This window comes from Streptomyces avidinii (assembly GCF_045161815.1).
Classification (GTDB): Bacteria; Actinomycetota; Actinomycetes; order Streptomycetales; family Streptomycetaceae; genus Streptomyces; species Streptomyces avidinii.
This window is the reverse complement of record NZ_CP108863.1, coordinates 3,781,888-4,009,028: the sequence shown is the minus strand read 5'-3', so window position 1 is coordinate 4,009,028 and position 227,141 is coordinate 3,781,888. Positions and strand designations below refer to the sequence as shown.

General features: G+C 70.4%; 223 protein-coding genes, 4 tRNA genes and 2 pseudogenes (2 of these 229 only partly in view). 165 read left to right on the top strand and 64 right to left on the bottom strand.

Features of this window, described 5'->3' with window-relative positions; translation table 11 throughout:
• The 6 genes from OG373_RS17670 to OG373_RS17645 form a co-directional block, all read left to right on the top strand.
• A protein-coding gene (locus tag OG373_RS17670) for a hypothetical protein (protein ID WP_405444097.1) crosses the window boundary here: on the top strand, nt 1–478 show its final stretch. 758 nt of this gene lie to the left of the window's left edge; 478 of the gene's 1,236 nt are visible here — the last part of the coding sequence; its start codon lies beyond the left edge, outside the window; it ends in the stop codon at nt 476–478.
• A gap of 90 nt (nt 479–568) precedes the next feature.
• Complete coding sequence (locus OG373_RS17665) at nt 569–1,201, top strand: TlpA family protein disulfide reductase (RefSeq protein ID WP_397734927.1); 633 nt, start codon at nt 569–571, stop codon at nt 1,199–1,201.
• Nucleotides 1,202–1,205: 4 nt separating this feature from the next.
• Entirely contained in the window at nt 1,206–1,979 is a 774-nt protein-coding gene (locus OG373_RS17660) for a cytochrome c biogenesis CcdA family protein (RefSeq protein ID WP_397734925.1), read from the top strand.
• 13 nt (nt 1,980–1,992) lie between these two features.
• Nucleotides 1,993–3,774 (top strand): cytochrome c biogenesis protein ResB, encoded by a 1,782-nt coding sequence (locus OG373_RS17655; protein WP_405439174.1) that lies wholly within the window; start codon nt 1,993–1,995, stop codon nt 3,772–3,774.
• Nucleotides 3,771–4,868, top strand: a complete 1,098-nt coding sequence (ccsB, locus tag OG373_RS17650; RefSeq protein ID WP_397734921.1) for a c-type cytochrome biogenesis protein CcsB — start codon at nt 3,771–3,773, stop codon at nt 4,866–4,868. Before OG373_RS17655 ends, ccsB begins: the two co-directional genes overlap by 4 nt.
• 25 nt (nt 4,869–4,893) lie before the next feature.
• Nucleotides 4,894–5,397: an SRPBCC domain-containing protein gene (locus OG373_RS17645; protein ID WP_405439173.1), complete on the top strand. Its 504-nt coding sequence runs from the start codon at nt 4,894–4,896 to the stop codon at nt 5,395–5,397.
• 65 nt (nt 5,398–5,462) lie between these two features.
• Here the strand turns inward: OG373_RS17645 and OG373_RS17640 are convergent, their stop codons facing one another.
• Nucleotides 5,463–5,927, bottom strand: coding sequence for a MarR family winged helix-turn-helix transcriptional regulator (locus tag OG373_RS17640; protein WP_405439172.1), 465 nt, complete (start codon nt 5,925–5,927; stop codon nt 5,463–5,465).
• 97 nt (nt 5,928–6,024) lie between these two features.
• On the opposite strand from OG373_RS17640, the gene OG373_RS17635 reads away from it, so the two are divergent.
• A complete protein-coding gene (locus OG373_RS17635) occupies nt 6,025–6,390 on the top strand; it encodes a cupin domain-containing protein (protein WP_397734915.1) in 366 nt (121 codons plus the stop codon).
• A gap of 76 nt (nt 6,391–6,466) precedes the next feature.
• On the opposite strand, the gene OG373_RS17630 is transcribed toward OG373_RS17635, so the two are convergent.
• Complete coding sequence (locus OG373_RS17630) at nt 6,467–6,763, bottom strand: PLD nuclease N-terminal domain-containing protein (protein ID WP_397734914.1); 297 nt, start codon at nt 6,761–6,763, stop codon at nt 6,467–6,469.
• A gap of 90 nt (nt 6,764–6,853) precedes the next feature.
• On the opposite strand from OG373_RS17630, the gene OG373_RS17625 reads away from it, so the two are divergent.
• Genes OG373_RS17625 through mqnP form a run of 3 tightly spaced genes read left to right on the top strand, consistent with a single transcriptional unit; the run spans nt 6,854 to nt 9,701 of the window.
• A complete protein-coding gene (locus OG373_RS17625; protein WP_030388091.1) occupies nt 6,854–8,308 on the top strand; it encodes a menaquinone biosynthesis decarboxylase in 1,455 nt (484 codons plus the stop codon).
• The gene (locus OG373_RS17620; protein ID WP_405439171.1) at nt 8,305–8,781 is read left to right on the top strand and encodes a hypothetical protein; all 477 of its coding nucleotides are present in this window, start codon (nt 8,305–8,307) and stop codon (nt 8,779–8,781) included. The genes OG373_RS17625 and OG373_RS17620 overlap by 4 nt, the downstream gene beginning before the upstream one ends.
• The gene (gene mqnP / locus OG373_RS17615) at nt 8,781–9,701 is read left to right on the top strand and encodes a menaquinone biosynthesis prenyltransferase MqnP (RefSeq protein WP_397734910.1); all 921 of its coding nucleotides are present in this window, start codon (nt 8,781–8,783) and stop codon (nt 9,699–9,701) included. The genes OG373_RS17620 and mqnP overlap by 1 nt, the downstream gene beginning before the upstream one ends.
• Before the next feature lie 60 nt (nt 9,702–9,761).
• Here mqnP and OG373_RS17610 read toward each other — a convergent pair whose 3' ends face one another.
• Nucleotides 9,762–10,388: a rhomboid family intramembrane serine protease gene (locus tag OG373_RS17610; RefSeq protein ID WP_405439170.1), complete on the bottom strand. Its 627-nt coding sequence runs from the start codon at nt 10,386–10,388 to the stop codon at nt 9,762–9,764.
• An 86-nt stretch (nt 10,389–10,474) separates the two neighbouring features.
• Between OG373_RS17610 and OG373_RS17605 the strand changes: the two genes are divergently transcribed.
• The gene (locus OG373_RS17605) at nt 10,475–11,164 is read left to right on the top strand and encodes a UbiX family flavin prenyltransferase (RefSeq protein WP_397734906.1); all 690 of its coding nucleotides are present in this window, start codon (nt 10,475–10,477) and stop codon (nt 11,162–11,164) included.
• Here the strand turns inward: OG373_RS17605 and OG373_RS17600 are convergent.
• Nucleotides 11,161–11,298, bottom strand: coding sequence for a hypothetical protein (locus OG373_RS17600; RefSeq protein WP_184791875.1), 138 nt, complete (start codon nt 11,296–11,298; stop codon nt 11,161–11,163). The two genes, OG373_RS17605 and OG373_RS17600, sit on opposite strands and share 4 nt — an antisense overlap.
• A gap of 123 nt (nt 11,299–11,421) precedes the next feature.
• Between OG373_RS17600 and OG373_RS17595 the strand changes: the two genes are divergently transcribed.
• The 5 genes from OG373_RS17595 (at nt 11,422) to OG373_RS17575 (ending at nt 15,838) form a co-directional block, all read left to right on the top strand.
• A complete protein-coding gene (locus OG373_RS17595; protein ID WP_030710106.1) occupies nt 11,422–11,877 on the top strand; it encodes an Lrp/AsnC family transcriptional regulator in 456 nt (151 codons plus the stop codon).
• Nucleotides 11,878–11,937: 60 nt separating this feature from the next.
• On the top strand, nt 11,938–13,101 hold the full coding sequence (mqnE, locus tag OG373_RS17590) for an aminofutalosine synthase MqnE (RefSeq protein ID WP_033224140.1): 1,164 nt from the start codon (nt 11,938–11,940) through the stop codon (nt 13,099–13,101).
• A 99-nt stretch (nt 13,102–13,200) separates the two neighbouring features.
• Nucleotides 13,201–13,725 carry a GNAT family N-acetyltransferase gene (locus tag OG373_RS17585; RefSeq protein ID WP_405439169.1) on the top strand — a complete coding sequence of 175 codons (525 nt, stop codon included), beginning with the start codon at nt 13,201–13,203 and terminating at the stop codon, nt 13,723–13,725.
• Nucleotides 13,726–13,834: 109 nt separating this feature from the next.
• The gene (locus tag OG373_RS17580; RefSeq protein WP_405439168.1) at nt 13,835–14,146 is read left to right on the top strand and encodes a DUF4229 domain-containing protein; all 312 of its coding nucleotides are present in this window, start codon (nt 13,835–13,837) and stop codon (nt 14,144–14,146) included.
• Nucleotides 14,147–14,518: 372 nt separating this feature from the next.
• Nucleotides 14,519–15,838: a dicarboxylate/amino acid:cation symporter gene (locus OG373_RS17575; protein WP_397734901.1), complete on the top strand. Its 1,320-nt coding sequence runs from the start codon at nt 14,519–14,521 to the stop codon at nt 15,836–15,838.
• Between the two features lie 122 nt (nt 15,839–15,960).
• On the opposite strand, the gene OG373_RS17570 is transcribed toward OG373_RS17575, so the two are convergent.
• From OG373_RS17570 to OG373_RS17560, 3 genes are read right to left on the bottom strand one after another with little or no spacing between them, the layout of a single operon-like run.
• Nucleotides 15,961–16,281 carry a hypothetical protein gene (locus OG373_RS17570; protein WP_405439167.1) on the bottom strand — a complete coding sequence of 107 codons (321 nt, stop codon included), beginning with the start codon at nt 16,279–16,281 and terminating at the stop codon, nt 15,961–15,963.
• Entirely contained in the window at nt 16,278–17,678 is a 1,401-nt protein-coding gene (locus OG373_RS17565) for a hypothetical protein (protein ID WP_405439166.1), read from the bottom strand. The genes OG373_RS17570 and OG373_RS17565 overlap by 4 nt, the downstream gene beginning before the upstream one ends.
• Complete coding sequence (locus tag OG373_RS17560) at nt 17,675–18,121, bottom strand: hypothetical protein (RefSeq protein WP_405439165.1); 447 nt, start codon at nt 18,119–18,121, stop codon at nt 17,675–17,677. Before OG373_RS17560 ends, OG373_RS17565 begins: the two co-directional genes overlap by 4 nt.
• Nucleotides 18,122–18,658: 537 nt before the next feature.
• On the opposite strand from OG373_RS17560, the gene OG373_RS17555 reads away from it, so the two are divergent.
• Nucleotides 18,659–19,522 carry a helix-turn-helix domain-containing protein gene (locus tag OG373_RS17555; protein ID WP_405439164.1) on the top strand — a complete coding sequence of 288 codons (864 nt, stop codon included), beginning with the start codon at nt 18,659–18,661 and terminating at the stop codon, nt 19,520–19,522.
• Between the two features lie 20 nt (nt 19,523–19,542).
• On the opposite strand, the gene OG373_RS17550 is transcribed toward OG373_RS17555, so the two are convergent.
• Nucleotides 19,543–20,340 carry a DUF4190 domain-containing protein gene (locus OG373_RS17550; protein ID WP_405439163.1) on the bottom strand — a complete coding sequence of 266 codons (798 nt, stop codon included), beginning with the start codon at nt 20,338–20,340 and terminating at the stop codon, nt 19,543–19,545.
• Between the two features lie 582 nt (nt 20,341–20,922).
• Between OG373_RS17550 and OG373_RS17545 the strand changes: the two genes are divergently transcribed.
• Nucleotides 20,923–22,812, top strand: a complete 1,890-nt coding sequence (locus tag OG373_RS17545) for an AMP-dependent synthetase/ligase (RefSeq protein ID WP_405444096.1) — start codon at nt 20,923–20,925, stop codon at nt 22,810–22,812.
• An 89-nt stretch (nt 22,813–22,901) separates the two neighbouring features.
• Nucleotides 22,902–23,243, top strand: coding sequence for a hypothetical protein (locus OG373_RS17540; RefSeq protein ID WP_405439162.1), 342 nt, complete (start codon nt 22,902–22,904; stop codon nt 23,241–23,243).
• Between the two features lie 22 nt (nt 23,244–23,265).
• Here the strand turns inward: OG373_RS17540 and OG373_RS17535 are convergent, their stop codons facing one another.
• Nucleotides 23,266–24,447 (bottom strand): lipase family protein, encoded by a 1,182-nt coding sequence (locus OG373_RS17535; RefSeq protein WP_405439161.1) that lies wholly within the window; start codon nt 24,445–24,447, stop codon nt 23,266–23,268.
• Nucleotides 24,448–24,588: 141 nt separating this feature from the next.
• Nucleotides 24,589–25,599, bottom strand: a complete 1,011-nt coding sequence (locus tag OG373_RS17530; RefSeq protein ID WP_405439160.1) for an AraC family transcriptional regulator — start codon at nt 25,597–25,599, stop codon at nt 24,589–24,591.
• Nucleotides 25,600–25,809: 210 nt separating this feature from the next.
• On the opposite strand from OG373_RS17530, the gene OG373_RS17525 reads away from it, so the two are divergent.
• Nucleotides 25,810–27,558: an AMP-dependent synthetase/ligase gene (locus tag OG373_RS17525; RefSeq protein WP_405439159.1), complete on the top strand. Its 1,749-nt coding sequence runs from the start codon at nt 25,810–25,812 to the stop codon at nt 27,556–27,558.
• A 99-nt stretch (nt 27,559–27,657) separates the two neighbouring features.
• Here the strand turns inward: OG373_RS17525 and OG373_RS17520 are convergent, their stop codons facing one another.
• The gene (locus OG373_RS17520; protein ID WP_405439158.1) at nt 27,658–28,254 is read right to left on the bottom strand and encodes a dihydrofolate reductase family protein; all 597 of its coding nucleotides are present in this window, start codon (nt 28,252–28,254) and stop codon (nt 27,658–27,660) included.
• 434 nt (nt 28,255–28,688) lie between these two features.
• Here OG373_RS17520 and OG373_RS17515 point away from each other — a divergent pair, with 434 nt between their 5' ends.
• The gene (locus OG373_RS17515; RefSeq protein WP_405439157.1) at nt 28,689–30,377 is read left to right on the top strand and encodes a lytic transglycosylase domain-containing protein; all 1,689 of its coding nucleotides are present in this window, start codon (nt 28,689–28,691) and stop codon (nt 30,375–30,377) included.
• 217 nt (nt 30,378–30,594) lie between these two features.
• Here the strand turns inward: OG373_RS17515 and OG373_RS17510 are convergent, their stop codons facing one another.
• Complete coding sequence (locus tag OG373_RS17510; protein WP_007265804.1) at nt 30,595–30,798, bottom strand: cold-shock protein; 204 nt, start codon at nt 30,796–30,798, stop codon at nt 30,595–30,597.
• 237 nt (nt 30,799–31,035) lie between these two features.
• Between OG373_RS17510 and OG373_RS17505 the strand changes: the two genes are divergently transcribed.
• From OG373_RS17505 to OG373_RS17490, 4 genes are all read left to right on the top strand, one after another.
• The gene (locus tag OG373_RS17505; RefSeq protein ID WP_052874859.1) at nt 31,036–31,899 is read left to right on the top strand and encodes a menaquinone biosynthesis protein; all 864 of its coding nucleotides are present in this window, start codon (nt 31,036–31,038) and stop codon (nt 31,897–31,899) included.
• Between the two features lie 208 nt (nt 31,900–32,107).
• Nucleotides 32,108–33,979: a serine/threonine-protein kinase gene (locus tag OG373_RS17500; protein ID WP_405444094.1), complete on the top strand. Its 1,872-nt coding sequence runs from the start codon at nt 32,108–32,110 to the stop codon at nt 33,977–33,979.
• 78 nt (nt 33,980–34,057) lie between these two features.
• Nucleotides 34,058–35,257, top strand: coding sequence for a cyclic dehypoxanthinyl futalosine synthase (gene mqnC, locus OG373_RS17495; RefSeq protein WP_405439156.1), 1,200 nt, complete (start codon nt 34,058–34,060; stop codon nt 35,255–35,257).
• Nucleotides 35,258–35,273: 16 nt separating this feature from the next.
• Complete coding sequence (locus tag OG373_RS17490) at nt 35,274–35,918, top strand: imidazolonepropionase-like domain-containing protein (protein ID WP_405439155.1); 645 nt, start codon at nt 35,274–35,276, stop codon at nt 35,916–35,918.
• On the opposite strand, the gene OG373_RS17485 is transcribed toward OG373_RS17490, so the two are convergent.
• Together OG373_RS17485 and OG373_RS17480 are read right to left on the bottom strand one after the other, a co-directional pair.
• Entirely contained in the window at nt 35,884–36,336 is a 453-nt protein-coding gene (locus OG373_RS17485) for a LuxR C-terminal-related transcriptional regulator (RefSeq protein WP_405439154.1), read from the bottom strand. The two genes, OG373_RS17490 and OG373_RS17485, sit on opposite strands and share 35 nt — an antisense overlap.
• A gap of 46 nt (nt 36,337–36,382) precedes the next feature.
• Nucleotides 36,383–37,282, bottom strand: a complete 900-nt coding sequence (locus OG373_RS17480; protein WP_397734872.1) for a DUF3152 domain-containing protein — start codon at nt 37,280–37,282, stop codon at nt 36,383–36,385.
• Between the two features lie 266 nt (nt 37,283–37,548).
• Here OG373_RS17480 and OG373_RS17475 point away from each other — a divergent pair, with 266 nt between their 5' ends.
• A complete protein-coding gene (locus OG373_RS17475; protein ID WP_405439153.1) occupies nt 37,549–38,241 on the top strand; it encodes a demethylmenaquinone methyltransferase in 693 nt (230 codons plus the stop codon).
• 38 nt (nt 38,242–38,279) lie between these two features.
• Nucleotides 38,280–39,176: a glutaminase gene (locus OG373_RS17470; RefSeq protein WP_245385410.1), complete on the top strand. Its 897-nt coding sequence runs from the start codon at nt 38,280–38,282 to the stop codon at nt 39,174–39,176.
• A gap of 96 nt (nt 39,177–39,272) precedes the next feature.
• Here the strand turns inward: OG373_RS17470 and OG373_RS17465 are convergent, their stop codons facing one another.
• Nucleotides 39,273–39,791 (bottom strand): GNAT family N-acetyltransferase, encoded by a 519-nt coding sequence (locus tag OG373_RS17465; protein WP_405439152.1) that lies wholly within the window; start codon nt 39,789–39,791, stop codon nt 39,273–39,275.
• Between the two features lie 97 nt (nt 39,792–39,888).
• Here OG373_RS17465 and OG373_RS17460 point away from each other — a divergent pair, with 97 nt between their 5' ends.
• Nucleotides 39,889–41,172 carry a geranylgeranyl reductase family protein gene (locus tag OG373_RS17460; protein WP_405439151.1) on the top strand — a complete coding sequence of 428 codons (1,284 nt, stop codon included), beginning with the start codon at nt 39,889–39,891 and terminating at the stop codon, nt 41,170–41,172.
• Nucleotides 41,173–41,219: 47 nt separating this feature from the next.
• On the opposite strand, the gene OG373_RS17455 is transcribed toward OG373_RS17460, so the two are convergent.
• The 5 genes from OG373_RS17455 to OG373_RS17435 form a co-directional block, all read right to left on the bottom strand.
• Nucleotides 41,220–41,519 carry a hypothetical protein gene (locus tag OG373_RS17455; RefSeq protein ID WP_405439150.1) on the bottom strand — a complete coding sequence of 100 codons (300 nt, stop codon included), beginning with the start codon at nt 41,517–41,519 and terminating at the stop codon, nt 41,220–41,222.
• Nucleotides 41,520–41,586: 67 nt separating this feature from the next.
• The gene (locus OG373_RS17450) at nt 41,587–42,852 is read right to left on the bottom strand and encodes an ABC transporter permease (RefSeq protein WP_405439149.1); all 1,266 of its coding nucleotides are present in this window, start codon (nt 42,850–42,852) and stop codon (nt 41,587–41,589) included.
• On the bottom strand, nt 42,849–43,574 hold the full coding sequence (locus OG373_RS17445; RefSeq protein WP_405444092.1) for an ABC transporter ATP-binding protein: 726 nt from the start codon (nt 43,572–43,574) through the stop codon (nt 42,849–42,851). Before OG373_RS17445 ends, OG373_RS17450 begins: the two co-directional genes overlap by 4 nt.
• A gap of 5 nt (nt 43,575–43,579) precedes the next feature.
• Complete coding sequence (locus OG373_RS17440) at nt 43,580–45,136, bottom strand: peptidoglycan-binding protein (RefSeq protein ID WP_405439148.1); 1,557 nt, start codon at nt 45,134–45,136, stop codon at nt 43,580–43,582.
• On the bottom strand, nt 45,133–45,402 hold the full coding sequence (locus OG373_RS17435; protein WP_397734856.1) for a hypothetical protein: 270 nt from the start codon (nt 45,400–45,402) through the stop codon (nt 45,133–45,135). Before OG373_RS17435 ends, OG373_RS17440 begins: the two co-directional genes overlap by 4 nt.
• A 440-nt stretch (nt 45,403–45,842) precedes the next feature.
• On the opposite strand from OG373_RS17435, the gene OG373_RS17430 reads away from it, so the two are divergent.
• Nucleotides 45,843–46,253, top strand: a complete 411-nt coding sequence (locus tag OG373_RS17430) for a hypothetical protein (RefSeq protein ID WP_397734854.1) — start codon at nt 45,843–45,845, stop codon at nt 46,251–46,253.
• A gap of 29 nt (nt 46,254–46,282) precedes the next feature.
• A complete protein-coding gene (locus tag OG373_RS17425) occupies nt 46,283–47,251 on the top strand; it encodes a hypothetical protein (protein ID WP_405439147.1) in 969 nt (322 codons plus the stop codon).
• A gap of 131 nt (nt 47,252–47,382) precedes the next feature.
• On the opposite strand, the gene OG373_RS17420 is transcribed toward OG373_RS17425, so the two are convergent.
• Complete coding sequence (locus OG373_RS17420; RefSeq protein ID WP_397734850.1) at nt 47,383–48,210, bottom strand: C40 family peptidase; 828 nt, start codon at nt 48,208–48,210, stop codon at nt 47,383–47,385.
• An 849-nt stretch (nt 48,211–49,059) separates the two neighbouring features.
• Here OG373_RS17420 and OG373_RS17415 point away from each other — a divergent pair.
• The 14 genes from OG373_RS17415 to nuoN are packed head-to-tail and all read left to right on the top strand — an operon-like array spanning nt 49,060 to nt 64,866.
• The gene (locus tag OG373_RS17415) at nt 49,060–49,419 is read left to right on the top strand and encodes an NADH-quinone oxidoreductase subunit A (RefSeq protein WP_030010013.1); all 360 of its coding nucleotides are present in this window, start codon (nt 49,060–49,062) and stop codon (nt 49,417–49,419) included.
• Between the two features lie 14 nt (nt 49,420–49,433).
• Complete coding sequence (locus tag OG373_RS17410) at nt 49,434–49,988, top strand: NADH-quinone oxidoreductase subunit B family protein (protein ID WP_123079911.1); 555 nt, start codon at nt 49,434–49,436, stop codon at nt 49,986–49,988.
• Nucleotides 49,985–50,704, top strand: coding sequence for an NADH-quinone oxidoreductase subunit C (locus OG373_RS17405; RefSeq protein WP_189970762.1), 720 nt, complete (start codon nt 49,985–49,987; stop codon nt 50,702–50,704). The genes OG373_RS17410 and OG373_RS17405 overlap by 4 nt, the downstream gene beginning before the upstream one ends.
• A complete protein-coding gene (locus tag OG373_RS17400) occupies nt 50,704–52,029 on the top strand; it encodes an NADH-quinone oxidoreductase subunit D (RefSeq protein ID WP_405439146.1) in 1,326 nt (441 codons plus the stop codon). The genes OG373_RS17405 and OG373_RS17400 overlap by 1 nt, the downstream gene beginning before the upstream one ends.
• Complete coding sequence (nuoE, locus tag OG373_RS17395; RefSeq protein ID WP_397734845.1) at nt 52,026–52,781, top strand: NADH-quinone oxidoreductase subunit NuoE; 756 nt, start codon at nt 52,026–52,028, stop codon at nt 52,779–52,781. Before OG373_RS17400 ends, nuoE begins: the two co-directional genes overlap by 4 nt.
• Complete coding sequence (gene nuoF, locus OG373_RS17390; RefSeq protein WP_030388358.1) at nt 52,781–54,157, top strand: NADH-quinone oxidoreductase subunit NuoF; 1,377 nt, start codon at nt 52,781–52,783, stop codon at nt 54,155–54,157. The genes nuoE and nuoF overlap by 1 nt, the downstream gene beginning before the upstream one ends.
• Entirely contained in the window at nt 54,154–56,658 is a 2,505-nt protein-coding gene (locus tag OG373_RS17385; RefSeq protein ID WP_405439145.1) for an NADH-quinone oxidoreductase subunit G, read from the top strand. Before nuoF ends, OG373_RS17385 begins: the two co-directional genes overlap by 4 nt.
• Nucleotides 56,655–58,007: an NADH-quinone oxidoreductase subunit NuoH gene (gene nuoH, locus OG373_RS17380; RefSeq protein WP_405439144.1), complete on the top strand. Its 1,353-nt coding sequence runs from the start codon at nt 56,655–56,657 to the stop codon at nt 58,005–58,007. The genes OG373_RS17385 and nuoH overlap by 4 nt, the downstream gene beginning before the upstream one ends.
• Nucleotides 58,008–58,010: 3 nt before the next feature.
• Nucleotides 58,011–58,607, top strand: a complete 597-nt coding sequence (nuoI, locus tag OG373_RS17375) for an NADH-quinone oxidoreductase subunit NuoI (RefSeq protein WP_189970750.1) — start codon at nt 58,011–58,013, stop codon at nt 58,605–58,607.
• Nucleotides 58,604–59,419, top strand: a complete 816-nt coding sequence (locus OG373_RS17370; protein WP_405439143.1) for an NADH-quinone oxidoreductase subunit J — start codon at nt 58,604–58,606, stop codon at nt 59,417–59,419. The genes nuoI and OG373_RS17370 overlap by 4 nt, the downstream gene beginning before the upstream one ends.
• Nucleotides 59,416–59,715, top strand: coding sequence for an NADH-quinone oxidoreductase subunit NuoK (gene nuoK, locus OG373_RS17365; RefSeq protein WP_052874835.1), 300 nt, complete (start codon nt 59,416–59,418; stop codon nt 59,713–59,715). Before OG373_RS17370 ends, nuoK (OG373_RS17365) begins: the two co-directional genes overlap by 4 nt.
• A 9-nt stretch (nt 59,716–59,724) precedes the next feature.
• Entirely contained in the window at nt 59,725–61,620 is a 1,896-nt protein-coding gene (nuoL, locus tag OG373_RS17360) for an NADH-quinone oxidoreductase subunit L (protein ID WP_405439142.1), read from the top strand.
• A gap of 1 nt (nt 61,621) precedes the next feature.
• Nucleotides 61,622–63,214, top strand: coding sequence for an NADH-quinone oxidoreductase subunit M (locus OG373_RS17355; RefSeq protein WP_405439141.1), 1,593 nt, complete (start codon nt 61,622–61,624; stop codon nt 63,212–63,214).
• Nucleotides 63,211–64,866 carry an NADH-quinone oxidoreductase subunit NuoN gene (gene nuoN / locus OG373_RS17350; RefSeq protein WP_405439140.1) on the top strand — a complete coding sequence of 552 codons (1,656 nt, stop codon included), beginning with the start codon at nt 63,211–63,213 and terminating at the stop codon, nt 64,864–64,866. The genes OG373_RS17355 and nuoN overlap by 4 nt, the downstream gene beginning before the upstream one ends.
• 106 nt (nt 64,867–64,972) lie before the next feature.
• Here the strand turns inward: nuoN and OG373_RS17345 are convergent, their stop codons facing one another.
• Entirely contained in the window at nt 64,973–65,578 is a 606-nt protein-coding gene (locus OG373_RS17345) for a hypothetical protein (protein WP_405439139.1), read from the bottom strand.
• A 144-nt stretch (nt 65,579–65,722) separates the two neighbouring features.
• The gene (fahA, locus tag OG373_RS17340) at nt 65,723–66,946 is read right to left on the bottom strand and encodes a fumarylacetoacetase (protein WP_397734829.1); all 1,224 of its coding nucleotides are present in this window, start codon (nt 66,944–66,946) and stop codon (nt 65,723–65,725) included.
• 339 nt (nt 66,947–67,285) lie between these two features.
• Here fahA and OG373_RS17335 point away from each other — a divergent pair, with 339 nt between their 5' ends.
• Entirely contained in the window at nt 67,286–68,104 is an 819-nt protein-coding gene (locus OG373_RS17335; RefSeq protein WP_405439138.1) for an HAD family hydrolase, read from the top strand.
• Between the two features lie 36 nt (nt 68,105–68,140).
• On the opposite strand, the gene OG373_RS17330 is transcribed toward OG373_RS17335, so the two are convergent.
• Nucleotides 68,141–70,144 (bottom strand): CocE/NonD family hydrolase, encoded by a 2,004-nt coding sequence (locus OG373_RS17330; RefSeq protein ID WP_405439137.1) that lies wholly within the window; start codon nt 70,142–70,144, stop codon nt 68,141–68,143.
• Between the two features lie 161 nt (nt 70,145–70,305).
• Nucleotides 70,306–70,623, bottom strand: a pseudogene (locus OG373_RS17325) (MFS transporter); the annotation flags it as partial.
• Between the two features lie 254 nt (nt 70,624–70,877).
• On the opposite strand from OG373_RS17325, the gene OG373_RS17320 reads away from it, so the two are divergent.
• The 4 genes from OG373_RS17320 (at nt 70,878) to OG373_RS17305 (ending at nt 74,066) form a co-directional block, all read left to right on the top strand.
• Complete coding sequence (locus tag OG373_RS17320) at nt 70,878–71,888, top strand: polyprenyl synthetase family protein (RefSeq protein ID WP_405439136.1); 1,011 nt, start codon at nt 70,878–70,880, stop codon at nt 71,886–71,888.
• A 222-nt stretch (nt 71,889–72,110) separates the two neighbouring features.
• Nucleotides 72,111–73,331 (top strand): LolA family protein, encoded by a 1,221-nt coding sequence (locus tag OG373_RS17315; RefSeq protein ID WP_405439135.1) that lies wholly within the window; start codon nt 72,111–72,113, stop codon nt 73,329–73,331.
• Nucleotides 73,332–73,449: 118 nt separating this feature from the next.
• Nucleotides 73,450–73,653: a ribbon-helix-helix domain-containing protein gene (locus tag OG373_RS17310; RefSeq protein WP_225884906.1), complete on the top strand. Its 204-nt coding sequence runs from the start codon at nt 73,450–73,452 to the stop codon at nt 73,651–73,653.
• On the top strand, nt 73,650–74,066 hold the full coding sequence (locus OG373_RS17305) for a hypothetical protein (RefSeq protein ID WP_397734818.1): 417 nt from the start codon (nt 73,650–73,652) through the stop codon (nt 74,064–74,066). The genes OG373_RS17310 and OG373_RS17305 overlap by 4 nt, the downstream gene beginning before the upstream one ends.
• A gap of 93 nt (nt 74,067–74,159) precedes the next feature.
• Here OG373_RS17305 and OG373_RS17300 read toward each other — a convergent pair whose 3' ends face one another.
• The 7 genes from OG373_RS17300 to OG373_RS17270 all read right to left on the bottom strand — a co-directional run bounded on the left by OG373_RS17300 (nt 74,160) and on the right by OG373_RS17270 (nt 83,881).
• Nucleotides 74,160–75,476 carry a M28 family metallopeptidase gene (locus tag OG373_RS17300; protein WP_405439134.1) on the bottom strand — a complete coding sequence of 439 codons (1,317 nt, stop codon included), beginning with the start codon at nt 75,474–75,476 and terminating at the stop codon, nt 74,160–74,162.
• A gap of 261 nt (nt 75,477–75,737) precedes the next feature.
• Entirely contained in the window at nt 75,738–76,685 is a 948-nt protein-coding gene (gene rarD, locus OG373_RS17295; RefSeq protein ID WP_405439133.1) for an EamA family transporter RarD, read from the bottom strand.
• Between the two features lie 197 nt (nt 76,686–76,882).
• Nucleotides 76,883–77,962, bottom strand: coding sequence for a 2-oxoacid:ferredoxin oxidoreductase subunit beta (locus OG373_RS17290; protein ID WP_405439132.1), 1,080 nt, complete (start codon nt 77,960–77,962; stop codon nt 76,883–76,885).
• The gene (locus OG373_RS17285; RefSeq protein WP_405439131.1) at nt 77,955–79,898 is read right to left on the bottom strand and encodes a 2-oxoacid:acceptor oxidoreductase subunit alpha; all 1,944 of its coding nucleotides are present in this window, start codon (nt 79,896–79,898) and stop codon (nt 77,955–77,957) included. Before OG373_RS17285 ends, OG373_RS17290 begins: the two co-directional genes overlap by 8 nt.
• Nucleotides 79,899–80,048: 150 nt before the next feature.
• Nucleotides 80,049–80,708 carry a response regulator transcription factor gene (locus OG373_RS17280; protein ID WP_052874820.1) on the bottom strand — a complete coding sequence of 220 codons (660 nt, stop codon included), beginning with the start codon at nt 80,706–80,708 and terminating at the stop codon, nt 80,049–80,051.
• A gap of 284 nt (nt 80,709–80,992) precedes the next feature.
• Nucleotides 80,993–82,285 carry a sensor histidine kinase gene (locus OG373_RS17275; RefSeq protein WP_405439130.1) on the bottom strand — a complete coding sequence of 431 codons (1,293 nt, stop codon included), beginning with the start codon at nt 82,283–82,285 and terminating at the stop codon, nt 80,993–80,995.
• Between the two features lie 417 nt (nt 82,286–82,702).
• A complete protein-coding gene (locus tag OG373_RS17270; RefSeq protein ID WP_405439129.1) occupies nt 82,703–83,881 on the bottom strand; it encodes a sensor histidine kinase in 1,179 nt (392 codons plus the stop codon).
• A 147-nt stretch (nt 83,882–84,028) separates the two neighbouring features.
• Between OG373_RS17270 and OG373_RS17265 the strand changes: the two genes are divergently transcribed.
• The 13 genes from OG373_RS17265 (at nt 84,029) to OG373_RS17205 (ending at nt 95,900) form a co-directional block, all read left to right on the top strand.
• Nucleotides 84,029–84,436, top strand: a complete 408-nt coding sequence (locus tag OG373_RS17265; protein ID WP_069921479.1) for an NADH-quinone oxidoreductase subunit A — start codon at nt 84,029–84,031, stop codon at nt 84,434–84,436.
• Complete coding sequence (locus tag OG373_RS17260) at nt 84,427–85,020, top strand: NADH-quinone oxidoreductase subunit B (RefSeq protein ID WP_397734806.1); 594 nt, start codon at nt 84,427–84,429, stop codon at nt 85,018–85,020. Before OG373_RS17265 ends, OG373_RS17260 begins: the two co-directional genes overlap by 10 nt.
• Complete coding sequence (locus OG373_RS17255; protein WP_405439128.1) at nt 85,017–86,156, top strand: NADH-quinone oxidoreductase subunit C; 1,140 nt, start codon at nt 85,017–85,019, stop codon at nt 86,154–86,156. The genes OG373_RS17260 and OG373_RS17255 overlap by 4 nt, the downstream gene beginning before the upstream one ends.
• On the top strand, nt 86,153–87,121 hold the full coding sequence (locus tag OG373_RS17250) for an NADH-quinone oxidoreductase subunit H (protein WP_405439127.1): 969 nt from the start codon (nt 86,153–86,155) through the stop codon (nt 87,119–87,121). Before OG373_RS17255 ends, OG373_RS17250 begins: the two co-directional genes overlap by 4 nt.
• The gene (locus OG373_RS17245; protein WP_405439126.1) at nt 87,121–87,729 is read left to right on the top strand and encodes a NuoI/complex I 23 kDa subunit family protein; all 609 of its coding nucleotides are present in this window, start codon (nt 87,121–87,123) and stop codon (nt 87,727–87,729) included. The genes OG373_RS17250 and OG373_RS17245 overlap by 1 nt, the downstream gene beginning before the upstream one ends.
• Complete coding sequence (locus tag OG373_RS17240) at nt 87,726–88,313, top strand: NADH-quinone oxidoreductase subunit J (protein WP_397734797.1); 588 nt, start codon at nt 87,726–87,728, stop codon at nt 88,311–88,313. Before OG373_RS17245 ends, OG373_RS17240 begins: the two co-directional genes overlap by 4 nt.
• On the top strand, nt 88,313–88,660 hold the full coding sequence (nuoK, locus tag OG373_RS17235; protein WP_030726044.1) for an NADH-quinone oxidoreductase subunit NuoK: 348 nt from the start codon (nt 88,313–88,315) through the stop codon (nt 88,658–88,660). The genes OG373_RS17240 and nuoK (OG373_RS17235) overlap by 1 nt, the downstream gene beginning before the upstream one ends.
• Nucleotides 88,657–90,678: an NADH-quinone oxidoreductase subunit L gene (locus OG373_RS17230; RefSeq protein WP_405439125.1), complete on the top strand. Its 2,022-nt coding sequence runs from the start codon at nt 88,657–88,659 to the stop codon at nt 90,676–90,678. Before nuoK (OG373_RS17235) ends, OG373_RS17230 begins: the two co-directional genes overlap by 4 nt.
• A 38-nt stretch (nt 90,679–90,716) precedes the next feature.
• A complete protein-coding gene (locus OG373_RS17225) occupies nt 90,717–92,270 on the top strand; it encodes a NuoM family protein (RefSeq protein WP_405444090.1) in 1,554 nt (517 codons plus the stop codon).
• The gene (locus OG373_RS17220; protein WP_405439124.1) at nt 92,267–93,799 is read left to right on the top strand and encodes an NADH-quinone oxidoreductase subunit N; all 1,533 of its coding nucleotides are present in this window, start codon (nt 92,267–92,269) and stop codon (nt 93,797–93,799) included. The genes OG373_RS17225 and OG373_RS17220 overlap by 4 nt, the downstream gene beginning before the upstream one ends.
• Nucleotides 93,800–94,001: 202 nt before the next feature.
• The gene (htpX, locus tag OG373_RS17215; RefSeq protein ID WP_397735050.1) at nt 94,002–94,865 is read left to right on the top strand and encodes a zinc metalloprotease HtpX; all 864 of its coding nucleotides are present in this window, start codon (nt 94,002–94,004) and stop codon (nt 94,863–94,865) included.
• The gene (locus OG373_RS17210; RefSeq protein ID WP_397734792.1) at nt 94,862–95,254 is read left to right on the top strand and encodes a YccF domain-containing protein; all 393 of its coding nucleotides are present in this window, start codon (nt 94,862–94,864) and stop codon (nt 95,252–95,254) included. Before htpX ends, OG373_RS17210 begins: the two co-directional genes overlap by 4 nt.
• 121 nt (nt 95,255–95,375) lie before the next feature.
• Nucleotides 95,376–95,900: an SMI1/KNR4 family protein gene (locus tag OG373_RS17205; protein ID WP_405439123.1), complete on the top strand. Its 525-nt coding sequence runs from the start codon at nt 95,376–95,378 to the stop codon at nt 95,898–95,900.
• Here OG373_RS17205 and OG373_RS17200 read toward each other — a convergent pair.
• The 3 genes from OG373_RS17200 to OG373_RS17190 all read right to left on the bottom strand — a co-directional run bounded on the left by OG373_RS17200 (nt 95,884) and on the right by OG373_RS17190 (nt 99,250).
• Complete coding sequence (locus tag OG373_RS17200) at nt 95,884–97,119, bottom strand: APC family permease (RefSeq protein ID WP_405439122.1); 1,236 nt, start codon at nt 97,117–97,119, stop codon at nt 95,884–95,886. The genes OG373_RS17205 and OG373_RS17200 overlap by 17 nt on opposite strands.
• Before the next feature lie 18 nt (nt 97,120–97,137).
• On the bottom strand, nt 97,138–98,565 hold the full coding sequence (locus OG373_RS17195; RefSeq protein ID WP_405439121.1) for a SulP family inorganic anion transporter: 1,428 nt from the start codon (nt 98,563–98,565) through the stop codon (nt 97,138–97,140).
• Nucleotides 98,566–98,761: 196 nt separating this feature from the next.
• The gene (locus OG373_RS17190) at nt 98,762–99,250 is read right to left on the bottom strand and encodes a YajQ family cyclic di-GMP-binding protein (RefSeq protein WP_030009008.1); all 489 of its coding nucleotides are present in this window, start codon (nt 99,248–99,250) and stop codon (nt 98,762–98,764) included.
• A 200-nt stretch (nt 99,251–99,450) separates the two neighbouring features.
• Here OG373_RS17190 and OG373_RS17185 point away from each other — a divergent pair.
• The 3 genes from OG373_RS17185 to OG373_RS17175 all read left to right on the top strand — a co-directional run bounded on the left by OG373_RS17185 (nt 99,451) and on the right by OG373_RS17175 (nt 100,585).
• A tRNA-Tyr gene (locus OG373_RS17185) sits at nt 99,451–99,532 on the top strand.
• A 147-nt stretch (nt 99,533–99,679) separates the two neighbouring features.
• Complete coding sequence (locus tag OG373_RS17180) at nt 99,680–100,099, top strand: hypothetical protein (RefSeq protein ID WP_405439120.1); 420 nt, start codon at nt 99,680–99,682, stop codon at nt 100,097–100,099.
• A 93-nt stretch (nt 100,100–100,192) separates the two neighbouring features.
• Nucleotides 100,193–100,585, top strand: a complete 393-nt coding sequence (locus OG373_RS17175) for a DUF3574 domain-containing protein (RefSeq protein WP_405444088.1) — start codon at nt 100,193–100,195, stop codon at nt 100,583–100,585.
• Between the two features lie 58 nt (nt 100,586–100,643).
• Here the strand turns inward: OG373_RS17175 and OG373_RS17170 are convergent, their stop codons facing one another.
• On the bottom strand, nt 100,644–101,300 hold the full coding sequence (locus OG373_RS17170; protein WP_405439119.1) for an SDR family oxidoreductase: 657 nt from the start codon (nt 101,298–101,300) through the stop codon (nt 100,644–100,646).
• A gap of 53 nt (nt 101,301–101,353) precedes the next feature.
• Nucleotides 101,354–102,634, bottom strand: coding sequence for an amidohydrolase family protein (locus OG373_RS17165; RefSeq protein ID WP_405439118.1), 1,281 nt, complete (start codon nt 102,632–102,634; stop codon nt 101,354–101,356).
• Nucleotides 102,635–103,033: 399 nt separating this feature from the next.
• On the opposite strand from OG373_RS17165, the gene OG373_RS17160 reads away from it, so the two are divergent.
• The 10 genes and pseudogenes from OG373_RS17160 to OG373_RS17115 all read left to right on the top strand — a co-directional run bounded on the left by OG373_RS17160 (nt 103,034) and on the right by OG373_RS17115 (nt 108,871).
• Nucleotides 103,034–103,106, top strand: a tRNA-Thr gene (locus OG373_RS17160).
• 48 nt (nt 103,107–103,154) lie between these two features.
• Nucleotides 103,155–103,227 (top strand) — tRNA-Met (locus OG373_RS17155).
• 88 nt (nt 103,228–103,315) lie between these two features.
• Nucleotides 103,316–103,480, top strand: a complete 165-nt coding sequence (gene rpmG, locus OG373_RS17150; RefSeq protein WP_003956487.1) for a 50S ribosomal protein L33 — start codon at nt 103,316–103,318, stop codon at nt 103,478–103,480.
• A 179-nt stretch (nt 103,481–103,659) separates the two neighbouring features.
• The gene (locus OG373_RS17145; protein WP_052874778.1) at nt 103,660–104,112 is read left to right on the top strand and encodes a MaoC family dehydratase N-terminal domain-containing protein; all 453 of its coding nucleotides are present in this window, start codon (nt 103,660–103,662) and stop codon (nt 104,110–104,112) included.
• A 1-nt stretch (nt 104,113) separates the two neighbouring features.
• Nucleotides 104,114–104,542, top strand: a complete 429-nt coding sequence (locus tag OG373_RS17140) for a MaoC family dehydratase (RefSeq protein ID WP_405439117.1) — start codon at nt 104,114–104,116, stop codon at nt 104,540–104,542.
• A 222-nt stretch (nt 104,543–104,764) separates the two neighbouring features.
• Nucleotides 104,765–105,334 (top strand): TetR/AcrR family transcriptional regulator, encoded by a 570-nt coding sequence (locus tag OG373_RS17135; RefSeq protein ID WP_405439116.1) that lies wholly within the window; start codon nt 104,765–104,767, stop codon nt 105,332–105,334.
• Nucleotides 105,335–105,416: 82 nt separating this feature from the next.
• Nucleotides 105,417–106,865: an MFS transporter gene (locus OG373_RS17130; RefSeq protein ID WP_405439115.1), complete on the top strand. Its 1,449-nt coding sequence runs from the start codon at nt 105,417–105,419 to the stop codon at nt 106,863–106,865.
• Between the two features lie 39 nt (nt 106,866–106,904).
• Nucleotides 106,905–107,303 carry a DUF3291 domain-containing protein gene (locus OG373_RS17125; protein WP_397733229.1) on the top strand — a complete coding sequence of 133 codons (399 nt, stop codon included), beginning with the start codon at nt 106,905–106,907 and terminating at the stop codon, nt 107,301–107,303.
• Between the two features lie 64 nt (nt 107,304–107,367).
• Nucleotides 107,368–108,438 (top strand): annotated as a pseudogene (locus tag OG373_RS17120) (UDP-N-acetylmuramate dehydrogenase); the annotation flags it as partial.
• A gap of 16 nt (nt 108,439–108,454) precedes the next feature.
• Entirely contained in the window at nt 108,455–108,871 is a 417-nt protein-coding gene (locus OG373_RS17115; RefSeq protein WP_397733227.1) for a hypothetical protein, read from the top strand.
• On the opposite strand, the gene OG373_RS17110 is transcribed toward OG373_RS17115, so the two are convergent.
• Nucleotides 108,861–109,880: an adenosine deaminase gene (locus OG373_RS17110; RefSeq protein WP_053171258.1), complete on the bottom strand. Its 1,020-nt coding sequence runs from the start codon at nt 109,878–109,880 to the stop codon at nt 108,861–108,863. The genes OG373_RS17115 and OG373_RS17110 overlap by 11 nt on opposite strands.
• A 330-nt stretch (nt 109,881–110,210) precedes the next feature.
• Nucleotides 110,211–111,437 (bottom strand): pyridoxal phosphate-dependent aminotransferase, encoded by a 1,227-nt coding sequence (locus tag OG373_RS17105; protein WP_405439114.1) that lies wholly within the window; start codon nt 111,435–111,437, stop codon nt 110,211–110,213.
• A gap of 193 nt (nt 111,438–111,630) precedes the next feature.
• On the opposite strand from OG373_RS17105, the gene OG373_RS17100 reads away from it, so the two are divergent.
• The 11 genes from OG373_RS17100 to OG373_RS17050 all read left to right on the top strand — a co-directional run bounded on the left by OG373_RS17100 (nt 111,631) and on the right by OG373_RS17050 (nt 125,974).
• A tRNA-Trp gene (locus tag OG373_RS17100) sits at nt 111,631–111,703 on the top strand.
• 106 nt (nt 111,704–111,809) lie between these two features.
• The gene (gene secE / locus OG373_RS17095) at nt 111,810–112,091 is read left to right on the top strand and encodes a preprotein translocase subunit SecE (protein WP_030388883.1); all 282 of its coding nucleotides are present in this window, start codon (nt 111,810–111,812) and stop codon (nt 112,089–112,091) included.
• Nucleotides 112,092–112,173: 82 nt separating this feature from the next.
• Nucleotides 112,174–113,103 (top strand): transcription termination/antitermination protein NusG, encoded by a 930-nt coding sequence (gene nusG, locus OG373_RS17090; protein ID WP_405439113.1) that lies wholly within the window; start codon nt 112,174–112,176, stop codon nt 113,101–113,103.
• Between the two features lie 165 nt (nt 113,104–113,268).
• Nucleotides 113,269–113,703 carry a 50S ribosomal protein L11 gene (gene rplK, locus OG373_RS17085; RefSeq protein WP_030008445.1) on the top strand — a complete coding sequence of 145 codons (435 nt, stop codon included), beginning with the start codon at nt 113,269–113,271 and terminating at the stop codon, nt 113,701–113,703.
• Nucleotides 113,704–113,791: 88 nt separating this feature from the next.
• The gene (gene rplA / locus OG373_RS17080) at nt 113,792–114,520 is read left to right on the top strand and encodes a 50S ribosomal protein L1 (RefSeq protein ID WP_397733219.1); all 729 of its coding nucleotides are present in this window, start codon (nt 113,792–113,794) and stop codon (nt 114,518–114,520) included.
• A gap of 186 nt (nt 114,521–114,706) precedes the next feature.
• Nucleotides 114,707–115,657: a hypothetical protein gene (locus OG373_RS17075; RefSeq protein ID WP_405439112.1), complete on the top strand. Its 951-nt coding sequence runs from the start codon at nt 114,707–114,709 to the stop codon at nt 115,655–115,657.
• A gap of 75 nt (nt 115,658–115,732) precedes the next feature.
• Nucleotides 115,733–116,644 carry a hypothetical protein gene (locus tag OG373_RS17070; RefSeq protein ID WP_405439111.1) on the top strand — a complete coding sequence of 304 codons (912 nt, stop codon included), beginning with the start codon at nt 115,733–115,735 and terminating at the stop codon, nt 116,642–116,644.
• 247 nt (nt 116,645–116,891) lie between these two features.
• A complete protein-coding gene (gene rplJ / locus OG373_RS17065) occupies nt 116,892–117,422 on the top strand; it encodes a 50S ribosomal protein L10 (RefSeq protein ID WP_030008449.1) in 531 nt (176 codons plus the stop codon).
• A gap of 110 nt (nt 117,423–117,532) precedes the next feature.
• The gene (rplL, locus tag OG373_RS17060; protein WP_030710306.1) at nt 117,533–117,916 is read left to right on the top strand and encodes a 50S ribosomal protein L7/L12; all 384 of its coding nucleotides are present in this window, start codon (nt 117,533–117,535) and stop codon (nt 117,914–117,916) included.
• 578 nt (nt 117,917–118,494) lie between these two features.
• Entirely contained in the window at nt 118,495–121,977 is a 3,483-nt protein-coding gene (rpoB, locus tag OG373_RS17055; protein WP_397733213.1) for a DNA-directed RNA polymerase subunit beta, read from the top strand.
• A gap of 97 nt (nt 121,978–122,074) precedes the next feature.
• A complete protein-coding gene (locus tag OG373_RS17050) occupies nt 122,075–125,974 on the top strand; it encodes a DNA-directed RNA polymerase subunit beta' (RefSeq protein ID WP_397733211.1) in 3,900 nt (1,299 codons plus the stop codon).
• Between the two features lie 29 nt (nt 125,975–126,003).
• Here OG373_RS17050 and OG373_RS17045 read toward each other — a convergent pair whose 3' ends face one another.
• The 7 genes from OG373_RS17045 to OG373_RS17015 all read right to left on the bottom strand — a co-directional run bounded on the left by OG373_RS17045 (nt 126,004) and on the right by OG373_RS17015 (nt 134,712).
• On the bottom strand, nt 126,004–127,014 hold the full coding sequence (locus tag OG373_RS17045; RefSeq protein ID WP_405439110.1) for a M48 family metalloprotease: 1,011 nt from the start codon (nt 127,012–127,014) through the stop codon (nt 126,004–126,006).
• A 12-nt stretch (nt 127,015–127,026) separates the two neighbouring features.
• Entirely contained in the window at nt 127,027–127,530 is a 504-nt protein-coding gene (locus tag OG373_RS17040; protein WP_405439109.1) for a Pycsar system effector family protein, read from the bottom strand.
• Nucleotides 127,527–128,495: a hypothetical protein gene (locus OG373_RS17035; protein ID WP_405439108.1), complete on the bottom strand. Its 969-nt coding sequence runs from the start codon at nt 128,493–128,495 to the stop codon at nt 127,527–127,529. Before OG373_RS17035 ends, OG373_RS17040 begins: the two co-directional genes overlap by 4 nt.
• 13 nt (nt 128,496–128,508) lie before the next feature.
• Entirely contained in the window at nt 128,509–130,584 is a 2,076-nt protein-coding gene (locus tag OG373_RS17030; protein WP_405439107.1) for a hypothetical protein, read from the bottom strand.
• On the bottom strand, nt 130,581–131,342 hold the full coding sequence (locus OG373_RS17025) for a hypothetical protein (RefSeq protein ID WP_405439106.1): 762 nt from the start codon (nt 131,340–131,342) through the stop codon (nt 130,581–130,583). The genes OG373_RS17030 and OG373_RS17025 overlap by 4 nt, the downstream gene beginning before the upstream one ends.
• Before the next feature lie 93 nt (nt 131,343–131,435).
• On the bottom strand, nt 131,436–132,158 hold the full coding sequence (locus tag OG373_RS17020; RefSeq protein WP_405439105.1) for a Crp/Fnr family transcriptional regulator: 723 nt from the start codon (nt 132,156–132,158) through the stop codon (nt 131,436–131,438).
• Between the two features lie 79 nt (nt 132,159–132,237).
• Nucleotides 132,238–134,712: a YfhO family protein gene (locus OG373_RS17015; protein ID WP_405439104.1), complete on the bottom strand. Its 2,475-nt coding sequence runs from the start codon at nt 134,710–134,712 to the stop codon at nt 132,238–132,240.
• 368 nt (nt 134,713–135,080) lie between these two features.
• Between OG373_RS17015 and rpsL the strand changes: the two genes are divergently transcribed.
• The 4 genes from rpsL (at nt 135,081) to tuf (ending at nt 139,440) form a co-directional block, all read left to right on the top strand.
• Nucleotides 135,081–135,452: a 30S ribosomal protein S12 gene (gene rpsL, locus OG373_RS17010; protein ID WP_007265893.1), complete on the top strand. Its 372-nt coding sequence runs from the start codon at nt 135,081–135,083 to the stop codon at nt 135,450–135,452.
• Between the two features lie 2 nt (nt 135,453–135,454).
• A complete protein-coding gene (gene rpsG, locus OG373_RS17005; protein WP_007265894.1) occupies nt 135,455–135,925 on the top strand; it encodes a 30S ribosomal protein S7 in 471 nt (156 codons plus the stop codon).
• Between the two features lie 39 nt (nt 135,926–135,964).
• Nucleotides 135,965–138,097, top strand: coding sequence for an elongation factor G (gene fusA, locus OG373_RS17000; protein WP_189970636.1), 2,133 nt, complete (start codon nt 135,965–135,967; stop codon nt 138,095–138,097).
• A 149-nt stretch (nt 138,098–138,246) separates the two neighbouring features.
• Entirely contained in the window at nt 138,247–139,440 is a 1,194-nt protein-coding gene (tuf, locus tag OG373_RS16995) for an elongation factor Tu (RefSeq protein WP_189970634.1), read from the top strand.
• Between the two features lie 198 nt (nt 139,441–139,638).
• Here the strand turns inward: tuf and rfbC are convergent, their stop codons facing one another.
• Complete coding sequence (gene rfbC, locus OG373_RS16990) at nt 139,639–140,238, bottom strand: dTDP-4-dehydrorhamnose 3,5-epimerase (protein ID WP_052876417.1); 600 nt, start codon at nt 140,236–140,238, stop codon at nt 139,639–139,641.
• A complete protein-coding gene (rfbA, locus tag OG373_RS16985) occupies nt 140,235–141,110 on the bottom strand; it encodes a glucose-1-phosphate thymidylyltransferase RfbA (RefSeq protein ID WP_405439103.1) in 876 nt (291 codons plus the stop codon). The genes rfbC and rfbA overlap by 4 nt, the downstream gene beginning before the upstream one ends.
• 82 nt (nt 141,111–141,192) lie before the next feature.
• On the opposite strand from rfbA, the gene rfbB reads away from it, so the two are divergent.
• The 7 genes from rfbB to OG373_RS16950 all read left to right on the top strand — a co-directional run bounded on the left by rfbB (nt 141,193) and on the right by OG373_RS16950 (nt 148,477).
• A complete protein-coding gene (gene rfbB, locus OG373_RS16980; protein ID WP_405439102.1) occupies nt 141,193–142,170 on the top strand; it encodes a dTDP-glucose 4,6-dehydratase in 978 nt (325 codons plus the stop codon).
• A complete protein-coding gene (rfbD, locus tag OG373_RS16975; protein WP_405439101.1) occupies nt 142,167–143,078 on the top strand; it encodes a dTDP-4-dehydrorhamnose reductase in 912 nt (303 codons plus the stop codon). Before rfbB ends, rfbD begins: the two co-directional genes overlap by 4 nt.
• Before the next feature lie 143 nt (nt 143,079–143,221).
• Nucleotides 143,222–143,623 carry a DUF2304 family protein gene (locus tag OG373_RS16970; protein WP_397733200.1) on the top strand — a complete coding sequence of 134 codons (402 nt, stop codon included), beginning with the start codon at nt 143,222–143,224 and terminating at the stop codon, nt 143,621–143,623.
• Entirely contained in the window at nt 143,620–144,426 is an 807-nt protein-coding gene (locus tag OG373_RS16965) for a glycosyltransferase family 2 protein (protein ID WP_397733198.1), read from the top strand. The genes OG373_RS16970 and OG373_RS16965 overlap by 4 nt, the downstream gene beginning before the upstream one ends.
• 9 nt (nt 144,427–144,435) lie before the next feature.
• Nucleotides 144,436–145,320 (top strand): glycosyltransferase family 2 protein, encoded by an 885-nt coding sequence (locus OG373_RS16960; protein WP_405439100.1) that lies wholly within the window; start codon nt 144,436–144,438, stop codon nt 145,318–145,320.
• A 25-nt stretch (nt 145,321–145,345) separates the two neighbouring features.
• Entirely contained in the window at nt 145,346–146,647 is a 1,302-nt protein-coding gene (locus OG373_RS16955) for a lipopolysaccharide biosynthesis protein (RefSeq protein ID WP_405439099.1), read from the top strand.
• A 6-nt stretch (nt 146,648–146,653) separates the two neighbouring features.
• The gene (locus OG373_RS16950) at nt 146,654–148,477 is read left to right on the top strand and encodes an ArnT family glycosyltransferase (protein WP_405439098.1); all 1,824 of its coding nucleotides are present in this window, start codon (nt 146,654–146,656) and stop codon (nt 148,475–148,477) included.
• A gap of 83 nt (nt 148,478–148,560) precedes the next feature.
• Here the strand turns inward: OG373_RS16950 and OG373_RS16945 are convergent, their stop codons facing one another.
• Nucleotides 148,561–151,206 (bottom strand): peptidoglycan recognition protein, encoded by a 2,646-nt coding sequence (locus OG373_RS16945; protein WP_405439097.1) that lies wholly within the window; start codon nt 151,204–151,206, stop codon nt 148,561–148,563.
• A gap of 159 nt (nt 151,207–151,365) precedes the next feature.
• On the opposite strand from OG373_RS16945, the gene OG373_RS16940 reads away from it, so the two are divergent.
• The 37 genes from OG373_RS16940 to glmM all read left to right on the top strand — a co-directional run bounded on the left by OG373_RS16940 (nt 151,366) and on the right by glmM (nt 175,587).
• The gene (locus OG373_RS16940; protein WP_405439096.1) at nt 151,366–152,358 is read left to right on the top strand and encodes a hypothetical protein; all 993 of its coding nucleotides are present in this window, start codon (nt 151,366–151,368) and stop codon (nt 152,356–152,358) included.
• A 471-nt stretch (nt 152,359–152,829) separates the two neighbouring features.
• Nucleotides 152,830–153,138: a 30S ribosomal protein S10 gene (rpsJ, locus tag OG373_RS16935; RefSeq protein WP_003948644.1), complete on the top strand. Its 309-nt coding sequence runs from the start codon at nt 152,830–152,832 to the stop codon at nt 153,136–153,138.
• Between the two features lie 14 nt (nt 153,139–153,152).
• A complete protein-coding gene (rplC, locus tag OG373_RS16930; RefSeq protein ID WP_007265899.1) occupies nt 153,153–153,797 on the top strand; it encodes a 50S ribosomal protein L3 in 645 nt (214 codons plus the stop codon).
• A gap of 4 nt (nt 153,798–153,801) precedes the next feature.
• Entirely contained in the window at nt 153,802–154,452 is a 651-nt protein-coding gene (gene rplD, locus OG373_RS16925) for a 50S ribosomal protein L4 (protein WP_031146574.1), read from the top strand.
• On the top strand, nt 154,452–154,775 hold the full coding sequence (gene rplW / locus OG373_RS16920) for a 50S ribosomal protein L23 (protein WP_030154694.1): 324 nt from the start codon (nt 154,452–154,454) through the stop codon (nt 154,773–154,775). Before rplD ends, rplW begins: the two co-directional genes overlap by 1 nt.
• A gap of 39 nt (nt 154,776–154,814) precedes the next feature.
• Complete coding sequence (gene rplB, locus OG373_RS16915; RefSeq protein WP_008739715.1) at nt 154,815–155,651, top strand: 50S ribosomal protein L2; 837 nt, start codon at nt 154,815–154,817, stop codon at nt 155,649–155,651.
• 12 nt (nt 155,652–155,663) lie between these two features.
• On the top strand, nt 155,664–155,945 hold the full coding sequence (gene rpsS, locus OG373_RS16910; protein ID WP_008739713.1) for a 30S ribosomal protein S19: 282 nt from the start codon (nt 155,664–155,666) through the stop codon (nt 155,943–155,945).
• Nucleotides 155,946–155,988: 43 nt separating this feature from the next.
• Nucleotides 155,989–156,336 carry a 50S ribosomal protein L22 gene (gene rplV / locus OG373_RS16905; protein ID WP_007265904.1) on the top strand — a complete coding sequence of 116 codons (348 nt, stop codon included), beginning with the start codon at nt 155,989–155,991 and terminating at the stop codon, nt 156,334–156,336.
• On the top strand, nt 156,336–157,178 hold the full coding sequence (gene rpsC / locus OG373_RS16900; protein ID WP_008739710.1) for a 30S ribosomal protein S3: 843 nt from the start codon (nt 156,336–156,338) through the stop codon (nt 157,176–157,178). The genes rplV and rpsC overlap by 1 nt, the downstream gene beginning before the upstream one ends.
• Before the next feature lie 5 nt (nt 157,179–157,183).
• Nucleotides 157,184–157,603, top strand: coding sequence for a 50S ribosomal protein L16 (gene rplP / locus OG373_RS16895; protein ID WP_008739704.1), 420 nt, complete (start codon nt 157,184–157,186; stop codon nt 157,601–157,603).
• Nucleotides 157,603–157,827 carry a 50S ribosomal protein L29 gene (gene rpmC / locus OG373_RS16890; protein WP_008739703.1) on the top strand — a complete coding sequence of 75 codons (225 nt, stop codon included), beginning with the start codon at nt 157,603–157,605 and terminating at the stop codon, nt 157,825–157,827. The genes rplP and rpmC overlap by 1 nt, the downstream gene beginning before the upstream one ends.
• Nucleotides 157,827–158,108, top strand: coding sequence for a 30S ribosomal protein S17 (gene rpsQ / locus OG373_RS16885; RefSeq protein ID WP_030026328.1), 282 nt, complete (start codon nt 157,827–157,829; stop codon nt 158,106–158,108). The genes rpmC and rpsQ overlap by 1 nt, the downstream gene beginning before the upstream one ends.
• Nucleotides 158,109–158,213: 105 nt before the next feature.
• Complete coding sequence (gene rplN / locus OG373_RS16880; protein ID WP_008739701.1) at nt 158,214–158,582, top strand: 50S ribosomal protein L14; 369 nt, start codon at nt 158,214–158,216, stop codon at nt 158,580–158,582.
• Between the two features lie 2 nt (nt 158,583–158,584).
• Nucleotides 158,585–158,896, top strand: coding sequence for a 50S ribosomal protein L24 (gene rplX, locus OG373_RS16875; protein ID WP_030008468.1), 312 nt, complete (start codon nt 158,585–158,587; stop codon nt 158,894–158,896).
• Nucleotides 158,896–159,447, top strand: coding sequence for a 50S ribosomal protein L5 (gene rplE, locus OG373_RS16870; protein WP_030388859.1), 552 nt, complete (start codon nt 158,896–158,898; stop codon nt 159,445–159,447). Before rplX ends, rplE begins: the two co-directional genes overlap by 1 nt.
• Nucleotides 159,448–159,452: 5 nt before the next feature.
• A complete protein-coding gene (locus OG373_RS16865) occupies nt 159,453–159,638 on the top strand; it encodes a type Z 30S ribosomal protein S14 (protein ID WP_003956452.1) in 186 nt (61 codons plus the stop codon).
• Nucleotides 159,639–159,860: 222 nt separating this feature from the next.
• Nucleotides 159,861–160,259 carry a 30S ribosomal protein S8 gene (gene rpsH, locus OG373_RS16860; RefSeq protein ID WP_008739698.1) on the top strand — a complete coding sequence of 133 codons (399 nt, stop codon included), beginning with the start codon at nt 159,861–159,863 and terminating at the stop codon, nt 160,257–160,259.
• A gap of 20 nt (nt 160,260–160,279) precedes the next feature.
• Nucleotides 160,280–160,819 carry a 50S ribosomal protein L6 gene (rplF, locus tag OG373_RS16855; RefSeq protein WP_030388858.1) on the top strand — a complete coding sequence of 180 codons (540 nt, stop codon included), beginning with the start codon at nt 160,280–160,282 and terminating at the stop codon, nt 160,817–160,819.
• Between the two features lie 2 nt (nt 160,820–160,821).
• The gene (gene rplR / locus OG373_RS16850; RefSeq protein ID WP_008739696.1) at nt 160,822–161,205 is read left to right on the top strand and encodes a 50S ribosomal protein L18; all 384 of its coding nucleotides are present in this window, start codon (nt 160,822–160,824) and stop codon (nt 161,203–161,205) included.
• A 45-nt stretch (nt 161,206–161,250) separates the two neighbouring features.
• The gene (rpsE, locus tag OG373_RS16845; RefSeq protein ID WP_073912880.1) at nt 161,251–161,853 is read left to right on the top strand and encodes a 30S ribosomal protein S5; all 603 of its coding nucleotides are present in this window, start codon (nt 161,251–161,253) and stop codon (nt 161,851–161,853) included.
• Nucleotides 161,853–162,035: a 50S ribosomal protein L30 gene (gene rpmD / locus OG373_RS16840; RefSeq protein ID WP_053682614.1), complete on the top strand. Its 183-nt coding sequence runs from the start codon at nt 161,853–161,855 to the stop codon at nt 162,033–162,035. The genes rpsE and rpmD overlap by 1 nt, the downstream gene beginning before the upstream one ends.
• Nucleotide 162,036: 1 nt before the next feature.
• Nucleotides 162,037–162,492 carry a 50S ribosomal protein L15 gene (rplO, locus tag OG373_RS16835; RefSeq protein ID WP_030008473.1) on the top strand — a complete coding sequence of 152 codons (456 nt, stop codon included), beginning with the start codon at nt 162,037–162,039 and terminating at the stop codon, nt 162,490–162,492.
• A 187-nt stretch (nt 162,493–162,679) separates the two neighbouring features.
• Complete coding sequence (gene secY, locus OG373_RS16830) at nt 162,680–163,993, top strand: preprotein translocase subunit SecY (protein WP_189970611.1); 1,314 nt, start codon at nt 162,680–162,682, stop codon at nt 163,991–163,993.
• Nucleotides 163,993–164,640: an adenylate kinase gene (locus tag OG373_RS16825; RefSeq protein WP_405439095.1), complete on the top strand. Its 648-nt coding sequence runs from the start codon at nt 163,993–163,995 to the stop codon at nt 164,638–164,640. Before secY ends, OG373_RS16825 begins: the two co-directional genes overlap by 1 nt.
• A 104-nt stretch (nt 164,641–164,744) precedes the next feature.
• Nucleotides 164,745–165,596: a type I methionyl aminopeptidase gene (gene map, locus OG373_RS16820; RefSeq protein ID WP_030008476.1), complete on the top strand. Its 852-nt coding sequence runs from the start codon at nt 164,745–164,747 to the stop codon at nt 165,594–165,596.
• A gap of 138 nt (nt 165,597–165,734) precedes the next feature.
• Nucleotides 165,735–165,956, top strand: coding sequence for a translation initiation factor IF-1 (gene infA / locus OG373_RS16815; RefSeq protein WP_003956442.1), 222 nt, complete (start codon nt 165,735–165,737; stop codon nt 165,954–165,956).
• Between the two features lie 74 nt (nt 165,957–166,030).
• Nucleotides 166,031–166,144: a 50S ribosomal protein L36 gene (gene rpmJ / locus OG373_RS16810; RefSeq protein WP_003956441.1), complete on the top strand. Its 114-nt coding sequence runs from the start codon at nt 166,031–166,033 to the stop codon at nt 166,142–166,144.
• 199 nt (nt 166,145–166,343) lie between these two features.
• A complete protein-coding gene (gene rpsM / locus OG373_RS16805) occupies nt 166,344–166,724 on the top strand; it encodes a 30S ribosomal protein S13 (protein ID WP_069921529.1) in 381 nt (126 codons plus the stop codon).
• Nucleotides 166,725–166,778: 54 nt separating this feature from the next.
• Complete coding sequence (gene rpsK / locus OG373_RS16800; protein WP_003956432.1) at nt 166,779–167,183, top strand: 30S ribosomal protein S11; 405 nt, start codon at nt 166,779–166,781, stop codon at nt 167,181–167,183.
• Between the two features lie 150 nt (nt 167,184–167,333).
• A complete protein-coding gene (locus tag OG373_RS16795) occupies nt 167,334–168,356 on the top strand; it encodes a DNA-directed RNA polymerase subunit alpha (RefSeq protein ID WP_008739666.1) in 1,023 nt (340 codons plus the stop codon).
• Between the two features lie 104 nt (nt 168,357–168,460).
• Nucleotides 168,461–168,922, top strand: a complete 462-nt coding sequence (rplQ, locus tag OG373_RS16790) for a 50S ribosomal protein L17 (RefSeq protein ID WP_030154710.1) — start codon at nt 168,461–168,463, stop codon at nt 168,920–168,922.
• A gap of 99 nt (nt 168,923–169,021) precedes the next feature.
• Nucleotides 169,022–169,873 carry a tRNA pseudouridine(38-40) synthase TruA gene (gene truA / locus OG373_RS16785; RefSeq protein ID WP_405439094.1) on the top strand — a complete coding sequence of 284 codons (852 nt, stop codon included), beginning with the start codon at nt 169,022–169,024 and terminating at the stop codon, nt 169,871–169,873.
• Between the two features lie 33 nt (nt 169,874–169,906).
• Nucleotides 169,907–171,535, top strand: coding sequence for an ABC-F family ATP-binding cassette domain-containing protein (locus OG373_RS16780; RefSeq protein ID WP_405439093.1), 1,629 nt, complete (start codon nt 169,907–169,909; stop codon nt 171,533–171,535).
• Nucleotides 171,536–171,604: 69 nt separating this feature from the next.
• Nucleotides 171,605–172,858, top strand: a complete 1,254-nt coding sequence (locus OG373_RS16775; protein WP_405439092.1) for a glycosyltransferase family 87 protein — start codon at nt 171,605–171,607, stop codon at nt 172,856–172,858.
• A 230-nt stretch (nt 172,859–173,088) separates the two neighbouring features.
• Nucleotides 173,089–173,532 (top strand): 50S ribosomal protein L13, encoded by a 444-nt coding sequence (rplM, locus tag OG373_RS16770; RefSeq protein WP_008739660.1) that lies wholly within the window; start codon nt 173,089–173,091, stop codon nt 173,530–173,532.
• A 42-nt stretch (nt 173,533–173,574) separates the two neighbouring features.
• Nucleotides 173,575–174,093: a 30S ribosomal protein S9 gene (gene rpsI / locus OG373_RS16765; RefSeq protein WP_397733166.1), complete on the top strand. Its 519-nt coding sequence runs from the start codon at nt 173,575–173,577 to the stop codon at nt 174,091–174,093.
• Nucleotides 174,094–174,228: 135 nt separating this feature from the next.
• Nucleotides 174,229–175,587: a phosphoglucosamine mutase gene (gene glmM, locus OG373_RS16760; RefSeq protein WP_405439091.1), complete on the top strand. Its 1,359-nt coding sequence runs from the start codon at nt 174,229–174,231 to the stop codon at nt 175,585–175,587.
• Nucleotides 175,588–175,592: 5 nt separating this feature from the next.
• Here the strand turns inward: glmM and OG373_RS16755 are convergent, their stop codons facing one another.
• The gene (locus OG373_RS16755) at nt 175,593–176,564 is read right to left on the bottom strand and encodes a DUF389 domain-containing protein (RefSeq protein ID WP_405439090.1); all 972 of its coding nucleotides are present in this window, start codon (nt 176,562–176,564) and stop codon (nt 175,593–175,595) included.
• A 57-nt stretch (nt 176,565–176,621) separates the two neighbouring features.
• Nucleotides 176,622–177,671, bottom strand: coding sequence for a type I pantothenate kinase (gene coaA / locus OG373_RS16750; RefSeq protein ID WP_397733161.1), 1,050 nt, complete (start codon nt 177,669–177,671; stop codon nt 176,622–176,624).
• 297 nt (nt 177,672–177,968) lie between these two features.
• Between coaA and OG373_RS16745 the strand changes: the two genes are divergently transcribed.
• From OG373_RS16745 to OG373_RS16710, 8 genes are all read left to right on the top strand, one after another.
• Nucleotides 177,969–178,739, top strand: coding sequence for a hypothetical protein (locus OG373_RS16745; protein WP_405439089.1), 771 nt, complete (start codon nt 177,969–177,971; stop codon nt 178,737–178,739).
• Nucleotides 178,740–178,847: 108 nt separating this feature from the next.
• Nucleotides 178,848–180,695, top strand: a complete 1,848-nt coding sequence (gene glmS / locus OG373_RS16740; protein WP_397733157.1) for a glutamine--fructose-6-phosphate transaminase (isomerizing) — start codon at nt 178,848–178,850, stop codon at nt 180,693–180,695.
• A 21-nt stretch (nt 180,696–180,716) separates the two neighbouring features.
• Nucleotides 180,717–181,085 (top strand): holo-ACP synthase, encoded by a 369-nt coding sequence (locus OG373_RS16735; RefSeq protein WP_397733156.1) that lies wholly within the window; start codon nt 180,717–180,719, stop codon nt 181,083–181,085.
• A 10-nt stretch (nt 181,086–181,095) separates the two neighbouring features.
• Nucleotides 181,096–182,496: an NAD(P)H-hydrate dehydratase gene (locus OG373_RS16730; RefSeq protein ID WP_405439088.1), complete on the top strand. Its 1,401-nt coding sequence runs from the start codon at nt 181,096–181,098 to the stop codon at nt 182,494–182,496.
• Nucleotides 182,497–182,869: 373 nt separating this feature from the next.
• Nucleotides 182,870–184,015, top strand: coding sequence for an alanine racemase (gene alr, locus OG373_RS16725; RefSeq protein WP_405439087.1), 1,146 nt, complete (start codon nt 182,870–182,872; stop codon nt 184,013–184,015).
• On the top strand, nt 183,951–185,210 hold the full coding sequence (locus tag OG373_RS16720) for an alpha/beta fold hydrolase (RefSeq protein WP_405439086.1): 1,260 nt from the start codon (nt 183,951–183,953) through the stop codon (nt 185,208–185,210). Before alr ends, OG373_RS16720 begins: the two co-directional genes overlap by 65 nt.
• A 49-nt stretch (nt 185,211–185,259) precedes the next feature.
• On the top strand, nt 185,260–185,727 hold the full coding sequence (gene tsaE / locus OG373_RS16715; RefSeq protein ID WP_229920561.1) for a tRNA (adenosine(37)-N6)-threonylcarbamoyltransferase complex ATPase subunit type 1 TsaE: 468 nt from the start codon (nt 185,260–185,262) through the stop codon (nt 185,725–185,727).
• 115 nt (nt 185,728–185,842) lie between these two features.
• Nucleotides 185,843–186,028 (top strand): hypothetical protein, encoded by a 186-nt coding sequence (locus OG373_RS16710; RefSeq protein WP_405439085.1) that lies wholly within the window; start codon nt 185,843–185,845, stop codon nt 186,026–186,028.
• 57 nt (nt 186,029–186,085) lie between these two features.
• Here the strand turns inward: OG373_RS16710 and OG373_RS16705 are convergent, their stop codons facing one another.
• Nucleotides 186,086–186,640: a hypothetical protein gene (locus OG373_RS16705; protein WP_405439084.1), complete on the bottom strand. Its 555-nt coding sequence runs from the start codon at nt 186,638–186,640 to the stop codon at nt 186,086–186,088.
• Nucleotides 186,641–186,760: 120 nt separating this feature from the next.
• On the opposite strand from OG373_RS16705, the gene tsaB reads away from it, so the two are divergent.
• Genes tsaB through OG373_RS16685 form a run of 4 tightly spaced genes read left to right on the top strand, consistent with a single transcriptional unit; the run spans nt 186,761 to nt 189,318 of the window.
• Entirely contained in the window at nt 186,761–187,423 is a 663-nt protein-coding gene (gene tsaB / locus OG373_RS16700; RefSeq protein ID WP_405439083.1) for a tRNA (adenosine(37)-N6)-threonylcarbamoyltransferase complex dimerization subunit type 1 TsaB, read from the top strand.
• Nucleotides 187,424–187,443: 20 nt separating this feature from the next.
• Complete coding sequence (rimI, locus tag OG373_RS16695; RefSeq protein ID WP_037861138.1) at nt 187,444–187,923, top strand: ribosomal protein S18-alanine N-acetyltransferase; 480 nt, start codon at nt 187,444–187,446, stop codon at nt 187,921–187,923.
• On the top strand, nt 187,916–189,049 hold the full coding sequence (gene tsaD, locus OG373_RS16690) for a tRNA (adenosine(37)-N6)-threonylcarbamoyltransferase complex transferase subunit TsaD (RefSeq protein WP_397733144.1): 1,134 nt from the start codon (nt 187,916–187,918) through the stop codon (nt 189,047–189,049). The genes rimI and tsaD overlap by 8 nt, the downstream gene beginning before the upstream one ends.
• Nucleotides 189,046–189,318, top strand: coding sequence for a hypothetical protein (locus tag OG373_RS16685; RefSeq protein WP_328789154.1), 273 nt, complete (start codon nt 189,046–189,048; stop codon nt 189,316–189,318). Before tsaD ends, OG373_RS16685 begins: the two co-directional genes overlap by 4 nt.
• 25 nt (nt 189,319–189,343) lie before the next feature.
• Here the strand turns inward: OG373_RS16685 and OG373_RS16680 are convergent, their stop codons facing one another.
• Nucleotides 189,344–190,576 (bottom strand): THUMP-like domain-containing protein, encoded by a 1,233-nt coding sequence (locus OG373_RS16680; RefSeq protein WP_405439082.1) that lies wholly within the window; start codon nt 190,574–190,576, stop codon nt 189,344–189,346.
• Nucleotides 190,577–190,820: 244 nt separating this feature from the next.
• Between OG373_RS16680 and OG373_RS16675 the strand changes: the two genes are divergently transcribed.
• Together OG373_RS16675 and OG373_RS16670 are read left to right on the top strand one after the other, a co-directional pair.
• Nucleotides 190,821–191,690: a polysaccharide deacetylase family protein gene (locus OG373_RS16675; RefSeq protein WP_405439081.1), complete on the top strand. Its 870-nt coding sequence runs from the start codon at nt 190,821–190,823 to the stop codon at nt 191,688–191,690.
• Complete coding sequence (locus OG373_RS16670; RefSeq protein ID WP_405439080.1) at nt 191,687–192,574, top strand: polysaccharide deacetylase family protein; 888 nt, start codon at nt 191,687–191,689, stop codon at nt 192,572–192,574. Before OG373_RS16675 ends, OG373_RS16670 begins: the two co-directional genes overlap by 4 nt.
• Before the next feature lie 129 nt (nt 192,575–192,703).
• Here the strand turns inward: OG373_RS16670 and OG373_RS16665 are convergent, their stop codons facing one another.
• The gene (locus OG373_RS16665; RefSeq protein ID WP_405439079.1) at nt 192,704–193,255 is read right to left on the bottom strand and encodes a YceI family protein; all 552 of its coding nucleotides are present in this window, start codon (nt 193,253–193,255) and stop codon (nt 192,704–192,706) included.
• Nucleotides 193,256–193,574: 319 nt separating this feature from the next.
• A complete protein-coding gene (locus OG373_RS16660; protein WP_405444087.1) occupies nt 193,575–194,333 on the bottom strand; it encodes a GntR family transcriptional regulator in 759 nt (252 codons plus the stop codon).
• Nucleotides 194,334–194,544: 211 nt separating this feature from the next.
• Between OG373_RS16660 and OG373_RS16655 the strand changes: the two genes are divergently transcribed.
• On the top strand, nt 194,545–194,754 hold the full coding sequence (locus OG373_RS16655; protein ID WP_397733133.1) for a hypothetical protein: 210 nt from the start codon (nt 194,545–194,547) through the stop codon (nt 194,752–194,754).
• A gap of 272 nt (nt 194,755–195,026) precedes the next feature.
• On the opposite strand, the gene OG373_RS16650 is transcribed toward OG373_RS16655, so the two are convergent.
• Nucleotides 195,027–196,421 (bottom strand): FtsW/RodA/SpoVE family cell cycle protein, encoded by a 1,395-nt coding sequence (locus OG373_RS16650; protein ID WP_397733131.1) that lies wholly within the window; start codon nt 196,419–196,421, stop codon nt 195,027–195,029.
• Between the two features lie 1,069 nt (nt 196,422–197,490).
• Between OG373_RS16650 and groES the strand changes: the two genes are divergently transcribed.
• Nucleotides 197,491–197,799: a co-chaperone GroES gene (gene groES / locus OG373_RS16645; protein WP_030011064.1), complete on the top strand. Its 309-nt coding sequence runs from the start codon at nt 197,491–197,493 to the stop codon at nt 197,797–197,799.
• A gap of 112 nt (nt 197,800–197,911) precedes the next feature.
• The gene (gene groL / locus OG373_RS16640) at nt 197,912–199,543 is read left to right on the top strand and encodes a chaperonin GroEL (RefSeq protein ID WP_405439078.1); all 1,632 of its coding nucleotides are present in this window, start codon (nt 197,912–197,914) and stop codon (nt 199,541–199,543) included.
• A 68-nt stretch (nt 199,544–199,611) separates the two neighbouring features.
• Here the strand turns inward: groL and OG373_RS16635 are convergent, their stop codons facing one another.
• The 3 genes from OG373_RS16635 to OG373_RS16625 all read right to left on the bottom strand — a co-directional run bounded on the left by OG373_RS16635 (nt 199,612) and on the right by OG373_RS16625 (nt 201,910).
• Nucleotides 199,612–200,307: an ester cyclase gene (locus OG373_RS16635; protein ID WP_405439077.1), complete on the bottom strand. Its 696-nt coding sequence runs from the start codon at nt 200,305–200,307 to the stop codon at nt 199,612–199,614.
• Between the two features lie 111 nt (nt 200,308–200,418).
• A complete protein-coding gene (locus OG373_RS16630) occupies nt 200,419–201,192 on the bottom strand; it encodes an SDR family NAD(P)-dependent oxidoreductase (protein WP_397733125.1) in 774 nt (257 codons plus the stop codon).
• A 31-nt stretch (nt 201,193–201,223) separates the two neighbouring features.
• A complete protein-coding gene (locus tag OG373_RS16625) occupies nt 201,224–201,910 on the bottom strand; it encodes an MOSC domain-containing protein (RefSeq protein ID WP_405444086.1) in 687 nt (228 codons plus the stop codon).
• Nucleotides 201,911–202,000: 90 nt separating this feature from the next.
• On the opposite strand from OG373_RS16625, the gene OG373_RS16620 reads away from it, so the two are divergent.
• Nucleotides 202,001–202,900 (top strand): LysR family transcriptional regulator, encoded by a 900-nt coding sequence (locus OG373_RS16620; protein WP_030767402.1) that lies wholly within the window; start codon nt 202,001–202,003, stop codon nt 202,898–202,900.
• Between the two features lie 145 nt (nt 202,901–203,045).
• Here OG373_RS16620 and OG373_RS16615 read toward each other — a convergent pair whose 3' ends face one another.
• Nucleotides 203,046–203,372, bottom strand: a complete 327-nt coding sequence (locus OG373_RS16615) for a WhiB family transcriptional regulator (RefSeq protein WP_397733123.1) — start codon at nt 203,370–203,372, stop codon at nt 203,046–203,048.
• 379 nt (nt 203,373–203,751) lie between these two features.
• Here OG373_RS16615 and OG373_RS16610 point away from each other — a divergent pair, with 379 nt between their 5' ends.
• The 4 genes from OG373_RS16610 to OG373_RS16595 all read left to right on the top strand — a co-directional run bounded on the left by OG373_RS16610 (nt 203,752) and on the right by OG373_RS16595 (nt 208,380).
• Complete coding sequence (locus OG373_RS16610; protein ID WP_003948568.1) at nt 203,752–204,363, top strand: response regulator transcription factor; 612 nt, start codon at nt 203,752–203,754, stop codon at nt 204,361–204,363.
• Nucleotides 204,364–204,723: 360 nt separating this feature from the next.
• Complete coding sequence (locus OG373_RS16605; protein WP_030389108.1) at nt 204,724–205,353, top strand: sigma-70 family RNA polymerase sigma factor; 630 nt, start codon at nt 204,724–204,726, stop codon at nt 205,351–205,353.
• Between the two features lie 195 nt (nt 205,354–205,548).
• On the top strand, nt 205,549–207,048 hold the full coding sequence (guaB, locus tag OG373_RS16600; protein WP_397733121.1) for an IMP dehydrogenase: 1,500 nt from the start codon (nt 205,549–205,551) through the stop codon (nt 207,046–207,048).
• Nucleotides 207,049–207,255: 207 nt separating this feature from the next.
• Nucleotides 207,256–208,380: a GuaB3 family IMP dehydrogenase-related protein gene (locus OG373_RS16595; protein WP_397733119.1), complete on the top strand. Its 1,125-nt coding sequence runs from the start codon at nt 207,256–207,258 to the stop codon at nt 208,378–208,380.
• 87 nt (nt 208,381–208,467) lie between these two features.
• On the opposite strand, the gene OG373_RS16590 is transcribed toward OG373_RS16595, so the two are convergent.
• Both OG373_RS16590 and OG373_RS16585 read right to left on the bottom strand, forming a co-directional pair.
• Entirely contained in the window at nt 208,468–208,938 is a 471-nt protein-coding gene (locus OG373_RS16590; protein ID WP_405439076.1) for a hypothetical protein, read from the bottom strand.
• A gap of 115 nt (nt 208,939–209,053) precedes the next feature.
• Complete coding sequence (locus OG373_RS16585) at nt 209,054–210,283, bottom strand: nucleotide sugar dehydrogenase (protein ID WP_405439075.1); 1,230 nt, start codon at nt 210,281–210,283, stop codon at nt 209,054–209,056.
• Nucleotides 210,284–210,515: 232 nt separating this feature from the next.
• On the opposite strand from OG373_RS16585, the gene OG373_RS16580 reads away from it, so the two are divergent.
• From OG373_RS16580 to OG373_RS16550, 7 genes are all read left to right on the top strand, one after another.
• Nucleotides 210,516–212,222, top strand: a complete 1,707-nt coding sequence (locus OG373_RS16580) for a glycerol-3-phosphate dehydrogenase/oxidase (protein ID WP_405439074.1) — start codon at nt 210,516–210,518, stop codon at nt 212,220–212,222.
• Nucleotides 212,223–212,383: 161 nt separating this feature from the next.
• The gene (locus OG373_RS16575; RefSeq protein ID WP_405439073.1) at nt 212,384–214,960 is read left to right on the top strand and encodes a protein kinase domain-containing protein; all 2,577 of its coding nucleotides are present in this window, start codon (nt 212,384–212,386) and stop codon (nt 214,958–214,960) included.
• A gap of 77 nt (nt 214,961–215,037) precedes the next feature.
• Nucleotides 215,038–217,587 (top strand): protein kinase, encoded by a 2,550-nt coding sequence (locus OG373_RS16570; RefSeq protein WP_405439072.1) that lies wholly within the window; start codon nt 215,038–215,040, stop codon nt 217,585–217,587.
• 125 nt (nt 217,588–217,712) lie between these two features.
• Nucleotides 217,713–219,374, top strand: a complete 1,662-nt coding sequence (locus OG373_RS16565; RefSeq protein ID WP_405439071.1) for a serine/threonine-protein kinase — start codon at nt 217,713–217,715, stop codon at nt 219,372–219,374.
• Between the two features lie 103 nt (nt 219,375–219,477).
• Nucleotides 219,478–221,109, top strand: coding sequence for a succinic semialdehyde dehydrogenase (locus OG373_RS16560; RefSeq protein ID WP_405439070.1), 1,632 nt, complete (start codon nt 219,478–219,480; stop codon nt 221,107–221,109).
• Nucleotides 221,110–221,137: 28 nt separating this feature from the next.
• Nucleotides 221,138–222,925: a GMC oxidoreductase gene (locus tag OG373_RS16555; protein WP_405439069.1), complete on the top strand. Its 1,788-nt coding sequence runs from the start codon at nt 221,138–221,140 to the stop codon at nt 222,923–222,925.
• A gap of 189 nt (nt 222,926–223,114) precedes the next feature.
• Nucleotides 223,115–224,782 (top strand): peptidase, encoded by a 1,668-nt coding sequence (locus tag OG373_RS16550; RefSeq protein WP_405439068.1) that lies wholly within the window; start codon nt 223,115–223,117, stop codon nt 224,780–224,782.
• Between the two features lie 268 nt (nt 224,783–225,050).
• Here OG373_RS16550 and OG373_RS16545 read toward each other — a convergent pair whose 3' ends face one another.
• Together OG373_RS16545 and OG373_RS16540 are read right to left on the bottom strand one after the other, a co-directional pair.
• Nucleotides 225,051–225,311, bottom strand: a complete 261-nt coding sequence (locus tag OG373_RS16545; RefSeq protein WP_405439067.1) for a chorismate mutase — start codon at nt 225,309–225,311, stop codon at nt 225,051–225,053.
• Nucleotides 225,312–225,539: 228 nt separating this feature from the next.
• Entirely contained in the window at nt 225,540–226,247 is a 708-nt protein-coding gene (locus tag OG373_RS16540; RefSeq protein WP_405444084.1) for an RNA-guided endonuclease InsQ/TnpB family protein, read from the bottom strand.
• Here OG373_RS16540 and OG373_RS16535 point away from each other — a divergent pair.
• On the top strand, nt 226,224–226,724 hold the full coding sequence (locus tag OG373_RS16535) for a DUF6879 family protein (RefSeq protein WP_405439066.1): 501 nt from the start codon (nt 226,224–226,226) through the stop codon (nt 226,722–226,724). The genes OG373_RS16540 and OG373_RS16535 overlap by 24 nt on opposite strands.
• Nucleotides 226,725–226,737: 13 nt before the next feature.
• On the top strand, nt 226,738–227,141 hold the 5' portion of the coding sequence (locus tag OG373_RS16530; protein WP_405439065.1) for a helix-turn-helix domain-containing protein. It continues 460 nt past the right edge of the window; 404 of the gene's 864 nt are visible here — the first part of the coding sequence; the start codon lies at nt 226,738–226,740; its stop codon lies beyond the right edge, outside the window.

Here is a 227,141-nt window from a genome sequence, read left to right as displayed (position 1 = left end):
CGACTCCAGCTCGCCCGGCGGCCTCCAGGTCTGGCCGGTGCGCCGGTCCGGCATCTGGGACCTGCCGCTGCAGTCGCTGCCCTTCCCCGGGCACTCCTTCGAGGTCCTGTCGATGGACTACAACATCCTCGCCAACCAGTCGAAGAACAGCACGCGGGGGCTGCCCGCCAACTACCCGGGCTGGCGCACCCAGGCCACGGCCACCTACCTCGGCGGCTTCCGGCGGGCCTACGAGACCAACCGCGCGCCCCTCTTCATCGGCAACCACTTCGAGGAGTGGAACGGCGGCATCTACATGGATGCCGTCGAGGAGGCCCTCAAGGGCATGGCGGACAAAAGGGATGTACGCCTCGTATCCTTCCGGCAGTTCGCCGACTGGCTGGAGGTCCAGGACCCCAAGGTGCTGGCCAGGCTCCAGGGCCTCGGCCCGGGCCGGTCACCGGCCGGCGGCTGGAGCGCGTACCTGACGGCTGCCTGACGGGTTCCGGGGAACATCGGCTGACCAGGGCATTGACATCCCCCCGGGGGGCGCGGAAGATCCGCGAATTGCTCATGCGAAACTTTTCACATGAGCCCTCGCCGCGCCCCCCGCCGCCGCCGCTCGACCGGCGGCCGTGCCACCCTGCTGACCGTGGTGACCCTCGCGGGCGCCCTGACGCTGTCGGCATGCTCGGGTTCGGACGGCGGCAATGCCGCCAGCGGGTCCGGCGGCAACTACGTCAAGGGCGCGTCCGGCATCTCCACCGTCTCGAAGGGCGAGCGCACCGAGGCCCCCAAGCTCGACGGCGAGACGGTCGACGGGCAGAACCTCGACACCACCACCCTCAAGGGCAAGGTCGTGGTCCTCAACGTGTGGGGCTCCTGGTGCCCGCCGTGCCGGGCCGAGGCCCCGGCGTTCGCGAAGGTCTCCAAGGAGCTCGCCGACGCCGGCAAGGACGTCGCCTTCGTGGGCATCAACACCCGCGACAACAGCAAGCAGAACGCGACCGCCTTCGAGGAGAGCTTCGGGATCACCTACCCGAGCCTCTACGACCCCGACGGCAAGCTGATGCTCCGCTTCCCCAAGGGCACGCTCAACCCGTCGGCCATCCCCTCCACGGTCGTCCTCGACAAGGAGGGCAGGATCGCCGCCCGCACCCTGGTCGCGGTCACCGAGGAACAGTTGCGATCGATGATCGACCCGCTCCTCGCGGAGCAGTGACCTCGTGGTCGAGTACGTCCTCGCCGCAGAGGCCACCGGTGTGAACGAGACGGTCCTGAACGGGGCGCTGCTGCTGGCGCTGCCGATCTCGCTGCTCGCGGGCCTCGTCTCCTTCTTCTCGCCCTGCGTGCTGCCGCTGGTCCCCGGCTACCTCTCCTACGTGACCGGCGTCAGCGGCGCCGACCTCGCCGAGGCCCGCCGCGGGCGGATGCTGGCGGGAGCGAGCCTGTTCATCGCGGGCTTCACCGCCGTCTTCGTCTCCACCGGCGCGCTCTTCGGCTACTTCGGCGCCGAGCTCCAGGAGAACAAGGAGATCATCTCCCGGGTCCTGGGCGGCCTGGTGATCGTGCTCGGCCTCTTCTTCATGGGGGCGATCCCGGGTCTGACGATGCGGGAGTTCCGCTTCCACAAGAAGCCGACGGCGGGCCTGCTCGGCGCGCCCGTGCTCGGTGTGCTCTTCGGTGTCGGCTGGACCCCCTGCATGGGCCCGACGCTCGCCGCCGTCAACACCCTTTCCATCGACCAGGCGAGCGCCGGCCGGGGTGCGCTGCTGACCGTCGTCTACTGCCTGGGCCTCGGCGTGCCCTTCATCCTCGCCGCGATCGCCTTCCGCAAGGCGCTCGGTGCGTTCGGCTGGGTGAAGAAGCACTATGCATGGGTGATGCGCATCGGTGGCGGCATGCTGATCCTGACCGGTCTGCTGCTCGTCACAGGAATGTGGGACAGCATCGTCAGCGACATGCAGAGCTGGACCCAAGGCTTCACGGTGGGGATCTGAGGACTAAAGGCACATGAGTACGACAGACAAAGCGAGCCCCGAGACGTCCGACGAGACCTCCGGCGGGACCTCCGACGCGGAGTCCGGCGAGGCGTCCGGCGCGGCGTCGCGCGCGTCCGCCGCGGCGGACTCCACCGACGCCGCCGCCGGCGCCCAGCTCTCCACCGCCCCGCTGGAGGACAGCCCCGGCGGCCCGGCCGTCGGCATCGGAGTGATCGGCTGGGCCCGCTGGTTCTGGCGGCAGCTCACCTCCATGCGGGTGGCGCTGATCCTGCTCTTCCTGCTGTCCCTGGGCGCCATCCCCGGCTCCCTCGTCCCGCAGAACAACGTCGACGCGCTGAAGGTCGCCGGCTGGAAGCGGGACAACCCGTCCTGGGTGTCCGTCGCCGAGAAGCTCCAGCTCTTCGACGTCTACAGCTCGGTGTGGTTCTCCGCGATCTACCTGCTGCTGTTCATCTCCCTCATCGGCTGCATCGTGCCGCGCTCCTGGCAGTTCGTCGGCCAGCTCCGCGGCCGTCCGCCGGGTGCGCCCCGGCGCCTCGACCGGCTCCCCGCCCACACCACCTGGCGCACCGAGAAGACCCCGGACGAGGTCCTCTCGTACGCGCGGACCGTGCTGCGCGCCAGCCGCTTCCGCACCGAGCCGGGCAAGGGCCACGTCGCGGCGGAGAAGGGCTACCTCCGCGAGGCCGGGAACCTGATCTTCCACGTTGCGCTGATCGTGATGCTGGTGGCCTTCGCCTGGGGCCAGTACTTCAAGTCCGAGGGCGGCAAGCTGGTCCTGCGCGGCAGCGGCTTCTCGAACACGCTCACCCAGTACGACGACTTCAAGTCCGGCGGTCTCTTCCACCCGGACGACCTGCCGCCGTTCAGCTTCACGCTGGACCGGTTCGACGCGACGTACGAGATGACCGGCCCGCAGCGGGGCACCCCGCGCGACTTCAAGGCGTACGTCACCTTCTCGGACGGCGCCCACGGGACTCCGCAGAAGCGTGAGATCCAGGTCAACAAGCCCCTTGAGGTCGACGGCTCCAAGGTCTACCTGCTCGGGCACGGCTACGCGCCGATCGTCTCGGTGACCGACCCCACCGGCAAGGTGATCTTCAAGGACGCCGTGCCGGTGCTCCCGCAGGACGCCAACCTCACCTCCACCGGAGCCGTCAAGGTCGCCGACGGCTACAAGGACAAGGACGGCAAGAAGGAGCAGCTCGGCTTCAACGCCGTCTTCGTGCCGACCTTCGCGGGCGAGGGCAAGGGAACGATGTTCTCGCAGTTCCCGGCGCTGCTCATGCCGCGGCTCATGCTCAACGCCTTCCACGGCAGCCTCGGCGTGGACGCGGGTCTGCCGCAGAACGTGTACGTCCTCAACACCTCCAAGATGGAGCCGTTCAAGGACGAGTCGGGCCAGCAGTTCAAGCAGAAGCTGGAGCTCGGCCAGACGATGACCCTGCCGAACGGCGCGGGCACCGTGAAGTTCGAGGGCATCGAGCGCTGGGCCACCTTCTCCGTCACCCAGCAGCCCGGCAGCGGCCTCGCCCTCGCGGGCGCGATCGCCGCCATCGCGGGCCTGGCCGGATCGCTGTTCATCCAGCGCCGCCGGATCTGGGTCCGCGCGGTGACCGGCAAGGACGGCGTGACCGTCGTCGAGATGGCGGGCCTGGGCCGCAGCGAGTCGACCCGGCTCCCGCAGGAGCTGGCGGAGCTCGCCGCCACGCTGCACCAGCAGGCGCCGAGTGCGCCTGCCGCATTGGCCGAAACACGTGTTGAAGAAACCTCTGAAGGAGAGCGCGGATGACGCCGCTCGCAGCCGCAGCCAACGAGAATCTGGCTGAGATCAGCAACTACCTGATCTATTCGTCGATGGCGGTCTACATGCTCGCCTTCTTCGCGCACATCGCCGAGTGGACCTTCGGCAGCCGCAGCAAGGTGGCCCGTACGGCCGCCGCACTGACCGGCGCCAAGGAGACCGGTGCGGCCCGGGCCGCCGCCCCCGCCGTGCAGGTCCGCGGCAAGGCCGGCGCCACCGCCGTCCTCGACCAGCCCAAGGTCACCACCCGCTCAGCCACGGGCGCCCGCGACGTACCGGACGGCCCCGGCGCCGCCGGCGGCACCGTGCAGGGAGACCTGTACGGGCGGATCGCGGTCTCGCTGACCGCGCTCGCCTTCCTCGTCGAGGCGGGCGGGGTCGTGGCCCGCGCGCTGTCGGTGCAGCGCGCCCCCTGGGGCAACATGTACGAGTTCTCGATCACCTTCTCCACGGTGGCCGTCGGCGCGTACCTGGTCCTGCTCGCCCTGAAGAAGAACGTCCGCTGGCTCGGCCTGATCCTGGTCACCACCGTCCTGCTCGACCTGGGCATCGCCGTCACCTGGCTCTACACCGACAGCGACCAGCTGGTCCCGGCCCTGCACTCGTACTGGCTGTGGATCCACGTCTCCACCGCGATCTTCTGCGGCGCCGTCTTCTACATCGGTGCCGCGGGCGCGGTCCTCTACCTCTTCCGCGACTCCTACGAGAGCCAGCTGGAGGCCGGCCGCACACCCGGGAAGTTCCGCACCTCGGTGCTGGAGCGGCTGCCCTCGGCGGCCTCCCTCGACAAGTTCTCGTACCGCATCAACGCGGCCGTCTTCCCGCTGTGGACCTTCACGATCATCGCGGGCGCGATCTGGGCGGGCGACGCCTGGGGCCGCTACTGGGGCTGGGACCCCAAGGAGGTCTGGTCCTTCGTGACCTGGGTGGCGTACGCCTGCTACCTGCACGCCCGTGCCACCGCCGGCTGGAAGGGCCGCAAGGCCGCGTACCTCGCGCTCTTCGCCTTCGCCTGCTGGATCTGGAACTACTACGGCGTGAACATCCTGCTCAGCGGCAAGCACTCCTACGCGGGCGTCTGACCGGCGGGAGTGGGACGCTGGTGGCATGTCCCTCGTGAGTCATGCCACCAGCGAGCGCCTGGACGAGAACCACTGGCTGCTCCGCTTCGAGCTGCACCTGCCGTACGCCTACGAGGCGCTGTGGACCGCCCTGACCACGCCGGACGGCCTGCGCGGCTGGCTGGCGGCGGCGGACGTCCTGGAGCGCAGGCTCGGCGGGGCCGTCACCCTGCGCTGGCTGAACAGCGGGACCGTGGTGAGCGGGCACGTCACCGCCTGGGACGTGGAACGGGTCGCCGAGTACACGGTCGGTGAGCACGGGCGGATCCGCTTCCACCTGGAGCCGGTCGGCACCGATTCGACGGTGATCCGGTTCGTGAACGAGCGGGGCGGGCCGGAGGCCGTACGCCTCGACTGCCTGGCGGGCTGGCACGAGCACTTCGAGCTGCTGGACTCCGCGCTGGCCGGGCGGCCCGCGGACTGGGCCGCCTGGACGGACACCCGCTGGTCGGCGCTGCGCGAGGCCTACGCCTCCCTCGCCCGGGCCTAGGCCCGTCTCCTTCGGATCTTGCCGGGCCCGGCCCAGGCCTTCTGGAACGCCCCCGCGCGGCTCCCTCACCAGACCGGGCGCAGCGGCGGCAGTGGTCCCTCTCCGTGGAAGGTGCGCACGACCCGGCCGAGGCCGCGGCGCAGGGCGGGCAGGTCGGTTTCGGGGCCGAGTTCGGCCTCCAGCTCGTGCAGGATGCGGCCCGCGACGGCGAGGTGGTCCCGGGCCGCCGGGGTGAGGACCACCAGTTTGCGGCGGCCGCCCTCGGGGTGCGGCTCGCGGTGGACGTAGCCCCGCTTCTCCAGGTCGTCGACGATCTGTCCGGCGGCCTGCTTGGTCACCCCGAGCCGCTCGGCGAGCTCGGTGGCGGTGGCGCCGGAGCCCCCGAGGGCCTGGAAGGCCATGCCGTGCACCGGGCGCAGGTCCGGGTATCCGGCCTCGGCGACGCGCCGGGTGAACTCGCCCAGCAGCATTTGGAAGCCCAGGCCGAGCAGGAACAGCAGCTCGACGCCCTCGTTCTCGTCTCTCGTCACGCAAATATGGTGACACGGCAGAGTCAAGCTGCTTTACTCCCATCAAGTAAAGGAGCTTTACTCACCTGCCCCGAGAAGACAGGGAACCGCCTTGCACGTGATCAGCGCTTCGCCCGAGAACGTCACCACCACCCCCAACGCCACCATGACCGGCCTCGCCGCCCCCAGCCGCGGCAGCGTCGAGCTCAGCAGCTGGCACGTCGTCATGCCCGCCGGAAGCGCCGGCCCCGAGCACTGCGTCAGCCGCGAGCAGCTGTGGACCCTGACCGCCGGCTCGCTGGAGGTCACCTGCGAGGGCCGCACCGAGAAGGTCGCCGCAGGGCAGACCCTGGTCCTGCCGCCGGACGTACTGCGCCGGATCCTCGCCCACGAGACCTTCGAGGCCCACGTCGTGATGCGCGCCGACGCAGTGGTGTCGGTCCCCGGGGAGGAGGGCACCCGCGTGTTGCCCTGGGCCCGGTAGGCACGCGCGTAGGGCGCGTCCGGCGCGGAGGCCGTCGACTCCGGGAGCCCGCGTCGTGACCCGGACCCGGCCGGGCTCAGTCCTTGTCGTCCCTGTCCTTCTTCTCCTGCTCGTCGCGCAGCGACTTCAGGAACTCCGGGTTGTCGTCGGGCGCCACCCACTGCGTCCGGCGCGCCCGGCCACCGCCCGATGCCACCCGCTGCCTGCCCGCGAACAGCCACACGACCGGCCCCACGATGGAGAAGAGCAGGATGATGATCACCCAGACCACCTTGGGGAGGTGCTTGACGTCCTCCTCCGGGGTGTTCAGGCAATCGATGAAGGCGTAGATGGTCAGCGCGAGGATCAGCAGGAACGGCAGATAGCGCAGCACGGTGTGGGACCGACTCCCAGTCAGTGACGGGGGGCCCGCGTCGGGCCCCGGTGACGCCCCCAGGGTAGTTGGTGACGGATACTGACCCCTATGGCTTACGACGATCTCCGCTCGCTGCTCCGGGCTCTGGAGCGGGAGGGCGACCTCAAGCGCATCAAGGCCGAAGTCGACCCGTATCTGGAGGTCGGGGAGATCGTCGACAGAGTGAACAAGGCGGGGGGTCCGGCGCTCCTCTTCGAGAACGTCAAGGGCTCGGCGATGCCGCTGGCCATGAACGTCTTCGGTACCGACCGCCGCCTCCTGAAGGCCCTCGGCCTCAAGTCGTACGGCGAGATCAGCGAGAAGATCGGCGGCCTGCTGAAGCCGGAGCTCCCGCAGGGCTTCATCGGGGTCCGCGAGGCCTTCGGCAAGCTCGGCTCGATGGTCCACGTGCCGCCGAAGAAGATCAAGGGCGAGGCCCCCGTCCAGGAGGTCGTCCTCACCGGCGACGACGTGGACCTGGACCGGCTGCCGGCCCTCTTCACCTGGCCCAAGGACGGCGGGTCCTTCTTCAACCTCGGCCTGACCCACACCAAGCACCCCGAGACGGGCGTGCGCAACCTCGGCCTCTACCGGCTCCAGCGCCACGACAAGCGCACCATCGGCATGCACTGGCAGATCCACAAGGACAGCCGCAACCACTACGCCGTCGCCGCGGCGAAGGGCGAGCGGCTGCCGGTCGCGATCGCCTTCGGCTGCCCGCCCGCGGTGACGTACGCGTCCACCGCGCCGCTGCCGGGCGACATCGACGAGTACCTGTTCGCCGGGTTCGTCGCGGGCAAGCGGATCGAGATGGTCGACTGCAAGACGGTCCCGCTCCAGGTCCCGGCCAATGCGGAGGTCGTGATCGAGGGCTGGCTGGAGCCCGGCGAGATGCTCCCCGAGGGCCCGTTCGGCGACCACACCGGCTTCTACACCCCGCAGGAGCCCTTCCCGGCTCTGAAGATCGACTGCGTGACGATGCGCAGGCGCCCGCTCATCCAATCCATCGTCGTCGGCCGGCCGCCGACCGAGGACGGCCCGCTCGGCCGCGCGACGGAGCGTTTCTTCCTGCCGCTGCTCAAGATCATCGTGCCGGACATCGTGGACTACCACCTCCCGGAGTCGGGCGGCTTCCACAACTGCGCGATCGTCTCGATCGACAAGAAGTACCCCAAGCACGCCCAGAAGGTCATGCACGCCATCTGGGGCGCGCACATGATGTCGCTGACCAAGCTGATCATCGTGGTGGACAAGGACTGCGACGTCCACGACCTGCACGAGGTCTCCTGGCGGGCGCTGGGCAACACCGACTACTCCCGCGACCTCACCGTCGTCGAGGGACCGGTGGACCACCTGGACCACGCCTCGTACCAGCAGTTCTGGGGCGGCAAGGCGGGCATCGACGCGACGAAGAAGCTGCCCGAGGAGGGCTACACCCGCGACGGCGGCTGGCCCGACATGGTCGAGTCCGACCCGGCCACCGCGGCCCTGGTGGACCGCCGCTGGAAGGAGTACGGACTGTGAGCCCGATCGTGGTGGGCGGACCCGCCCTGTTCCTCGGCGACGGCACGCCGTGCGTCGCCCTGGTGCGCCCCGAACTCGACGTGAACGACCCGGGGCTGCGCCTCGCGGCCGAGCAGGCCGGGGTCACCCCCGAGGAGTTCGCCGGCGAGTCCGGCGTCTGGCAGGTGATGGCCGACCGTACGGACGGCGAGGGCCGCACCTTCGAGCTGCCCGAGCTGGCCGACGGCGACGCCGCGGTCTTCGCGGACGAGCTGTTGATCGGGCTGTCCGGTACCGGCGACTGCGAGCTGGAGCTCGCCGACGGCGTCCTCGTCCTCACCGTCACCTCCGCGGGCGAGGGCCGCAGCACCCTGGCCGCCCGGGTGGTGCCGCCGGCGGCGGAGGAGGGCGGACCGCTCGACCTGGAGCTCGGCACGCTCCAGGTCGCCGAGCTGCGCGACGAGGTCGCGGCGTTCCGCAGGAGCCTCGCGTGATGACCACCGCCGAGGACGTCGTCGGCCCCGGCCCCGCGCCGGAGGCGAGCGGCAAGGTCAGGGCCTTCCTGAGACTCGTGCTGATCGAGCACTCGGTCTTCGCGCTGCCCTTCGCCTACATCGCGGCGTTCACCGCCATGTTCCGGCTCGACGGGCGCATCCACTGGGGCGTCCTGCTGCTCGTCACCATCTGCATGGTGGGCCTGCGGACCTTCGCGATGGCCGCCAACCGGATCATCGACCGCGAGATCGACGCCAGGAACCCGCGCACGGCCGGTCGTGAGCTGGTGACCGGCGCGGTGTCGGTCCGCGCGGCCTGGACCGGCGCCGGGATCGCGCTCCTCGTCTTCCTCGGTTCGGCGGCGCTGCTGAACCCGCTCTGCCTGGCGCTCGCGCCGGTCGCCGTGATCCCGATGGTGGTCTACCCGTACGGCAAGCGGTTCACGAACTTCCCGCACGCCATCCTGGGCCTGGCCCAGGCGATGGGCCCGGTCGGGGCCTGGCTCGCGGTCACCGGCGAGTGGTCGTGGGACGCGGTGATCCTGGGTCTGGCGGTGGGCGTGTGGATCGGCGGCTTCGACCTGATCTTCGCCTGCCAGGACGTGGCCGCCGACCGCGCGGAGGGCGTCAAGTCCGTCCCGGCCCGCTTCGGCGTCCCGGCCGCCCTCTGGGGCGCGCGCGGCGCGCATGTGGTGACCACGGCCCTGCTGGCCTGGTACGCGCTGGCCACGGACGCGGGCGTGCTGTTCTGGGCCGGCCTGGCGGTCGTCGTCGCCGCCTTCCTCTACGAGCACACGATCGTGAAGCCCCACGACCTGTCCCGCCTGAACCGGGCCTTCTTCACGGTCAACGGCTTCATCGGAATCGCCCTGTTCGTGTGCGCCCTGGCCGATCTGGCCGTGCGGGGTCTGACTCTCTAGTGCTGTGACCGGAAAGGTTTGCCGGGCGTCGCGACCCGGTGGACCTTTCCGGTCTGCGCACTAGCCGCGGTGCGGCCTGCCGTCGAGTGCGTGGACCGTCTCGCGTCCCCTCCTGGGAAGGGCGAAGGCCATGGCCGCGCCCGCCAGGAGGCCGAAGAGGTGGCCCTGCCAGCTGACTCCCGAGTCGTTCGGCAGGATGCCGAGGAGTACGGAACTGCCCCAGAGGGCGGCCATGACCACGCCCACGACGACGCCCAGCGGCCGCCGTTCCACGAAGCCGCGCACCAGCAGGTAGCCGAAGAGGCCGAAGATCAGGCCCGAGGCGCCCGCCGTGATGCTGTTCGACGGGGAGACCAGCCAGACGCCGAGCCCGTCCACCACGACGACGGCGGCGCACACGAGGAGGAAGCGGCGGATGCCGCCGAGGGCCGCGACGAAGCCGAGGGCCAGCAGCGGGACGGTGTTCGCCGCCACGTGGTCGAAGCCGAAGTGGAGGAAGGGCGCGAGGGGTATTCCGGTCAGCCCGTCCGGCTCGCGGGCGATGATCCCGTACCCGTCCAGCGCATGGCCGGTGGCCAGGTCCAGCAGCTCGATCAGCCACAGCAGGGCCACCCAGCCGGCCATCAGCTTCCCCGCAGCCCTGGCCCGGTCGAGCTGTGTCCAGCCCTCTTCCGCCGTCGTACTCATCCTCGTCCCCTCACCGTGTCCCGTCACGGGAACGTGCGGACACCTTACTGAGTGCCCATCGGTGGTGGCCGGATAGTCTCGGAGGTATGACTGAGCGCAAGCGCACCCCGTGGGTGGTCGGGGTTTCCGGGGCGTCCGGGACGCCGTACGCGGCGGCGGTGCTCCGCGGGCTGCTGGCCGCGGGGGAGAGTGTCGACCTGGTGGTGAGCCGCGCCTCGCGCCTCACCCTGCTGGACGAGACCGGGATCGCCTTCCGGGACGCGCACTGGCGCGACGACCTGGGGGAGTGGCTGGGACGCGGAGCCGACGGGAAGCCCGAGACCTTTGCGCGGCCGGAGCTGGACGACGTCCGGTACTGGGGCGCGGGGGACCTGGCGGCCGGCCCGAGTTCGGGCTCGTATCCGGTCAAGGGGATGCTCATCGTCCCCGCGTCCACGGCCTGTGTGGCGGGCGTGGCGCTGGGACTGTCGAAGGACCTGCTCCAGCGCGTGGCGAGCGTGACGCTCAAGGAGCGGCGCCGGCTGGTGGTCGCGGTGCGGGAGACCCCGCTGAACGGGCAGACGCTGCGGCATCTGGTGGCGCTGGACGAGGCGGGCGCGATCGTGCTGCCCGCCTCTCCGGCGTTCTATACGGGTGCGACGCACATCCAGGATCTGGTGGACTTCGTCGCGGGGCGGGTGCTGGACGCGGCAGATGTGCCGCACCGGCTGTACCGCCGCTGGGAGGGGGAGCTGGGAGGCTCCCGTACTGCCCGGGGGGCAGGTGGCGGTGACTAGGCCTTCTTCTTGCGGCCCAGCGGCTTGCGGGCCTTGTCGACGCGGTGGGCCGCGGCGGGCTGGTGGGCACGGGATCGGTTGGCCAGCTCCTGGAGCCCCCGCATGTGGGCGTAGGCCATCTCGATCGTGAACACGGTGAACCACTCCTGAAGATCGTTATTGATCTGCTGAAAGATTTCACAGGGTGTTGACCCTGTGTGCCTTAGATTCTATACCTAGACTTGCAGGATCGCCGAATAATGGAAGGCTCCACGTAAATGGACACGGTGGACAGGCAGCTCATCCAGGCACTCCGGGAAAACGGTCGTGCCTCGTACGCGGAGCTGGGCCGTCTCGTGGGCCTCTCCGGCCCCAGCGTCACCGACCGCATCAACCGTCTGGAGACGGCCGGCGTCATCACCGGCTACCGCGCGACGGTGGACTCGCGTTCCCTCGGCCTCGGCGTCACGGCGCTGATCGGACTCTCGATGTCCGACGCCGCCGACCACGAGGACGTGGCCCGGCGGCTGCGCGACCTCAACGAGATCGAGGACTGCTGGTTCATCGCGGGCGACGACTCCTTCATGCTCAAGGTGCGCGCCAACGACGTGGACGGCCTGGAGAAGATCATCCGCAGGCTCTCCGGAACCAAGGGCGTCTCGCGCACCCGCACCACCATCGTGCTCTCCACGAAGTGGGAGAACCGGGTCGGGGAGCTGCCCGAGGAAGCCTGAGAGTACGGTTGGGCAGGGTTCGCAGGACAGGTAGAGGCATCTAGAGGAGGCGACCGGTACATGGACGCTGGGCTCAAGCGTGAGCTGGAGGAGAAGGTCCGCTCCGGCGAGCGGCTGACCCGTGAGGACGGCATCGCCCTCTACGAGTCGGACGACCTGGCCTGGCTCGGTGGCCTCGCCCACGAGGTGCGCACGCGCAAGAACGGTGACGTCGTCCACTTCAACGTGAACCGGCACCTCAACATGACCAACGTGTGCACCGCCTCGTGCGCGTACTGCTCGTTCCAGCGCAAGCCGGGCGAGAAGGACGCATACACGATGCGCATCGAGGAGGCCGTGCGCCTGGCCAAGGCCATGGAGAACGACAACCTCACCGAGCTGCACATCGTCAACGGCCTGCACCCGAACCTGCCGTGGCGCTACTACCCGCGCTCGCTCTCCGAGCTGAAGAAGGCGCTGCCGAACGTCTCGCTGAAGGCGTTCACGGCGACCGAGATCCACCACTTCGAGACGATCTCGGGGATGTCGGCGTCCGACATCCTCGACGAGCTGATCGAGGCCGGCCTGGAGTCGCTCACGGGCGGCGGCGCGGAGATCTTCGACTGGGAGGTCCGCCAGCACATCGTCGACCACCGCACCCACTGGGAGGACTGGTCGCGCATCCACCGGCTCGCGCACGAGAAGGGTCTCAAGACCCCCTCGACCATGCTCTACGGGCACATCGAGGAGCCGCGCCACCGCGTGGACCACGTGCTGCGGCTGCGCGAGCTCCAGGACGAGACCGGCGGTTTCCAGGTCTTCATCCCGCTGCGCTACCAGCACGACTTCGTGGACATGCAGGACGGCAAGGTGCGCAACAAGCTCCAGGCGCGCACGACGATGGCGACCGGCGCCGAGGCGCTGAAGACCTTCGCCGTCTCGCGACTGCTCTTCGACAACGTGCCGCACGTCAAGGTCTTCTGGGTGATGCACGGCGTCCAGACCGCCCAGCTCGCGCTGCAGCACGGTGCGGACGACATGGACGGCTCGGTCGTCGAGTACAAGATCACGCACGACGCGGACAACTACGGCACCCCGAACAAGCTGGGCCGTGACGACCTGCTGGAGCTGATCCGGGAAGCGGGCTTCCGCCCGGTCGAGCGCAACACGCGCTACGAGATCATCCGTGAGTACCCGGGTCCGGACGCGGACCTGCGCGAGACCCCGCAGGCGATGCGCGTCTGACGCCCCGTCCGACCGCCTCCCGGCGAGTTAACCCCGGCCCATGGGCCGGGGTTTAACTTTTTCTGGACGGGCCGATGATGTAATGGGTAAACTTGCAAAATGACCCTTACTTTCACCCTGGACCCGGTCGTCGACCCCTCCCTGCGTGATGGAATCCTGGCGCTGTGGGCCGACGTCTCCAACGCGGGCGGCGCCGTGGGCTTCGTGCCCCCGGTCACCCCCGACGACATCCGCCCCTCGCTCGACAAGCACCTCGCCGGCGTCGCCGACGGGGGCTGCCGCCTGCTCGTCGGGCGCGACGAGGACGGGGCGGTCGCCGCGACCGCCTTCCTCACCCGCAACACGCACCGGCTGCAGCTCCACTGGCTGTGGGCCTACACGGTGATGGTCCATCCGCGGCATCAGGGCAAGGGGTACGGGCGCGACCTGATGGCCGCCACGGAGGCGGCCGCCCGTTCCGTCGGGAACATCGACGCCATCCGCCTCACCTGCCGCGGGGGTCTCGGCCTGGAGCACTTCTACGCCTCCTGCGGCTACAAGGAGGTCGGCCGCGTCCCCGGCGCCGTCCGGGTGGCCCCGGGCGACGACCGCGACGACATCACCATGCTGCTCCCGCTGTACTGAAGTGCGGCCGGGCCCGCCGCCCACCCCGGAGGGCGGCGGCCGGGTCCCGGCGTGCTTCACTGGACGGGCACCAGCCGCCGCAGACCACGACGAGAGAGAAGGGGTCACCGTGTCCCTCAAGCCGAGCGCAACGATCCGCTACACCGCGATGCGCCTGGGCATCTTCGTCGGATGCCTCGTCGCCGTCGCCGGCCTCGTCCGGCTCGGCTGGGTGCCCGCAGGCCTCGGGGAGGCCAATGTCGCCTGGGTCGTCCTGCTCGCCCTTGTGATCTCCGCCCCGCTCTCCTTCGTCCTCCTGCGCAAGCAGCGCGACGAGATGTCCACGCAGATCTCCGGGCGCGTCGCGGGTGCGAAGGAGCGGCTCGCCGCGAACCGCACCCAGGAGGACCAGGCCGACGACGCGGCGCGCGTGGCCTCATAGGGCCCCAGTCGGCTTCATCACACATCGAACCGCCCCAGCACCGGGTATACCGCCCGTAACGCTGGGGCGGTGGTGTTTTTCCGGGCTGCGCAAGGGGGCCCCGTGCGCCCGTTGTCTCAAAGGGCCCCTTTGAGATTCTCAAAGGGGAAGTGTTAGCGTGTTCAACATGTTGACCACAGTTGCGCACCCCCCGATCGCGAGCGTTCCGCTCGTGACGCGCCTGCACGTCGACCTCTGCCGCCGCGCGTCCGCGGCCTGTTGCTGTTGAGCTGAATCGATACAGCAGCCGTCCCGGCCGGCCTTTCCGGCTGCTGCCGCACCGCTTCACCACCGCAGTACTTCCCCCCTGTCTTCGTGCGCCACCTCCGGAGAGTGTCCGTGTCCGCGACCCCCCAGGCCCCTGCCAAGGCCTCGTTCAAGTTCCCCTTCTGGGCCCAGATCGTCGCCGGTCTGGCCCTCGGTGTCCTCTTCGGCTGGATAGCCCGCAGCCAGGACATCAGCTGGCTCGGCACCACTCTGGAGAAGGTCGGCGACATCTTCATCCAGCTGCTGAAGCTGGCCATCGCCCCGCTCGTCTTCTTCGCGATCCTGGTGTCGATCACCAACCTGCGGAAGGTGAACAACGCCGCGCGGCTCGCCACCCGCACGCTGCTCTGGTTCATGATCACGTCGCTGATCGCGGTGGGCATCGGCATCGGCATCGGCCTGCTGACCGACCCCGGTTCGGGCACCGGCCTCACCGCCGCCGACGGCAAGGACCCCAAGCGGACCGGCTCCTGGATCGACTTCCTGACCGGGATCGTCCCCACGGACATCGTCACGCCCTTCACCGAGCTGAAGGTCCTTCAGATCGTCTTCCTGGCCGTCGTCGCCGGTATCGCCGCCCTCCAGCTCGGCGCCAAGGCCAAGCCGGTCCTGGACCTCGCCGAGTCCGCCCTGGAACTGCTCCAGAAGGCCCTGTGGTGGGTCATCCGCCTCGCCCCGATCGGCACCATCGGCCTCATCGGCACCGCGATCGCCACCTACGGCTGGGACCTGATCGGCAAGTACGCGACCTTCACCGCCGACGTCTACATCGGCTGCGCCCTGGTGATGTTCGGCGTCTACCCGCTGCTCCTCGCGACGGTCGCCAAGGTCAGCCCGATCCAGTTCTTCAAGGGCGCCTGGCCCGCCATCCAGCTGGCCTTCGTCTCCCGCTCCTCGGTCGGCACCATGCCGGTCACCCAGAAGGTCACCGAGCGCCTCGGCGTCCCGAAGGAGTACGCCTCCTTCGCCGTCCCGTTCGGCGCCACCACCAAGATGGACGGCTGCGCCGCGATCTACCCGGCGCTCGCCGCGATCTTCATCGCGCAGATCTTCGACGTGCAGCTGGGCATCAAGGAGTACCTGCTCATCGTCTTCGTCTCGGTCATCGGCTCGGCCGCCACGGCCGGTCTGACGGGCGCCACCGTCATGCTGACGCTGACCCTCTCCACGCTGGGCCTGCCGCTCGCGGGCGTCGGTCTGCTGCTGGCGATCGACCCGATCCTGGACATGATGCGCACCGCCACCAACGTGGCCGGCCAGGCCCTGGTCCCGGTCATCGTCTCGGCCCGTGAGGGGATCCTGGACAAGGAGGCCTACGCCTCCGCCTCGGCCTCCCCGCTGGACGAGCCCGCCCCGGCCGCCGAGTCGGTCGTCGTCGCGGCCTGACCCGCGGCGCACGGCACGCAACGGCCCGCCGCAGCCCCCGCCCCCGTCCGGGCGGGGGCTGCGGCGTTCGCGCGGCCCGCGCCGTCAGTCCTCGAGGCGGTCGATGCTCTCGCGCGGGAGCCTCATCCGAGCGTCGCGCCGCGGATGTACGCGGTCAGCCCGAGGAGCAGGGGCGGGGCGAACCACCACAGGCCCATGGTCCGGCGCACGCTCGGGACGACCGTGATGAGCAGGCCCAGCACGCTCAGGGACACGGAGACGAAGCACATCGCGGCGACGCCCTCGTAGCCCTGGTGGTCCCACTCGGCCTGCGGCCCGGCGAAGAGGGCCCCGGTCACGGCGACGGCGTTCAGCAGGTGGATGATCCCGAGCGGGACGCCCAGGACCCACCGCAGGCACCCCTGGTCCTCGGGCAGGTCGATGCTTTCGCGGGGGTACGTCATCGCATTGCGTCCTTCGCTTGACCGAGGTTTCCGACGAACCGGTCACCGTAGCCCTGGGCCTTGGGGAGGTCCCAGTAGGGTCCCCCGTTGTAGCGGGCGGCGATCTCCCGCATCTGGGCCTCCGTCATCCGATCGGCCGGCACGTCGGCGAGGCCGCTCTCCGCCTTGATCTGAGCCAGGTAGCCGGCGGCTATGAAGGCATTCTGCTTGGGGTCCTGAAGGGCCTCCTCCACCAGGGTCCGCTGGTGGTCGGTGAGGTTCGCCGGGTCGTAGCCGAGCACTTCGGCACCGCGTCGCAGCTGGATGGCGATCGGTCCGTAGGAGGTCTCGTCCAGCTTCCCGCCGAGCCGCCACGGAAGGTTCTCGGGGGTGACCGGGCTCAGGCCCCACGGAGCGGCGGCCTGTTCACGGATCGTGCCGGTCACGTCGTCCAGCAGTCCGGGCTGGTAGCCGCCGATCTCCTGCCAGGCCACGCCCGCGACCAGCTCTTCCGGCAGCCCCGCGTTCCTGGCCGCCGCCCGCAGGATCTCCTTGTTCTGAGAGATCCAGTCCGCGTGCATGCCGTCCGTGACGAGGGGGACCCAGTAGTTGTCGGCGGCGTCCGGCAGCCCCGCGACCCGCATCCGGATGTCGCGGAGCTGCGGGGAGACCGGGGTGTCCGGCCCGACCGGGCCCGCCATGTCCTTCTTCGGCCCGCTGCCCGGCAGATGGGTCAGGGGGTTGGTACGGGCCTCCGCCGCCTCGCGGCGGATGTCGGCCATCGCCGCGTAGATGTCGACCCCGCCCGCACCGCCCTTCGGCCTGAACTCGGGCAGCAGCTCGTACGCCTGCTTCAGCGCGTGGACGCATGAGCTGCGCGCCTCCTGCTCGGCGGCCTTGGCCAGCCGGAAGTTGCCGCCGGCGTCGTCGTGGAGGCGGTCGGCCTCCTCGCGGATGTCGTCCACGTCCATCGTGAGCTCGGCGAGACCGTCGAGGAAACCGGTCGTCGCCCGCATGTCCTCCCACTGGCACATCGGCTCCGCCTCCTGGGCGGTGCGGGTGATCGCGGTGCCCTTCGTGGCGATCAGCGCCGCGAGCTTGCGCTCGGAGCCCTTGCCGTTCGCGTAGTGGGACTTGGCGGTCGTCAGGGCCGCCGCGTACGCGTTCAGGGCGCTCGCGGCCTTGTCGTACCCCTCGGCGATGTGCTGCACGAGCTGCCGGGCCTCGGAGAGGCGCGAGGTGTACGTGTGGCTGTTCTCGCTGTGCCATTCGGTGCCGGTCTCGGCGCGCCGGGCGGGCGTCTCGGCCTGTACGAGCAGATCGCGCAGGCGCTTGAACTCGGCGGCGTTGCGCTCGACCAGTGCCGGATTGCACTCCTCCAGGAACTGGACGTCCTTGCGGTGGCTGATCCCGCTCACTTGGCCTCCGGCTTCACGTACTGCCCCGATTCGAGGAGGCCCGCGAGGAAGGAGCGGGCGGTGCCGTCGTCCACCTGCGCGAAGTCGGTGCCGGCCGTCTTCAGGCGTGTGGCCAGGGCCGCGAGCAGGTTGACCGTGTCCTTGAACTGGTCGTCGGCGAACCGGGCGAAGCGCAGGACCTCCGCCGAGACGTCGGCGTGCGCCCGCGGGGCGCGCGCCATGGTGCTCGCGTCACCGTCGGGCCGGCCCTCGTGGAGGAGCGCGGCGATCTCGATCAGCAGGTTGGCGTTGCCGTTGATGGACGCGGCCCCGGCCACCAGACTCCCGGCCGGACTCCCCGGCACGCCGCCGTCGGCGGGGGCGTGGTTGAGGCGCATCGCGGGCGACGGCTGCTGTGCGAGTACGGCGGCCTTGTGCTGCGCCCATTCCGCGTCGAACGACATGTGTCCCCTGGGTGGTCGATAACCAGACATGACCGGATTCAACTGATCATGTTCATGGGAGACGTGGGAAGAGGACCGTACGGTTCCAAGGGGCGCGGAACCGACAAGAACGGCGGCGGATCCGGCCCGTGTCCGCACCCGCGCCCGACCCCGCCCGCGTCGGTGGGACCGGGCCGTGGGGAGCCGCGCGCCGGGGTGCTCGGACGCATAGAGACCCAAAGAACCGGGGGAAAATACCAACCCACCCCACCCAACCGGCACGCGTCGCTCGGTCGGGTGAATCGTGCCAACTGGGCTGGATTTCCTATGGGTTGCTTGGCATATGCTCGCCCCGACAACCTCAGACATGAGACGGCCCCCGGCGGGACTGCGAATCCCGGCCGAGGGCCTGACCAACCAGGAAGTAGCACCTTCCTTATGGCTACCAAGTAGGAAGCATTCCCCTTCCCCATGGCTTTTGAGCACCCTACCGCGCCCGTCTGCGCCTCGCCCCGAGTTCGCTCCGGGACCCCCCGAACCGGTGTCATCCACGTCAACGTGCGGCTCGCCCGTCACTACACCGTGGTCGCCAACCAGCTAGCCCAGCACGGCCAGTTGTCGGCGACGGCGATCGGCGTCGCGGTGCACATCCAGTCGCTGCCCGAAGGGGCTCCGGTGAGCGTCAAGGCGCTCGCCGCGCGGTTTCCGGAGGGCGAGATCCGGATCGCCACCGCCCTGCGGGAGTTGGAGAAGCACGGCTTCCTGGAGCGGCGGCGCGAGCGGCTGGCGACCGGCCGGGTGGTGACCCGGACGTACTCGTACAACGTGCCGGGAGCCACCCCGGGCGGGCCGCCGGAGCCGCCGGCTCGGCCGAGGCCGCCCGAGCCGCCGGACCGGGCACCCGTACCGGAGCCGGTTGCGGTGCCGGTGCCGCAGGCCCAGGAGGTCGCCGCGCCCGCGCCGGTTCCCGTACCGGAGCCGGAGCCGGTGCCGGAAGCCGGGCCCGCGCCCGGAATCCCTGCCCTGCCCGAGGATCAGCACCTGCACCCCGGTGCGGTCGACCTGCTCGCCGGCCTGCGCCGGCGCGACCCGCGTCTGCTGCTCGGCGAGCGCGACGTACGGCGGCTCGCGCCGGGCGTATCGGCCTGGCTGGAGCGCGGGGTCGCCCCGGAGATGGTCGCGCGGGCCCTGTCCGCCGGTCTCCCCGAGCCGATGCGGCGCCCCGCGTCCGTCCTCGCGTACCGGCTCGCGGAGTTGATCCCGCCGCACCTGCCCCCGACCCCGCCGGGCCCGGAGGTCCGGGACATGAGGCCACCGGACCCGCTCCAGAACTGCGGCGGCTGCGATCGCGCCTTCCGCGCCCCGAAACCGGGCCGCTGCCGCGACTGCCCTCCCGCCGAGGGCGAAACCGCGGCGGCCTGACGTCCGCCGCGTGCCGTGGCTCAGGAACCGGTGACGCGGATCGAGCCGGTGGTGGGGCCGTTGGGGTCACCCACGAAGCAGCTGATCTCGCGGTCGCCGCGGATCCAGGTGCTGGCCTGGGGGTAGTAGTAGTAGATCTCCAGATTCCCCGGGGGATTTACCTCGGCGCCCACGTACGCGGTGAACGCCGGTCCGCCGCACTTCTCCTCGGCGATGGCGACGATCTTCTCCGTGCCCGGGTACGCGCCGTCGTCCAGCTTGATGACGGCGTACGTCTCGCCCTTGTGCGGCTGGTCGCAGGGCACGATGCGCACCGAGAGGGCGGCCTGGCCGCCGTCCTTGTCGTGGTATTCCTTCAGGTCGTCGGTGGTGTTGAAGCAGTCCCCCTCGCGGACGTCGTTCACGCCGCCCGAGACCGGTTCGGTGACCTCGCCGCTGCTGTCGCGCTTGGGCGGGGTGTCGTCGAGCGCTCCGGAGAGGCCGAGGACCACGAAGATCCCGTAGAAGGCGATGGTCACGCCGTGGATGACGATCGCCGCGACGGCGAGCCCCTTGCCCTTCTCGCCGCGCGTGCGGATCTGGGAGAGGGCGATGATGCCGAGGATCAGCGGGACCAGGGGCAGCGCGCAGGCGAGCGACATCACGAACGCCACGATGGCCAGCGCGTTGGTCTTCTGCGGCTGCGGTGCGTACCAGCCCTGCGGGCCGCCGGCGTACGGCCCGGGCTGGCCCGGCTGCCCCGGCTGGCCCGGGTATCCGTACCCTCCCGGCTGCGAGTACGGGCCGGGGGAGGACGGTGGCTGCGGCGGTATGGACATGCTGGTGGAGCTCCTTGCTCAGAGGGTGGGACACGGCAACAGCCGGGCGGCACGCGGCCGCTCCGTGTCCGGCGTGGTCCCGGACGCCTTCCGAGGGCGGCGGTTGCCCTGCCCCGACGCATGCCTGCCGATGGTGTCGTGCGGCCCCACGCTACCTGGCGGGTCCGACACCCTTCAGGGGGTCCGGGCGGCGGCTGCCGCAGTGGCTCGGCGCTGACCGGTGCGGGTCCCGTACGCACGGTGTGAAGGCCGCGCCCGGGCCGAACGCACCGCCGTGGCCGACCCGACGGGCGTTCGGCTCCACGGTGGCTTCGGCGCACACCGGCAGGGGCGGCCGCCAACGCCGGGCGCCAGTCGGTGGGGTGGGCCGTCGGCAGCCGGCCGAGCGGCCCGCCGAAGCGGCGGGCGACGGGGATTTCCCCGACCACGTGCGGGCCGTCCTCGGGTCCGGGGGTGTGGGGCGGTGGCGTGGAGCGTCCGTGAAGAACGGGTCCGGGGGCTGGTCGGGGCGGGTTACGGCTCCGTAGATTACCGGCGGTAACGCTCGTGCCGAGCCGAGGAGAGTACGCCGTGGAAGCCGAGCTGAGGCCGGTGGGTCCCGTGGGACCGGTAGGACCAGTACGACTGGTGGAACCCGTCAAGACCGTGATCGCCGGGGTGGTCCGGGAGGTACGGGTGCCCGCGCTCGTGGGACCGCCGGACCGGGGGTCCCTCGGGGACCTGCCGTTCCAGAACGCCTGGGAGGCCCCCGGGGAGGCGGTGCTCGCCCGCAAGGACCGCGAGGGCGTCTGGCACGACGTCTCGGCCGCGGAGTTCGCGGCCCAGGTGCTCGCCGTGGCCAAGGGCCTGATCGCCGAAGGGCTCCGCGAGGGCGACCGGCTCGCCATCATGGCCCGGACCACCTACGAGTGGACCCTGCTCGACTTCGCCGGCTGGGCCGCCGGGCTGGTCACCGTACCGATCTACCCGACCTCCTCCGCCCTCCAGGCGCGCTGGATCATCCAGGACTCCGGGGCCGTGGCCTGCGCCGTCGAGGACACCGCGCAGGCCCGGCTGATCAGCTCCGAGCGCGGCAACCTGCCCTGGCTGACGCACCTGTGGGAGCTCGACACCGGCGCGGTGGCCCGGCTGGTCAAGGCCGGGGAACGCATCCCGGACGCGGTGGTGCACAACCGGCGGGTCGCCCGTACACCGGACTCCGTCGCCACCCTCATCTACACCTCCGGCACCACCGGGCAGCCCAAGGGATGCGTGATCACCCACGGCAACTTCTACGCCCAGGTGGACAACGCGGTGGAGCTGCTGCACCCCGTCTTCAGGTCCGTCAGCAAGGACCCGGCCTCCACCCTGCTGTTCCTGCCGCTCAGCCACGTCTTCGGGCGGATGGTGGCCGTCGGCTGCATGCGGGCCCGCGTCAAGCTGGGGCACGCGCCCAGCATCAGTACCGAGGACCTCCTCGCCGACCTCGCCGGCTTCCGGCCCACCTTCCTGCTGGCCATCCCGTACGTACTGGAGAAGGTCTACAACACCGCCCGCGCCACCGCGGAGAAGATGGGCCGGGCGTCCTCCTTCGACCGGGCCGCCCGCATCGCGCAGCGCTTCGGCGAGGTCGCCGAGGGCAAGGCCCCCGGCCTCGGGCTGCGCCTCGCCCGGTCCGTGTACGACCCGCTCGTCTACCGGCGGATCCGGGCCGCGCTCGGCGGCCGCGTCCGCTACGTCCTGAGCGGCGGATCGCCGCTGGGCCGGCGGCTCGCCGCCTTCTACACCGGCGCGGGCGTCGAGGTCTTCGAGGGCTACGGGCTGACGGAGACCACCGGCGCGAGCACCGTGACCCCGCCGCAGCGCCCCCGCCTCGGCACCGTCGGCTGGCCGCTGCCGGGCACGGCGGTACGGATCGCGGACGACGGGGAGGTGCTGCTGGGCGGCCGCCACGTCTTCGCCGGCTACTGGAACGCGGCGCAGGCGGCCCCGTACGGGAGCTGGCTGGCCACCGGCGACATCGGCGAGCTCGACGCCGACGGGTACCTGACCATCACCGGCCGCAAGAAAGACCTGATCATCACCTCGGGCGGCAAGAACGTGGCCCCCGCACCGCTGGAGGACTGGCTGCGGGCCCATCCGCCGGTCGGCCAGTGCATGGTCGTCGGCGACAACCGGCCGTACATCACGGCACTGATCACCCTGGAACCGGACGGTCTCCAGCACTGGCGCCAGATGCACAAGAAGCAGAACGTGCCGATCCGCGAGCTGGTGCAGGACGAGGAACTGCGGGCCGACCTCCAGCGGGCGGTGGACGAGGCGAACCGGCTGGTCTCGCGTGCCGAGTCGATCCGCCGCTTCGCCGTCCTGCCGGTCGGCTTCACCGAGGCCCGCGGCCACCTGACCCCGTCACTGAAGCTCCGGCGCGGCGCGATCACCCGGGACTACGCCGACCGCATCCAGGAGCTGTACCGGGGCCCACGGGAGCCCTGACGGCCCGGGCCCGCGACGGCCGCGCGCAAGCGCCCGGCCCGGTCTATCGTGGGCAGATGGGTCCGGGGGGCCGCCCGAGGAGGGTGCCCGTGCACCGTTCCGGTTCCCGTGTCCGCGGCCGTGTCCGCCCTCGCTTCCGTACGGTCGTCGCCACCTGCGCCCTGGTGCTGGCCTCGCTGGGTGCGGCCCCGGCCCCCGCCCGGGCTCCGGCCCCGGCCCCGGCCCCGGCCCCGGCCCCCGCCCCGGCTCCTGCTCCCGTGCCCACCGGCGGCCACCGTGACCCCCTGGCACCGTTCCACGCGCAGCGCATCCGCTGGGGCGACTGCCCCACCGGCTACGAGAGCTCGCCCTGCGTACGGGCGTACGCCGACGAGTTCCTCCTCCACGGGCGGCTGTCGTCCGGGACCCGGTCCTGCCCCGCCGGGGAGTGAACCCCCGACGGGGTGCATCCGGTCAGCAGTTGGCGTGGGTCGGGCGCCCGGCGAAGCGGTCCGCCAGCCAGTTCCCGGCCGCCGGGGAGTGCGTGATCACGCCGCTGACGTGCTCACCGACCCACACGGTGTCGAACTCGACGTTCGCACCCCGCGCGCACCAGTCGGAGCGCAGCCGGCGGCCCACCCCGTACGGGATCAGCTCGTCGGCGAGCGCGTGGTACTGGTACACGGGCGCGGCCGGGGCCGTGCCGCCGAGCCGGCTCTGGTTCAGCCGGGCCCGCCAGTCCGGCTGGGCGAGCGGGTCTCGCGTGGTGAGGTCGGAGATCCGCTTGAAGGACCCGGCGATCGAGTCGATCGCGACGCAGTTCTCCTTCATCCCGGCGACCAGCGCCCTGCCCGGCGGGTTGAGGTAGGAGTCCAGCTTCAGCTCCGGGAAGGCCGTGTCCTGCCCGGCGGCCGCCATGAAGATGAGCCCGGACCCGTAGGAGCCGTTGTTGAACTCGGCCACCTTCAGCAGGTCCGCGGGGACCCCGCCGGTCGCCGTGCCCTTCACCTGGAGCTCCGGGGCGTACGAGCCCTGCAGCTCGGCGGCCCAGCTGCCGGCCTGGCCGCCCTGCGAGTAGCCCATGATGCCCACCGGGCCGTTCGCGGACAGCCCCGCCTCCGGCAGCCGCTGGGCGGCGCGCGCGGCGTCGAGGACGGCGTGCCCGGCGGAGGGGCCGACGGTGTAGGTGTGGACGCCCGGGGTGCCGAGACCCTCGTAGTCGGTGACGACCACGGCCCAGCCGCGCAGGGTGAGCTGCTGGATGAGGTTGGCCTCCATGGCGGTGCCGTGGGGGAGGTTGTTGCTCGGCGCGCAGGAGTCACCCATCCCGACGGTGCCGACGGCGTACGTGATCAGCGGGCGCGGCCCGGTGCGGCCGTCCTGCGGGACGATGACCGTGCCGGAGACGATGTTCGGGGCCCCGTCGGCGGTGGTGGACCGGTAGTGGATCTTCCAGGCCTTGGTGCCGGTGGGCTGGCCGGGCAGCGGGTGGAAGGCGGAGGGGGCGCTGCTGACGACATCCCCCGGGGCGGTGGAGGCGGTCGCGGTGGAGGCGGTCGGAGTGGAGGCTGTCGCGGTGGGGACCGCGGCCGAGACGGTCAGGGCGGCCAGGGCGGTCACCGTGGCGAGCGGGGTGCGGTTGCTTCGGAAACGCATGGGCGGCTCTCCCAGGGGGATCGTTCCGTGCGGGGTAGGTGAGGTGAAGGTAGTGACCGACCGGTAGGAAGGTCGCTGACCGCACAGCTCACCTTTCCTGACCCGCCCTCGCACGCGCCGGACGACCTGCCCGGCCCGGCCTCAGCCGCCCGAGGCGATCCGGTAGGCCCCCGGTGTCGTGCCCGTCCAGCGGCGGAAGGCCCGGTGGAAGGCCGTGTCCTCGGAGAAGCCCAGCCGCGCGGCGAGTTCCGCGATCGGCTCCCCGCTCTCCGCCAGGCCCGCGATCGCCGCGTCCCGCCGCACGTGGTCCTTCAACTGCTGGAAGGACGTCCCTTCCTGCTGGAGCCGGCGCCGCAGCGTCGCCGGCGACACCGCGAGCCGCGCCGCCACCTCACCGAGCGCGGGCAGCCGCGGCGACGTGCGCAGCCGCTGCGTCAGGGTGCGGCGTACCTGCTCCGCGACCGTGGTCCCGTACTCCGGACGGGACAGCAGGTCGAAGGGGGCGCGGCGGAGCATCGCGTCGAGCGCGGGCTCGTCCCGTACGAGCGGTGCGGTCAGCCAGTGCGCGTCGAAGACCGCGCCCGTCCGGTCCTCGCCGAAGCGCACCGGACAGTCGAAGAGCGTCTCGTACTCATCCCGGTGCGGCGGCGGGGGATAGCGGAAGGCGGTGTACGCGAGCGGGATGCGCCGCCCCACCAGCCAGCTGCTCAGCCGGTGCCAGATGGCGAGCACGCACTCGGTGAGGAACCGGTCCTCGTCCCGGGCGAACTCGTTGCGCACGGTGAAGCGGGCCTCGCCGCCGACGACTTCGAGCGCCAGCTCCGGCCCGCCGGGGAAGAGCCCGTAGAACGCGGCCGCCCGCTCCGTGGCCGCGCCGAGGTCGCGGCAGCCGAGCGAGGCGTAACACATCATCGCGAAGGTGCCGGGGCGGCTCGGGACCGGACTCAGCGCGAGGAACTCGTCCTGCGTGGTCCGGTACAGCGCCCGGAAGAGCCGGGCGAACTGCGCGGGCGTGATCCGCGCCCGGTCGTCGCCCAGCAGCAGCGGCGGGATCTGCGCCTCCTGGAGCAGCGGCACGGTGTCGATGCCGCTGCCGCGGGCCCCCGCGAGCAGGGCCCGTACATGGTGCACGGTGACCGTCCGCCTCCCCATGGCTCCGACGGTAGCCCGCCACGGCCCGGGGCGATACGGACGCGGAGGCGCGGATGAGCGCCGGGGTCAGTGGGGGTGACGCTTCCGGTCATGCCGCGGCGGCGGTCCGGCTGCCTAGCGTCGGAGGGGGGCGGAGGTCACCGGCCCAGGTCACCAAACCGGTCACCAAACCGGTCACCAACCCAGTCACCAACCCCGGGAGGGCATGCGATGGACGGTCGGCCGAGCACGCTGGCGGTGTTCACCCAGTGGACCGGGGAGCGGTACGGGCCGGAGCCCGCCCTGCGGTTCCGGTCGCCCGGCGGCGAGTGGCTCTCCCGCACGTACGGGGAACTCGGCGCGGAGGTGCGGGCCGTCGGGTGCGCGCTGCTCGGCCTGGGCGTGGCCGCCGGGGAACGGGTCGCCGTACTGGCCGAGACGCGGCCGCAGTGGACGTACACGCACTTCGGGGCGCTCGCGGCGGGCGCGGTCCTCGTACCGGTGTACCCGACGGCGGGGGAGGAGGAGGTCGCCTGGGTCCTGGCGGACTCGGAGGCGGTGGTCGTGGTCTGCGACGACGGGCGGCAGGCGGCCCGCGTCGAGGCACTGCGGCCGAAACTGCCCGCGCTGCGCGCGGTGGTGCTGATGGACGAACTGCCAGGCCCGGCCGGACCGGCCGGACCGCCCGGAGCGGCGGCGGAGTCGGAACTGCTGGCCCGCGCGGCGGCCGTGACCCCCGGGGCGGACGCGTCGATCGTGTACACCTCGGGCACGACCGGCCTGCCGAAGGGGTGCCGCCTCACCCACGGGAACCTGGGGGCGATCCAGGACGCCACCGTCCCGCTGATCAAGGGCGGGCCGGGGGACTCGACGTACCTGTACCTGCCGCTCGCACACATGCTGGCCCAGCTGATCCAGTACACGACCCTGATCGCGGGCGGGGAGCTGTGCTACTTCGGCGGCCGGATCGAGAACGTACTGGCGGAGCTGGCGGAGGTCGCCCCCACCCATCTGCCGTCCGTGCCGAGGCTGTTCGAGAAGCTGCACTCGGTGGTGCTCTCGCTGGCGGAGTCGCAGGAGGGCGGCCGCGAACGCTTCGAGGCGGCGGTACGGGTGGGGGTGCTGGCGGCGGACGGCCGCCTCCCGGAGGAACTCCGGGAGGAGCACGAGGCGGCGGAGAAGGCGCTGTACGCCCCGGTCCGCGCCGCCTTCGGCGGCCGGCTCCGGTGGGCGCTCACCGGCGGCGCCCCGATCGCCCCGGCGACCCTGGACCTCCTGCGGGCCTGCGGGATCTGCGTCTACGAGGGGTACGGGATGACGGAGTCGGGCGGCGTCATCTCCCTCAACCACCCGGAGGCGGTGCGCCACGGGACGGTGGGCCGCCCGATCGCGGACTGCGAGGTGCGGATCGCGCAGGACGGGGAGGTGCTGGCGCGCGGGCCGATGGTGTTCCCGGGCTACCACGCCAACACCGCGGCGACCGCGGGGGCGCTGGACCCGGAGGGCTGGCTGCACACGGGTGACCTGGGGGAGCTGGACGCCGACGGCTTCCTCCGGATCACCGGCCGGAAGAAGGAGCTCATCATCACCTCCGCCGGGAAGAACATCACCCCGACGGAGGTGGAGTTCGCCGTTCAGCGCTCGCGCTACGTCTCCCGCGCGGTCCTGATCGGAGACCGCCGGCCGTATCCGGTCGCCCTGATCACGCTGGACGCGCAGGAGGTCACGGCCTGGGCGACCCGCGAGGCCCTCGACCTGGGCCCCACCCCCACCACGCACCCGGCGGTCCACGCCCTCATCGACGCGGCGGTCACGGAGGCCAACCGGGCGGTCTCCCGCCCGTCCCGCATCCGCGCCTTCCACATCCTCCCGGAGGACTTCACCCCGGAGGCAGGCACACTGACGCCGTCGCTGAAACTCCGGCGGGGCGTGGTGGCGGAGCGCTACGCGCCGGAGATCGCGGGGTTGTACGGGGGGTGAGTCGTACGGGGGGTGAAGGGGCGCTGTCCCCCGCCCCGCGAGCTCCGCCCCCGGCCCGCCTCCACCGTCCGGCGGCCCAGGCCAAGGCCCAGCCCGTGCCTAGGCCTTGGGTGCCGGACGGTAGGTGCACACGTGGACGCCCGCCGGGCTGATCGTCGTGGAGACCAGTTCGAGGGTGCGCAGGGCTCCGTCCATCGGGAAGATCGACTTGCCGCCGCCCAGCAGTACCGGCATGACCATGAGCCGGAGCTCGTCGACCAGGCCCTCGGCCAGCAGGGTGCGTACGAGGGTGGGGCTGCCCATGACCACCAGGTCGCCGCCCTCGGCCTCCTGCAGCTCCCGGATGCGGGCGACGGCCCGGTCCCCGTCGATGTGGGTGGTGTTGTTCCAGGTCAGGTCGGACTCGCCGAGGGTCCCGGACACGACGTACTTCGGGATGGAGTTCATGCGGTCGGCGAACGGGTCGCCCGCACGCCCGGGCCACGCCGCGGCCATCGTCTGCCAGGTGCGGCGCCCGAACAGCAGCGCCTGGGCGTTCTCCATCGCCTCCGTGAAGGAGCCGCCCACCACCTCCGGGTCGAAGAAGGGGTGCGACCAGCCGCCGTGCGCGAAGCCGCCGTCGTCGTCCTCGCCCTGGCCGCCCGGCGCCTGTACGACGCCGTCCAGGCTGATGAACTCGGTGATGACGATGCGCATGGGAGTCGCCCTCTTCCTCGGTATCGCTCGGCGTCCGCGGTCCGTTCGCCGTGTACGCAGGAGAGACCGCGGGACTCCCCGGAATTCATCGCATCCGCCGGAGCTTTCCGGTGTGACCCGCGTCACTCCAACCGCGCTCCCGGGGTACCGTACTCGGCCGTGGCCGGATCCGGTGCCCCCTTCGGCCGTGACCGCCGAGGTGGGGCGCGGCGGGGGGTAAATCGGTGCCCATCGGGGTGATCCGGGCGAGGAGTTGGGCGAGCGGTTGGGCGTTCTGTCCGTTCGGCCATGAGACCCCGGTGAAGCCGAGACGAATGGTGCGTCACATCTACCGGCGCGACGGCGAGTCGGGTTCGAATACCTGATAGACAGTGGATATTCACGGCTAGACCGGCCGTATACCTTTGACGGCTCCTTGGGGGGATCGCCGCACTGTGAAGCCGCTTCACCGCCACCTCGTCAACACCTCGCGCAAGGTCCTGTGCACGGCCGCACTCGCGGCCAGCCTGACCACCGCCGCGGTCGTGACCAGTCCGTCGACCGCCGACGCGGGAGAGTCCGAGCCCACTCCGGACAGTCCGCAGGCCACCGACCGCGGTGACGCCCGGCTGGATCTGCCCGACATCGTCGCCGACCCGCCGCCCACCGGCGCGGGCGCAACCGAGGGGGCCAGCGGGATACCCGCGACCGCCCTCGACGCCTATCACCGTGCCGAGCTGTCCGTGGCCGCGGCGCTCCCCGGCTGCAAGCTGCCCTGGCAGCTGCTCGCGGGCATCGGGCGGGTCGAGTCCGTCCATGCCTCGGGCTACGGCCTCAAGGCCGACGGCTACACCGAGAAGCCCATCCGCGGCCCCCGCCTCGACGGCAACGGCTTCGCCGAGATCCGGGACACGGACAAGGGCGAGTTCGACGCGGACGCCGTGTACGACCGGGCCGTCGGCCCGATGCAGTTCATCCCGTCCACCTGGGCCACCTGGGGCGCCGACGGCAACGGCGACTCCAAGCGCGACCCGAACAACATCTACGACGCGGCGCTGGGCGCGGGTCTCTACCTGTGCGCCGGCGACCGTGACCTGTCGGTCGCGGCCAAGCTCGACGCGGCGATCCTCAGCTACAACAACTCCCGCGAGTACGTGAACACCGTGCTCGGCTACATGCGCCAGTACCAGAACGGCGGCGCCTCCGAGGTGGCGAACCCGCCCGTCGGCAACTACCCGACGCAGCCGCCGGGCACCGGCCTGCCCACGCCGTCGCACGTGCCGACCCCCACGCCGACGCCGAAGCCGACGCCGACCCCCACGCCGACTCCGACGCCGAAGCCCACTCCGACGCCGGAGCAGCCGAAGCCGCCCGCCGCACGCCTGGCGAGCCTGACGGTCCTCAGCGGCCCCGGCCTGACGGCCGAGGCCGGTGCGGCCTTCACCGAGGCCCCGCGGGTCAAGGTGCTCCTGAGCGACGGCAAGCCCGCCGTCAACCAGGAAGTGATCTTCGCGGTGGAGAAGGACACCACCGGCGGCACCCTCTTCGGCACGGCGGACTCCCTGGTGGTCAAGGCGGGCGCCGACGGCATCGCCGCCGCGCCCGGGCTGAAGGCGGGCGCCAAGGCCGGCACCTTCACCCTGCGCGTCTCGGCCTACGACCCGCAGGGCGGGTTCACCGAGAACCTCGAAGGCAAGGTCACGGTGACGGTCGCGGACAAGCTGGCCCGTGCGGGCGACGCGAAGCCGCTGGAGGCGGTCGCCGGCAAGAGCTTCACCGACGTGGAGGTCTTCGCGACCGCCGCCGGCAAGGCCGTCGCGGGTACGGAAACCGTCGCCGACCTGGTCGTGAAGGACGCGGACGGCAAGTGGGTCCCGGTGGACCCGGCGACCGCGAAGGGCCCGTACTTCAAGGACGAGGCCGGCAAGAAGGTCTTCGGGCGGCTGCTGGCCAAGACGGGCGCCGACGGCAAGATCGTCCTGCCGGAGCTGTTCACCACGGACGTGGCCCCGGGCACCTACTTCGTGCGCCTGACCACCAAGGAGAACGTCACCCTGGTCCTGGAGCTCAAGGTCACGGCTCCGGCCACGACCCCGGCTCCGACCCCGGACCCGGCTCCCACGAAGACGGCGGCCCGCCCCTGAGGCAGTAGGCAGGCAGGTCAGCAGCTCAGCAGGCCGGTAAGCCAGTGGCCCCCGGCACCGTTCCCACGGTGCCGGGGGCCACTGCTTTGCCCCGTCCCGGCCGGTGGACGGCCGGGACGGGGCAAAAGGCAGGAGCCCTGCCTGATCTGCTCGCGCAGAGGGGACAGGGCTCCTTGGGTACTGCATTTCCAACCCGCGATGGGATTGGCCCAGGCGACTAGGCCGGGGTGACGTTCTCCGCCTGCGGGCCCTTCGGACCCTGCGTGACGTCGAAGTTCACCTGCTGGTTCTCCTCCAGGGAGCGGAAGCCAGAGGCGTTGATCGCGGAGTAGTGGACGAAGACATCCGGGCCGCCGCCGTCCTGGGCGATGAAGCCGAAGCCCTTTTCAGCGTTGAACCACTTCACGGTTCCGGTAGCCATGAGCCCTCCTATGGGCCAAAGGGTCGCCCTGCTCCAGAACCTGCTAAGAAGTCTGAAAACTACAAAAGCCTGCGGGTCACATTCTCCGCAGGCCTCGTACTGCAAGGGAAACCAAACTGCAACTTGCGGCGAGCCTAGCACGCACTCTGCGGTGGAGACCAGAGGGAAAGATCACGTCACCCGGACGTTTGAGACCCACTGGAAGGCTGACGCCGATCCGGGGACTAGTCTCGCGATGTGGACCTCTATCGCAGCCGGCCCCGCGTCGGCCACATTCAGTTCCTGAACTGCCTGCCCCTCTACTGGGGGCTGGCCAGAACCGGCACTCTGCTGGACCTGGAACTGACCAAGGACTCCCCCGAGAAGCTCAGTGAGCGCCTCGTCCAGGGGGACCTGGACATCGCCCCGATCACCCTCGTGGAGTTCCTCCGCAACGCCGACCAGCTCGTCGCCTTCCCCGACATCGCGGTCGGCTGCGACGGTCCGGTGATGTCCTGCGTGATCGTCTCGCAGGTCCCCCTGGAGCAGCTCGACGGCGCCCGCGTCGCGCTCGGCTCCACCTCTCGTACGTCCGTGCGCCTCGCCCAGCTGCTGCTTTCCGAGCAGTACGGGGTACGGCCCGACTACTACACCTGCCCGCCCGACCTGAGCGTGATGATGCAGGAGGCGGACGCGGCCGTACTGATCGGGGACGCCGCGCTGCGCGCCTCGCTGCACGACGCGCCCCGGCTCGGGCTGACCGTGCACGACCTCGGGCACATGTGGAAGGAGTGGACCGGGCTGCCGTTCGTCTTCGCCGTCTGGGCCGCCCGCAAGGACTACCTCGCCCGCGAGCCCGCCGTCGTGCGGGAGGTCCACGAGGCCTTCCTCTCCTCCCGGGACGTCTCCCTGGAGGAGGTCACCAAGGTGGCCGAACAGGCGGCCCGCTGGGAGGCCTTCGACGCCGAGCTGCTGGAGCGGTACTTCACGACCCTCGACTTCCGCTTCGGCCCCGAGCAGCTGGCCGGCGTACGGGAATTCGCGCGCCGTACGGGACCGACGACCGGGTACCCCGCGGATGTCGACGTGGAGCTGCTGAGCGCGGTGGTCCAGGAGTGCTGAGCCGGTTTACCCCGCGGTAGTCCAAAGGCCCGGCGGGCGAATGTGCGGTTTACCGGGAATTCCCGCCTTTTTGCATTTCTCGCCCCGTGGTGGAAATGCAAAAGGGTGACCGTGCACCTTCCCCCGCCCCACCCGGCACCCCACTAGGCTGCTGCTGCTCGGCCGGGCGGCACAAGGCGCCCGGGAACACGGGGAATTGGGGGACGTGATGCAGCCGCTCGAAGCCGGGGAGCCGCGGACCATCGGCGCGTACCGGCTGCTGGGCCGGCTCGGCGCGGGTGGCATGGGCCGGGTCTACCTGGGGCGCAGCGCCGGCGGCCGGACCGTCGCCGTCAAGATCGTGCACCCCCACTTCGCCACCGACGAGGAGTTCCGGGCCCGGTTCCGCCGCGAGGTCGAGGCGGCCCGCCGGGTGGGCGGCGAGTGGACCGCGCCCGTGCTCGACGCGGACCCCGACGCCCCCGTGCCGTGGGTGGCCACCGGGTACGTCGCCGGGCCCTCCCTGGACCGTGCGCTGGCCGGGCACGGGCCGCTCCCCGAGACCTCGGTACGGGCCATCGGCGCGGGGCTGGCCCGCGCCCTGGTGGCCGTGCACGGCCTGGGTCTCGTACACCGGGACGTGAAGCCGTCGAACGTGATGCTCACCCTCGACGGGCCGCGGCTGATCGACTTCGGGATCGCGCGGGCCACGGACGGCACCGCCTCGCTCACCTCCACCGGGGTCTCCGTCGGCTCACCCGGCTACATGTCGCCCGAGCAGATCCTCGGCAAGGGGATCACCGGGGCGGCCGACGTGTTCTCGCTCGGCGCGGTCATGGCCTTCGCGGCGACCGGGCGGCCGCCCTTCACCGGGGACAATTCGGCCACTCTCCTCTACAAGGTGGTCCACGAGCCGCCCGAGCTCGGCGAGCTCCCGGCCGGGGAGCTGCGCGACCTGATCGAGGCCTGCCTGGCCAAGACGGCCGCGGAGCGGCCCGCCCCCGCGGCGGTCGCGGCGGCCCTCGGCGGGGCGCTGGGCGCCCCGGGCTGGCTGCCCGGGCCGCTGGTGGAGGAGGCCAGCCGGGCGGCGGTGGCCCTGCTGGACCTGGACGCGGACACCCCCGGGGGCGGATCCGAGGCGTCCGCGGGCCGGGGCTTCGGGACGTCCCGCACGCCGTACGCGGACGGCCCGTCCGGGCCGGTGCCGTTCACGGCCGCCTCGTACGGCGGCCCCGCCGGGGGCGGCTTCGGCCCGCCCGACCCCGCGTACCGCAGCACGGGCCCGGGCGCCGGGTCGCCGTACGGCGACCCGGCGGGCGGCTCCGGCTCCGCCCGTACGGGCGGAGCGGTGTCCGGGGCTCCGACCGCGACCGCGGGCTCGGCCGGCGGAGCCGGTCCGTACGGAACTCCCGGCCCGGGAACCGGCGGTGGGGGGCTGCCCGGGCAGCGGACCGACCCGGAGGGTCCGGGTCGGCAGGTCTCCGTCAGGGCGGCCGGGCGGCGGTTCAGCTGCACCCTGGTCCTGGCCGCGGCGGCCGTGCTGGCGGTGCTGTCCGGCGGGCTGTACTGGCTGGACGTCCTGCCCGGCCAGGGCGCCGAGGAGCGGGACCTGGCCGACGGCGGACCGCGGACCTCCGCCTCCGCGCCGGCCCCGGGGGCATCGGCCTCCTCGGCCCCGAACCCGGCCGGGACCGGGGGTGCGAACCCGACCGGGAGCCCGGCCGCGCCCAAGGGGACCCGCGAGGACGTGCCCAAGGAGCTCGTCGGCACCTGGAAGGGCACGGTCACCACCGCCCGCCTCGGCCTGTCCTCGGAGTTCGAGATCACGATCAGGGCGGGCCGGGTCGGTGAGGTCGTCGGCCGGGACAAGTCGGTCCTGGCCGTCCTGGGCACCGACTGCAGCGGCGACTGGAAGCTCTCCTCCGCCACCGACCGCTCGCTGGTCCTGGACACCTCGGGCGGCCCCAACCCGGCTCCGGGCGTCTGCTCCAACGGTTCCGCCGACGAGCGCTTCAGCCTCAATGCCGACGGGACGCTGCACTACAGGTCGGGCGACGCCCCGGCCGGAAACCCCGAGGGCGACCTCAGGCGCAGCCCCTGAAATGCGCCGGGCGGCCCTGGCGTAGGCTGGATCGGTCCGGACCTTGACACAGACACACCGCCGAAAGGTGACTCACCGGTGACCGACCTGGCCGTTCTCCAGTCTGTCCTCGACCGCGCCGCCGCGGGGGGCCGGATCACCAAGGAAGAGGCGCTCGACCTCTACCGCCACGCGCCGCTGCACGCGCTCGGCCAGGCGGCCGACGCCGTGCGCCGCCGCCGCTACGCCGGTACCGAGCACATCGCGACGTACATCATCGAGCGGAACATCAACTACACCAACGTGTGCGTCACGGCGTGCAAGTTCTGTGCCTTCTACGCGGCCCCCAAGGACACGAAGAAGGGCTGGTCCCGCGACCTCGACGACATCCTGCGCCGCTGCGCGGAGACCGTCGAGCTCGGCGGCACGCAGATCATGTTCCAGGGCGGGCACCACCCGGACTACGGCGTCGAGTACTACGAGCACCACTTCTCCGCCATCAAGAAGGACTTCCCGCAGCTGGTCATCCACTCCCTCGGCGCGTCCGAGGTCGAGCACATGGCCCGCATCTCGGGCGTCTCGGCGGAGGAGGCCATCCAGCGCATCCACGCGGCCGGCCTCGACTCCTTCGCGGGAGCCGGCGCCGAACTGCTGCCGGCGCGGCCGCGCAAGGCGATCGCCCCGCTCAAGGAGTCGGGCGAACGCTGGCTGGAGATCATGGAGATCGCCCACAAGCTGGGCGTGGAGTCCACCTCCACCATGCTGATGGGCACCGGCGAGACCAACGCCGAGCGCATCGAGCACATCGCGATGATCCGGGACACGCAGGACCGTACGGGCGGCTTCCGCGCCTTCATCCCGTACACCTACCAGCCCGAGAACAACCACCTCAAGGGCCGCACCCAGGCGACGATCTTCGAGTACCTGCGCATGATCGCGATCGCGCGCCTCTTCCTCGACAACATCGCCCACATCCAGGGCTCCTGGCTGACCGTGGGCAAGGAGGCGGGCCAGCTCTCGCTGCACTACGGTGCGGACGACCTCGGCTCGATCATGCTGGAGGAGAACGTGGTCTCCTCGGCCGGTGCCAAGCACCGCTCCAACCGCCAGGAGATCATCGACCTGATCCGCAAGGCGGGGCGCACCCCGGCGCAGCGCGCGACCACGTACGAGCACCTGCTCGTGCACGACGACCCGGCGAACGACCCGGTCGACGACCGGGTGGTCTCGCACATCTCCTCCACCGCCCTCGAAGGCGGCACGGCGCACCCCGAGCTGAAGCTCATCTCCACGAACTGACGACACCCGCCGACCGATGCTGACGCTGCACACCGCCGAACTCCTGGTCCCCGGGCCGGGATCCGCGCCGCTGCCCGGCGGCGCGGTCCTCGTCGACGGCGACCGGATAGCCCGCGTCGGCCCGTACGAGGAGGTCGCCGCGGCCCACCCGCACGCCCGGACCCGCCGCTGGCCCGGGGTGATCACCCCGGGGCTGGTCGTGCGCGGCGCGGACGAGCTGCTGGAGCGGACGTACTACCCGGACGACCCGTACGAGGTCACCGAGCTCGGCGCCGACCCGATCAGGGGCGAGGCCGCGCTGGATGCGCTGAAGATGACCGAGCCGCGGTGGGGCAACAGTGCCCGGCGGGGCACGCAGCGGCTCCTGGCCCGCGGGGTGGTGGCGGTCTGCGGCCGCTTCACGGTCCCGGCGGTGCGCACGGCGGTGTCCCGGTCCGGGCTCACCATCCTGGCACCGGTGGCGTACGAGGGGCTGCCCGCTCTGGATCCGTTCGCCGGGCGGGGCGCGGCGGCGGAGGCCTTCCACGGCATTCTGGAGGCGGGGGTCCCGGCGCGTTTCGCCGCCTTCGCGGTGGCGGACGAGGCCGGGCTGAAGGAGCAGGGCGCGACCACGTGCGTGGCCACGGTCATCGGCGGGCGGCTGCTCCACCGCCGTCGCTGAGCCCGCTCCGCGCGCAGTGCCCGGAGCCGGCGGTGCGCAGGGTGTCCTCCCGGGCGAGCGCGGCCAGCAGGCAGGCCTGGAGGCGGCTGATGCCGCCCAGCTTGGCCCGTATGTTGACGACGTGGAACTTCACCGTGCTGACGGAGAGTTGCAGCTCGACGGCGAGTTCCCGGTTGGAGGCGCCGGTGGCCAGGCACAGGAACACCGCGGACTCCTGCTCGGTCAGCTGGGCGTCGGCGGTCCGCTCGGAAGCGGGACGGTCGAAGGCCGGGCGGTCCGTGGCGGGGCGGTCCGTCGCCGGTCTGTCCCCGCTCGACGCGTTGCCGCTCGACGGGTCCTCGGGCGGCGCCTGCTCCTGCGCGCCCGGCTCCTCGTACGAGGGAAACCACGCGGGGACGCTGAAGCTGACGACGCGCACGGTTTCTCCTCGCCCCCGGGCGCCCGTCCTGTAGCCGCCTCTCGCCCTATAGGACGGGTGGACCGGACAGGTAGGTTCCCTTCGAGTCGTAAGGCCAGGCGTTGGACTTGCAGCCGTTCAGACCCTTGATCTGTTGCATCATCGCGGGAGCGGGCTGGCCGGGACCCGGGCACGACTCGTGGCCGCGGCCGAGTTCGTGGCCGACCTCGTGGTTGATGATCAGCGCCCGGTACTCCTCGGGCGAGCCGCTGAACTGCGGCGAACCCTCCTGCCAGCGCTTGAGGTTGACCACGACGGTGTGCCCCGAGCTGCAGTTGGTCTCGCCGATGAGCTCGGGCGTGACCACGTCGCACAGCCGGTCGGTGGTCTTGGGCGTCGCGATCTTGACGGTGAAATCGACCGGCTGGCCCTCCCCGACGAGCTGGAAGCCGTACTTCGGGTCCTTGGTCCAGCCGCGCGGGTCCCCGAGGATCGCCTCGACCGAGCGGGCGGCCGACTCCGGGTCGACCCCGCTGCCCTCCTCGACCTCGATCCGCCAGCGGCGTGCGGGCCCCTTGCCCTGCACGTTGCCGGCGGCGGCGGAGGCCTTGAAGACACCCGGCCGGGCGGTCGTCGCGGAGGGCTGCGGCGACGGCGAGCCCTCGGCCCGCACCGAGGGCGAGGCGGAGGGCTGGGGGGAGGGGGACTTCTGGCCGCCCTGCGGGACCGGGTTCCCGGAGCCGTCGGCGGACTCCGCGTCCGTCGGGTCCGGCTGGGCAGCGGTCCGGCCCGCGGCGGTGTTCGCGCCGTCGTCCCCGGGCAGCAGCGTGTACGCGGTCGCCGAGACCACGACCAGTGCCGCCGAGCCGAGGAGGATCGTGCGCCGCAGCCGCTTGCGCCGCTCGGCCCGGCGCCTGGCGCGCGGGCCGCTGCGGCTGGAGCGACCGGTGGAATGGCCTGCCGGCATCGTGAAGCTTTCTGTTCGTGGCGGCCACTGCCGGACCGGCCACGATTCGGGTGCCGATCCGGTGGGTGACCCTCACCGGGCCGCACGCTGTCAGTCAACGGGTCCGCGGGTGCGCGGCGTAACTGTCCTTCGGAACAGTTTCCGACATCCACCCCCGGGCGGTCACAGCGGGTAGCCGTGGAGCCCCTGCGGCCCGGCGGGGGCACGGCCTGAGAGGATGGGTGCGTACCCGCCGATCCGCATCGCACACCGAGGGGCGAACGCCAGTGACAAGGGCTTCCCTGGACAAGCAGCCGCACGAAGTCGCCTCCATGTTCGACGGCATCGCGGAGAAATACGACCTCACCAACGACGTCATCTCGCTGGGCCAGGCCCGGCTGTGGCGCAAGGAGGTCGCCAAGGCGGTCGGCGCGCGCCCCGGTCACACCGTCCTCGACCTGGCCGCCGGAACCGCGACCTCCTCGCTGCCCTTCGCCGCCACCGGCGCGTACGTCGTCCCCTGCGACTTCTCCCTGGGCATGCTCATGGAGGGCAAGAAGAAGCACTCCTGGCTGCCGCTGACCGCCGGTGACGCGACGAAGCTGCCGTTCAAGGACGACGTCTTCGACACCGTCACGATCTCCTTCGGGCTGCGCAACGTCCAGGACACCGACGCCGCGCTGCGCGAGCTGTACCGGGTGACGAAGCCCGGCGGGCAGGTCGTCATCTGCGAGTTCTCGCAGCCCACCTGGGCGCCGTTCCGGACGGTCTACATGGAGTACCTGATGCGGGCGCTGCCGCCGGTGGCCCGCACGGTGGTCTCCGACCCCGACCCGTACGTGTACCTCGCCGAGTCCATCCGCGAATGGCCGGACCAGCCGGCGCTGGCCGCCCTGCTGCAGAAGGCCGGCTGGTCCAAGGTGGCCTGGCGCAACCTCAGCGGCGGCATCGTCGCGCTGCACCGGGGCATCAAGGACTGACTGCCGTGCCGGACGTCGCGCCCACGGACTACGGGCCCCTGCTGGAGCGGATCGCGGCCGACATCGCCCCCCTGAGGGGCAGCGGTACCCCGGCCGAGTACATCCCCGCGCTCGCCGCCGTGGACCCGCGGCAGTTCGGGATGGCCATCGCCGACCTCGACGGGAACGTCTTCGGGGTCGGGGACTGGCAGGTCCCCTTCTCCGCGCAGTCCATCACCAAGGTCTTCGCGCTGGCCCTGGCCCTGGCCGAGGGCGGTGACAGCCTGTGGGAGCGGGTCGGCCGGGAGCCCTCCGGCAACCCGTTCAACTCGCTCGTGCAGCTGGAGTACGAGAACGGCATTCCGCGCAATCCATTCATCAACGCGGGCGCCCTCGTGGTCACCGACCGGCTGCAGACGCTGACGGGCGACGCGAGCAGCGAACTGCTGGAGTTCCTGCGGCAGGAGAGCCGGAACCCGGACATAGGGTTCGACGCCGAGGTCGCGGCCTCCGAGCAGGAGCACGGCGACCGCAACGCCGCCGTCGCCCACTTCATGGCCTCGTACGGGAACATCGACAACCCGGTGCCCGCGCTGCTGGAGCACTACTTCTGGCAGTGCTCCATCGAGATGAGCTGCGCCGACCTGGCCCGTGCCGGGCGCTTCCTGGCCCGGCACGGGCTCCGGGCGGACGGTTCGAGGCTGCTGACGCGCAGCGAGGCCAAGCAGATCAACGCGGTGATGCTGACCTGCGGGACGTACGACGCGGCGGGCGAGTTCGCGTACCGCGTCGGCCTGCCGGGCAAGAGCGGGGTCGGCGGGGGCATCGTCGCGGTCGTCCCGGGCCAGTGCGTCCTGGCGGTGTGGAGCCCGGGCCTGGACGCCCGGGGCAACTCGGTGGCGGGCGTGGCGGCACTGGACCGGTTCACGACCCTGACGGGCCTGTCCGTGTTCTAGGCCGTCTCTTTCGGATCGTGTCGGGCCGACACGATCCGAAAGAGACGGCCCGGGAGGGCCGGAGTCGACGCAGGACACCGACCGCTCCCTCGCGTTCTACAGTGCGAGTTCGTAGCGGCGGGCGGGGTTGCCCGCCGGGGTGGTGAACTCATCGGCCAGCACCATGCACAGGCGTTCCGCGACCGCCACCGAGCGGTCGTTGCGGGCGTCGATCATCGCCACGACCCGGTTCAGACCGGCCGCCCGGACCCGCTCCAGCGTGGCCAGCGCAGCGGCGTACGCGTAGCCCTGGCCCCACGCGGAGCGGCCCAGCCGCCAGCCGATCTCGATCTCGCCGACCGGCCCCCACCCCTTCTCCCGGGGCCACGGCTGGGCTCCGGTGAAGCCGATCACCGCGCCCTGCCCGTCGAGCAGGGTCCACAGGCAGTAGCCGAGCTGGGCGTCGTGCATGCGCTGGCGCGCGGTGATCTCCTCGTACGCGGACAGTTCCGCGGGTCCGCCCAGGAACTCCATGACGTCGGGGTCGGCGAAGACCGAGTGCCAGGCGTGCGCGTCCTCGTCCGTGGGCACGCGGAGCTGTACGGCGGGAAGTGGCCGGGTCTGCGAGGTGGTCATCGGAGGCACCCTTCGGATCGTGATCTCTCTCGCTGCATAGACTGCACATGTCCGGTGCCGCCTGGCACCCTTTATCGAGCCTTCGGGAGACCCCGCAGTGACCGAGCTCCTCTCCGAACACTCCGCGGACGTGATCGTCGTCGGGGCCGGGCCCGCCGGCTCGACCACCGCCTACTACCTCGCCAAGGCCGGATTGGACGTCCTGCTGCTGGAGAAGACGGCGTTCCCGCGCGAGAAGGTCTGCGGCGACGGCCTGACCCCGCGTGCCACCAAGCAGCTGGTGGCGATGGGCATCGACATCTCCGAAGAAGCCGGCTGGCTGCGGAACAAGGGCCTGCGGATCATCGGCGGCGGGCAGCGGCTCCAGCTGGACTGGCCGGAACTCGCCTCCTACCCGGACTACGGACTCGTCCGCAAGCGTGACGACTTCGACGAGACCCTGGCCCGCCAGGCGCAGAAGGCCGGCGCCCGGCTGTACGAGCGCTGCACCGTCGGCGAGCCCGTGCGCGACGCGCGAACCGGCCACATCACCGGCGTGCACGCGAAGCTGGGCGAGGAGAAGACCCCGGTCACCTTCCACGCCCCGCTGGTCGTCGCGGCCGACGGCAACTCCTCCCGGCTGTCCCTGGCGATGGGCCTGCACCGGCGCGAGGACCGCCCGATGGGCGTGGCCGTACGGACGTACTTCACCTCGCCGCGGCACGACGACGACTACCTGGAGTCCTGGCTGGAGCTGTGGGACCGGCGCGGCGCGCAGGACCGGCTGCTGCCCGGCTACGGCTGGATCTTCGGCATGGGCGACGGCACCTCCAACGTCGGCCTCGGCATCCTGAACTCCTCCTCCGCGTTCAAGGAGCTGGACTGGCGCGAGGTCCTCAAGGCCTGGTGCGCCTCGATGCCGCAGGACTGGGGCTACACCCCCGAGAACATGACGCAGCCGATCCGCGGCGCGGCCCTGCCGATGGCCTTCAACCGGCAGCCGCACTACACCAAGGGCCTGCTGCTGGTCGGCGACGCGGGCGGGCTCGTCAACCCGTTCAACGGCGAGGGCATCGCGTACGCCATGGAGTCGGGCCGGATCGCGGCCGACGTCATCGTCCAGGCCCAGGCCCGCGCCACCCCGGCGCAGCGCGAACTGGCGCTGCACAACTACCCGAAGGTGCTCAAGGAGACCTACGGCGGCTACTACACCCTGGGCCGCGCCTTCGTGAAGCTGATCGGCAACCCGAAGGTCATGAAGATCGCCGCCCAGCGCGGTCTGACCCACCCGGTGCTGATGCGGTTCACCCTGAAGATGCTGGCCAACCTGACCGACCCGACGGGCGGCGACGCGATGGACCGCATCATCAACGGCCTCTCGAAGGTGGCCCCGAAGGCCTGAGCCGGGTGACGTGGGGCGGCGTCCCGGTGGGCGTCCGCCCCGCCGGGTCAGCCGTCCGTACCGGTTTCCGCCGGGGCCCCCGCCCCGGCTTCCGGACCCGAGGGCGCGGGGGCGTCCGGGCTGCCGTGGACGGTACGTACGCACCGGGCCAGCAGGACCAGGCCGCACAGCAGCAGGGCTCCCGAGGCGGTCCAGCCGAGGCCCAGCGTGAGCGGGTGGCCGGGCTTGTGCCAGGGGCGGGCGGTGGTCAGCAGCCAGCCGCCGACGGCCAGCAGGCCGAGGCCGAGCGCCGCCGGGACGGCGGTGGGGTCGCCGGCGCCGTGGGACTCGTACGACTTCGGGTTCACGGGACCACCACCTCCTGGGGACGGTCGGGCGCACTGCCGCCCGGTGTCTTCCCCGTTGTCTTCCCCGCTATCTTCGCAGGGCCTCGGCCGGTTCGACACGGGCCGCCCGCCAGGCGGGATAGAGGCCGGCGAGCAGCCCGGTGACCAGGCCGGTGAGCGGGGCCGCGGCCACCGTGACCGGGTGGATCACCGGGGTCCAGTCCCGGACGAGGCAGACCCCGACCACGGTCAGTTCGCCCAGCGAGGTCCCGACCAGGCCGCCGAGCGCTCCGAGGGCCGCGGACTCGGTGAGGAACTGGGCCGAGACGTGCCGGCCCCGGGCGCCGAGCGCCCGCCGCAGCCCGATCTCGCCGGTCCGTTCCAGTACGGCGACCAGGGTGGTGTTCGCGATCCCGACCGCACCGATGACCAGGCAGATCCCGGCCAGCAGCAGGAAGAGCGCGCTCAGGTCGGCGGTGACGCCGGAGCGCAGCATCCGCGGGTCGGGCGGCGGGACGGCCTTGAGGTACTCGGGGTGGTCGGGGCGCAGCGCGAGCGGGGCGAGCTCGGCGACCTGCCGGGCGGCGCCGAGTTCGGTGGCGATCAGCAAGCTCGCGGCCCCGGGCGCCGGCGGCCCCCAGAGCTGCTCGGCGGTGGCGCGCGGCACGAGGACCGACATCAGGTGCTCGGGCCGGCGTTCGAGGTCGTCGACGATCCCCGCCACGGTGAAGGGCTCCTGGCCGATGTACAGGGCGGGCCGGGTGGCCAGGGTGGCGATGCCGAGGCGGGCGGCGAGCCCGCTGCCGATGACGACGACGCGCTCGTGGCCGCGCTCGGCGAAGTCGTCGTAGAGCCGTCCCTGCTGGAGGGTCGGCACGAGGGCGGCGACGGCCCCGGGGGAGGCGGCGACGACGGCCGCGCCGGTGGTCGGGTCGCCGGCCCCGGACGGCAGCGGGCCGACCGTGGTCCGGGAGTCGAGCCGCACCGTCCACAGCACCCCGGCGTGCTCGATACCGGCGACGGCGCGCAGCCGCTGCTCGGCGTCGGCGGGGAAGCCGGGCCCGGCGAACTCGTTCTGCTGGGCGGCGATGTCCTCGACGCTGACCTCGGTGGCGGTCAGGACGTTGAACCGGCCGTCGATCTGGGAGGAGATGGTGGCGGTGAGGCCGAGCACGGCGACGAAACTGCCGACGCCGAGGACGGTGCCGAGGGTGGTGAGCACGGCCCGGCCGGGTCGGCGCAGCATGCCGGCGACGGCCTCGGCCAGGGCGTCGCGTACGGACAGCCGGGTCGGTGCGACGGCCCTCGGTGCGACGGCGCTCGGCGGGATGGCGCTCGGCGGGATGGCGCTCACGGGTGGAGCCGTCCGTCGCGGATGGTGACGGTCCGGTGTCCGCGCCGGGCCACCTCGGGGTCGTGCGTGATGACGAGGACGGTCATCCCGGACCCGTGCAGGTCGTCCAGCAGCCCGAGGACGGACGCCGCGTTGGCGGAGTCGAGATTGCCGGTCGGTTCGTCGCACAGCAGCAGCGAGGGCCGCCCGACCAGGGCGCGGGCGATGGCCACGCGCTGGCGCTCGCCGCCCGACAGCCGTCCGGGCACGGCGCCGGTCCGGTGCCCGAGACCGACCTGGTCCAGGGCCGCGCGGGCTCGTACGAGGCGCTGGGCGCGCGGGATTCCGGTGTAGAGCATGGCGAGGGTGACGTTCTCCAGGGCGGACCGGTGGGGCAGCAGGTGGAAGGACTGGAAGACGAAGCCGATCCGGCGGCCGCGCAGGGCGGTGCGCTCCCGGTCGGGGAGTGCGGCGGTGTCGATCCCGTCGAGGAGGTACCGGCCGCTGGTGGGGGAGTCGAGCAGGCCGGCGACGTTGAGGAAGGTGGACTTCCCGGAGCCGGAGGGGCCGACGACGGTGATGAACTCGCCGCGCCGGACGGTCAGGTCGCAGGGGTGCAGGGCCTCGACGGGCGGCGGCCCGGGGTAGGTGAGGCCGACCCCGCGGAGTTCGATCACGGGGCTGTCGCTGTCGCTGTCGCCGTTGCCGGGTGGCCGCGGGCCCTGCCGCGACTGCCGCCGCAGGAGCCTCACTCGGACTTCCCCGGGGTCTGTCGGGGTGCGACGCCGATCACCACTCTGGTCCCGGCGGCCAGTGCGCCGGCCCGGGCCGGGGTGACGGCCACGAAGCCGTCGCCGCTGGTGCCGGTGCGCACCTCGATGCGCCGCTGGGTGCCCTCGGCGGACACGGCGGTGACGACCGTACGCCCGTCCGCGCCCGCCGAGACGGCGGTGACCGGGACGACGAGGGCCTCGCCATCGGTGGCGGCCGACTCGATGGTCAGCCGGACGTCCTGCCCGGCGAAGCCGGCGGGCAGCGGCTGGTCGGCGCGGACCACCATCCGGTAGCCGAGGTCGCCGCCCCCGCCGCCCCCGCCGCCCTTGGAGTCCTGGCCCTGACCCTGCTGCGGGGGCTCTCCGGCGGGCTGTGCGGCGGTCCGCTCGGTGGCGACGATCGCCACTTTGCCGCGGGCATCGGTGCCGGAGACCTCGGATGAGATCACCACGGCCATGCCGGCGCGCAGCAGCTGCCGCTTGTCGTCCTTGAGGTAGGCCTCCACGACGAGTTCCCCGGCGGAGAGCGTGAGCACCGGCCCGGAGACGGGGGAACCCGCGCGGGCGCCGACGGAACTGACGCGGGCCGGGAAGGAACCCAGGAACACGGTCTCGGCGGCGGGCAGCATCGGCCCGTCCGCGGCCTCGGCCGCCGCGAGGGCGGCCCGGGCCTCGCCGAGCGCCTCCCGGGCCCGCGCCAGCTCCCGGCCGGACCCGGACCCGGGTCTGGCCTTGGGGCTCGGCGTGGCCGTCGCCCCGCCCTTGCCGGATCCGGGCTCCGCGGACGCGCCGACCGGGCCGCTCGCGTCCTCCACGGCCCACGTCGCGGACCGTACGGCCTCCCGCGCCGACTTGAGCGCCGCGCCCCCGTCGGCGACCGCGGGCAGCGGCTCGTACCCGATGGCCCGGTAGCGGGCCGCGAGCGCGGCCTTCGTACCGGCCCCGAAGACGCCCTTCGCATCGGCCCCGGTGCCGTGTCCGAGCTCGCGCAGCGCCCGCTGCAGCTGCGTCACGTCGTCGCCGGTGGCCCCGGGCCTCAGATCGCGGTACATCGGCTGCGCGCCGTGCAGGGTGAACACGGGCCGCCCGGACACCTCGGCGATCAGCTGCCCGGCCGTGACCGGTTCCCCGGCCTTCAGCGGCAGTTCGGTCACCACCGCGGCCCCCGCGCCCTCCCCGGAGCGGATGCCCTGCGGGGACACGGCGACGCTCTGGTCGGCGGCCACGGTCCCGCGCATCACCACGGTCTGCGCGAGCACCCGCCGCTCGACCTCGGCGGTGAGGGCCCCTTGCGCGGGCGGCCCGGCCTCCGCGGCCACCTGCGCCGGGGACTTCACGAGGGTGGTGGCCAGCAGCCCGCCGACCGCCATCAGCGCGGCCCCGCCGACGACCGCGAGCACCACGCGCCGGCCGCGCGCGAGCCCGCCGCGGTCGCCGCGGTCGTCGCGGTCGTCGCGGTCGTCGCCGGGGACCTCGGGGACCCCGGGGGACAGGGCTTCGGTGTGTTCCACGACCTGCTCCCGTTCGCTCATCTCTCCGGCCGGCACTTCTTCAACGCGTCGATGTGGTCGCGCTTGAGGGCGGTCCACTGCTCGGGAGTGCCCTTGCGCTCGTCGATCTGGGCGGTGACCGGGTCCGGGTCGGGGTACCAGGAGATGCCCTCGGCCCGCAGGCACGCGGACTCCTTCTGCGCGGCGGCGACCTGCGCGGGATCGGCCGGCTGGGGCTTCGCCGGGGGCGGCAGCAGTGACGCGCAGGCCGTGTGCGCCTCCTCGTTCCAGGGCTTCGACTTGTCCACGCGCGGAGCTCCGTAATCCGTATGGACAATCGCCACACCCTGCTTCTTCAGGCAATCGTGGTAGGCGATTTCCTCCGCGGTGGGCGGCGGACTGTCACTTGCTCCAGGTTCTCCGTCTCCGCCGCCGCATCCCGTCAGAGAAATGCACAGGACGAGCAGGGCGGTCAAATACCTTGCATGCACGACGGGTTCCCTTGCGGCGGTAGGAGTGGATTTTGCGCATCCGTTTCGTGGTGGGGGAGGTGCGCGCCGCCAGATAGTAGATAGCCGTGTGCTGTGGGGGCAAGTTACCTGTCGGACAACAGAAATGACTGTCCATCAGCTGAGAAAGGACTTGTTCCGGCGCAAAGGTTCGCTGTTGAATCCCCGCCGGGTGGAAATGTGCGATCCCACCCCGCCCGACACACCCCGACTTTCACCGGAAAAGTGAGGCAAGAGTGATGGACAACGCAATGCGCAAGCTGGCGGCCGGCTGCGTCGCGGCCGTTTCGGCCGGTGCCATTCTGCTGGGAACTGCGGGCCCTGCGGCCGCCTGGGCGCGCGACGGAAATCTGGAGAACCAGGAGTTCGGGCTTTACTACTGGCAGAACCAGTCGGGCTGTGTCTTCGACCTGGTGACGAATGACCTGAACTTCAGCGACGACAAGTACCAGGGGTCCTGCTCGGCCAGCGGCTCCTGGATCAACGACACCACCGAGTCGTACCGGAACCGGGACATCTACGCCTGGAAGGTCGGTACCGACAAGGACCTGGGCGGCAACGTCGGAGAGATCCCGTCGAACTACGCGGGCAACGCCTCGGACAAGTTCAAGAACAAGATCAGCTCGGCCAAGTACACCCTCCACCCGTAATCCGGATCCGGCAGAAGGAGTTCCACGCCATGCACACCTCCCGGCGCCGCCGGCCCGCCGCCGCTCCGGCCGCCGTCCTGCTGACGGCCGTTCTCCTGGCCGGCTGCGCCGGGACCGGCGGCGCCGGGGACGGCGAACCGGAGCTCGGTCCCGTCGAGGTGAACCCCGCGACGGCCGCCCTGTCCCTCCCGATGGACGCGTACACGGACACCGAGGCCGAACGGATCCGGATGGGCCAGGTCCAGCAGAACCTGGTCTCCCGGTGCATGGCCCGGTACGGGTTCACCTACGAGGGCGTGAGATCGGCCGAGCCCCCCGGCGCCGGGGCCGAGGACCGCCACCGCTACCTCTTCGGCCTGGCCGATCCGCAGTTCGCGGCGGCCCACGGGTACGACAAGACCTCCGGCGAGGGAACACCGGCCAAGCCGCAGGCACCGCAGCTGAGCGACAGTGCGTACGTCGTGATGACGGGCGAGCAGCCCGGAACGCAGGGGGGAAGGATTCCCGACGCGAACACCGAGGAGGAGGCCGCGGCGGTCGACAGCGGTCTGACGGCGGCCGGGCAGAAGGTGCCGGCCGGCGGGTGCGGGCGGGAGGGGTACCGCAAGCTGTACGCACCGACCAGAGACAGCGTGGACCTGCTCTTCACGTTCGAACTGGCCTCGGAGGCGCACGCCCGCTCCCGACAGGACTCCCGGGTCGTCGACGCCCTCGAGAAATGGTCGTCCTGCATGGACAAGTCGGGATACACCGGGATCGAATCGCCGTACGACGTCGTCGAGAAGCTGGGCCTGGAGAACGACAAGGGCGGCCCGAAGGCCGTGACGGCGGCCAAGGCGGACGTCGCGTGCAAGCGCGAGGTCAACCTCGTCGGGATCTGGGGCGCGGTCGAGAAGGCCTACCAGGAAAGGCTCGTCGAGGAGCACGCCGAGACGCTGGCGCTCTACAAGAGGCAGCGCGAGGCCCGCTTCGAGCTGGCGGCCTCCCTGGGCCGATAGGGGCGCACGGAGCCGCGAGAACGCGAAGAACGGCCCCAGGGCCGGTACTCCACCCCCGAGCGGGGGAGTACCGGCCCTCGGCCGTGTTCAGGTGTTCACGTGTCCGGCTGCCCCGAACCGAGCGGCGGTGCTCAGAGGACGCGGACGGCGCCCGTCGGCTTGTCGTAGCTCAGGTTGCGCTCGACGATGCCGGTGCTGGGGTTCTGCGCGCCGACGAACTTGCCGCCGCCGACGTAGATCGCGACGTGGTACGCGCTGCCCTTGGAGCCCCAGTACAGGATGTCGCCCGGCTGAAGGGCGTTCAGCGACACCGAGGTGCCGGCCGAGGACTGCGCCTGGGACATGCGCGGCAGGGTGATGCCGGCCTGGCGGTAGGCGGCCTGGACGAGACCGGAGCAGTCGAACGAGGACGGACCGGTGCCGCCCATCACGTACGCCTTGCCGACCTGCGCGCGGGCGAAGTTGACGATGGCCGCGGCGGAGCCGGTGGCCGGGGCGGAGACGGTGCCGGTGCCCTGCGGGGCGGAGGCGCTCTTCAGCGTGGTGCGCTCGGTGCTGCGGCTGGAGCGCTCGGCCTCGGCCTTGCGGTCGGCCTCCTGCTTCGCCTTCTTCTCGGCGTCGGCCTTCTTCTGGGCCTCTTCCTTGGCCTGCTTCGCCTCGGCGGCGGCGCCGGTACGGGCGCTCTCCTCCTGGGCGGTCAGTTCGCCCTCGATGGCCGCGAAGCGGGTGTTCTCGGCGGCCACGGTGACGGCGGAGGAGACCTCGGCGCCCAGGTCCAGGTTGAGGACCGGCATTTCGAGCGTCGTCTCGGCCACGGGCTCTGCGGACGGGGACGCGCTCGCGGTGCCGGCCATGGCCAGGGTGCTGAGGACGCCACCGGCAACTCCGGCGCGGACCGCGAGCTTCGAGGCGCTGCGACGGGGCTTCCGGTGGCTGGGTATGTGAGCGGTGTGGGACATGAGGACAACCGCTATCAGGGCGTCCGGGTTCCCTTCAAGAAACGTGGGTTGCGCCACAGTTGCGCGCGAAGGCCGCTAACCGGGCGCCTCTCGCTTCTTATTGACGCCGTAACGGGCGAAACGGACAGGCCATCACAGGGCTGTGATCATGGGGTTTCGGTATTAAGTCCCAAATGCTCCCTGACCTACCATCACTCCGCACAGATGGCCAAGCCCTCTTTCGGAAGCCTCGATTCAGAGTGGCGCAGGTCACAGCCGGATCACGCGATGTGGACGCTGTGCCCCTCCCGTGACCTTCCTGTGAACGGGCCGAGAGGTTCGTGAACGGATGCACGCACTCGCCCGGTCCCGCACGCGGTCGCCGGACGCTCCCGTCCGTCCGGCATCGGCCCCCTCGTCCGCCCCGCCGTCCACCCCCGCGCACCTCGCGTCTGCCCCGCGTCCACCTCCGTACGCACGGGATCCCCCGACCGGGCGACGGCGATCCCTTTATCACCGCCGCACCCCCGTTGCCAATTTGCCTGCACGGGGAATCCTTTGATAGGGCAAGCCGCCTTCTACCTGCGGTAACGGGCCCGGATGTCACCTTTGGTGATCATGTGGATGCTTCGCGTATGAAGATCACCACTCATCGGACTTCATGATCGTTCGTCAGGTGGTGGAGATCACAAACTCGGTGTTGCAACCCGTGTCGCAGATCACAGACGAGCGGGCATAAGATGCGCACCAGTCCGGCTTGTGAACTGCCTCACATGCAAGCGCTTGATCGAAAGCGTGATCTTCGCGAGGCGGTGCACGCGGCGCCGGCAGCGGTCCAACGGTCAAGGACGACTGGAAGGAGCGAGGAGAGTGAATGCGTACGCGCCCATCCTCGTGCTCGGCGCCCTCGGCGCAGGGTTTGCGATCTTCTCCGTGGTCATGGCCACGCTGATCGGCCCAAAACGGTACAACCGGGCAAAGCTCGAAGCCTACGAGTGCGGCATCGAGCCGACGCCGATGCCGGCCGGCGGTGGCCGCTTCCCGATCAAGTACTACCTGACGGCGATGCTCTTCATCGTCTTCGACATCGAGGTTGTCTTCCTCTACCCCTGGGCCGTCACCTTCGACTCCCTGGGGATCTTCGGGCTCGTCGAGATGCTGCTCTTCGTGCTCACCGTCTTCGTCGCCTACGCCTACGTGTGGCGCCGCGGCGGCCTGGAATGGGACTGAGGGGCTGAATTTCCATGGGACTGGAAGAGAAGCTGCCGAGCGGCTTTCTGCTGACCACCGTCGAACAGGCCGCGGGGTGGGTGCGCAAGTCGTCCGTCTTCCCGGCGACCTTCGGCCTGGCCTGCTGCGCGATCGAGATGATGACCACCGGAGCGGGCCGGTACGACCTGGCCCGCTTCGGCATGGAGGTCTTCCGCGGCTCCCCGCGCCAGGCCGATCTGATGATCGTGGCCGGGCGGGTCAGCCAGAAGATGGCGCCGGTGCTGCGGCAGGTGTACGACCAGATGCCCGCTCCCAAGTGGGTCATCTCCATGGGTGTTTGCGCATCCTCGGGTGGAATGTTCAATAACTACGCGATTGTCCAGGGCGTCGATCACATCGTCCCGGTGGACATCTATCTCCCCGGCTGCCCGCCCCGCCCCGAGATGCTGTTGGACGCGATCCTCAAGCTCCACCAGAAGATCCAGGGCTCCAAGCTCGGCGTGAACCGGGAAGAGGCGGCCCGTGAGGCGGAGGAGGCGGCCCTCAAGGCCCTCCCCACCATCGAGATGAAGGGGCTGCTCCGGTGAGCGAGACCCAAGAGCCGGAGAACGGCAGCAACGTCCCCGCGCCGCGCGCCCAGGGCCCCGAGGTGATCGGTGTCCGCAAGGGCATGTTCGGCGCCGAGGGCGGCGGGGACACCAGCGGCTACGGCGGCCTGGTGCGGACCGTGGCCATGCCCGGCGCGACGAGCCGACCGTACGGGTCCTACTTCGACGAGGTGGCCGACGAGCTCGAAGGCGCCCTGGAGGAGCAGGACCTGGTCCCCGGGAACGCGATCGAGAAGACGGTCGTCGACCGCGGCGAGCTCACTTTCCACATCGCCCGCGAGCACCTCGTCCGGGTCGCGCAGGTCCTGCGCGACGACCCGGCCCTGCGCTTCGAGCTCTGCACCGGCGTCTCCGGCGTGCACTTCCCCGGGGACAAGGGCCGCGAGCTGCACGCCGTCTACCACCTGCGCTCGCTCACGCACGGCCGGATCCTGCGGCTGGAGGTGTCCGTCCCGGACAGCGACCCGCACGTCCCCTCGCTCGTCGCGGTCTATCCGACCAACGACTGGCACGAGCGCGAGACGTACGACTTCTTCGGCCTGATCTTCGACGGGCACCCGGCCCTCACCCGGATCATGATGCCGGACGACTGGCAGGGCTTCCCGCAGCGCAAGGACTACCCGCTCGGCGGCATCCCCGTCGAGTACAAGGGCGCCCAGATCCCGGCTCCCGACCAGCGGAGGTCGTACAGCTGATGTCCACGTCAAACCACGCCTCCGCTCGCGAGACGACCGAGGGCACCGTCTACACCGTCACCGGCGGCGACTGGGACGAGATCGTCCAGTCCGCAGCCAGGGCCGACGACGAGCGGATCGTCGTCAACATGGGTCCGCAGCACCCGTCCACCCACGGAGTGCTGCGCCTGATCCTGGAGATCGACGGCGAGACGGTCACCGAGGCCCGCTGCGGTATCGGCTACCTGCACACCGGCATCGAGAAGAACCTCGAATTCCGGAACTGGACGCAGGGCACCACCTTCGTGACGCGCATGGACTACCTGACGCCGTTCTTCAACGAGACGGCGTACTGCCTCGGCGTCGAGAGGCTGCTCGGCATCACCGACCAGATCCCGGACCGCGCCACCGTCGTCCGCGTCCTGCTGATGGAGCTCAACCGGCTCTCCTCCCACCTGGTGTGCATCGCCACCGGCGGCATGGAGCTGGGCGCGACCACGATCATGATCTACGGCTTCCGCGACCGCGAGCTGATCCTCGACATCTTCGAGCTGATCACCGGACTGCGCATGAACCACGCGTTCGTCCGCCCCGGCGGCCTCGCCCAGGACCTGCCCCCGGGCGCCGTCGACCAGCTGCGCGAGTTCGTGAAGACGATGAAGAAGAACCTGCCGGAGTACGACAAGCTCGCCACCGGCAACCCCATCTTCAAGGCCCGCATGCAGGACGTCGGCTACCTCGACCTCACCGGCTGCATGGCGCTCGGCGCCACCGGCCCGATCCTGCGCTCCGCCGGTCTGCCGCACGACCTGCGCAAGTCGGACCCGTACTGCGGCTACGAGAACTACGAGTTCGACGTACCGACCACGGAGACCTGCGACTCCTACGGGCGGTTCCTGATCCGCCTGGAGGAGATGCGCCAGTCGCTGCGGATCGTCGAGCAGTGCCTGGAGCGCCTGGAGCCGGGACCGGTGATGGTCGCCGACAAGAAGATCGCCTGGCCGGCACAGCTGGCGATGGGCCCGGACGGCCTCGGCAACTCGCTCGACCACATCAGGAACATCATGGGCACCTCCATGGAGGCCCTCATCCACCACTTCAAGCTGGTGACCGAGGGCTTCCGGGTACCGGCCGGCCAGGCGTACGCGGCCGTCGAGTCCCCCAAGGGCGAGCTCGGCGTCCACGTGGTCTCCGACGGCGGCACCCGCCCCTACCGGGTCCACTTCCGCGACCCGTCCTTCACCAACCTGCAGGCCATGGCCGCGATGTGCGAGGGCGGCCAGGTCGCCGACGTCATCGTCGCCGTCGCCTCCATCGACCCCGTGATGGGAGGCGTCGACCGATGACCGCCAGTCCTTCGAACCAAGGGGTCTCGCTGGGCATGCCCCAGCTGCCGGCCCCCGACTTTCCGGCGGAGGTACGCGAGCGCCTCGAAGCCGACGCCCGGGAGGTCATCGCCCGCTACCCCGACAGCCGCTCCGCACTGCTGCCGCTGCTGCACCTGACCCAGTCGCAGGAGGGGTACGTCTCGCGCACCGGCATCCGCTTCTGCGCGGAGGTGCTGGGCCTGACCACCGCCGAGGTCACGGCGGTGGCGACCTTCTACACGATGTACCGGCGGAAGCCCTCCGGCGACTACCAGGTCGGTGTCTGTACGAACACCCTGTGCGCGGTGATGGGCGGCGACGCCATCTTCGAGGAGCTCAAGGAGCACCTCGGGGTCGGCAACAACGAGACCACCCCCGACGGCAAGGTCACCCTCGAACACATCGAGTGCAACGCGGCCTGCGACTACGCCCCCGTGGTGATGGTCAACTGGGAGTTCTTCGACAACCAGACCCCCGAATCCGCCAAGGCCATGGTCGACGACCTGCTGGCCGGCCGCGAGGTCTCCCCGACCCGGGGCGCGCCGCTGTGCACGTACAAGGACACCGCCCGGATCCTGGCCGGCTTCCCGGACGAGCGGGAGGGCGCGGTCGAGGCGACCGGCGGTGCCGGACCCGCCTCCCTGATCGGGCTGCGCATCGCGCGCGGCGAGTCCGCGCACACCTCGATCGTCCACCCGCGTGGCGAGGCCACCACCGAGGGAGGGGAGTGATGTCCGTGTCTTCCGAGCTGAGCAACGGGGGTACCTCCCGGCCGGAGGCCGGGGGCGGGACGAGCCCGGAGAAGCTCCTCGCCCCCGTGCTGTCCTCCTTCTGGGACGAGCCGCGGTCGTGGACGCTGGAGACCTACCGGCGTCACGAGGGGTACGAGGGCCTGCGCAAGGCGCTCGCCATGACCCCGGACGACCTCATCGCGTACGTCAAGGACTCGGGTCTGCGCGGCCGCGGCGGCGCGGGCTTCCCCACCGGAATGAAGTGGCAGTTCATCCCGCAGGGCGACGGAAAGCCGCACTACCTCGTCGTGAACGCGGACGAGTCGGAGCCGGGAACCTGCAAGGACATCCCCCTCCTCTTCGCCAACCCGCACTCCCTCATCGAGGGAATGATCATCGCCTGCTACGCGATCCGCTCGGAGCACGCCTTCATCTACCTGCGCGGCGAGACGGTGCCCGTCCTGCGGCGCCTGCACGAGGCCGTGCGCGAGGCGTACGCGGCCGGATATCTCGGCAAGGACATCGACGGCACCGGGCGCAACCTCGACATCACGGTGCACGCGGGCGCGGGCGCGTACATCTGCGGCGAGGAGACGGCGCTGCTCGACTCCCTCGAAGGCCGACGCGGTCAGCCCCGGCTGCGTCCCCCCTTCCCCGCGGTCGAGGGGCTCTACGCCTGCCCCACTGTCGTGAACAACGTGGAGTCCATCGCCTCGGTTCCCGCGATCCTGAACAAGGGCAAGGACTGGTTCAAGTCGATGGGGACCGAGAAGTCCCCCGGCTTCACGCTGTACTCGCTCTCCGGGCACGTCGTCGGACCCGGCCAGTACGAGGCCCCGCTGGGCATCACCCTGCGCCAGCTTCTCGACATGAGCGGCGGCATGCGCCCCGGGCACCGGTTGAAGTTCTGGACCCCGGGCGGCTCCTCCACCCCGATGTTCACCGACGAGCACCTCGACGTCCCGCTGGACTACGAGGGGGTGGGCGCCGCCGGCTCGATGCTCGGCACGAAGGCCCTCCAGTGCTTCGACGAGACGACCTGCGTGGTGCGGGCCGTCACCCGGTGGACCGAGTTCTACGCCCACGAGTCCTGCGGCAAGTGCACGCCGTGCCGTGAAGGCACCTACTGGCTGGTCCAGTTGCTGCGCGACATCGAGGCCGGCAAGGGCGTCATGTCCGACCTCGACAAGCTGAACGACATCGCCGACAACATCAACGGCAAGTCCTTCTGCGCGCTCGGCGACGGCGCGGCCAGCCCGATCTTCTCCTCGCTCAAGTACTTCCGCGAGGAGTACGAGCAGCACATCACGGGCAAGGGCTGCCCCTTCGACCCCAGGAAGTCGACCCTCTGGGCCGACACGGAGGTGAACGCATGACCGTCACCACTCCAGCGGCCTCCGGGGGCGGAGCGGCGGTTCCACCGGAGAACACCGTCTCGCTGACCATCGACGGGGTCGAACTGTCGGTGCCCAAGGGCACCCTCGTCATCCGCGCCGCCGAACAGCTCGGCATCGAGATCCCCCGGTTCTGCGACCACCCCCTGCTCTCGCCGGCCGGCGCCTGCCGCCAGTGCATCGTCGAGGTCGAGGGCCAGCGCAAGCCGATGGCCTCCTGCACCATCACCTGCACCGACGGCATGGTCGTCAAGACCCAGCTGACCTCCGAGGTCGCCGACAAGGCCCAGCGCGGTGTGATGGAGCTGCTGCTCATCAACCACCCGCTGGACTGCCCGGTCTGCGACAAGGGCGGCGAGTGCCCGCTGCAGAACCAGGCGATGTCGCACGGCAACGCCGAATCCCGGTTCGAGGGCAAGAAGCGCACCTACGAGAAGCCGGTCCCGATCTCCACCCAGGTGCTGCTGGACCGCGAGCGGTGCGTGCTGTGCGCGCGCTGCACCCGCTTCTCCAACGAGATCGCCGGCGACCCGATGATCGAGCTGCTGGAACGCGGCGCGCTCCAGCAGGTCGGCACCGGCGAGGGCGACCCCTTCGAGTCGTACTTCTCCGGCAACACCATCCAGATCTGCCCGGTCGGCGCCCTCACCTCGGCCGCCTACCGGTTCCGCTCCCGCCCCTTCGACCTCGTCTCCTCCCCGAGCGTGTGCGAGCACTGCGCGGGCGGCTGCGCGACCCGCACCGACCACCGCCGCGGCAAGGTGCTGCGCCGGCTCGCCGCCGAGGACCCCGAGGTCAACGAGGAGTGGATCTGCGACAAGGGCCGCTTCGGGTTCCGCTACGCGCAGCGCCCGGACCGGCTGACCACCCCGCTGGTGCGCAATGCCGCCGGGCAGCTGGAGCCCGCGAGCTGGCCCGAGGCCCTGGAGGCCGCGGCGAACGGACTCGCCGCAGCGCGCGGCCGGGCCGGGGTGCTGACCGGCGGCCGGCTCCCCGTCGAGGACGCCTACGCGTACGCCAAGTTCGCCCGGGTGGTGCTCGACACCAACGACATCGACTTCCGGGCCCGGGTGCACAGCGCCGAGGAGGCCGAGTTCCTGGCCTCGGAGGTCGCCGGGTACGGGGTCGACCTCGGCGGCAAGTGGCTCTCGTACACCGCCCTGGAGGCGGCCCCCGCGGTGCTGCTCGTCGGCATCGAGGCGGAGGAGGAGGCCCCCGGCGTCTTCCTGCGGCTGCGCAAGGCCCACCGCAAGCACAAGCAGCGGACCTTCTCCGTCGCCCCCTTCGCCACCCGCGGCCTGGACAGGACCGGCGGCACCCTGCTGGCCGCCGCCCCCGGCACCGAGCCCGAGTGGCTCGACGCGCTGGCCTCCCGGACCGGACTGGAGACCGGGGGCGCAGAAGCCGCCGAGGCGCTGCGCCTGCCCGGCTCGGTCATCCTCGTCGGAGAGCGCCTCGCCGGAGTGCCGGGCGCGCTGACCGCCGCCGTACGGGCCGCCGGGGTCACCGGAGCCACCCTGGTGTGGATCCCGCGCCGGGCCGGTGAGCGGGCCGCCGTCGAGGCGGGCGCGCTGCCGTCCCTGCTGCCGGGCGGCCGTCCGGCCACCGACCCGCGGGCCCGCGACGAGGTCGCCACCGCCTGGGGCCTGGACGAACTCCCGCACCGCTACGGCCGCGACACCGGCCAGATCATCGAGGCCGCGGCGACCCGGGAGCTCTCCGCCCTGCTGATCGCAGGCGTCGAGGTCGCCGACCTGCCGGACCCGGCCCGCGCGCGGACCGCCCTGCAGGAGGCCTTCGTGGTCTCCCTGGAACTGCGGCCGAGCGAGGTCACCGACCACGCGGACGTGGTCCTCCCGGTCGCCGCGGTGGCCGAGAAGGCCGGCGCCTTCATCAACTGGGAGGGCCGGGTCCGGCCGTTCGAGGCCGCGCTCAAGCCCGACCAGATGACCCGCCGGCTCGCCCCGGCCGACGCCCGCGTGCTGCACATGCTGGCCGACGCGGCCGACCGGCCGATCGCGCTGCCCGACGTACACGCCGTACGCCGGGAGCTGGACCGGCTCGGCCCGTGGGCCGGGGAGCGGGCCGCCGGGCAGAGCGCGGACACCGTGCCGCTGCCCCGCCCGGGCACCGGCGAGGCGGTCCTCGCGGGCCACCGGCTGCTCCTCGACCTCGGCCGGCTCCAGGAGGGCGACGACGCCCTGGCCGGCACCCGGCACGAGGCGAGTGCCCGGCTCTCGGCCGCCACGGCCGCCGAGACCGGCGTCAAGGACGGCGACGTCCTCGCGGTCACCGGCCCGGCCGGCTCCGTGGAACTCCCGCTCCGGATCACCGAGATGCCCGACCGCGTGGTCTGGCTCCCGCTGAACTCCACCGGCTCCGGCGTCCTCGCCGACGCCGGCGCCCGCCCGGGCACCCTCGTACGCATCGGCCCGGCGACCCCGGCCGGCGCAGGCGACACCACTGCGGAGGTGGGCGCGTGAACACCGTTCAACTCGCTGCCGAGGACCTGTCCCTGTTCGGCCGGGACGTCTGGTGGCTCGTCCTCCTCAAGGCGGTCTTCTGCTTCGCCTTCCTGATGGTGACGGTGCTCTTCTCCATCGTGTGGGAGCGCAAGGTCGTCGCCTGGATGCAGCTGCGCATCGGCCCGAACCGGCACGGCCCCTGGGGCATGCTCCAGTCGCTCGCCGACGGCGTGAAGCTGATGCTCAAGGAAGACCTGATCGTCAAGCGGGCCGACAAGGTCATCTACGTCCTGGCCCCGATCATCGCGGCGATCCCGGCCTTCATGGCCATCGCGGTGATCCCCTTCGGGCCGCCCGGCGACGAGGTCTCCATCTTCGGCCAGCGCACCACGATGCAGCTGACCGACCTGCCCATCGCGATGCTCTACATCCTCGCGGTGGCCTCGGTCGGCATCTACGGCATCGTGCTGGCCGGCTGGTCCTCCGGCTCGACCTACCCGCTCCTCGGCGGCCTGCGCTCCTGCGCGCAGATGATCTCCTACGAGATCGCGATGGGCGCGGCCTTCGCCTCGGTCTTCCTCTACTCCGGGTCGATGTCGACCTCGGCGATCGTGGAGGCCCAGGCGGACCGCTGGTTCATCGTGCTGCTGCCGGTGTCCTTCATCATCTACGTCATCACGATGGTCGGCGAGACGAACCGCGCCCCCTTCGACATGCCGGAGTCCGAGGGCGACCTGGTCGGCGGCTTCAACACCGAGTACTCGTCCATCAAGTTCGCGCTGTTCATGCTGGCGGAGTACGTCAACATGGTCACCGTCTCGGCGGTCTCGGTCACCCTCTTCCTGGGCGGCTGGCGGGCCCCGTACCCGATCAGCTCCTTCTGGGAGGGCGCGAACCACGGCTGGTGGCCGATGCTCTGGTTCGTCCTCAAGGTGCAGCTGCTGCTGTTCTTCTTCATCTGGCTGCGCGGCACGCTGCCCCGCGTGCGCTACGACCAGCTGATGAAGCTCGGCTGGAAGGTACTGATCCCGGTCTCGGTGGTCTGGCTGATGCTGGTGGCCACCGTCCGGGCGCTGCGCAACGAGGCGTACGACTTCAGCGAGATCGTCCTCTACGTCGGCGGCGCCGTCGTGGCGATCCTGCTCCTCTCCTTCGTCGCGGACGTCTTCCGCGACAAGCGGGAGAAGGCGGCGGCCGCGGAGGCCGTGCACGACGCCGAGCCCTTCGACCCGCTGGCGGGCGGATTCCCCGTACCGCCCAAGCCCGGCCAGCACCTGGCACCCGTACCGCGCAGGCGGTCCCGCACCGAGCGGGAGCTGATTGTCAGTGGCGGCACGAATACTGACAGTGACCGAGAGGAGGCTTGAGAGATGTCCGACGAGAAGTGGCAGAACCCGGTGGCGGGCTTCGGCGTGACCTTCAAGGCCATGTTCAAGAAGCGCCTCACCGAGCAGTACCCGGAGCAGCAGAAGACGACCGCACCGCGCTTCCACGGCAGGCATCAGCTCAACCGGCACCCCGACGGTCTGGAGAAGTGCATCGGGTGCGAGCTGTGTGCCTGGGCCTGTCCCGCCGACGCGATCTATGTGGAGGGCGCGGACAACACCGAGGAGGAGCGCTACTCCCCGGGTGAGCGGTACGGCGCCGTCTACCAGATCAACTACGCCCGCTGCATCCTGTGCGGGCTGTGCGTGGAGGCGTGCCCGACCAGGGCGCTCACCATGACGAACGAGTTCGAACTGGCCGACTCCAGCCGCGAATCGCTCATCTACACCAAGGAGCAGCTGCTCTCGGGTCTGACCGAGGGCATGGTCGAGGCGCCGCACTCGATCTTCCCCGGCGCGGACGACACGGACTACTACCGCGGACTGGTGACCGGGGCGGCCCCGGGCACGGTCCGGCAGGTCGCCGTCTCCAAGGGCGAAGTCGCCCCGGAGAACGGGAAGTCCGAGGAGGTGGACGCATGAGCGCCATGGCCGCCTCCGTGTCCTCCATGACCTCCACGGGCGAGGCGATCCAGTTCTGGGTCCTCGGCACGGTCGCCGTCATCGGCGCTCTGGCCACGATCCTGATGAAGAAGGCCGTCCACAGCGCCCTCAGCCTGGCCGGGACGATGATCATCCTGGCCGTCTTCTACCTCGCCAACGGGGCGTACTTCCTGGGCGTCGTCCAGGTCATCGTCTACACCGGCGCGATCATGATGCTCTTCCTCTTCGTGGTCATGCTCGTCGGCGTCACCGCCGCGGACTCCCTGAAGGAGACCATCAAGGGACAGCGCTGGCTGGCCGCCCTGTGCGGGCTCGGCTTCGGCATCCTGCTGATCGGCGGCATCGCCAACGCCGGGCTCACCCACTTCAACGGGCTCGGCCGGGTCAACTCGGCCGGGCACATCGAGGGCCTGGCGCAGCTGATCTTCACCAAGTACGTCTTCGCCTTCGAGATCACCGGCGCGCTGCTGATCACCGCGGCCGTCGGCGCGATGGTGCTCACCCACCGCGAGCGCACCGAACGGGCCGCCACCCAGCGCGAGCTCGCCGAGAAGCGGGTCCGCGAGGGCGTCCAGCTCCCGCCGCTGCCCGCGCCCGGCGTCTATGCCCGGCACAACGCGGTGGACGTCGCCGGTCTGCTGCCGGACGGCACCCCGTCCGAGCTGACCGTCAACCGGACGCTGCGTGCCCGCGGCCAGATCCGGGACGTCTCCAGCCAGGCGCTCGACGACCTCAAGGCACTCGAGCAGGCCTCGTCGGAGCGCCTCGGCCGTGAGGAGGCCTCGAAGTGAATCCGGTCAACTACCTGTACCTGGCGGCCCTGCTGTTCACGATCGGTGGCGTCGGGGTCCTGATCCGCAAGAACGCGATCGTGCTGTTCATGTGCGTCGAGCTGATGCTCAACGCCTGCAACCTCGCCTTCGTCGCGTTCTCCCGGATGCACGGCAACCTCGACGGCCAGATCATCGCGTTCTTCACGATGGTCGTCGCCGCCGCGGAGGTCGTGGTCGGCCTGGCGATCATCGTGTCGCTGTTCCGTACCCGCCACTCGGCCTCGGTCGACGACGCCAGCCTGATGAAGCTGTAAGGGGTCGCTGTGGAGAACCTGATTGCGCTGCTGGTGGCAGCGCCCCTGCTCGGAGCGGTGGTGCTGCTGTGCGGCGGCCGGCGCCTCGACAAGGTCGGTCACTGGATCGGCACCCTGCTCGCGGCCGTCTCCTTCGGGATCGGCGTCGCACTGTTCGCCGACATGCTGGGGCGCACGGCCGATGACCGGACCCTGACCCAGAACCTGTACACCTGGATCCCCGTCGAGGGCTTCCAGGCGGACATGGCCTTCCAGCTGGACCAGCTGTCGATGACCTTCGTCCTGCTGATCTCCGGGGTGGGCACGCTCATCCACGTGTACTCGATCGGGTACATGGAGCACGACGAGCGCCGCCGCCGCTTCTTCGGCTACCTGAACCTGTTCGTCGCGGCGATGCTCCTGCTGGTCCTCGCCGACAACTACCTGCTGCTGTACTTCGGCTGGGAGGGCGTGGGCCTCGCCTCGTACCTCCTGATCGGTTTCTGGCAGCACAAGCCCAGCGCGGCCACCGCCGCCAAGAAGGCCTTCCTGGTCAACCGCGTCGGCGACATCGGCCTGTCGATCGCGATCATGCTGATGTTCACCACCTTCGGGACCTTCGCCTTCGAGCCGGTGTTCGCGTCGGTGGGCGAGACCTCCGAGGGCACGCTGACGGCGATCGGCCTGATGCTGCTGCTGGCCGCCTGCGGCAAGTCCGCGCAGGTCCCGCTGCAGTCCTGGCTCGGGGACGCGATGGAGGGCCCGACCCCGGTCTCGGCCCTGATCCACGCGGCCACCATGGTGACGGCGGGCGTGTACCTGATCGTCCGCTCCGCCGCCGTCTTCAACGGGGCGCCGGACGCACAGCTGGTGGTCACCGTCGTCGGCGCGGTCACGCTCCTCTTCGGTGCGATCGTCGGTTGCGCGAAGGACGACATCAAGAAGGCCCTGGCGGGCTCGACGATGTCGCAGATCGGCTACATGATCCTCGCCGCGGGCCTCGGCCCGATCGGCTACGTCTTCGCGATCATGCACCTCGTGACGCACGGCTTCTTCAAGGCGGGCCTCTTCCTCGGCGCCGGTTCCGTGATGCACGGGATGAACGACGAGGTCGACATGCGCAAGTACGGCGGCCTGCGGAAGTACATGCCGGTCACCTACATGACCTTCGGACTCGGGTACCTGGCCATCATCGGCTTCCCGGGCCTGTCGGGCTTCTTCTCCAAGGACATGATCATCGAGGCGGCCTTCGCGAAGGGCGGCACCGAGGGCTGGATCCTGGGCGGCGTGACCCTGCTGGGCGCCGGCATCACCGCCTTCTACATGACCCGCGTCATGCTCCTCACCTTCTTCGGCGAGAAGCGCTGGCAGCCGGACCCCGAGGGCGAGTTGCCGCACCCGCACGAGTCCCCGAAGTCGATGACCGTCCCGATGGTGATCCTGGCCCTCGGGTCGGTCTTCGCCGGCGCCTTCTTCGAGATCGGCGAGCGCTTCCTGAAGTGGCTGGAGCCCGTCACCGGTTATGAGCACGGCAACCCGCCGGTCAGCGCCATGACGGTCACCGCGGCCACCATGGTGGTCCTCGTCATCGGCGTCGCCATCGCCTGGACCATGTACGGACGAAAGCCCGTCCCGGTCGTCGCCCCGCGCGGCTCGCTCCTCACCCGGGCGGCCCGCAAGGACCTCTACCAGGACGACTTCAACCACGTCGTGCTGGTGCGCGGCGGGGAGCACCTGACCCGCTCGCTCGTATACCTCGACCACAGCGTGGTCGACGGGGTGGTCAACGGGACGGCCGCCTCGGTCGGCGGGCTCTCGGGCCGCCTGCGCAAGCTGCAGAACGGCTACGCCCGCAGCTACGCGGTCTCGATGTTCGGGGGCACGGTGGTTCTGATCGCCGCGACCCTGCTGATGAGGGCGGTGTGAAATGAACTTCCCCCTTCTGACGGTGACGGCCGCGGTCCCCGCGGTCGGCGCGATCCTGACAGCGGCCGTCCCGGCCGCCCGCAGGACCGCGGCCAAGTGGCTCGCGCTGCTCTTCTCGCTGGCGACACTGGCCCTGGCCGTGCTCGTCGCGGTCCGCTTCGACCCGAGCGGCGACCGCTACCAGCTCACCGAATCCAGGCCGTGGATCGCCGACTTCGGCGTCCGCTACGAGCTGGGCGTGGACGGGATCGGGGTGGTGCTCATCGGGCTCACCGCGCTGCTGATCCCCTTCGTGATCGCGGCCGGCTGGCACGACGCCGACCCCCTGGAGACCAAGTCCACCCGGTGGCGGCCGACCCAGGGCTTCTTCGCCCTGATCCTGCTGGTCGAGGCAATGGTGATCATCTCCTTCGAGGCCACCGACGTCTTCCTCTTCTACATCTTCTTCGAAGCCATGCTCATCCCGATGTACTTCCTCATCGGCGGCTTCGGTGACCGGGCCCACGGCGGCTCCGAGGAGAATGCGGCCACGCAGCGCTCGTACGCTGCGGTCAAGTTCCTCCTCTACAACCTGGTCGGCGGTCTGATCATGCTGGCGGCCGTCATCGGCCTCTACGTGGTCGCCGGGAACTTCTCGCTCCAGGAGATCACCGCCGCCCGCGCCGCGGGCACGCTCGACATGTCGACCAACACCGAGCGGCTGCTGTTCCTCGGTTTCTTCTTCGCCTTCGCGGTGAAGGCCCCGCTGTGGCCGCTGCACACCTGGCTGCCGAACGCGATGGGCGAGTCCACCGCCCCGGTCGCCGTACTGATCACCGCGGTCGTCGACAAGGTCGGCACCTTCGCGATGCTCCGCTTCTGCCTCGGGCTCTTCCCCGACGCCAGCAAGTGGGCCACGCCGGTGATCCTCGTCCTCGCCCTGATCAGCATCGTCTACGGCGCGCTGGTCGCCGTCGGGCAGCGGGACATCAAGCGGCTGGTCGCCTACGCCTCGATCTCGCACTTCGGCTTCATCATCCTGGGCATCTTCGCGATGACCTCCCAGGGCCAGTCCGGCGCCACCCTCTACATGGTCAACCACGGCCTGTCGACGGCGGCGCTGATGCTGGTGGCCGGCTTCCTGATCTCGCGGCGCGGCTCGCGGCTCATCGCCGACTACGGCGGCGTCCAGAAGGTGGCCCCGGTCCTCGCCGGCACCTTCCTGATCGGCGGCCTCGCCACCCTCTCGCTGCCGGGCCTCGCGCCCTTCGTCAGTGAGTTCCTGGTCCTGGTCGGCACGTTCGCCCGGTACCCGGTCGTCGGGATCATCGCCACCACCGGCATCGTGCTGGCCGCGCTCTACACGCTGGTGCTCTACCAGCGCACGATGACCGGCCCCGTGAAGGAGGAGGTCCGCACCATGCCGGACCTGCGCCTGCGGGAGGTCCTGGTGGTCGCCCCGCTGATCGCCCTGCTGATCGGGCTGGGCGTCTACCCGAAGGTGCTCACCGACATCGTCAACCCGGCGGTGGAGCACACCATGTCGGACGTGAAGCAGACGGACCCGCAGCCCGAGGTCGACGTCGAAGCCAAGAACGGGGAGGCGGCGAAGTGAGCACACTGACTTCCGCCCACAGCCTGTGGACACTGGCGGCCGAGGCACCGGCCGACCGGATCCCGGCACCGACCATCGAATACGCACAGCTCGCGCCCACGCTGATCGTGGTGGGCGCGGCGGTGCTCGGGATCCTGATCGAGGCCTTCGTGCCCCGCAAGTCCCGTTACTACGTGCAGGTGTTCCTCACCGTCGCCGCACTGGCCTCGGCCTTCGCCGCGGTCGTCGGCCTCGCGGCCGGCGGGTACGCCTCGGGCAAGGCCCACATCGCCGCGATGGGCGCCATCGCCGTCGACGGCCCGGCGCTGTTCCTCCAGGGCACCATCCTGCTGGCCTCGATCGTGGCGGTCTTCACCTTCGCCGAGCGCCGGCTGGACCCCGCGGCGCACGGCAAGCGGGTGGACTCCTTCGCCGCGCAGGCGGCGTCCGTACCGGGCAGCGACAGCGAGAAGGCCGCCGTCAAGGCCGGCTTCACCACCACCGAGGTCTTCCCGCTGGCCCTGTTCGCGATCGCCGGCATGCTGATCTTCCCGGCGGCCAACGACCTGCTGACGCTGTTCATCGCCCTTGAGGTGTTCTCCCTCCCGCTCTACCTGCTCTGCGCCCTCGCCCGCCGCCAGCGGCTGATGTCGCAGGAGGCCGCGGTGAAGTACTTCCTGCTGGGTGCCTTCTCCTCCGCCTTCCTCCTCTTCGGCATCGCGCTGCTCTACGGGTACGCGGGTTCGGTCTCGTACGCGGTGATCGCCGACGTGGTCGACGGCACGGTCGCGAACATCGACCCGGCGCTGGCCTCCACCATGGGCAATGACGCGCTGCTGCTGATGGGCGGCGCGCTGATCATGACGGGCCTGCTCTTCAAGGTCGGCGCGGTCCCCTTCCACATGTGGACCCCGGACGTCTACCAGGGCGCCCCGACCCCGATCACCGGCTTCATGGCGGCGGCGACGAAGGTGGCCGCGTTCGGCGCCCTCCTGCGACTGCTCTACGTGGTGCTGCCGGGGCTGCGGTGGGACTGGCGTCCGGTGATGTGGGCGGTGGCCATCGTCACGATGCTCGCGGGCGCGGTGATCGCCGTGACCCAGACGGACGTCAAGCGGCTGCTGGCCTACTCCTCGATCGCGCACGCGGGCTTCATCCTGGCCGGTGTGATCGCGACCTCGGCGCAGGGCGTCCAGTCCGTCCTCTTCTACCTGGGCGCGTACTCCTTCGTGACGATCGGCGCCTTCGCGGTGGTCACGCTGGTGCGCGACGCGGGCGGCGAGGCCACCCACCTGTCGAAGTGGGCGGGGCTCGGGCGGCGTTCGCCGCTGACGGCGGCCGTCTTCGCGGTGTTCCTGCTGGCCTTCGCGGGTATCCCGCTGACCTCGGGCTTCACCGGTAAGTTCGCCGTGTTCAAGGCGGCGGCGGAGAGCGGCGCCGGGGTGCTGGTCGTGGTCGGTGTCCTCTCCTCCGCGATCGCCGCGTTCTTCTACATCCGGGTGATCGTCCTGATGTTCTTCAGCGAGCCGAAGGCCGACGGACCGACGGTGGCCGTTCCCTCGCCGCTGACGATGACCACCATCGCGGTGGGCGTCGCCGTCACCCTGGCCCTGGGCCTCGCCCCGCAGTACTTCCTGGAGCTCGCGGGGCAGGCGAGCACCTTCGTCCGCTGACCGGTTCGTCGTACGGGACGGGGCCCGGCCCCCCTTCGGGGGAGCCGGGCCCCGTCGCGTGTGCGGTGCCGGGCGCCGCGGAACGGCAAGATCCGGAAGAGACGGCCTAGTGGCCGTGCGCGTGCCCGGCGCCCCCCGGGGCCGGGCTCTTCCGGGGGCAGGTCAGCGCCGGGTTCCAGTTGTGGAATCGGCCCGCCGGGTTCTCCTTGTACGCCCACATGTGCAGGTCGTAGTGCTTGGGCATGCCCGCCCAGTGGCCCGGCATCGGGCCGTCGAAGGGCAGCCCGAACATGATCGGACGGTCGTCGGCGGTCTTCAGGTCCTGGTCCCGGTCGGTGGACATCCACTCCACGGTCTGGAGCTTGCGACGGCCGTTGCGGTCCTTCTCCTTGCTGTACAGGAGCGCGGTCGGCCTGGCGGGGTCCTTGGAACCCCAGTTGGCCTGCTTCACGTAGTGGTAGCCCATGGCGCCCACCCCGAACGGGTTGGTCATGCATTCCTGGCCGTGGGGGACGTACCCGTCCTTGAGGGCCTCCCGCTCGTCCGCGTACTTGGCCGTCACCGCGATCGCCGTCGCCATGTCCCTCATGGCCTTCGCGTCGCGCGGATCGGGGGCCGGCCCCTCGACCCCGTGCGCCGGGGCCACGGCGGCCAGACCGAGCGACACGGCGGCCGCGCAGGTGACGACGGACTTCAGGCTGCGTACGGACATGGCGGCGGCTCCTCGCGGTGGGGGTACGGGGTACGGGTTCCCGCTTCCATTCGTCCGTCCACCATCCCGGCCCCGCCCGCCGGCCGCACGCGGCGCGCCTCCGAACGGGGCCGTGGGTCCCCCACCTGCCCGGCGTACGCCGGACTAGCGCGAACCCGCGATGCGCCCGACGACCTCGCCGAGGCCGACGCGGGTGCCGTCCGGGCCCGGGGCCCAGGCGGTGAGGGTGACGGTGTCCCCGTCCTCCAGGAAGGTGCGCTTGCCGTCGGTGAGCTCGATGGCGTCGCGGCCGTTCCAGGTGAGCTCCAGCAGCGAGCCGCGCTGGCCGACCTCGGGACCGCTGACGGTGCCGGAACCGAAGACGTCGCCGGTGCGCAGGGAGGCGCCGTTGACGGTCATGTGGGCGAGCTGCTGGGCGGCCGTCCAGTACATGGTGGCGAAGGGCGGCTGCGCCACCTCCTGCCCGTTGATGGAGACGGTGATGCGCAGGTCGAAGCCGCCGGGGCGGTCGAGGTCCGTGTCGTCCAGGTAGGGCTGGAGCGGGAAGTCGCGGGCGGGCGGAGCGACCCGGGCCGCGTCGAGGGCCTCCAGCGGGGTGACCCAGGCGGAGACGGAGGTGGCGAAGGACTTGCCGAGGAAGGGGCCGAGCGGCACGTACTCCCAGGCCTGGATGTCGCGCGCCGACCAGTCGTTGAGGAGGAACAGACCGAAGACGTGCTCCTCGAAGTCGCCCAGCGCCACCGGCCGGCCCAGCTCGGAGGGGGTGCCGACGACGAAGCCGACCTCGGCCTCGATGTCGAGCTTGACCGACGGGCCGAAGACCGGCGCCGGGTCGGTGGGCGCCTTGCGCTGGCCGCTGGGGCGCACGACGTCGGTGCCGGAGACCACGATCGTGCCGGAGCGGCCGTGGTAACCGATCGGCAGGTGCTTCCAGTTGGGGGTCAGCGCGTCGCCGTCCGGGCGGAACATCTTCCCGACGTTGGTGGCGTGGTGCTCGCTCGCGTAGAAGTCGACGTAGTCGGCGACCTCGTACGGCAGGTGCAGGGTGACCTCGTCGAGCGGCACCAGGTGCGGCTCGACGGTGGGGCGGTGGCCGGGGTCGGTGACCCAGGCGGTCAGCGCGCGGCGCACGTCGCGCCAGGCGGTGTGGCCGGCGCCCAGGAGCGGGTTGAGGGAGGACCGGCCGAGCAGGTCCGCGAACGGAGAGCCGAGCGCGGCCGCGGCCGCCCCCGCGTCGAGGACGAATCCGCCGATGCGTACGCCGACCCGCCGTCGGTCGTCCGCGGCGGTCGAGAAGACGCCGTAGGGGAGGTTGTGCGGCCCGAACGGGTCGCCCTCGGGGACATCGAGGGGGCTCTGCTGGGGCATGGGGTACTGCCTCGCTTTCGACGCGGTCCGGGGGTGTCCCGGTAGACACGGTGCGGGACACGCTACTCAGGATCCCGCGGGAAAGCGCGGGTACCCGGGCGGAGATGAAACACACCGCGGGACGACGCTCGTGGTCAGGTATCCACAGTTCCGGTCATATCTGATCTTTTGGTACGTGCGGCCGATCGAGGGCTCTACGGTCGGGGTTGTGTACTTCCTTGCCCTGTCCCTGCCCCGCTCGACGCAGGAGCGCGTCAAAGTGACGGATGGGACGTGCGGGAGGCCAGATTCGTGTTCTATTTGTAGGACTTGTCCAAAGGGGTCCGTATCCTTGGCGCCGTGACTTCCGCCCCGCCTCCGGCCCTTCCCTATGCCTTGATCGCCACTGACCTGGACGGGACTCTGCTGCAAGCCGGGGACACCGTCTCCGCCCGTTCCCACGCGGCACTCGCGACGGCACGCGCGGCCGGCGCCCAGCACATCATCGTCACCGGACGCCCCGTCCCCCAGGTCCGACACGTCCTGGACGGGCTCGGCCATACGGGGCTCGCGGTGTGCGGGCAGGGCGCGCAGGTGTACGACGCGGCGCGCGGGCGCCTGCTGCACTCCGTGTCCATGGACCGCGAGCTGGCCGAGGTGGCCCTCGGCAAGATCGAGGCGGAGATCGGCGAGGTCTACGCGGCGGTCAACCAGGAGGGGGTGGACGCGGAGATGCTGATAGGGCCGGGCTACCGGATGTGGCACCCCCACCTGCCGACGGTCAGCGTCCGGCGACGCTGCGACCTGTGGTCGGCGCCGATCAACAAGGTGCTGCTCCAGCACCCGGAACTGGACGACGACGAACTGACGCGGGTGGCGCGCTCGGTGGTCGGCCACCTGGTGAACGTCACGATGGCGGGCGAGCACACGGTGGAACTCCAGCCGCCGGGCATCGACAAGGCCAGCGGGCTCGCGCGGGCGGCGGAGATCCTGGGCGCGTCCCCGGCCGGGACGATCGCCTTCGGGGACATGCCGAACGACATCCCGATGTTCGCGTGGGCCGCCCATGGGGTGGCGATGGCCAACTCCCACCACGAGCTGATGGCTGTCGCCGACGAGATCACCCTGTCGAACGAGGCGGACGGCATCGCGGTGGTGCTGGAGCGGCTGTTCGGCTGAGGATTCAGCCGCCCCGCCCCGCCCCCCCCGGACGGCCTAGCCCGCGGCCCGCGGAAAGCGGCGTTCCCACGTGCGGTGGAAGACCACCTCGTCCCCGTCCCGGCACACCACCTCGTTCGACGTCAGGAAACCGCCCTCGTCGCACGAGATTTCCGAGCGGGTCTCCACCCGCGCGTCCCAGCCCAGTTCCGGCCGGTGGAGCCGGATCCGCCACCGCGAGAGCGTGCGCGCCGACAGCGCGTCCGCGTCCTGGATCTCGTACACCTCCTCCGCGTCCTCGGCGTACTCCAGGCCGTCCGGGTACACCCGCGTGCCCCCGTACCGCGGGTCCACCTCCAGCCGCCACGTCCCGCGCGCGACGTCCCGTACGACGAGCCGTTCCGGGCGCGGCTCGTCGAGCGTCTCCGGGAAGGCCACGCCCAGCGGCTCCGACTGCTCCGGGGCCTCGAAGACGATCCCGCCGTCCGCCGCCGACGCGGCGCGCACGGGAAGGGTCAGCGCGCTGCCCGCGGGGTCCAGGGTCCAGCCGGCCTCGGAGCCGGCCCGCGGCCAGATCCACGGCCAGTACGCGGAGGACACGGCGAGGCGGATCCGGTGCCCCGGGGCGAAGGCGTGCCCGATGCCGTTCAGCTCGAAGGTGACGTCCTCGTACGAGCCCACCGGCCAGGGCAGCGCCCGGTCCCGGCCCCGGCGGGCGGACAGGTTCAGCGCGCCCCGCGTGACCAGTGTCGAGGAGCCGTCCGGGGCGACGTCGCACAGTCGGGCCACGACCTGCCCGTACGGGACGTCGAGCCGCAGCCGCAGGGTGACCGACGGCCGTCCCAGGATCTCCACCGGCTCCTCGCGCCCCACCGGGAACTCGAAGCAGGCCGACTTCGCGTCCTCCTCCCGCTGGTCCGGCGGCAGGTCGGCGTCATTGCCGAAGGGGAAGAACCGGCCCGCGTCCAGCCCGGTGTGCTGCGGGGAGGCGACGTCCACCGGCGCGCCCTGGAACACGTACGGGACGGGGATGACCGATGCCGAGGGCCAGGCCTTCTCGCCGACCCAGCGGCCCGGGAGCTCCTCGTACACCGTCGCCGGCGGGTGCGAGTCGCTGATCCAGGTGCGCAGCAGCGGCTCCTCCATCACCCCGTTGTCCGCGCCCTTCAGCCAGTGGTCCCACCAGCGCAGGGTCTCCTGGAGGAAGCCGATGGCGGGTCCCGGCGGCAGCCCGCGGTCCGGGTACTGGTGCGACCAGGGCCCGATCAGGCCCCGTACGCGGGCCGGCGGCAGGTGCTCGACCAGCCGCAGCACCGTGTCCCGGTACGGGTCGTGCCAGCCGCCGACCGCGAGCACCGCCGCGCCGATCGCCGTGTAGTCCTCGCAGACGCTGCCGTGGCGCCAGTAGTCGTCGCGCGTCTGGTGGGAGAGCCACGTGTGGACGAGGGGTTCCACCGCCTCCAGCCGGTCCAGCCACTGCCGGCGCCAGCCGTCGCCGACGAACTGCGGGTCCGGCGGCCGCGAGGCGAAGGCCAGCATGGTCGCCGCCCACGCGTGCATGTCCACGGCGAGCACCGAGCCGCCCATGTAGTGGACGTCGTTGTCGTACCGGTCGTCCGTCGAGCAGACGGTGACGACCGCCTTCAGCGGCTCGGGGGCCAGGGCGGCGATCTGGAGCGAGTTGAACCCGCCCCACGAGATCCCGAACATCCCCACCGAGCCCGTGCACCACGGCTGCGCCGCCAGCCACTCCACCACCGCGACCCCGTCGGCCAGCTCGCGGGCGTCGTACTCGTCGCCGGGCCGGCCGCCGCTGCAGCCGTGCCCGCGCACGTCCACCCGTACCGAGGCGTAGCCGTGCCCCGCGTACCAGGGGTGGCGCTGCCAGTCGCGCGGCGCCGTCCAGTCGGTGAGCCGGTACGGGAGGTACTCCAGCAGCGCCGGAACCGGCTCGTCCGTCACCGGGCGCCAGATCCGCGCGTAGAGCTCCACGCCGTCGGGGAGCGGGATCCGGACATCCTCGTGGGTGGTGCCGTAGGGGAAGTCGGTACGGATGATCATCTGGTCTCGGCCGCCAATCGCCTCGGACGTATCCCTCGGACGTATCGCTCGGACCCGGCCTCAGCGGACGGGGTGCATCGTGCGCCGCAGCCACGGCGCCATCGCCATCACGGCCACGCCCACCGCCACCGCGACGGCGCCGTTGAGGCCGAAGCAGGCCGGCCGATGACCGCCGGAAGGGTGGCGAGCGCGGCGAGGGCGAGGCCGCCGCCGGCGATCCGCCGCACGGCGCGGCGCATCGCGTCGGGGGCGAGGGCGTACTCGGCGGAGTGCTTGCCTCCGGCCGGATGGCGGCGGCCCAGGACGTACTGGACCAGGCCCGCGGTCATGCCGATGGCGGCGGCCATGGCGTAGTGGCCGCAGGCGATCAGGATGCCGCCCCGGAGCACAGCGCGGTACGAACCGAGGATGCGGTCGGCGAGCCATCCGCCGGCGACGAGGTAGACCATGGTCCCGTAGGCCGCGGAGACGGTCGTCGCGGGGCGGCGGCCGGTCGGCCTCCGGATCCGCGGGCTCGTCCATATCGGTCGCAGTTCTGGGCAAAGCGTATTCTCCGGTTGATTCGACTTATCCAGAACATACCGGTGTGCATCGGGCAGTGCGCGGGTGGTGGCCGGGAAGGCGCTCTCGGTGATCGAAAACAGACCCGATACGCTGGCTTGAGTGATGGCAGCGACACATCGACAATCCATGTGATCGTCAGCGTGATCGTCAGCAGACAGGAGTACCCCTCGTGACCGTCGTCGGGCCGTTCGGACTGAGCGTGCGGGACCAGGCTCTTGAGACCGATGTCCAGGCCGGACTGGCCGCCGTCGAGGCGGGTCTGCTGGAAGCCACCAAGAGCGAAGTCCCCTTCATCACCGAGGCCGCACAGCACCTGGTCCGGGCCGGCGGCAAGCGGTTCCGGCCGCTGCTGGTGATGCTCGCGTCCCGTTTCGGTGATCCGTACGCGCCCGGCATCGTGCCGTCCGCCGTCGTGGTCGAGCTCACGCACCTCGCGACGCTCTACCACGACGACGTCATGGACGAGGCGGACGTACGCCGCGGGGTGGAGAGCGCCAACGCCCGCTGGGGCAACTCGGTGGCCGTCCTCACGGGTGACTTCCTGTTCGCCCGCGCCTCGCACATCCTGGCCGACCTCGGGCCGGAGGCCGTACGCATCCAGGCCGAGGCCTTCGAGCGGCTGGTGACGGGCCAGATCCTGGAGACGGCCGGTCCGCGCGACGGCCGCGACCCCGTCGCCCACTACCTCGACGTCATCGCCGGCAAGACCGGCTCGCTGATCGCGGTCTCCGGCCGCTTCGGCGCGCTCATGTCCGGCGCCGACGAGTCGGTCGTCGACATCCTGACCCAGTACGGCGAGCGGCTGGGCACCGCCTTCCAGCTCGCCGACGACGTCCTCGACATCGCCTCCGACGCGCACGAGTCCGGCAAGACCCCGGGCACCGACCTGCGCGAGGGCATCCCGACGCTGCCTGTCCTGCGGCTGCGCGAGATGGCGGCCCGGGGCGGCGACCCGGCCGACCTGGAGCTCGTATCCCTCCTGGACGGCGACCTGACGGACGACGCCCGCCACGCGGAGGTCCTCACCCGGCTGCGGGTGCACCCCGCGCTGGAGCAGGCCCGCCGCGACACCATCCAGTACGCCGAGGACGCGCGCGCCGCGCTCGTCCCGCTGCCGGAGTGCTTCGCGAAGTCGGCCCTCGAAGAGCTGTGCGATGCCGTGGTGCACCGCGCCGGATAGCCTCCGCACCTGTGGAACGGGCCCTTCCGCCCCGGCGACCCCTACGGGTCGGGGGAGGGGGGCCCTTTGCATGTCATCCCACGGGCGTACGCCGAGTTGCGTCCGGGGACTGACGCCCCCGGGCCGCGGATTTGGTCAGATGGAGTCATCAAACCCCACCAGATCGGGTGAGCGCGGCGACACGGTGGTCACCGCAGTCGACACAGAGGGCAGGGCACTGACATGGCACCGAACACCAAGACTTCTCGCAAGGCCGCCCGGTACGCCGTAGCGGTAGCGGTGGCGGGTGTGGCCGCGGCGACCGTTGCGATGGTCCCGGCCTTCGCGAACGCCGGCGGGCCCGACCTGCCGAAGGTGACGGCGCAGCAGCTCATCGAGAAGGTCGCCGCCTCGGACGTGCAGCAGCTGTCCGGGACCGCGCGGATCACCACCGACCTCGGTCTGCCGAAGATCGCGAGCGGGCTGCTCGGCGGCGGTGGCATCGCGGGCGGCTCCGCCAACCCGGAGGACAAGGTCGCCCAGCTGGCGAACGGCAGCCACACCCTGCGCGTCGCGGCCGACGGCCCGGACCGCCAGCGGCTGACCTTCCTCGACGGCAAGGACGAGTACAGCCTCATCCACAACGGCGACGACGTGTGGGGCTACGACTCCAAGTCGAACGAGGTCTTCCACGAGAAGAACGCCGACGCCGGCAAGGGCAAGGAAGGCAAGGACGGCAAGGACCACAAGACCGGCGACCGGCTCGCCGCCTCGCCGCAGAAGCTGGCCGAGGACCTCCTGGCCGCCGCCGGCCCCACCACGGACGTCAGCGTCGGCGGGACCGCGCAGGTGGCCGGGCGGGACGCCTACCAGCTGGTGCTCAAGCCCAAGCAGAGCGGCTCCACGGTCGGCTCGGTCCAGATCGCGGTGGACGCGAAGAACGGCGTGCCGCTGCGCGTGCAGGTGCTCTCCGCCCAGGGCGGCAAGCCGATCGTGGACGCCGGCTTCACCAAGGTGGACTTCGCCAAGCCGGCCGCGGACACCTTCGCCTTCACCGCGCCCAAGGGCGCCAAGGTGACCGAGGGCGTCGACGGGGCGGGCAAGGGCAAGGACGGCGCGGACGAGCACTGGAAGGCGCTGGAGTCCTTCCCGGGCCTCGGTGACCTGGCCGGCGGCGCGGGCGGCAAGGGCGACGTGAAGGTGCTCGGCGAGGGCTGGTCGACCATCGCCCGGATCGACTCCGGCGCGCAGCGCAGCCTGAAGGACCTGGAGAACGACAAGAACGCCCCGAAGGAGGCCAAGCAGTTCCTCGACTCCCTCGGGGACAAGGTCAACGGGAAGTTCGGTGAGGGCCGCGTCCTGTCGACCCGCCTGGTCAACGCACTGATCACGGACGACGGCAAGGTCTACGTCGGCGCGGTCACCAAGGACGCGCTGGTGCAGGCGGCCAACGCCAACAAGTAGTCGTACGGAAGCCGCCCGACGGGCGAGCGCGCCGCAAGGGTGGGCCGGGACTGTGTCCCTGCCCACCCTTGCGGCATTCCTGCCACCCGTACAGCGCACCCGCTGTACGGTGATGGACATGTCGAGACACGTCACCATCCGCCTGGACGAAGAGTTCCACGAACGCCTCAAGGCGCGTGCGGCGGCGCTGGGGACGACGGTCACCGCGTTGATCACCGAGGTCACCGAGCGGGAACTCGACGAGGACCGGAAGAACTTCCTCTCCGGCATAGAGGAGTTCGCCGACCACTGGGGCTACTTCCAGGAGCGGTTCGGCAATTGAAGATCACCATGGAGTGGGCCTGGACCGCCCTGGCCCACCATCTACCGTCAGATCCCGCCGTGTGGGATCCCTCCGGGGTGGCCGCCGCGGTCGCCCGTCACCAGAACGACCTCGTCCTGGTGCCCGAACAGCCCGCCCCGGACACCGCGTGGCGGGCCGCCGCGTTTTTGCACACCCTCGCGGTGTGCCCCGCGCTGGAATCCCCGATGAACGAGTTCTACGCGGCCGCGGCCACCCGCTCGTACCTGCGGGTGGCCGGGGCGAAGCAACTGCCCTCGCCGGAGGAGCTCGGCGATCTGGTGGAGGCGGCGAAGTGCGGGCGGGCGGACATCGCCGCCGTGGCCTCGGAGCTGCGCGCCAGGATCCAGGGGCCGCTCCAGGTGTCGGGGCAGACCCGCGCCGAGGACACCTGAGCTCCGGCACGACCGGATCGGATCGCGCCGGAGCCCTGGAGTTCCGCAGGCCGGACCGACGGCCCGCAGGCGTGGACCAGCGGGCCGGAAGGCCTAGAAGGTGATCTTCCAGCTGTTGATGTAGCCGGTGTCCTGCGCCGCGGCGTCCTTGACCCGCAGCTTCCAGACACCGTTGGCGACCTCGCTGGAGGCGTTGACCGTGTACGTCTGGACGAGGTTGTCGGCGCTGCCGCCACTGCGGTTGTGCAGGTTGTAGACGGTGCCGTCGGGGGCGAGCAGGTCGACCACCAGGTCACCGCGGTAGGTGTGGACGATGTTCACGTCGACCTTGGTGGTCGCGGGCGCGTTGCCCGTCACACCGGAGGCCGTGACCGAAGAGGTCACCGCCGCAGCGGGGGAGTCCGGGATGGTCACGTCCGTCGTGTTCTCGAAGGACGGGCCCGGCGGGACCGGAGTGGCCGCCCCGAGCGTCCAGATCGCGTAGGCGACGGCGTCGGAGTTGCGGTCCAGGGCGGTGTCGTTGATGTTCGACAGGTTGTCGCACGAGGAGTGGTAGCAGCGGTCGAAGGCCTGACCGGAGGTGCCGCCCCACTTCTGCGCCTGCGCGGATGACTTGGTGTTGCTGGCTCCGGTGAACAGGCCGCCGACGGGGATGCCCACGTTCTTGAAGGAGGCGTGGTCGGAGCGGCCGTCGCCCTCGGTCTCGATCTCGGTCGGGACGCCGATGCCCGCGTAGTAGTTCTTGAAGGTCTGCTCGATCGTCGGGTCGTCGTCGTAGACGAAGTAGCCCGGGTTCGGCGAGCCGATCATGTCGAAGTTCAGGTACCCGGCGAACTTGGCCCGCTCGGCCGCCGGCAGGTTGTTGACGTAGTACTTCGACCCGACCAGGCCCAGCTCCTCCGCGCCCCACCAGCCGAAGCGCAGGTGCTTGGTGGGCTGCAGACCGGCCCGGGAGACGGCGAGGGCCGTCTCCAGGACGGCCGCGCTGCCGGAGCCGTTGTCGTTGATGCCCGCGCCCGAGGTCACCGAGTCCAGGTGCGAGCCGGCCATCAGCACCGAGTTCGGGTCGCCGCCCGGCCAGTCGGCGATCAGGTTGTAGCCGGTGGCGCCGCTGGAGGTGAAGGTCTGCAGGGTGGTCGTGAAGCCGGCCGCGTCGAGCTGGGCCTTCACGTAGTCGATCGAGGCCTTGTAGCCGGTCCTGCCGTGGGCGCGGTTGCCGCCGTTGTTGGCGGCGATCGTCGAGAGCTGCGACAGGTGGGCCTTGACGTTGGCCAGCGGTATGTCGGGCGGTGTCGGCGCCGCGGCGACCGCCGTGGGGGCGGCGAGTGCGGCGGGGGCGGTGGAGGCGAACAGGCCGGCGACCGCGAACGCGGTCACGGCAGCGAGGCGCCGGGAGACGGACAGGCTCATGTGGGGGCTCCGGGATTCCGCGGGGATATGACGGAACGAGCGGGGATAGAGCAGGTGAGCGTTAGTGCGTCAGTGCGAGCCTGATGTTCAGCGAGAGTGTGACTGTCCGTCAAGACCACAATTCGGTCAGGGCGGTTCGGAAAACGGACGATCCCCGGTACGGGTGGTCCGTACCGGGGATCGAGGGTGTGGGGGGTTTGCTGGTGCGTGCCCCTGGGGGTGGCCCTGCTGCGTGCCCTGGAGCGCGCCGCCGGGTGTCCGTTACGCGGGCTCGCGGGCCGGGGCCGCCACGACGGCCGGCGCCGCCGCCTCCAGCCTGATGCGGGAGCGCCGCGCCGTCCGCAGCGCGTCCCAGGTGAGGAGCGCGAGCGCGGCCCACACCAGGGAGAAGCCAGCCCAGCGCTCGGGCGGCATGGCCTCGTGGAAGTACAGGACGCCGAGCCCGAACTGGAACACCGGGGCCATGTACTGGAGCAGCCCGAGGGTGGACAGCGGGACCCGGATCGCCGCCATCCCGAAGAACACCAGCGGGATCGCGGTGACCAGCCCGGTCGCGGCCAGCAGGGCTGCGTGGCCGACGCCGTGCGAGGCGAAGGTGGACTGGCCCTGCGCGCCGAGCCACAGGACGTAGCCGAGGGCCGGCAGGAACAGTACGGCCGTCTCCGCGGCCAGCGACTCCAGCCCGCCCATGTTGAGCTTCTTCTTGATCAGCCCGTAGGTGGCGAAGGAGAAGGCCAGGACCAGCGAGATCCACGGCGGCCGCCCGTAGCCGATGGCGAGCACCAGGACGGCGGCGAAGCTGAGGCCGACCGCCACCCACTGTGCGCGCCGCAGCCGCTCACCGAGCACCAGTACGCCGATGGCGATGCTGACCAGCGGATTGATGAAGTAGCCGAGGCTCGCCTCGACGACGTGCCCGTTGTTGACGGCCCAGATGTACAGGCCCCAGTTCACGGTGATCACCGTGGCGGCCAGCGCGCTCATGCCGAGTTTCCGGGGCTGGCGGAGCAGCTCCCGTATCCAGCCCCAGCGGCGCAGGGCGAGCAGTGCCAGGCCGACCACGGCCAGGGACCACACCATGCGGTGGGCGAGGATCTCGACGGCCCCGGAGGGCTTCAGGAGCGGCCAGAAGAGGGGGACCAACCCCCACATCCCGTATGCGCCGAATCCGTAGAGCAAACCCGTGCGCTGCTCGTTCTCTGCCTTCACGGGGCCTCCTGTGCGACTTCCGGCCAACTTCACGACGGTATCGCCGTACGGCCCAGATGTCATGCCCGTAATCAAGAGATACTCATGACATCTTTCGGGGCCCGCGAGGCCCGCCCGCCTCCGGCCCCTGCCGGACGCGACGGAGCCCGGATCCTGGTGCAGGATCCGGGCTCCGGGGTGTGCGTCGTGTCCGCCCGCTATCCGACGACGGTCCAGGTGTCGTTGCCGGCCAGCAGGGCCCCCAGGTCGCCCTTGCCGCTGCGGTCGATGGCCGCGTCGAGCTGGTCGGCCATGAGGGTGTCGTAGACGGGCCGTTCGACGCTGCGGAACACCCCGATCGGGGTGTGGTGCAGCGTGTCCGGGTCGGCCAGGCGCGAGAGCGCGAAGGCGGTGGTGGCGCTGGAGTTCCGCGCGTCGTGCACCAGGATCTGCGCCTCGTTGGCCGCGGTCACCGGGACGACCTCCAGGTCCCCGGTGGCCGGGTTGCGCACGACACCCTTCGCGCCGTCCGCGCCGAAGCGGATCGGCTGCCCGTCCTCCAGCCGGATCACGGCCTCCAGTGCCTGGTCCTTGTCCTTGAGGACCTCGAAGGCGCCGTCGTTGAAGATATTGCAGTTCTGGTAGATCTCCACGAGCGCCGTGCCCTGGTGGTCGGCCGCCTGGCGCAGGACCTCGGTGAGGTGCTTGCGGTCGGAGTCGACGGTGCGGGCGACGAAGGAGGCCTCGGCGCCGATCGCCAGCGACACCGGGTTGAAGGGCGCGTCCAGCGAGCCCATCGGCGTCGACTTGGTGATCTTGCCGACCTCGGAGGTGGGGGAGTACTGGCCCTTGGTCAGCCCGTAGATCCGGTTGTTGAACAGGAGGATCTTGAGGTTGACGTTGCGCCGGAGGGCGTGGATGAGGTGGTTGCCGCCGATGGAGAGCGCGTCGCCGTCGCCCGTGACGACCCAGACGGACAGGTCGCGTCGGGAGGTGGCGAGGCCGGTGGCGATGGCCGGGGCACGGCCGTGGATCGAGTGCATCCCGTAGGTGTTCATGTAGTACGGGAAGCGGGAGGAGCAGCCGATGCCCGAGACGAAGACGATGTTCTCCTTCGCGAGGCCGAGTTCGGGCATGAAGCCCTGAACGGCGGCCAGTACGGCGTAGTCGCCGCAACCGGGGCACCAGCGGACCTCCTGGTCCGACTTGAAGTCCTTCATCGACTGCTTGCTCTCGGCCTTCGGTACCAGCGAGAGCAGGGTGCGAGCCCCCTCGGTCGCCTCCGTCACCTCAGTCATCGATGGCCTCCTTGAGAACCGTGGCGAGCTGCTCCGCCTTGAACGGCATTCCGTTGACCTGGTTGTACGACTGGGCGTCGACCAGGTATTTCGCCCGGATCAGGGTGGCGAGCTGCCCGAGGTTCATCTCCGGCACCACTACCTTCTCGTAACGCTCCAGGACCTCGCCGAGATTCCCGGGGAAGGGGTTGAGGTGGCGCAGGTGGGCCTGGGCGATGGGGAGTCCGGCGCCGCGCAGCCGGCGGACGGCCGCGGTGATGGGACCGTAGGTGGAACCCCAGCCCAGGACCAGGGTGGTGGCGCCGTCCGGGTCGTCCACGTCGATGTCGGGCACCCGGATGCCGTCGACCTTGGCCTGCCGGGTGCGGACCATGTGGTCGTGGTTGGCGGGGTCGTACGAGATGTTGCCGCTGCCGTCCTGCTTCTCGATGCCGCCGATGCGGTGTTCGAGACCGGGGGTGCCGGGGATGGCCCAGGGCCGCGCGAGGGTTTCCGGATCCCGCTTGTAGGGCCAGAACACCTCGGTGCCGTCGCCGAGGGTGTGGTTCGCGCCGGTGGCGAACTTGATCTTCAGGTCGGGCAGGTCGGCGACCTCCGGGACCCGCCACGGCTCCGACCCGTTGGCGAGGTAGCCGTCGGAGAGCAGGAAGACCGGGGTCCGGTAGGTGAGTGCGATCCGGGCCGCGTCGAGGGCGGCGTCGAAGCAGTCCGCGGGGGTCCGCGGCGCCACGATCGGCACGGGGGCCTCGCCGTTGCGGCCGAACATGGCCTGGAGCAGGTCCGCCTGCTCCGTCTTCGTCGGCAGGCCGGTGGAGGGGCCGCCGCGCTGGATGTCCACGATCAGCAGCGGAAGCTCCAGCGACACCGCGAGGCCGATCGCCTCCGACTTCAGTGCCACACCGGGCCCGGAGGTGGTGGTCACCCCGAGCGCGCCGCCGAAGGCCGCCCCGAGCGCCGCGCCGATGCCGGCGATCTCGTCCTCGGCCTGGAAGGTCCGCACGCCGAAGTTCTTGTGCTTCGACAGCTCGTGCAGGATGTCCGATGCGGGGGTGATCGGGTAGGAGCCCAGGTAGAGGGGCAGATCGGCCTGCTGGCTCGCGGCGACGAGACCGTAGGAGAGTGCCAGGTTCCCGGAGATGTTGCGGTAGGTGCCGGTGGGGAAGGCCCGGGTGGCGGGGGCGACCTCGTAGGAGACCGCGAAGTCCTCGGTCGTCTCCCCGAAGTTCCAGCCCGCCCGGAAGGCGACGATGTTCGCCTCGGCGATCTCGGGCTTCTTCGCGAACTTCTGCCGCAGGAAGCTCTCGGTGCCCTCGGTGGGCCGGTGGTACATCCACGACAGCAGGCCCAGCGCGAACATGTTCTTGCTGCGCTCGGCCTCCTTGCGGGAGAGGCCGAAGTCCTTCAGCGCCTCGACCGTCAGCGTGGTCAGCCGTACCGGGTGCAGGTTGTAGGCATCGAGGGAGCCGTCCTCCAGCGGCGAGGTCGCGTAGCCGACCTTGGCCATCGGGCGCTTGGTGAACTCATCCGTGTTGATGATGATCTCCGCGCCGCGCGGCACGTCCGCGATGTTCGCCTTGAGGGCCGCCGGATTCATCGCCACCAGCACGTTCGGGGCGTCGCCCGGCGTGAGGATGTCGTGGTCGGCGAAGTGGAGCTGGAAGGAGGAGACACCCGGGAGGGTTCCGGCGGGGGCGCGGATCTCGGCGGGGAAGTTCGGCAGCGTCGACAGGTCGTTCCCGAACGACGCCGTCTCCGAGGTGAACCGGTCACCGGTGAGCTGCATACCGTCACCGGAGTCACCCGCGAATCGGATGATCACACGATCGAGGCGGCGCACTTCCTTGCCGCCAGGGCTCTCCGGGGTGCGCTGTCCACCTACGACCGCACCCCCGGCCCCGTCGGCCTGCTCGGCTGGGCTGCTGACCTGGCTGGTCACTGAACTGGACCTCCTTCGAGGCGTGACCCCCCGGGACCCACCCTACGACGGTAGGGATCAAGGCCCCCAGGAGCGGCCACATTCTGGACCGTAGGACCGCCCCTCGAGACGGCCCTGCCGGTATGCCGTATCTGACAGAGTGTCAGTCGATCAAGATTTCAGATAGGTGAGAACGGCCAGTACTCGCCGGTGATCCCCGTCACTCGGCGACAGGCCCAATTTCATGAAGATGTTGCTGACGTGCTTTTCCACCGCACCGTCACTGACGACGAGCTGTTTCGCCACGGCGGAATTCGTCCGGCCCTCGGCCATCAGCCCGAGCACCTCCCGCTCGCGCGGGGTCAGGCCCGCCAGCACGTCCTGCTTGCGGCTGCGGCCGAGCAGCTGGGCGACGACCTCGGGGTCCAGGGCCGTACCGCCCCGGGCCACCCGCACCACCGCGTCCAGGAACTCCCGCACCTCGGCCACCCGGTCCTTGAGCAGGTACCCCACTCCGGTACTGGAACCGGCCAGCAGTTCGGTGGCGTACTGCTCCTCCACGTACTGGGACAGCACGAGCACACCTATCCCGGGGTAGTCGCGGCGCAGCCGGACGGCCGCCCGTACGCCCTCGTCGGTGTGGGTCGGCGGCATCCGCACGTCCGCTACCACCACATCCGGCAGCGCGCCCTCCGCCGCCAGGTCCGCCACTGTCTTGAGCAGGGCTTCCGCGTCCCCGACGCCCGCCACGACGTCATGCCCCCGGTCGGTCAGCAACCGGGTCAGGCCCTCACGCAGCAGCACTGAATCCTCGGCGATGACCACCCGCACCTTGTCTTCCACGACTCAGCAGCTCCGCATCCACTTGGTCCCGCACTACCCGACTCAGCCAAGCATCCCAGCCTTAAGTCCCGGTGAAGGCAGAGCCGGGACAACGCGTCGGCGTACGGGGGGAGTTTTCGAGTACCGGAAGGTCGCATACCGAAGACGGGTGCTGCGCGCGGCGGGAGTTGCGAGGGGACGGGGGACGGGGGACGGGGGGGACGAGGGGAAGGGATCGCGGAAGGGCCGGGCCACCCGGCCCGGCCCTTACCCGGTGATCGTCGGGCGAGGCCCTACGCCCGCCAGGGCAGCTCGGCCGTGACCGTCGTCCCGCCCCCGGCGGGGGAGTCGACGACCAGCACCCCGTCCACGGCGTCCAGCCGCTCGGTCAGCCCGGCCAGCCCCGTCCCCTCCGACGGCCCGGCCCCGCCCAGGCCGTCGTCGGCGACCTGGATCAGCAGCCGCTCCCCGGACCTCCACACGTCCACCGAGGCCGACCGGGCCCGGGAATGCTTGCTGATGTTCTGCAGCAGCTCCGACACCGTGAAGTAGGCGATCCCCTCGATCGCCGCCGCGGGCCGGGCCGGCAGATCCACGGCCACCCGTACGGGCACCGCGCACCGCGCCGCCACCGACGACAGCGCCGCGTCCAGCCCGCGGTCGGTCAGTACGGCCGGATGGATCCCGCGCGCCAGGTCGCGCAGCTCCTGGAGGGCGATCTTCACCTCGCCGTGCGCCTCGTCCACCATGTGGGCGGCGGCGCGCGGGTCCTCGGTCAGCTTCTCCTTCGCCAGCCCCAGGTCCATCGCCAGCGCCACCAGCCGGGCCTGCGCCCCGTCGTGCAGGTCCCGCTCGATGCGCCGCAGGTCGGCGGCGGCGGTGTCCACGACCACCCCGCGGTCGGACTCCAGCTCGCTGACCCGGTCGGCCAGGCCGGACGCCCCGAGCAGCCCGCCGACCATCACCCGGTCGACGGTGGTCAGGGCCCGGATCACCCAGGGGGTGGCGAGGGTGATCGCCAGCCCGACCAGGGCGGCGAGGGCGATCTCGGCGGGCGAGTCGAGATAGAAGGTGTAGTCGTCGTTCTGGAAGAGCTGCAGACCGGGCTGGTCGGTGTAGGCCGGGAACACCCAGAACCAGAGCGGGTACAGCAGGTACGCCCAGCCGCACGCCCACAGCACCAGGGACAGGCAGAAGGAGAACACCGCCCACGGGAAGTGGATCACCGAGTACAGCACGTGACGCCAGGCGCTCCCGCTCTTGAGCAGCGCCCCCATGGCTGCGAGCGGCCCGGCCTTCCCGGCCCGGATCGGCGCCGGCGCGGCGATGGCGGTCCCGAGCAGCACGCGCACCCGGGCCCGCTCCAGGTGCCCGAACCCGCGGCACATGGCGAGCACGCCGGCGAGCACCGGAACGCCGAGGAAGGTCACGAGCAGCCCCGCGCCGAGGCTCACACCGGTGATGGCGAGCGAGAAGTACAGCGTGCTCAGCGGCAGCCCGATCAGCAGGTACCCGAACTCCCGCCAGGTCCGCCCCTCGACCGGAGCCCGCAGTACCGCCCCGACCCCGCCCTTGCCGTTGCCCATGATTCCGACCCACCCTTCCAAGCCGCCGATACCCCTCCACCCTGCCGCCCCGCCCACCCCACAACCATGCGGCGAGTAGGCCTCTCCACCGGGGGGTTAACCCCACCCACCCCGCCGGCGTTCGAGGCGGCGCCACCAAAATCCAGCCTCGCCGGCGTTCGAGGCGGCGGTGCCGCCAAATCCAGCCTCGCCGGCGTTTGAGGCGCGGGGTCCGGGGCGGAGCCCTGGTAAACGGCGCCGCAGTGGAGTCCGTACGGGACCCGGCCTGCAGCCCCGCCGGCGAGGCGCACGGCGCAGCCCCGGGAAACGGCGCCGCGCCCGGCACGCGAACCGGACCCGCACGCGACACGCGAACGGGACCCCCGCCCACCCGGACGGGAGTCCCGCTCACCCACACAACAAGGGGGCCCGGGGGGCCTACCCCCGGTCCCGCCACGGCAGCTCGGCCGTGACCACGGTCCCCGCCCCGGCGGGCGAGTCCACCACCAGCACCCCGTCCACCGCCCCCAACCGCTCCGCCAGCCCCGCCAACCCGCTCCCCCCGGACGCACTCGCCCCGCCCCGCCCGTCGTCGGACACCCGCAGCATCAGCCGAACCCCCGTCCGCCACACCTCCACCGTCGCGCCCCGCGCCCCCGGCCCCGCGTGCTTGCTCACGTTCTGCAGCAGCTCGGACACCACGAAGTACGCGATCCCCTCGATCGCCTCCGCCGGCCGCGCCCCCGGCAGGTCCACCGCCACCTTCACCGGCACCACGCACCGCGCCGCCACCGACGACAGCGCCGCGTCCAGCCCCCGGTCCGTCAGCACCGCCGGGTGGATCCCCCGCGCGAGGTCCCGTAGCTCCTGGAGTGCCAGCTTCACTTCCCCGTGCGCCTCGTCGACCATCGCCGCCGCGCCCTCCGGGTCCTCCAGCAGCTTCTCCTTGGCCAGGCCCAGCCCCATCGCCAGCGCCACCAGCCGGGCCTGCGCCCCGTCGTGCAGGTCCCGCTCGATGCGCCGCAGGTCGGCCGCCGCCGTGTCGACCACCACGCCCCGGTCCGACTCCAGCTCCGCGATCCGCCGCTCCAGGTCGTCGGAGGGCGACAGCAGGCCCCGTACCATCGCCCGGTCCACGTTGGCCATCAGCCGCACCAGGTAAGGCAGCACCGGCCACAGCACGAACAGGCCGGTCAGCGCTACCGTGAAGGTGAGTACTCCCCACGGCAGCCGGATCAGCTGGTACAGCACCGTCCGCCAGCCGACCGGATCCTTGATGCTCGTCCACAGCCAGGGGAAGAATCCGCCGGCCCGCTTCGGACCGGGGATCGGGGTCGGCTCGTCCACCCGCACGCCCAGCAGGCCGCGGGCGCGGGCCCGATCCAGCCGTCCCAGATGACGGGACAGATTCAGACCGCACGCGAGCAGCGGAATTCCGATCGCGGTCACGGAAAGACCGCCCGCAGTGGAAACCATGACAACCGCGTAAACGAAACCGACGACCGCCAGCGGCAGGTTGCTCAGCAGATAGGCGATCTCCTTCCACGTCACCGCGCTGAAAACAGCGCGTACGGGGGCAGGACGATCGTTGTCGGGGATGGCATGGCTCAGGGTCATGCGCCACAGCCTGTCAAGTGCGACCCGCTGATGCCATGGGGTGGCCGGGGTGCTGTGAACGGGGGATAACCCCACCCTGTGTGAGGCAGGCCCTAGACTCCCGTCCGTACCAGATCGTCGACAGTGACCGAGGAGCGAGGAACGGACGTGCCCGAACCAACGGTATCGACCGTAACCGTGCTCGCGGCGGACTACTTCCGGAGCTATTCGGTCGTCGGTCTGCTGGCCCTCCTCGGTGTGCTCTTCGTGGCCGTCGCCTTCGGAGCGGGCCGCCTGCTGCGGCCCGTCGTGCCGACCCCCGAGAAGCTGCTGACCTACGAATGCGGAGTGGACCCGGTCGGCGAGGGCTGGGCGCACACCCAGGTCCGCTACTACGTCTACGCGTTCCTCTACGTCATCTTCGCCGTCGACTCGATCTTCCTGTTCCCGTGGGCGACGGTGTTCGCCGCCGCCGGTTACGGCGCCACGACGCTGGTGGAGATGTTCATCTTCCTGGGCTTCCTGGCCGTCGGCCTGCTCTATGCGTACAAGAAGGGCGTCCTCGAATGGACGTGACACCTCAGCCGGAGCTGCTCCCGGAGCCCAAGCGCCTGGGAGTCCTCTCCCGCCTGGCCCCGGAACCGATGAAGGTGGTCCTGAACTGGGGCCGCCGGTACAGCCTGTGGGTCTTCAACTTCGGCCTGGCCTGCTGCGCGATCGAGTTCATCGCCGCGTCCATGGCCCGGCACGACTTCATCCGGCTCGGCGTGATCCCCTTCGCGCCGGGGCCGCGCCAGGCCGACCTCATGATCGTCTCGGGCACCGTCACGGACAAGATGGCCCCGGCCGTGAAGCGGCTCTACGAGCAGATGCCGGAGCCGAAGTACGTCATCTCCTTCGGCGCCTGCTCCAACTGCGGTGGCCCCTACTGGGACTCGTACTCGGTGACCAAGGGCGTCGACCAGATCATCCCGGTCGACGTCTACGTGCCGGGCTGCCCGCCGCGTCCCGAGGCGCTCCTCCAGGGCATCCTCAAGCTCCAGGAGAAGATCGCCCGCGAATCGCTGGCGGAGCGGTACGCGACCGGGCCGTCGGTGTCGCAGCTGACGAGCGGCCTGGTCACCCCGCCGCCCGCACCCACCCCGGGGGCCGGCGCGTGAACCTCTACGACTCCCTCCCCGACGCGGCGGCGACGGTCTTCGGCGCCGAGGCCGTCGCCGAGTTCTCGTACGACGTCCTCACCGTGGACGTGCCCGTCGGCAGCTGGATCTCCGCCCTCGAAATCGCCCGGGACAAGCTCGGCTGCACGTACTTCGACTGGCTGAGCGCGGTGGACGAGCCCGGCACCGGCTTCCGGATCTGCGCGCACGTCGTGTCCCTGGAGAACCACCGGGTGCGCCGGCTGCTGCTGCGCACGACCGTTCCGCACAGCGCCGCCTCCCTGCCGTCCGCGGTCGCCGTCTACGCGGGCGCGGAATGGCACGAGCGGGAGACCTTCGAGATGTTCGGGGTGACCTTCACCGACCACCCGAACCTCGTCCCCCTCCTCCTCCCGGAGAACTTCGAGGGACACCCGCTGCGCAAGGACTTCGTCCTCGCCGCGCGCGTCGCCAAGGCCTGGCCCGGAGCCAAGGAGCCGGGCGAGGCGCACGACCCGGACGCGCCCAGGCGCCGTCAGATGCTTCCGCCGGGCGTTCCGGACCCCAACGACTGGGGCCCGATGAAGGGCCAGCTCCCGCCGGCCCCCGCCCGCCCGGCCCGTACCCCGCGCGCGGCCGGCGCCGCGGGCGCCGCCGCACGCACCCCGCGCGAGGGCGCACCCGTGCGCCGTACCCGCTCGGTCACCGAAGGCTCGGCCACCCAGGCCCCGGCGGAGGCGGCGACCGAAGAAGCCGCGCCCCGCCCGCCGCGCCGTACCCGTTCGGTGTCGGAGGGCTCGGCGAGCCAGTCACCCCCGGCCGAAGCGGCCACGGAGGCGACCGGGGAGGCCGCGCCCCGCCCGCCGCGCCGTACCCGTTCGGTGTCGGAGGGCTCGGCGAGCCAGTCACCCCCGGCCGACGCACCGAAGCAGGCGCCGCGCAGCTCGGACGCCCCCTGGCACGACCCGAAGCCCGCCTTCGAGGAGCCGCCGACCCCGCCGGAGGCGGACCGGCAGACCTCGCCGGAGGCGGAACCGGCGGAACCGGCGGAACCGGCGGCACCGCCTGCCCCGGCGAGGCGGGACGCCGCCCCGGAGTCCGAACCCCGGACCACCCCCAAGACCGACCCCACCCCCGACAACGGAGGCGACGCGTGAACGACGTCCTCGACGTCGCCCTGCGGCTGATCGTCGTCTTCGCCGTCTTCCTCGTGCTCCCGCTCATCGTCGGGCAGACCGAGCACAAGGTGATGGCCCACATGCAGGGCCGCCTCGGCCCCATGTACGCCGGCGGCTTCCACGGCTGGGCCCAGCTCGTCGCCGACGGCGTGAAGTTCGCGCAGAAGGAGGACATCGTCCCGGCGGGCGCCGACCGCCGGATCTTCCAGCTCGCCCCCGCCGTCGCCCTGCTGCCGTACCTCCTCGTCCTCCTGGCCATCCCGATCGGCCCGGGCGAGGGTGCCGTCGGCCAGCTCATCGACGCGGGTCTGTTCTTCGTACTGGCCGTCATGGGCGTCGGAGTCCTCGGCTCCCTGATGGCCGGCTGGGCCTCCGCGAACAAGTTCTCCCTGCTTGGCGGCCTGCGCACCGCCGCCCAGCTGCTCGCCTACGAGCTCCCCATGCTGCTCGCCGCCGCCTCGGTGGCCATGGCGGCCGGGACGGTCTCCCTCCCCGGAATCGTCGAGAGCTTCCAGTGGTGGTGGCTGCCCTGGCAGATCGTCGGCGCGCTCGTCTTCTTCACCGCCGGCCTCGCCGAACTGCAGCGGCCCCCCTTCGACATGCCGGTCGCCGACTCCGAGATCATCTTCGGCGCGTACACCGAGTACACCGGCCTGCGCTTCGCGCTGTTCCTGCTCGCCGAGTACGCCGGCATCGTCGTCCTCTGCTTCCTCACCACCGTCCTCTTCCTCGGCGGCTGGCACGGACCCTTCGGTACCGACGACATCGGCTGGGTCTGGACCCTGCTCAAGACCGCGATCCTCGCCTTCGTCGTGATCTGGCTCCGCGTGAGCTACCCGCGCCTGCGCGAGGACCAGCTCCAGAAGCTCGCCTGGACCACACTCATCCCGCTCGCGCTCGCCCAGATCGCGCTCACCGGCATCGTGAAGGTGGCGATCCAGTAATGCCCATCCCCGGATCCGGCCTGGCCAAGGGCCTGGCCGTCACGCTGCGCACGATGACGAAGCGCTCGCACACGGCGCAGTACCCCGAGGTCCAGCCCGAACTCCCGCCCCGCTCCCGCGGAGTCATCGGTCTGTTCGAGGAGAACTGCACCGTCTGCATGCTCTGCGCCCGTGAGTGCCCCGACTGGTGCATCTACATCGACTCCCACAAGGAGACGGTCCCGGCGTCCACCCCCGGTGGCCGCGAGCGCAGCCGCAACGTCCTCGACCGCTTCGCCATCGACTTCTCCCTCTGCATGTACTGCGGTATCTGCATCGAGGTGTGCCCCTTCGACGCCCTCTTCTGGTCGCCGGAGTTCGAGTACGCGGAGACCGACATCCACGAGCTGACCCACGAGCGCGACAAGCTCCGCGAGTGGATGTGGACCGTCCCGGCGCCGCCCGCGCTGGACCCGGCCGCCGAGGAACCCAAGGAGATCGCCGCCGCCCGCAAGGCAGTGGAGAAGGCCGAAGCCGCAGCCGCCGCGGCGGCTGCCGCCGCCCGGGCGGCCGAGACCCAGCCGCCGACCGAACCGCCGACCGAGCCGACCCCGGAGGGAGACGCGTGAGCCCCACCGCCACCCTGGCCGCAGCCGCCACCACCGGGCCCGGCTTCCTCTCCCCGACCGGCGTCGAGATCGCCTTCGTCCTCGTCGGACTCGCCACCCTCGGCGCGGCCCTCGTCACGGTCACCACCAAGCAGCTGGTGCACGCAGCCCTGTGGCTGGTCGTCGCGCTCGGCGGCATCGCCGTCGAGTACCTGCTGCTGACCGCCGAGTTCATCGCCTGGGTCCAGGTCCTCATCTACCTCGGCTCCGTGGTCGTCCTCCTCCTCTTCGGACTGATGCTCACCAAGGCCCCCATCGGCCGCTCCCCGGACGCGGACTCCGGCAACCGCTGGATCGCGCTCGGCGTCGCCGTCGTCGCTGCCGTGTCGCTCGTCTGGGTGGTCGTCGACGCCTTCCGCACCACCTGGATCGACCTCGACGGACCGGTCCAGGGCTCCACGAAGGTCTCCGGCGAGATCCTCTTCCAGCACTGGGTGTTGCCCTTCGAGGCGCTCTCCGTCCTCCTCCTCGCGGCCCTGATCGGCGCCATCGTGCTGTCCCGCAGGAACGACCCCGCCGACGCCAGCGACAAGGGGCAGCGCTGATGCACCTCGCCTACCCCGCCGTACTCGCGGCGCTCCTCTTCTGCACGGGCCTGTACGGAGTACTCGCCCGCCGCAACGCCATCCTGGTCCTGATGTCCGTCGAGCTGATGCTCAACGCCGTCAACCTGAACCTGGTGGCCTTCGACGTCTGGCTGCGCGACGCCCTGCACGCCGGCCAGGCCCTCACCCTCTTCACCATCGCGATCGCCGCCGCCGAGATCGGCATCGGCCTCGCGATCGTGCTGATGGTGTACCGCAACCGGGGCACCTCCGACGTCGACCGGCTGCGCGACACCGCCGAGGGCCACGAGCCCGCCGCGAACAACCAGAGCGAGGTCACCGCGTGAGCACCACGACCCTCGCCGTCCTCGTCCCGCTGCTGCCCTTCCTGGGCGCGGTGGCGGGACTGCTGCTCGGCCGCACCGCCCCCGGCTTCGTCCGGCCGCTCGCGATCCTGCCGACGCTCGCCGCCGCCGTACTGGCCGTCATCGTCGCCGTCCGCCAGGGCGGCGGTCCGGCGATCAGCACCGCGACCGAGCTGACCCCGACCGGCTCGGTGCCGATCGACCTCTCGCTCTACATCGACGGCTTCGCCGCACTGGTCGCCGTCCTGGTCGGCGTGGTCGCCACCTGCGTACAGGTCTACTCGACGGCGTACCTCCGTGAGGACCCGCGCTACCCCTCGTATGCCGCGCTCGTCTCACTGTTCACCTCCGCCATGCTGCTCGTCGTCTACTCCGGCGACCTGATGGTGCTGCTGGTCGGCTGGGAGATCATGGGCATCTGCTCGTACTTCCTGGTCGGCCACTACTGGGAGACCGAAGCGGCCCGCTCCGCCTCCCTGAAGGCCTTCCTCGTCACCAAGCTCGGTGACGTCCCCTTCCTGATCGGCCTGTTCGCGCTCGCCACCGACGCCGGCTCCTTCCAGATCACGAAGATCCTGGGCACCGTCGCCGCGGGCGGACTCGACCACCCGACCCTGATCGCGCTGCTCCTGCTCGCCGGAGTCGCGGGCAAGTCCGCGCAGTTCCCCCTGCACACCTGGCTCCCCGACGCCATGGCGGGCCCCACCCCGGTGTCGGCGCTGATCCACGCCGCGACGATGGTCGCCGCCGGTGTCTACTTCATCGCCCGTCTCCTGCCCGTCTTCGCGGCCTCCAGCGCCGCGCTGGTGGTCATGGCCGTGATGGCGGCCGTCACGATGGTCGGTTCCGGCCTGGCCGCCATCGCCCAGGACGACATCAAGCGAGTGCTCGCCTACTCCACGGTCGGCCAGCTCGGCTACATGGTCGGCGCCCTGGCCGTCGGCGACCGCGGCGCCGCCGTCTTCCACCTCCTGTCCCACGGCGCCTTCAAGGCGCTCCTCTTCCTCGGCGCCGGCGTGATCATCCACGCCGCCGGTACGAACTCCCTCGGCGCCATGTCCCGGATGGGCGGCCTGGCCCAGCGCATCCCCGACGCCTTCTGGACGATGACGATCGCGCTGCTCGCGCTCGCCGCCGTCCCGCCCTTCGCCGGCTTCTTCTCCAAGGAAGCCGTCCTCGTCGCCGCCGAGCACACCGCCACCGGCCACTCGGAATTCGCACCCAGCGCCGCCGGCTGGCTCGTACTCGTCGCCGGTCTGCTGACCGCCCTGCTCACCGCCGCCTACGCCACCCGGCTGTGGCTGATGGCCTTCCGCGGCCGGGGCGCGGCCGCCCCCGACCACGGCAAGGAACCCCTCGCCATGACCGGCGTGCTGTGGCTGCTGGCGATCCCGTCGGTCGGCTTCGGCCTCGCGGCGGGCCCCATCGCCGGCTGGTTCGACGGCGGGGAGCTCACCCCCACCCTGGTCACCTCGGTCCTCGGCACGGGCGCTGCGGCCATCGGCGCGATGCTGACCTACGCCCTGTGGCAGCGGGCCTCCGCGAAGGCCGCCCTCGCGACCGCCGCCGGCCCCCGGGCCGCAGCCGCAGCCGGGGAGCCCGCCGCTGTCGCCGCCGCCGAATCCGCCGCGGAAGCCCCCGAGGTGGCCGAGGTGACCCACGATCACCCCGCCGTCCCGGCCGGCCCCGCCGCCGACCCCGGCCAGGCGTTCCTCGGCCCGCTGCACCGCCACGCGGCCGACGGTTTCCACCTCGACGCCGTCTACGACCGGCTCTTCGTCCGGCCCGTCCGGGCCGCCGCGAGTCTCGTCCGCTTCCTCGACCGCGAGGTCGTGGACACGTACGTCCACGGCGCGGGCACCGGCACCCGGCTGCTCGGCGGCCTCGTCCGCCGCGCCCAGACCGGCAACGTGCAGAGCTACCTGAGCGCCCTGCTCGCCGGCGCCGTGGTCCTGGCGATCGCCACCGCCGTCCTCGCCAACGTCAACGCCGGATCGTGAGCCGTGAGTCAGCCGTGATTGATATCAGCCCGTCCGTGATGCAGTTCCTTCTGGCGTTCATCGTGGTCGCACCGCTCCTCGGTTCCGCCGCGGCGCTCCTGCCGGCCCCGCCCGGCCTCAAGGGCAAGAGCCCCGAACAGGCCGTGCTCCGCCACGGAGTGACCGTGACCGGCGTGATCCTCGCCGCGGCCATCGCCCTCACCCTGGGCTTCGACCACGACGCCCCGTCCCGCTTCCAGGCGACGACGGACATCAGCTGGATCCAGGCGCTGAACGTCCGGATCCACCTCGGCGTCGACGGCATCTCGCTCCCCCTCCTCCTGATGACCGCGCTGCTGTTCTTCCTCTGCGCGCTCTACAGCTACTTCAAGCTCCCCGTGGGCCCCTCCCCGAAGGCCTTCGTCGCGCTGCTCCTGGTCCTGGAGTCCGGCACCCTCGCCACCTTCGCCGTCCTCGACCTGCTGCTCTTCTTCCTCGCCTTCGAGATGGTCCTCATCCCGATGTACTTCCTCATCGCCCGCTGGGGCGGTGCTCAGCGGCAGGCCGCCGCCTGGAAGTTCATCCTCTACACGCTCCTCGGCTCCGTCGTCATGCTGCTCGGTCTGCTGCTGATCGGACTGAGCAGCGGCACTTTCGACATGGTGACACTGGCCTCTGACAACGGCCGCGAACTGTCCCGCACCACCCAGCTCCTGGCCGTCCTCTCCATCGGTCTCGGCCTCGCCGTGAAGACCCCGATGTGGCCCCTGCACAGCTGGCTGCCGGACGCCCACACCGCGGCGCCCACGGTCGGATCCGTCCTGCTGGCCGGCGTCCTGCTCAAGATGGGCACGTACGGGTTCGTCCGCATCCTGCTGCCCATCACCCCCGACGGCATGGCCACCTTCGCCCCCTACCTCGGCGCCTTCGCCGCCGTCGGCATCGTCTACGGATCGCTCGCCTGCCTCGCGCTGGCCCGCAAGGGGAACAAGGGCGACCTCAAGCGCCTCATCGCCTACTCCTCCGTCGGCCACATGGGCTTCGTCCTCCTCGGCATCGCGAGCATGACCCCCACCGGCGTCAACGGCGCGCTCTTCGCCAACATCGCCCACGGCCTGATCACCGGCCTCCTCTTCTTCCTGGTCGGCGCCCTCAAGGACCGCTACGGCACCGCCGACCTCGACACCCTCGCCGGAGCCACCGGCGCCGCCCTCTACGGCCGCGCCCCCCGCTTCGGCGCGCTCCTCGCCTTCGCCGCCGTCGCCTCCCTGGGCCTGCCGGGCCTCGCCGGCTTCTGGGGCGAGATGCTGGCCCTCTTCGGCGCCTTCGAGCCCGCCGAGGGCCTCTCGCGCCCCGCGTTCCTCACGTACATGACCATCGGAGCGTTCGGCACCCTGCTCACCGCCGCCTACCTCCTGATCGTCGTACGGCGCGTCTGCATGGGAGATCCGAAAGCCGGTCCCGAGCTCGCCGTCGCGGACGTCCAGCACTACGAGTTCGCCGCCTGGACCCCGCTCGTCGCCCTCACCGTCCTCGCCGGCCTGTGGCCCGCGGTCCTCCTCGGCCTCACCGACCCGGCCGTCCAGAAGCTCCTCGCAGGAGGCAATTCATGACGGCCATGACGGCCCTGACGGTCCTCTCCGCCGAGGCCCCGAGCCTGGTCCAGTCCGTCGACTGGCTCGCCATCGCACCCGTGGTGATCACCGCCGCCGTCGGCCTGGTCGTCCTCGTCGCCGACCTGTTCCTCGCGGAGCGCCACAAGCCGGTCCTCGGCTGGATCTCGGTGGCCGGCCTGGCCGTCGCGACCGCCACCCTGCTGCCCCTGCGCGCCGGTGACCGCGCCACCTTCTGCCTCACCGGCGACCCGGCGGCCTGCAGCTACGTCGCCGACCGCTTCACGATCGCCATCCAGTTCCTGGTCCTGGCCGGAGCCCTGGTCACCGCCCTGGTGTCGGTCACCGCCGTCCGGGACTCCCGCATGCCGGCCGGCGAGTACTGGTTCCTGCTGCTCTCCTCCGCCGCGGGCGCTGCCCTGCTGCCGGCCTCCCGCGACCTCGCCACCCTGATCGTCGCGCTCGAAGTCGCCTCGCTGCCCGCCTTCGCCCTCGTCGGCATGCGCCGCGGCGACCGGCTCTCCTCCGAGGCCGCCCTGAAGTTCTTCCTGTCCTCCGTCACCGCCACCGCCGTGTCGCTGATGGGCGTCAGCTTCGTCTACGCCACCACCGGCTCCCTGCACCTCACCCAGGTCGCCGACCGCCTCGAAGACGTTCCCGGGCAGCTCGACACCCTCGCCATGGCGGGTGTCGCGCTCACCCTCGTCGGCTTCGCCTTCAAGACCGCGGCCGTCCCCTTCCACTTCTGGGTCCCCGACACCTACGTCGGCGCCCCGCTGCCCATCGCCGGCTACCTCTCGGTGATCGGCAAGGCCGTCGGTTTCACCGGCCTCATCCTCGTCACGGTGATCGCCTTCCCGGCGTACTCCGACATCTGGGGCCCGGCCCTCGCCGTGCTGGCCGCGCTGACCATGACGCTCGGCAACGCCGCCGCGGTCCGGCAGTCCGCGGACCGGCCGAACAGCGCCGTACGGCTGCTCGCCTGGTCCTCGGTCGGCCAGGCCGGCTACCTGCTGGTCCCGATCGCCGCGGCCGCGTACTCCGACCGCGACCAGATCGGCTCCACCGTCGCCTACGCCCTCATGTACGCCGCCGTGAACCTCGGCGCCTTCTCCGTGGCCGCCCTGGTGGCCCGTACGAAGCCGCTGAACCGGATCAGCGACTACCGCGGCCTGTACGCCGAGCGCCCGCTGGCCGCCCTCTCGCTGGCCTTCTTCCTGCTCTGCCTGGCGGGTCTGCCGCCGGGCATCATCGGGCTCTTCGCCAAGGTCACCGTTTTCCGGTCCGCCGTCGACGCGGGCCTGGGGTGGCTGGCCGTGGTCATGGCGATCAACGTCGTCATCGCCCTGTACTACTACTTGCGCTGGACGGCACTGCTCTTCCGCACCCCCGAGGGCGCGCAGACCCCTACGCGGGCCCCCTGGCCGGTGACGGTCGCCGTCGTCCTCACCGCGATCACGGCGGTCGTCCTCTCCGGCGCCCCGGAAATCATCCTGCGCGTCACGACGGGCAGCCTCTTCGCGCAGTAACCGGCACGGTTAACCCGTACGGAGTAACGCCCGCCGCGGCCCCGCCGCCCCCCCGGCAAGGGGCCGCGGGAGGCGGCCGCCCCGCCGCGCCCTGGGAACCTGACGCCCTCACCTCGCGTTGACCAGGAAGGGAGGGTCCACTGGACCGTAGACCCTCACATCCATGACGGGCTCCCCTGCCGCACCACCTGGAGGGCGTACCGTGCACCGCCGGCACAACGGGCTCAAGACCGCCGTACTCCTCGGCGGGCTGTCCGCACTCATCATCCTCATCGGCAGCTTCTTCGGACGGGGCGGCCTGATCATCGCCGTCCTCGTCGCCCTCGGGACGAACGCCTACGCGTACTGGAACAGCGACAAGCTGGCTCTACGCGCGATGCGCGCCCGCCCCGTGAGCGAGTTCGAGGCTCCACAGCTCTACCGCATGGTGCGCGAGCTCTCCACGTCCGCGCGCCAGCCCATGCCACGCCTGTACATCTCGCCCACCGAGGCCCCCAACGCCTTCGCCACCGGCCGCAACCCGCGCAACGCCGCGGTCTGCTGCACCGAGGGCATCCTGCGCATCCTCGACGAGCGCGAGCTGCGCGGGGTCATCGGCCACGAGCTCAGCCACGTCTACAACCGCGACATCCTGATCTCCTCGGTCGCCGGGGCACTCGCCTCGGTGATCATGTTCCTGGTGAACTTCGCCTGGCTGATCCCGATCGGCCGGTCGAACGACGACGAGGGCCCCGGCCTCCTGGGCATGCTGCTGATCATGATCCTGGGCCCGCTGGCCGCCTCGGTGATCCAGCTGGCCATCAGCCGCTCCCGCGAGTACGAGGCCGACGCCTCCGGCTCCCAACTCACCGGGGACCCACTCGCCCTGGCCAGTGCCCTGCGCAAGCTCGACGCGGGCACCAAGCAGCTCCCGCTGCCCCCGGAGCCCCGGCTGGAAGCGGCGAGCCACATGATGATCGCCAACCCGTTCCGCCCGGGCGCGGGCCTTTCTAAGATGTTCTCCACACACCCTCCGATGGCCGAGCGCATCGCCCGGCTCGAACAGATGGCAGGCCGCCGCCAGTGAAGACAATCCTCAACATCATTTGGCTCATCCTCAGCGGCATCTGGCTGTTCCTGGGCTACCTCCTCGCAGGTGCGATCCTCTGCATCACGATCATCGGCATCCCGTTCGGCATCGCCGCCTTCCGCATCGCCGTCTACGCCCTCTGGCCCTTCGGCTACACCACGGTCGAGCGCCACGACGCGGGCGCCGGATCCGCCATCGGCAACGTCCTGTGGCTGGTCCTGGCGGGCTGGTGGCTGGCCCTGGGGCACATCTTTACGGGCATCGCGCTCTGCATCACCCTCATCGGCATCCCCTTCGGCATCGCCAACTTCAAGATGGTCCCGCTCGCCCTGCTCCCGCTGGGCCGCGAGATCGTCCCGACGGACGCGCCGTTCGCCTCCCGCTGACGCAGAAGCCGGCGTCGTGGACGCCGCCGCACACCCCGCCCGCAGGCCGTCCGGATCGGCCTGCGGGCGGAGTTGTCCACAGGCCCGGGCGGCTGTCGGTGGGGTGCGTCACCATGAACGCATGAACGAGACCGAGCAGTTGCTGGAGCAAGTCGCCGAGCGCGCGCGCAACTCCGCGCAGGGGTCCGGAGTGCCCCTGCCCGCCGCCCTGGGCACAGAGGAGATCGCCCGGGCCGAGGGCATACTCGGCTTCGCCCTGCCGCCCCTGCTCGCCGCGCTCTACACCCGTGTCGGTGACGGCGGATTCGGCCCGGAGTGCGGACTGCTGTCACTGCGCCACGCCGTCCGTGCCTACGGGGCGGGCCGCTCGTCGGCCTGGCGCTGGCCCGAGGGCGTGCTGCCGATAGCCGACTTCGGCTGCTCCATGTCCGTCTGCGTCGACTGCCGCTCCGACACCGCCCAGGTCCTGCTCTTCGACCCGAATCTCGGGGAGCCCGAGCTCGCCTGGTCCATCGACACCCCCGGCCTGGCCGCCTGGCTGCGCGGCTGGCTCGACGGCACCGCCTGGTACTGCGACGAGTCGCCGGCGGGGGAGGAGTACGACCTGGAGCTGACGCCCTGGGACGGGTTCAGATCCCGGATCTGAGCCGCCCCCGCAGCCAGTAGACGAAGGCGCCCGCAGCCAGCACCGCCGCCCCCCAGGCCGCCGACGCGAGGGGCAGCGCACACGCCAGCACCACACAGCCGGACAGCCCGACCACTGCCACGGCTCGACCCTTGACAGCTGAATCGAGAGTCCACGCGGAGGCGTTCGCGATCGCGTAGTAGACGAGCACCCCGAAGGAGGAGAAACCGATCGCGCCCCGCAGATCGGCGGTGGCCGCCAGCACCGCCACGACCGCACCCACCGCCAACTCCGCATGGTGCGGCACCTGATGCCGGGGATGGACGACAGCCAGCGCGCGCGGCAGATGACCGTCGCGCGCCATCGCCAGGGCCGTCCGCGAAACCCCGAGCACGAGCGCCAGCAGCGAGCCCAGCGCGGCCAGGGCCGCGCCCACCCGCACCACCGGGGCCAGTTCGGGCCGACCGGCCGCCCGCACCGCGTCGGCGAGCGGGGCAGCCGACCGTGCCAGCCCCTCGACGCCGAGCACCGACAGAGCCGCCACCGCCACCGCGGCGTACACCAGCAGCGCGATCCCCAGCGCGAGCGGCACCGCCCGCGGGATCGTCCTTTCCGGCTCGCGCACCTCCTCGCCCAGGGTGGTGATCCGGGCGTAGCCCGCGAAGGCGAAGAACAGCAGCCCGGCGCCCTGCAACAGCCCGAAGACACCCCAGTCCGAGCCGCCCGGCCGCGCCGCCCCCGCTGCCCCGGAGGACAGGCACACCACGACCACCCCGGCCAGCACCGCCAGCACCGTCGCCACGATCAGCCGGGCGACGCGGGCCGACCGCTGCACACCGCCGTAGCTCGCGGCGGTCAGCGCCACCACCGCCGCGACGGCCACGGCATGCTGCTGCCCGGGCCAGACGTACGCGCCCACCGTGAGGGCCATCGCCGCGCAGGAGGCGGTCTTGCCGATCACGAAGGCCCAGCCGGCCAGATACCCCCAGAAGGGGCCGAGCCGCTCGCGGCCGTAGACGTACGTGCCGCCGGAGGCCGGGTACCGGGCGGCCAGCCGCGCCGAGGAGTGCGCATTGCAGTAGGCCACGAGAGCCGCCACGGCCAGCGCGGCCAGCAGGGCGCCGCCCGCCGCCCGCGCCGCCGGCGCCAGAGCGGCGAAGATACCGGCGCCCACCATCGCGCCGAGTCCGACGACGACGGCGTCGGACACCCCCAGAGTGCGCCTCAACTCGTTTTCCACGGGCGGAGGGTAACCCCGCTAGATGACGCCCTCCCGGCCGGGAAGCGGCGTCCGTGCGCGCTCCCACCCTTCCAGCGCGGTCAGACACGCGTGGTCCATGTGGCGCAGCCCGCTCAGGTCCAGCCGTACCGGCTGCCCGTGCGGCAGCGCGTCCAGGGCGTCGAGCAGTTTCGGCAGCCGCAGGAAACTGGCGTTCCCCACGACCCGCACGCAGAGCTCCTCGTCCTCCCACACCTCCTCGATGTGCACGTGGGAGGTCTCCCAGGCCGCCTTGGCGACGGCGAGCCCCAGCCCGATCAGCACCCCCTCGAAGAGGTTGGTGACCAGGATCGCCGAGGCCGTGACCAGCAGCACCACCGCCTCGCCCCGGTGCGTCCGCCACAGCGCGGCCACCGCCCGGGCCGGCAGCAGCTTCCACCCCGCGTGCAGCAGCACCCCGGCCAGCGCGGCCAGCGGCACGCTCTCCAGAGCCCGGGGGAAGGCCACGGCGAAGAGCAGCAGCCAGCCGCCGTGCATCACCCTGGCCGCGCGGGTGCGCGCACCGGCCTCCACATTGGCGGCGCTGCGCACGATGACCGCGGTCATCGGCAGCGCCCCGAGCAGCCCGCACAGAGTGTTGCCCACGCCCTGGGCGATGAGTTCCTTGTCGTACTCCGTCCTCGGCCCGTCGTGCATGCGGTCCACGGCGGCCGCGCTGAACAGCGTCTCGGCGGACGCGATCAGCGCCAGCGCGACCACCGTCCCGGCCGCGCCGACCGAGGCCAGCACCCCGAAGTCCCCCCAGCCCGGCGGGGACACGGCTGCCAGAACGCCCGTCACCCGCACCTTCTCGACGGGCAGCCGCAGCAGGACGGCCACGGCGGTGGCGGCGGCCACCCCGACGAGCGCCCCGGGCACGATCCGCAGCCTGGCGGGCACCCGCCGCCAGGCGACCATGGCGGCGATGGTGCCCAACCCGAGCAGGACGGCGGCCAAGTCGGCCTGCGCCCCCAGCTCGTGCACCCCGCGCAGCTTCGCCAGGGTCTGCCCCGGAGCCTCCACACCGCCCAGGGCGTACAGCTGCCCGGAGATCAGCACCAGCCCGATCCCGGCCAGCATCCCGTGCACGACGGCCACGGATATCGCCCGGAACCACCGCCCGAGCCGCAGCGCCCCCATGCCCAGCTGCATCACCCCGGCGGCCAGCACCAGCACCCCGAGCGCGGGAAGACCGTAGGCCTGCACCGCCTCGTAGACGAGCACGGTCAGCCCGGCCGCGGGCCCGCTCACCTGCAGGGAGCTCCCGCGGAACCACCCGGTGACCAGCCCGCCGACCACCCCGGTGACGATCCCGAGTTCGGCCGGCACCCCGGAGGCGACCGCCACTCCCACGCACAGGGGGAGTGCGACCAGCGCGACGACGACGGACGCTCCGAAGTCATCGCGAAACGTGCCGGCCCCAGGCATGCGAGAACCCCCTGCCACGCGGTGATGTGATGCCACCAGCGTGGTGGGCGCACTCATCGCCGCCCAAGTACCCACAGGAGCCCGTAGTGGCGCGTGCGCCGCACACGCCCCGCACACACCCCCCCCTCGCAACCGCCGCGGCCCGGCGGTCCGTGAGGACCGCCGGGCCGGCGTGAGGCAGATCGCGGAGCTGGGGTCAGCGGTAGTTCACGAACTGGATCGCGAAGTCCAGGTCCTTGCCCTTGAGCAGCGCCTGGACCTCCTGGAGGTCGTCACGGCTCTTCGAGCTGACACGCAGCTCCTCGCCCTGGACCTGGGCCTTGACGCCCTTGGGACCCTCGTCCCGGATGATCTTCGCGACCTTCTTGGCGTTCTCCTGCGAGATGCCTTCCTCGATCGTGGCGAAGATCTTGTACTCCTTGCCGGACAGCTGCGGCTCCCCGGCGTCCAGCGCCTTCAGCGAGATCCCGCGCTTGACCAGCTTGGTCTCGAAGACGTCCAGGACGGCCTTCACGCGCTCCTCGGAGTTCGCCTCCATCAGGATCTTCTCGCCGGACCAGGCGATCGTGGCGCCGGTGCCCTTGAAGTCGTAGCGCTGCGAGAGCTCCTTGGCGGCCTGGTTGAGGGCGTTGTCGACCTCCTGCCGCTCGACCTTCGAGACGATGTCGAAACTGGAGTCGGCCATGTGCTGTGGCTCCTTGAAGTCGGTTGTGATCACCCCGGAGGGCGCGGCCGGACATCCCCGGCCCGCTCGGCAAAGCCTAGCCACCGCGCCCACCCGCAGCGCTGATCAATCCGGTGGTGAAGCACCCCCGGTCATCAGGTATCGTTTACGTCGTTGCCGGGGAGCGCCGCCGAAAGGCGGAAAAAACGGCAGCAACTCTTGGCGGTGTGCCCGAGTGGCCAAAGGGAGCAGACTGTAAATCTGCCGGCTCAGCCTACCCAGGTTCGAACCCTGGCGCCGCCACGCGAGTGGAACCCCCGTTCATCTGTGGAATCACAGTGAGCGGGGGTTCTTTCGTCATCGGCGGCGTCGGGCGCGAAAAGCGTTGGGCGCGGCCGACGCGGCTGCGGCATGCTGGCCGCATGATCAGCATCAGCAGCCGAAAGGCCCGTGCCGCGTAAGGCACCCTCGCAGGTCAGGATCGACCTGCCCGTCCCACCGCCCCGACCGCACGAGCGCGGCGTCGTCCAAGGCGTATCCGCCGCCACCCTCGCCGCGATCGCCCGCGTCGAACGGCGCCGCCTCTCGCGCGGCGACACCTACCGGTCCCTGCGGCACTGGCGCCGGACCGTCTACCAGCGGGGACCTTGGATCATCTACCCGGCGGCGGACGACGACCACGGTTGCTGCGACTGGGTGGGCTACTGCCGCGGGACGCTGGAGACCGTCTGCCACCTCCTCCCGCCCCGGGCCCGGCGCGAGTTGCGCGCCGTGATCGCGCCGCTCGACGAGCGCTTCCTCGCCCGTACCCTCAGCGACCCGTACGCCGCCCCGGGCGACCCCTGGTGGCAGCGCCGCCTGACGTACTGACCGGGGCCGACCGCAACATCGGCGGCCGCATTTCGTTCACCGGGGGTGAAATGGACATCTGACACACGTGGGAAGGTCGGTGGCGGGGTGCTCATGGCCCTGCTCGGCGCGGGGATCCCGGCCCTGGTGGGAGCGGCCCTCCACCCGGACGTGGGGGAGCCCTACGCGGAGACCCGGCTGTACTTCGGAACCCAACGGGCCGACGGCCGCGGCACGGTCGAGGAACGCGAGTTCATGCGGTTCCTGGACCGGGAGATCACCCCCGCCTTCCCCGAGGGACTGACCCTCCACGACGGTTACGGCCAGTGGCGGGGCCAGGACGGCAAGATCGTCCGCGAGACCTCGTACGAGGTGGTCCTGCTGTACCCGGAGAAGGAGGCCGGCGAGCGCAGCACGCGCATCGAGCGGATCCGGCAGGCCTACGAGGACCAGTACCAGCAGGACTCGGTCGGCCGGTCCGACGACAAGGTCAGCGCCGGGTTCTGACCCACGGGAGCGGCAGCCCGTCCGACGGCCGGGCCGCCGGACGGCCGTGGCAGCGGCCTCAGTTGCCGGCCACGTCCTTCACGGCCACCTGCACCGGCGTCGAGCCGGAGACCAGCTCCAGGGTCAGGCCCGCCGTCGCCGGCGTCTCGATCAGCTCGGCCAGAACCGCCGCCACGTCGTCGCGCGGGACGGCCCCGCGGCCCGTCTGAGCCTCCAGACGGACCAGGCCCGTCCCGGCGTCGTCGACCAGCGAACCCGGGCGCAGGACAGTCCACTCCAGGCCCAGACGGGTCCGTACGTGGTCGTCGGCCTCACCCTTGGCCCGCAGGTACGCGTCGAAGACCTCCTCGCCCCCGTGGTGCGCGTCGGCGCCCATCGAAGACACCATCAGGAAGCGCCGCACGCCGGCCCGTTCGGCGGCGTCGGCGAACAGCACCGCCGCGCCCCGGTCCACGGTGTCCTTCCGTCCGATCCCGCTGCCGGGTCCCGCACCGGCCGCGAACACCGCCACGTCCGCGTCCCGCAGAATCCCGGCCACATGGTCCACCGAGGCCGACTCCAGATCGCAGAGCACCGGCTCGGCGCCCGCCTGCCTCAGGGCGTCGGCCTGTGCCGGGTCGCGGATGATGCCCGCGACCTCGTAATCGCCCGCGGAGAGCAGTCGCTCCAGCCGCAGCGCGATCTGACCGTGTCCACCCGCGATGACGATGCGCATGACCCGACCGTACGACGACCCGGCCGCCCACGCCCGCGAACGCACGGCGAACTTCAGGGACCGGGCTCCGTCCGGCCCTGCCGGGGCAGGTCCAGAGCCACCGCGACGGCGGAGTCGCAGTACTCGCGTACGGCACTCGTACGGGCTACCACCCGCCCGCGGTGGATCACGATCCGGCTGTACGCGAGGGACAGCACGCCCGCGATCCGCTCCCCGCGTACGGCGAGCAGCTCCGCCGGGAAACCGGCCTCCACCCGGACCTCCGGCAGGCCCATGGCCTCACGGGCGCAGGCGCTGACCGACTCGTAGGCCTCGCCCGCCCGGAGGCCGCCCTGGGAGGCCAGCAGGTACGCGGCCTCCAGCGGGTCACCGCGGCCGACGGGGTTCCCGGCGTCCCGCAGCGCCCCGCTGCCGGCCGCGACGCGCACACCGGCGGCCCGCAGCAGCCGTACGGGTGCGGTGCGCAGGCCGCGGCGTTCCAGGGCCGCACAGTCGCCCTGGGGCAGGCAGGTCACGCGTACGCCGGCCGCGGCCAGCTGGTCGGCGGCGCGGGAGGCCGCGTCCAGCGGGAGCCGGGACAGGCCGCCGCAGGGGCCGATGGTCACCCCGGGGCGCAGCCCGCCGGCCATCACCGCGAGCCGGGAGAGGCGGGCCGGATCATCACCGTCCGTGTGCAGATCGACGGGGCAGCCGTGCTCGGCGGCGAGTTCCAGGACGGCTTCGAGGAAGCCCGTCGGGTCCGGGTCCAGGTCCGGGCAGCCGCCGATGACCGAGGCGCCCATCTTGACCGCGTCCCGCAGCATGGCGAGCCCGTCCGCCCCCGCCACCCCGGTCAGCAGCCGGGGGACGGCGACGGCGGTGAGGTCGGCGAGCCCGCGCAGCGAGCGGCGGGCCTGGAGCACGGCCTCCATGGGACCCAGGCCGTGCACGTCGCCGATGCGGACGTGGGAGCGGACGGCGGTGGCGCCGTGGCCGAGCTGGAGCAGGGCGGCTTCGGTGGCCCGGCGCTGGACCTCGTCCGGGGTGTAGGAGACGGGCCCTTCGCCGTCGGCGGTCAGCGCGGTGTCCCCGTGGGCGTGCGGCTCGGCGGGGGCGGGGAGCAGCAGGTAGCCGGACAGGTCCACCCGGGACAGCGCGGGGGAGGCGAGGCTGCCGGTGGTGCCGACGGCCTGGATCCGGCCGCCGCCGCAGCGGACGTCGACGGTTCGGCCGTCCGTGAGCCGGGCCCCGGCGAGCAGCAGGGTGGTGGATTCGGCTGCGGCCGCGTTGCCATGGCCGTTGCCGTTGCCGCTGCGGGGCGACTGGAACGGCTGCTGCGGCTGGCTGTCGGACATCGCGCTCCTGCGGTGGCTCGGGCGGTTCCTGGAGCCGTGGCAGTGGCAGTGGCAGTGGCCGAGTCTGCGGCCCGCGGCCCAAGATCACGCAGCGTGTGCCGAGCCTAGGGCGCGGCGCACCCCGCTTCACGGAAGAGCGCAATAGTCGTACCGGTGTGGTGCCCACGCGCCGCGGCGCCCGCATGTGCGCCCGGGTGGCCCCGGCGACTCCGTAGCTCCGAGTGACGATCGGCGGCTCCGAACGGGTACGGGAGTGTGAGCCCGCCCACAATCTGGCCGAAAAGCGGGTCGTGAGTGATCGACAGGTTGATCAAGAAGGTCCGGCGAACCCCCTCGGAGCCCTGTCCCTGCAAAGGATTTGGGCGATCGGCAGGCAACCGTGTAATGTCTTCATCGCTCGCCCCAATAGCTCAGTCGGTAGAGCGTCTCCATGGTAAGGAGAAGGTCTGCGGTTCGATTCCGCATTGGGGCTCTGGTGAGAGAGGTTCCCCACCCTCGGGTGGGGAGCTGATCACATCAAAGCGGCGTAGCTCAGTCGGTAGAGCAAGCGGCTCATAATCGCTGTGTCACCGGTTCAAGTCCGGTCGCCGCTACACACAGTAGCCGATTGCGGGGTCGGTCTCCCGGTCGGCTACTCTTGTATGCGTTCATCCGTCCCAATTTCCGTCAAGGAGCACTCACGTGGCTGCCACCGACGTCCGCCCGAAGATCACGCTGGCCTGCGTGGAGTGCAAGGAGCGGAACTACATCACCAAGAAGAACCGGCGTAACAACCCGGACCGTCTTGAGATGAAGAAGCACTGCCCGCGCTGCAACTCGCACACCGCGCACCGCGAGACCCGCTGACCCCAGCGAAGTCTCGAATAACAGGCACCGTCATGAGGTCGTCCCCTTCATCGGGGGGCGGCCTTGTGTCGTTTCCGTGCCCTTGACCGGGCCTGTTCCCGTTCATGTTCCTGTTCCTGTTCCTGTTCCCGTCTTTGTTCTTGCGTCATTCGTGTCCCTTCATCAGGAGGTAGTGAGTCATGGCTCTCGACCAGTCCTTCGTGGGGCGGAGCTACCCGCCCACCGATCCGTACGAGGTCGGCCGGGAGAAGATCCGCGAATTCGCGGCTGCGGTGGGTGACACCAATCCCGTCTACACCGATCCCGAAGCCGCGAAGTCGTACGGCTACCCCGATGTGATCGCTCCGCCGACTTTTGTGTTTGCGATCACTTTCAAGGCCGCCGACCAGGTCGTCGAGGACCCGCAGCTGGGGCTGGACTACAGCCGAGTCGTGCACGGTGACCAGAAGTTCGCGTACTCCCGCCCGGTGCGGGCCGGTGACCGGCTTTCGGTGGTCTCCACCATCGAGTCCGTGAAGTCGCTCGCGGGCAACGACGTCATCGACATCCGCGGCGAGGTCCACGACGAGACCGGCGAGCACGTGGTGACGGCGTGGACGAAGCTCGTCTCCCGCGCCCCCGAGGAGGCCTGACATGGCAGCGCAGATCCAGTACGCCGACGTCGAGGTCGGCACCGAGCTGCCGGCGGCGTCGTTCTCCGTGACGCGCGCCACGCTCGTCCAGTACGCGGGCGCCTCCGGCGACTTCAACCCGATCCACTGGAACGAGAAGTTCGCCAAGGGGGTTGGGCTGCCGGACGTGATCGCGCACGGCATGTTCACCATGGCCGAGGCGATCCGTGTGGTCACCGACTGGGTCGGCGACCCGGGTGCGGTGGTCGAGTACGGAGTGCGCTTCACCAAGCCGGTCGTGGTCCCGAACGACGACCAGGGCGGTCTGATCGAGGTCACCGCGAAGGTCGCCGCCAAGCTGGACGACAACCGCGTCCGGGTCGACCTGACGGCCATGAGCGCGGGCCAGAAGGTCCTGGGCATGTCCCGCGCGGTGGTCGAACTGGCCTGAGGCGGTAGCGCGGCGAGGGGGCGCGAAGGACGGGGCGGGGGCCGGTGGGCCTCCGCCCCCTTTGGTTTGGCGGGACCGGCCCGACACGGAGAGACGATGAGACTGACGGGAAACCCCCATACGCATCCCTGACCACCGCCCCCGCGGACCCCGCCCACCGAAGCCACCCCGAACGTCACCACCCCCTTGACTTAGTTAGTGATTGAGCACTAACTTGGCCTCATGGTGAGGATGAGCGCAGATGAGCGGCGTGAGAGCGTCATTCGCGCGGCGATGCATGAGTTCGCGCGTGGGGGTTACTACGGGACCTCCACCGAGGCGATCGCCAAGCGGGTGGGTGTCTCGCAGCCGTATCTCTTCCGGCTCTTCCCGAACAAGCCCGCCATCTTCCTCGCCGCGGCCGAACGCTGCATGAGGGATACGCGGGCGGTCTTCGCCGAGGCTGCCGAAGGGCTGCACGGCGAGGAGGCCACCCACGCCATGGCGAACGCCTACACCCGGCTGATCGCCGAGGATCCCGACAAGCTCCAGATGCAGCTGCAGATGTACGTCACCGTCGCCGCCGCCGAGGCGGCCGGGGATCACGAGCTCGGCGAGCTCGTGCGCAAGGGGTGGATGGAGCTCTGGGACACCGTGCACGTGCCCTTCGGTGGGGACGTCGGTGAGACCACGACCTTCATGGCCTACGGAATGCTGATCAACACCCTCGCCGCCATGGGCTTCCCGCCCGAGCACCGGGTCTGGGAGGGGCTCTACCCCTCGGCGCGGGCCAAGGGGCGCCTCGAGGCGTGAGGGTGTGCGCGCGATCTGCTCGCGCGCATTCGTTTGGCCATGAAAGTTAGTCAGCAATAACTAACAAACCGCAGGGGGAATCGTGCACACGCAAGAGACGGACACCAAGCTCCGCGGCCCCGCCGTCTGGGCCCTCATCCTCACCGGCGTGGCCAGCTTCATGGCCGCACTCGACAACCTGGTCGTCACCACCGCCCTCCCCGCCATCCGCGAGGACCTCGGCGGCAAGCTGGAGGACCTGGAGTGGACGGTGAACGCGTACACGCTCACCTTCGCCGTCCTCCTCATGTTCGGTGCCGCGCTCGGCGACCGCTTCGGCCGCCGCCGGCTCTTCATCGCGGGCCTCGCGATCTTCACCGGCGCCTCCGCCGCAGCCGCCCTCTCACCCGGCATCGACGCGCTCATCGCCGCCCGCGCCGTGCAGGGCGTCGGCGCCGCGATCATGATGCCGCTCACCCTCACCCTGCTCACGGCCGCCGTCCCGGCCGCCCGCCGCGGCATGGCCCTCGGTATCTACGGAGCCGTCACCGGCCTCGCCGTCGCCAGCGGTCCCCTCATCGGCGGCAGCCTCACCGAGCACATCTCCTGGCAGTGGATCTTCTGGCTGAACGTGCCGATAGGCATCGCCCTGATCCCGCTCGCCCGCCTGCGCCTCGCCGAGTCCACCGCCCCCGGCGCGCGTCTCGACATCCCCGGCACCCTGCTCATCAGCGGCGGCCTCTTCGGCATCGTCTACGCCCTGGTCAACGCCAACGCCGAGGGCTGGACCAGCGCCCCCGTCCTGACCGGCCTCATCGTCGGCACCGCGCTCGTCGGCGGGTTCATCCACCACGGCTTCACCCACGCCAACCCCATGCTCCCCATGCGGCTCTTCCGTGACCGCGGCTTCCTCGGGATCAACCTGGCCAGCCTGCTGATGTTCCTCGGCATGTTCGGGTCGATCTTCCTGCTCAGCCAGTTCCTCCAGGGCGTCGCCGGCTACTCGCCCACCGAGGCCGGCCTGCGCATGCTGCCCTGGACCGGGATGCCGATGATCGTCGCCCCGCTGGCCGGGATCCTCTCCGACCGCATCGGCGGCCGCCCCGTCGTCGCCGCCGGGCTGGCCTTGCAGGCCCTCGGGCTCGGCTGGTTCGCGGCGATCCTGAGCGCGGACGTCTCGTACTCGGCCCAGCTCCCGCCGCTGATCCTCAGCGGCATCGGTATGGCCCTCTACTTCGCCCCCGCCGCCAACGTCCTGATGTCCACGGTCGCCACGGCGGACCAGGGCAAGGCCTCGGGCACCAACAACGCCCTGCGCGAGGTCGGCGGAGCCCTCGGCGTCGCCGTCCTGGCCTCGGTCTTCTCGGCCCAGGGGGGCTACGAGTCCCCGCAGGCCTTCACCGACGGCACCATCCCCGCCCTGTGGATCGGCGCCGGCGCGGTCGCCCTCGCCGCCGCACTGGCCCTGCTGGTGCCCCGCAGGTCCAAGGCCGCCCCGGTGCTCGCCGGCCGGACCACCGCCGTCCCGGACAAGGTCCCCGCCGCCGGCTGACCACCCACACACGACACCGACCACCAAGGAGCACTCGCCATGCCCGACATCCCCTGGTCCACGCCCACCGCGGCCGCCCCCGATGCCGAGGTCTACGTCATGGCCTCCCGCTTCGAGACCGCCACCCTCGCGGGCGCCATCAGGTTCTTCCTCAAGGCGCCCGGCATCATCCTCCAGATCCGCAAGGCCCCCGGCGCCCACGGCGTCGCCCTGCGTGCCCGCGTCCTGAGCCGCACCTTCCTGACCCTCTCCGCATGGGAGGACCGGGACGCGCTCCACCGCTTCGCCCGCAGCGAGCCCCACCGCACCAGCTCCCGCGCGGCCAGCGCGTACATGAAGGAATCGGCCTTCACCTACTGGACCGTCCCGGCCGCCGAGCTGCCCCTCACCTGGGACGAGGCGGAGCGCCGCCTCGCCGAGCAGAAGACGAGCCGCTGACCCCGCCGGCAGGGGGACGAGCGAGTACGGTCCGTGGCCCCGCAGGGATGCGAGGGGCACGGACCGTACTCTTGTCCACGTGCAGGAACTCCACGATGCCCCCCTCGCCCCGCTGACCACCTTCCGTCTCGGTGGTCCCGCCGCCCGCCTGGTCACCGCGACCACCGACGCCGAGGTCGTCGCCACCGTGCGCGCCGCGGACGAGAGCGGCACCCCGCTCCTGATCATCGGCGGCGGCAGCAACCTGGTCATCGGCGACCGAGGCTTCGACGGCACCGCCCTGCGCATCGCGACCACCGGCTTCGACCTGGACGGGACACGGCTGGAGCTCGCCGCCGGTGAGAACTGGAGCGACGCCGTCGCCCGCACCGTCGAGGCCGGCCTCGCCGGCATCGAGTGCCTCGCCGGCATCCCCGGCTCGGCCGGTGCCACCCCGATCCAGAACGTCGGGGCGTACGGCCAGGAGGTCTGCGACACCATCACCGAAGTCGTCGCCTACGACCGCACCACCGGCGAGACGGTCACCCTGAGCGCCGCCGAATGCGCCTTCCGGTACCGCAACAGCACCTTCAAGGACCAGCCCGACCGCTACGTCGTGCTGCGCGTGCGCTTCGCCCTGGAGGACGCCGGCGGCCTGTCCGCGCCGATCAAGTACCCCGAGACCGCCCGCGCCCTCGGTGTCGGGGCGGGCGACCGGGTCCCGGCCGCCACCGCCCGCGAGACCGTGCTGCGGCTGCGCGCCGGCAAGGGCATGGTGCTCGACCCCGCGGACCACGACACCTGGTCGGCCGGTTCGTTCTTCCACAACCCGATCCTGACCGACGAGGCCTACGCCGCCTTCCTCAGCCGCGTCCAGGACCGCCTCGGCGCCGACACCGCCCCGCCCGCGTACCCCGCCGGTGACGGCCGTACGAAGACCAGCGCGGCCTGGCTGATCGACAAGGCCGGCTTCACCAAGGGCTACGGCACCGGCCGCGCGCGCATCTCCACCAAACACACCCTCGCCCTCACCAACCGCGGCGAGGCCACCACCGAGGACCTCCTCACCCTGGCCCGCGAGGTCGTCGCGGGCGTCCACGCGGCCTTCGGCGTCACCCTGGTCAACGAGCCGGTGACGGTCGGCGTCAGCATCTGAGGAGCCCCGGCCGCCCATGCTCTGTCCCCTGCACGGGGCCGGTACGGACCCCACCCGTCTCGTGGGGCGCACGCTCAGCCGAGTCGTCGCGTCCTGGCACATCAGTGACGGCGAACGCTCCGAGGCGCCCCTCGACGTCTGGCTGATCGACAGCATCGGCGACACGATCCGGATCACCACCGGCTCCGACCAGTGCCTCATCGTCGAGTCCGCCGCACCCCACGAGGCGTACGACATGGGGGAGTGGGGCCGCATCGAGGTCGGCGAGGACCTCGGCGACCACCCCTTCCTCGCGCACCTGGGCGAGACGGTCGCCTCGGTCGCCGAGTTCGCACTGCCCGCGCAGGGCCGTACGCACCTGGAGATCGGCTTCCTGGACGGCGGGCGGGTGCGCGCCGACTGCTACGAGGGGGACCTGCGGCTCACCCGGTGAGCCAGTGGTCGATCCCCGCCAGCAGCTTGGCCTGTACGTCGTCGGGCGCCGCGCTCCCGCGCACCGACTGGCGGGCCAGCTCGGCGAGTTCCGCGTCCGTGAAGGCGTGGTGGCGGCGGGCGATCTCGTACTGGGCCGCGAGCCGGGACCCGAAGAGCAGCGGGTCGTCGGCGCCCAGCGCCATGGGGACCCCGGCCTCGAACAGCGTGCGCAGCGGGACGTCCTCGGGCCGCTCGTAGACCCCGAGGGCGACGTTGGAGGCCGGACAGACCTCGCAGGTGATCTGCCGGTCGGCGAGCCGCTTGAGGAGCCGGGGGTCCTCGGCGGCCCGGACGCCGTGCCCGATGCGCGAGGCGTGCAGGTCGTCGAGGCAGTCACGGACGGAGGCGGGGCCGGTGAGCTCGCCGCCGTGCGGGGCGGCGAGGAGGCCGCCCTCGCGGGCGATGGCGAAGGCCCGGTCGAAGTCGCGGGCCATGCCGCGGCGCTCGTCGTTGGAGAGGCCGAAACCGACGATTCCGCGGTCGGCGTAGCGGACGGCGAGGCGGGCGAGGGTGCGGGCGTCGAGAGGGTGCTTCATGCGGTTGGCGGCGATGAGGACCCGCATGCCGAGGCCGGTCTCGCGGGAGGCGGCGTCGACGGCGTCGAGGATGATCTCGACGGCCGGGATCATTCCGCCGAGCAGGGGGGCGTAGGAGGTGGGATCCACCTGGATCTCCAGCCAGCCGCTGCCGTCCCGTACGTCCTCCTCGGCTGCCTCGCGGACCAGGCGCCGGATGTCGTCGGGCTCGCGCAGGCAGGAGCGCGCGGCGTCGTAGAGCCGCTGGAAGCGGAACCAGCCGCGCTCGTCGGTGGCGCGGAGCTTGGGCGGTTCCCCGGCCGTCAGGGCGTCCGGAAGGCGCACCCCGTACTTGTCCGCGAGCTCCAGCAGGGTCGATGGTCGCATCGACCCGGTGAAGTGCAGGTGGAGGTGGGCCTTGGGCAGAAGCGTGAGATCGCGTGCGTGCTCCATCTGGTGATCCTGCCGTACCGCTGCGCTCGGCGGGAGGGGGTTTTACCGATCGGGGGCTTGCGCGAACGCGTGAACGGGAGCCGAGGCCGCTGCGCGGGGCCTCCCGGGCGCTGCCCGGACCCGCGCCTCAAACGCCGGCGGGGCTGAAAGAGCGCCTCAAACGCCGGCGGGGCTGAAAGAGCGCCTCAAACGCCGGCGGGGCTGGGGTGGGCCTGGTGGGGCCGGGTGGGGCCGGGTGGGCCGGCGTGGGGTGAAAGAGGGGGAACGGCGAGCGGCGCCGACCCCACCCGGGGGTCGGCGCCGCTCGGTCGTGCCGGGGGCGTGTCAGGCCTAGGCCTTGGCCTCGGCCAGGAGCTTCTGGATGCGGGAGACGCCCTCCACCAGGTCCTCGTCGCCCAGGGCGTAGGACAGGCGCAGGTAGCCGGGGGTGCCGAAGGCCTCGCCCGGGACGACCGCGACCTCGACCTCGTCCAGGATCAGGGCCGCGAGCTCGACGGAGGTCTGCGGGCGCTTGCCGCGGATCTCCTTGCCGAGCAGCTCCTTGACCGACGGGTACGCGTAGAACGCGCCCTCGGGGGTGGGGCAGAGGACGCCGTCGATGTCGTTCAGCATCTTGACCATGGTCTGGCGACGGCGGTCGAAGGCCTTGCGCATCTCGGCGACCGCGTCCAGGTTGCCCGAGACGGCGGCGAGCGCCGCGACCTGGGCCACGTTGGAGACGTTGGAGGTGGCGTGCGACTGGAGGTTCGTCGCGGCCTTGATGACGTCCTGCGGGGCGATGATCCAGCCCACGCGCCAGCCGGTCATGGCGTACGTCTTGGCGACGCCGTTGACGACGATGCACTTGTCGCGCAGGGCCGGGACCAGCACGGGCAGCGAGGTGAACTTCGCGTCGCCGTAGACCAGGTGCTCGTAGATCTCGTCCGTCATCACCCACAGGCCGTGCTCCGCGGCCCACTCGCCGATGGCGCGGGCGTCGGCCTCGCTGTAGACCGAGCCCGTCGGGTTGGACGGGGAGACGAACAGGACGACCTTGGTGCGCTCGGTGCGCGCGGCCTCCAGCTGCTCGACGGAGACCCGGTAGCCGGTGGTCTCGTCGGCGACGACCTCGACCGGGACACCGCCGGCGAGACGGATCGACTCCGGGTAGGTGGTCCAGTACGGAGCCGGGACGATGACCTCGTCACCCGGGTCCAGGATGGCCGCGAAGGCCTCGTAGATCGCCTGCTTGCCGCCGTTGGTCACCAGGATCTGCGAGGTCTCGACCTCGTAGCCGGAGTCCCGCAGGGTCTTGGTGGCGATCGCGGCCTTGAGCTCGGGCAGGCCGCCGGCCGGCGTGTAGCGGTGGTACTTGGGGTTGCGGCAGGCCTCGACCGCGGCCTCGACGATGTAGTCGGGGGTCGGGAAGTCGGGTTCGCCGGCACCGAAGCCGATCACCGGGCGCCCGGCGGCCTTGAGGGCCTTGGCCTTGGCGTCCACGGCGAGGGTGGCGGACTCGGAAATGGCGCCGATTCGGGCGGACACCCGGCGCTCGGAGGAAGGCGTTGCAGAGGTCATACGAGCAATCGTCCCAGACGGCAAAGAAGCCCCGCACACCGTTTCAGTCAACGGACTGCCGCATGTCAGCTCGGGTGCTGTTCGACGTCAGGTCCCGGTTCACGTACACTCACCTGTCGTTGGACCTCGCCAGCCGCTGAGAAGCGTGAGCACTCCGTGCACTCGCTCGGATGCGGTAGGTTGGGGGACGCAAAGGGTCGTAGCTCAATTGGTAGAGCACTGGTCTCCAAAACCAGCGGTTGGGGGTTCGAGTCCCTCCGGCCCTGCTCCACACTCCAACTCGGACGTGTGTGCGCAGGTACGTACTTAGATGCAACGCCGTGCGGCGCAACCGGGCGCGGTACGGCCACGACCCGGATTCAGGTGAGAGACGTGACGGACGCCCTGGGCTCCATCGACATGCCTGACGCCGAGGACGAGACGCGCGAGAAGAAGGCCCGCAAGGGCGGCAAGCGCGGCAAGAAGGGCCCTCTGGGCCGGCTCGCGCTTTTCTACCGCCAGATCGTCGCGGAACTCCGCAAGGTTGTCTGGCCCACTCGCAACCAGCTCACGACGTACACCACCGTGGTGATTGTCTTCGTCGTCATCATGATCGGTCTGGTGACCGTGATTGACTTTGGGTTCGAGAAAGCCATCAAGTTCGTCTTCGGCTGATCCCGCGGGGGGCGGCGCCTGATGGGTGTCGCCCGTTTTCGCATGTTCCACCACCTTTTGTATCCAGGAAGAAGCAGCCACCGTGTCTGACCCGAACCTGAACGCGAGCCACGACTCCGTCGAGTCCGTCGAGGACGAGCTCGACATCGTCGAGGCGGCGGACGCTGTGGACCCCGACGAGGCCGAGCTCGCCGACGCCGAGGCGGGTGCCGCTGCCGAAGAGGCCGCGCTGCACGTCGAGTCCGACGAGGACGAGGTCGAGGTCGAGGCTGACACCGCGGTCGAGGCCGAGGCCGACGCCGAGGTCGAAGAGGCTGCTGACGAGGTCGAGGTCGAGGTCGAGGCCGACGAGGAAGAGGCCGAAGAGGCCGCTCCGGTCGAGCCCGCCGAGCCCGTCGACCCGATCCAGGCCCTGCGCGAGGAGCTCCGCCTCCTGCCCGGCGAGTGGTACGTGATCCACACCTACGCCGGCTACGAGAAGCGCGTGAAGGCCAACCTCGAGCAGCGTGCCGTCTCGCTGAACGTCGAGGAGTTCATCTACCAGGCCGAGGTGCCCGAGGAAGAGATCGTCCAGATCAAGAACGGCGAGCGCAAGAACGTCCGGCAGAACAAGCTGCCCGGTTACGTTCTCGTCCGCATGGATCTGACGAACGAGTCCTGGGGCGTCGTCCGCAACACCCCCGGCGTCACCGGCTTCGTCGGCAACGCGTACGACCCGTACCCGCTGACCCTGGACGAGATCGTCAAGATGCTCGCCCCGGAGGCGCAGGAGAAGGCCGCCAAGGCCGCCGCGGAAGAGGCCGGTCTGCCCGCGCCCGCCGTCAAGCGCACCATCGAGGTCCTGGACTTCGAGGTCGGCGACTCGGTCACCGTCACCGACGGCCCGTTCGCGACGCTGCAGGCGACCATCAACGAGATCAACCCCGACTCGAAGAAGGTCAAGGGCCTCGTCGAGATCTTCGGCCGCGAGACCCCGGTCGAGCTCAGCTTCGACCAGATCCAGAAGAACTGATCTTCTGAGCAACAGCTTCCGGACAGGTCAGATCGCCCCGTGAAGGGCGGTCTGACCTGCTCGGTTTTTAGCCCCGCGCCGATACCCGTTATCGTGGTGCGGTATGCCTCCATCCGGATGACCGGATGCACGGCTGAAAACTCTCACTAGGACCCGGAGAGAGCAATGCCTCCCAAGAAGAAGAAGGTCACGGGGCTTATCAAGCTCCAGATCAAGGCCGGTGCGGCCAACCCGGCTCCGCCGGTCGGCCCCGCGCTCGGTCAGCACGGCGTCAACATCATGGAGTTCTGCAAGGCCTACAACGCCGCGACCGAGTCGCAGCGTGGCATGGTCGTGCCGGTGGAGATCACGGTCTACGACGACCGTTCCTTCACCTTCATCACCAAGACTCCGCCGGCCGCGCGCCTCATCCTGAAGCACGCGGGCATCGAGAAGGGCTCCGGCGAGCCCCACAAGACCAAGGTCGCCAAGCTCACGGCTGCCCAGGTCAAGGAGATCGCCGAGCTGAAGATGCCCGACCTGAACGCCAACGACATCGACGCCGCCGTCAAGATCATTGCCGGCACCGCGCGTTCGATGGGCGTCACCGTCGAAGGCTGATCCAGCCACCCCCAGCACCACCAGTGGTAGGACCAAGCGCTGGTCCGCACCACGACTCCATGCCTGAAGCCGAAAAACAGGAGCAGAAGTGAAGCGCAGCAAGACTCTCCGCGCTGCGGACGCCAAGGTCGACCGGGAGAAGCAGTACGCCCCGCTCGAGGCCGTCCGTCTCGCCAAGGAGACCTCCACGACCAAGTTCGACAGCACCGTCGAGGTTGCCTTCCGCCTGGGTGTCGACCCGCGCAAGGCCGACCAGATGGTCCGCGGCACCGTGAACCTCCCGCACGGCACCGGCAAGACCGCCCGGGTCCTGGTCTTCGCGACCGGTGACCGTGCTGCGGCCGCGGAAGCCGCCGGCGCCGACATCGTCGGCGACGACGAGCTGATCAACGAGATCGCCAAGGGCAACCGCCTGAACGAGTTCGACGCCGTTGTGGCCACCCCGGACCTCATGGGCAAGGTCGGCCGCCTCGGCCGCGTGCTCGGTCCCCGTGGCCTCATGCCGAACCCGAAGACCGGCACCGTCACGATGGACGTCGCGAAGGCTGTCACCGAGATCAAGGGTGGCAAGATCGAGTTCCGCGTCGACAAGCACTCGAACCTGCACTTCATCATCGGCAAGGTCTCCTTCTCCGATGAGCAGCTGGTCGAGAACTACGGCGCGGCCCTGGACGAGATCCTTCGTCTGAAGCCGTCCGCCGCGAAGGGCCGCTACATCAAGAAGGCCGCCCTCAGCACCACGATGGGCCCCGGCATCCAGCTGGACTCCAACCGCACCCGGAACCTCCTCGTCGAGGAAGACCCGGCTGCTGTCTGATCGGGCTGAGCCCTACGGCTCACTGATCTGAGCGACCGAACGGGCCCCTCGCCCCCTTCACAGGGCGGCGAGGGGCCCGTTTTCGTGTTCATGACCACATATCGCTTGACCGGGCGTAATAGGGGAGCGATCCGGCCGATCAGGAACGTAGGGTCGGCCGGAGGAAATCGACCAAGGGGTGGGGGGATGCGCGTGTCCGCGTACCGGAAGAAGACCGTCGGCGCAGCGCTGGCCGCCGTACTGCTCGTGGGTGGGGCCACGGCGTGCGAGAACGGGAAGAAGGAAGACTCCGGCAGGGCCGCCACCGGGGCTTCCGCACAGCCGAGCAAGCCCGCGGCGGGCGGTTCCGCCACCGAGGCGCTCGCGGCCGCGTACAAGAAGACCTCCGCCGCCAAATCGGCCAAGGTCCGCATGACCATGTCGATGCCCGCTTCACTGGGCGGCGGCGGCGGAACCATGGAGATGACCGGTACCCAGGGCTGGGACCCCCAGGTCATGGACATCACCATGAAGGGCACGCTGACCCCGGGCGCGGGCGCCGAGTCCATGCGCATGATCATGTCGAACAACGTCATGTACATGGAGGTGCCGAAGGGCTCCCCGATGTCCGAGGGCCTGGACGGCAAGCGCTGGATGAAGCTGGACGTCACCGCCGCCGCGGAGGCCTCCGGCGACGCCGAGGCGCTCAAGAAGCTCAGCGGCATGGGCAGCATGGACCGGAACCAGGACCCGGCCAAGCAGCTCGCCCTGCTCCTCAGCTCGCCGAACGTGAAGCACCTCGGGGCCGAGAAGGTCGAGGGCGTGGACGCCGAGCACTACAAGGGCACCGTGAGCTTCGAGGAGATGCTCGCGGTGAACGAGTCGGCGAAGGTGCTTTCGGAGGCCGAGCGCACCAAGCTCGTCGAGGCCACGAAGAAGGCCGGCATCAAGGGCTACGACATGGACGTCTGGCTCAACAAGGACGGCTACCCGGTCCACATGAAGGTCGGCATCGGGACGCCCCAGGGGGCCCTGAACATGGATGCCTACTACTCGGACTACGGCTCCGCGGCCACCGTCCGGACCCCGCCGGAGAACGAGACCTTCGACCTCTTCGCGATGCTCAAGGAACTGGGCGGGCTCGGCGCGGGGGCCTGACCCTCCCACGCGCCCCGGCGGCACGCATTTCAGCAACAGATCAAGGATTCAAAGATCCACACGGGGGAGAACCAGATGAACCAGGCTGTCCGGACCCGAGCCGGAATCGCCCTGGCGGGCACCGCACTGCTCGTGGGCGGCCTCACGGCCTGCGGCGGCGACAAGGCCGACGCGGGCACCGCCAAGGCCGACGGGGGCAAGGCCGCCGCCGAGCAGGCACACTCGCCCGCGGAGGCGGTGAAGGCCTCCTACCTGAAGACGGTGGCCGCCAAGTTCGCCAAGGCGGAGCTTTCCATCGTCGAGCGCGACGGCAAGACCGACAGCCAGTCCGGCACCAAGGGCTGGTACCCGTCCAGCCACGACGTGATCCTGAAGAGCGAGAAGCCCGACACCCGCTCGATCATGATCGGCGACATGGTCTACACCCACCTGGGCGAGCCACTCATGGGCAAGGCCTGGATGAGCATGAACCTGGCCAAGGACGGCAAGCCGGGGGTCCGGCTGAACGACGATCCGGCCGAGTACCTCGCCATGCTGCTGGGCCAGGAGAAGCTCACGCACGTCGGCGCCGAGAAGACGGCCGACGGCATCGACGCCGACCACTACAAGGGCAGCTTCACGGGCGCCGACCTGCTCAGGGCGGACGAGTCCACCAAGGTCATGCAGGAGGCGAACCGCCAGTACCTCCACGAGTCCGTGAAGCACCTCACCGCCTTCGAGGTGGACCTGTGGATCGGCAAGGACGGCTACCCGGTCCGCGCGGAGACCGTGAGCACGGACGGCAAGGGCACGACGAAGACCACGGCGAAGTTCTCCGACTTCGGCAAGGCCGCCCCCGTCGAGGCCCCGCCGGCCGACCAGGTCGTCTCCTTCGACGAGGTGACGAAGGAGACCGACCGCAAGCTCAAGCAGGCCGACGAGGACCTGAAGGAGGCCGACAAGACGCTCCGTGACGCCGGACTGGGCGGCCTGGACCTCGACTCCTGAGGCGATTTGCCTCGGCTGCACCCCTTCACGTAGTCTTCCCCAGAAGCCAAAGACCGCTGGTCGTTGCCGTGCCCGCAAGGGTTCGGTGGCCGAAGGATCCGTTGAATGCGGACGACCCGCGTAGGTGACTGTGGAAGGTTCCCGGAATTCGTTCCGGTCGAGCCACGCCCTGGCGCCTATGCCGGGGCGTTTCTTATTTCAGCCCCTTCTGAGCGGTCCTCATCACCCGGAAGGAGGCGAACGCACCATGCCGACGCCCAACAAGGCTGCATCGGTAGCCGAGCTCAAGGACGCGTTCCAGAGCTCGAACGCCGCCGTGCTGACCGAGTACCGGGGTCTCACCGTCGCGCAGCTCAAGACGCTGCGTCGCTCCCTTGGTGAGAACGCCCAGTACGCCGTGGTGAAGAACACGCTGACCAAGATTGCGGCCAACCAGGCCGGGATCACCGCGCTGGACGAGCACTTTGCTGGTCCGACCGCGGTCGCCTTCATCACCGGTGACCCGGTGGAGTCGGCGAAGAGCCTGCGTGACTTCGCCAAGGACAACCCGAACCTCATCATCAAGGCGGGTGTCCTTGATGGTAAGGCGCTCACCGCCGATGAGATCAAGAAGCTTGCGGACCTCGAGTCCCGCGAGGTTCTGCTCAGCAAGCTGGCCGGCGCGTTCAAGGGCAAGCAGTCTCAGGCTGCCTCGCTCTTCCAGGCGCTGCCGTCGAAGTTCGTCCGCACCGCGGAAGCGCTTCGCGTCAAGCTCGCCGAGCAGGGCGGTGCCGAGTAATTCGGCTCGCGCACTGATCCACGCCGCCTAGTGCGTGGGTCGTAGCGGGCCGTTACGCCCGCCTCTATATACATCCGGCACCTGCCGATTTAGTGGAAGGATCGCCCATCATGGCGAAGCTCTCTCAGGACGACCTCCTCGCCCAGTTCGAGGAGATGACCCTCATCGAGCTCTCCGAGTTCGTGAAGGCCTTCGAGGAGAAGTTCGACGTCACCGCCGCCGCGGCCGTCGCCGTTGCCGGCCCCGCCGCCGGTGGCGCTGCCCCCGAGGCCGCCGAGGAGCAGGACGAGTTCGACGTCATCCTCACCGGTGCCGGCGACAAGAAGATCCAGGTCATCAAGGTCGTGCGTGAGCTGACCTCCCTGGGCCTGAAGGAGGCCAAGGACCTCGTGGACGGCGCTCCGAAGCCGGTCCTCGAGAAGGTCGCCAAGGAGGCCGCTGACAAGGCCGCCGAGTCCCTCAAGGCTGCCGGCGCGGCTGTCGAGGTCAAGTAACACCTCTGGGGCCCTCTGAGGCCCCAACCAAGGGCGATCACCCGTAAGGGTGGTCGCCCTTTGGCGTACCCGCGGTGCCTGACTTGCCCTGGTCTCGTTGGGGAGTAGGGTGATCATCGTTGCTCCGAAGCAGGGTCCGAAGATGATCCGCTCGGAGCAGGGGGCCTTGACGAACGGGACGCGGCGCGCAATTCTCAGTCCCGTCGAGAGAGGTCGACCGCCTGGATCCGAGATCCGAGGCATGGATCGACTACGAAGAGGGCAGTACTGATACGCGCTCTGTGTACGAGTACGGGCGCCGCAGCGTTGGACACAGTGTTGGTTGAACGACATGGGGAAGGCCTGTTGCCGGTTTCCGGAAACCTGGTCTGGACATCAGTGAGCCGAGTGGCTACACTGACCCTTTGCGCTGCCTGTTAGCTGTCCCCTGCCCGTCGCCAGGGACATGCCCACGCTTGAGCACACTTGATTGATCCACCCTGACCTGGCCTTTTCGGTTGGATTTGGGGGGCTTGTCTTCTGTGTCTGCTGGGACCGGTACGCGCGTAGTGAGTCCGAGCCCTCGGAAGGACCCCCTCTTGGCCGCCTCGCGCAACGCCTCGACCAATACGAACAACGGTGCCAGCACCGCCCCGCTGCGCATCTCCTTTGCAAAGATCAAGGAGCCCCTCGAGGTTCCGAACCTCCTGGCGCTGCAGACCGAGAGCTTTGACTGGCTTCTCGGCAATGCCGCCTGGAAGTCTCGCGTCGAGTCGGCGCTTGAGAGTGGACAGGACGTCCCCACCAAGTCCGGTCTGGAAGAGATCTTCGAGGAGATCTCGCCGATCGAGGACTTCTCCGGGTCGATGTCGCTGACCTTCCGCGACCACCGTTTCGAGCCGGCGAAGAACTCTGTCGACGAGTGCAAGGAGCGCGACTTCACGTACGCGGCTCCGCTGTTCGTCACTGCCGAGTTCACGAACAACGAGACCGGAGAGATCAAGTCTCAGACGGTCTTCATGGGCGATTTCCCGCTCATGACCAACAAGGGCACCTTCGTCATCAACGGCACCGAGCGTGTCGTCGTGTCGCAGCTTGTCCGCTCCCCCGGTGTCTACTTCGACTCCTCGATCGACAAGACGTCCGACAAGGACATCTTCTCCGCCAAGATCATCCCGTCCCGGGGTGCCTGGCTGGAGATGGAGATCGACAAGCGCGACATGGTCGGTGTCCGCATCGACCGCAAGCGCAAGCAGTCCGTCACCGTCCTCCTGAAGGCTCTCGGCTGGACCACCGAGCAGATCCTGGAGGAGTTCGGCGAGTACGAGTCCATGCGCGCCACCCTGGAGAAGGACCACACCCAGGGCCAGGACGACGCGCTGCTCGACATCTACCGCAAGCTGCGTCCGGGCGAGCCGCCGACCCGCGAGGCCGCTCAGACGCTGCTCGAGAACCTCTACTTCAACCCGAAGCGCTACGACCTCGCCAAGGTCGGCCGCTACAAGGTGAACAAGAAGCTCGGCGCCGACGAGCCGCTCGACGCCGGTGTGCTCACCACCGACGACGTCATCGCGACCATCAAGTACCTGGTCAAGCTGCACGCCGGCGAGACCGAGACCACCGGTGAGTCCGGCCGTTCGATCGTCGTCGAGACCGACGACATCGACCACTTCGGCAACCGTCGTCTGCGCAACGTCGGCGAGCTCATCCAGAACCAGGTCCGCACGGGTCTGGCTCGTATGGAGCGCGTCGTCCGCGAGCGCATGACGACTCAGGACGTCGAGGCCATCACGCCGCAGACCCTGATCAACATCCGGCCGGTCGTCGCCTCCATCAAGGAGTTCTTCGGCACCAGCCAGCTGTCGCAGTTCATGGACCAGAACAACCCGCTCTCGGGCCTGACCCACAAGCGCCGCCTGTCGGCGCTGGGCCCCGGCGGTCTGTCCCGTGAGCGGGCCGGCTTCGAGGTCCGTGACGTTCACCCGTCGCACTACGGCCGCATGTGCCCGATCGAGACCCCTGAAGGCCCGAACATCGGTCTGATCGGCTCGCTCGCCTCCTACGGTCGCGTCAACGCGTTCGGTTTCGTCGAGACCCCGTACCGCAAGGTCATCGACGGTGTCGTCACCGACGAGGTCGACTACCTCACGGCCGACGAGGAAGACCGCTTCGTCATCGCCCAGGCCAACGCCGGCCTGTCCGAAGACATGCGCTTCACCGAGAACCGCGTGCTGGTCCGCCGTCGTGGCGGCGAGATCGACTACATCGCCGGCGACGACGTCGACTACATGGACGTCTCCCCGCGCCAGATGGTGTCCGTCGCGACCGCGATGATCCCCTTCCTGGAGCACGACGACGCCAACCGTGCCCTCATGGGCGCGAACATGATGCGCCAGGCCGTTCCGCTCATCAAGGCGGAGGCGCCGCTCGTCGGCACCGGCATGGAGTACCGCTGTGCGGTCGACGCCGGTGACTCGATCCGTGCGGAGAAGGACGGTGTCGTCCAGGAGGTCTCGGCCGACTACATCACCGTCGCCAACGACGACGGCACGTACACCACGTACCGCGTCGCCAAGTTCTCCCGCTCGAACCAGGGCACCTCGGTCAACCAGAAGGTCATCGTCAACGAGGGTGACCGGATCGTCGAGTCCCAGGTCCTCGCCGACGGACCGGCGACCGAAGAGGGCGAGATGGCCCTCGGCAAGAACCTGCTCGTCGCGTTCATGCCGTGGGAAGGTCACAACTACGAGGACGCGATCATCCTGTCGCAGCGCCTCGTGCAGGACGACGTCCTCTCCTCGATCCACATCGAGGAGCACGAGGTCGACGCCCGTGACACCAAGCTCGGCCCCGAGGAGATCACCCGGGACATCCCGAACGTCTCCGAGGAGGTCCTCGCGGACCTCGACGAGCGCGGCATCATCCGCATCGGTGCGGACGTCGTCGCCGGCGACATCCTGGTCGGCAAGGTCACGCCCAAGGGTGAGACCGAGCTGACCCCGGAGGAGCGCCTGCTCCGCGCGATCTTCGGTGAGAAGGCCCGCGAGGTGCGTGACACCTCGCTCAAGGTCCCTCACGGTGAGATCGGCAAGGTCATCGGTGTCCGCGTCTTCGACCGCGAGGAGGGCGACGAGCTTCCCCCGGGCGTGAACCAGCTGGTCCGCGTCTACGTCGCCCAGAAGCGCAAGATCACCGACGGTGACAAGCTCGCCGGCCGCCACGGCAACAAGGGCGTCATTTCCAAGATCCTTCCGATCGAGGACATGCCCTTCCTGGAAGACGGCACGCCGGTCGACATCATCCTCAACCCGCTGGGTGTCCCGTCCCGAATGAACCCGGGACAGGTCCTGGAGATCCACCTCGGCTGGCTCGCCAGCCGCGGCTGGGACGTCTCCGGCCTGGCCGAGGACTGGGCCGAGCGTCTGAAGGCCATCGGTGCCGACAAGGTCGAGCCCGGTACCAACGTCGCCACCCCGGTGTTCGACGGCGCCCGTGAGGACGAGCTCGCCGGCCTCTTCGAGCACACCATCCCGAACCGCGACGGGGACCGCCTGGTCCTCCCGACCGGTAAGGCGCACCTGTTCGACGGCCGCTCCGGCGAGCCGTTCCCGGACCCGATCTCCATCGGGTACATGTACATCCTCAAGCTCCACCACCTGGTCGACGACAAGCTCCACGCCCGGTCGACCGGTCCGTACTCCATGATCACGCAGCAGCCGCTGGGTGGTAAGGCTCAGTTCGGTGGCCAGCGCTTCGGTGAGATGGAGGTGTGGGCGCTCGAGGCTTATGGCGCCGCTTACGCCCTCCAGGAGCTGCTGACCATCAAGTCCGACGACGTCACCGGCCGCGTGAAGGTCTACGAGGCCATCGTCAAGGGCGAGAACATCCCCGAGCCGGGCATTCCCGAGTCCTTCAAGGTGCTCATCAAGGAAATGCAGTCGCTCTGCCTCAACGTGGAGGTGCTGTCCTCGGACGGCATGTCCATCGAGATGCGCGACACCGACGAGGACGTCTTCCGCGCGGCGGAGGAGCTCGGTATCGACCTGTCCCGGCGCGAGCCGAGCAGCGTCGAAGAGGTCTGACGGGCCTGACGGGGGGCTCGCTCAAGAGCCCCCCGTCATCCCCGGGACCGTTCAGACCATGATTGAGACTCGACCCCGAAAGAGGGATTGACGCACAGTGCTCGACGTCAACTTCTTCGACGAGCTGCGGATCGGCCTTGCCACCGCGGACGACATCCGAACCTGGTCGCACGGCGAGGTCAAGAAGCCGGAGACCATCAACTACCGCACCCTCAAGCCCGAGAAGGACGGACTCTTCTGCGAGAAGATCTTCGGTCCTACCCGGGACTGGGAGTGCTACTGCGGCAAGTACAAGCGTGTCCGCTTCAAGGGCATCATCTGTGAGCGTTGTGGCGTCGAGGTCACGCGCGCCAAGGTGCGCCGTGAGCGGATGGGCCACATCGAGCTTGCCGCTCCCGTCACCCACATCTGGTACTTCAAGGGCGTCCCGTCGCGTCTCGGATACCTGCTGGACCTCGCGCCGAAGGACCTCGAGAAGGTCATCTACTTCGCCGCGTACATGATCACGTTCGTCGACGACGAGCGCCGCACCCGCGACCTCCCGTCGCTGGAGGCGCACGTCTCCGTCGAGCGCCAGCAGATCGAGAACCGCCGTGACGCGGACCTCGAAGGCCGGGCCAAGAAGCTCGAGACCGACCTGGGCGAGCTCGAGGCCGAGGGCGCGAAGGCCGACGTACGCCGCAAGGTGCGCGAAGGTGCCGAGCGCGAGATGAAGCAGCTCCGTGACCGCGCCCAGCGCGAGATCGACCGCCTCGACGAGGTGTGGGCCCGCTTCAAGAACCTCAAGGTCCAGGACCTGGAGGGCGACGAGCTGCTCTACCGCGAGCTGCGTGACCGCTTCGGCACGTACTTCGACGGTTGCATGGGCGCCGCCGCGCTGCAGAAGCGCCTGGAGTCCTTCGACCTCGAGGAGGAGGCCGAGCGCCTCCGCGAGATCATCCGTACCGGCAAGGGCCAGAAGAAGACCCGTGCGCTCAAGCGCCTCAAGGTCGTCTCCGCGTTCCTGCAGACCAGCAACAAGCCCAAGGGCATGGTTCTGGACTGCGTGCCGGTGATCCCGCCGGACCTGCGTCCGATGGTGCAGCTGGACGGTGGCCGCTTCGCGACCTCCGACCTGAACGACCTGTACCGCCGCGTGATCAACCGCAACAACCGTCTGAAGCGTCTCCTCGACCTCGGTGCCCCCGAGATCATCGTGAACAACGAGAAGCGCATGCTTCAGGAGGCCGTGGACGCCCTCTTCGACAACGGTCGTCGTGGTCGTCCGGTGACCGGTCCCGGTAACCGTCCCCTGAAGTCCCTCAGCGACATGCTGAAGGGCAAGCAGGGTCGATTCCGTCAGAACCTTCTCGGTAAGCGTGTGGACTACTCCGCGCGTTCCGTGATCGTCGTCGGTCCGCAGCTGAAGCTGCACCAGTGCGGTCTGCCCAAGGCCATGGCGCTGGAGCTCTTCAAGCCGTTCGTGATGAAGCGCCTGGTCGACCTGAACCACGCGCAGAACATCAAGAGCGCCAAGCGGATGGTCGAGCGCGGCCGCACGGTCGTCTACGACGTCCTCGAAGAGGTCATCGCCGAGCACCCGGTTCTGCTGAACCGTGCGCCCACGCTGCACCGCCTCGGCATCCAGGCCTTCGAGCCCCAGCTGGTCGAAGGCAAGGCCATCCAGATCCACCCGCTCGTCTGCACCGCGTTCAACGCGGACTTCGACGGTGACCAGATGGCCGTGCACCTGCCGCTCTCCGCGGAGGCGCAGGCCGAGGCCCGCATCCTGATGCTGTCCTCGAACAACATCCTCAAGCCGGCCGACGGCCGTCCGGTCACGATGCCGACCCAGGACATGGTCCTCGGTCTGTTCTTCCTGACCACCGACGGTGAGCTCCGTGACGTCAAGGGCGAGGGCCGCGCGTTCGGCTCCACGGCCGAGGCGACCATGGCGTTCGACAACGGCGAGCTCGCGCTCCAGTCGGCCGTCGACATCCGCTTCCCGGTGGGCACCATCCCGCCGCGTGGCTGGGTGCACCCGGTCGCCGAGGAAGGCGAGCAGGAGTTCCAGGCGGGCGACAGCTTCCGTCTGCGCACCACCCTGGGCCGCGCGCTCTTCAACGAGCTGCTGCCCGAGGACTACCCGTTCGTCGACTACTCGGTGGGCAAGAAGCAGCTCTCCGAGATCGTCAACGACCTGGCGGAGCGCTACCCCAAGGTCATCGTGGCGGCGACGCTCGACAACCTGAAGGCGGCCGGCTTCCACTGGGCGACCCGTTCGGGCGTCACCGTGGCCATCTCCGACGTCGTCGTGCCCGAGGCCAAGAAGGCCATCGTCAAGGGCTACGAGGAGCTGGACGAGAAGGTCCAGAAGCAGTACGAGCGCGGTCTGATCACCAAGGACGAGCGCACGCAGGAGCTCATCGCGATCTGGACCAAGGCGACCAACGAGGTTGCCGAGGCGATGAACGCGAACTTCCCCAAGACGAACCCCATCTTCATGATGGTTGACTCGGGTGCCCGAGGAAACATGATGCAGATGCGACAGATCGCCGGTATGCGTGGTCTGGTGTCGAACGCGAAGAACGAGACCATCCCGCGTCCGATCAAGGCGTCCTTCCGTGAGGGCCTCACCGTTCTGGAGTACTTCATCTCCACGCACGGTGCCCGTAAGGGTCTGGCGGACACCGCCCTGCGTACCGCCGACTCGGGTTACCTGACCCGTCGTCTGGTGGACGTCTCGCAGGACGTGATCATCCGCGAGGAGGACTGCGGCACCGAGCGCGGCCTGAAGCTGAAGATCGCCGTTCGCGGCGAGGACGGCGTGCTGCGCAAGGCCGACGACGTCGAGACCTCGATCTACGCCCGCATGCTGGCCGAGGACGTCGTCATCGACGGCAAGGTCATCGCGCCGGCCAACGTCGACCTCGGTGACGTGCTCATCGACGCCCTGGTCGCCAACGGCGTCGAGGAGGTCAAGACCCGTTCGGTCCTGACCTGTGAGTCCGCGGTCGGCACCTGTGCCTTCTGCTACGGACGCTCGCTCGCCACCGGCAAGCTGGTCGACATCGGTGAGGCGGTCGGCATCATCGCCGCCCAGTCCATCGGTGAGCCCGGTACCCAGCTGACGATGCGTACCTTCCACACCGGTGGTGTGGCCGGTGACGACATCACGCAGGGTCTGCCGCGTGTCGTCGAGCTCTTCGAGGCCCGTACCCCGAAGGGTGTCGCCCCGATCTCCGAGGCCGCCGGCCGCGTGCGGATCGAGGAGACCGAGAAGACGAAGAAGATCGTCATCACGCCCGACGACGGCAGCGACGAGACGGCGTTCCCGATCTCGAAGCGCGCCAAGGTCATCGTGCACGAGGGCGACCACGTCGAGGTGGGCCAGAAGCTCACCATGGGTGCCACCAACCCGCACGACGTGCTGCGCATCCTCGGTCAGCGTGCCGTCCAGGTCCACCTGGTCGGCGAAGTCCAGAAGGTCTACAACTCGCAGGGCGTGTCGATCCACGACAAGCACATCGAGATCATCATCCGGCAGATGCTGCGCCGCGTGACGATCATCGAGTCCGGCGATGCGGAGCTCCTGCCGGGCGAGCTGGTCGAGCGGTCGAAGTTCGAGACCGAGAACCGTCGTGTGGTCACCGAGGGCGGTCACCCCGCCTCCGGCCGTCCGCAGCTGATGGGTATCACCAAGGCCTCGCTCGCCACCGAGTCGTGGCTGTCGGCGGCGTCCTTCCAGGAGACGACCAGGGTTCTGACGGACGCGGCGATCAACGCCAAGTCCGACTCCCTGATCGGCCTCAAGGAGAACGTCATCATCGGTAAGCTCATCCCGGCCGGTACGGGCCTCGCCCGCTACCGCAACATCCGGGTGGAGCCCACCGAGGAGGCCAAGGCCGCGATGTACTCGGCCGTCGGTTACGACGACATCGACTACTCGCCCTTCGGCTCCGGCTCCGGCCAGGCTGTCCCGCTGGAGGACTACGACTACGGCCCGTACAACGGCTGAGTCGGACACGAGCAGTAACCGCAGGGCGGTCACCCGAGAGGGTGGCCGCCCTGCGGCGTTTCCGGCGTTTGCGGCCCCTTGCGGTCCAGGTAGCGCTGGAGGTGGTGGAGCCGGGTCCGCGGGTCGGGGTGGCTGGACAGGAGCCGGTCGAGCAGCCCCGGTCCCTGCGGGCTGTCACCCTTCTCCTCGGCCAGGACCTGGCGCAGCAAGGCGACCAGCATCGGCGCGAAGCCGAGACCTGCCGCGTGTGCGTCGGCCCGGAGTTCGGCCCGGCGGCCGACTGCCGCGGCCAGCCAGGGGAGGGCGAACAGCAGCAGGGGGAGTCCGTAGGTCGCGGCCAGGGTGCGGTGCGTGAGGTAGCCGGCGGCGGCGACGATCACAAGGGCGGGCTTGGGGGAGAGGGAGCGGGCGGCCCGGATCCGCAGGCGGTCCAGCGCGCGCCAGGCCGCTCGCGCCGGGAGCCCGTACCACCGGCCGAGCAGCCCGGCCCAGGCGTGGCCTCCGGTGTGGTGGCCCAGCTCGTGGGCGAGTACGGCTGCCAGCTGTGAACGGGGCAGCCGCTCCAGTGCGTGCCGGGTCACCCCCACGATGTGCCCGGCGGCGGCGAGCGCGTTGATGTCGTCGCTGTCCTCGATCCACAGCTGGTAACGACGGCCGTCGACGCCCGCCCGTGCGGTGACCTCGTGCCAGACGGGGGCGAGAACGGCCAGTTCGTGGGGGAGCGGCCGGTGCAGCCGCAGCAGATGCCTGGCGATGCGCTGTTCGGTGGGCCGGTGGAAGACGAGTGCACCGGAGCCGGCCCAGAGAGCGACCGGTATCCAGGCGGGCACGGCGATCCAGGTTTCAAGGACAAGGGCCGTGCCCCCTACCAGCGCGAGGCTGAGCAGAAAGCCGGGCAGATGCAGCGCGAGACGGAGCCAGGCGGTCAGGTCGACGGCGCGCTGCCGGGCCCGGTAGGTGACGCGGGTGCCGGGGGTGTGACGGTAGGCGAGGTCGTCGGTGGGGCGGCGATCAGGGGCGGGGTCGGATATCGAGTCCATGGGGGTCTCCGGTCAGTCGATGAGCAGGGCCGTGGGCAGCAGGAGGGCGCCCGCGCTGAAGGCGAGCAGCCCGGCGCGGATCCACTGGTGCTTGCGGACGGCGATGCGGCTGTTCGCCGCGAGGGCGGCCCGCAGGGCGGCGCCGGGGTCCGCGTCGCTGGTGGCGAGGGCCTCTTGGAGCTGGCCCTGACGGTCCGCGGAGCGGACGTCCCCGAAGTACGAGAGGGGGACTCCTGCCTGCCAATCGGTACTGAGCGACCGGGGGAGTACGGCCAGCAGCAGTGCGAGCAGGGCCATCACGAGCGCTGCTGCTCCGGTCCACCACACGGCCTGGCCGGGCCCCGACAGCAGGCTCGGCTGCCAGTGCCGCCCGGCGAGCTGGGCACTGAGTACTCCTGCTGCCATCCCGAAGGCGCCGACCAGTAGGGCGGCCTTGCTGTCGGCCCGGGCGATCTCGACCCGGAGGTCGACGAGCAGCCGGGCGGCGGCCTCGTTCCCGTCCGCGTGCTCGGTCATCGGGACGTGTCCGGGGCGCCGTCGGGGTCGGGAAAACCGGCTTCGTGCGGTGCCGGTGGGATGTACTGGCCGAGGATGGCGTGGACGGCTTCGATGGCGAGCCGCCTCGGTCCCTCCAGTTCGAAAGCCTCCGTTCCGGTCTTGGCCAGGAGCTCCTTGACCAGAGCCAGCTGCACCTGAAGTTCCGCTTGGCGGGCCTCGTCGAGTTTCGCCAGGGTCTCGGAGGCGTCCTCGGGGTGCTGAGCCAGGTGCATGGCCCAGGCGTCGACTCCGCCGCGCGCCAGGTACTCGCGGTAGAAGGCGATCCGCTTGGCCTCGTACCCCTGGAGTTCCAACTGCCCGAGCTTCGTCTGGATGTCCTCGGCTGTCGCGTGCTCGATTCCTTGGAGGCGGCGGGCGTGCTCGATGTTCTCGGCGTCCCGGCGGATGCGCACGGTCCACACCGCTCGCAGCCCGGCGCCCTCGCCGAGCGGCTCTTCTTCCCGTACGGCGGACAGGGCGGCAGCCTCGGCGACGGCGCTCGCCGCGATCGGGAACCGGCGGGCGACCGGCCGGGCCGCTCGTTCGAGTGTGCCGAGAAGTAGCCGGGGCACGTCGCGATGGCCGCTGCGGACGAACAGCGCCGGGTCGATGACCTGCCAGTCGATTTCCACGGTGACGTCGAACTCGTGAGCGTCATCGCTGCTGGGCAGCAGGATCCGAGTGCGCACGGGGTGGATGCCCATGTCCACTTCATAGACAGCGGTGTACCGGCGCCGGACCGTACGCGGCCTGTGCGGGGGCAGGTACGTGTCGTACGTACCGCGCGCGGTCGAGCAGACCAGGGCGTGGTCGATCCGGGTCGGGACCGGGCGCACAAGGCCGAGCCGGCCGAGCTGGCGCACGGTGAGGACCGGGTCGATGAGCAGGGTGTGCCGGTGGGCCTGTTGGTCCCAGTCGGGCGCGCGGAGCAGTGGGTTGTCCATGGCCGGACTCCTCTCAGGCGGGGGCGAGCGGGCGGATGAGGGTGTGCAGTCGGGTAGCGGCGGCGGGCTTGGGGCGGCCGTCGAGGCCCGGCACGGTGTCGAGCAGGTGTTCGAGTCGGGCGGCTTCGCGGGGTTCGGTCACCAGCGCGGGCAGCAGGCCGGCCAGCGCTTCCTCGGTCCGCGGGTCCTGGTCGGCGGCCCGGATCCAGCCGTGCAGGGCCTCCTCGGCGCGGCGGTTGGTCTCCCGGTCTCCGAGGGCGGTGCGCAGCAGGAAGACGATCCCGTCAGCGGCGGACGTGGTGCGCGCGTACCAGGCCAGGAGCGGCGGGCACGGGTTGTCATCGGTGCGGGAGCAGGCGGTGAGGAAGCCGTCCAGAGCGAGGTTGCGGGTCGAGGTGTGGTCGGTGAAGGTCCGCAGCAACTCCCGGAGAGCGGTGTCGCCGGCGTCGGAGAGCAGTAACAGTGCGACGGAGTCGGGGAGTTCCGTGCGGATCCGCTCATCGGCCTTGGGCAGGCCGTACTGAGCGCGGGCGAGGGCCCGCAGTGCGGCCAGAGTCTCCACCGGCCGCTCGGGGCCGATCAGCCCGTGGGCGCGGATGGCGACCCAGCAGCGCTTTGGCGTCGTGCTGTCGGCGCTCCAGCCGTCGATGATCCGGGGGATGTTGGGGGCCTTGATCCGGTGGGCGAAGGTGAGCGCACTGACGGCTGTGAGCTGTTGCCGGGGGTTCCGGGAGTCGGCCCAGCCTTCGATGACGAGGGCCATCGCGGAGGGGAGATCGGTGAGTGCCAGGACGGCCACGGTGGCCGCGGCTCGGGTACGGACGAACGGACGTCCGTCCGTGGACAGCTCGTCGAGCCATCCGGTCAGTGCGGGACGGGCGGCCGGGTGGCCGGTCCACACCTCTTTCAGCAGGACCGGGGCGGTCCGTTCGTCGTTGAAGGCAGCGTTGAGCTGGCGGACCTTGCCCCACTCGGTCTCCACGTCATCGGCGTCGAGCCGCGCCCTCGCAACCTGGAGGCGCTTGCCGATGTGGGTGCCGAACACCGGGATGCGTTCGCCGCGTTCCGGGTCTCCGGTCTTGCGCAGCCGCTCGAACAGCTTGTCGCTGAGCTCGGCGGTCAGGGCGTACGGGCCGTTGTTGAAGGCGGCGAGCGCGATCAGGAAGGCCTTCTCCCGCAGGGGGAACGTGTTCTCGGATTCCTCGAACCATTCCCGGACCTGCTGCTCCAGCATGCGCTGCCCGTACTGCTCGATCTCTGTCGCGTCCGCCTGGACGAGGATGTCGGCGTACGGAACGACCTCGCGCAGCTGCTGGTTCCGGGCCAGGAACGAGGTGACGGCGGGCAGGCCCAGCAGCCGCTCTGCGGCGACCGCGTCGACCCGCTGGTTCAGCAGGGCCGCCAGTACGGCCCGTGCCGGGGGCGGCTTCCAGGGGGCGAGGCGGATCGTGTCCTCGACGTACGGGCTGTGACCCGCAGTGATCACCATGTAGGAGTGCTTGGCGCGCAGGCGGTCGCGCACCGAGAGGAGCTGGGCCTCGCGCAGCGGTTGGGCGCGTGTGGGCTCCAGGTCGAACACCACTTGTCCGCAGTGCTCGCCGGGGACGAGGTCCTCGGGCTTCGCATCGCGGTCCACGGACTGCACCGGGACCGCACCCACCGCGCGCAGCAGCATCAGGGCCGTGGTGCGCCTGCCCGTGTGCGGGTCACCAGTGAGGACCAGGACGTGTTCGAGGCGCAGCCGCTCGACCAGGGCGTCGAATTCGGTCCCCTCGGTGATGAAGCCGTCGGCCAGCCGCTCCAGGGTCGCCTGCGGGATCTCGCCGGAAGCGTGGGGGTCCCGGTATCCGCCGAAGCTGTAGTGCTGGTGGACGTCGCCGATGATCTGCTGGGCGGTGACACCGTGGTTCGTGCCGTCGAAGCTCATCGAGCGAGGGGCGTGGGCGTCCAGGTCACGTCGGGCGTCCCAGGCCTGCTGTGCTTGCGGCTGCTCGGCAGGTTCGGATCGTTCGGGCTCCTCGGTTCGGCCGGGTGCCTGCTTCGCCGAGCCGGCCTCGTGCGGTCCGGCGGCTGCCGGCTCGGTGCTCACCGTCGACCTCCGGTGTCCCCGAAGGTGATGCCGCCCTCGACGCTGTTCGCGACCACGCCGTGGTTGGTGCCCCGGAAGTCGAGCCCCGGCCGTGTGGGGGAGGGAGTGACGGGAGCCGGGGACGCAGTCGGCACCGGGGGCGCGGCCGGAGCGGAGGGCATGGTGGGGGCCGGAACCGGTCCGTGGAGCCAAGCCGTCAGGGGGCCGTTCTTGCTGGGCATGGTGACGGACGTGAACTCGTCCGCCCGGATCCCGAGGTGGTTGTGGCGCACGATGCCCGAGTGCACCGACTCCGAGACGCACAGCGCGAAGTCGTCCGTGGCTTTGCGCAGGGCGTCCCGCAGGGGGTCGCCGTCCAAGAGGCGGCAGGCCTGGTTGAGGTCGTCGCCGACCCAACCCTTGTACTCGTCGATGGTCACGAAGCCGGTGGCGAGGACCGCGCGCAGGCGGATCTGGGCCGAGTCGGCCGCCAGCCGGTTCACCGCGCGCAGCTCGGCGCGGACCTCGGTGAGCAGGGTGCGGAGCAGCGTGGTGACGGGTACCGACGGGTCGATCAGCTCCATGATCGCGTCGCCGCGGTCCTCGCGCAGTCGCAGAGTCTGGTCGATCCCAGCTGCCAGCAGGGTGCGGTCGACGACGCCGTAGAGCATGCGGCGCAGGTAGCTCTGCTGGACGTCGTCGCGGTCGCTGAAGCGTTCGGTGTCGATGAGGAGCATCGAGTACGGAAGGGGGTGCGCCGCAGGTGGGTTCGTCGTCATGGGAGGAGCGTGGGGCAGGCCGGGGCGTCGGCGTGAGGTCGGATGACGCACCCGGAGTGTGACGGTGTGCACTGAACGGCGGGCCGCCGGATGTCAGGCTGCGGGCGGCTGGGACCGGGCGATCCGGCGCAGGACGTCCGGCCGTACGATCACCAGCGCGCGGCGCCCCGTACTGACCACACCGCGGTCGCGGAGGTCTTTGAGCTGGCGCTGGACCATCTCGCGCGAGGCGCCTACGGCCCCCGCCAACTCCTGCTTGGTCAGCGGGACGGCCACCTCGACGCCCTCGTCCGTACGCCTGCCGTGGATCTGCGCCAGGTCGAGCAGCAACACGGCGAGGCGTTCGCGCACGCTCAGGGAGGCGAACGCCAGGCTGCGGCTGTCCGATGCCCGGGTGCGGTCGGAGGTGAGGGCGAGCAGCTGGAGTGAGACTTCCGGGCTGCGGCCGAGGAATGCGCGGAAGCGTTCGTGTTCGATGACCACCGCGACCACGCGTTCGAGTGCGGTGACGGTCGCGGAGCGGGGGCGGCGGGTGAGGGCGGCCGATTCGCCGATGATGTCGCCGGGACCTCGCAGAGCGAGCAGAGCCTGGTAGCCGTTGGCGTGGGCGGCCGTGACCTTGGTCCAGCCGTGCAGGACCAAGAGCACGTGCGCTGTGGGTTCGTCCTGGTGGAGCAGGGTGGCGCGGGGCGGGTACGTCACCTCACGGCCGAGGGCCCGTAACGCGGCGCCGTCCGCGTCCTCCAGCCGTGCGAGGAAGGGGACCCGGTCGTCCAGACCGCCGTCCCGGCCCGTGAACTGCGCTTCCAGAACCATCTGATGTTGCCCCCGCCCCCGGTGATCAGGGCGGTCAATGTACTCAACACCGGGTACCGGAGAGTCCGGAACGAGCGGATTACCCTGCCACGGCGCGGCGACGAAGGCGCGTGGCTGCGACGCCGATGAGGGTCATCAGGGCCAGGGTGGCGCCCGCCAGGCCCGGGGTGAGGCCCTTCGGGGTGAAGGTGCAGGAGAAGGCGTCCGTGCCCGCGGGGAGGTCCACCGCCAGGAGGCCGTGGAAGGGCTTCACCGGGGCCGAGCAGCGCCAGCCCGGTACGGCGGTCGTGGCGATGACCGCCGTGCCGCCGGCGGGGGTGGGGAGGGTGGCCTCGATGGTGTGGCCGCCCGGGCGGACCGAGGTGGCGCCGGTGGTGGTCAGGTGCCGGACGACCGTGTCGAGCGCGGCGCGGTCCAGGCAGCCGAGCGGGTGCCCGCCCGCGTCCGCGTCCTTCGTACGGGTCTGTACGGTGACGTCGACCCGGCCCGATGCGGGGACCGTGCCCAGCGGGGTCACGCCGGTCATCCGGTCCTCCAGGGCCTTCTGGGTGCCGCCCGCGCCGACCGTGCCGTAGAGGGCGGGGGAGTACCAGAAGGCCTCGGAGCCGGGGGTGCACCGGGCGGCGTACGTCTGCTCGGTGGCGGTGCCGCCGCGGGTGACCGGCGGGACCTGGTAGACGGTGGCGCCCAGGACGTTCTCCTGGTGGGCGTAGACGCTCTGCGGCGGGTTGGGGGAGGTGTACGGGCCGGTGCGGACGGTGACCAGCGGGGGCGCGGGGAACTTCGCGGCCGTCCAGGTGTTCGGGGCGGTCCCCGGACGGACCCGCGCGCCGATCGAGAAGATCGCGTCCAGTACCGGGTTGTCGGCGCCGAAGAAGGTCCGGCCGTCGTTCTTGAAGCCGTATCCCAGAGGCTCCAGGGCCCCGTAGGTGGCCTCGGGGAGGTAGCTGCTGTAGTACTGCGGCCCCTCCGCGCGCAGCGCCAGGGCGTCGTTGTACGCGCTCTGCGGCGCGCCCGAGTCGGTCCGGTACGCGGGCCAGCCCGCCGCGTCCCGCACGGCGTCGAAGTGGTTGCCGATGGACTCGTTCGAGGTGGCGACGGGCTTGGCCCAGCGCTCGCGGGCCCGGCGGGCGTCCGCGTTCGCGGCGGCGACGGTGGACTCGGCGAAGACGACGCCGATCATCAGGGCGGCGGCCACCGGGATCAGGTAGCGGCGCTTCTCCCCGAGCCGCAGCAGGACCAGGGCCAGCAGCGAGAGCGCCCCGCCGCCGAGTACGGCCGGCCAGGTCCAGCCGCCGAAGTCGTCGGTGCGGCGCAGCACGAAGGTGGCGGCCACCAGGAGGGCCGCGACCAGGGCCAGGTGCAGCGGGCGCGGCCGGTTGGCCAGCGCCAGCCAGGCCACGATCACGACCATCCCGCTGAAGACGAAGGCCTCCCGGTACGGGTTGCCGTTCGGCACCGCCAGCCCGTGCCACAGGTACTGCGTGGGCGGGAACTGGAAGGAGGCGGCCACGAGCAGGGTGGCGGCCGCCCAGACCAGCCGGGTCCGCTTCGCGACGGCGGTGTTCAGGACGAACGAGCCGGCCAGGATCAGCCCGAGCGAGGCGACGTAGAGCCGCGGGCGGCCGCCCCACAGGTGCGTGGCCGGGAGCATGCCCGAGAGGAAGATCTCGATCCGTACGGGGTCGAATGCGGCCGCCCCGGTGGGCTGCGCGGCCCCGCTGGACAGGAACGAGGGCAGCAGGAGGGGCAGGGTGAGCAGGATTCCGGTCCCGGCGGCCGTCGCGGCCCGCCACAGGGCGCGGAGCCGGTCGCGGGCCGACATCTCGCGGGTGGCCATACGGATGGCCAGCAGGATGCAGGCGGCCATCGTGGCCATCATCGCGGTGTAGAAGTTCCCGAACCAGGCGAGCGCGACCAGCAGGGCCACGCCCGGCCAGCGGCGCCCCTCCAGGCACCACTCGACGGCGATGCCGAGCATGGGGAGCGCGACCAGGCCCCACAGCCACATCGGGATGTACGAGGCGTCGCTGAGCGCCCAGCCGCAGAGGCCGTACGTGGCTCCGAGCACGCCCCGCTGCCACCACGGGCCGGGGTGCAGCTTGCCGAGGTACACCGTCATCACGGCGGCCGCGGTGCCCATGGTGATCGGGGTGACCGCGAAGACTGCGAGGTCGACGTGGGCGCGGGGGACGAGGACGGCCAGCCAGGAGAACGGGTTGCCGAGGTAGGTGTGGTGGTCGGCGAGGAACTGCTGTCCGAAGCCGCCGCGCCAGGTGAAGAGCACGTCGCCGGCGGCCTGCCCGTGGACCAGGTCCCAGAGCGCCCGGTGGAAGGGCACGTACTGGTTGGCCTGGTCGTTCAGGGCCCGGCCGGTGTTCCCGAAGGGGAAGGTGCCGCGGGCCACCCAGGCCGCGCAGACGGCGCCCGCGGTGAGCAGGAAGGCCAGCAGGGGACCGCGGACCTGCCTGGTCCGGCGGGTGGCCGGGCGGCGCGGGGCCGGTCGGTCGGGGGCGGGTGGACGGGCGTCGACTGTGGTCGGCTCGGGTGCCACGGTCCCCAATGTCCTGCTCCCTGCTGATCGACTCACGGGCGTCCCGCGCCCGGGCAAGGTGTCAGTTTAGGCGCCGGGGCGGGGCACGGGGCCGATCGGGCCGCTCCCCACTTGCGCGCGGCGGGTTTTCGTGCTGGGCATTTGTTTTGACCTACCTCTGTGAGGTAGGTACGCTCTGACCTTGTGCCTGGGGTGTGCCCTGGGCTCCCGCGTGTGCTCAAGACCCCGCGGAGAGCCGAGAAGACCACACCGCAATCTGCGCCCGACTCACTTCGGTGAAAGCGTGCAGTGTTCGACACACCCGACCGCGTGGGTCGGGGGAGTTCCAGGTTAGTTTCACTACACGGCACACAGAAACCGGAGAAGTAGTGCCTACGATCCAGCAGCTGGTCCGTAAGGGCCGGCAGGACAAGGTCGAGAAGACAAAGACCCCCGCGCTCGAGGCTTCGCCCCAGCGTCGCGGCGTCTGCACGCGTGTGTTCACGACCACCCCGAAGAAGCCGAACTCGGCGCTGCGCAAGGTCGCGCGTGTGCGTCTGACCTCTGGCATCGAGGTCACCGCTTACATTCCGGGTGAGGGACACAACCTGCAGGAGCACTCGATCGTGCTCGTGCGTGGTGGCCGTGTGAAGGACCTGCCGGGTGTTCGTTACAAGATCATCCGCGGTGCGCTTGACACCCAGGCTGTCAAGAACCGCAAGCAGGCCCGCAGCCGCTACGGCGCCAAGAAGGAGAAGTAAGAATGCCTCGTAAGGGCCCCGCCCCGAAGCGCCCGGTCATCATCGACCCGGTCTACGCATCTCCTCTGGTGACGTCGCTCATCAACAAGATCCTCCTGAACGGCAAGCGCTCCACCGCCGAGCGCATCGTCTACGGCGCCATGGAAGGCCTCCGCGAGAAGACCGGCAACGACCCGGTCATCACGCTGAAGCGCGCGCTGGAGAACGTCAAGCCGTCCCTCGAGGTCAAGTCCCGCCGTGTCGGTGGCGCGACCTACCAGGTCCCCGTCGAGGTCAAGCCGGGTCGCCAGTCGACCCTGGCCCTCCGCTGGCTCGTGGGTTACTCCCGCGCCCGTCGTGAGAAGACCATGACCGAGCGCCTCATGAACGAGCTGCTCGACGCCTCCAACGGTCTTGGCGCTGCCGTCAAGAAGCGCGAGGACACGCACAAGATGGCCGAGTCCAACAAGGCCTTCGCGCACTACCGCTGGTAGTCCCACCCCACATCGAGACCGAGAGAAGACCGAAGCCTTATGGCTACCACTTCGCTTGACCTGGCCAAGGTCCGCAATATCGGGATCATGGCCCACATCGACGCGGGCAAGACGACCACCACCGAGCGCATCCTGTTCTACACCGGTGTGTCTTACAAGATCGGTGAGGTCCACGACGGCGCTGCCACGATGGACTGGATGGAGCAGGAGCAGGAGCGTGGTATCACCATCACGTCTGCCGCTACGACCTGCCACTGGCCGCTCGAAGACGTTGACCACACCATCAACATCATCGACACCCCGGGTCACGTCGACTTCACCGTCGAGGTGGAGCGTTCGCTCCGCGTCCTCGACGGCGCCGTCACCGTGTTCGACGGTGTCGCCGGTGTGGAGCCGCAGTCCGAGACCGTTTGGCGTCAGGCGGACCGCTACGGCGTGCCGCGCATCTGCTTCGTCAACAAGCTCGACCGTACCGGCGCCGAGTTCCACCGCTGCGTCGACATGATCAAGGACCGCCTCGGTGCGGTTCCGATCGTCATGCAGCTCCCCATCGGTGCCGAGGCCGACTTCCAGGGTGTCGTCGACCTCGTCACGATGAAGGCGTTCGTCTGGTCCGCCGAGGCGACCAAGGGCGAGATGTACGACATCGTCGACATCCCGGCCACGCACACCGAGGCTGCTGAAGAGTGGCGCGGCAAGCTGGTCGAGACCGTCGCCGAGAACGACGACGAGATCATGGAGCTCTTCCTGAACGGCGACGAGCCGTCCGTGGAGCAGCTGCACGCCGCCGTCCGTCGCATCATCCTCGGCTCCGGCAAGGGCAAGGGCGAGCCCACGATCACCGCGGTGTTCTGTGGCACGGCGTTCAAGAACAAGGGCGTTCAGCCCCTGCTCGACGCTGTCATCCGCTACCTCCCGTCGCCGCTGGACATCGAGGCCATCGAGGGCCACGACGTCCGTGACGCCGAGGTCGTCGTGAAGCGCAAGCCTTCCGACGAGGAGCCCCTCGCGGCGCTGGCGTTCAAGATCATGCGCGACCCGCACCTCGGGAAGCTCACCTTCGTCCGGGTTTACTCGGGCCGCCTGGAGGCCGGCACTGCGGTGCTGAACTCCGTCAAGGGCAAGAAGGAGCGCATCGGCAAGATCTACCGCATGCACGCGAACAAGCGTGAAGAGATCGCCGCGGTCGGCGCCGGCGACATCGTCGCCGTCATGGGCCTGAAGCAGACCACCACCGGTGAGACGCTGTGTGACGACAAGGCGCCCGTGATCCTGGAGTCCATGGACTTCCCGGCTCCGGTCATCCAGGTCGCCATCGAGCCCAAGTCCAAGGGTGACCAGGAGAAGCTGGGTGTCGCCATCCAGAGTCTCGCGGAGGAGGACCCCTCCTTCCACGTTCACTCGGACGAGGAGACCGGCCAGACCATCCTCGGCGGTATGGGCGAGCTGCACCTCGAGGTGCTGGTCGACCGTATGAAGCGCGAGTTCAAGGTCGAGGCCAACGTCGGCAAGCCGCAGGTCGCGTACCGCGAGACGATCCGCAAGACCGTCGAGCGTCACGACTACACCCACAAGAAGCAGACCGGTGGTACCGGTCAGTTCGCCAAGGTGCAGATCGCGATCGAGCCGATCACGGACGCCGATGGTCCGGCGTACGAGTTCGTGAACAAGGTCACCGGTGGCCGCATCCCGAGGGAGTACATCCCCTCGGTCGACGCCGGTGCGCAGGAGGCCATGCAGTTCGGCATCCTCGCGGGCTACGAGATGACGGGCGTCCGCGTCATTCTTCTCGACGGTGGCTACCACGAGGTCGACTCCTCGGAGCTCGCCTTCAAGATCGCCGGTTCGCAGGCCTTCAAGGAGGCCGCGCGCAAGGCTTCCCCCGTACTGCTCGAGCCGATGATGTCCGTCGAGGTCACCACGCCCGAGGAGTCCATGGGCGACGTCATCGGTGACATCAACTCCCGCCGTGGCCAGATCCAGGCCATGGAGGAGCGTCACGGCGCGCGTCTCGTCAAGGGCCTCGTGCCCCTTTCGGAGATGTTCGGCTACGTCGGAGACCTCCGCAGCAAGACCTCGGGTCGCGCCAGCTACTCGATGCAGTTCGACTCCTACGCCGAGGTTCCCCGGAACGTCGCTGAGGAGATCATCGCGAAGGCCAAGGGCGAGTAACTCTTCCGAGTACACGCTTTAGGCTTGTCACCGGAGCCTCTGGGGCAACAGGAGTAACACTCCCGTTGCCCCGGGGGAACCGGCTTTCCAGCAAAGATCACCTGGCGCCGATGAGTAAGGCGTACAGAACCACTCTCCAGGAGGACCCCGTGGCGAAGGCGAAGTTCGAGCGGACTAAGCCGCACGTCAACATCGGCACCATCGGTCACATTGACCACGGTAAGACGACCCTCACGGCCGCCATTACCAAGGTGCTGCACGACGCGTACCCGGACCTGAACGAGGCCTCGGCCTTCGACCAGATCGACAAGGCTCCTGAGGAGCGCCAGCGCGGTATCACCATCTCCATCGCGCACGTCGAGTACCAGACCGAGGCGCGTCACTACGCCCACGTCGACTGCCCGGGTCACGCGGACTACATCAAGAACATGATCACCGGTGCCGCGCAGATGGACGGCGCGATCCTCGTGGTCGCCGCCACCGACGGCCCGATGCCGCAGACCAAGGAGCACGTGCTCCTGGCCCGCCAGGTCGGCGTCCCCTACATCGTCGTCGCCCTGAACAAGGCCGACATGGTGGACGACGAGGAGATCCTGGAGCTCGTCGAGCTCGAGGTCCGTGAGCTGCTCTCCGAGTACGAGTTCCCGGGCGACGACCTGCCGGTCGTCCGCGTCTCCGCGCTGAAGGCCCTCGAGGGCGACAAGGAGTGGGGCGAGAAGCTTCTCGGCCTCATGGCCGCCGTCGACGAGGCCATCCCGACCCCGCCGCGTGACACCGAGATGCCGTTCCTCATGCCCGTCGAGGACGTCTTCACGATCACCGGTCGCGGTACGGTCGTCACCGGCCGTATCGAGCGTGGTGTCCTGAAGGTCAACGAGACCGTCGACATCATCGGCATCAAGGAAGCCAAGACCACCACCACGGTCACCGGCATCGAGATGTTCCGCAAGCTCCTCGACGAGGGCCAGGCGGGCGAGAACGTCGGTCTGCTCCTCCGTGGCATCAAGCGCGAGGACGTCGAGCGCGGCCAGGTCATCATCAAGCCCGGTTCGGTCACGCCGCACACCGAGTTCGAGGCCCAGGCCTACATCCTGTCGAAGGACGAGGGTGGCCGTCACACCCCGTTCTTCAACAACTACCGCCCGCAGTTCTACTTCCGTACCACGGACGTCACGGGTGTCGTCACCCTGCCGGCCGGCACGGAGATGGTCATGCCGGGCGACAACACCGAGATGACGGTCGCGCTGATCCAGCCGGTCGCCATGGAGGAGGGCCTGAAGTTCGCCATCCGTGAGGGTGGTCGTACCGTGGGCGCCGGCCAGGTCACCAAGATCTCGAAGTAATTCGGGTTCTGACCTGGTAGCCCGTTCGACGGGCACCAAGTTGCACTGAAGGGCCCCGGCCCATCGCCTCGGCGGTGGGACGGGGCCCTTCGGCATGTGCGGCGGCCGTTTCCGGCCGCGCCCCGGAGCGGGCCGGGGCGGGGACGAGTGAGGGCCGCACCCCGGACGGGGGCGGCCCTCACTCGTACCGGCGGTGGGTCAGTTCACGCGCAGGGACTCGGTGAACTCCACGCACGCGGCGTGGTCGGGGAGCAGACCGGTCGCGAGTGCGTCGGCCAGCGAGGGTGCGGCCTCGTCGCGGGCGGACAGCTGCGGGACGTCCGCCGGCCACTCGATGCCGAGGTCGGGGTCGAGCGGGTGCACCGAGTGCTCACCGGTCGGGTTGTACGTCTCCGAGCAGAGGTACGAGAGCGTCGCGTCGTCGGTCAGGGCGCAGAAGCCGTGGCCGAGGCCCTCGGGGATGTAGACCGCGCGGCGGTCGACGTCGTCGAGGCGGACACCCTCCCACTGGCCGAAGGTGGGGGAGCCGACCCGGAGGTCGACGATGACGTCGAGCACGGCGCCGCGTACGCAGGTGACGTACTTGGCCTGGCCGCGCGGTACGTCGGCGAAGTGGATGCCGCGGACGACGCCGGCGGCGGACACCGAGAGGTTGGCCTGCGCCAGGTTCAGCGGGTGACCGACGACCTCGGCCAGCCGGTCGAAGCGGTACCACTCGGTGAACAGGCCGCGCGGGTCGCCGTGCAGCTGCGGGGTGACCTCGAAGGCGCCGGCTATGGAGAGCTCGCGGAACTTCATCGGGCGTCCTCCTCGGCGAGCAGCATCAGCAGGTAGTCGCCGTAGCCGCTCTTGGTCAGCGGTTCGGCGAGCACGCGCAGCTGCGCGGAGTCGATCAGGCCGGCCCGCCAGGCCGCCTCCTCGATGCAACCTATCTTGAAGCCCTGGCGCTCCTCGATGACGCGGACGAACTCGGAGGCCTGCACCATCGAGACGAAGGTGCCGGTGTCCAGCCACGCGGTACCGCGGTCGAGGATGGTCACGTTGAGCTCGCCGGCCTGGAGGTAGGCGTCGTTGACGGCGGTGATCTCCAGCTCGCCGCGGGCGCTGGGCTTCAGGCCGCGGGCGATCTCGACGACCTGGTTGTCGTAGAAGTACAGACCCGGCACCGCGTAGCGGGACTTGGGCTTCTCCGGCTTCTCCTCGATGGAGATGGCCTGGCCGTTCTCGTCGAACTCGACCACGCCGTACGCGGTGGGGTCGGCCACCGGGTACGCGAACACGCGGCCGCCCTTGGCGTTCGTGTGCTGGGCGAGGCGGGTGCCGAGGCCACTGCCGTGGAAGATGTTGTCGCCGAGGATCAGGGCGACGGACTCGTCACCGATGAAGTCGGCGCCGAGGACGAATGCCTGGGCGATGCCCTCCGGGCGCTCCTGGACGGCGTACTCCAGCCGCAGGCCGAACTGCGAGCCGTCGCCGAGCAGTCGCTCGAACTGTTCGCGGTCGTCCGGGGTGGTGATGATCAGGATCTCGCTGATGCCCGCCATCACGAGGGTGGAGAGGGGGTAGTAGATCATCGGCTTGTCGAAGACGGGCAGCAGCTGCTTCGAGACTGCCCGGGTCAGCGGCCAGAGTCGAGATCCGGTGCCACCGGCCAAGAGGATTCCACGCATGGGGAGAACCCTATGCGAGAGCGTGTGGGGGCGCCGAGCTCAGACCGTGTGACGTTCGGCAGGCCGCTAGACTCTTCGTATTATGCGCATCCTCGTGACCGGCGGCGCCGGCTTCATCGGTTCAGAATTCGTCCGCCAGCAGCTCGCTGCAGATGCCACGGCGCAGATCACTGTCTTCGACAAGCTGACGTACTCGGGTGTCGAGGCCAACCTCGCCCCGGTCGCGGACCACCCCGGCTACACCTTCGTCAAGGGCGACATCTGCGACGCCGAGGCCGTCGACCGGGTCATGCCCGGTCATGACGTCGTCGTGCACTTCGCGGCCGAGTCCCACGTGGACCGGTCGATCGCCGGCGCGGGCCCCTTCGTGATGACCAACGTCGTCGGCACCCAGGTGCTGCTCGACTCCGCCCGCAAGCACGGCGTCGGCCGCTTCGTCCACATCTCCACCGACGAGGTCTACGGCTCGATCAGCGAGGGCTCCTGGACCGAGGAGTGGCCGCTGGTGCCGAACTCCCCGTACTCCGCCTCGAAGGCGTCGTCCGACCTGCTGGCGCTGGCCTACCACCGCACCCACGGCATGGACGTGGTGGTCACCCGCTGCTCCAACAACTACGGGCACTACCAGTTCCCGGAGAAGGTCATCCCGCTGTTCGTCTCGAACCTGATGGACGGCAAGAAGGTCCCGCTGTACGGCAACGGCGGCAACGTCCGCGACTGGCTGCACGTCTCCGACCACTGCCGCGGCATCGACCTGGCCATGCGCAAGGGCCGGGCCGGCGAGGTCTACAACATCGGCGGCGGCACCGAGCTCACCAACAAGGAGCTCACCGGTGTCCTGCTGGAGGCCGCCGGCCTCGGCTGGGAGATGGTCGAGCAGGTCGAGGACCGCAAGGGCCACGACCTCCGCTACTCCATCGACATCAGCAAGATCGGCGCCGAGCTGGGCTACGCCCCGCAGGTCACCTTCGAGGACGGCATCAAGGCCACCATCGACTGGTACCGCGAGAACCGCGCCTGGTGGGAGCCGCTCAAGGTGAAGGCGGCCCTGCAGAAGTGAGCGCGAACCCGCGAGCCGGACGCTGGCTCGTCACCGGTGCGGCCGGAATGCTCGGCCAGGACGTCCTGGCCGCCCTGAAGGACGCCGGCATCGAGGCCGCGGGCCTGCGCCGCGCCGACCTCGACATCACCGACCCGGCGGCCGTCCGCGCCGCCGTCGAGGGTGTCGCCGTCGTCGTCAACTGCGCGGCATGGACCGATGTGGACGGCGCCGAGACCGCCGAGGAAGCCGCCACCGCCGTCAACGGCACCGGCGTACGCGTCCTCGCCGGGGCCTGCGCCGACGCCGGTGCGCGCCTGCTGCACGTCTCCACCGACTACGTGCTGCCCGGCAACGCCACGCAGCCGTACGCCGAGGACGCCGAGACCGGCCCGGTCAACGCCTACGGGCGCTCCAAGCTGGTCGGCGAGCAGGCCGTCGCCGAACTGCTTCCGCAGGACGGCTACATCGTGCGGACCGCCTGGCTGTACGGAGAGCACGGGGCGAACTTCGTCGCCACCATGCTGAAGCTGGCCGCCCAGCGGGACACTCTCGACGTGGTCGACGACCAGCACGGCCAGCCCACTTGGTCCTACGCGCTGGCCCGCCACCTGGTCGGGCTCGGCCTCGCCGCGCTGGCCGGTACCGCCCCCGCCGGGGTCTACCACGGCACCGCGAGCGGCCGGACCACGTGGATGGGCCTGGCCCGCGAGGCCTACCGGCTCGGCGGGCTCGACCCCGAGCGGATCCGGCCGACCACCTCCGAGGCGTTCGTCCGCCCCGCCGTGCGGCCCGCCTTCAGTGTCCTTGGTCACGACCGCTGGTCGGCCGCCGGGATGGAACCGCCGGCGGACTGGCAGGCCCAGCTCGCCGAGGCGATCATCCGACCCGCCTTCACTGAACTGCTGAAATTCCCCTCGAAGAGCTGATCCAGCCAGCCCTTTCGTATTCACGTGCGCAGCGTCAATGGGGCCCGGAACGAAACCTTCCGGGCCTCATTGACGTCCTCATGGGTGCCATATGCTTCTCCTATAAAGATGTTGGCCCCTTCGCGCGAAAGGCGCCGTCCGCTGTGCGACTCTCCGTTCTGACTTCCATCACCGGTCTTCTGGTGCTGGGGTACATCCTTGAGCTGCTGCGCCGCCAGCAACTGCGGGAGAAGTACGCGGCGATATGGCTCGCGATCGGGCTGCTGGTGGCCCCGCTCGGGTTCGTGCCCGACCTGCTGGACCCCGTTGCACGGGCCCTCGGTGTCGTGTCCGGTGTGAGCCTCGTGCTGTTCGTCGGCTTCGTCCTGGTCCTGCTCGTCAGCCTGCACCTCAGCTGGGAGACCAGCCGGCTGGAGGCGGAGACCCGCACCCTCGCGGAGGACGTCGCGCTGATCCGCGCGCATCTCGTCCAGCAGGGCGGATACCCCAGTACGTCGCCGCGCACGGAGGATTCCGGCGCCAACGAGGCACAGGTGAACTCGTGAACGACGGTCGTCGCGTTCTGATCATTCTTCCCGCCTGGAACGAGGAGGACGGCCTGCCCTCCGTCCTGCGCGAGATCCAGCAGCAACTTCCCCACGTCGACACCCTCGTCGTCGACGACGGTTCGGCGGACAACACCGCCGACGTGGCCCGGGCGGCCGGCTCCGCCGTCGCCCAGCTGCCCTTCAACCTCGGTGTCGGCGGCGCGATGCGGCTCGGCTACCGCTACGCGCAGCAGCACGGCTACGACGTGGCGATCCAGGTGGACGCCGACGGCCAGCACGACCCGGCGTACGTACCGGCGCTGCTGGAACGCCTCGCGGTCGGCGACGCCGACCTCGTCATAGGCGCCCGCTTCGCCGGTGACGGCGACTACACGGTGCGCGGCCCCCGCAAGTGGGCGATGTCCCTGCTGTCCGTGGTGCTCTCGCGCATCACCCGGACCAAGCTCACGGACACCACCTCGGGCTTCCGAGCCTGCAACCGTCCGCTCATCGAGTTCTTCGCCCGCTGGTACCCGGTCGAGTACCTCGGCGACACCATCGAGTCCATGGTCGGCGCCGCCCGCTCCGGCTTCACCGTGCGCCAGATCCCCGTGGCGATGCGGGAGCGCACCACCGGCCGCCCGAGCGCCTCGCCGCTCAAGGCGATGGTCTACCTCACCCGGGCCGGCCTCGTGCTGTTGCTCGCGATGATCCGCCGGATGCCCGATGAGCTCAAGACCTTCACACCCGGCACCCCGGCGTACGCCGCGTTCCAGCAGCGCACCGCCGAGCTGGTCCGCCGTGAGCTGACCAAGGCCTAGGCGGAGAACATGTCACGTTTCGAGATCCTGCTGCCGTACTACGGCGACGTCGCGCTGATGCAGGACGCGGTCCGCAGCATCCTGGCCCAGGACGGCGCCGACTGGCGGCTCACCGTGGTCGACGACGGCCGCGAGCCGGGCGTCCCCGAGTGGTTCGAGCAGCTGGCGGACCCCCGCGTGCGCTACCTGCGCAACGAGCGCAACCTCGGCGTGACCGGCAACTTCAACCGCTGCGTCGAGCTCGCCGAGTACGAGTACCTGGTGCTCATGGGCTGCGACGACCTCATGCACCCGAACTACCTCCAGGTCGTCCGGGCCGCGGCCGACCGCGAGCCGACCGCGGCGATGATCCAGCCGGGCGTCCAGGTCATCGGCACCGACGGCCTGCCCTTCGACACCCTGGGCGACCGGACCAAGCGCAAGCTCTACGCACCCAAGGGCCCGGGCCGGGCCCTGCTCGGCGGCGAGGAGCTGGCCACCAGCCTGCTGCGCGGCAACTGGCTGTACTTCCCGTCGATCTGCTGGCGCACCGAGGCGGTCAAGCGCTTCGGCTTCCGCACCGACCTCGGCGTGATCCAGGACCTCGCCCTGGTCGTGGACCTGCTGGTGGCGGGGGAGAGCCTGGCCACCACGCCGGAGGTCTGCTTCAGCTACCGCCGGCACGCCGAGAGCGAGTCCTCGGCCAAGGCCTACACCGGCCACCGCTTCGAGGAGGCCAAGCGCTTCTTCGTGGAGACCGCCGACCGCCTGGACCGGCACGGCTGGCCGCGCGCCGCCAAGGTCTCCCGGCTGCACCTCTCCTCCCGGCTGCACGCACTCACGCTGCTGCCCGGCGCCGCCCGGAAGGCCGGCCGGCCCGGTGTCAGCGCCATGCTCCGCCACGCCACGCGCTGAGCGTGCGGCCTATGAAAGCTCCTGGATGAACCCGATCTCGAAACTGCTCAAGGCCCTGCCCCCCGGGACCGCCATGGTCGCGGGGGGCACCGCTGTGCTCGGCGCCGCCTCCTACATCCACCTCGCGGTGGCCGGACACAGCCTCTCCAAGGCCGACATGGCCGGGGTCTCGGTGCTGTGGACGCTGGTGATGTCCGTCGGGATCGGCCTGTTCTTCCCGATCGAGCAGGAGCTCACCCGGATCGTCGCCGCCCGCGCGGTGCGCGGCGAGGGAGCCGCTCCCGTGTTCCGGAAGGCGGGGCTGCTGACCGCCGGCATCCTCGCCGTGGTCATCGGCGCGCTCGCCCTCTTCGCCGGGCCGATCGCCGACCGGCTGTTCCGGGGAGACCGGCAGCTGGTCGCCGTGCTCGGCGCCGCCTTCGCCGGGATGGCCCTGTGCTACCTCACCCGGGGCATCCTGGCCGGCACCGGCCGCTTCACCGCGTACGGCTCCCAGCTCGCGGTCGACGGCGGCCTGCGGATCTTCCTGGCCTTCGCATGCGCCCTCGCCGGGCTGCACTCGGCGCTCGCCTTCAGCCTGATCCTCGTCGTGGCACCGTTCGTCGCCCTGCTGGTCACGCTGTCCCCGACCCGGGGCGCGGCGCGGCCCGGCGGGCCCATCGCCACCCGCGAGCTGGTCCGCGGCCTCGGCCCGCTGACCGCCTCCACCCTGCTGGCCCAGGTGGTCGTCAACGCGGCGGTCATGAGCACCCAGCTGCTGGAGCCGACCCGCACCGAACTGATCGCGGGCCTGCTCAGCGCACTGGTGCTGGCCCGGGTGCCGCTGTTCGTCTTCGGCTCGCTGCAGGCCTCGCTGCTCTCCGGACTGTCCACCGTGGTGGCCGCCGGCGACGACCAGGGCTTCGCCCGGATGCTCCGCAAGGCCTGCCTGGTGGTGCTCGGCCTCGGCGCCGTCGGCGGTGTGCCGGCCGTGCTGATCGGACCCTGGCTGATCGAGGTCCTCTTCCGTGCCGCCCCCGGCCAGCTCGGCCACCTCGACTTCCTGTGGTTCGCCATCGGGACGACCTGCTACATGCTGGCGATGGTGCTCGGCCAGGCCCAGATGGTCCTGCACAAGCACCGTGCCCAACTGGCCTGCTGGGTGTTCGGCACCGCGGTGCTGCTCGGCATCACGCTGGTCCCCGGCGACATCGCGCTGCGCGTGGGTCTGGCCTACGCGGTCGGTTCGCTGGCCACCGCCGCCGCGATGCTCCTGACACTCCACGGCGCTGTGCAGCGCCGCCGCACCACCGCACCGGTCCCCACTGGACATCTCACGGAAGCCTGACCCCTGATGACGCGACTGGCCCCTCCTTCTTCCGCCGAGCCCGAGAGCGACCGGACCGGCGTGGACTCGCCGGCGGACAGCCCGACCCCGGCGCTCTGGTGGCACGCCCGGTGGGTGGCGCCGGCGTCGCTGGCCCTCGGCTACGTACTCAACGTGCTGTTCAGGCTGTCGCTGGTCACCCGGCAGGACTTCCCCGTGGTCAGCCCGGACGAGCCGATGTACCTGGTGATGGCCAGGATCCTGGCGGGCCGGCCGACCACCCAGATCCCCAACGACCAGGTGATCCCGGCCGGCTACTCCCTGCTCATTTCGCCCGCCCTGCGCATCACCGACGATCCCGTGTTCGCCTTCCACCTGATCATGGGCATCAACGCCCTGATCAGCTGCCTCGTGCTGCCCATGGCGTACTGGGGGCTGCGCCGGCTGAACGTCTCCAAGCCGGTCGCGTACATCGCCGGCACCGTCGCGGTCCTGGCTCCGCCGGTGGTCTTCTACTCGCAGTACGCGATGGCGGACACCCCGCTGCCGCCCCTGGTGCTGGCCTGGCTGATCGGCTTGCACGGTCTGTTCTCCGAGGGCGGCCGGAACAGCCGGATCCGGTTCGCCCTGCTGGCCGGCTTCGCCGCCGGATACTGCCTGCTCACCCACGACCGCGGCGGCGTGATCATCGCGCTGACCGGTCTGGTGCTGCTCGTGGCACTGATCTTCAAGTGGGCGCCGCGGATCGCCAGCGCGTCCGCGCTGGCCCTGCTCGCCGCGATGTTCGTCCTCAAGCAGCTGATGACCACGTGGATGATCTCCCGCATCGACGGCGCCGCCCCCAGCCAGGTCGGCAACGCCGTCTTCGAGACGCTGCTGAACACCCACCTGCTGCGCCGCACCGTCATGCGGTTGATCGGCCACCTCTGGTACTTCATGACCTCCACCTGGGGCCTGGGCGCGGTGGCCCTGGTGGTCTGCGTGTGCGCGGTCCTCAGCCCGCGCTTCACCCTGGCCAACCGCGTGGTGGCATTCGTGATGGTCGCGCTGCTGGGCGGCATCGCGCTGGCGGCGGCCGCCGGGCTGCCCAACGACCACCGCCTCGACACCATCGTCTACGCCCGCTACCTGTCCCTGCTGGTCCCGGCGTACCTGGTCGTCGCGGTGGCGGCGGTGTACCACGTCCGTGGTTGGAAGAGGACCGTCGCGCTCGGCGCGTCCGCGGGCATCGTGACGCTGGGCCTGACGGCGGCGCTGCTCCACATGGCCAGCCAGCAGTGGCGCGAGTCCTGGTTCATCCGGTGGGGCCTGCCCGACGTCACGTTCCTCTCCAGCCTCTCCGCGGGAAACTGGGACGGCTTCCGCCCCGTGCGCACCACCGCGACGGCCCTGATCGTGCTCGCCGTCGTGCTGCTGCTGCGCCTGATCGGCGGCACCCGCCGCGGCGCGCTCGCCACCGGCGCCGCCGGGCTGGCTCTGGCCGTGTTCGCCGGCTCCGCGACCGTCGCGATCACCTACAAGATCACCAAGCCCGCCGTGGCGGACCGCCTCGGTGACGGCAGCGGCTTCATCAAGGCGGCCGGCATCCGGCCGGGTGACCAACTGGTGCTGGACGAGTACGTCCGCTGGGAGCTGCGGACGACGACGGCCTACATGGTGATCGACGGCCGGGTCTGGATCCGTCCCATGATCATGAAGGATGCCCCGCCGCCGTCCGGGGCCAACGTGGCCGTGCTGAACCGCACCGACAAGAAGGCCGGGCTCGCCGACAGCTGGCGCAACGCCCCGGCCGGCTGGCACGTCGACCGCCTTGTCGAGGACGGCCAGTACGTGATCTGGCGCCGCGGCTGATCCCGGGCCCCCTGACACGGAGAACGGGTGGACCCCCGGCCGATCCGGCCGGGGGTCCACCCGTTTCTTCGTACCGCTCTTCGTTACTTGGTGAAGTAGCCGGTGATGTCGGCGATGAGGTCGACGGTGCCGGAGTGGTTGTAGAAGCTGACCTTGCCGTCGATGACCGGGACGATCACCAGGTTGGGGATGGTCTGGCCGGCGGTGAAGTTCAGGTTCGAGGCGCTGGAGCGGGTGGTGCCGCTGGGGTAGACCGACACGAAGCTGGACTGCGTCGGGTTGGTGGCGGTGACGTTGAGGACGACCGCCTTGACCCCGGTGGCCGGGATGCCTTCGACGCCCGCGACCTGGAGGGTGACCGAGGTGCCGCCGGCGACCTTCGCCTGCGGGGTGCCCAGGCCCTCACGGGTGTCCATCAACCGGGTCGGGCCGATGTTGGTGTGCGTGGCGCCCGAGGTGCTGTCGGAGAAGTAGCCGGTGATGTCGGCGATGAGGTCGACGGTGCCGGAGTGGTTGTAGAAGCTGACCTTGCCGTCGATGACCGGGACGATCACCAGGTTGGGGATGGTCTGGCCGGCGGTGAAGTTCAGGTTCGAGGCGCTGGAGCGGGTGGTGCCGCTGGGGTAGACCGACACGAAGCTGGACTGCGTCGGGTTGGTGGCGGTGACGTTGAGGACGACCGCCTTGACCCCGGTGGCCGGGATGCCTTCGACGCCCGCGACCTGGAGGGTGACCGAGGTGCCGCCGGCGACCTTCGCCTTCGGCGTGCCCAGGCCCTCACGGGTGTCCATCAACCGGGTCGGACCCACGTTGGTGAGGGTGGCGCCCTCACCGCTCGACGTGAAGTAGCCGGTGACGTCCGCGATGAGGTGGACCGCCCCCGAGTGGTTGTAGAAGCTGACCTTGCCGTCGACCACGGGCACGACCACCAGGTTGGGGATCGTCTGGCCGGCGGTGAAGTTCAGGTTCGACGCGCTGGAACGGGTCGCACCGGCCGGGTACACCGACACGAAGCTGGACTGCGTCGGCTCCGTCGCCGTCACGTTCAGGACGGCCGCGGTCACCCCGCTCGCCGGGATGCCGGTGGCACCGCCCGCGACCTGGAGGGTGACCGAGGTGCCGCCGGCGACCTTCGCCTGCGGGGTGCCCAGGCCCTCACGGGTGTCCATCAGGCGCTTGGGGGCCACCGGGACGAACTTGATGTCCTTGACCTCGGCGACCACGGTGACCGGAAGGCTCGTGGACACCTTGCCGTTGGTCGCGGTCGCCCGGATCTGGAGCTGGTGGCTGCCGGAGGCCAGCGAGGTCGACACCGTACGGGCGGTGCCCGCGGCGGTCGCGACCGGCTTGTCGTCGACCAGCAGCTCGAACTTGCTCACGAGCGTGCCGGCCGTGCTGGTGTCGTAGCCGACGGAGACGGGACCGGGGGTCTGGAAGGAGGAGCCGGGCTGGGCCGGTTCCCCGTTCACGTTGGTGACCTTCAGCGCGGCCGGGGGACCGGACTTGCGGAGGGCTTCCAGCTGCGGGTAGAGCGAGTTGCCCGGGCACTGGGTGTTGAAGCCGTCCCGGTGACCCGAGAGCGTCTTGAACTCGTACGGCTGCTTCTCGGTGAAGCTCTTGCCGAAGAAGTTGGTCTGGGTGGCGCCCGCGGTCAGCGTCGTCGTGCCGTTCATGTCGCCGTCGTACTGGCCCAGCTTGTAGGCCGCGACCTTCGAGATGGCTTCGAGCGCGGCCGGCGAGGCCCCGGCGCTCGTGTAGTCACCGAGGACGGAGACGCTCGTCGACTCGGAGTTCCAGCCGTAGGAGTGCGCGCCCATCACGGGCTGGTCGACACCGCCCTGGCGCCCCTCGAAGATCGTGCCGCACTTGTCGGTGAGGAAGTTGTAGCCGAGGTCCCGCCACTTGTTCTCCGTCACGTGGTACACGTGCAGGCCACGGACGATGGCCGCGGACTCGGAGCACTCGTACGGCGCGGAGGCCGCGGTGTGGTGGACGAAAACCGCCTTGATCTTCCCTCCGGGGAGGTAGATCGGGCCCTCGTTGTTCAGGCTCTCGTCAGCACCCCACTGGACGCGCGAGACGATCTCGGGCTGCGGCGCCGTGGAGGCCGGCCCGGGGACCGTCGGCGGCTGGGCGGGCGTCGGCGGGACGGGGTCGTCCGCCGGGGCGGCGAAGGCCGCCGGCTCGGCCTTGATGTCGCCGGGCTTCTTTGCGGCACTGGCGGAACCCGGGTCCACGAGCGCCAGCTCCATCCCGGAGGGGAGCGCGGCCGTCCCGCCGCCCACCCGGACCTCGGCGCCGTCCGAGAGACCGACCCAGACCGGCTCGGTGGCGCCGCGCATACCCGGGCGCTTGCCGTCGAGGTTCGCCTTGGCCTGTTCCAGGGTGACCCACTGCGACCACTTGCCGGTCTTCGCGCTGCGGGTGCGGGCCTCGATGGACCCCTTCACCTCGGCCGCCGGGTCGGTCCAGGTGACACCCAGGAGGCCGAAGGGCTTCGTGTCCTGCTGTGCGAGGACGGCCTTGCCGGTCCCCTTGGGCTTCAGCGCGAGCTTGTGGACCTTGCCCGCCACCGGTCCCCGTACCTTGCCGGGGGTGCTGTAGCGCCGCAGTCCGTCGTCGTCCGGGGAGTCCGTGCCGAATCCGTTGGCCGCCCCCTGGAAGCCGAGTACTGCTACGACACCGAGCGCGGCGGCCAGAGCCGTCCCGCGCGCGCGACCTAGTCTCAAGTTGTCTCCCCAACCCCTTTTGTGAACTCACCAGGTGACAGGCCTGGTCGGGCGGATGCTACTGCCACCTATCGCCCCGTCAGCCAGCGGGGTCGGCTCCGTACAGGGCAATGAGAGGCTCCGGGGGGAAGCACACACGGAACGTCGCGGGGCGGGGACATGAGAAACAACGACAACGACGGCAGACCGGACCCCTGGGCCGAGCCGCCGGGGTGGCGCACCGGGCCCGCGTGGCAGGAGCGGCGCCGGGGTCCGAGGCGGCTGGGGATCGCCCTGGCCGTCGCGTGCATAGCCGGGCTCGCCCTGGTCGCCGTACGCCCCGAGCTGCTGATCGACCGGCTGGTCGGCGAGGCCGGGGCCCTGGGGGCCGGCGCGGGCGCGCCGCCCCCGGCCGCGGAGTCCGTACGGCCGACGGCGCCGCCGCCTCCGGTGGCCCCCGACGAGCCGACGCTGCAGGACCCCTTCCGCGGCTCCCCGGCGCTCCAGTGGGCCGACGGCGCAGCCGGGATCGAGGTCCCCGAGGCCACGGCCGTGGGCGGGATGTCGAAGGAGACGGTCGCGGACGCGCTGCAGAAGACGAGGCGGTTCCTCGTCGCGGCCAACCTGGACCCGGCGACCCTGCGCGGGGAGCGGCCCGCCGAGGCCCTGGCGCTCCTGGATCCCCTGCAGCCGGAGATCCCGCAGCGGCTGGAGCAGTACCTGACGAGGCCCACGGAGCAGGACACCCCGGTGACGGTCTTCACCCGCTTCGATCCGGCCGAGGTCAAGCCGGTCGGTGACGTCGTCAAGGTGCGCGGCGGCATGCGCGTGGAGAAGGGGGAGCCCGGGGAGGTGCTCGTGGTGACCGACTACACCTTCGTGCACCCGCTGACGAAGGGGGGCACCAGCGTGCAGCGCACCATCGTGCGCCGGCAGATCACCCTGGCCCTGCTCGACCCGGTGCGCTGGGAGACCACCCGCGGCAGGCTCCAGCTGCGCGAATACCACGCGGAATGGTCGAACGTGGAATGCCGGGCGGGTGACGGCTTCCTGCACCCGCAGTTCCCGCTGGACGCGGCGACCGGTCCGGCGGCCACCGGGCCCGCCGTGGATCCGTACGACCGCGGCAGCGGCGTCCGGGGCGACGGGTGCGGCACGATCACCCGTTCCTGACCGGGGGAGGGGCCCCGCCGGGTGATGCGCGTGGTGCGGTTTGACCACTCAGCGTGGCGGGGTATTCTCTTCCGCCCGATTGGCCAGGTACGTGCCTCGTATGGCAGACTACTCAAGTTGCTCGGCTGAGTGCCGATGCTGCGCGCCTCCCGCCGGGAGGACCGGAAGCGAGTCCCACAGTACTCGTCGTCCTTAATCTGCCTCTCGGGGCAGCAATGGGGGCGGACGTACGGGAATCTTCTGGGAAGCGTCAGCACGGTGCCCACCAGGCACTCGGTGGGTGTTTCTCCCCCGAATCGCGGTCAACAGGGACCGCACCCCCTTGGACGAGGGAATTTCCGTATGGGAATTTTCTGTAGAGGGAGTGCGACACGCCCGACCGCGTGGGTCGGAGGAGAGGCCGCGGGATCCGTCCCGCAGCCAACCGGGAGCCAGAGCGTTTCCACATACAGACAGGACTACGGAGTAGCCATGGCGGGACAGAAGATCCGCATCCGGCTCAAGGCCTACGACCACGAGGTCATCGATTCCTCGGCGAAGAAGATCGTCGAGACGGTGACGCGCACTGGTGCGTCGGTCGCGGGCCCGGTGCCGCTGCCCACTGAGAAGAACGTGTACTGCGTCATCAAGTCGCCGCACAAGTACAAGGACTCGCGCGAGCACTTCGAGATGCGCACGCACAAGCGCCTGATCGACATCCTCGACCCGACTCCCAAGACCGTTGACTCGCTGATGCGCCTGGACCTTCCGGCCGGCGTTGACATCGAGATCAAGCTCTGAGAGGCGTCGAGAAGATGGCAAAGCAGATCAAGGGCGTCCTGGGCGAGAAGCTCGGCATGACCCAGGTCTGGGACGAGAACAACCGTGTCGTCCCGGTGACCGTGGTCAAGGCCGGACCCTGCGTCGTTACCCAGGTCCGTACGAACGACATCGACGGCTACGAGTCGGTCCAGATCGCCTTCGGCGAGATCGACCCGCGCAAGGTGAACAAGCCCCTCAAGGGCCACTTCGCCAAGGCCGACGTGACCCCCCGCCGCCACCTGGTGGAGCTCCGCACCTCCGACGCCAGCGAGTACACGCTCGGCCAGGAGATCACTGCTGAGGTGTTCGAGTCCGGCGTCAAGGTTGACGTCACGGGCAACAGCAAGGGCAAGGGCTTCGCCGGTGTCATGAAGCGGCACAACTTCCGGGGCCTCGGCGCCGGTCACGGTGTGCAGCGCAAGCACCGCTCCCCCGGTTCGATCGGTGGCTGTGCCACCCCTGGGCGTGTCTTCAAGGGCATGCGCATGGCCGGTCGCATGGGTAACGAGCGTGTCACCACCCAGAACCTGACCATCCACGCGGTTGACGCGGAGAAGGGTCTGCTCCTTATCAAGGGTGCGGTCCCCGGTCCGAACGGCGGCCTCGTCCTGGTCCGTACCGCGGCCAAGGGGGCTTGAGGTAATGAGCACCATTGACATCCTTTCGCCGGCAGGCGACAAGGCCGGTACCGTCGAGCTCCCCGCGGAGATCTTCGACGCGAAGACCAGCGTTCCGCTGATCCACCAGGTCGTTGTCGCTCAGCTGGCTGCTGCCCGTCAGGGCACGCACAAGACCAAGCGTCGTGGCGAAGTCCGTGGTGGTGGCCGCAAGCCGTACCGCCAGAAGGGCACCGGCCGCGCGCGCCAGGGTTCGACCCGTGCGCCGCAGTTCGTCGGCGGTGGCGTTGTCCACGGCCCGCAGCCGCGTGACTACTCCCAGCGGACCCCGAAGAAGATGAAGGCCGCCGCCCTCCGCGGTGCCCTCTCGGACCGTGCGCGTCACTCCCGCATCCACGTCGTCACCGGCGTGGTCGAGGGTGCCGCCTCCACGAAGGCCGCCAAGACGCTGTTCGGCAAGATCTCGGAGCGCAAGAACCTGCTCCTGGTCGTCGACCGCGCCGACGAGGCCGCGTGGCTGTCCGCCCGCAACCTGCCCCAGGTTCACATCCTGGAGCCGGGCCAGCTGAACACGTACGACGTGATCGTCTCTGACGACGTGGTCTTCACTCAGGCCGCTTTCGAGTCCTTCGTGTCTGGCCCCAAGGCCGATGAGACCGAAGGGAGCGACGCCTGATGTCTGAGGCGACCGTTACCAGCAAGACCTTCACTGACCCGCGCGACCTGCTGATCAAGCCGGTTGTCTCGGAGAAGAGCTACGCGCTGCTGGACGAGAACAAGTACACGTTCATCGTCGCGCCCGGCTCCAACAAGACCCAGATCAAGCAGGCCGTGGAAGCGGTCTTCGGGGTCAAGGTCACCGGGGTCAACACGATCAACCGTCAGGGTAAGCGCAAGCGCACCAAGACCGGTTTCGGCAAGCGCGCTGACACCAAGCGCGCCATCGTGACCCTCGCTGAGGGCGACCGAATCGACATCTTCGGCGGCCAGGCCTCCTAACGGAGGTCTAGTCGTCCGGAATCGGACGAGGACTGAGAAATGGGTATCCGCAAGTACAAGCCGACGACCCCGGGCCGTCGTGGCTCCAGCGTCGCCGACTTTGTCGAGATCACGCGGTCCACGCCGGAGAAGTCGCTGGTTCGCCCCCTGCACAGCAAGGGCGGCCGTAACAACACCGGTCGGATCACCGTTCGCCACCAGGGTGGTGGACACAAGCGCGCCTACCGCGTGATCGACTTCCGTCGTCACGACAAGGACGGCGTGCCGGCCAAGGTCGCGCACATCGAGTACGACCCCAACCGCACTGCGCGCATCGCGCTCCTGCACTACGCGGACGGCGAGAAGCGCTACATCATCGCGCCGAAGGCTCTGAAGCAGGGCGACCGGATTGAGAACGGCCCCACGGCCGACATCAAGCCCGGTAACAACCTGGCCCTCCGCAACATCCCGGTCGGTACCACGATCCACGCGATCGAGCTCCGTCCCGGTGGTGGCGCCAAGTTCGCCCGTTCCGCGGGTGCCTCCGTGCAGCTGCTGGCGAAGGAGGGCACGATGGCCCACCTTCGTATGCCTTCCGGTGAGATCCGCCTGGTCGACGCGCGCTGCCGCGCCACCGTCGGCGAGGTCGGCAACGCCGAGCAGTCGAACATCAACTGGGGCAAGGCCGGCCGCATGCGCTGGAAGGGCGTTCGCCCGTCCGTCCGCGGTGTCGCGATGAACCCGGTTGACCACCCGCACGGTGGTGGTGAGGGCAAGACCAGTGGTGGTCGCCACCCGGTCTCCCCGTGGGGTCAGAAGGAGGGTCGTACTCGCTCGCCGAAGAAGGCTTCGAGCAAGTACATCGTCCGCCGCCGCAAGACGAACAAGAAGCGCTAGGAGCGGGTTTAGATGCCGCGCAGTCTCAAGAAGGGGCCCTTCGTCGACGACCACCTCGTAAAGAAGGTGGACGTCCAGAACGAAGCCGGCACCAAGAACGTCATCAAGACCTGGTCCCGTCGCTCGATGATCATCCCCAGCATGCTGGGTCACACCATCGCGGTGCACAACGGCAAGACCCACGTCCCGGTGTTCGTCACCGAGTCGATGGTCGGCCACAAGCTCGGCGAGTTCTCGCCGACTCGCACCTTCCGCGGCCACGTCAAGGACGACCGGAAGTCGAAGCGCCGCTAAAGGCGGGGTGGTTATGACTATGACTTACACCGAAGGGACAACCATGGAAGCCAGGGCCCAGGCGCGGTACATCCGCGTCACGCCCATGAAGGCCCGCCGAGTGGTGGACCTTATCCGTGGCATGGATGCCACGGAGGCTCAGGCGGTCCTGCGTTTCGCCCCGCAGGCCGCGAGCGTGCCGGTTGGCAAGGTGCTTGACAGCGCCATCGCCAACGCCGCACACAACTACAACCACCCGGACGCCTCCACGCTGGTCATCAGCGAGGCGTACGTGGACGAGGGCCCGACCCTGAAGCGGTTCCGTCCGCGTGCGCAGGGCCGTGCCTACCGGATCCGCAAGCGGACCAGCCACATCACCGTGGTCGTCAGCAGCAAGGAAGGTTCCCGGTAATGGGCCAGAAGGTAAACCCGCACGGGTTCCGGCTCGGCATCACCACCGACTTCAAGTCGCGTTGGTACGCCGACAAGCTGTACAAGGACTACGTCAAGGAAGACGTCGCCATCCGTCGGATGATGACGTCCGGCATGGAGCGCGCCGGCATCTCGAAGGTTGAGATCGAGCGCACCCGTGACCGCGTGCGTGTGGACATCCACACCGCTCGTCCGGGCATCGTCATCGGCCGCCGTGGCGCCGAGGCCGACCGCATCCGCGGTGACCTCGAGAAGCTCACGGGCAAGCAGGTCCAGCTGAACATCCTCGAGGTCAAGAACCCCGAGCTGGATGCACAGCTGGTTGCCCAGGCCGTTGCCGAGCAGCTCTCCTCCCGCGTCTCCTTCCGTCGCGCCATGCGTAAGAGCATGCAGGGCACGATGAAGGCCGGCGCCAAGGGCATCAAGATCCAGTGTGGCGGTCGTCTCGGCGGCGCCGAGATGTCCCGCTCCGAGTTCTACCGCGAGGGTCGTGTGCCGCTGCACACGCTGCGCGCGAACGTGGACTACGGCTTCTTCGAGGCCAAGACCACCTTCGGCCGTATCGGTGTGAAGGTCTGGATCTACAAGGGCGACGTCAAGAACATCGCCGAGGTTCGCGCCGAGAACGCTGCAGCCCGTGCGGGTAACCGCCCGGCCCGCGGCGCGCAGGGCGCTGGCGATCGTCCCGCCGGCCGTGGTGGCCGTGGTGGCGAGCGCGGCGGCCGTGGTGGCCGCAAGCCGCAGCAGGCTGCTGGTGCCGAGGCCCCCAAGGCCGACGCTCCCGCCGCCGCTCCGGCCGAGAGCACCGGAACGGAGGCCTGACCGACATGCTGATCCCTCGTAGGGTCAAGCACCGCAAGCAGCACCACCCGAAGCGCAGCGGTATGGCCAAGGGCGGTACTGAGGTCACGTTCGGCGAGTACGGCATCCAGGCGCTGACCCCGGCTTACGTGACGAACCGCCAGATCGAGGCGGCTCGTATTGCGATGACCCGCCACATCAAGCGTGGCGGCAAGGTCTGGATCAACATCTACCCGGACCGCCCGCTGACGAAGAAGCCGGCCGAAACCCGCATGGGTTCCGGTAAGGGTTCTCCCGAGTGGTGGATCGCCAACGTGCACCCGGGTCGGGTCATGTTCGAGCTGTCCTACCCGAACGAGAAGATTGCTCGTGAGGCGCTCACCCGCGCTGCTCACAAGCTTCCGATGAAGTGCCGGATTGTTCGGCGCGAGGCAGGTGAGTCGTGATGGCGACGGGAACCAAGGCGTCCGAGCTGCGTGAGCTCGGCAACGAGGAGCTCGTTGGCAAGCTGCGCGAGGCCAAGGAGGAGCTGTTCAAGCTCCGCTTCCAGGCGGCCACGGGCCAGCTGGAGAACAACGGCCGGCTCAAGTCCGTCCGTAAGGACATCGCTCGCATCTACACCCTGATGCACGAGCGTGAGCTCGGTATCGAGACGGTGGAGAGCGCCTGATGAGCGAGAAGAACGTGACTGAGACGAACGAGCGCGGTTTCCGCAAGACCCGTGAGGGTCTGGTCGTCAGCGACAAGATGGACAAGACCGTCGTCGTCGCCGTCGAGGACCGCGTGAAGCACGCGCTGTACGGCAAGGTCATCCGCCGTACGAACAAGCTCAAGGCGCACGACGAGCAGAACGCTGCCGGCGTCGGCGACCGCGTCCTCATCATGGAGACGCGTCCGCTGTCGGCGAGCAAGCGCTGGCGCATCGTCGAGATCCTCGAGAAGGCCAAGTAATTATCTGAGGGGTCTCCCTCAGATTCGTTCCGCCAGGCTCGGTGGGGGCGACGCTCTCCGGAGTGAAGCCCCCGCCGGGAACCGGCAGACAAACAGGAGATACACGTGATCCAGCAGGAGTCGCGACTGCGTATCGCCGACAACACTGGTGCAAAGGAGATCCTTTGCATCCGTGTTCTCGGTGGTTCCGGTCGCCGCTACGCGGGCATCGGTGACGTCATCGTCGCCACCGTCAAGGACGCGATCCCCGGTGGCAACGTGAAGAAGGGTGACGTCGTCAAGGCAGTCATCGTTCGCACCGTCAAGGAGCGTCGCCGCCAGGACGGCTCGTACATCCGCTTCGACGAGAACGCCGCCGTCATTCTGAAGAACGACGGCGACCCTCGCGGCACCCGTATCTTCGGCCCGGTGGGCCGTGAGCTGCGCGAGAAGAAGTTCATGAAGATCATCTCGCTCGCGCCGGAGGTGCTGTAAGCATGAAGATCAAGAAGGGCGACCTGGTTCAGGTCATCACCGGTAAGGACAAGGGCAAGCAGGGCAAGGTCATCGTCGCCTTCCCCGCCGACAACCGCGTCCTCGTCGAGGGTGTCAACCGGGTCAAGAAGCACACCAAGGCTGCGCAGAACCAGGCCGGTGGCATTGTGATCACCGAGGCCCCGGTCCACGTCAGCAACGTTCAGCTGGTTGTGGAGAAGGACGGCAAGAAGGTCGTCACCCGCGTCGGCTACCGCTTCGACGACGAGGGCAACAAGATCCGCGTTGCCAAGCGGACGGGTGAGGACATCTGATGGCTACCACTCCGCGTCTCAAGACGAAGTACCGCGAGGACATCGCGGGCAAGCTGCGTGAAGAGTTCTCCTACGAGAACGTCATGCAGATTCCCGGCCTCGTGAAGATCGTGGTCAACATGGGTGTGGGCGACGCCGCCCGCGACTCCAAGCTGATCGACGGCGCCATCAAGGACCTGACGACGATCACCGGTCAGAAGCCGGCCGTCACGAAGGCCCGCAAGTCCATCGCGCAGTTCAAGCTGCGCGAGGGTCAGCCGATCGGCTGCCACGTCACCCTCCGTGGTGACCGCATGTGGGAGTTCCTGGACCGTACGCTGTCGCTCGCGCTGCCGCGTATCCGTGACTTCCGTGGTCTGTCGCCGAAGCAGTTCGACGGCCGTGGTAACTACACCTTCGGTCTCACGGAGCAGGTCATGTTCCACGAGATCGACCAGGACAAGATCGACCGTACCCGGGGTATGGACATCACCGTGGTCACCACGGCGACCAACGACGACGAGGGCCGTGCCCTCCTTCGTCACCTCGGCTTCCCCTTCAAGGAGGCGTAAGCGAGATGGCGAAGAAGGCTCTCATCGCGAAGGCTGCCCGTAAGCCCAAGTTCGGTGTGCGTGCGTACACCCGCTGCCAGCGCTGCGGTCGCCCCCACTCCGTGTACCGCAAGTTCGGCCTGTGCCGCGTGTGCCTTCGTGAGATGGCTCACCGTGGCGAGCTGCCGGGCGTGACCAAGAGCTCCTGGTAATTCCCTTCCGTCCGTAAGGACTTGGGAAGTACCAGAGACTCTCGGTAAGCATCTGGTCGGTGGGTGCCCAGCACCGCATGCCGTAGGCTTGTGGGGTTGGGCGTCCACCGCCCTATCGACTTACTACGCCGTAGGTCCCCGCACCGCACCCGTCCCGCCACTGAGTGGGGAGAGGGATGGCGCATACAGGAAACCCCGGCGAGAGAGGCCGAAGGCCACTTCATGACCATGACTGACCCGATCGCAGACATGCTGACCCGTCTGCGTAACGCTAACTCGGCGTACCACGACTCCGTCGTGATGCCGCACAGCAAGATCAAGTCGCACATCGCAGAGATCCTCAAGCAGGAGGGTTTCATCACCGGCTGGAAGGTCGAGGACGCCGAGGTCGGCAAGAACCTCGTCCTCGAGCTGAAGTTCGGGCCGAACCGTGAGCGCTCCATCGCGGGCATCAAGCGGATCTCGAAGCCCGGTCTGCGCGTGTACGCGAAGTCCACCAACCTGCCGAAGGTGCTCGGCGGCCTGGGCGTGGCGATCATCTCCACGTCCCACGGTCTGCTCACCGGCCAGCAGGCAGGCAAGAAGGGCGTAGGTGGGGAAGTCCTCGCCTACGTCTGGTAGTCGGGAACGGAGGAAAAGCAATGTCGCGAATCGGCAAGCTCCCCATCCAGGTTCCCGCCGGTGTGGACGTCACCATCGATGGCAGCACGGTCGCGGTTAAGGGCCCCAAGGGTTCCCTTTCCCACACCGTCAAGGCTCCCATCGCCGTTGTGAAGGGCGAGGACGGCGTTCTGAACGTCACCCGTCCGAACGACGAGCGTCAGAACAAGGCCCTGCACGGCCTGTCCCGCACGCTGGTGGCGAACATGATCACCGGTGTGACCACGGGATACGTCAAGGCTCTCGAGATCAGCGGTGTCGGTTACCGTGTCCTGGCGAAGGGCTCCAACCTGGAGTTCCAGCTGGGTTACAGCCACCCGATCCTGGTGGAGGCGCCCGAGGGCATCTCCTTCAAGGTCGAGTCGCCGACCAAGTTCTCGGTCGAGGGCATCGACAAGCAGAAGGTCGGCGAGGTCGCCGCCAACATCCGCAAGCTGCGGAAGCCCGACCCGTACAAGGCCAAGGGTGTCAAGTACGCCGGCGAAGTCATCCGCCGCAAGGTCGGAAAGGCTGGTAAGTAGCCATGGCATACGGTGTGAAGATCGCCAAGGGTGACGCGTACAAGCGCGCTGCCAAGGCTCGCCGCCACATCCGCATTCGCAAGAACGTGTCGGGTACGGCGGAGCGTCCGCGCCTCGTCGTGACGCGTTCCAACCGCAACATCGTTGCTCAGGTCATCGACGACCTCCAGGGTCACACCCTGGCGTCCGCGTCGACCCTGGACACCTCGATCCGCGGTGGCGAAGGCGACAAGAGCGCCCAGGCCCAGGCCGTCGGCGCGCTCGTCGCCGAGCGTGCCAAGGCTGCGGGTGTCGAGACCGTCGTGTTCGACCGCGGTGGCAACCGATACGCCGGGCGCATTGCCGCTCTGGCTGACGCCGCCCGCGAAGCCGGGCTGAAGTTCTAAGCCCCGGTTCCGGGACTCACGGACGTAACAGAGAGAGGTAATCCAATGGCTGGACCCCAGCGCCGCGGAAGCGGTGCCGGTGGCGGCGAGCGGCGGGACCGGAAGGGTCGCGACGGTGGCCCTGCCGCCGAGAAGACCGCTTACGTTGAGCGCGTTGTCGCGATCAACCGCGTCGCCAAGGTTGTCAAGGGTGGTCGCCGCTTCAGCTTCACCGCGCTGGTCGTGGTGGGCGACGGTGACGGCACTGTAGGTGTCGGTTACGGCAAGGCCAAGGAAGTTCCCGCGGCCATCGCCAAGGGTGTCGAGGAAGCCAAGAAGTCCTTCTTCAAGGTTCCGCGCATCCAGGGCACGATCCCTCACCCGATCACGGGCGAGCGTGCCGCGGGCGTCGTGCTCCTGAAGCCGGCTTCCCCCGGTACCGGTGTTATCGCCGGTGGCCCGGTGCGCGCCGTTCTGGAGTGCGCCGGCGTTCACGACATCCTGTCGAAGTCGCTCGGTTCGTCGAACGCGATCAACATCGTGCACGCGACCGTCGCAGCGCTCAAGGGCCTGCAGCGTCCCGAGGAGATCGCGGCTCGCCGTGGTCTGCCCCTCGAGGACGTCGCCCCCGCGGCTCTGCTTCGTGCACGTGCTGGGGCGGGTGCGTAATGGCTCGCCTCAAGATCACGCAGACGAAGTCGTACATCGGCAGCAAGCAGAACCACCGCGACACTCTGCGTTCGCTCGGGCTCAAGCGCCTGAACGACGTGGTCGTCAAGGAGGACCGCCCCGAGTTCCGCGGAATGGTGCAGACCGTCCGCCACCTCGTGACGGTTGAGGAGGTTGACTAACATGGCTGAGAACAGCCCGCTGAAGGCCCACAACCTCCGTCCCGCCCCCGGCGCCAAGACCGCGAAGACCCGTGTCGGTCGTGGTGAGGCGTCGAAGGGTAAGACGGCCGGTCGTGGTACGAAGGGCCAGAAGGCCCGTTACCAGATCCCGCAGCGCTTCGAGGGTGGGCAGATGCCCCTCCACATGCGCCTGCCGAAGCTCAAGGGCTTCAAGAACCCGTTCCGCACCGAGTTCCAGGTCGTGAACCTGGACAAGCTCGGCGCTCTCTACCCCGAGGGTGGAGAAGTCACGGTGGCCGACCTGGTCGCCAAGGGCGCGGTTCGCAAGAACAGCCTCGTCAAGGTCCTGGGCCAGGGCGAGATCTCCGTGGCGCTGCAGGTTTCGGTTGACGCCGTCTCCGCCTCCGCCAAGGAGAAGATTGCCGCTGCCGGCGGCACCGTCACCGAGCTCGTCTAAGACGATTTCAGTGGCTGAATAGCTCGAAACCCGACCGGGGATGCCTCACATATGGGGCATCCCCGGTCGGTCGTTCCACGGAAGGCACACTCGCCGGTAAGGTGGCGTGCACCTTTGCTTTGTCGTATACGTCGATCCCTCAGACCGTCACCTCTGACGCAGTAGCGCGGGGGTCGCAGGAGGCACCGTGCTCACCGCGTTCGCCCGGGCGTTCAAGACGCCCGACCTGCGCAAGAAGCTGCTCTTCACGCTCGGCATCATCGTGCTGTTCCGGCTCGGGTCCCATATCCCGGTACCCGGCGTGAGCTACAAGAACGTTCAGATCTGTGTCGAACAGGCGGGCAGCAGCAATGGGCTGTTCGGTCTGGTCAACATGTTCAGCGGCGGTGCGCTGCTGCAGATCACGATCTTCGCGCTCGGCATCATGCCCTACATCACGGCGAGCATCATTCTGCAGCTGCTGACCGTGGTCATCCCGAAGCTGGAGACCCTCAAAAAAGAGGGACAGTCCGGCACGGCGAAGATCACTCAGTACACGCGCTATCTGACGGTCGCGCTCGCGATCCTGCAGGGCACGGGCCTCGTCGCCACGGCCCGCACCGGTGCCCTGTTCCAGGGCTGCCAGGTCGCCAGCCAGATCGTCCCCGACCGGTCGATCTTCACCACGGTCGTCATGGTGGTCACCATGACCGCCGGTACCTGCGTCGTCATGTGGCTCGGTGAGCTCATCACCGACCGCGGCATCGGCAACGGCATGTCGATCCTCATGTTCATCTCGATCGCCGCCGGCTTCATCGGCGCGCTGTGGCAGATCAAGCTCCAGGGCAAGATCGCCGACGGCTGGGTCGAGTTCGGCGTCGTCATGCTCGTCGGCCTCGCGATGGTCGGCCTGGTGGTCTTCGTCGAGCAGGCGCAGCGCCGGATCCCGGTCCAGTACGCGAAGCGCATGATCGGCCGCCGTGCGTACGGCGGTACGTCGACCTACATCCCGCTCAAGGTGAACCAGGCGGGCATCATCCCCGTCATCTTCGCCTCGTCGCTGCTCTACATCCCGGCGCTGGTCGTGCAGTTCAGCGGTTCCACCGCGGGCTGGGCCACCTGGATCCAGAAGCACTTCGTCAAGGGCGACCACCCGTACTACATCGCGGTGTACTTCCTCCTGATCGTCTTCTTCGCGTTCTTCTACGTGGCGATCTCGTTCAACCCCGAGGAAGTTGCAGACAACATGAAGAAGTATGGTGGGTTCATCCCGGGCATCCGCGCCGGTCGACCCACCGCCGAGTACCTCAGCTACGTACTCAACCGGATCACCTGGCCGGGGTCGCTGTACCTGGGTCTCATCGCTCTTGTGCCGACGATGGCGTTGGCCGGCTTCGGAGCGAACCAGAACTTCCCGTTCGGCGGGACGAGCATCCTGATCATCGTGGGTGTGGGTCTGGAAACCGTGAAGCAGATCGAGAGCCAGCTCCAGCAGCGTAATTACGAAGGGTTCCTCCGCTGATGCGAATCGTCCTCGTTGGACCGCCCGGTGCGGGCAAGGGAACGCAGGCCGCGTTCCTTGCCAAGAACCTGTCGATTCCGCACATCTCCACGGGCGACCTGTTCCGGGCCAACATCAGCCAGGGCACCGAGCTGGGCAAGCAGGCGAAGGCGTTCATGGACGCCGGCGACCTGGTCCCCGACGAGGTGACCATCGGGATGGCGAAGGACCGTATGGAGCAGTCGGACGCCGTGAACGGCTTCCTGCTCGACGGCTTCCCGCGCAACGTCTCCCAGGCCGAGGCCCTCGACGTGATGCTCCAGGCCGAGGGCATGAAGCTCGACGCCGTCCTCGACCTGGAGGTCGAGGAGGACGAGGTCGTCAAGCGGATCGCCGGCCGGCGGATCTGCCGCAACGACTCCTCGCACGTCTTCCACGTGACGTACGCCCCGGCGAAGACCGCGGGCGTCTGCGACACCTGTGGCGGCGAGCTCTACCAGCGCGGTGACGACTCCGAGGCCACGGTCCGCAACCGGCTGGAGGTCTACCACACGCAGACCGAGCCGATCATCGACTACTACAAGGCCCAGGGCCTGCTGGTGACCATCCCGGCCCTCGGTGAGGTCGCGGACGTCACGAAGCGCGCGATGGACGCCCTCAAGAAGTAGTAGCCCTTTGTTGTGCAGGTACGGCCGCGGTGTCCCCAGGACATCGCGGCCGTACTGTTGAGAAGACCCGAACAGCGCAGATCCGAAGGTGGAAGGCATTTCCCATGGTCCAGATCAAGACCCCCGAGCAGATCGCGAAGATGCGCGAGGCAGGGCTGGTCGTCGCCGCGATCCACGCTGCGACCCGTGAGGCGGCCGTACCGGGCGCCACGACGCGGGATCTGGACATGGTGGCCCGCAAGGTCATCGCGGACGCCGGTGCCAAGTCGAACTTCCTCGGCTACGGCGGCTTCCCCGCGACGATCTGCACCTCGGTGAACGAGGTCGTCGTCCACGGCATCCCGGACGACAAGACCGTCCTCAAGGACGGCGACATCATCTCGATCGACGCCGGTGCGATCGTGGACGGCTGGCACGGCGACGCCGCCTACACGGCCTTCGTCGGCACGGGGCACGCCCCTGAGCTCGTGGAGCTGTCCCGGGTGACCGAGGAGTCCATGTGGGCCGGTATCGCCGCCATGAAGCTCGGCAACCGCCTCGTGGACATCTCGAAGGCGATCGAGACGTACATCAAGCGCCAGCCCCGCCCCACCACCGGTGAGCACAGCCTCGGCAAGTTCGGGATCATCGAGGACTACGGCGGCCACGGCATCGGGTCCGAGATGCACATGGACCCGCACCTGCTGAACTACGTCTCGCGCAAGCGGGGCAAGGGGATCAAGCTCGTTCCGGGCGTCTGCCTGGCGATCGAGCCGATGGTCTCCCTGGGAACCGCCCAGACGGAGGTCCTTTCGGACGACTGGACGGTCATCACGACGGACGGCACCTGGTCCTCGCACTGGGAGCACTCCATCGCGCTGACGGAGGCGGGGCCCATCGTCCTGACCAGCCCGGACTGCGGCAAGGCGAAGCTGGCGGAGTACGGAGTCACCACGGCTCCGGACCCCCTCGGTTAATGATCTAGACTCTGGGGCAAACTTTCCGGATTCGTCTTTCCGGGTGCCCTGTCGTAGACTGACTCGTCGGCTCTCGTGCACTCCCATGCCTGCATGGCGCACGAGGCCGATCAAGGTAGCCGATTCGAAAGGCGAAGCGTGGCCAAGAAGCAAGGTGCCATCGAAATCGAGGGCACCGTGATCGAGTCCCTCCCGAACGCGATGTTCAAGGTGGAACTCCAGAACGGTCACAAGGTCCTCGCGCACATCAGCGGCAAGATGCGCATGCACTACATCCGCATCCTCCCTGATGACCGGGTCGTCGTGGAGCTGTCTCCGTACGACCTCACGCGTGGCCGGATCGTCTACCGATACAAGTAGATCTTGCTCTCACTCCTGCCTGGGCGTCTTGTCCCGGTGCGGGTGGTGGCACTGACCCGGAGAACCTCACCAACATGAAGGTCAAGCCGAGCGTCAAGAAGATCTGCGACAAGTGCAAGGTGATCCGCCGTCACGGTCGGGTCATGGTCATCTGCGACAACCTGCGCCACAAGCAGCGCCAGGGCTGACGCACGCCGACCGACCTGCCTTTCGCAGTTCTTCGCGCGACGTAAGAAAACGTACATACGCAGAATCCGCCCAGCCCTGAGAAGGGCCGGCGGCACCTCCGGCGGGGGCCGGGGACCCGGACGTACCACCACCCATCAGGTGTGGTCGGCGGTCGGGGTTGATTCTGCTGAAGACCCCCGAACACACAGGAGCCATTGAATGGCACGCGTTTCCGGTGTTGACATCCCGCGCGAAAAGCGCGTGGAGATCGCACTTACCTACGTCTTCGGTGTCGGTCGCACCCGGTCCAAGGAGATCCTTGCGGCCACCGGTGTGAACCCGAACACCCGCGTTCGTGACCTGGCCGAAGAGGACCTCGTCAAGATCCGCGAGTACGTGGACGCCAACCTCCGCACCGAGGGTGACCTCCGCCGCGAGATCCAGGGCGACATCCGCCGCAAGATCGAGATCCAGTGCTACCAGGGTATCCGCCACCGTCGCGGCCTCCCGGTGCACGGCCAGCGCACCAGCACGAACGCGCGTACCCGCAAGGGCCCGCGTCGCGCGATCGCCGGTAAGAAGAAGCCGGGCAAGAAGTAGTCCTGTTCAGCGGTCTTGCGCTGTAGGACCGACCACCTCCCGTAGGAGATTTAGATGCCCCCCAAGGGTCGTCAGGGCGCTGCCAAGAAGGTGCGCCGCAAGGAAAAGAAGAACGTCGCTCACGGGCACGCCCACATCAAGAGCACGTTCAACAACACCATCGTTTCGATCACCGACCCCTCGGGCAACGTGATCTCCTGGGCCTCCGCCGGCCACGTCGGCTTCAAGGGCTCGCGCAAGTCCACCCCCTTCGCCGCGCAGATGGCCGCCGAGTCGGCCGCCCGCCGCGCGCAGGAGCACGGCATGCGCAAGGTTGACGTCTTCGTCAAGGGTCCGGGCTCCGGCCGCGAGACCGCGATCCGCTCCCTCCAGGCCACCGGCCTCGAGGTCGGCTCGATCCAGGACGTCACCCCCACCCCGCACAACGGCTGCCGCCCGCCGAAGCGCCGCCGCGTCTGACGCAGCGGACGCACCTGTGCGTCTTTGAGTGTCCGGGCGGTACGAACCCCTCGCGGGGGACGTACCGCCCGTACCCTTGTAGTCCGCAGCCCCGTGCTGCACTCCGTCGGGCGTCAAATAGTGGGCGTCCACGAATGAAGGAACACAGACATGCTTATCGCTCAGCGTCCTTCGCTGACCGAAGAGGTCGTCGACGAGTACCGCTCGCGGTTCGTGATCGAGCCGCTGGAGCCGGGCTTCGGTTACACCCTCGGCAACTCCCTGCGCCGTACGCTCCTGTCGTCCATCCCGGGTGCCGCTGTCACCAGCATCCGCGTGGACGGTGTCCTGCACGAGTTCACCACCGTGCCGGGCGTCAAGGAAGACGTCACCGACATCATCCTCAACATCAAGCAGCTGGTCGTCTCCTCGGAGCACGACGAGCCGGTCGTGATGTACCTGCGCAAGCAGGGCCCCGGCCTGGTCACCGCTGCTGACATCGCGCCCCCGGCCGGTGTCGAGGTGCACAACCCGGACCTGGTCCTCGCCACGCTCAACGGCAAGGGCAAGCTGGAGATGGAGCTGACCGTCGAGCGCGGTCGCGGCTACGTCTCCGCCGTCCAGAACAAGCAGCTGGGCCAGGAGATCGGTCGCATCCCGATCGACTCCATCTACAGCCCGGTCCTCAAGGTCACCTACAAGGTCGAGGCGACCCGAGTCGAGCAGCGCACCGACTTCGACAAGCTGATCGTCGACGTCGAGACCAAGCAGGCCATGCGCCCGCGTGACGCCATGGCGTCCGCCGGTAAGACCCTGGTCGAGCTGTTCGGTCTGGCCCGCGAGCTCAACATCGACGCCGAGGGCATCGACATGGGCCCGTCGCCGACGGACGCCGCCCTGGCCGCCGACCTGGCGCTGCCGATCGAGGAGCTCGAGCTCACCGTTCGGTCGTACAACTGCCTCAAGCGCGAGGGCATCCACTCCGTGGGTGAGCTCGTCGCCCGCTCCGAGGCCGACCTGCTCGACATCCGCAACTTCGGTGCGAAGTCGATCGACGAGGTCAAGGCGAAGCTGGCCGGCATGGGCCTGGCCCTCAAGGACAGCCCGCCCGGATTCGACCCGACCGCCGCCGCCGACGCCTTCGGCGCCGACGACGACGCGGACGCCGGTTTCGTCGAGACCGAGCAGTACTAGAAAAGCTTGTGGGGGGCTCACGCCCCCACACCCCCCTCTCGCGACCGCTTGAGGGAACTGACTCCGGTACCTGACACGGCCGGTGCAGATTTGAAGGAGTAACAATGCCGCGTCCCGCAAAGGGTGCCCGTCTGGGCGGCTCCGCCGCGCACGAGAAGCACCTTCTCGCGAACCTCGCGAAGGCGCTCTTCGAGCACGGCCGCATCACCACCACCGAGGCCAAGGCCCGCCGCCTGCGTCCCTACGCCGAGCGTCTGGTCACCAAGGCCAAGAAGGGCGACATCCACAACCGTCGCCTGGTGCTGCAGACGATCACGGACAAGAGCATCGTGCACACGCTGTTCACCGAGATCGCCCCGCGCTACGAGAACCGCCCCGGTGGTTACACGCGCATCACCAAGATCGGCAACCGTCGTGGCGACAACGCCCCGATGGCCGTGATCGAGCTGGTCGAGGCCCTTACGGTCGCCCAGCAGGCCACCGGTGAGGCCGAGGCCGCCACCAAGCGCGCGGTCAAGGAGGCGGAGGCTGTCGAGACCCCCGCCGAGGAGACCAAGGAGGCCTGATCCCCCGGGATCATGCTTGCTTGAACGGCTCTGAACGGGCCCGCCCCCTTCCGGGGCGGGCCCGTTCTGCGTATGGGTGATTCTGAGAGGATCGGTCACGTGAGTGACGAGGTGGAGCCCGGGCACGTCCGGGTGCGGCTGGACCTGAGCTACGACGGCAAGGACTTCTCCGGCTGGGCGAAGCAGCGCGTGCTGCGGACCGTCCAGGGCGAGCTGGAGTCGGCCCTGCAGACCGTGATGCGGCTGTCCGAGCCGGTCGAGCTGACCGTGGCCGGGCGGACCGACGCGGGGGTGCACGCCCGCGGTCAGGTCGCGCAGTTCGACCTCGCCGAGGAGGTGTGGGCCGAGCACCACGACAAGCTGCTGCGGCGCCTCGCGGGCCGCCTGCCCCACGACGTACGGGTGTGGAAGGTCGCAGAGGCCCCCGAGGGCTTCAACGCGCGCTTCTCGGCCATCTGGCGCCGCTACGCGTACCGCGTCGGCGACCACCAGGGCGGCGTCGACCCGCTGCGCCGCGGGCACGTGCTGTGGCACCAGTGGCCGCTCGACGTCGACGCCATGAACGAGGCCGCCGCCCCGCTGCTCGGCGAGCACGATTTCGCCGCGTACTGCAAGAAGCGCGAGGGCGCCACGACCATCCGTACGCTCCAGCAGCTCGGCTGGGAGCGCGCGGAGGACGGGATCATCACCGCGACCGTCCGCGCCGACGCCTTCTGCCACAACATGGTCCGCTCGCTGGTCGGCGCCCTGCTGCACGTCGGGGACGGGCACCGGCCCACCGACTGGCCCGGCAAGGTGCTGGCGGCCGGCGTACGGGACTCCTCGGTGCACGTGGTCAAGCCGCACGGGCTGACCCTGGAGGAGGTCGGCTACCCGGCGGACGAGCTGCTGGCCGCCCGCAGCAAGGAAGCGCGCAACATGCGAACCCTGCCGGGCGCGGGCTGCTGCTAATCCGTTTGGGCGGATCGGGGCCCGGCCTGGACAATGCGCGGCATGGGACATCTCGAAGCCAGCCACCTGGAGTACTACCTTCCCGACGGGCGGGTCCTGCTCCCCGACGTCTCCTTCCGGGTCGGTGAGGGGTCGGTGGCGGCCCTGGTGGGGGCGAACGGCGCCGGCAAGACCACCCTGCTCAAGCTGATCTCCGGAGAGCTCCAGCCGCACGGCGGCGGGGTCACCATCAGCGGTGGGCTCGGCGTGATGTCGCAGTTCGTGGGCTCCGTACGCGACGAGACGACCGTACGGGACCTGCTGGTCTCCGTGGCCCAGCCGCGGATCCGGCAGGCCGCGAAGGCCGTGGACCACGCCGAGCAGCTGATCCTGACGGTCGACGACGAGGCCGCGCAGATGGCTTACGCCCAGGCGCTCAGCGACTGGGCCGACGTGCAGGGCTATGAGGCGGAGACCCTGTGGGACGTCTGCACCATGGCCGCGCTGGCCATCCCGTACGACTCGGCGCAGTTCCGCGAGGTGCGCACGCTGTCGGGCGGTGAGCAGAAGCGGCTCGTGCTGGAGGCGCTGCTGCGCGGGCCCGACGAGGTGCTGCTCCTCGACGAGCCGGACAACTACCTCGACGTCCCGGGCAAGCGCTGGCTGGAGGAGCAGCTGAAGGCCACCCGCAAGACGGTGCTCTTCGTCAGCCACGACCGGGAACTGCTCACCCAGGCGGCGGAGAAGATCATCAGCCTGGAGGCGAGCCCGACGGGCAGCGACGTGTGGGTGCACGGCGCCGGCTTCGCGACGTACCACGAGGCCCGCAAGGAGCGCTTCGCGCGCTTCGAGGAGCTCAAGCGGCGCTGGGACGAGGAGCACGCCCGCCTGAAGGCCCTGGTGCTGCGGCTGCGCAATCAGGCCGCCTCCAGCCCCGACATGGCCTCGCGCTACCGGGCGATGCAGACCCGCTTCCAGAAGTTCGAGGAGGCCGGCCCGCCGCCGGAGCCGCCGCGCGAGCAGGACATCAAGATGCGGCTCAAGGGCGGCCGGACCGGCGTGCGGGCGCTGACCGTGGAGAACCTGGAGCTCACGGGGCTGATGAAGCCGTTCTCCCTGGAGGTCTTCTACGGGGAGCGGGTCGCGGTGCTCGGCTCGAACGGCTCGGGCAAGTCGCACTTCCTGCGGCTGCTGGCGGGCGAGGACGTCAAGCACGCGGGCACCTGGAAGCTGGGCGCACGGGTGGTTCCCGGCCATTTCGCGCAGACGCACGCGCACCCGGAGCTGTTCGGCCGCACCCTCGTCGACATCCTGTGGACGGAGGCGGCCAAGCCCCTGGGCCAGGCGATGGGGGCCCTGCGCCGCTACGAGCTGGAGCGCCAGGGCGAGCAGCCCTTCGAGAAGCTCTCGGGCGGCCAGCAGGCACGTTTCCAGATCCTGCTGCTGGAGCTGGCGGGCACCACGGCGCTGCTGCTCGACGAGCCCACGGACAACCTGGACCTGGAGTCCGCGGAAGCGCTCCAGGACGGCCTGGAGTCCTACGACGGCACTGTGCTGTGCGTCACGCACGACCGGTGGTTCTCGCGCACATTTGACCGTTACCTGGTCTTCGGTTCGGACGGTGTTGTGCGGGAGACTCAGGAACCCGTCTGGGACGAACGTAGAGTCGAACGCAAGCGCTAGGGGGAGACCGTCGCCCCCTCTGTGGAGTGAGGGGCAGGCGTCGTGGGGCTGCGGCCGAGCATCTGGCTGATGAAGTGGGAGAACCAGACGTCCGGGAACCGGCTGGTCGACTGGCTGATGCGGCCGGCCTCCCGGTTCTGGCAGTTCGCCTCGCTCGCGGTGCTTCTCGGGATCGCGGTCTCCACGAGCCTGCGGGAGAACTGGGGCTCCGACAACGCCTTCGTGGTCAAGGCCGCCGAGACGCTGCTGGCCGGCGGGTCCCCGTACGAGGACAAGCGGTTCCTCTACCTGCCCAGTGCCGTGATCATGGCGGTTCCGGAGGCCCTGCTGCCGCAGACGGTGCTGCGGTGGGTGCTGCCGGTCGGGATGTCGGGGCTGCTGGGCATCGGCTGGCTGGCCGCGCTGCGGCTGTTCTCGGTGCCGCTGCGCTCGCGGTTCGCGGTGTGCGGTCTCGGGGTCTTCGCCCTGGTCTACAAGCCGTACGTGAACCTCGTGCTGATCGGCAACTGGACGGCCATCTCGGCGGCCGCGCTGCCGGTGGCCCTGCTGCTCGCGCACCGGCGTTCGTGGGGTGCGGCCGGGCTGGTGATCGGGCTGGCGATCGCCTGCAAGCCGATGCTGGTGCCGATCGGGCTGCTGTTCCTGCTGGCCCGGCAGTGGCGGGGGCTGGCCGTGGCCGTGCTGGTACCGCTGGGGGTCTCGCTCGCCGGCGCGCTGATGATGCCGAGCCCGTCGCTGTTCTTCACCAAGACGCTGCCGTTCCTGCTGCAGGGGCAGGACTCGTACGCCCTGCCGTGGGACGCCTCGCCGATCGCCGTGCTGCCGCGGCTGGGGGTCCCGGAGCCGGTGGCGGTGGCGCTGGCCTTCGCGGGGGCCGGAGCCGGGCTGTGGGGCGCCTGGCGGCGCTGGCGGCGGCCGGACGAGTCCGACCAGGGGCAGCTGCGGCTGGTGGAGACGGCCTGCATGGTGATGCTCGCCGCATTCCTGGTCTCCCGTCCCTCCTTCGACCACTACCTCCTGGTGGTGCTGCCGCTGCTGCTGGCCTCGGGGGTGCGGCCGGGCTCGATGCCCCGCTCGCCCTGGTTCTGGCTGGCCCTGACGCCCCAGGTGGTGCTGATCCCGTGGCCGTCGGAGCTGGCCCACAAACGGCGCGCCTTCAAGGACTGCGCCGCCCTGTGCGGGCTCGCGATGGTGCTCGTGCGTCGTGCGCTGCGCTCCGGGCGGGTTACTCTTGGGCACGTAACAACTGCGGGGTCCCCACCCAGGACCGAACCGGAGTGCGCCGCGACGCCAGCAGAATCGGCAGCGCGGACCGCGTTTTGACCCGTACGGGTCTGCTTGGGTATCCTGCTGGTTTGTTATGCGTATTGGCTTTCTCATTCTCACGTGAAAGGCCTTGCGCCGGTCCACCGGACCGATGACCAGCAGTTCACACGGGTTGCGTCCCCGATGTGAACGAGGGCTGTCGTGATCGTCCGTGGTGACCCTGTCAGGACCTTCCCGTGGGGCTTGCGCCCTTGGGATACCACCACTGAAGAAGCGAAGGCATACGCGTGCGTACGTTCAGCCCCAAGCCCGGCGACATCTCGCGCCAGTGGCTCGTCATCGACGCCCAGGACGTTGTCCTCGGCCGTCTGGCGACCCAGGCCGCTGCCCTCCTGCGGGGTAAGCACAAGCCGACTTACGCCCCCCACATGGACATGGGCGACTTCGTCATCATCGTCAACGCCGACAAGGTTCACCTGTCCGGCAACAAGGCGTCGCAGAAGATGGCGTACCGCCACTCCGGCTACCCGGGCGGTCTCCGCTCGGTGCGCTACGACGACCTCCTGGCGAACAACCCGGAGAAGGCCGTCGAGAAGGCCATCAAGGGCATGCTCCCCAAGAACACCCTGGGCCGTCAGATGCTCTCGAAGCTGAAGGTCTACTCGGGCGACCAGCACCCCCACGCTGCCCAGCAGCCGGTGCCGTTCGAGATCACCCAGGTCGCGCAGTAGTTCCGGCCACCCCCTAAGACGTAGAAAATTCTGAGGAGCATCGTGGCCGAGACCACCGCCGAGACGACCGTCGAAGAGTTCGAGGGCAACGTCGAGGAGTACACCAGCGAGTCTGAGGTCGCCGTCGAGGGCGACTACACCTCCGAGTCCCTTGCCGGTCGCTTCGGCGACCCCCAGCCGGCCGCCGGCCTGGGCCGTCGCAAGAACGCCATCGCCCGCGTCCGGATCGTTCCGGGCACCGGCAAGTGGAAGATCAACGGTCGCACCCTTGAGGACTACTTCCCCAACAAGGTGCACCAGCAGGAAGTCAACGAGCCCTTCAAGCTCCTCGAGCTCGACGGCCGTTACGACGTCATCGCCCGCATCGCGGGTGGCGGCGTGTCCGGCCAGGCCGGCGCCCTGCGCCTCGGCGTGGCCCGTGCGCTGAACGAGGCGGACGTGGACAACAACCGCCCGGCGCTGAAGAAGGCCGGCTTCCTTTCCCGCGACGACCGTGCGGTCGAGCGCAAGAAGGCCGGTCTCAAGAAGGCCCGTAAGGCTCCGCAGTACAGCAAGCGTTAATCTGCGCCTGCTGTTCTGCAACGAAACCGCCCCGGCAGCACTCTCTGTGCTGTCGGGGCGGTTCGTTTACCGCCACAAGCGGCAAATACCTGTCACAAGCGGTCATACGCGAAGCGGAAACTCGGGAGGACAACAGTGGGACGACTCTTCGGGACGGACGGTGTACGCGGCGTTGCCAACGCGGATCTGACGGCGGAGCTCGCGCTCGGCCTCTCCGTGGCGGCAGCCCACGTACTCGCCGAGGCGGGCACCTTCGAGGGCCACCGGGCGACCGCCGTGGTCGGCCGGGATCCCCGTGCCTCCGGCGAATTCCTGGAGGCCGCTGTTGTGGCGGGCCTCGCGAGCGCGGGCGTGGACGTCCTGCGCGTCGGTGTGCTGCCCACCCCGGCGGTGGCGTATCTCACCGGTGCGCTGGGCGCCGACCTCGGCGTGATGCTCTCCGCCAGCCACAACGCCATGCCCGACAACGGCATCAAGTTCTTCGCGCGCGGCGGCCACAAGCTCGCCGACGAGCTGGAGGACCGCATCGAGTCGACCTACGAGCAGCACCGCACCGGCGCCCCCTGGGACCGGCCCACCGGCTCCGGCGTCGGCCGCGTCTCCGACTACACCGAGGGCTTCGACAAGTACGTCGCCCACCTCATCGGGGTTCTCCCCAACCGCCTCGACGGCCTGAAGGTCGTCCTCGACGAGGCGCACGGCGCGGCCGCGTACGTCTCGCCCGAGGCCTTCACCCGCGCCGGCGCGGAGATCATCACGATCGGTGCCGAGCCCGACGGCCTCAACATCAACGACGGTTGCGGCTCCACCCACCTCGGCCTGCTCAAGGCCGCCGTGGTCGAGCACGGCGCCGACCTCGGCATCGCGCACGACGGCGACGCGGACCGCTGCCTGGCCGTGGACGGCACCGGCGCGGAGGTCGACGGCGACCAGATCCTCGCGGTGCTGGCACTGGCCATGCGCGAGGCCGGCCAGCTGCGCGAGAACACCGTGGTCGGCACCGTGATGTCCAACCTGGGCTTCAAGCTGGCCATGGAGTCCGAGGGCATCCAGGTCGTGCAGACCGGGGTCGGCGACCGGTACGTGCTGGAGTCGATGAAGGAGCACGGGTACGCGCTCGGCGGCGAGCAGTCCGGCCACGTGATCATCCTCGACCACGCGACGACCGGCGACGGCACGCTGACCGGCCTGCTGCTGGCGGCGCGCGTCGCGGCCACCGGCAAGTCCCTCGCCGAGCTGGCGGGCGTCATGCAGCGACTGCCGCAGGTGCTGATCAACGTTCCCGACGTGGACAGGTCCCGCGTGACCACCTCCGCCGAGCTCGCCGCGGCGGTGGCCGACGCCGAGCGCGAGCTGGGCACCACCGGGCGGGTGCTGCTGCGTCCGTCCGGTACGGAGCCGCTCGTACGCGTGATGGTCGAGGCCGCGGACATCGAGCAGGCCCGCTCGGTCGCCGGCCGGCTCGCGGACGTCGTGAAGTCCGCTCTGGGCTAGGCGTTCTAGAGGCCGCTGCCCGGCCTGCGTGGCGCACCCGGTTTCCGGATCATCCGGCTCTCCTGGGTGCGCCACAGCAGTTTCCAGGCCATGAGGGTGAGCGTCCCGGCGAGGATGATGCCGCCCAGGTTCAGGGCCAGCTGAACGCCCGATCCCCACATCTGTGCGAAGTCGCCGTAACTGAGCGCCACGGCGGCGTTGGCACCCGCCGGGACGGTGGTGACGGAGATCGCCACGCCCACCAGCGCACCGGCCTTCGCCGAGGTCAGCGACAGCATTCCGGCCACACCGGCGAGCAGCGCCACCACGAAGGAGAACGGGTCGGGCTGCCAGATGAAGCTGGTGTTCGGCCGGGGGTTCTCGAGCATCCCCTCCTGGAACAGGCCGAACGCGGTCATCACCAGGCTGAAGACGGTCGTCGCCGCGATCGCCACCGTGAAGCCGATCACCAGGGCGACGAGCGAGCGCCCGGCGAGCCTGGGTCGGCGCTGCACCAGGCCGGTGCAGATGCCGGCGAGCGGGCCGAACTCCGGGCCCACCGCCATGGCGCCCACGATCAGGATCGCGTTGTCCAGGACCACACCGCAGGCCGCGATCATCGTCGCGATGATCATGAATGCGGCGTAGGTGATCGTGAGGGTGGACTCCTCGTGCGTCGATTCGGCGAGCTGCTCCCAGACCACCGCGTCGGCGGCCTCGCCGGGGGCCTCCTCCTCGGCGTCGTCGGCGCGCCTGGAGATCGACAGGTCGATGTTCTCGACGGCGATCGAACCGCTCTGGTCGATGCCGAGCGCCCGCATCTCCTGGAGCAGTTCGTCCGCGGCCTCGCGGGCGACGTCGCACAGGACGAGGTCGCCCTCGGGGTCGCGGGCGGCGCCGGTCAGCACCACCAGATGGGTGGTCCCGACCGTCCGGTCGATCAGCGTCACGACCTGCTCGGTGAGGTGGTGCGGGGTGATCATCCGCAGATGCAGCATGCCCGCACCCTAGCCACTGGGGGCTGCGAGGCGTTCTGCCGACCGGCAGGAAATCCCCTAGAGCTTGCGGAGACTCAGCTTCTGCACCTTGTGGTCCGGCCCCTTGCGGACGACGAGGGTGGCCCGGCCGCGGGTGGGCGCCACGTTCTCCAGCAGGTTGGGCCGGTTGATCGTCCGCCACATCGTCTGCGCGTACTCCATCGCCTCCTCCTCGGAGACCTGGGTGTACTTGCGGAAGTAGGAGAAGGGGTTCTGGAAGGCGGTCGCGCGCAGCTTCCGGAAGCGGCCCAGGTACCAGCGCTCGATGTCCTCGGGGCGCGCGTCCACGTACACGCTGAAGTCGAAGTAGTCGGCGAGGGCGACGCGGGTGCGGCCGTCGGTGCCGGGCAGGGCCGGCTGGAGCACGTTGAGGCCCTCGACGATGAGGATGTCCGGGCGGCGGACGACGAGCTCCTCGCCGGGGACGATGTCGTAGATCAGGTGCGAGTAGACCGGGGCCCGCACCTCGTCCTTGCCGGCCTTGATGTCGGCGACGAAGCGGGTGAGCGCGCGCCGGTCGTAGGACTCCGGGAACCCCTTGCGGGAGGTGAGCCCGCGCCGCTGGAGCTCCTTCATCGGATACAGGAACCCGTCGGTGGTCACCAGCTCCACGCGCGGGTGCTCGGGCCAGCGGGCGAGCAGGGCCTGGAGCAGGCGGGCCACGGTGGACTTGCCCACGGCGACCGAACCGGCGACGCCTATGACGAAGGGGGTGCCCTGCTGGGCGCCGTGCCCGTTGCCCGCGTCGCCGAGGAAGGTGTTGAGGGTGCCGCGGAGGTTGCTGGTGGCACCCACGTAGAGGTTCAGGAGCCGGGAGAGCGGCAGGTAGACGTCGCGGACCTCGTCGAGGTCGATGACGTCGCCGAGGCCGCGCAGCCGCTCCACCTCGTCGGCGGTCAGCGGCAGCGGGGTCCGCTCCCGCAGGGCGCTCCACTCGGCGCGGGTGAGGTCGACGTACGGCGAGGCGTCGGGGCCGCGGCGGTGTGCGGGGCGCGTGGGGTGCCCGTCCCGCCCGGTGCGCTCCGTTGCGTCGTCCGGCGTGTTGCTTCGTGGCGGCGAAGTGATCACAACGCCATTGTCGGGGCTCCGGGCCGGTTGTGGGTGGTGTGGTCGGTCACGTGTGCAACGGCAGGGGCGGCTGTCGGTCGGGGCGCGGCCGGAACCGGGAGGGTTGCACGCCGGGTGGTTTCGATTGGAAATTCTTGGTGTATCGCCCGGGTCACGATTGGCCGTGATCGCGGCCCGGGGCGCCCTGGTGATCCACCGCCCCGTACATTGTTGATCATCGCAGTCATCTCCACGCCCCGCTCCGAGGGGCGCGGTCAGGGCTGCCCTGTCGCTGTCTTTTCCATGGGGGAGTTTCTCGTGCGCAACGCTCTTGTCCGTCGTACCGTCCTGGCCGCCTCCGCGGTGTCCCTGGCCCTGCTGGCCACCGCCTGCGGCTCCGACAAGGCCGACACCAAGGCGGACGCCAAGCCGTCCGAGGCCGCCGCGTCGTCGGCTGCCCCGGCCGCCAAGGCGAAGACGAACGCCGAGCTGGCCGGTGTGATCGTGGTCCAGGCCGACCTGCCGACCCACGTGGTCAAGGCGCCCACCGACGCCGAGACCGCCGCCGTGGTCGGCGCCAAGAGCGACAAGCCGGAGTGCCAGCCGCTGGTCTCGGCGCAGTCGATGAACCCGGTGGGCACCGCCGCGGGCACGGCCGGCACCAGGGCCGTCACCAAGGGCAAGGAGCCCGCCGCCGACGCCAGCCCCGAGGAGAAGCTCAAGGCCGGGCTGGACGCCCTGGGCGGCACCACCACCTCGGTCTACCTCGCCTCGTACGAGGGCAAGGGCGCCGCGGAGGCCTTCGCCTCCGTCAGGACGGCGGGCACGGCCTGCGCCGGCGGCTACACCGGCAGCCAGGCGGGCGACTCCCTCAAGATCACGAAGGTGGCTCCGGGTGCCGCCGTCACCGCGGGCGACGAGGCCGTCGCGTACACCGTGACGGGTGACGCGGACGGCGAGACGATGACCATGGAGCTCGTGGTCGTGCGCAAGGGCAACACCCTGGCGACCTTCTCGGCCCTGAGCCTCACCGGTGTCGCGGAGCAGCCGAAGGCCGTCGTCGACGCCCAGGTGAAGAAGCTCGGCTGACCCCGGCCCGACGAGCCGTCAACCCCGCTCCGGCGTATTCGCCGGGGCGGGTTTTTCGTCTTGTTCGGCTACGGGGCAGACGGCCGACCACGGCGTACGCTGCGCCGTATGTGCGGAATTGTGGGTTACGTGGGAGCGCAGTCGGCGCTCGATGTGGTCATTGCCGGACTCAAGCGGCTGGAGTACCGCGGCTACGACTCGGCCGGGGTCGCCGTGCTCGCGGACGGCAGCCTGGCAGCCGCCAAGAAGGCCGGGAAGCTCGTCAATCTGGAGAAGGAGCTGGTCGGGCACCCGCTGCCGGCCGGCTCCACGGGACTGGGGCACACCCGGTGGGCGACCCACGGCGGGCCCACCGACGCCAATGCCCACCCGCACCTCGACAACTCGGGACGCGTGGCCGTCGTGCACAACGGCATCATCGAGAACTTCGCCGCGCTGCGGACCGAACTGGCCGAGCGCGGCCACCGGCTGGAGTCCGAGACGGACACCGAGGTCGTGGCGCACCTGCTGGCGGAGCAGTTCTCGGCCACCGGCGACCTCGCGGAGGCCATGCGGCAGGTGTGCCGGCGCCTGGACGGTGCGTTCACGCTGGTCGCCGTGCACGCCGACGAGCCGGACGTGGTGGTCGGCGCGCGCCGGAACTCGCCCTTGGTGGTGGGCGTCGGAGAGGGCGAGAACTTCCTCGCCTCGGACGTGGCCGCCTTCATCGCCCACACCCGCTCCGCGATCGAGCTGGGCCAGGACCAGGTCGTCGAGCTGCGCCGCGAGGGGGTCACGGTGACCAACTTCGACGGTACGGCCGCGACCGTGCGGGCGTACCACGTGGACTGGGACGCCTCCGCGGCCGAGAAGGGGGGCTACGACTACTTCATGCTCAAGGAGATCGCGGAGCAGCCGAAGGCCGTCGCCGACACCCTCCTGGGCAGGATCGACGCGAGCGGCTCCCTCACCCTGGACGAGGTGCGCATCCCCGTCTCGGTGCTCCGCGAGGTCGACAAGGTCGTGATCGTGGCGTGCGGCACGGCGTACCACGCGGGCATGATCGCGAAGCTGGCCATCGAGCACTGGACCCGCATCCCGTGCGAGACGGAACTGGCGAGCGAGTTCCGCTACCGCGACCCGATCCTGGACCAGCGGACGCTGGTGGTCGCGATCTCGCAGTCCGGCGAGACCATGGACACCCTGATGGCGCTGCGGCACGCGCGCGAACAGGGCGCCAGGGTGCTGGCCATCTGCAACACGAACGGATCGACGATCCCGCGTGAATCGGACGCCGTGCTCTACACGCACGCCGGTCCCGAGGTGGCCGTCGCCTCGACCAAGGCCTTCCTGACCCAACTGGTGGCCTGCTACCTGGTCGCGCTGTACCTCGGCCAGGTCCGGGGCACCAAGTGGGGCGACGAGATCGAGGCCGTGATCCGGGAGCTGTCGGACATCGCCGCGGCGGTCGACACCGTACTGGAGACGATGGAGCCGGTACGGCAGCTCGCGCGCTCCCTCGCGGACAAGAACACCGTGCTCTTCCTCGGGCGCCACGTCGGCTATCCGGTGGCGCTGGAGGGCGCGCTCAAGCTCAAGGAGCTGGCGTACATGCACGCCGAGGGCTTCGCGGCGGGCGAGCTCAAGCACGGGCCGATCGCGCTCATCGAGAAGGACCTGCCGGTGGTGGTCGTCGTCCCGTCGCCGCGAGGCCGGTCGGTGCTCCACGACAAGATCGTGTCGAACATCCAGGAGATCAGGGCCCGCGGGGCGCGGACCATCGTGATCGCCGAGGAGGGCGACGAGGCGGTCGTCCCGTACGCCGACCACCTGATCCGGATCCCGGCGACGCCGACGCTGCTCCAGCCGCTCGTGGCGACCGTCCCGCTGCAGGTGTTCGCGTGCGAGCTGGCGACGGCGCGCGGCAACGAGGTGGACCAGCCGCGTAACCTCGCCAAGTCGGTGACCGTGGAGTAGCGGAGCAGTAGGACGGCCTGGGTGATTATCGGTGTGGGGATCGACGTCGCGGAGATCGAGCGGTTCGGTGCGGCGCTGGAGCGCACGCCGAACCTGGCCGGGCGGCTCTTCGTCGAGGCCGAGTTGACGCTGCCGAGCGGCGAGCGGCGCGGGACCGCCTCGCTCGCCGCCCGGTTCGCCGCCAAAGAGGCCCTGGCCAAGGCCCTCGGCGCGCCCGGCGGCCTGCTGTGGACCGACGCCGAGGTGTACGTCGAGGACACCGGGCAGCCCCGGCTCCGCGTGTCCGGGACGGTGCAGGCGCGGGCGCTGGCACTGGGCGTGAAGTCCTGGCACATCTCACTCAGTCACGACGCCGGTGTGGCCTCCGCCGTGGTGATCGCAGAAGGTTAGGGGTCAGTCCGTGCGAACTGCTTACAGCGTGGAGACCGTACGGGGCGCCGAGCGGGAGCTGATGGCCCGGCTGCCCGAGGGCGCCCTGATGCAACGGGCGGCGGCCGGACTGGCCGCCGCCTGCGCGGGGTTGCTGCGGCGCACCCGGGGCGGCGTGTACGGGGCGCGGGTCGTGCTGCTCGTCGGCCCCGGCGACAACGGCGGCGACGCACTGTACGCGGGCGCCCGGCTGGCACGGCGCGGCGCCGGGGTGACGGCGGTGCCGATGGACCCCGAGCGGATGCACCCGGGCGCCCTGGCGGCGCTGAGGGCCGCCGGGGGACGCCTCGCGCCGTCCGTCCCGCAGCAGGCGGACCTCGTACTGGACGGGCTGCTCGGGATCGGCGGGCGGGGCGGACTGCGCCCGGCGGCCGCGGCCCTGGTGGAGCGGATCCCGCCGGGGGTCCCCGTGGTCGCGGTGGACCTGCCGAGCGGCGTGGACGCGGACACCGGGGAAGTGGCGGGCCCGGCCGTGACGGCCGACGTGACGGTGACCTTCGGGGCGTACAAGCCCGGCCTGCTGATCGACCCCGGGGCCTCCCGGGCGGGCGCGGTGCACCTCGTGGACATCGGGCTGGAGCTGCCGGCCCCGGAGGTGGAGGCCCTGCAGCACGCGGACGTCGCGGGACTGCTGCCGGAGCCGACGGCGTCGAGCGACAAGTACCGCCGGGGCGTGGTCGGGATCGTCGCCGGGTCCGCGCAGTACCCCGGCGCGGCGGTGCTGGCCGTGGCGGGAGCGCTGCGCGGCGGCGCGGGCGCGGTGCGGTACGTGGGGCCGGCGGCGGACGCGGTGCTGGCCCGCTACCCCGAGACGCTGATCGGGCCCGGCCGGGTGCAGGCCTGGGTGGTCGGCCCGGGGCTGGGCGAGGGGCGCGCCGGGGAGGTGGCGGAACTGCTGGCGGGGGACGCGGCGGTGCTGGTCGACGCCGACGGGCTGCGCGGGCTGGACGCGACGGCGCTGCGGGCCCGGACGGCCCCCACCCTGCTGACCCCGCACGCAGGGGAGGCGGCGGCGCTGCTCGGGGTGTCACGGGAGTCGGTGGAGGCGGGCCGGCTGGACGCGGTCCGGGTGCTGGCGCAGCGGTACGGGGCGTCGGTGCTGCTGAAGGGCTCGACGACGCTGGTCGCCTCCGGCGAAGGAGCCGTCCGGGTGAACCCGACGGGGACCCCGTGGCTGGCCACCGCGGGCAGCGGGGACGTGCTGTCCGGGCTGGCCGGCTCCCTGCTGGCGGGCGGCCTGTCCGGCGCGGACGCGGGCGCGGTGGGCGCGTACCTCCACGGCCTGGCGGCCCGCCGGGTCGGGGGCCCCCTCCTGGCCCACCAGGTGGCCGAAGCCCTCCCGGCAGCCTGGCGCGACACCCGCCACCCCTGAGGCCGCCGCCGGCCTAGTGCTGTGACCGGAAAGGTCCACCGGGTCGCGACGCCCGGCACGGCACCTCGCCGCGTTGTCGGACCACGGAAGTACGTCCAGTACGGCCCGTGGCCCTCCGCCTTGCGATGCTTCCCCCAGGCCCTGCGGGCCTGGGGAGACCCCATGCACCGGACGCCGCGACCCGGCAAACCTTTCCGGTCACAGCACTAGACGGCCGGGCTACGCCCCGGAGCGTGCCTCGAATGCCGGCGGGGCCGATTCACGCGCCCGCCCGCCCGCCCGCTCGCCCGCCCGATCGATCGAAGCGGACGGTCGGTGGCCAGTTGGGCCAGCCCCCGCAGGGCCCGGCGGGGATTCTGAGAGACTGGGGGCGATGAACGAGACAGCGACGCGCGTGTACGCCGAGATCGATCTTGACGCCGTACGGGAGAACGTGCGCGCACTGCGCGAGCGGGCACCCCGGGCCGAGTTGATGGCCGTGGTCAAGGCGAATGCCTACGGGCACGGAGCCCTGGAGTGCGCCCGGGCCGCCCAGGAGGCCGGTGCCACCTGGATCGGTACGGCCACCCCCGACGAGGCCCTGGCCCTGCGCGCCGCCGGCATCGAGGGCCGCGTCATGTGCTGGCTCTGGACCCCCGGCGGCCCCTGGCGGGAGGCCGTCGAGGCCGACCTGGACGTCTCCGTCAGCGGCATGTGGGCCCTCGACGAGGTCCGCGAGGCCGCCCGCGAGGCCGGCCGCACCGCGCGTATCCAGCTCAAGGCCGACACCGGCCTCGGCCGCAACGGCTGCCAGCCCGCCGACTGGGAGGCACTGGTCGGTGCGGCCGTCGCCGCCCAGGCCGAGGGCACCGTCAAGGTCACCGGCGTCTGGTCGCACTTCGCCTGCGCCGACGAGCCCGGTCACCCCTCCATCCAGCTCCAGCTCGCCGCCTTCCGCGACATGCTGGCGTACGCCGAGAAGGAGGGCGTCGAGCCCGAGGTCCGGCACATCGCCAACTCGCCGGCCACCCTCACCCTGCCCGAGTCCCACTTCGACCTGGTCCGCTGCGGGCTGGCCGTCTACGGCGTCTCGCCCGCGCCCGAGCTCGGTACCCCGGCCCAGCTGGGCCTGCGCCCCGCGATGACCCTCAAGGCCTCCCTCGCGCTGGTCAAGACGGTCCCCTCCGGGCACGGCGTGAGCTACGGCCACCACTACGTCACCGACGCCGAGACGAACCTCGCGCTCGTCCCGGCGGGCTACGCCGACGGCATCCCGCGGCAGGCCTCCGGCCTCGGCCCGGTGCTCGTCGCCGGCAAGGTCCGCCACGTCGCCGGGCGCATCGCGATGGACCAGTTCGTGGTCGACTTGGACGGAGACCACGCCCGCGCAGGTGACGAGGCCGTCATCTTCGGGGACGCGGAGCGCGGTGAACCCACCGCCGAGGACTGGGCCCGGGCGGCGCACACGATCGCGTATGAGATCGTCACCCGTATCGGTGGACGTGTGCCCCGGGTGTACCTGGGCGGCCGATCGGAGTGAGGGCGGCGGCGTGAGCGAGAACTGGCGCAAGGCCGGCTGGGCCGGCGCCGCCATCGGCGTGATAGCCGCGGGCGCGGCGGCCGGTGTCGCGGTCGAACGGATCACCGTGGGGCGCGGCATGCGGATGAAGGCACGCCTCGCACTGGACGCGGCCGGGGACTACGGGTCCCTGCGCGGCACCCAGGGAATCTGCCGGGCCGAGGACGCCACCGAGCTCTACTACGAGGTCGACGAGCTCCCCGACGACGGCAAGCGGCGGCGGCTGCGGCGCAAGCCCGAGCCCCCCGCCACCGTCGTCTTCTGCCACGGCTACTGCCTCGCCCAGGACTCCTGGCACTTCCAGCGCGCCGCCCTGCGCGGTGTGGTCCGCGCGGTCTACTGGGACCAGCGCAGCCACGGCCGCAGCGCCCGCGGCCTCGCCCAGGCCGACGGCGAGCCGCTGGGCATCGACCAGCTCGGCCGGGACCTGAAGGCCGTCATCGACGCTGCCGCCCCCGAGGGACCGCTGATCCTGGTGGGTCACTCGATGGGCGGAATGACCATCATGGGATTCGCCGAGCAGTTCCCCGAGCTCGTGCGCGACCGCGTCGTCGGCGTGGCCCTGGTGGGCACCTCCAGCGGCCGCCTCGACGAGGTGACGTACGGGCTCCCCGCGGTCGGCATGGGCGCGGTGCGCCGGATCCTGCCGGGCGTGCTCAAGGCTCTCGGCTCGCAGGTGGAGCTGGTGGAGAAGGGCCGCCGGGCCACCGCGGACCTCTTCGCCGGCATGATCAAGATGTACTCGTTCGGCTCCCGGGACGTGGATCCGGGCGTCGCGCGGTTCGCGGAGCGGCTGATCGAGGCCACGCCCATCGACGTGGTCGCCGAGTTCTACCCGGCCTTCCAGACCCATGACAAGAGCGCCGCGCTCCAGTTGTTCGCGGATGTGCCGGTCACCGTCATCGCCGGGGACAACGACATGATCACCCCGCCCGCGCACAGCGTCGCCATCAAGGAGGCGCTGCCCGCCGCCGACCTCGTGGTCCTGGAGTCCACCGGGCACCTGATGATGCTGGAACGCCCGGAAACCGTGACGCGGCTGCTCACCGAGCTGCTGGCGCGCACCGGGACGGTGGCGGTCCCCGCAGCGACTAACGTTGGCGCGCATGGAAGAAGTACCGCTGGAAGCACAGCGCAGCCAGGCGCCGGCACCTGAGGCCACGGCCGGCTCGCAGACCCGGATCACCGTCGGTTCCCCGGACGCGATGCAGGAGCTGGGCCGCAGGATCGCCGCCCTGCTGCGCCCGGGCGACCTCGTCCTGCTGACCGGCGAGCTGGGCGCGGGCAAGACCACGCTCACCCGCGGCCTCGGCGAGGGCCTGGGCGTGCGCGGGGCAGTGACCTCGCCGACCTTCGTCATCGCCCGCGTGCACCCCTCGCTGACCGGTGGACCGGCGCTGGTGCACGTGGACGCGTACCGGCTGGGCGGCGGGCTGGAGGAGATGGAGGACCTCGACCTCGACGTCTCGCTCCCCGAGTCCGTGGTCGTCGTGGAGTGGGGCGACGGCAAGGTGGAGGAGCTCTCCGACGACCGGCTGCACGTGGTGATCGCCCGGGCGGTCGGCCACGAGGAGGTCCTGGACGACGTACGCGAGGTCTCGGTGCGCGGGATCGGGGCGCGCTGGGGTTCCGGTGCCGGGCTGGACGCCCTGGCGGGCGCACTCTCGGAGTAAACGTACCGACAACTCGTCGGCAAGATATTGCGCTGTCGGCAGCGCTCGTGGTGACATGGTACCGAGAGTTTCTTAGGTATGCCTAAGTACGGTGTCCCGGGTCCAGGAGGCAGCCATGTCGGCACCAGCAGGAGCACAGCGCGAACCCCGCCCGTCCACCGTCTCCATGTGGACGCTCCTCGCCGCCGGCGTGGCCGCCACCGCCGTCTCCACGCCGCCCGCACGGGAGTACGCCACCGGCACGGGCGGGCCGGCCGACCCCGCACACGAAGAGGCCGCTCCGGATTCCGAAGCGGCCTAGAGATGTCTCGGGCGTCCTGCCCCCTTCACCCGGTTGGGTGAAGAGCGGCCGGGTCCGTCAGGGAACGACGACGACCTTCGACGCGATCGTCGCGAAGGCCCACATCGCATCGCCGTCGGCACGGGTCATCCGGATGCCGCCGGTCTTCTTGTTCGGGTCGGGCTCCGGCGTCGCGCCGTCCGTACGGGCACTGAAACCGACCGCCACGCCCTCCGCGGAGGCGAACCGGACGACGTGCTCGATCGGCACCCCGTCCGAACCGGTCACCGAACCCGAGCGCGAACCGACCGTGTAGGTGCCCGCCTTGGGGTGGACCGTGCTCGGCATCACCGCGAACGACTTCGGCTCCTGCGCGGGGTCGCCCACCAGCCACACCCGCTTCTGGCCCACCGAGTACACGACCCGCACCCCGGTGCCGGAACCCTCCGGCACGGGCACCGGCTTCGCCGGGTCCTGCTTGGCGGCCTGGCTCGCGGCGGGGGCCGGCTCCTGCGCCGCCGCCTTCGGGGGATGCGCGGGCGCCGTGGCGGAGGCCTGGTAACCGAGGAAGCCGACGACGGCCACCGCCGCGGCGGTGAGCCCGGCCACGATTCCCGAGCTGCTGCGTGCCACCTTGCTCCACCTCTCCGCGCCGACTGGTACCACGTTCGATACCCCGGTCGAAAGGTAGCAGCCACCCTGCTCCCAGACCGGCCGCAAGGGGCGCGGCCGCCGGAGTCGTAGGCTGTTCGCGTGCTCTTGCTCGCCGTAGATACCGCCACGCCCGCCGTCACCGTCGCCCTGCACGACGGTGAGTCCGTCGTCGCCGAGTCGAACCAGGTCGACGCCCGCCGCCACGGGGAGCTCCTGCTGCCCTCCGTGGACAAGGTCCTCGCCGAGGCCGGGGTCACGCTCGAAGCCGTCACCGGCGTCGTCGTCGGCGTCGGGCCCGGCCCCTACACAGGGCTGCGCGTCGGCCTCGTCACCGCCTCCACCTTCGCCGCCGTGCTCGGCGTGCCCGTGCACGGCCTGTGCACCCTCGACGGCCTCGCCCACGCCGCCGGCACCGCCGGGATCGAAGGCCCCTTCATCGTCGCCACCGACGCACGGCGCAAGGAGGTCTACTGGGCCCGGTACGAGGACCCGCGCACGCGCGTCGGCGAGCCCGCCGTGGACCGCCCGGCCGACATCGCCGAGCAGGTCGCGGGCCTGCCCGCGGTCGGCCAGGGCGCGCTCCTGTACCCCGAGGTCTTCCAGGACGCCCGCGGCCCCGAGCACCAGTCGGCCGCCGCGCTGGCCTCGCTCGCCGCGGAACGACTGGCCGCGGGCCTGGAGTTCCTGCCCCCGACCCCGCTCTACCTGCGCCGGCCCGACGCGCAGGTGCCGAAGAACTACAAGGTGGTCACCCCGCAGTGACGTCCCACACGCTGCGTGAGATGCGCTGGTGGGACATCGGACCCGTGCTGGAACTGGAGCACGAGCTGTTCCCCGAGGACGCCTGGTCCGCCGGGATGTTCTGGTCCGAACTCGCCCACGCCCGAGGCCCGCAGGCCACGCGCCGCTACATCGTCGCCGAGGACGGGACGGGCCGCCTGGTCGGCTACGCCGGACTGGCCGCCGCCGGCGACCTGGCCGACGTGCAGACCATCGCGGCCGCGCGCGACCAGTGGGGGACCGGGCTCGGCGCCCGGCTCCTGACCGACCTGCTGCGCGCCGCCACCGCATTCGAGTGCGCCGAGGTGCTGCTGGAGGTACGGGTGGACAACACCCGCGCCCAGAAGCTCTACGAGCGCTTCGGCTTCGAGCCCATCGGCTTCCGGCGCGGCTACTACCAGCCCGGCAACGTCGACGCGCTCGTCATGCGACTGACCGACCCCGCACAAGCACGAACTGAGAGCAGTGAGAGCAATGGCTGACGAACCGCTCGTCCTCGGCATCGAGACCTCCTGCGACGAGACCGGCGTCGGCGTCGTCCGCGGCACCACCCTGCTCGCGGACGCGATCGCGTCGAGCGTCGACGAGCACGCGCGCTTCGGCGGCGTCGTGCCCGAGGTGGCCTCGCGCGCCCACCTGGAGGCGATGGTCCCCACCATCGAACGCGCCCTCAAGGAGGCCGGGGTCAGCGCCCGCGACCTCGACGGCATCGCCGTCACCGCGGGTCCCGGCCTCGCGGGTGCCCTGCTCGTGGGCGTCTCGGCGGCCAAGGCGTACGCGTACGCGCTGGGCAAGCCGCTGTACGGGGTGAACCACCTGGCCTCCCACATCTGCGTGGACCAGCTGGAGCACGGGCCGCTGCCGGAGCCGACGATGGCCCTGCTGGTGTCCGGCGGGCACTCCTCGCTGCTGCTGGCCCCGGACATCACCTCCGACGTACGGCCGCTCGGCGCGACCATCGACGACGCGGCGGGCGAGGCCTTCGACAAGATCGCGCGCGTGCTCCAGCTGGGCTTCCCCGGCGGTCCGGTCATCGACCGGCTCGCGCGCGAGGGCGACCCGAAGGCGATCAACTTCCCGCGCGGTCTGACGGGCCCGCGCGACGCCGCGTACGACTTCTCCTTCTCCGGACTGAAGACGGCCGTCGCCCGCTGGATCGAGGCGAAGCGCAAGGCGGGCGAGGACGTCCCGGTGCGCGACGTGGCCGCGTCCTTCCAGGAGGCCGTGGTGGACGTGCTGACGCGCAAGGCGATCCGGGCGTGCAAGGACGAGGGCGTCGACCACCTGATGATCGGCGGCGGCGTCGCGGCCAACTCCCGGCTGCGCTCACTGGCGCAGGAGCGGTGCGACGCCGCGGGGATCGTGCTGCGCGTACCGCGGCCGAAGCTGTGCACGGACAACGGCGCGATGGTGGCGGCGCTGGGCGCCGAGATGGTCAAGCGGAACCGGCCCGCCTCGGACTGGGACCTGTCGGCGGACTCCTCGCTCCCGGTGACGGACCCGCACGTGCCGGGGACGTCCCACGAGCACGGACACGAGCACGGACACGGCCACACCCACGATCACGACCACGTGCACGAACTGAGCAAGGACAACCTGTACTCGTGAGCACCGTCGCGCTGATGTGGGAGGCCCGGGCCGCCGACGGCCGGGGCAACGAACTGCTGGAGTGGGCCCGCGCCCAGGTCCTGGCGCGGGAGCCGGTGCGCCGCGAGGTGTTCCGGGCCCCGCAGGACCGGGTTCTCGTGATCACCTGGTGGGAGGCCGCCGAGGGCGTGGCGGCGGACCTCCCCGAACTGCCCGAGCCCGCGGCCGACCTGATCACGCGGGCGGTGCACCGCTGGCGGTTCGAGTCGGTGGAGGTCGACGGAGCCTGACCGGGGGCCGCCGACCGAGCTCACCTCACCGACCGGGCATCGCCGCAGGCGGTACGGCAGGCGGTACGGCAGGCGGTACGGGCGGAGGTACGGCCGGGGCGCCGATCAGCATCGAGGGAGCCCCCGCCACCCGGGTCAGGAAGACGGTCGCGGAGTTCGGCCCCTGCGGCTTGACCTTCCTGCGCAGCTCCTCGGGCTCGATCGCCGAGCCGCGCTTCTTCACGGTCAGGATCCCGACCCCGCGCTCGCGCAGCAGCGCCTTCAGCTTCTTCAGGCCGAAGGGCAGCACGTCGGTGATCTCGTACGCCGTCGCGTACGGCGTCGCGCGCAGTTCGTCGGCGGTGATGTAGGCGATGGTCGGGTCGATCAGCCGGCCGTCCAGCTGCCCGGCGACCTCGGCGACGAGGTGGGCGCGGATGACGGCGCCGTCGGGCTCGTAGAGCCAGCGGCCGACCGGCCCGGCCGCCGGATCGGGCAGCGGATCGGCGGTGTGCAGCCCGCGCGGCCCGGGGAGCAGGGTGGCGCGCACGGTTCCCGGGGCGGTCCCGAACCAGAGCACGGCCTCCTTGACGTCACCCTGGTCGGAGATCCACTCGGCCTCGGCCTCCGCGGGCACGGCCTCGTGCGGGATGCCGGGGGCGATCTTGATGGCGGCGTACTTCGCCGCACGGGCCGTCTCGACCGCCCACGACAGCGGCGGCGAGTACGACTCGGGGTCGAAGATCCGGCCGCGCCCCCCGCGCCGGGCCGGGTCGATGAAGACCGCGTCGTAGCCGGCGGTGTCCACCTCCGTCACGTCCGCCTCCCGGACCTCGATCAGGTCCGCCAGCCCCAGTACCTCGGCGTTGGCCCTCGCGACGGCGACGGTGAGCGGGTCGTGGTCCACCGCGAGCACCCGGATGCCGAGCCGGGCCAGCGCGATGGCGTCCCCACCGATCCCGCAGCACAGGTCCGCGAGGGTGCGTACGCCGAGGGCCGCGAGCCGCTCGGCCCGGTACGAGGCCACGGACGCGCGGGTGGCCATCTCGCCGCCGCCGGGCGTGAAGTACATCCGGAAGGCGTCCTCGGCGCCGAACTTCGCCACCGCGCGCTGCCGCAGCCGGGCCTGCCCGAGCGCGGCGGAAACCAGCCCGGCGGGGTGCTCGCGGCGCAGCCGGGTGGCGACGGCCAGCTCCTGGGCGGGGTCGTAGTCGCGGAGCGAGTCGAGGAGGGCGCGGCCCTCGGGGGTGAGGAGGGCGGCGAAGTCTTCGGGGGTCACCGTTCCATTGTCGGCGACGGGCCGGACCCGGGACGGCGCGGGAGGCTGCGGGGGAGATCGGGAGGGTGCCCCGCGGTGGACGGGTGTGGGCCAGTCGAAGGAAGGTGGGACCGCGTTCGCGGTGTCTTCCGGGGAGCCCGTGTGTCGGGTGCCAGGATGCGCTGCTATGCAGCTAGTACGACAAAAGGGAAATAAGTCGCAACAGGGTCACCGGTACGCGGCAGGTCCGCGCGGCCGGTTCGGGGTGGCCGTCGCAGCCCTGCTCGTCGCCGCCCTCGGAACGGCCTGCGGATCCGGGGACTCCGGGCCGGACAAGGCCGCGAAGGCGAAGGCCGCCAAGGCGGCGGAAGCGGGCGCCGCGGGCGCGCTCAGCGCCGCCGAGAAGGCCAAGGCGGCCCAGCAGGCGCGCGTCGTCGCGGCGAAGAAGTGGGGACTGCGCAAGACCCCGCTCGCCGCCCCGCCGGCGCCGAAGGAGAAGCCCGAGATCGCCACGCGCGACGGCTTCGAGGTGGAGGACCAGGAGGAGTACCCCCATGTCTTCACCACCGTCCCGACCGAGGACAAGGTCGTCTTCCTGACCATCGACGACGGCTCGGAGAAGGACCCCGAGTTCCTGAAGATGATGCAGGAGCTCAAGATCCCGTACACGGCCTTCCTCAGCGACTACGTCGTACGGGACAACTACCCGTACTTCAAGCAGATGCAGGCCGCGGGCGTCACCCTGAACAACCACACGCTCAACCACCGCTACATGCCGGGGCTGTCGTACGAGCAGCAGCGCGAGGAGATCTGCGGCCAGCAGGACACCATCCAGAAGCAGTTCGGCAAGCGGCCGACCCTCTTCCGGCCGCCGTACGGCAACTACAACCAGGACACCCTGCGCGCGGCGAAGTCCTGTGGCATCAAGGCGGTCCCCCTGTGGAACGCGGAGGCGTTCACCAACCGGATGGACTACCGGGAGTGGGACCGCGATCTGCACCCCGGCGACATCATCCTTACTCACTTCCGGGGCAAGGAGGACTGGAAGGGCACGATGCCTGACATGATCCGTCATGTCATGAAGACCGTCACGGACAAGGGGTATGCCGTGGCTCGCCTGGAGGACTATCTGTGAAGCACGCGCGCCGGTTGGTAGCCGGAACGCTGGCGGCCGGCGCGCTCGCGCTGTCCCTGACGGGGTGTGGGGACAACGTCGACACCACCGAACGACTGGGCCGCAAGACGGCGGAGGCGACACCGGACGCCGCCGGCGCCACGCCGTCTCCGGCCGCTTCCGGCGCCACGCCGGCGCCGGGGGGCGCATCCGACGAGGCGTACAAGAAGTGGGGCCTGACGGCCCCCCTCCAGTACGCGCCCAAGCCGGCACAGAAACCACAGATCCCGAAGCCGGGCGCGGGCAAGGTCCCGGTGATAGACCGAATACCCGTACCGGCGGACGACAAGGTCGTCTTCCTGACCTTCGACGACGGCGCCGAGAAGGACCCCGAGTTCCTGAAGATGGCGGCCGATCTCAAGCTGCCGATCAGCATGTTCCTCACGGACAGCGTGGCCTCCTCGGACTACGGGCACTTCGAGAAGCTCCGCGACAACGGCTCGTCGAGCACGATAAACAACCACACGCTGTCGCACCCGAACCTCCGCACCCTGTCCTTCGAAGGGCAGAAGAAGGAAATATGCGGCCAGCAGGACCGCCTGGAGAAGCGCTTCGGCCAGCGCCCGCCGCTGTTCCGCCCGCCCTTCGGCAACTACAACGACGACACCCTCCGGGCGGCCTCGGAGTGCGGAGTCTCGTCCCTGGTCCTGTGGCGGGTCTCGATGCAGATCAACAACTTCCAGTACGCCGAGGGCTCCGCCCTCAAGCCGGGCGACATCGTCCTCGCCCACTTCCGCGGCCCCGGTGAGCTCAAGGGCACGACGGAAACCCGGATGACGACGCGCATGCTCCAGCGCATCCAGGAACAGGGCTACCGCATCGGCCGCCTGGAGGACTACCTGTAGGCGCGGGTCCGCCGCGGCCGGGCCGGGACGACACGCGCCCCGGACGCCGGCCGGGGGCTCCGAGGCCGTCTCCGCGACGCCCGGCGCCGGACGCCGCGGGCTCGGCCGACAAGATCCGAGAGAGACGGCCTAGCCCTGCTTGATCGCGGAAATGTCGAACTCCAGGACGACCTTGTCGCCGACCAGCACGCCGCCGCCTTCCAGCGCCGCGTTCCAGGTCACGCCGAACTCCTTGCGGGAGATGGCCACCGATCCCTCCAGGCCGACCCGCCGGTTGCCGTAGGGGTCGACGGCATTGCCGGTGTACTCGAAGTCGACGGTGACCGGGCGGGTGGTGTCCTTGATGGTCAGGTCGCCGGTGACGCGGTACTCGGTGTCGGAGCGCGGCTCGACCGAGGTGGTGCGGAAGGTGATGTCGGGGAAGTCGGGAGCGTCCAGGAAGTCGTTGGTGCGCAGGTGCTGGTCGCGCTGTTCGACGCCCGTGTCGATGCTCTCGGCCTTGATCACCACCTCGGCGGTGGATCGGACCGGATCGGCGCCGTCCAGGTGGGCGGTGCCTTCGAACTGGTGGAACGCGCCGCGGACCTTGGTCACCATGGCGTGGCGGGCGACGAAGCCGATCCGGGTGTGGGCGGGGTCGAGGACGTAGTCCCCGGTGAGCTCAGTGACTTCGACGGTCATGGTCAGGTACCTCCGAAAGACCGGGATCCCGGCGGCGATACGCCCGGATCGTTCCCGACCCACGCTAGGGCCCGACCCGTTCCCGCCCCGGCCGGACGCACGGGGCGGCGGAGTGTCTGTTCCGGCCTAGTGCTGTGACCGGAAAGGTCCACCGGGTCGCGACGCCCGGCACGGCACCTCGCCGCGTTGTCGGACCACGGAAGTACGTCCAGTACGGCCCGCGGCCCTCCGCCTTGCGATGCTTCCCCCAGGCCCTGCGGGCCTGGGGAGACCCCATGCACCGGACGCCGCGACCCGGCAAACCTTTCCGGTCACAGCACTAGGCGTCGAAGTCGTACTCCAGCACGTAGGAAGCGGAGTCCAGCGTCATCTCGTTGACCTCGACGACGCGTCCGCCCTCGGCAAACGCGGTGCGGACGATCTGGACCACGGGTGTGCCCAGGGCGAGCGCGAGCCGCTCCGCCTCGCCGGCCGAGGGCATCCGGGAGCGGATCTCCTCCCGGAAATGAACGGGCCCGTGCCCCAGCTCGGCCAGCCGCGCGTACGTCCCACCCGGGCCCGTGTCGACCTGCGTGATGGCAGAGGCCGCGACGATGTCCGACGGCAGGTAGGACGTGGCGCACAGTACGGGCTTGCCGTCGAGCACGAACCGGCGGCTGCGGGCCCACACCTGAGTCCCCGCCGGAACGCCGAGCGCCTCGGAGATGCGGCCGTTCGCTTCTTCCTCGCGCACATCGATCCGATCGACGACCAGCTCGCGATCCTCGGTGTCGGTGGACCAGACGGAGCGGCCCGACCCCCACTGCTCCTGCGCCAGCCGCTGGATACCGCGCCGACGCAGGGGCCTGAACGCGCGCACGAAGACGCCGGCACCCTTGCGCGCTTCGACGAGACCTTCGTTCTGCAATACGCCGAGGGCCTGACGCGCGGTCATCCGGGCGACCTCGTAGGCGGCCATGAGGTCGTTCTCACCGGGCAGGCGATCGCCCGGACCGTACTCGCCCGCCTGGATAGCCGCCTTGAGCGCATCAGCGATCCGCTGGTACTTCGGCTGGCGGGTGCCGCCCTGGCTGGCCATGAAATCGATCACTCCCTCTCCTCTCTAGACACCCTATGGCCAGGGGTGGGTCATTGCAGCGCCGGCCGCCGCTCCCGAGATGTCTAGAGAGGAGTTGACGGATGGAGCGGTGTCGGCTGTAGTTATGGATCTCTAGAGAGGTCGCTCTGCGGGCGGTCTCACCTGTGAGGAGTGATCTGCATGCCGCAACGCCGCGATGTGCCCGCATCCGATGAATGACCAGTACGAATACGTGCCGCACCGACTCCTGCGCCGCCGGGTCCGCGACATCGCTTCCGGCGTCGAGGGAGAACTGATGGCCGTCATCAACGAGAACGTCTCCGACTCCGACATCGAGCGCTGGATGGAGCTCGCCTACATCCGTGGCGCGTCCGGCAGGGAATTCACCACGTCGGTCACCAACATCGAGGCGGTGGGCTGAAGGCCATCCGCCTCATCTGCTCCTCCTCGCGCTGACTTGCATCCACGACGAAACAGCCGAGGGATCAGTCGTCAGTCCCTCGTCGGACGTTGAGAGATGAGGAGCGCGTAGCGATTTGGTGCGCCCACCGACCCGGCAGGCGGCTCGGGATGGGCCCGCCTCCTGGCCGCCCCACCGACACCCGCTCGGGCATCTCCGACGCCCCCGTCCCCAAAGGCTCGGTCCGGCCCGTCCGGAGCCGCCCCGTGCCGGGCGCGCGAAGTCTCGTACCCCTACACCCGCACCACCGGTGTGATCGTCGTTTCCACCGGGCCGTGGGTGTCCGCCTCGCGCTGGCGTTCCGCGCTGTCGCTGATGCGGAGGAGCAGGGCGATCATGATCCAGTTGGCCAGGAGCGAGGAGCCGCCCTTGGCCAGGAAGGGGAGGGCCTTGCCCGTCAGCGGGATGAGGCCCGTCACGCCGCCCGCGACCACGAAGACCTGCAGGGCGAGCGCCGCGGCCAGGCCCACCGCGAGCAGTTTGCCGAACGGGTCGCGGGCTCCGAGGGCCATTCGGAGCCCCCGCTGCACGAGGAGCGCGTAGAGGATCAGTACGGCCATGACCCCGGCCAGGCCCAGCTCCTCGCCCACCGTGGTCAGGATGAAGTCGCTGCGCCCGGCGAACGCGATCAGCTCGGGGTGCCCCATGCCGAGGCCGGTACCGGAAATGCCGCCCGTGCCGAAACTGAACAGGGCCTGTGCCGACTGGTCGGAGGTGACCCCGGCCGGGCGGTTCTCCCAGTAGTACGACAGCGGGTTGAGCCACGCGGCCACGCGCGCCTTCACGTGCGGCTCCGTCGAGCCCACCACAAAGGCGCCCGCCGACGCCATGAGCAGGCCGCAGACGATCCAGCTGGTGCGTTCGGTGGCGACGTACAGCATCACCACGAAGACGCCGAAGAAGATCAGCGAGGTGCCGAGGTCGCGTTCGAAGACCAGGACCAGCATCGAGACGATCCACACCGTGACGATCGGGCCGAGCTGACGCATCGGGGGCAGCCGCATGCCCAGGAACCTGCGGCCCGTCAGGGCCAGCGAGTCGCGGTGGATGACCAGGTACCCGGCGAAGAAGATCGCGATCATGATCTTGACGAACTCGCCGGGCTGCAGCGAGAAGCCGAAGAGTTTGATCCAGCGCTTCGCGCCGTAGGTGTCCGCGCCGAAGAAGGCCGGCGCGATCAGCAGCACGAGCGCGACGGCCATCGTGATGTAGATGAAGCGCTGCAGCAGCCGGTGGTCGCGCAGCAGAGCCAGCACCAGCAGGCAGGCGGCGACCCCGACCACCGTCCACATCAGCTGGCCGGGGGCGTTCGCGTCCGAGTTGTAGCGCTCGATGTAGCCCTGGTCGAGGCGGTGCAGCAGCACCAGGCCGAGACCGGTCAGCAGCATCGCGAGCGGGAGGATCAGCGGGTCCGCGTAGGCCGCGAAGCGGCGCACGCCCAGGTGCCCCACCAGCGACAGCAAGGTCATGCTGATGGTGAACCCGGCGAGGTTGGGCGGCAGCTCGTCGTTCATGGCGAGGCCCGCGGCGGCGTGGCCGAAGACGGCGATGGCGATCACGAAGAGCAGGAGCAGCGCCTCGGTGCGCCGGCGGGCGACCGCCGTCGTCAGGGGTTTCAGTCCACGCACGGGATGCCGCCGTCGTCCCTCGAAGCGGACGAGGAGGGCGCGGATGGCGGCGGGGGTGAGGACGGTGCGCCGGGGCCGGTGGAAGCCTTGGGTCCGATCTGGTCGGCAATGCGGCGCTTTATCTTCATATCATCTACGACGTAGATGTCCTCCCCATGGTTCCTTCCGAAGCCTTCGATGGGAAGCGTCGTGAATTGCGCGTCCTGTGCGGGCGGCTCGGCGGTGTACGGCGTGTTCCGGTGCGGCGGGGTCGGTGGGGGTCGGTGCGTGGGGCCGTGCCGGGGTGTCTCCTCGGCTCGGCGCGCGCGGGCATCTCCCGGATGCTCGGGGCGGTCGCGCCTCGTCCTGCGGGGACACCCCGGCACGTCCCCACTCCCCTCCGCCGTCCCAGCCGCCAGGAGCCGCCCGCCCACAGGGCCGACCCGGTCGGGCGAGGCATGCAAGGGGATGCCCGGCACGGTCGAAGCCCGGGCGTGGGGCGGGGACACGCAGGAGGGTCCCCGCAGGACGAGGCGCGACCACCCCGTACGACGGGACCGTGCCCGCGCGCGCCGAGCCGAGGAGACCCTCGTGCGGGGCACCGCCCCACACCCCCAGCCGCCCGCAGGGCACCCCGCGCGGGGGCACCGGCCCGCAGACTGCCGAGCACCCCGCAGGGGTACGGGCCGAGCACCCCGCAGGGGCACCGGTGCTGCCCCGCGCGGGAGTTGCGCCGCGGTTCGGCCAACGAGAGCGTGGAGATCCCGATCGCGAGGCCCACGGTGATCGAGAGGGGTTCGCGTCGGCGCGGCTCGGCGTTTCTCCTGGTCAAGCGGTGGAGAGTGGCGATCTCCGACGTCCGTGAGCCCCCGGGGGCAAGCGTTCCGGCGCCGGTCCGCGCAACGCCCGGGGGTCGGGAATTGGCACTCCGCTTGACCGAGTGCTAATCGCCGGAATAGTCTCGCACCTGGCACTCACCCCTGGTGAGTGCCAACACAGCGACAGGCAGATCCGGCACCCGCGACGACGGATCGACCTGGTCGCCACCTCAGACAGTTAACCCCGGATCTCCGAAGGGGGAGGTCGGATCGTGACGACCGCCAGCTCCAAGGTTGCCATCAAGCCGCTTGAGGACCGCATTGTGGTCCAGCCGCTCGACGCCGAGCAGACCACGGCCTCCGGCCTGGTCATCCCGGACACCGCGAAGGAGAAGCCCCAGGAGGGCGTCGTCCTCGCGGTGGGCCCGGGTCGCTTCGAGGACGGCCAGCGTCTCCCGCTGGACGTCACCGTCGGCGACATCGTGCTCTACAGCAAGTACGGCGGCACCGAAGTGAAGTACAGCGGCGAGGAGTACCTCGTCCTCTCGGCTCGCGACGTGCTCGCGATCGTCGAGAAGTAATTCTCTTCATCAGTACTGCTTTGAGCTGCGCCCCTGGTCACCCCGCTGATTGCCGGGCGGCGAGGGGCGCAGCTCGTTAAACCCGAGTTTTCGAGAGGGCTGAACCGCTCCCATGGCGAAGATCCTGAAGTTCGACGAGGACGCCCGTCGCGCCCTCGAGCGCGGCGTCAACAAGCTTGCCGACACGGTGAAGGTGACGATCGGCCCCAAGGGCCGCAACGTCGTCATCGACAAGAAGTTCGGCGCCCCCACCATCACCAACGACGGTGTCACCATCGCTCGCGAGGTCGAGCTGGACGACCCGTACGAGAACCTGGGCGCGCAGCTCGTGAAGGAGGTGGCGACCAAGACCAACGACATCGCGGGTGACGGCACCACCACCGCCACCGTGCTGGCCCAGGCGCTGGTCCGCGAGGGTCTGCGCAACGTCGCCGCGGGTGCTTCCCCGGCCGCCCTGAAGAAGGGCATCGACGCCGCGGTCAAGGCCGTGTCCGAGGAGCTCCTCGCGACCGCCCGCCCGATCGAGGACAAGTCCGACATCGCCGCCGTGGCCGCGCTCTCCGCGCAGGACCAGCAGGTCGGCGAGCTCATCGCCGAGGCGATGGACAAGGTCGGCAAGGACGGTGTCATCACCGTCGAGGAGTCCAACACCTTCGGCCTGGAGCTGGAGTTCACCGAGGGCATGGCCTTCGACAAGGGCTACCTCTCGCCGTACATGGTCTCGGACCAGGAGCGTATGGAGGCCGTCCTCGACGACCCGTACATCCTGATCAACCAGGGCAAGATCTCCTCGATCCAGGACCTCCTGCCGCTGCTGGAGAAGGTCATCCAGGCCGGCGCCTCGAAGCCGCTGCTGATCATCGCCGAGGACGTCGAGGGCGAGGCGCTCTCCACCCTCGTCGTCAACAAGATCCGCGGCACCTTCAACGCGGTGGCCGTCAAGGCCCCCGGCTTCGGTGACCGCCGCAAGGCGATGCTCCAGGACATGGCCACCCTCACCGGTGCCACCGTCATCGCCGAAGAGGTCGGCCTCAAGCTCGACCAGGCCGGTCTGGACGTACTGGGCTCCGCCCGCCGCGTGACCATCTCCAAGGACGACACCACCATCGTCGACGGTGGCGGCAGCCACGAAGAGGTCGTCGGCCGCGTCAACCAGATCAAGGCCGAGATCGAGTCGACCGACTCGGACTGGGACCGCGAGAAGCTGCAGGAGCGCCTGGCGAAGCTCGCCGGCGGCGTCTGCGTCATCAAGGTCGGCGCCGCCACCGAGGTGGAGCTCAAGGAGAAGAAGCACCGCCTCGAGGACGCCATCTCGGCGACCCGCGCCGCGGTCGAGGAGGGCATCGTCTCCGGCGGTGGCTCCGCGCTCGTCCACGCCGTGAAGGTCCTGGAGGGCAACCTCGGCCTGTCGGGCGACGAGGCCACCGGTGTCGCGGTCGTGCGCCGCGCCGCCGTCGAGCCGCTGCGCTGGATCGCCGAGAACGCCGGTCTCGAGGGTTACGTCATCACCGCGAAGGTCGCCGAGCTCGACAAGGGCCAGGGCTTCAACGCCGCCACCGGCGAGTACGGCGACCTGGTCAAGGCCGGCGTCATCGACCCGGTGAAGGTCACGCGTTCCGCGCTGGAGAACGCCGCTTCCATCGCCTCCCTGCTGCTCACGACCGAGACCCTGGTCGTCGAGAAGCCGGCGGACGACGAGGGCGACGCCGGTCACGGCCACGGCGGTCACGGCCACAGCCACTGATCGCACGCACCACGCCGAGAAGGCCCCGTCCGCATCCGCGGGACGGGGCCTTCCCCGTTGTGGGGGCGTCAGGTTCCGTACGGGGTGCCCGATCCGCCCATCTGCCGTTGCAGAGCGCCGGGGTTGTAGTGCCACCAGCCCTCGACGATCTCTCCGTCCAGGCAACGGAAGGTGGTGCTCCCGGACATCTCGTACGTCTTCCCGGTCGGTTGGACTCCCATGAACGGGCCCTTGTGGGTGCCGCGCCAGTTCCACACCGTCGTGACCATGTCGCCCTCGGCCACCCGGGCGATCGGCTCGAAAGTCATGTCGAAGGCCGCGCGCCACGTCTCCATGTCCGACCGCATGGCATCGCGTCCGATGACGGTGGACTCCGCCTTGCTGACGTCGTGGTCGATGTAGTTCGTCGCGAAGCACTCGTCGAGGACGCTCATGTTGCCGCCCATGGCCGCTTCCTGGAACACCCGGTCGGCGAGCTGCTTGTTGAGGTGCTCGTCGCGTACGACGTCGAGGTTCATGAACTTCGGCATTCCCTCACAGAGGGCCACCATCTCCTGGAACATGCGGTCCGTCTCGGGGAGATGGGAGTTCTTCATGGCCTCCTCGTACGAGGCGAACTCCACCATGTCCACGTAGTGGTTCCGGGCCTCGCGGTCCTGGCCGATCATCGTGTGCGTGGCGGTGCGCCTGCCGCTGCTCTGCTCCGCCCAGCGGTCGATGAGCGCGTTCATCTCGTCGAACCGCCTGGTTTCGTAATCGATCACTTGTACGAATGTCATCGCGTCGCCTCCCGCGCTGGATGGGACAGGTCCAGTTTAGGGAGATTTCACCCGATCAGCCGCTTGTGAGGGTCGCCGCCCGGGTAACTCGCGGGACTACTGGGGGCCGTACTTCCGGCCCGTACGCGAGGACACCCCGCCCAGCAGCCCGCGCGGCGTCAGCTTCACCAGGCCCATCAGCGCCTTGTACCGCGGGTCCGGGATCGACACCGTCTTCCCCCGCGCCAGATCGTCCAGGGCCGAGGCCACCAGCTTGTCGGCGTCCAGCCACATCCAGCCCGGGATGTTGTCCGTGCCCATCCCGGCCCGCTCGTGGAACTCCGTCCGGACGAAGCCGGGGCACAGCGCCATCAGCCGCACCCCGGACCCGCCCAGGTCCCGCGCCGCGCCCTGGGTGAACTGCACGACCCAGGCCTTGCTCGCCCCGTACGTACCGCGGGGTACGAAGGCGGCCACCGAGGCCACGTTGATCACGCCGCCGCGGCCGCGCGAGCGCATCGACGCGGTGGCCGCCGAGGTCAGCCGCAGGACCGCCTCGATGTGCACCTTCAGCATGGTCAGTTCGTCGGCCATGGAGACTTCCAGGTAGCGGCCCTTGTTGCCGAAGCCCGCGTTGTTGACCAGCAGGTCCACCGGGTGCGTGCGGTCGTCGAGGCGACGCTCGACCGCCGCGATGCCCCCCTCCGTGGAGAGGTCGGCGACCAGCACCTCCGCCTCGATGCCGTGCCGGTCGTGCAGCTCGGTGGCCTGCTCGCCGAGTCGCTTGGTGTCGCGTGCCACCAGCACGAGGTTGTGCCCCTGGGCGGCCAGCCGCCGGGCGAAGGCGGCGCCGATGCCCGCCGTGGATCCCGTAATCAACGCAGTCGTCATAGGCGCAACCTAGCTTCCCCGGCTGACGGCGTTACTTCGCCCCGGCCCCGGCCCCGTACTTCTCCACGTACAGGCGAACCCGCTCGTGGGCCTCCGGCTCCATCGCCCCGCCCGCGGCCAGGGTGAGCGGCAGCAGCGCCCGCTCGGTGGTGAAGGCGCGGAACCAGAGCTGCACCGTCACCTCGTGGTCCGGCCGGTGGATGATCTCGATCGGGTCGCCGGGGGAGACCGAACCCTCCTCGATCACCCGGAGATATGCACCCGGCCGGGCCTCCTGCGTGAACCGCTTGACCCAGCCGGCCTCGCCCAGGACGCCCTGGAAGGTCCGGCACGGGATGCGGGCCGAGGCCACTTCGAGGACGAGGTCGGCGCCGACCCGCCAGCGGTCGCCGAGCCGCGCGGTGTTCAGGTCGATGCCGGAGGTGGTGAAGTTCTCGCCGAAGATCCCGCCGGGCAGCTCCCGGCCCAGCGTGCGCTCCCACAGGTCGAGGTCCTCGCGGGCGTACGCGTAGACGGCCTGGTGGTCGCCGCCGTGATGGCGCCGGTCGCAGACGGTGTCACCCTCCAGGCCGCTGCCGAGGCCGGTGGCCTTCGGGCCCGGGGCGGCGACGCGGACCGGTCCGGGGACGGGGCGCTTGCCGATGCCCGTCACCCCGCCCTCGGCGTCGGAGTAGTCGACGGCCGTGGCGCGGCCGAGGTTCACGGAGATCAGATGCATGGAGCCCATGGGACCACACGCTAACCGAGTAGTCCCAAAGCGTCACCGGGGTATTCGCGCAGCAGTCAAAGCAGGGCTTATGCTCGACGGGTGATCGAGGCACGTCATCTCCGGGTTCTGCGCGCTGTCGCCGGGACCGGGTCCTTCTCCGCCGCCGCCCGCGAGCTCGGCTGCACCCAGCCCGCCGTCTCCCAGCAGATGAAGGCGCTGGAGCAGTCCGCCGGCACTCCGCTGCTCATCCGCACGGGCCGCGAGATGCGGCTGACCCAGGCCGGCGAGGCCCTGGTGCGTCATGCCGCGGGGATCCTGGCCGGGCTGACCGCGGCCGAGGAGGAGGTCGCGGCCATCGCCGGGCTGCGCGCGGGCCGGGTCCGCCTCGTGTCCTTCCCCAGCGGCAGCTCCACGCTGGTGCCGACCGCGCTCGCGGCGATGCGCGCCGAGCACCCCGGGACCCGTATCTCGCTGGTCGAGGCCGAGCCGCCGCGTTCGGTGGAGATGCTGCGCGAGGGCGACTGCGACCTGGCGCTGGCCTTCCGCTACGGCGGGGCCGCCCATTCCGCCGCGGAGTGGGACGACCTCGTGGTGCGGCCGCTGTTGACGGACCGGCTCGTCGGGCTGGTTCCGGAGGGGCACCGGCTGGCCGGCGCGGAGCGCGTGGGCATGGCGGAACTCGCGGACGAACCCTGGATCGCGGGCTGTCCGCGCTGCCGCCGCCATCTGGTGGAGGTGTGCGAGGGCGTGGGCTTCACCCCGCGCATCGACTTCGCCACCGACGACTACCCGGCGGTGGTCGGTCTGGTCGGCGCCGGGCTGGGCGTGGCGGTGCTGCCGGAGCTCGCGGTGGAGTCCGTACGGGCCAAGGGCGTGAGCACGGTGGCGGTGGAGCCGGCGGTCGAGCGGGAGGTCGTCGCGCTGACCCTGCCCGACCTGGCCCGGGTGCCGGCCGTGGCCGCGACCCTGGCGGAGCTGGAGCGGGCGGCCGCGCGCTGACCCGTGTACGCCCCCGGCGGCGGCCGGGGGCGCACACATCGGACGGCCCGGTTGGGCCGAACGCGTGAAACGCGGGCCGGGCGGCGACACGCCCGGTGGTGCCGGTGATTCGAGGAAACGTTCCTTCTGACGTTTCGTCGTTCGCTCAGTTCGGCGCGATCGGTCCGATCGAACTCGACGCGGGGATCAGGCGGTGCCGCGCGCGGCCCATCAGTTCCTCGCGCTCGTCCTCGGTGAGGCCGCCCCACACCCCGTAGGGCTCTCGGACGGCGAGTGCGTGCGCGGCGCATTCCGAACGGACCGGGCAGCGCATGCAGACCTCTTTAGCCGAGGCCTCGCGCGCGCTCCTGGCCGCGCCCCGCTCGCCTTCCGGATGGAAGAAGAGGGAGCTGTCGACCCCGCGGCAGGCAGCGAGGAGCTGCCAGTCCCAGAGGTCGGCGTTCGGTCCGGGGAGGCGGGAGAAATCTGCCATTGGTAGTCCTCTTGGTGCCGGTACTGAGGCGGATACGGTCCATGTCTCCACACCTACTGTCGGAGTAGATGTAAATATGACTCATTGGGAATCTAGCCTCAGACACGTGCCAAACGGAAGGAAAGCCGCCAAATAGGGCATAGCTCCAGATGGAGGACAGGCGGCTCGCGCCTCCAACGCCGTGATCGCTTCCTCACGTAGAGTGCTGAAGGTGTCCGTCCGACCCGTAACTCTTTCGAGTGACCATCGTTGAGAGTGCGAAGGCGGTTGAACCAACAAGTTCTCGGACAGGTGTCCGGGAGCATCGACCGCACAGGTGACGATACGTACCAGCCTGGAGGCTCAAGGTGACGCGCATCAGCAGCTGCGGAGGGCGGTCATGACATCCGTCCTCGTCTGCGACGACTCCCCGCTTGCCCGAGAGGCGCTCCGTCGCGCGGTTGCCACCGTGCCCGGCGTCGAGCGTGTGACGACGGCTGCCAACGGCGAGGAAGTCCTCCGCCGCTGGGGCGCCGACCGCTCCGACCTGATTCTGATGGATGTACGGATGCCCGGGCTGGGCGGTGTGGAGACGGTCCGTCGGCTCCTCTCGGCCGACCCCGGCGCCCGCATCATCATGCTGACGGTCGCCGAGGATCTGGACGGCGTGGCCCTCGCGGTCGCCGCCGGCGCCCGTGGCTACCTGCACAAGGACGCCTCGCGCGCCGAACTGCGGGCCACGGTCACCCAGGCCCTCGCCGACCCGACCTGGCGACTGGCCCCGCGCCGGCTCCGCTCGGCCGAGATGGGCGCAGCGCCCACGCTCACCGCGCGCGAGATCCAGGTCCTGGAGGGCATGAGCCACGGCCGGTCCAACGCGGAGATCGGGCGCGAGCTCTTCCTCTCCGAGGACACGGTCAAGACGCACGCCCGCCGGCTGTTCAAGAAGCTCGGTGCCTCGGACCGGGCGCACGCCGTGGCGCTCGGATTCCGCTGGGGTCTGGTCCGCTGACCCCTCGGTCGTGGCCGGGCCCCGCCCGGTCCGCCGCAGGCCGTGGATCGTCGTGAGCGGTCCCGTCCGCCACCCGCGGACGGGGCGGCGCGCCGCCCTCGTGGTCTCCTGCTTCCGGGGGCAGCCCCGTCCCCGCCGTACCCGGTGCGCACCCGGGGGTTGGCGGGGCACAATCCGGGGGACGTCTCGCTTCGTGCGCGATGCCGCATCCTTGAGGGTGTGGAGTCTCTCGGGGACTATTCGGCCGAGCGGGAGGGGAGGGCGCAGACGATGGGTTCGGGCGCGCCTGCTCATAACGCTTCGATGCACAACAAGGGCCACGGTGCCGCGGATGCTCCGGCGCCAAGGCACCATGGATTGATGCGCGACGACGAGGCCCTGGGGTCACCCGCGGCCACAGGCCCGACCGGCGCCGCCAAAGGCGGCAGTGCCGGGGGTGTCAGCGCGCTCGTACGCCGGGCGGTGGAAGGTGACGAGCAGGCCACGCACGACCTGCTCGCCTTCGTGCACCCCCTTGCGATCCGCTACTGCCGCACCCGGCTCTCGCGGTTGCCCGGTGACGCTCGTCACTTCGTCGAGGATCTGGCGCAGGAGGTCTGCGTCGCCGTCCTGATGGCGCTGCCGCGCTACCGGGACACCGGGCGGCCCTTCGAGGCCTTCGTCTTCGCGATCGCCGCGCACAAGGTCGCCGACCTGCAGCGGGCCGCCATGCGGCACCCGGGCAGCACGGCCGTGCCCTCCGACGAGATGCCGGAGCGGCCCGACGACTCGCTGGGCCCCGAGGAGCGTGCGCTGCTCAGCAGCGACGCCGCCTGGGCCAAGAAGCTGCTGGCCAATCTTCCGGAGAACCAGCGCGAGCTCCTCGTGCTGCGGGTCGCCGTCGGGCTGACCGCGGAGGAGACCGGGCAGATGCTCGGTATGTCCCCCGGGGCCGTCCGTGTGGCCCAGCACCGGGCGCTCAGCCGCCTGCGGGCGCTCGCCGAGCAGTAGGGCGGCCGTACGGACCCCGGGGTCCGTACGGTCTCCGTGGGGTCCCGGCCGGGGCCCTGCGCGCGGGCTCCCGTCCGCGGGTGCCGGTCGTAGGAAACGACGAAACTTCTGCTTGACCTTGGTCGTGGAATGAGACGCGTCGGGATCCCGTTAGCATGGACATCCGCGCTGAGCAAGACCATTTGGGAAGGTGTCATGACCGCCGACGGAGTGCCCGACAAATTCGCCACGCTCGGACTGACCTACGACGACGTGCTGCTGCTGCCGGGCGCGTCGGACATGTCGCCTGATGCGATCGACACCTCTTCCCTGATCTCGCGGAACGTCCGAGTGAACGTTCCGCTGCTGTCCGCCGCCATGGACAAGGTCACCGAGGCCCGCATGGCCATCGCCATGGCCCGCCAGGGCGGCGTCGGCGTGCTGCACCGCAATCTCTCCATCGCCGACCAGGCCAACCAGGTCGACCTGGTCAAGCGCTCCGAGTCCGGCATGGTCACCGACCCGATCACGGTGCACCCGGACGCGACGCTGGGCGAGGCCGACCAGCTCTGCGCGAAGTTCCGTATCTCCGGCGTCCCGGTCACCGACGCCGCCGGCAAGCTGCTGGGCATCGTCACCAACCGTGACATGGCCTTCGAGTCGGACCGCAGCCGCCAGGTGCGCGAGGTCATGACCCCGATGCCGCTGGTCACCGGCAAGGTCGGCATCTCCGGCGTGGACGCCATGGAGCTGCTGCGCCGCCACAAGATCGAGAAGCTTCCGCTGGTCGACGAGGCGGGCATCCTCAAGGGCCTCATCACGGTCAAGGACTTCGTCAAGGCCGAGAAGTACCCGAACGCCGCCAAGGACAAGGGCGGCCGACTCCTCGTCGGCGCCGCCGTCGGCGTCGCCGGTGACGCGTACGAGCGCGCCCAGGCCCTGATCGAGGCGGGCGCCGACTTCATCGTCGTCGACACCGCCCACGGCCACTCCCGCCTGGTCGGCGACATGGTCGCCAAGATCAAGTCGAACTCGACCGTCGACGTCATCGGCGGCAACGTCGCCACGCGCGACGGCGCCCAGGCGCTCATCGACGCCGGCTGCGACGGCATCAAGGTCGGCGTCGGCCCCGGCTCCATCTGCACCACCCGCGTCGTCGCCGGCATCGGCGTCCCGCAGGTCACCGCGATCTACGAGGCCGCGCTCGCCGCCAAGGCGGCCGGTGTCCCGGTCATCGGCGACGGTGGCCTCCAGTACTCGGGCGACATCGCGAAGGCCCTGGTCGCGGGCGCCGACACGGTGATGCTCGGCTCGCTGCTCGCGGGCTGCGAGGAGTCCCCGGGCGAGCTGCTCTTCATCAACGGCAAGCAGTTCAAGTCCTACCGCGGCATGGGTTCGCTGGGCGCGATGCAGTCCCGTGGCGACCAGCGCTCCTTCTCCAAGGACCGCTACTTCCAGGAGGGCGTGGGCGGCGACGACAAGCTCATCCCCGAGGGCATCGAGGGCCAGGTCCCCTACCGCGGCCCGCTCTCCGCGGTCGTGCACCAGCTCGTCGGCGGCCTGCGCCAGTCGATGTTCTACGTCGGCGGCCGCACCGTCCCCGAGCTGCAGGACCGCGGCCGCTTCGTCCGGATCACCTCGGCGGGCCTCAAGGAGAGCCACCCGCACGACATCCAGATGACGGTCGAGGCGCCGAACTACTCCCGCAAGGGCTGAGCGGGCGCGAGCGAGCGCTGACAAGGGGCGGGGCCGGGAAGACCGGGCCCCGCCCCTTTCGCGGTTGCCGGGGGCCCCGCCCCCGGACTCCCGCGCCCCGAACACCGGCGGTGCCGGCTTCCGGCGTCCGTACAGCGGTCATGGGAACGCGGCTCTCCGGCGTTCGGGGATACTGGACGGGCAGACCCAGAGGAAAGGCCACCACACGTGACTGAGATCGAGATCGGGCGCGGCAAGCGCGGCCGCAGGGCGTACGCGTTCGACGACATCGCCATCGTCCCGAGCCGGCGTACCCGGGACCCGAAGGAGGTCTCGATCGCCTGGCAGATCGACGCGTACCGCTTCGAGCTCCCCTTCCTGGCCGCCCCCATGGACTCGGTCGTCTCCCCGCAGACCGCGATCCGCATCGGCGAGCTCGGCGGCCTCGGCGTGCTGAACCTCGAAGGCCTGTGGACCCGGTACGAGGACCCGCAGCCGCTGCTCGACGAGATCACGGAGCTGGACGAGGAGTCCGCGACCCGCCGTCTCCAGGAGATCTACTCCGCGCCGATCCAGGCGGACCTGATCCGCCGGCGCATCAAGGAGGTGCGCGACTCGGGCGTCGTCACCGCCGCCGCGCTCTCCCCGCAGCGCACCGCCGAGTTCTCCAAGGCCGTCGTCGACGCGGGCGTGGACATCTTCGTGATCCGCGGCACCACCGTCTCGGCCGAGCACGTGTCGGGCGCCGCCGAGCCGCTGAACCTCAAGCAGTTCATCTACGAGCTCGACGTCCCGGTCATCGTCGGCGGCTGCGCCACCTACACGGCGGCCCTGCACCTGATGCGCACCGGCGCGGCCGGTGTCCTCGTCGGCTTCGGCGGCGGCGCCGCGCACACCACGCGCAACGTGCTCGGCATCCAGGTCCCGATGGCCACCGCCGTCGCGGACGTGGCCGCGGCCCGCCGCGACTACATGGACGAGTCCGGCGGCCGCTACGTGCACGTCATCGCCGACGGCGGCGTGGGCTGGTCGGGCGACATCCCGAAGGCCGTCGCCTGCGGCGCGGACGCCGTGATGATGGGCTCCCCGCTGGCCCGTGCCACCGACGCGCCCGGCAGGGGCAACCACTGGGGCATGGAGGCCGTCCACGAGGACGTGCCGCGCGGCAAGAAGGTCGACCTGGGCACCGTGGGCACCACCGAGGAGATCCTCACCGGTCCCTCGCACACCCCGGACGGCTCGATGAACATCTTCGGCGCGCTGCGCCGCTCGATGGCCACCACCGGCTACAGCGAGCTCAAGGAGTTCCAGCGGGTCGAGGTCACGATCGCGGACTCGCAGCACAGCCGCTGATCGCTTCGCCGGTACGACCGGTACGCACGAAGGGCCCGGCACCCCGAACGGGGGTGCCGGGCCCTTCGGCGTCCGGGGCGGGCCGGCTCAGGCAGAGCCCTTGCGGGCCGTCTGGAAAGCGGCGTACGCGCCGATCGCGAAGAACAGGACCCAGATCGGCTGGAAGTTGTCCAGGTAGGTCTGGTGGGTCACGGCGAGCTCGCTGGTGAGGAGCTCGGGCACCGAGATCGGCCAGTCCTTGGATATGGCGATCGCGACGTCCAGGACGTAGCCGACGTACACGCCGACGAGCGTCAGTACGGCGCTCAGGACCGGGAGGATCGGATTGCGGCCGCCGAGCCGGGTGGCGACGAGGGCGACGAGGATCCCGACACCGGCCGCCAGGTAGCCGATCTGGAACTCGATCGCACTCATGATGCCGCCGTAGGCGGCACCCGCGGCCAGGGCCGTGACGAAGGCCCCGGCGATCGCCAGGCCGATGTTGCCGGTGCGGGCCGGAGCCGGGGCGGGGGCCGCGGTGAAGGAGTCGGGCGCGGGCGGCGTGAAGTTCTGGCTCATGGAAAATCCCCCCGGGGATGTGCACGCACAACTGTCCAGGGAGACGTATGTGCGGGATGAGTGACGCCGCAGGCCAGCAGCCGTGCCGGACATCCGTAGGGGGATTTCCCCGGGCTCAGAGCCGGTGGGCCGCGCCCGCCGGGCTGGCGCCGCGGGTGTCCAGGAGCAGCTGGGCCTTCACGGCGAGTCCTTGCAGGTCGTAGGTGCGGTGGTGCTGGAGCAGGATGGTCAGGTCCGCGTTCGCGGCGGCCTCGTAGAGCGATTCGGCACGGGGGACCGGCTGGTCCCTGACCCGCCACCCCGTGATGTACGGGTCGTGGTAACTGATCAGCGCGCCCAGGTCGAGGAGACGGCTGGCGATCTCGCGGGCCGGGGAGCCCTCCTGGTCGGCCAGGTCGGGCTTGTAGGTGACGCCGAGGAGCAGGACGCGGGCCCCGCGGGCGGATTTGCCGTGCTCGTTCAGCAGGGTGGCCGAGCGCTGGATGACGTACTGCGGCATCCGGTTGTTGATCTCCTGCGCCAGCCCGACCATGCGCAGCGGGTGGCCGGGGGTGCGTGTGGTGTGGGGGAGGTAGTTCGGGTCGAGGGGGACGCCGTGGCCGCCGACCCCGGGGCCGGGGCGGAAGGCCTGGAATCCGTACGGCTTGGTCTCGGCGCAGCGGATGACGTCCCACAGGTCGACGCCGAGGTCGTGGCAGAGCACCGCCATCTCGTTCATGAGGGCGATGTTGACGTGGCGGTAGTTCGTTTCGAGCAGCTGCACGGTCTCGGCCTCGCGCAGGCCGCGGGCGCGGACCACTTTCTCGGTGAGGCGTGCGTAGAAGGCGTGCGCGGACTCCGTGCAGGCGGGGGTGAGGCCGCCGATCACCTTGGGGGTGTTGGAGATGCCGTGCGTGCGGTTGCCCGGGTCGTGGCGGCTGGGGGAGTAGGCCAGGTGGAAGTCCCGGCCGGCCCGCAGCCCGGAGCCGGTTTCGAGGATGGGGCGGAGGTAGTCCTCGGTGACGCCCGGGTGGGCGGCCGATTCGAGGATCACGGTGGTGTGGGGGCGCAGCCGGGCGGCGAGCGCGCGGCCGGCCTCGCCGACGGCGGAGAGGTCCAGTGCGCGGTCGGCGCCGAGCTGGGTGGGGGCGCAGATGACGGCTGTGCGGACCCGGCCGAGCTCGGCGGGGTTGGTGGTGATCCGGAAGCCGGCCGCCGACATGCGGCGGATCTCGGCGGCGGTGAGGGTGGAGTCCGTGACCGGACCGCTGTCGTAGCCGACCGTCTCGATTCCGGCGGCGACGGCCGCCTGGGCGAGTGGGAGGCCGAGATGGCCGAGTCCGATGACGGCGAGATCTGCGGGCATGGGGGTGCCGTCCCTTCCCTGACATGAGGGGGCTGCGGCGCAAGTCCTCCGGGGGCACAGGGGAAGCTGGCGCAATGTCAGACTAGGCGTATATATGACAGATATGTCGCATTCCGGGCTGAACGCCACCGTTGTGTTGTCCACAGGCGGTGGCTGATGTGGGTGCGGGCGGTCAGAATCGGGGAACGGGGGCATGTGAGCGGGATCTCATCCGCACCAACGGGAGGCAGCCGTGAGGACAGCGACACTGGGGCCGACGCAGCGGGCCGAGGCTCTCAGCCGGATGGCCGAGCGGGAACTGGACGTGCTGGTGGTGGGCGCGGGCGTGGTGGGCGCCGGCACCGCGCTGGACGCCGTGACGCGCGGGCTGTCGACCGGCCTGGTGGAGGCCCGGGACTGGGCCTCGGGCACCTCCAGCCGCTCCAGCAAGCTGATCCACGGCGGCCTGCGGTACCTGGAGATGCTCGACTTCGCCCTCGTACGTGAGGCCCTGAAGGAGCGCGGCCTGCTGCTGGAGCGCCTCGCCCCGCACCTGGTGAAGCCGGTGCCCTTCCTGTACCCGCTCCAGCACAAGGGCTGGGAGCGGCTGTACGCCGGCTCGGGCGTCGCGCTGTACGACGCGATGTCGGTCTCCAGCGGACACGGGCGCGGCCTGCCCGTGCACCGGCACCTGTCGCGGGCGCGCGCACTACGGGTGGCGCCGGCGCTGCGCAAGGACGCGTTGGTGGGAGCCCTGCAGTACTACGACGCCCAGATGGATGACGCCCGGTACGTCACCACGCTGGTGCGGACGGCCGCGGCGTACGGGGCGCACTGCGCCAATCGGGCGAGGGTCGTCGGCTTCCTGCGTGAGGGCGAACGGGTGGTCGGCGCGCGGGTGCGTGATGTGGAGGCCGGTGGCGAGTACGAGATCCGCGCGAAGCAGGTCGTGAACGCGACCGGGGTGTGGACGGACGACACCCAGGCACTGATCGGGGAGCGCGGCCAGTTCCACGTACGGGCCTCCAAGGGCATCCATCTGGTCGTACCGAAGGACCGGATCCATTCGAGCACCGGGCTGATCCTGCGGACCGAGAAGTCGGTGCTGTTCGTCATCCCGTGGGGCCGGCACTGGATCGTGGGGACCACGGACACCGACTGGGACCTGGACAAGGCGCACCCGGCGGCGTCGAGCGCGGACATCGACTACCTCCTGGAGCACGTCAACTCGGTGCTGGCGGTGCCGCTCACGCGCGACGACGTCCAGGGCGTGTACGCGGGCCTGCGGCCGCTGCTGGCCGGGGAGTCGGACGCGACGAGCAAGCTGTCGCGCGAGCACACGGTGGCGCACCCGGTGCCGGGGCTGGTGGTGGTTGCCGGGGGCAAGTACACGACGTACCGGGTCATGGCGAAGGACGCGGTGGACGAGGCCGTGCACGGGCTGGACCAGCGGGTGGCGGACTGCGTGACGGAGGACGTCCCGCTGGTGGGGGCGGAGGGATACCGGGCGCTGTGGAACGGCCGGGCCCGGATCGCGGCCCGGACGGGCCTTCACGTGGTGCGGGTGGAACACCTGTTGAACCGCTTCGGGTCGCTGACGGAGGAACTGCTGGACCTGATGGCCGCCGACCCGGGGCTGCGGGAGCCGCTGTCCGGGGCGGACGACTACCTCAGGGCGGAAATCGTGTACGCGGCCTCGCACGAGGGGGCGCGGCACCTGGACGACGTACTGACGCGGCGGACGCGGATCTCGATCGAGACCTTCGACCGGGGGACGCTGTCGGCGCGGGAATGCGCGGAGTTGATGGCCCCGGTTCTGGGGTGGGACAAGCAGCAGATCGAGAAGGAAGTGGAGCACTACGAGAAGCGGGTCCAGGCGGAGCGGGAATCGCAGCGCCAGCCCGACGACCAGACGGCGGACGCGGCACGGCTGGGGGCGCCCGACATCGTTCCGTTGTAACTCCGGGATGCGGAGGGGGGAACCGCAGACCCGGGGCGCCCGTCCGTTGCGGAGTGAGGAACAATGAGGGTTCTGCCGGGGCGGGTTATTGCGGGCCCCGGCCGCCGGGTCGCTCAGCCGCTGGGGCAGGCGGAGCAGCGGCACGATCGCAGAGGGGACGCATGTCGAAGCCGGAGCACACCGAGTCGCTTGCCGGGTCGCCTGCCGGGTCGCCTGCGGCGAAGCCCAGCAGTGAGAAGTCTGGGGCTGGCGCCGCGGCTTCGGCTGCCGGATCGCCTGCGGCGAAGCCCGCGGCTGCCGAGCCGGCTGACGCTGCGCCCGCGGCTGCGGCTGCGGCTGCGGCTGCGAAGCCTGGGCCGAGCAAGGCCGTGGAGTCGCCTGCGGCGAAGCCCGGCAGTGAGAAGAATGCGGCTGACGCCGCGGTTTCGGATGCGCCTGCGGCGGAGCCGGCGGATGGTGAGCCGGTGGCTGATGCTGCGCCCGCGGCGAAGCCTGCCGCTGCGAAGCCCGGGTTGAGCAAGGCCGCCGGGTCGCCTGCGGCGGAGTCGGCGGATGGCGAGCCGGTGGCTGACGCTGCGCCTGCCGCCGCGAAGCCGGGCAGTGAGGAGCCTGCGGCCGACGCCGTTTCAGGGTCGCCGGCGGAAGCCGAGCCGGTGGCTGCGAAGCCCGGGTCGGGCAAGGCGGCCGGGTCGCCGGTGGCGGAGGCCGCCGATGCCAAGCCGGCCGTTAAGCCCAAGGGCGGCGGGAATCCCGTCGTCGAGAAGGCCGATGCCATGGCCGCCGCCGTCAAGGCCGCCGCCGCGAAGGCCGCCGGGGACGGGCAGGACAAGGGGCGGTTGCTGGCCGGGCGGTACCGGCTCGGCACCGTGCTCGGCAAGGGCGGGATGGGTACCGTCTGGCGGGCCCAGGACGAGACCTTGGGCCGGACCGTCGCCGTCAAGGAACTCCGCTTCAGCAGCGGGGTCGACGAGGACGAGAAGCGACGCCTCATCACCCGTACCCTCCGCGAGGCCAAGGCCATTGCCCGGATCCGCAGCGGCGGCGCCGTCACCGTCTACGACGTCGTCGACGAGGACGCCCGGCCGTGGATCGTCATGGAGCTCATCGAGGGCCTCTCGCTCGCCGAGTTCATACGCGAGAACGGTCCGCTCACCCCGCACCGCGCCGCCGAGGTCGGCCTCGCGGTGCTCGACGTGCTGCGCGCCGCGCACGGCCAGGGCATCCTGCACCGCGACGTGAAGCCGTCCAACGTGCTCATCTCCGGCAACGGCCGGGTCGTCCTCACCGACTTCGGCATCGCACAGGTCGAGGGCGACCCCTCCGTCACCTCCACCGGCATGCTCGTCGGCGCCCCGTCCTACATCTCCCCCGAGCGTGCCCGCGGCCACAAGCCCGGCCCGCCCGCCGACATGTGGTCGCTCGGCGGACTGCTGTACGCCTCCGTCGAGGGGGTGCCCCCGTACGACAAGGGGTCCGCGCTCGCCACCCTCACCGCCGTGATGACCGAGCCGGTGGAGCCGCCGAAGAACGCGGGCCCGCTGGCCGAGGTCATCTACGGCCTCCTCGCCAAGGACCCGGCGCACCGGCTCGACGACACCCGCGCCCGGGCGATGCTGGGCGCCGTCCTCGCGGCGCCCGAGCCCGAGCCCGCCCCCGTAGTGGCCGCGGCGGCCGAGGAGACCCGGCAGATTTCGCTCGCGGACGCCCAGGAGGCCGCGGAGAAGGCCGCCGCCGAGAAGGCGGAGAAGGCCGCCGAGAAGGCGGCGAAGAAGGAACGCGAGCGCCGCGACCGCGAGCAGCGCGAGCGTGCCCGCGCCGCGCTGAAGGCGGCCCGCAAGGCGGCGACGGCCGCGGCCGCCACCACGGCCGCCTCCGCCGCGGAGCCGCCGAAGTCCAAGCCGTCCCCCGTCAAGGCTCCGCTCACGGACGTCATGCAGCGCCGCACCATCGTGCTCGCGGCGGCGGCCGTGGTCGTGGTGCTGGCCGTCGTCGGCTCGCTCATCGCCTACGCCTTCAGCGGCGACGACAAGGACACCAAGGACGAGAGCAAGGGCGGCGGCAAGCCCACTCCGGCGGCTTCCGCCCCGAAGGACCCGGGCGGCGGCGGGACCGGGGACACTTCCCCGAAGCCCTCGGGGAACACCGGTGACCCGGGTGGCAACGCCAACGGCAGCGCGGGCGCGGGTACGGGTGCCGGCACCGGTGGGCAGCAGTCCCCGGCCGCGAGCCAGGGGCAGGGTCAGGGCCAGGGCGCCACGTCGGGCGGCGCGGGCGGCGTGCTCCCGGCGGGATTCGCACAGGTGCAGGACTTCGGGTTCCACTTCTCGATGGCGATGCCCGAGGGCTTCAAGCAGACGGGCACGGCGGGCGAGAACTCCGGCGGCATATACAGCCGTGACGGCGGATTCCCGCGGATCCAGGTCGACTACACCAACAAGCCGGGCGAGGACGCGCGCCTCGCCTGGGCCAAGGCGGCCCCCGCAGTGGCGGGCAGCAGCACGAGTTACCGGCAGATCCGCATCGACGCGGTGGACTACCGGGGCTACCCGACCGTCGCGGACTGGGAGTTCGAGCGGGAGCAGAAGGGGATCAAGGTGCGCGTGCTCAACCGCGGCTTCAAGCTGGACGCGACGCACGGCTACGCCATCATGATCAGCTGCGCCGCCGACCAGTGGGACGGCGCCGAGTGCACCCAGATGCGCAACGTCGCCTTCGAGACCTTCCAGCCGCTCGGCTGACCTCGGGACGCGGGCGGCCCCGGCGACGTATCGTGTCGGAGGGGCCATGGGGACCCGCCGCACTCGGGGGAGGCGATGTGGAGGAGTACGCGGGCCGGATCCTGGCCGGCCGCTACCGCCTGCCCCTGCCGCCGTCCGACGAGTACGAACTGATCGAGACGCGCGCCTTTGACACGCGCAGCGGGCAGGAAGTCCTGGTACGGCAGGTGCCGTTGCCGGAGGTCGTGGACGCGGAACTGCTGGACGGGCACCGTGCCGTGCCGGCCGCACGCCGGTCGCCCGCCGATCTGCCGGCCGTCCGCCGCGCCATCGAGGCCGCGCAGGCGGCGGCTTCGATCCCGGACCATCCCCGGCTGGACCAGGTCTTCGACGTGTTCGCCGAGGGCGAGTCGCTGTGGATAGTGAGCGAACTGGTCCCGGCCAGGCCGCTGGCCGCGCTGATAGCCGATGAACCGCTGAGTCCCTACCGGGCGGCCGAGGTGGCGTCGGACGTGCTCACCGCGCTGCGGGTGCTGCACGCGCACGGCTGGACGCACCGGAACATCACCGTCCGGACGGTGTTGGTGTGCGAGGACGGGCGGGTCGTGCTGACCGGCCTGGCGGCCGGGGCGGCGGAGGAGGCCCTGTGCGGGTACGACCCCGTGCCGAGCACCGAGGACACCGGCGGCGCGACGGGATGGGGTGCCGCCCCGGCTCCCGCTCCGCTTCCGGCCCCGCTTCCGGCCCCGCTTCCCGGTCCCGCAACCGGTTCGGTTCCGCTCCCGGCACCGACGCCGACGCCGGTTCCCGTTCCCGCTCCGATCGTGATCCCGGACCCGGACCCGGCTCCCGCTGCCGGTCCGGTGGAGCTCCGTACGGAGCCCCCCGCCGCCTACGCGCCGCTCGTGGCCCCCGGGTACGACACCGGGCCGCGCTACAACGACCACATCACCCCCGGCCGGCCGCAGGAGCGCCCCGACCTCCAGGCCGCCGCACGGGCCGGGGCCATCGCCGCCTACCGGGCCGGGGCGCGGGCCGCCGCCGCCCGGGTCGTCGAGGAGCGCAGGGCCGGGGCCGGGACCGAGATCGAGGCCGGTTCGCCGCCGGAGCGTCGGCCCGAGGGGTCGACCCTCCCGCACGGATACTCGTACCCCTACGGCGGCCCGGAGACCGGCGCCGCCGCCCCCTGGCACGGAGCCACCCCCCGCCGGGCGGAACTCCCCGCAGCGGCCCTGGAACCGGAACAGCAGCAGCCCCTTCCGGAACCCTTACCGCAACCAGAAGCAGCACCGGAACCAGCACCGGAACCAGCACCGGAGCCCCGGCCCGGGCCGGCGCCCGAGCCACGGCCCGAGCGCCCCGCCCTGCCCGCCCGACTCGCCCTGCCCCAGGGCTACCGGCAGGCCGAGTCCCCCGCCCCACCCGCGCCCGACCAGCCGCAGCCGAGCGGCTGGACCGGGCCGCGCACCGGCCTGGACGCCGAGCGGGCGCGGCAGACCCGGATGGCTGTCGTCGGGGCGGTCACCGAGCGGTGGTCCCCCGAGCAGGCCGGTCCCGTGCACGGGCACTGGCAGCTCGCGGCGCCCGTCGGGCCCGCCACCGACCTGTGGGCGCTCGGCGCGCTGCTCTACCGCGCGGTGCAGGGGCACGCCCCGTACCCGGAGGACAGCGCCGCCGAGCTGGTCGAGATGGTCTGTGCGGAGCCGCCGGCCTTCGCGGAGGAGTGCGGGGCGCTGCGCCCGATCGTCGAGTCGCTGCTGCGCCAGGACCCCACGGAGCGGCCCGACTTCGAGGAGCTGCGCGGCTGGCTGCGCTCGCTCGTGCGATCCGCGCCCGAGCCGGACGCCGGGTTCGGGGTGCTCCCGATGCCGGAGCCGGATCCGGCGCGGCTGCCTGTCGTACGCCGCCGCGGTGAGGTCCACGGGCGGCACCGGAACCCCACCGCCCCCCGCAAGCCGCGCGCCCTCGGCCGGACCCTGCTCGTCGGGATCCTGGTCCTCCTCGCCGGCGGGGTGGCGTACGCGCTGCTGTTCATGCCGCGGGCCGCGGATCCGGAGGCGGCGGGCGACACCCGGGGCGGCACCGGCCAGGCTCCGGCGAAGCCGAGCCCCTCCCAGGTGCCTTCCGGCACGCCCGAGTCCAAGCCCGCGCCGCAGACGACGGGGCCCGCCGAATCACCGGCCGCCCCGGCCCCGGCCCCGGCCGGTTACACCACCCAGCAGGATCCGGAGCACTTCGAGATCGCCGTGCCCGAGGGCTGGGAGCGTCGCGGAATCAATGAGTCCGGTCAGGTGCGGTACACCGACGGGCAGTTCGTGCTGACGGTCGTCCCCGGCCGTGACAAGGTCCAGGGCAATCCGGATCCGGCGGCGTACCAGAAGGACAAGGAGCCGGAGCTGACCCCGTACCGGACGTCCACCTGGTCCACCGTCGGGGACGTGAAGACCACGAAGGTGGGCCAGCAACTGCGCGCCACGGGCCGGTACACATGGATCGACGGGACCGGTCGCAACGTGTTCGCGCGCAACTTCGTGGTCGCACTGGGCGGGAGCTATCACGTCGTTCTGGTCACGGGTCCGGAGGACGAGCAGTCCAAGGTCACCGAGGTCTTCGAAAAGGCCACGGCGAGTTACAAGGCGGGCGGTTGAGCGGATACTGACGACTGATCAGTACGGCGATTGCGTCACAGTGCCGTCTTTCGGCGCCCGGGCGGTTCCGGCAGCCCCTCCGGGCTCCGTAATCTGGCCTGAAGTGCAGAGAGCGGCGGGATTTCGTGGAACAGCAGACAGGTGGGGGCGACGTGCTTGCGGGCCGATACCGGCTCGTCGAGCCGATCGGCCGGGGCGGCATGGGCAAGGTGTGGCGTGCGCATGACGAGCTGCTCCACAGGACCGTCGCCGTCAAGGAACTGACGGCGGGTCTGTACGTCGCCCAGGCCGACCGGGACGTCATGCACGCCCGGACCCAGAAGGAGGCCCGGGCCGCGGCCCGGATCCAGCACCCGGCGGTCGTCACCGTCCACGACGTGCTGGAGCACGACGACCGGCCGTGGATCGTCATGGAGTACATCGACGGCCCCTCCCTGGCGGAGGCGGCCAAGGCGGCGGGTCGGATCGAGCCCCGCGAGGCGGCCCGGATCGGGCTGCACGTGCTGGGCGCGCTGCGCGCCGCGCACGCGGTCGGCGTACTGCACCGGGACGTGAAGCCGGGCAACGTGCTGCTCGCCAAGGACGGCCGCGTTCTGCTCACGGACTTCGGCATCGCCGCGATCGAGGGCGACTCGTCCATCACGCGGACGGGTGAGATCGTCGGCTCCATCGACTACCTGGCACCGGAACGCGTCACCGGCGGGTCCCCCGACCCGTCCTCGGACCTGTGGTCCCTGGGCGCCACCCTCTACACGGCGGTCGAGGCCCGTTCGCCCTTCCGCCGCACGTCGCCCATCTCCAGCCTGCAGGCCGTGGTCAACGACGAGCCGCCGGCGCTGCGCCAGGCCGGGGCGCTCGGGCCGGTCATCACGGCCCTGCTGCGCAAGGACCCGGCGGAGCGCCCCTCGGCGGCGGAGGCCGAGCGGATGCTGCTGGAGGCGATGGAGGGCCGGGAGCCGAAGGCGGCCCAGGCGTACGTGCCCACGCGCGCGGTGACTTCGCAGGAACTCGCCCCGGCGCAGGAGCCGTTCCCGGAGGCGGCGCCGCAGGCGGACGTCTCGGCGACGGCCGCGCTGCCGGAGCCCCCCGCGCCCCCGGTCACCTCGGCCACGGCGGTCACCGCGGCCGCCCCGGCCCGTGGTTGGCGGGGGCGGGCCGTGGTCGTGGCCCTGGTGGCGGCGCTGCTCGGCGGTGGCGGTGTGTTCGGGGTGCTCAAGTACACCGGGGACACGGGGAAGGACGGCGGCGCGGACAAGGCGGCGAGTTCGGCGGGCGGCCAGTCGGGCGGCCAGTCGGGCGACGACCCGAAGTCCCAGGCCGAGGCCGCTCCGCCGGCGGGCTGGAACAAGGTCACCGACCCCACCGGCTTCACCCTCTTCGTCCCGGACGGCTGGACGCGCCAGATGGACGGCAATCAGATCGACTACACCCCGGACAACGGGAAGCACTTCATCCGGATCGCTGCCGACTCCACCCCGGACTACGACAACCCGTACATGCACCTGCTCGACCTGGAGAAGCAGGTGCAGAAGCGGACGGACTACAAGAGGCAGAAGCTGAACCAGAACACCTTCCGGGACAGCACCCGCGCCGCGATCTGGGACTTCACCTGGATGGAGAAGGGCACGCAGGCCGGACCGCGCCGGGCCAAGGAGCAGATGTACGTCGCCCCGGACGGCACCGAGTACGCGATCTACATGTCGGGTCCCGTCGCCGGCTGGAGCACGACCAGCCAGCAGTTCGACATCGTGCTCAGCGGCTGGGAGCCGCCCGCCGGGAAGCCCTGATCGGCCCCGATCCCGTCATCCTGCCAGCGATCACTGGCGGAAATGGCAAAATCCGGTTACCGGCGGGTACCCAAAGGCTGTCCGGCGCAATACGCTCACCGGCATGACGGACTCGCAGGCCACCGCCGCCCCCCTCCGGACCGCACCGCAGCCCACCAACCCGGTCGCCCCGGCGCCGGCCGGTGCCCGCACCGCCGCCGATGTGGTGACCCCCGACCTGGTCGCCCGGCTGACCCGCGGAGTGATCGGATCCGGCCGCACCGCCAACCACACCCCCTTCACCGGGGACCGGCTGGCGGAGCTTCCCGAGGCCACCCCCGAGGACGTGGCCGAGGCCTTCGAGCGGGCCCGCGCCGCCCAGCCCGCCTGGGCGGCGGTCCCCGTACGCAAGCGGGCCGCGGTCCTGCTGCGCTTCCACGACCTGGTCCTCGCCCGGCAGGCCGAGGTCCTCGACCTGATCCAGCTGGAGACCGGCAAGGCCCGCCTGCACGCCCACGAGGAGGTCCAGGCGGTCGCCGTCTCGGCCCGCCACTACGGGCGCAAGGCCCCCGGGTACCTGCGCCCCAAGGGCCACACCGGCGCCATGCCCACCCTTACCAAGGTCACCGAGCTGCGCCAGCCGCGCGGGGTCGTCGGCCAGATCGCCCCCTGGAACTACCCCCTCGAACTGTCGGTCGGCGACGCCCTGCCCGCCTTCGTCTGCGGCAACGCGCTCGTCATGAAGCCCGACACCGAGACCGCCCTGACCGCCCTGTGGGCCCGCGACCTGCTGATCGAGGCCGGCCTGCCCGCCGAGGTCTTCCAGATAGTCCTCGGCGAGGGCCCCGTCGTCGGCCCCGAGGTGGTCCGGCACGCGGACTACGTCTCCTTCACCGGCTCCACCCGGACCGGCCGCGAGGTCGCCCGGGGCGCGGCCGACCGCCTCGTCGGGGTCTCCCTCGAACTCGGCGGCAAGAACGCCATGCTCGTGCTGCACGACGCCGACATCGAGAAGGCCGCCGCGGGCGCCGTCCGCGCCTGTTTCTCCTCCGCCGGGCAGCTGTGCATCTCCATCGAGCGGCTCTACGTCCACGCCTCGATCGCCGACGCCTTCGTCGAGCGGTTCGCCGCCCGTACGAAGGCCATGCGGCTCGGCGCCTCCCTCGCGTACGGGGCGGACATGGGCTCGCTGGTGGGCACGCGCCAGCTGGAGACCGTACAGCGGCACGTGGACGAAGCCGTCGCCAAGGGCGCCACCCTCGTGGCGGGCGGCACCGCCCGCCCCGACATCGGACCCCTCTTCTACGAGCCCACCATCCTCGACGGCGTCGAGGCGCCCATGGCGGTGTGCGGCGAGGAGACCTTCGGCCCGGTCGTCTCGATCTACCGCTTCACCGACGAGGACCGGGCGATCGACGAGGCCAACGCCACCGCCTACGGCCTGAACTCCAGCGTCTGGACCAAGGACTCCCGCCGCGGCCACGCCGTCGCCGCCCGCCTGCGGACCGGCACCGTCAACATCAACGAGGGCTACGCCCCCGCCTACGGCAGCGCCCAGGCGCCCATGGGCGGCATGAAGGACTCCGGCCTCGGCCGCCGCCACGGCTCCGAGGGCATCCTCAAGTACACCGAGGCCCAGACCGTCGCCCACCAGCGACTGCTCCCGATGGCGCCCTCGCTGGGCATGGACGACGAGAAGTACGCGGCGTTCATGACCCGCAGCCTCCAGGTCATGAAGGCCCTGCGACTCCGTTGATCATCCGATTCCGTTAAGGGGCAGCACCGTGTCTGAGCCGTACGACTACGACGTCATCGTCATCGGATCGGGCTTCGGCGGGTCGGTCTCGGCGCTGCGACTGACCGAGAAGGGCTACCGGGTCGGCGTCCTGGAGGCCGGCCGCCGGTTCACCCGCGAGAGCCTGCCGAAGAACAGCTGGGACCTGCGCAACTACCTGTGGGCCCCGGCCCTCGGGCTGTACGGGATCCAGCGGATCCACCTGCTCGGCAACGTGATGGTGCTCGCGGGCGCCGGAGTGGGCGGCGGCTCGCTCAACTACGCCAACACCCTCTACGTGCCGCCCACCGCCTTCTTCGAGGACCGGCAGTGGGCGTCCATCACCGACTGGCGGGGCGAGCTCGCCCCCTACTACGAGCAGGCCAAGCGGATGCTCGGGGTGCGCCTCAACCCGACCATGACCCCCTCCGACGTCCACCTGAAGGCGGCCGCCGAGAAGATGGGCGTCGCGGACTCCTTCCACATGGCCCCGGTCGGCGTCTTCTTCGGGGACGGCGACGACGCCACCGGTCAGCCGAAGGTGCGGCCCGGCGAGGAGGTCCCCGACCCGTACTTCGGCGGCGCCGGTCCCGCCCGCAGGGCCTGCACCGAATGCGGCGAGTGCATGACGGGCTGCCGGCACGGCGCCAAGAACACCCTGAACGAGAACTACCTGCACCTCGCCGAGCGCGCCGGCGCCGTCATCCACCCGATGACCACCGTCACCGCGCTCTCCGACCACCCCGAGGGCGGCTACCGCGTCCGCACCGTCCCCACCGACGGCCGCCGCCGGGGCCGCGCCAAGGTACTGCGCGCCCGGTACGTCGTCGTCGCGGCGGGCACCTACGGCACGCAGACCCTGCTGCACACGATGAAGGACCGCGGCGAGCTCCCGCGCCTCTCGCAGCGGCTCGGGGAGCTGACCCGGACCAACTCCGAAGGTCTGGTCGGCGCGCAGACCGACGACCGCCGCTACCGCAAGCGCCACGGCGCGGGCCCCGGCAAGGAGCAACGCGCCGACTTCACCCGGGGCGTGGCCATCACCTCCTCGGTGCACCCCAACGCCGACACCCACATCGAGCCCGTGCGCTACGGCCGGGGCTCCAACGCCATGGGGTTCATGACCGTCCTCCAGGTCCCCCACAGCAAGCACCGGGTCCGTGCCTGGCTGGGCCGGACCGTGCGGCACCCGCTGCAGCTGGCGCGGTCGCTGTCCAACCGGCGCTGGTCGGAGCGGACCATCATCGGCCTGGTCATGCAGTCGCTGGACAACTCGCTGACCACGTACCGCAAGCCCGGCGGGATCGGGAAGGGCCTGCTCACCGCCCGCCAGGGGCACGGCGCCCCGAACCCGGTCCAGATCGCGGAGGCCACGCAGGCCGCGACCCTGCTGGCCGAGGAGATCAACGGCTTCCCGGGCAGCAACATAGGCGAGCTGATGGGGACCCCGCTGACCGCGCACTTCCTGGGCGGCTGCCCGATCGGCGCCTCGCCCGAGGAGGGCGTGGTGGACCCGTACCACCGGCTCTACGGGCACCCGGGCATCTCGGTGGTGGACGGTTCGGCCGTGTCCGCGAACCTCGGGGTGAACCCGTCGCTGACGATCACGGCGCAGGCGGAACGGGCGATGTCGTACTGGCCGAACAAGGGCGAGCGCGACCCGAGGCCCGAGCAGGGGACGGCGTACGTGCGCCTGGAGGCGGTGGAACCGGTCCGTCCGGCAGTCCCCAAGGAGGCCTTCGGTGCGCTGCGGCTGCCGTTCCTCGCGGTCCCGGAGATTCCGCCGCGTCAATCCTGAGCTATCCGGAACCGGCTGTGTGACAGCGGTGGGTACCGCGCTCCCCCTCCGAGCGCGGTACCCACCGCGGTACATACGTGACAGATGTTCAGCCTTGATGGTTGTACCGGAATCCCGGGAGCCGGTCTGTGGTGTCGATCACACGGTGAAGTGCGCAACTGCTCTTGATGTTCGGCAGTCAACGGCTGCATGAGAAAGCGCATCTCTTTGCTGGCTGCCGGTGGCCTGGTGGCCCTGGGCCTGGCCACCACTCCCGCACACGCCGCGGACCCCGTCTTCACCCTGGCCGGACCGGCCGGGATCGGTCTGCGCCCGCACCCCGGGCAGAGCGGCGAGCCGCAGAAGACCTCGGTGGCGTTCCGGATCGTCAACGACACCACCAAGACGTTCGACCGCCAGAGCACCTTCACGATCGACCTGGCTCCGCTCAAGGGCATCGCCGACGTCACGCTGGCCAAGGAGCAGCAGGGCGCGAACTGCACGCTCGCGGCAGCGACCGTGACCTGCAAGCGCTGGGCTCTGTGGACGGGCGAGACCACCGTCGTGGACCTGGACCTCAGGGCGGCCAAGGACAGCACGGTCGGCCGGACCGCGGACCTGACCGTGACCGGCCGGGCGGAGGGCGCCGCCTTCAAGGCCGCCACCACCAAGGTCCGCGTCGGCGGACCCGACCTGGTGCTGGACCGCGCCGATCTGAAGGCGGAGCTGAAGCCGGGCGACAAGCAGAACCTGCCGATCGTCTTCGCCAACGAGGGCACCGACCCGGTCAACGGAGTCGTGCTCGAAGTGCGCACCACGCACGGCATCGGCCTGGTCGAGCAGTACGACAACTGCTCGTACTCCGAGGACACCGCCGCCGGCCAGCCGTGGAACACGGGCTGGAGCACGGTGCAGTGCCTGCTGGAGGGCCAGTACGAGCCCGGCGCGGTCTACGGCGTCGACGGCGCGCTGACCCTCAAGGCCGCCCCGCACGCCTTCATCGACGGACTGACCTACGCGGTGTACGCCGCCGGCGACCAGCCGAAGCCGGGCAAGCACCGCACGCCCGCCGGCGGCAAGAAGCTGGCCGCGGCGAAGCAGGCCGGCAAGGCCTCGGCGCGGTCCGCGCAGCAGACCGGCGACCTCGACCCCCGGGACAACATCCAGGAGTTCGACTTCGCGACGCGCAACACCGCCGACCTGGTGGCCGCGGGCGTGTCCCTCAAGGGCAAGGCCGGCGAGACGGTCCGCGCCGACTTCGGCTTCCGCAACAACGGCCCCGCGTGGGTCGCGTACCTGCGCTCCGGCGAGGACGTCGCCCGGACGGACATCGTGATCCCGGCGGGCGCGAAGGCGACCCGGGTCCCGGCCGGCTGCACCGGCGCCAACGCGGACGGCACCCCCCGCGAGCAGGCCCTGGGGGCGCCGCGCTACTTCTGCTCCACCGGTCATGTGGTGGGGGAGACCGCGACGTTCTCCTACCCGTTCGAGCTGAAGATCGAGACGGTCGTGGCCGACGCCAAGGGCTCCGTCACGGTCGGCCAGTGGACGCCCGAGGGCACCACGGGCCACCGCTGGGACCCGAACCCGGGCAACAACAAGGCGGCCTTCGTGATCAACGCGAAGGACGGCGGCCCGGCCCCGACCCCGACCACCTCGGTCAGCCCGACCCCGACCACCTCCGCGACGGCCACCGCGACCGCGACGGCGAGCGCCTCGGCCACCGGTACCGCTACGGGCACCGGCACCACGGCGAACGGCGGCCTCGCCTCCACCGGCAGCTCCGCCGCGGCGATCGCGCTCGGCAGCGCGGTGCTCGTGGCCGCGGGCGGCGGGCTCTTCCTGGCGTTCCGCCGCAAGGCGGGCGGGCACGCGTAACGGCGCGACAGCGCAGAACGGCCGGCCCGGGGCGTCCCCCGGGCTGGCCGTCCTCTACGGGGTGACCGGGCTGCTGTCCCCTGCCGTCCGGTCACGCGAAGGAGCGAGGTCCCACGACACACGCTCCACGGGGCGTGCGTCTCATCGCTCCGGCGGAGCCACGCGTGGTGTTGCGGTTCCGCGGCTGGCTGACGCGGACATCCTCACCAACGAAGGGGCCCGGGGCCGGTCACGGTCCGGACGAGTGACGAACAGCCGTCACGAGCTCTCACACGCGGCCGCGGCACAGCTCCAGCAGGGTCATCGCGAGCGCGGTGCCGGGCTTGCCGAGGGCGTCGCTCCAGTGCGAGAGCACCTCCATCTCGCGCGACAGGTGCACCCGCCGCCCACCGGACGCGATCCGGGCGTCCTGGATGACCGTGGAGACGGCCATCCGCTCCTGGATCAGCCCGATGATCCGGTCGTCGAGGGCGTCGATGCGCGCACGGGAGTCGGTGATGAGCTGCTCGGGGGTGGTGGTGACGCTCATGGTGTTCTCTCCTGTGGGTCGTGTCGTGCCGACAGGAGCGGAAACGCGGAAGCGCCCCGGTCCTGTCGGACCGGGGCGCTTCCGGGAAGTCAGTGGCTCAAGCGAGCATCACGAGGACCCATGGCGACCGGACCGACCGGTGCCATAGGTAAACAGGAAGCTCAGCTGCTTGCGCATGGGACGGATTTTGACATCCTCCCTCCCCAAAAGGGAAATGGGATTCCTGGCTCACGCTGCCCGGCGGACCGGCGGTCCGTCGGGTCTTCCGCGATCGACACCAGCCGGGTTGAGACCAGCCCGGACGAGCATCACGCGTGCGGAGTTTTTGTCCCTCGGTGAGACGGCTCCACACGCGGTGCAGGTGTAGGTACGTTCCGACAGCGGCAGGGCGTGCTTGGCTCTCGCTCCGCACCGTCCGCAGTCCATGGTGGTGTGCGCCGGGTTCACGAGCCGCATGTCCCGGGCGTGCTTGCGCGCCATGTTGATGAGTTCATGCTTGGTGGCGGAGATCGCCGCGTCGGCCGCCTTGCGAGCCATGGTCGACTTCGCCAGGAACCTCGGCCGGAAGTCCTCCACAGCGATCTGGTCGAACTCCGTCACGACGCGCTTGGCCCACTTGCGGGCGGTGTCCTGGCGTTGCCGGGCGATCTTCTTGTGCGCCTTCGCGGCCAGCCGCTTTGCCGTGCGGTAGCCCTTCGAGGCCGCCCGTCCGGGCTTCGGCCTCCGTCGGGCCATCATCCGCTGATAGCGGGCCACCTTCCCAGCCGTCTTCTTCCCATGCTCGGGATGTCGGAGGTCGTGGGCGTCGCTGGTGGTGGTCGCTGTCTCCTTCACGCCCCAGTCGATACCGATCGCCCCGCCGGTCTCAGGGAGTGGCTGCCCTTCTGCCTGGACAACGAAGGAGGCGTACCAGTGGCCGAGGTTGTCCTGGTAGATGCGGACGCTCGACGGGTCGGCAGGGAGGTCGCCGAAGCCACTGACACGTACGCCCAGTTCCTGCGGGGCGAGAGTCCGTCATGGGACATGGAAACAGCGTGGAGCACGACCATTCGGCAGAAGACATCAGGCGGAGCCGCGGTTGGTCGTGTACGTGTTGTCGACAGCCGCCCGACTCCGGGGCAGCGCTACCTCATGGCTCACACCGAGAAGAACATCGCGCTCGGGGAGGAGATCCGCAATCTGTGGCGTGCGGACGCCGAGCGGCTGCGGTTGCCCACCGAGGATTTCTGGATCTTCGATTCCCGGCTCGTCGCTGTGCTCAATTTCGACGAGGGCGACAATCTGCTCGACGTCGAGCTGGTCACCGAGCCTGTCGAGGTCAATCGTTACGCCCAGGTGCGGGACACGGCCTGGCATTACGCCGTCTCGTGCGGGACGTTCGCCGCAGCACTGGCGGCAGCCGAGCAGCAGTGAGCGTGTGCAACCGGTGAGTACGGACCACCAGCAGGCGAGAGCGGCCCTCGGCGTGAGGCTGCGGGAGCTGCGTGAGGCCTGCCCCGGAATTCGGCTTACTGGTACGGCGCTGGCGGCGCGTCTTGGCTGGACTCAGTCGAAGGTCAGCAAGCTGGAGACGGGGCGGCAGACAGCCACGGCGGACGACCTGAGGGCGTGGGCGGCGGGGGTCGAGCAACCGGAAGCAGCGGAGGAGCTGCTGTCCCGGCTGCGCGGGCTGGAATCCAGGATCCGCTCGTGGCGCCGCCAGCTGGCCGGGGGACTTCGGCCTGTACAGGATGTGCACAACCAAGCGCAGGCGGACGCGCGTGTGCTCCGCGCGTGGGAATCGTCCTGGGTCGTCGGGGTGCTTCAGACGCCTGACTATGCGCGTGCGAT

Excerpts from the sequence above, each read along its gene's own strand:
- OG373_RS17665 (WP_397734927.1), top strand. The coding sequence starts at position 569 with ATGAGCCCTCGCCGCGCCCCCCGCCGCCGCCGCTCGACCGGCGGCCGT.
- OG373_RS17655 (WP_405439174.1), top strand. The coding sequence starts at position 1,993 with ATGAGTACGACAGACAAAGCGAGCCCCGAGACGTCCGACGAGACCTCC.
- ccsB (WP_397734921.1), top strand. The coding sequence starts at position 3,771 with ATGACGCCGCTCGCAGCCGCAGCCAACGAGAATCTGGCTGAGATCAGC.
- OG373_RS17645 (WP_405439173.1), top strand. The coding sequence starts at position 4,894 with ATGTCCCTCGTGAGTCATGCCACCAGCGAGCGCCTGGACGAGAACCAC.
- OG373_RS17625 (WP_030388091.1), top strand. The coding sequence starts at position 6,854 with ATGGCTTACGACGATCTCCGCTCGCTGCTCCGGGCTCTGGAGCGGGAG.
- mqnP (WP_397734910.1), top strand. The coding sequence starts at position 8,781 with ATGACCACCGCCGAGGACGTCGTCGGCCCCGGCCCCGCGCCGGAGGCG.
- OG373_RS17610 (WP_405439170.1), bottom strand. The coding sequence starts at position 10,388 with ATGAGTACGACGGCGGAAGAGGGCTGGACACAGCTCGACCGGGCCAGG.
- OG373_RS17605 (WP_397734906.1), top strand. The coding sequence starts at position 10,475 with ATGACTGAGCGCAAGCGCACCCCGTGGGTGGTCGGGGTTTCCGGGGCG.
- OG373_RS17595 (WP_030710106.1), top strand. The coding sequence starts at position 11,422 with ATGGACACGGTGGACAGGCAGCTCATCCAGGCACTCCGGGAAAACGGT.
- mqnE (WP_033224140.1), top strand. The coding sequence starts at position 11,938 with ATGGACGCTGGGCTCAAGCGTGAGCTGGAGGAGAAGGTCCGCTCCGGC.
- OG373_RS17585 (WP_405439169.1), top strand. The coding sequence starts at position 13,201 with ATGACCCTTACTTTCACCCTGGACCCGGTCGTCGACCCCTCCCTGCGT.
- OG373_RS17570 (WP_405439167.1), bottom strand. The coding sequence starts at position 16,281 with ATGACGTACCCCCGCGAAAGCATCGACCTGCCCGAGGACCAGGGGTGC.
- OG373_RS17560 (WP_405439165.1), bottom strand. The coding sequence starts at position 18,121 with ATGTCGTTCGACGCGGAATGGGCGCAGCACAAGGCCGCCGTACTCGCA.
- OG373_RS17550 (WP_405439163.1), bottom strand. The coding sequence starts at position 20,340 with ATGTCCATACCGCCGCAGCCACCGTCCTCCCCCGGCCCGTACTCGCAG.
- OG373_RS17535 (WP_405439161.1), bottom strand. The coding sequence starts at position 24,447 with ATGCGTTTCCGAAGCAACCGCACCCCGCTCGCCACGGTGACCGCCCTG.
- OG373_RS17530 (WP_405439160.1), bottom strand. The coding sequence starts at position 25,599 with ATGGGGAGGCGGACGGTCACCGTGCACCATGTACGGGCCCTGCTCGCG.
- OG373_RS17525 (WP_405439159.1), top strand. The coding sequence starts at position 25,810 with ATGGACGGTCGGCCGAGCACGCTGGCGGTGTTCACCCAGTGGACCGGG.
- OG373_RS17520 (WP_405439158.1), bottom strand. The coding sequence starts at position 28,254 with ATGCGCATCGTCATCACCGAGTTCATCAGCCTGGACGGCGTCGTACAG.
- OG373_RS17510 (WP_007265804.1), bottom strand. The coding sequence starts at position 30,798 with ATGGCTACCGGAACCGTGAAGTGGTTCAACGCTGAAAAGGGCTTCGGC.
- OG373_RS17500 (WP_405444094.1), top strand. The coding sequence starts at position 32,108 with ATGCAGCCGCTCGAAGCCGGGGAGCCGCGGACCATCGGCGCGTACCGG.
- OG373_RS17490 (WP_405439155.1), top strand. The coding sequence starts at position 35,274 with ATGCTGACGCTGCACACCGCCGAACTCCTGGTCCCCGGGCCGGGATCC.
- OG373_RS17480 (WP_397734872.1), bottom strand. The coding sequence starts at position 37,282 with ATGCCGGCAGGCCATTCCACCGGTCGCTCCAGCCGCAGCGGCCCGCGC.
- OG373_RS17465 (WP_405439152.1), bottom strand. The coding sequence starts at position 39,791 with ATGACCACCTCGCAGACCCGGCCACTTCCCGCCGTACAGCTCCGCGTG.
- OG373_RS17440 (WP_405439148.1), bottom strand. The coding sequence starts at position 45,136 with ATGAGCGAACGGGAGCAGGTCGTGGAACACACCGAAGCCCTGTCCCCC.
- OG373_RS17430 (WP_397734854.1), top strand. The coding sequence starts at position 45,843 with ATGGACAACGCAATGCGCAAGCTGGCGGCCGGCTGCGTCGCGGCCGTT.
- OG373_RS17425 (WP_405439147.1), top strand. The coding sequence starts at position 46,283 with ATGCACACCTCCCGGCGCCGCCGGCCCGCCGCCGCTCCGGCCGCCGTC.
- OG373_RS17420 (WP_397734850.1), bottom strand. The coding sequence starts at position 48,210 with ATGTCCCACACCGCTCACATACCCAGCCACCGGAAGCCCCGTCGCAGC.
- OG373_RS17410 (WP_123079911.1), top strand. The coding sequence starts at position 49,434 with ATGGGACTGGAAGAGAAGCTGCCGAGCGGCTTTCTGCTGACCACCGTC.
- OG373_RS17400 (WP_405439146.1), top strand. The coding sequence starts at position 50,704 with ATGTCCACGTCAAACCACGCCTCCGCTCGCGAGACGACCGAGGGCACC.
- nuoE (WP_397734845.1), top strand. The coding sequence starts at position 52,026 with ATGACCGCCAGTCCTTCGAACCAAGGGGTCTCGCTGGGCATGCCCCAG.
- nuoF (WP_030388358.1), top strand. The coding sequence starts at position 52,781 with ATGTCCGTGTCTTCCGAGCTGAGCAACGGGGGTACCTCCCGGCCGGAG.
- OG373_RS17385 (WP_405439145.1), top strand. The coding sequence starts at position 54,154 with ATGACCGTCACCACTCCAGCGGCCTCCGGGGGCGGAGCGGCGGTTCCA.
- nuoI (WP_189970750.1), top strand. The coding sequence starts at position 58,011 with ATGTCCGACGAGAAGTGGCAGAACCCGGTGGCGGGCTTCGGCGTGACC.
- OG373_RS17370 (WP_405439143.1), top strand. The coding sequence starts at position 58,604 with ATGAGCGCCATGGCCGCCTCCGTGTCCTCCATGACCTCCACGGGCGAG.
- OG373_RS17355 (WP_405439141.1), top strand. The coding sequence starts at position 61,622 with ATGAACTTCCCCCTTCTGACGGTGACGGCCGCGGTCCCCGCGGTCGGC.
- OG373_RS17345 (WP_405439139.1), bottom strand. The coding sequence starts at position 65,578 with ATGTCCGTACGCAGCCTGAAGTCCGTCGTCACCTGCGCGGCCGCCGTG.
- fahA (WP_397734829.1), bottom strand. The coding sequence starts at position 66,946 with ATGCCCCAGCAGAGCCCCCTCGATGTCCCCGAGGGCGACCCGTTCGGG.
- OG373_RS17330 (WP_405439137.1), bottom strand. The coding sequence starts at position 70,144 with ATGATCATCCGTACCGACTTCCCCTACGGCACCACCCACGAGGATGTC.
- OG373_RS17315 (WP_405439135.1), top strand. The coding sequence starts at position 72,111 with ATGGCACCGAACACCAAGACTTCTCGCAAGGCCGCCCGGTACGCCGTA.
- OG373_RS17310 (WP_225884906.1), top strand. The coding sequence starts at position 73,450 with ATGTCGAGACACGTCACCATCCGCCTGGACGAAGAGTTCCACGAACGC.
- OG373_RS17300 (WP_405439134.1), bottom strand. The coding sequence starts at position 75,476 with ATGAGCCTGTCCGTCTCCCGGCGCCTCGCTGCCGTGACCGCGTTCGCG.
- OG373_RS17290 (WP_405439132.1), bottom strand. The coding sequence starts at position 77,962 with ATGACTGAGGTGACGGAGGCGACCGAGGGGGCTCGCACCCTGCTCTCG.
- OG373_RS17275 (WP_405439130.1), bottom strand. The coding sequence starts at position 82,285 with ATGGGCAACGGCAAGGGCGGGGTCGGGGCGGTACTGCGGGCTCCGGTC.
- OG373_RS17270 (WP_405439129.1), bottom strand. The coding sequence starts at position 83,881 with ATGACCCTGAGCCATGCCATCCCCGACAACGATCGTCCTGCCCCCGTA.
- OG373_RS17260 (WP_397734806.1), top strand. The coding sequence starts at position 84,427 with ATGGACGTGACACCTCAGCCGGAGCTGCTCCCGGAGCCCAAGCGCCTG.
- OG373_RS17245 (WP_405439126.1), top strand. The coding sequence starts at position 87,121 with ATGCCCATCCCCGGATCCGGCCTGGCCAAGGGCCTGGCCGTCACGCTG.
- nuoK (WP_030726044.1), top strand. The coding sequence starts at position 88,313 with ATGCACCTCGCCTACCCCGCCGTACTCGCGGCGCTCCTCTTCTGCACG.
- OG373_RS17225 (WP_405444090.1), top strand. The coding sequence starts at position 90,717 with ATGCAGTTCCTTCTGGCGTTCATCGTGGTCGCACCGCTCCTCGGTTCC.
- OG373_RS17220 (WP_405439124.1), top strand. The coding sequence starts at position 92,267 with ATGACGGCCATGACGGCCCTGACGGTCCTCTCCGCCGAGGCCCCGAGC.
- OG373_RS17205 (WP_405439123.1), top strand. The coding sequence starts at position 95,376 with ATGAACGAGACCGAGCAGTTGCTGGAGCAAGTCGCCGAGCGCGCGCGC.
- OG373_RS17195 (WP_405439121.1), bottom strand. The coding sequence starts at position 98,565 with ATGCCTGGGGCCGGCACGTTTCGCGATGACTTCGGAGCGTCCGTCGTC.
- OG373_RS17190 (WP_030009008.1), bottom strand. The coding sequence starts at position 99,250 with ATGGCCGACTCCAGTTTCGACATCGTCTCGAAGGTCGAGCGGCAGGAG.
- OG373_RS17175 (WP_405444088.1), top strand. The coding sequence starts at position 100,193 with ATGGCCCTGCTCGGCGCGGGGATCCCGGCCCTGGTGGGAGCGGCCCTC.
- OG373_RS17170 (WP_405439119.1), bottom strand. The coding sequence starts at position 101,300 with ATGCGCATCGTCATCGCGGGTGGACACGGTCAGATCGCGCTGCGGCTG.
- OG373_RS17165 (WP_405439118.1), bottom strand. The coding sequence starts at position 102,634 with ATGTCCGACAGCCAGCCGCAGCAGCCGTTCCAGTCGCCCCGCAGCGGC.
- OG373_RS17145 (WP_052874778.1), top strand. The coding sequence starts at position 103,660 with ATGGCTCTCGACCAGTCCTTCGTGGGGCGGAGCTACCCGCCCACCGAT.
- OG373_RS17140 (WP_405439117.1), top strand. The coding sequence starts at position 104,114 with ATGGCAGCGCAGATCCAGTACGCCGACGTCGAGGTCGGCACCGAGCTG.
- OG373_RS17135 (WP_405439116.1), top strand. The coding sequence starts at position 104,765 with ATGGTGAGGATGAGCGCAGATGAGCGGCGTGAGAGCGTCATTCGCGCG.
- OG373_RS17125 (WP_397733229.1), top strand. The coding sequence starts at position 106,905 with ATGCCCGACATCCCCTGGTCCACGCCCACCGCGGCCGCCCCCGATGCC.
- OG373_RS17115 (WP_397733227.1), top strand. The coding sequence starts at position 108,455 with ATGCTCTGTCCCCTGCACGGGGCCGGTACGGACCCCACCCGTCTCGTG.
- OG373_RS17110 (WP_053171258.1), bottom strand. The coding sequence starts at position 109,880 with ATGGAGCACGCACGCGATCTCACGCTTCTGCCCAAGGCCCACCTCCAC.
- OG373_RS17105 (WP_405439114.1), bottom strand. The coding sequence starts at position 111,437 with ATGACCTCTGCAACGCCTTCCTCCGAGCGCCGGGTGTCCGCCCGAATC.
- rplK (WP_030008445.1), top strand. The coding sequence starts at position 113,269 with ATGCCTCCCAAGAAGAAGAAGGTCACGGGGCTTATCAAGCTCCAGATC.
- OG373_RS17075 (WP_405439112.1), top strand. The coding sequence starts at position 114,707 with ATGCGCGTGTCCGCGTACCGGAAGAAGACCGTCGGCGCAGCGCTGGCC.
- OG373_RS17070 (WP_405439111.1), top strand. The coding sequence starts at position 115,733 with ATGAACCAGGCTGTCCGGACCCGAGCCGGAATCGCCCTGGCGGGCACC.
- rplJ (WP_030008449.1), top strand. The coding sequence starts at position 116,892 with ATGCCGACGCCCAACAAGGCTGCATCGGTAGCCGAGCTCAAGGACGCG.
- rplL (WP_030710306.1), top strand. The coding sequence starts at position 117,533 with ATGGCGAAGCTCTCTCAGGACGACCTCCTCGCCCAGTTCGAGGAGATG.
- OG373_RS17045 (WP_405439110.1), bottom strand. The coding sequence starts at position 127,014 with ATGGACTCGATATCCGACCCCGCCCCTGATCGCCGCCCCACCGACGAC.
- OG373_RS17040 (WP_405439109.1), bottom strand. The coding sequence starts at position 127,530 with ATGACCGAGCACGCGGACGGGAACGAGGCCGCCGCCCGGCTGCTCGTC.
- OG373_RS17035 (WP_405439108.1), bottom strand. The coding sequence starts at position 128,495 with ATGGACAACCCACTGCTCCGCGCGCCCGACTGGGACCAACAGGCCCAC.
- OG373_RS17025 (WP_405439106.1), bottom strand. The coding sequence starts at position 131,342 with ATGACGACGAACCCACCTGCGGCGCACCCCCTTCCGTACTCGATGCTC.
- OG373_RS17020 (WP_405439105.1), bottom strand. The coding sequence starts at position 132,158 with ATGGTTCTGGAAGCGCAGTTCACGGGCCGGGACGGCGGTCTGGACGAC.
- rpsG (WP_007265894.1), top strand. The coding sequence starts at position 135,455 with ATGCCTCGTAAGGGCCCCGCCCCGAAGCGCCCGGTCATCATCGACCCG.
- fusA (WP_189970636.1), top strand. The coding sequence starts at position 135,965 with ATGGCTACCACTTCGCTTGACCTGGCCAAGGTCCGCAATATCGGGATC.
- rfbC (WP_052876417.1), bottom strand. The coding sequence starts at position 140,238 with ATGAAGTTCCGCGAGCTCTCCATAGCCGGCGCCTTCGAGGTCACCCCG.
- rfbA (WP_405439103.1), bottom strand. The coding sequence starts at position 141,110 with ATGCGTGGAATCCTCTTGGCCGGTGGCACCGGATCTCGACTCTGGCCG.
- rfbB (WP_405439102.1), top strand. The coding sequence starts at position 141,193 with ATGCGCATCCTCGTGACCGGCGGCGCCGGCTTCATCGGTTCAGAATTC.
- OG373_RS16960 (WP_405439100.1), top strand. The coding sequence starts at position 144,436 with ATGTCACGTTTCGAGATCCTGCTGCCGTACTACGGCGACGTCGCGCTG.
- OG373_RS16955 (WP_405439099.1), top strand. The coding sequence starts at position 145,346 with ATGAACCCGATCTCGAAACTGCTCAAGGCCCTGCCCCCCGGGACCGCC.
- OG373_RS16950 (WP_405439098.1), top strand. The coding sequence starts at position 146,654 with ATGACGCGACTGGCCCCTCCTTCTTCCGCCGAGCCCGAGAGCGACCGG.
- OG373_RS16940 (WP_405439096.1), top strand. The coding sequence starts at position 151,366 with ATGAGAAACAACGACAACGACGGCAGACCGGACCCCTGGGCCGAGCCG.
- rpsJ (WP_003948644.1), top strand. The coding sequence starts at position 152,830 with ATGGCGGGACAGAAGATCCGCATCCGGCTCAAGGCCTACGACCACGAG.
- rplC (WP_007265899.1), top strand. The coding sequence starts at position 153,153 with ATGGCAAAGCAGATCAAGGGCGTCCTGGGCGAGAAGCTCGGCATGACC.
- rplD (WP_031146574.1), top strand. The coding sequence starts at position 153,802 with ATGAGCACCATTGACATCCTTTCGCCGGCAGGCGACAAGGCCGGTACC.
- rplW (WP_030154694.1), top strand. The coding sequence starts at position 154,452 with ATGTCTGAGGCGACCGTTACCAGCAAGACCTTCACTGACCCGCGCGAC.
- rplB (WP_008739715.1), top strand. The coding sequence starts at position 154,815 with ATGGGTATCCGCAAGTACAAGCCGACGACCCCGGGCCGTCGTGGCTCC.
- rpsS (WP_008739713.1), top strand. The coding sequence starts at position 155,664 with ATGCCGCGCAGTCTCAAGAAGGGGCCCTTCGTCGACGACCACCTCGTA.
- rplV (WP_007265904.1), top strand. The coding sequence starts at position 155,989 with ATGGAAGCCAGGGCCCAGGCGCGGTACATCCGCGTCACGCCCATGAAG.
- rpsC (WP_008739710.1), top strand. The coding sequence starts at position 156,336 with ATGGGCCAGAAGGTAAACCCGCACGGGTTCCGGCTCGGCATCACCACC.
- rplP (WP_008739704.1), top strand. The coding sequence starts at position 157,184 with ATGCTGATCCCTCGTAGGGTCAAGCACCGCAAGCAGCACCACCCGAAG.
- rpmC (WP_008739703.1), top strand. The coding sequence starts at position 157,603 with ATGGCGACGGGAACCAAGGCGTCCGAGCTGCGTGAGCTCGGCAACGAG.
- rpsQ (WP_030026328.1), top strand. The coding sequence starts at position 157,827 with ATGAGCGAGAAGAACGTGACTGAGACGAACGAGCGCGGTTTCCGCAAG.
- rplX (WP_030008468.1), top strand. The coding sequence starts at position 158,585 with ATGAAGATCAAGAAGGGCGACCTGGTTCAGGTCATCACCGGTAAGGAC.
- rplE (WP_030388859.1), top strand. The coding sequence starts at position 158,896 with ATGGCTACCACTCCGCGTCTCAAGACGAAGTACCGCGAGGACATCGCG.
- OG373_RS16865 (WP_003956452.1), top strand. The coding sequence starts at position 159,453 with ATGGCGAAGAAGGCTCTCATCGCGAAGGCTGCCCGTAAGCCCAAGTTC.
- rpsH (WP_008739698.1), top strand. The coding sequence starts at position 159,861 with ATGACCATGACTGACCCGATCGCAGACATGCTGACCCGTCTGCGTAAC.
- rplF (WP_030388858.1), top strand. The coding sequence starts at position 160,280 with ATGTCGCGAATCGGCAAGCTCCCCATCCAGGTTCCCGCCGGTGTGGAC.
- rplR (WP_008739696.1), top strand. The coding sequence starts at position 160,822 with ATGGCATACGGTGTGAAGATCGCCAAGGGTGACGCGTACAAGCGCGCT.
- rpsE (WP_073912880.1), top strand. The coding sequence starts at position 161,251 with ATGGCTGGACCCCAGCGCCGCGGAAGCGGTGCCGGTGGCGGCGAGCGG.
- rpmD (WP_053682614.1), top strand. The coding sequence starts at position 161,853 with ATGGCTCGCCTCAAGATCACGCAGACGAAGTCGTACATCGGCAGCAAG.
- rplO (WP_030008473.1), top strand. The coding sequence starts at position 162,037 with ATGGCTGAGAACAGCCCGCTGAAGGCCCACAACCTCCGTCCCGCCCCC.
- OG373_RS16825 (WP_405439095.1), top strand. The coding sequence starts at position 163,993 with ATGCGAATCGTCCTCGTTGGACCGCCCGGTGCGGGCAAGGGAACGCAG.
- map (WP_030008476.1), top strand. The coding sequence starts at position 164,745 with ATGGTCCAGATCAAGACCCCCGAGCAGATCGCGAAGATGCGCGAGGCA.
- rpmJ (WP_003956441.1), top strand. The coding sequence starts at position 166,031 with ATGAAGGTCAAGCCGAGCGTCAAGAAGATCTGCGACAAGTGCAAGGTG.
- rpsM (WP_069921529.1), top strand. The coding sequence starts at position 166,344 with ATGGCACGCGTTTCCGGTGTTGACATCCCGCGCGAAAAGCGCGTGGAG.
- rpsK (WP_003956432.1), top strand. The coding sequence starts at position 166,779 with ATGCCCCCCAAGGGTCGTCAGGGCGCTGCCAAGAAGGTGCGCCGCAAG.
- OG373_RS16795 (WP_008739666.1), top strand. The coding sequence starts at position 167,334 with ATGCTTATCGCTCAGCGTCCTTCGCTGACCGAAGAGGTCGTCGACGAG.
- rplQ (WP_030154710.1), top strand. The coding sequence starts at position 168,461 with ATGCCGCGTCCCGCAAAGGGTGCCCGTCTGGGCGGCTCCGCCGCGCAC.
- OG373_RS16780 (WP_405439093.1), top strand. The coding sequence starts at position 169,907 with ATGCGCGGCATGGGACATCTCGAAGCCAGCCACCTGGAGTACTACCTT.
- OG373_RS16775 (WP_405439092.1), top strand. The coding sequence starts at position 171,605 with ATGAAGTGGGAGAACCAGACGTCCGGGAACCGGCTGGTCGACTGGCTG.
- OG373_RS16755 (WP_405439090.1), bottom strand. The coding sequence starts at position 176,564 with ATGCTGCATCTGCGGATGATCACCCCGCACCACCTCACCGAGCAGGTC.
- glmS (WP_397733157.1), top strand. The coding sequence starts at position 178,848 with ATGTGCGGAATTGTGGGTTACGTGGGAGCGCAGTCGGCGCTCGATGTG.
- alr (WP_405439087.1), top strand. The coding sequence starts at position 182,870 with ATGAACGAGACAGCGACGCGCGTGTACGCCGAGATCGATCTTGACGCC.
- OG373_RS16720 (WP_405439086.1), top strand. The coding sequence starts at position 183,951 with ATGAGATCGTCACCCGTATCGGTGGACGTGTGCCCCGGGTGTACCTGG.
- tsaE (WP_229920561.1), top strand. The coding sequence starts at position 185,260 with ATGCAGGAGCTGGGCCGCAGGATCGCCGCCCTGCTGCGCCCGGGCGAC.
- OG373_RS16710 (WP_405439085.1), top strand. The coding sequence starts at position 185,843 with ATGTCGGCACCAGCAGGAGCACAGCGCGAACCCCGCCCGTCCACCGTC.
- rimI (WP_037861138.1), top strand. The coding sequence starts at position 187,444 with ATGCGCTGGTGGGACATCGGACCCGTGCTGGAACTGGAGCACGAGCTG.
- tsaD (WP_397733144.1), top strand. The coding sequence starts at position 187,916 with ATGGCTGACGAACCGCTCGTCCTCGGCATCGAGACCTCCTGCGACGAG.
- OG373_RS16665 (WP_405439079.1), bottom strand. The coding sequence starts at position 193,255 with ATGACCGTCGAAGTCACTGAGCTCACCGGGGACTACGTCCTCGACCCC.
- OG373_RS16660 (WP_405444087.1), bottom strand. The coding sequence starts at position 194,333 with ATGGCCAGCCAGGGCGGCACCCGCCAGCCGAAGTACCAGCGGATCGCT.
- OG373_RS16655 (WP_397733133.1), top strand. The coding sequence starts at position 194,545 with ATGAATGACCAGTACGAATACGTGCCGCACCGACTCCTGCGCCGCCGG.
- groL (WP_405439078.1), top strand. The coding sequence starts at position 197,912 with ATGGCGAAGATCCTGAAGTTCGACGAGGACGCCCGTCGCGCCCTCGAG.
- OG373_RS16630 (WP_397733125.1), bottom strand. The coding sequence starts at position 201,192 with ATGACGACTGCGTTGATTACGGGATCCACGGCGGGCATCGGCGCCGCC.
- OG373_RS16625 (WP_405444086.1), bottom strand. The coding sequence starts at position 201,910 with ATGCATCTGATCTCCGTGAACCTCGGCCGCGCCACGGCCGTCGACTAC.
- OG373_RS16615 (WP_397733123.1), bottom strand. The coding sequence starts at position 203,372 with ATGGCAGATTTCTCCCGCCTCCCCGGACCGAACGCCGACCTCTGGGAC.
- OG373_RS16610 (WP_003948568.1), top strand. The coding sequence starts at position 203,752 with ATGACATCCGTCCTCGTCTGCGACGACTCCCCGCTTGCCCGAGAGGCG.
- OG373_RS16605 (WP_030389108.1), top strand. The coding sequence starts at position 204,724 with ATGCGCGACGACGAGGCCCTGGGGTCACCCGCGGCCACAGGCCCGACC.
- guaB (WP_397733121.1), top strand. The coding sequence starts at position 205,549 with ATGACCGCCGACGGAGTGCCCGACAAATTCGCCACGCTCGGACTGACC.
- OG373_RS16590 (WP_405439076.1), bottom strand. The coding sequence starts at position 208,938 with ATGAGCCAGAACTTCACGCCGCCCGCGCCCGACTCCTTCACCGCGGCC.
- OG373_RS16585 (WP_405439075.1), bottom strand. The coding sequence starts at position 210,283 with ATGCCCGCAGATCTCGCCGTCATCGGACTCGGCCATCTCGGCCTCCCA.
- OG373_RS16575 (WP_405439073.1), top strand. The coding sequence starts at position 212,384 with ATGTCGAAGCCGGAGCACACCGAGTCGCTTGCCGGGTCGCCTGCCGGG.
- OG373_RS16560 (WP_405439070.1), top strand. The coding sequence starts at position 219,478 with ATGACGGACTCGCAGGCCACCGCCGCCCCCCTCCGGACCGCACCGCAG.
- OG373_RS16550 (WP_405439068.1), top strand. The coding sequence starts at position 223,115 with ATGAGAAAGCGCATCTCTTTGCTGGCTGCCGGTGGCCTGGTGGCCCTG.
- OG373_RS16545 (WP_405439067.1), bottom strand. The coding sequence starts at position 225,311 with ATGAGCGTCACCACCACCCCCGAGCAGCTCATCACCGACTCCCGTGCG.